The sequence below is a fragment of the Pirellulales bacterium genome, from assembly GCA_036499395.1.
GTDB lineage: Bacteria > Planctomycetota > Planctomycetia > Pirellulales > JACPPG01 > JACPPG01.
The window spans coordinates 1-163005 of record DASYDW010000134.1; the positions used below are offsets into that span (position 1 = coordinate 1).

Sequence of the window (163005 nt, forward strand, 5' to 3'; positions counted from 1 at the left end):
GCAATCCGTGCAGACGACCGGCACGCGCAATAATGAACCGTCGCTGCAGATCGACCTCAAAGGCCCGCTGGTTACCGACGAACTGATTGGCCGGGTTACCGATCTGCGCAACGTCTATGTATGCAACATCAGCGGTCCGAATCTTACGGACGCGGGCGTCGTCCGACTTAAGGACCTCGAAGGAGTCGAGTCGATTCGCATCGGGGGCGAACAATTGACCGACGCTTGTCTGCCGTCGTTAGTGGCTTGCCCGAATCTGAAGCTGCTGGGGCTGAACGCCCCGCAAATTACGGATGCGGGACTGGCGGCGCTCGTCTCGCTACCGAAGGTCACGACGCTGCAACTATTTTTGCCCGCAATCAACGATGCCGGTTTGATTCATCTGGCCAACATGCCGAACCTCGAATACTTGTCGTTAAGCACCAAGCAGTTCACCGACGAAGGTGTTCGCAACCTGGCACGATCGAAATCGCTGGAACAGATCGACCTGTGGAGCCTGGAACTTACGGATCAGTCGCTCGCGGCGGTTGCGTGGATGGAGAAGTTGCAGTCTGTGCAGTTTTTCAGCAAGAAGCTGACGGACGACGGGTTGCTCGCCCTGCGATCGGCGCAGAATTTGGAATCAGTGTTCCTCTACAGCCCGTTGATCACCGATGCCGGCATGGCGGTGTTCGCTGACCTGCCCCACCTGCAGCGCGTTGTGTTGCACGACGCACCAATCACAGACGAGGGGCTGTTAGCTTTGCAAACGTGTAGCGAATTGACGAGCCTTCACTTGAACAACTGCCGCGTGGCCGGTCCGGGCCTGCGCTACCTGGCCGATTGCCAAAAACTCGAGCACCTCGATCTGACGGGGCACGTGCTCAACGACTCGTTGTTCGATTACCTCAGGTTGTTTCCGAAGTTGCGAAATCTGACCGTGGGCGGAGTCGCAGACATGACGCCCGACGAAGGATTGACCGACGAGGGGCTGAAGAAGATCGTCACAGCGAAGGGGCTCGGGTATCTGTACTTCGATTACACGCGCTTCACCGACGACGGCCTCGCGCCGCTTCTGCAGTTGCCGAAGCTGGCGGACGTCTTCGTGCGTTATTCGCCGGGCGTGACCGGCGCCGGTATCGCCAAGTTGAAGCAGGCGATTCCACGCCTACAGGCCGGGCAGTACTCGCATTGATCCGGAATCGCCTTGATTAGGGGCGTTGAACACACGGCCCTGGGGGCGGCGCCGCCCGCTTATTTCAACAGCGGCGTTACGGGGCCGGCGTTGGCCTTCATGCCGCCCGGCATCCGGCTTGCCGTGGGGCCGTTGTGCGAGGTGCGCGGGACGTTGGCGTCGACTTCCTGCTCGGCGCTTGCACGTTGGAACATCGCACGCTCGTCTTGTTTGCCGGACTGCGTGGTGCCGGCCAGGTAATTGTCGATCGTGGCGGCGTCCTGAATCTTGGCGAATTCGTCGGCCATGGCGACGCGCATCTTCTTATCGCGGACGTCGTCGGCGATCTGATTGCGAACCTCTTCGTATTTCACGCTGATCGGCTTGGTGCGGCCCTCGCAGAAGAGGATCACGAACTTTTCGCCGAACTGCACGATGCCGGACAGTTCGCCGGCCCGTAGTTGAAATGCTTCCTGCTCGAGCAGCGGACGGCCGCTGAATCGCTGGATCGGCGGGACTTCGCCTTCCAGGGCGTTGCTGCCGACCTCGATCGAATATTGCGCGGCGAGTTTGCCGAACTGCTTGGCGGCCTCGTCGATCACGGCGCGCACTTCGGGCGAAGGCTCGGACCAGACTCCGCCGGCCGTCCGTTCGGCCGGACGTTTGGCCAGCTTCTCGATCGACGGGATCTTGCGCGCCAGCTCCCACACTTCCTGGGCGCGGCGCTGATGGTTCAAGACGATGGCACGCACGCGGACGCGCGGGCCGTAGTTGGCGTCGAACCCTTTGTGCAAATCTTCTTCCGCGATTTGCACCTTGTCACCGGCCAGCTTCTTTAGCGCTACCTCGGGCCAAATGACCTCGTGCAGGTACACGTCCCAGGCCATCGATTGTTCTTCCATCACGTACTTCTTCCACGCCTCGACGTCAGGTGAACCATCAGGACGCGGCTTCACGCCGATCGACGCCGAGCGCAAGATCTCGGCATCCATTTCCGGCGGTGTAACCTGGATCTTCCTCTTCTGGCAGGCCTGCTCGACCAGCCGGTGATTGATCAGTCCCTTCAGACTGTCCTTGCCGTGCCGCTCGATGCATTCTTCGGCCAGCTCCTGCATCATGATCGGGTTTCCGTTGACGGTGGCGGCAACGCCCGGGTTCTTCGCACGCTTCTCAGGATTGTTGAAGATATTCTCGACGACGGTTTGCTTCTGCAATTCTTCGAACACGTCCTTGGCAGCCAGGCGCAGCTTCTTGTCGCGGATCGCTTCGGTCAGCAGCTTTTGCACCTGGTCCATCGGCACCGGGCGGGCCGCCACCAGGGCTTCGCACTTCATGAAGATAAACTGGTTTTGCACCTGGAAGATTTCCGAGATTTCACCTTCCTTCATGCCGAAGGCGACCTTCTCGATCGTCACGTCTCCCATGTGCTTGCGTACCGGCTGGATCATTCCCTTGGCGCTTGCGCTACCGGCGTCTTCGGATTCTTCCTTGGCGATGTTGCCGAATTCTTCGGGATTCTTCATCACTTCGGCGCGCAGGCCCTGGGCCTTCTTCGGATCGGCAGTCGTGATCACGCGGACCTGCACGGCTGGGCCGAACTGCGTCTCGTAAGCTTGTTGCAGATCTTCGGGCGTGACTTGCAGCCGTGAATCGGCCAGCTTGCGCAGGGCCAACGTCGGCCAGACGATGTCTTTGGCATATTGTGCCGTGGTGATGCCGCGCTCGTCCTTCAGCATCGAAAGCCATTGCTGGGTGGGCATGCCGAAGCGGTCGGCCATGCGATCAATCTCGGCATCGACCTCCTTAGTCGTGATGACGATGTTGCGCATCTTGCAGTGCTCGGCGATCAAATACTTGTTGACCAGACTTTCGAGCACGTCCTTGCCGTGATGCAACATGCACTCGCGCCCCAGATCGTCGCGCGTGATCTGTTGATTGTTGACCACCGCCATGATCCGCATCTTCTGCTCGACGGGCGGAGCGGCCTTGGCCGTGCTGGAGCTCTTCGACGGAGCCTTGGCGGTCAGAGGAAATTGAGCGCCGGCGGGCGCCGGTCCCCACAGAGCGCGAACCGCGATGGCGGTTCCCACGATCGAAAGCGTTCCGGCGACAAGCGCCAGTCGATTTTTCCAGGTCCTGCGCGCGTAAAGCTGCGGCGCTCCGGCTTCCATGCCTGACATGCCGTATCTCCGGTCAAATTGGGTCAGCGAATCGCGAAGGATGCGGGTAGGTCAACCCATCTCCTTCGCGCGCGGGGGGATCAATGGGCGGGGGAGTATAGGTAGACCGGTCGGAACGGGTCAAGGCCGATGATGCCCGGACGCTGGCAGCGGGATGCTAGCGAGACGAGTGCGGGCGATGGCCGGCTGGCTAGTGCGGGCGCGTCGCGGATACCACGCGTTTGATCACGTCGGGCAGGTTGCTTGTGATCATGTTGATGCCCTGGCCGATCAATTCTTCGGCCCGCCGCGGGTCGTCGACGGTCCAGACCGATGCGCGCAGCCCGCGCTCGTGAATGGCGTCGATGAACGATTTGGTGAGATGCTCGTTGTTCCAGCCGACGAACTTCGCGCCGAACGATGTAATTTCGTCGAGTTGGCTGGCGGTCAAATCGTGCTCGCCAAGGGCCCCGAGCGTCAGGTGCGGCGCCAGCCGATGGCACTCGCGCAGAAAATCCCAATCGAAGGCCATCACCGCCACACGGGCCGCGCAGTGCTTGCGCTCGATCAACTCGACGAACGTCGCGGCGTCCCCCGACTTGCGTTCGATCAAGGGAAGCGAGCCGGGCAGGATCGCGTTGATTGCTTCTTCGAGCGTGGGAATGCGCGTGCCGGCGAACTGCGGCGCAAACCAACTGCCAGCGTCGAGCATTTTTAGCTCCGCCAGGGTCTTCGTGGCTAGCGGGATCTTTTCACCGCCCCAGAAGGTGCGGGCGTTCGTCAGCCGATCCAGTTCTTCGTCGTGAAAAGCAACGGGCACGCCGTCAGCCGTGTGCAGATAATCGAGCTCGACCATGTCGACGCCCAATCGCACGGCGGCCTCGAAGGCGGGCAGCGTATTCTCCGGGGCAACGCGACTAGCCCCGCGATGCGCCACAACGGCCACCCGAGACATCCGCATCACGCCGGCGATGGGAGTGACAATAGTCATGAGGAGAATGATGAGCGATGAATGCAGAATAATGAACGAAAGAGGGAACGATCGCAGCGGACGAAAATCTGGTCGTGATTTCTCATTTGGGGCGAGTTTTAGCTCAAAGTTGCTGGCCTAGTCGGCTTTGGATTTATAGTCCGCCTGCCGCTTCATTATTAACGATCGACGCCAATGATAGTTACCGCGCATTCAGGAAAGAGCGACTGGATCCGACGGGCTTCGCGAGCTGAATAGTCATCGGAGGGAAGAAAAAGGTCCATATCCACGACAGGCTTGTCTCCCAGCAGTCGCCAAACAAACGGAATATTTGTTTGCGGAGGCGGCCCTGCGGCGACGTGGATGAAGCGGCGGAGTGAGAGGGCTGGATTCGGCTGTACTGCTACGTTTCTCGGTCGATACTCAAACAGGCGAAGAAACTCGGTAGTCCGGAGTAGCCGGTCTCGCTCGCGTATCTGATGCAGCTCGCATCCCAGCCAAATCGCAAATACTGTCACGACGATGAGCATCGTCCCAATGCCAAATTGAAACCATCGTCGGCGGGCGGGCGGAGGGGATGGCGTCATTTTGACGGCGCAGAGACCGGCAAACCGGCAACCGTCGCCTTACTCTTCCATGACTTCAGCTTCGCGCGAGCGGGCTAGTTCGTTGGCGCGGGATTCGTACTTCTTGGTGAGCTCTTGAATCTCTTCCTTGAGACCTTTGGAATCATCCTCGGACATTTTCTTGTCCTTTTCGGCCTGGTCGGCGTCCTTGTTGCCGTCGCGGCGGACGTTGCGGATCGCGACCTTGGCCTCTTCGGTCAGCTCCTTGATGCGGCCCACCATCTTGCGACGCACTTCGCCCGATAGCGGCGGTACGTTCAGGCGCAGCACGCGACCGTCGCTCATAGGATTGAAGCCCAGCCCACTGGCTTGGATCGCCTTTTCAATGTCCTTGAGCGTGCCTGGGTCGAAAGGGCGAATCACGATTTGCGAGGGCTGGTCCGGAGGCACGCCGACGCTGGCCAGTTGCTTCATCGGAACGGGCGAGCCGTAGGCTTCGACCCGCAGCGAATCGACCAGGCCAGGGTTAGCGCGGCCGGTGCGAATGCCGGTCAGCGAGTGTTTCAGCACGTCGATCGCTTTGTCCATCCGTTCTTCGACGTCCAGCAAAATATCGTCGGCGCTCATGAGGCATCCAAGTGATGAGTGATGAATGAGGAACGGATGCGCTGGCTATCGTGCTTCGGCGACTTTGCTGCGGATCAGGGTTCCAATCTTTTCGCCACTGACGGCACGCACGATGTTTCCTTCCTTGCGGAAGTTGAAGACCTTGATCGGCATGTCGTGTTCCATGCACTGCGTGATCGCGGTCGAATCCATCACGCGCAAATTCTGTTCGCGAACGGCGTGGTAGGTCAACTCGCTGTAGAGCACGGCGTGCGGGTTCTTTTCCGGGTCGTCGCTGTAGACACCGTCGACGCGGGTGGCCTTGAGCAGGATATCGGCGTCCAACTCCAAAGCCCGCTGCGCGGCCGCGGTATCGGTCGTAACGAACGGGCTGCCGGTGCCGCAGGCAAGGATCACGATCCGACCCTTTTCCAGGTGCCGGGTGGCACGACGGCGGATGTAGGGCTCGGCGACGCCGTCCATGCGGATGGCCGACGAGAGCCGCGTGGCGCAGCCGACCGATTCCAAGGCGTCCTGCAGGGCCAGGCCGTTGATGACCGTGGCCAGCATGCCCATGTAATGGCTCGTGGCTTCCTGGATGCGCGCACTGGCCGAGGCGAACTGCGCGCCGCGCAGAATATTGCCGCCGCCGATCACGATCGCAATCTGCACGCCACGTGCGGCGGCCTTCGCAGTTTGCTCCGCGATGTGGACGACTGCCTCCATGCTGATCCCGCGTTCTCCGGCGTGGCTGAAACTCTCGCCCGAGAGCTTCAACACGACGCGCTTGTAACTCGGCGGAACGTCGGACATCGTCGTTTACTTCCGTGTGCTAGGGTATGGTTCAGTTCTCATGGCACGACAGGTTGTTCGTCGAGCGCGACTCATGGTCGCACTTCGTGAAAAACGATCCCGCCATGACGTAAAACCAAGTATAGGACGCGAAATTCGCGGACTACGACTTGCCCAATTCCCACAGGATAAACCGCTTCAGCTTCATCGCGGCCTCTTTGGCCACGGTGCCGACGGTCTTCTTGTCGTCCTTCACGAACGGCTGCTCGCTGAGGACCCGGTCGGCGTAGAAATTCTTCATCCGCCCCTCGACCATCTTGGCCAGGATGTTCTCGGGCTTACCTTCCTTGCGGGCGGCCTCGGTCAGAATTTCGCGCTCTTTGTCGACGGCTGCCGAATCGAGGTCTTCCTTCGTCACGGCCGAGGGACGCATCGCGGCGACATGCATCGCGATCTCTTTCGCCGTGTCGGCGTTGCCCCCTTCGACCTCGATCAGCACGCCGGTGCTGCCGGTGTGATGGGCGTAGCCGCCGGTCGGCGCGTCGATTCGGACGATCCGCGACAGGTTGAACACCTCGCGGATGCGATTGAACATGTCGAGCTTCACTTCGGCGAGCGTCTGACCCGGCTTGCTGGGCGAGGGCTGGGCGAGCAGCTCGTCAGGCGTTTTGGCCCCGGGGCCTGTGGCCAATTGCTTGGCCAGGTCGTTGGCAAATTGAATGAACTCGGCGCTGCTGGCGACCGGAGCGCTTTCGCACTGCAGTTCGACCATGGCGCCCACGCCCTTGGCCATGTCGACGTAGACCGCCACGCGGCCGGCCGAGGTTTCGCGACCGACGCGCGTCTCGGCCGTCTTGATCCCCGCCTTGCGCAGCAATTCGACGGCGGTATTCTCATCGCCCCCGGCATCCTGCAGCGCCTTCTTACAATCCATCATGGGCAGTCCGGTGCGTTCACGCAGCGCCATGACCGCCTTTGCGGTGATCTCTGCCATAGTTGATTTATCTCCCTTTAACGGCCTGTGGTTAAAGCCTTGATGATTATTGTAGCGAGGTCGACATGGTGAGCGCCGAACTCGGCAAATAGTTAGACAATACCGACCGCGCGCCAGGTTCACGCCCAGGACACGCTCGCGGCACGAACGACTGCTCAAAGGCAACGCCCCGCCGTCGGTCTTTCGAGAAAGAACCCGTCGCCGGGATACCGTGCGAACAACAACAAAGACGAGGATTGGGAATCGGCCGCAGGGCACGACGCCGGGCGAGATTTCTCTGCCGACGGGCGCCCGCGATCCGGCGTTCCTCTACTCGGCGTCTTTGTCGCTGCCGTCGTCCGGGCTGGTGTAGGCGTCCATCTGGCCCTTGTCCTTGCCGCCTAGGCCGGCTGCACCGCTGGCTTTGCCTTCCAGAACGGCGTCCGCCAGTTGCTGCACGACCAGCTCGATCGAACGAATGCTGTCGTCGTTACCGGGGATGGGCAGATCGACCACGTCTGGATCGCAGTCAGTATCGATCAAGGCCACGGTCGTGACGCCCAGCGCGCGGGCCTCGCGAATCGCGTTCTTTTCCTTCTTCGGATCGATCACGATCATGCACTCGGGCAGACGGTTCATCGTGCGGATGCCGTCGAGGTTGCGCATCATCTTGCGATATTCGCGATTGAGCGCCGATTGCATCTTCTTCGAGTACGCGGCCATCTGATCGCCAGTCTTTAGAGCGTCGAGCTCTTCCAGACGGGTCAAACGGCTGCGAATCGTGCGGAAGTTCGTCAGCGCTCCGCCCAGCCAGCGATCGTCGACATAGGGCATGCCGCAGCGGCGCGATTCGCGCTCGATGGTCTCGGACGCCTGACGCTTGGTTCCGACGAACAGTACCAGGCTGCCGCCGGCCGCGACCTGGCTGATGTACTTCTTGGCGCGGATCAGCCCGCGGATCGTTTCGCGGACGTCAATGATATGAATCAGGTTGCGGCGGCCATAGATATAGGGCCGCATCTTGGGATTCCAACGACTGGCCCTGTGGCCGAAGTGAACTCCCGCTTCGATCAACTCCTTAACGAGAACTGTCGACACTTGTAGCTCCTCGCTCGTGGCACACCGGCAAAAGTCCCATGGGGCGAGAAGGTCGCCCGGGGCGTCCGGCGTTCAATTACGCACTCGGCCTGGGGTGTCGTGGGACGGGCAAATGCCTGTCCTACAGAGTGCGGGCCGTTCGCACTGGCAAGCCCGGTAGTTTACCGGGGTTTCCGAAGGGGGTCAATTCGGGGTGGGGTGCGGAGTACAGGTTCACGGCGGACCGCGCCCGAATAGATAGAAGTGTGAACCGCTGGAACTGGCTGCAGGACGTGCTTGTAGAGGGCGCGGCTCGCCAGGGGCTGCGATCTGCAATTGCAATTGGCGTTCGGATGCTGAGAACAACCCCAGTTGAAGGCCATCTGGCCCGTGCAGGTCGATCTCTTCGGCGCGGAAACGCTTCGGGAATTCGAAGCGAAATGTCTTCGCCTGCTCATGTTCGACCAGAGTCATCCGATCGTAGTGAATCAACAGGCTGGAGTCGGCGAACTGCGGACCGCCGTGTTTCACATCGCCGTGCCAGGTTCCTTCCAAAAATGTTCGTTTGGTTTCGCGAAACAATACGACCGCCAGCGCCACGACGGCCATCATCGCGAGCATGGTGGTCGTGCCGAAACGGAGCCGCTGGCGCAGGTTCGTTTTAACAAGTCGGCTGCGGGCAACCGGCGTTTTCATTTTCAGCCAAAGAAGGAAACTCACAGTTGCGGCGGCAAAACAAACCCCGGCAACGATTGTTCCGACTGCGACGATGAATTCCATGGAGCTTTTTTTCGAATGACCGTCACGGAAAGTCTTGGGATTACAGGCTAGCGGCACAAACGGCTGACGCGTGCCTTTCATCGGTCATGGGCGAACCCAGCGAATCGTCTTCGACGGATCATGGCCACGCGGAGGGACTTCGACAACCAACGAGGGGGAGGCCGCGTTTAGTTGAGAAACGGCCTCTGGTCCAAAGCTGCCATCGTTCGGTACGACGAGCACCTCCAGATCGGGGAGGCGCCGCAGCACGTCGAGCCCGTCGTCATCAGTGGCGGTGCCGAACAGGTCTAATACCCGCAGCTGTCGGGACGAAACGAGGCTGGCGATACCCTTGTTTGTAATCGGGTTTTTCCACACTTGCAGCAATTGAAGTTTCGATTGACTTGCGATCGCGGCGAAATTCGCATCATCGATCTCACACGCGCCTGCCACCAGTTCTTTGAGAGTATTGGGGGGCAGGGTAGCTAAAAACTCTCCGCGAACATTGCAACCTTGAATGCGAATGGTTTCCGGCGCATTTTTGCCGATGATCTTCGTCAACCCCGCGTCGGAGAGCGAGGGGCATGGGGAGTAGAACGAAATCTCCTCGATCGTGTTCACCGACCCGAACAGATCCGCGATCCGATCAGCATCCTGGTCATCGAGAACTTCTTCGAAACCGACTTCGGTCAGGCGGCGGAAGATCGGCAGTCCCATTTCCCGGATGAAAGGCCTGATCCAGCGAGGCGAACGTTCGGCCGTGTAGGCGAAAGAGCCACGATCATGCAGGAGCCTCACAATGCGATCTGCTTCGATCGCCTGGGATTCCTGGTATTTGATCCACGCAAGCGCGATGGCTGCGAGTGTAAAGACGCCGGCAAGATCGGCTAGTGTGAAACGCCAAAGAGAGCCACGACGCGCAAGCCGATATTCGAAGATTGCGACAGCGGCCGACACAGCTAGGACGCCGACAACAACGTCAATTGTTATGCCGCGGAAGTCGAAAGGGCCGGCCTGTTTCTGCCAAACCCACGACGTTTCATTCGCGCCATTCCCATCAGCGAACTTAGAGGGCCACCCGTATTCGTGCGAAAACTGGGGGGCTTGGGTCTGAATGTATGTCGGGACATGTCCGCAGAAAGCGATAGGGCCGGCGGAAACGAGGTCTCCGTGACAATTCAAAACGCCAACTGCCGCTGCAATCAGGACGGCAGAAATCAACGAAACTCGATGTGGCCGACGGAAGTAATTGAAGGGGAAATTGCCCATAACTGGCATTCTATCGCGAGTGACCGCGAATAGCCGCTGCGTCCATGAAAAGGGCCGGCCTGACTCATTGCCAGGCCGGCCTGATTCACAGGTTCTCGTTGGTTGACGATGCGCGCTTGCACCGAAAGAGATTACGACGTGCGGAAGCGCCGACGCGCGATCAACGCCGCGCCGCCGAGGGCTACCAGAATCCAGGTTGCGGGCTCGGGCACTACGGCTGTGGCGACGACCTGGCCTGAATAGGTTTCCAGGACGGTCGCCGGGCCGACGGTAAGTGACGAGCTGGCGAAGATCGGCAAAGTCAGCGTGTAGACGTTGCCGCTGACCGTGAGTGTGCCGCCGGAGAGTTGATTCACATCGAAGCCTGACAGGGGATCGGTGCCGATGAACGGCCCCGAGGGGAACGTCAGATTGGCATCGGCCTGGCCACCAGCGAGGACCAAGGAGACCTGATCCGCTCGAAATGAACTGCCGCTTAGAGCGATCGCGCCACTGCGGATATCGCCCACGAATCCCCGCACGGCAATCAATCCAGCACCGCCCGGTCCGGGTCCGCCGACGAGGCCAGGGATCGACGCCAGCAGCCCGTACTGACCGGAGGCACTGCCAGGGTACGTTCCGCCCACGGCCGGCGAAACGGGCGAGGATTGCAGGCCAAATTGAGCGTTAGCTGTGGATATGAACGTCAGGATATTGCCGGTAATGTCGACGTTCTGTGTGCCCGACAGGCTTGTCCGGTCGCTGCCGGGGAATTGCGCGGTGGTGATGGGAACGCCCGGCTTGCTATCGAGCGAAAGGGTCAAGCCGCTTCGCGTGCTGTCGATTGTGAATGTCATTTGTTTGCCGAAGGCAATCGGCGTTGAAACCGCGAATGCGGCCACTAATACCGCGCCGATTGTTGTCGTCAGAAGACGACCGGTCCATTTCTTCATGAGCGTGCTCCGAATGTACAAAGATGCCGACTTAACAATTGAGATAATTACGACAGCGCACGAGGTACTGGCGACGGTTTCAGGCGCAAGGGCGTGCGCGCAGCGCGGTCAGCGAATTCGCTGCGCAAGAGGAACTCGGCGATTTCCGCCCCATTACGGGACGGACCTGCCGAATCGCAGATCGGGAATAATCGATCTCTATACTGCCCCATTGCCCATGCCTGCCCCGGCAAATACCCGAAACGTTCCCCCAGATACTCTGAGAGACGTCGTCCAAGACGCCGCGGACCGTTTTCACGAATCCGCCGTAGCCGAACGATAAAGGTGAAACCGTGAGAAGGCAAGAAGGAAGTTTATGTAACTCTTGCCAAATTCGATGAGCGGGCCGAAAGGATTTCCGGGCACGTCGAACGCCCAACTTCGATAAGTCCGATTAAACTGCCGAGCGGTAACCCCGCGGGATTTGAAATCCAGGCTATTTTTATTGCGGGATGCGGGAGCGGCGGCACGGTAGGATCGGGGCATGGTCGACGTGCTCCGCAAAATGATCGAGATCACCGCGATCGTTGTCGTCATTGCCGTTGTGTGCCGGCTCATTGCCGATTTCGATCGAGGCAGGCGGCGTTTGTTTCTCGCGCCGCTCCTGTGCACTCTCGTCAGTGTGGTTCTACTCGGCGGTTGGGGTTCCAGCTGGCTCGCCAGGAAGCAGGGGTGGGCGGACAGTGTCGTTCTGCTCAGCCCGCTGGTAGGACTCGTAGCCTACGGTGTCTTAGTGCGCCTGGCTCATTGGTTGGGGCGAATCTCAACGAAGGACACGGATGCCTGAGGGGCGACGGCATCCGGACGCTGGTCGGCTCGGCCTGCGGCCATTCCCACCCCGTTAGGGCTTGCCAATGCTTCGGAAATCGGCCCATCCCGATCACGCCTGGGCGGTTTAGCCTGGATTTTGTGCCTGCCATTCTGATCCCCGCACGAGACGCGATTCGGGGAATAGCCCCTGAAGGCGCTGTTCGCTTCCCTCTTGGACAACGATCTCGGCAACTCCGAGTTCACCGAACCAGCGTAGGGACCATGGTGCGCCAACCGTGTTCCATGATCGCAGTGGTATAGCTGCCTGTTGTAATGCAATGTGCCGCTGCTTAGCCCAATTCAGGTTATATCCCAACCAGCAAGCCGCGACCCCGAGGAGCATGAACAGGATGTGACGCGTATAGAGAGAAATGTTGCGCGCGGAATTATCCATCCAGGTGCGCCTAAGCATTTGGCCGCGTTGACTCGCGGCGATCACCCAGCCGATTTTCCAAGCAACAATCGCGGCCAGGACCCAAACGGGTAGGATCAGCCGTTCGGCGGCGATCAGCACGATCATCCGGTATTCCGTGCCCCTTATATTGCCCCTGGCGGAGATGAAAATGCACTTTCGACAAACAGGAAACTGATCAAAATCAACAGCTATTCGCTCATTGACGACCGGACCGTCCGCATATTTCCAGCGCAACCAAAACTTTTTGCCGGGGGAACTTCTTTGCGCGGGCACCGACCAAATGCTGTAGGTGCCTGGGGGGGCGAAGGCGATCCAACCTAGAAAAAGGGCCATACCCGTCCATGCAACAAGCAATGTTCGCAGGTTGAAGCGAAACCATCGTCGGTGGTTGGGCGGGGGCGACCGGTTCATGACGCCATTCTAGAGCGGCGGCCCGATTTTCTGCAGGGCAACAGAGCTCGGTGCCAAGGAGCAATTGGCTATACCGCGGCCTCGACTTCCCCGCGTCGCGTTCCTGCTCGACGGCGAACCGCCAGCCGGCTCAGGGGGGTGGCATCAGGTCCGCCTTAACCCCCTTCCTACCCCCCGACTTAACTCTCTAACGAGGATTGCCAACCTGGGCTGGGATGGGCTAGAATCCTGGTTTTCGCCTCAATCGACCAGTGTCAACCCACGTAGCCCAATCCGCCTCGGCTGAGCCGGGGAGCGCGGCTGCGGTTGGGATGCGCTCGTTTCTGCCCATGATCCGCTGCGTGCGGGGCGTGGTTGTGGGGACTCGATTCGAGGTCCGTGGCTTGCCTTCGTGGCGGGCCTGCCAAGTGGTATCGCATCGCGAGCCTGCGCATGTTTGAGTCGTTGCAAGAAGGCCTGAGTTCCGCATTTCGGTCGTTGAGCGGCAAAGCCCGGCTCAGCGAGTCGAACATGCGCGACGGTCTGCGCCTGGTGCAACAATCGCTGCTCGAGGCCGACGTCAGCTTTCCGGTCGTGAAGCAGTTCATGGACCGGGTCAGCGAGCAGGCCGTCGGCGAGCAAGTGCTGAAGAGTCTGCGCCCCGAGCAGCAAGTTGTCGGCATCGTTTACAACGAGCTGGTCAACCTGATGGGCCCGGTGGACCACTCGCTGCATCTGAAGCCGGATCTGACGATCCTGATGATGTGTGGCCTGCAAGGTTCGGGCAAAACGACCACCTGCGGCAAGTTGGCCCGCATGATCAAGGAGCGCGGCCGAAAGCCGATGCTCGTGGCGGCCGACCTTCAGCGTCCGGCGGCCGTGCATCAGTTGCAGGTCATTGGCGAGCAAATCGGCGTGCCGGTTTACGTCGAAGAAGGATCGCAGGATCCGGTCGCCGTTTGCCAGAACGCCGTCAAGCATGCGAAAACGACGGACGCGCAGGTCATAATTCTCGATACGGCCGGTCGACTGCACATCGACGACGAGTTGATGCAGCAGTTGCAGCGGATCGACCGCCGTGTCACGCCCGACCAGGTCTACCTGGTGGTCGACGGTATGACCGGCCAGGATGCGGTGAACAGCGCAAAGGCGTTCAATGACGCCTTGGAGTTGGACGGCTGCATCATGACCAAGCTCGACGGTGACGCCCGCGGCGGCGCTGCGTTGAGCGTGAAGGCCGTCACCGGCGTACCGCTGAAATTCATGGGCACGGGCGAACACCTCGACGCCCTCGAAGAATTTCATCCGGACCGCATGGCCAGCCGCATCCTGGGCATGGGGGACGTGCTAACGCTGGTCGAGCAGGCGCAGCAGAAGTTTGACCAGGACGAGATGGCCAAGCAGGAGGAACGCCTCCGCCGCGGCGAATTCACGCTGGACGACTTCCGCAAGCAGCTCAGTCAGATCGGCCGCTTGGGCCCCTTGAACAAGGTCATGGGTATGATCCCCGGCATGGGCGGTCTAACCAAGATGATGGGGGACGTCGATGCCGAAGGGGATATGAAGCGGCTCGTGGGAATCATCGATTCGATGACGGCCCAAGAGCGGCGCAATCCCTCGAAAACGATCGACACCGGGCGCCGCCGCCGCATCGCAGCGGGCGCAGGCGTCGAGCCGTCCGAAGTGAATCAATTGGTCAAGCAGTTCGACGGCATGGCCGACATGATGAAGCGCATGTCCGGCCTGGGCATGCGCGAACGGATGCGCGAAGTGCAGCAATTGCAGAAGGGTTTTCAGGATCCGGGCGCGCTGCTCACGAAGCAGAAGAAGGGGACCGGCAAACGCTTGTCGGCTCAGGAGCGCACCGACCTGAAAAAGCAGCGTGAGAAGGAAATGCGGCGCCGCAAGCGAGATGGAAAGCGAGACCGCGACGGCGACAACAGTAATCCTGGGCAGAAGTAAGTAATCCTGGGCAAAACAGGCCCGGACGTAACTGATCCGCGGCAGACAAAAAACGGGGACTACGGCTGGCTTGTCCAGCAGTGCCCGCAAAGAACCAACAGCAACCTGGACAAAACATTTCAAACCGGACGCATCGCGCGTCGCAGCCAAATTTTTAGGAGGACCCGAGTGGCAGTCAGGATTCGTATGAAAAAGATGGGGCGGAAGCATCGGCCGTTCTTCCGCATTTGCGCGGTCGACTCGCGCAACCCGCGTGATGGAGCGGTGCTCGAAGAGTTGGGCACCTATGATCCTTTGGTTCCCCATGTCGACGCCCGCGTGTTGTTGAACGTCGATCGGATGGACTACTGGCTCTCGGTCGGCGCCAAGCCGAGCGTGAACGTCAACGTGTTCATCCAGAAGTACGGCTCGAAGGGGACGCACCTGGACGAGCAAAAGACGGCCCGCGCGCAGTTGTCGCTGCCGAAGCAGGTGCCCCCCGCGCCGGAGCCGGTCTTCATTTACACGAAGCCCGAGCCTGCCAAGGCGGAAGCCGCGAGCGAAGAGCCCGTAGCCGTCGTGGCCGAGGGAGCGAGCGAAGAACCAGCGGCCGAAGCCGCTCAAGAGTCGTAAGAAGTTTGCCGTGGGACTGTAATGCGGGCGGTTCGAGTACCACTTGGCAATCGCAGTTCCAAGGGCGGAAGCGCAACGCCGTGAACCCAAGATGCGTAGTTTGATGTGCCATGCGATTCGACGTGCTGACCTTGTTTCCGGAAATGTTTCCGGACTATCTGGGGCAAAGCCTGTTGAATCTTGCGCGCCAGAGCGGTCTGGTCGACGTGCGGCTGCACAACATTCGCGATTGGGCGCACGACCGGCATAAGACGGTCGACGATCGTCCCTTCGGCGGCGGACCCGGCATGGTGCTGAAGGTCGAGCCGGTGGTGGAATGTGTCGAGGCGGTGCGGGCCGAAGCCGACGAGCCAGGACATTTGATCATGCTGACGCCGCAAGGGCGGCGGCTGAATCAGAGCGTGGTCGAAGAGCTGGCCGGCAAACGGCGTTTGCTTCTGTTGTGCGGACGATACGAGGGATTTGACGAGCGGGTACGAACGATCCTTGCGCCGGACGAGATTTCGATCGGCGACTTCGTGCTCAACGGCGGTGAAGTGGCGGCGATGGTCGTGATCGATACCGTGATCCGGCTGGTGCCGGGAGTATTGGGCGACGAACAGAGCCATCAGCAGGACTCATTTACCGGAAAAGATCGACTGCTCGAGTTTTCGCAGTACACGCGTCCTCGCGAGTTTCGCGGCCACGAAGTGCCAGAGATTTTGCTCAGCGGCAATCACCCCGAGATCGCCCGCTGGCGGCAGCAGGAACGGATCGAGCGAACGCAACAGCGATCGGCCGACCGGCAAGCATCGGCAGGAACGAGAAGCGACAACCAGTAAACGGCGACAATCAATAAACTGCCCCGCGGGCGACGACAGTTCACGGCGTAAAAGCAAACACAGCGTGCGAATACACGCAGCGTACGAATAAACATTGCAACGAAAGGATAACCGGCGATGAGCCAGCAGCTACTTAACAAGGTGGAAAAAGGGAGCCTGCGCGAGCAAGTGCCCACGTTCAATATCGGCGACACCGTCGATGTGCATACGCGCATTCTGGAAGGGGACAAGGAACGTATCCAGATCTTCAATGGCGTCGTGATTGCCCGCAGCGGATCGGGCACCCGAGAGATGTTCGTGGTGCGCCGCATCGTGCAGGGTGAAGGCGTCGAGCGCAAGTTCCCGCTGCATTCGCCACGCATCGCGAAAATCGAGGTCAAGCGTTCCGGCATCGTCCGCCGGGCCAAGCTGTATTTCCTCCGCGATCGCATTGGCAAGGCCGTCCGTCTGCGTGAGAAGCGTACCAACAAGCCGCAGGAAGCTTAGTCATTGTCGACGGCGCTCTGGCGCAGCAGTAATGGCACAGGGGCGCCGTTTGCCCGCGAGCAAACGGCGTTTGACGATTGGCCGATTGAGCTTTGTGGCGCCTAGCAATCTTCGTGGCGGGCCAACGTCGATCCGATGTTAGGGGTTTTCGCCATGCGATTCCTCGGCTGGTTGGCGCGGTTTCGAAAGCCGGGCTCGCTTGGCCAACGGGGTGAAGTCGCGGCGGCCCGCTTTCTGAAACGGCGCGGGTACAAGATCGTGGCCCGCGGCGATCGGGCCGTGCTGGGCGAGCTGGACCTGGTGGCGGTCGATGGCCGCACGATCGTCTTCGTGGAAGTGAAAACGCGCGCCTCACAAGATGCCGGCAATCCGGCCGAGGCCGTGGACGCGGAAAAGCAGCGCCGTCTGACTCGTGTGGCGCTCGCCTACTTGCGACGACACGAGCTGCTCGAGCACCCGGCCCGCTTTGACGTCGTGGCCGTGACCTGGCCTGCGAATTCTACGCAGCCACGGATTGAGCACATTGTCCATGCCTTCGAGGCGGCGGGACCGCAGGGCATGTACAACTAAAGCCGCGCGACACCGACTCGAGGCCAGTGCCGCACGGCTTGAATCCCGACTGCACCGCGATCGGGCGTTCGCGGTGCCGGATAGTGTTCGCTTCGAATTTACAGGCCGTAATGACGACGGCGACGACGATGCACACCGGCCGCATTAGATTTTGCCGGCTGATGGCTGGTGCCGCGGGTTGATACCGGGGCACGACGCTTATCAAAACTCTTACGCAGACGCTTGGGCGCGGGGCGTTCGACGGAATTATCTCCAAAAGAATCCATCGATTCGTGCGACATTAGCTTTCTCCTTGTTTGAGTTACACACGCTTCCCAACCAACCGGCGGGCTCGCCAAAGCCCTGCCGGCCGCCGCGTGCCGGAATATCCGGCTCAATAACCGCGGCCTCGAATACGATCGCTTGCTTGCCGTCCGGTCGAGATTCGCTTGCGGCCCTCGACCGGGCGGACGCTTGTAACGCAAGCACCATGCCAACGGGGAAACATGCCCGGGCGATCTGGGGAATCGCTGCAAACACCCTGAAAACGGGACTTTGCAGCGAGTGAGGCGATCGAGTCGCCAGGCGTCTTCGCGAAGGCTCTCACCACGCTGGTGAGAGGCTGTCCAAAGGCCTTAAGGCATTTCCGAGTCAGGCTTTGCGTTCATTTCTGATTGCGCCAAGTGGCGTGAATTACGCGCTGGGCATCGCCCTAAGTTATTGGCACATAATTCGTTGCGACCGCAATCACCAAAATAGGGAGCAGTTTCACCAAAATGGTGAAACTCACCGGCGGCTGCTGGGTGCGCAACTCCACCGTCGCGCCCGCCTGGGAGGGCGCGCGATCGAACTCGTTATGCAGCACTAGCGCGGCGCGATAACTCGCGCTCGCTTCGAACTGCGCAGGCGCAAACGCGAACTGCGACCCGCACTGACGCTGATTCGTGAACGCGCGCGTTTTCGAGAACGCGCATGCGAACACGATCCGGCGCAATCGCGGGATCGCATCTTGTTTGCGAGCTATAAGTTGTGGCTTCTCTGTTCGGACGACAAATCCTGCATCACTGGCTGCGGTAACATCCCTGTCACGGTCTGGAATCAGACCGCCCTCGAGCCTGTATTGCCTCGTGAAAGCCCGCGCGCAACGATAGCGCTGGTGCTTTTCCTTTGAAGACTGTTCCGGTGATCGCCCCCGCGCAGGTGCGATCGCTCCCTGCGAACTCGAATGAGCGCGCAGAGGGCGTTTCTTGCTATGCAACTGCGGTGCCAAATCCTTTGCCGACCTTTTCTGATCGGTAAAGTCGGGGGTGATTCGGCGCCGGAACCCGGTTGGTAAGTGGCGGTCAGACGCGGAAAGGCCCGGTCACACGGCCCCCGGCTTTTGACTTTCCGCGGAAGCGTTACACCGACGGCGCGGCGTAGACGGGGTAGTCGGTATAGCCCCGAGCGTCGAAGGTATAGAACGTGTCGCGATCGTACTCGGCCAGCGGCAAGCCCCGTTCGATTCGCGCCGGCAGGTCGGGGTTCGAGATGAAGTAACGGCCGAACGCCACCATGTCCGCGTCGCCGCTCTCGACCACGGCCTTGGCCGTCTCGGGCTCGAACCCGCCGGCAGCGAGGATGTTCCCCTGGAATATCTGCCGTAGCTCGTGTGCCGCGACCGGCCCCTGTCCCTCGGTGATCACGACGTTCCCTTTGACGCGGGGCTCGATGACATGCAGATAAGCGAGCCCGAAGCGATTCAATTCCCGCGCGACATAGCCGAATAGCGCACGCGGATCCGTATCCGACATGTGGTTCCAGCTACCGCTCGGGGCGATGCGCACCGCGGTGCGGTTGCCTCCCCACACGGACGCCATCGCGGCGACGACTTCGAGAAGAAGCCGCGCCCGGCTCTCGATCGATCCACCGTACGCATCGGTCCGATGGTTACTGCCGTCTTGCAGGAACTGGTCGATCAGATAGCCGTTGCCGGCGTGAAGTTCGACGCCGTCGAAGCCCGCGTCCTTGGCGCGTGCGGCGGCTTGTCGGTAGTCCTCGACCACGCCGGCAACTTCGCTGATCTCGAAGGCCCGATGCGGCGACGGTTGCGCCCAGCCCGACGGCGTGGAAACGACGAGCGATTTGTCCTGCCAGTAAGCGGGATTGACCGATGCCGTGGCTGGAGGCGAGTCGCCGGTCATATCCATGTGTGACGCTCGACCGGTGTGCCAGAGCTGTGAGAACATCCTGCCACCTTTGGCATGAACGGCGTCGGTGATCCGCGTCCAGCCGGCTACCTGCTCGTCCGAGTAAAGCCCGGGCGCGCCGTACCAGCCGCGCGCGGTTCGGGAAATGGCCGTGGCTTCGGAGATGATCAGCCCGCCGTTCGAGGCGCGTTGCCGGTAGTATTCGAGCATCAGCTCGCTGGGAATGTCGCCGGGCTGCTGCGATCGCGAGCGTGTCAGCGGGGCCATAACCACGCGGTGCAGAAGCGTATAGGGACCGACCTGGATGGGAGTGAAGAGTTTGGCCACGGCGAGTTCTCCGATTCAGGAAGACAAATTCTAGAGCTTCTTTGTCGACTCCGCCCGACAGTTTAGCGTCTCGCGAGCTTTTCGATTCGCTCGTCCTGGCTGGCGTTACGATCGCGTGTCTGCTGCCGGCGGCGCGCACTGCGATTTGAGAAAATCCTGCCCGTGGGCGTAACGGCAGTTCACCGGCACGCGCTGTTGGCAGAGCGGGCAGTTCGCGGCGGGCCACTCGGCGATGTCATATTCGAGTAGAAAATCCAAGTATTCGACGCCGATTCCTGCCGCGTCGACGTTGCCGCGGTGAACCAGCGCCGCGGCGCCGATGACGTTTCCTCCGGCTGAGCGGACGGCCTGCGCGGTTTGCCGCAGCGAGTGGCCACTGTTGATGACATCGTCGACGATCAGCACTCGGCGGTTGGCGACCAGGGCGTCATACCCGCGGCGCAGCACGAAATTGCCACGCAGTTCTGCCGCGGGGCCAGCGGCCGCGGGACGCGCGGCGTGCTCGGTAAAAACGGCCGGCAGGCCCAATGCATGGGCTGTCCATTGGGCCACGATCAAACCGCCGGTGGCCGGCCCGCAAAGAATCTCCGCGCCACGTGCGCGCACCGCGTCGGCCAGCAACGAGGTCAGCCGGCGGATACGTTGCGGCTCGACGAAGATCGCGTCCTTGTCGATCCAGCCGCTGCCGTGCTGGCCCGAGATATAAACGAAGTGATCGTTCGTCAGAATGGCGTTGCACGCCACGAACGTGGCCCGTGTCTCTTCGGCACGCTGTTGGGCAATCGTATCGCTCATCGCTGCCCCGCGAATCAATCACTTGCCGTGGGGATCAGCCGCGTTTCGAAAGCGCGTTGAATATCGGCCTGCACGACCGCCACGTCGCGTGCGGCGTCGATCACCACGATCTGTTCGGGGCGACGGCCTGCCTCGGCCAGAAAGCCCTGACGCAGGCGCCTCTGGAATTCGGCTCCTTCGAGTTCCATGCGATCGAGCGGGCGCGTCAGCCGGGCGCGAGCCGAATCAGGGGACATATCGAGCACGATTGCGAGATTCGGTTCGATGCCCGCGGTCGCCGTGCGGCCGATGCGCCAGAGTTCGTCGACGTCGAGCCCGCCGGCGTGCCCCTGATAGACGACATTGGCCAGCAGGAACCGGTCGGCGAGTACCGTCTTGCCCGCGGCGAGTGCGGGACGAATGACCTCGGCCACCAGTTGGGCCCGGGCGGCCATATACAGCAGCATCTCGGCGGTGCGCGAGATCGGCGTGTCGCGCGAATCGAGTAAGATGCCGCGAATCGACTCGCCCAACGGGGTACTGCCGGGATCTCGACAGGTGACGACGTCATGCCCTAGTCCGCGCAACCACGCCTCGCACAGGGCGAGCTGTGTGCTCTTGCCGGTCCCATCGATTCCATCCAGCGAGAAAAACAAGGGCGAAGCGTCCTTTGTCACGCCGCGTTTAGTGGAGGCTCGTAATTCGCCGGGTCATTGTAACAACCAACGGTCGCGGCGGCAGGCGAGGAGTCGTGCCGAACTGCGGCAGGCAAACACCCGTGGGCGACTGAGGCGTTATCGCGGCCGCCGAACCTTTTGTGACGACGGTTTTTTCGTGGAGCGCTTTTTCGACAGGACCTGCTTCGTACGCTTGCCGGCCGTCAGTGGTTTCTTTCGCGACTTGCCGTCGATCTTGGCATCATGCGGCGGGGCGTAACGAGCCAGGAGTGCCCGACTGCGCTCTTCGATCAGTTGCCGCAGCGCGACGGGTTGCAGGACCTCGGCCTGGTCGCCGTAGCCCAGAATCCACCACGAGATTTCATGGATGCCGGAAACCGTGACGTGAAAGTCGAGGCGCCCGTCATCGCGCCACTCGAGTCGTTGCGTCTTATGCCAGGCGACTTCGGCCACGTTCTCCGCGACCAGCTTTTCGAAGCGCACCACGACGTGCTGATCGGGGCCTGCTTCGGGGATCAAATGCCAAGCGTTGCCCAGTTGGCGGTCGATCGTAAAGCCGCGCGGAATTTGAAATCGTTCGTCCAGCGGTTCCAGATGGCTGATCCGTCCGACGTTGAAGGTTCGCGTCTGGCGATGAAACGAGGACCGCGCGAAGACATACCAACTGCGGCGGCTGAATAGCAATCGATAGGGACTGAGCTTCGTGCGGATCACGTCCTGATCGCTGAAGCTGTCGTATTCGATCCGCACGCAGCGCCGGCGGCGAATCGCGTCGATCAGTTGCTGATAATACGGCGCGGCGCCGTGCGATTGATTGGTCGCTTCCAGACGCATGTGAATGGCGCCGGTCGCTTCTCGCAAATACTCTCGCAACTGCTCGGGCAGCGCACACTCGAGTTTCAGCGCCGCGGCTCGCGCAGGGGCGTGGAAGGGAACGCCCGAGCGATCGCCCAGGTGGTAGCACAACACCAACAGCGACAGCGCTTCCTCCGGCGTGAAGTTCGTCGGCGGAAGAAAGTTCATGCCGGGGATGCGGTACTGCTGCTCGTGATCCTCGAACAGCATTGGGACGCCCGCCAGGCGGAGCATGTCCAAGTCGCGAAAGATCGTCCGCCGGCTGACCTCGCATTCGACCGCCAACGAATGCGCGTTGTGACCTCTACCGAACTGGAGCAAGCCGATTAACTTGAGCAGACGCGTTATTCGACTGTGTGTCATCGGTGTAGAGCGACGGGTCGACGGGCTGGGTGTTGTAGGCCGTTTGCATGACGGCTGCACCCGAGCGTCGCGTGTCACCCGTGGATACGACGGAGGAAGGTGCCTGAATCGGACGGCTGTTAGCAGCACTCCAATCGTACGATGCGGGGCCGGCGTTTGCCCCCGGTGCTGAGGTGATGGAGTTAAAATCCTGACCACCCGACATCGGCTGTTGCTGTCCGAACATTCCGCCCCCGCGCCGCTGCGGAATCTGGCTCGTGGTGGCTCCGCCCGGCATGGCTCGGTCAGCCGGCGGGGCCGGGACCGATTCCGGTACCGGTTGCGGCGGCGGCTGATCGGCACCGTTGCCGTTGTAGATCATGTCGCCGGTTCCCATTTTCTGGCTGATCGGTCCGCGGCTGAAGACGTTCGGCTGAATGAAGCCGTAGTTGATCTGCAGGCCGGCGTCACGCTCGCGAGCACGCTTGCGGGCGTCGAAGTAAGCCTTGCCGGGCCACGGGCCTTCTGCCAGGTAGACGTTGTTGTATTCCAACAGCGAACCTTTGCGGTAATGCACGGTACGAACCGCCAGGTTGTAGTCGACCAGCGATCGGAAGTAGTCGCTCGTGGCCACGGCCAACCGGCGTTGGGCATCCAGCAACAAGTCCAACGTCACGGTGTCCGTTTCATAAGCGGCCCGCACGGCTTCGACGTTGACCCGGGCGGCAATCAAGCGGTTGAAATTCGTTTCGGTCAATTCGTACGACCGTACCAGGGTACGGATGGCCGAGGTGAGACCGTGAATCATTTCCAGTTCTTCTTCCTGCAACACAGCCCGTTCGCGAGCCAACTGCAACTGTGCGTTGCGAACGCCAGCCAAGGCCGCACGGAAACCGATCGGAACGTTGGCCTGGAAGCCCATCTGCCATTCCTGGTACTGACCGCCGGTCAAGGATTGCATGGCGTTGTTGAACTCTTGCGGGCTGCGCTGGATGTCCCACAGGTTCTGGCCGAAGCCGAGCCAGCGGTACGTGCCGTCGAAGTCCAAGCGGGGCAAGAGGAAGTTCTTCGACGCGATGATCTGCAGCTCTTTCTGCTTCACGATCCATTTCTGGCGGCGTAGTTCGGGCATGCGCGCCAGGCTTTCGATCTTGATTTCATCCCAATCGAACTCGACCTTGGCCGTGGTCGGATCATCGGCGGGCCGGATCAAACGGCCATCCGTGGGCGCGATACCCATCTGATAGCGCAAGCGGTTTTCCGTCTCGTAGACGTTGCTGACTGCGGCCTCGACCTGTCCGCGGAACAGGAAGTACTGCTCGCGGGCTTGAGCCTCTTTCTCCGCCTCACCGCCGCGGGCACCGGCGTCGTAGAGGGCCTTCACTTTTCGCCAGGTAGACAGAGCACTGTCGCGCCCCACGACCAAAGCGTCCAGGTTGCGGTACGAGAAATACAGCTCCCAATAGGCCAACTCGGTATCGTTCACCACGTCGCGGATGCGGCCTTCGAAGTCCGCGATCGCGATATCGACGTTCGTGCGGGCGATGGCCACACCGTTGTAAACGCCAGGGATGTTCGTAAAGCCGCCGACACCAGGAATACCGCTCGGACCGGCGATGCGGTTGAACTGCGCACCGTAGCCTTGCAAGAACGGGTGGCGGAATTCGGCCTCGAAGTTGGTCGTCCAGTAGGCCGGGAAGAGGTTCGTCGGGTTGTTGTTCATGTCGTAGTTGGTGTTATTGCGGAAGTACACGCGATCGCCGGCCGCGGTGACCTTCGCCAACTGCGATTGAAACTGGGCGGCGTCTTCCGCCAGAACGTTAGCCAACAAGCCGGCGAAGTTCGCATTCACCGGGTGGTCGTTCTTTTGCCAGAAGACGCTGGTGCTCCATTGCGTATCGAAGTTCGCCAACGTGCCTTCCACGCCGAAACGAGGATCGCTTTCCGTGATGGCGGGCGCGTAGATCGTTTGCGCATTGAGCGGGGATAGCGAAACCTGGAACGTCGGGTTCTGCACCTGGCCGCCCAGGGTGCGGAAGACCTTGCTGTTTTGCAGCGTGACGCGGACCGCCTCTTCGAGGCGCAACGGCCAGAATTCCTTCGGTTCGGGGTTCTGCAACGTCAGCGGCGGCAACGAGCCGCTGACGTCCGGGATCGTATCCGCGTTTACGTCGGGATACTCGACCTCGGTGGCGACTCCCTTGTAGTGAGAGAGATCGCCGTCCTCGAAGAAATAAAAGGGCCGACTCGGCTGGCAGCCGGTAATGAGCACCACAAAGGCGGTGATCGTGGCCCAAAATCTGGCGTCTCGCACGCTCATGGAATCACGTCCTACACGACAGAGTTGCCGCTGACTCTCGATGGGAATTTGTCCCCTTGAAGCGTCGCCGCCCGAACGGCAGGCAGTGTTTCAAGACGACAAACTGGGCGCAGCCCTTCGGGGCGCTCCCATCGTCAAACCTCATATCGGCAGCCCAAGCGTTAGACTTCGGAGAATCGCTACAATCAAAAACATTCGCGAAATCGCTAAACCCTACCCAACCACCCTGAAGTGGCGCACCTTTCGGCATAGAAGGGGTCCGAACAGGGGACTGCTAGCGAGGGAGGGCCGCACAAGAGAGTGCTGGCGACAAGTTGCTGGCACGGCTAGCGGCCAGTAGCGCTCGGACAAATGATGCGTCGCGCGGTAACGCTCTCAGCAATGCGGGCGTATGCAATGAATGCAGTGCCGGCCAGGAACGCCAGTGTGAGCTTGGGAGAATTCCCTAGAGATACATGCCCACGAAGCCGCCGTGTTCGTCGCTCTCGCTCTGCATGCGTTCGATTCGCTCGATCGTCTGCTGCAGATCGCCGGCACCGATATAACGGTCGAACTCGGCACAGACGGCGATGGGCACGGTCTCGGCGAACCAATGGACGACCGGTTCAGTCAGCCAATCACATGTCTCGCGTAGCAGCGCGACCTGCAGGGCACAGCTAGCGGACTTGCGGTCGGTCTCGTCAGTAAGCACGGTCCCTTCGAAGCTGAACTCGATTCCGCCCCGATCCACCTGATTGGTCAGATGGAACGTGCATGAGGCGTTATAGAGAAAGTAGCTGTTAAAAGTTCCATGCTTGGCGATCGCGTCCAGGATGTGCTGGCAACGGGCACGAAATTTCGGAGACGCGTCCAGCGGAATGTCGGTGCGGCTGACCGAGCGCAAGGGGAGGCAATCGAAGACGATATCGACGTAACGCCTCATCGTAGGGAATTCCTTCAGCGTGATGCGGAGGGGGACGTCGTTATTTCGGCCGCCGCACGTGCAACGCTTGAAGTTTTGGGGATCTGACTCATGCCGACGCTGATCCATGGCCCGGCAGTATTGATATCATTTAGCGCCAGCGGTCCGGCGTTCTTCCATTCCCCCTTGAGCTGAATCGGCTCGTCCTTGACGATTTCTGGCTCGAAGATTTTCTCCAAGCGGCGCTTCATGAGATTGCGGAGCGTGGTCTGCGGCAGCGACAGGCGTCGCCCGCCCCCCTGCACAAAGCCCGGCGGAAATATCTCGATATCGCCGATACGAGTCGACTTGATGCCGGCTCCTGCTTTTTCCAGCTTGTAGTTCACCGTGAAGTTCATCGCCGGGTAGCTGTGATTACCCGAGGTGTACTTCTTGCCGCGACCGGTGACCGACACGCCGGTTTCCGTGACTTTGAAAATTACGGGATCCTCGTCGGCGAACGTGATCGTCCATTCTTCCTTGCCGGGGTCGGCCTTCAGTCGCTCAGGCACTTCGCCCATGAAATCCTTGGCGAACTTTTCCAGCTCGGGCTGTCCGACCTTATGCCCGGCCAAAGTGCTGGCGGCAAAATTGTTGACCAGCGATTCATGCAAGCGAACCGAGATCTGCGGTTTGCCGACGATCTCGGGAGCCGGCGTCTGCGATGCCAACTGCGCTCCACTGGCCTGAATCGCGGTTACGAAAAGATGATCAGCGCTCGTGCTGAAGTAAACGCGCGGCAGCAAGCCGCGACGTACCAGCGGATTGCGGAATCGTTCCCTCATTTGCTGATTGGCTTTAGCCAGTTCGACACCAATGCGACCCTCGAACATCGTATTGAGACGCTGTTCGGCATGATCTTCGGCGATTCGCTCGGCTTGCGCCTTTTGCTCGCCGGCGCGTTTGGTCGCGACGCGGCGAACGATGCAGTCGACGAATCCCCCCTTTGAGCTGCCAATGCCCGTGATTTTTGTCGACGAATCTGCCGCGGCCGTGACCGGTAGCCCGTGGATTCCGTCGATGTTCACGGTCAGCCATTTGGTCGCCAGCAGGCGAGTGGTCGCCGTGGTGTTGATGATGGCCGGTCCGTTGTAGCCGGTGTTGCGCGATTCGTTGATCCCTTCCAACGTGGCTTCGAGCATCGCCACGTCAGCATTGGGTACCAGGCGGAACGAGACGTCACCCTTGGTCCGGCCTGATCCGACGAGCCTAGTGCCGAGAATCACGTCGCGCACGGGGGCGGTCTCGTCGATCGGTCGGCCCATGCCGTCGTTAAGAAAGGCGCCAGCGACGCTGACGTACAGATTCGGTTGCGATAGTTGGTGGCTGATCGACTCGACCAGTGGCGCCGCTTGCCGGTGTCGGACCAGCCAGTCGAGCAGCGGGCCGATCTGCTTGAGATGTTCGGCCGAGGGTTCCTTAGCATAGGCGTCGAGCGCCGTACTTAGCTTGTCGACGATCGTGTCGTATTCGGCGCGAGCATTGGGGTTCTGGTTCTCACCGAGCACGACCATGTAATCCGCAAGTGCCGTCGCCAGGTTCGTGAACTGCGGCATATCGAGCCCGACCTTGTCGGTGCGGAGCTGGGCCAAGACCGGATCGAGACTCTTGGGCGTAGGTTTCGCGTCGGCTTTCAGTTGCGCGTCCAAGTCTTTCCCGTGCAGGTACGCCTCCCACGCCTGGCCGTTCTTACCTTTTCCGAGGAAGCCTCGCAGCGCGGCTACGGCCTCGGCGACCTTAGTCCGATCCGCTTTCACGAGCGCCTCGTCGGCGGGCTGAAACTGTGCCTTGGCCGCGCGTGCGATCTCAGGCAGTTCGTTGACTTTGGGAGCGTTCAGCACGGCGCGCCATTGCCCCAGCGCCCGGCGAAGTTTGAGGAACTGGGGACGGTCGAGACCGGCCTTACCGGACTCCAGCCGAGTGATCGCCTCGGCCACCTGTTTGGCGTCGGCCTTCGCCCCCAGGGCGAGCTGGGCGCGAATGTCTTCGAGATGCAGATACTTCCGCCACCCCTCGCCTGCGGGCGTATGGCCGAGCCAGCCATCGGCCTCGTCCAAGGCGTGGCTCACAGCCAGTTCGCGCCCGGGTATTTGTGCGTAAGCGTTTACTGAAAAAGCACTTGCAGCGATAGCTATCGCAAGAATTCGACCGATTTGACGGGGCATCCGTCACCTCGCGACTCGGGCGGCATGGGGAAATTCAATTCTGATGCGTAAGCCCCTTCATACCAGGAAAGATACGGAAAAACCATCGAAAACGGTGGCGAGGGGGTCCGTTCAACCCCAATCAGACGGTTGAAACGAGGCATCCCCCCTGGTAAACCGGTGTCTCCCAAGCCGCGTAATCGGCAAAGTCCATCGCACGAAACCCACCCCGTTCCGGCGGGCTCGCCCGACGCCATCTCGCCCGTCGTTCCACTCGCGTTTTGTGCAAGCCGGCTTAATGAGCCCGGACGGAGAAACCCTTAATTCGCGTCGAACAGCTAGCAGGGTTTGCTGGCATCGGTCGGCCGTTTAAGCAGCATTTTGAGGAGGGACCCATGCTTCGATCGAGACTTTTTATCGCCCTGATGACCGTGACATCGCTCGTCGCGGTCGTTCGACCCTGCCCGGCAGATGAGAGCGCTAAACCGGAGACAATCAGCGAGAAAACCGCGGAGACGGAACTCGTCTGGGAGACCGATTATTCGACGGCCATGCAGCAGGCCGAACGGCAGAAGAAGATGTTGCTGATTCACTTCGTCGACGAGGTGCGACCGGCTCCGTCCGAGCCGTTCTTGAAGCAAGTGCGCGAAAACGAGCAGGTGCGGGCGAAGCTGGCCAAATTTGTCCTGCTGCGCCTGCCCGTGGACGTGCAGGTCAATTCGAAGGGGACGTCGACCAAGTTGCTGGACCATCCCTCGTTTGCGGAAATGGAAAAGCATCAGGGATTGGCGGTCGTCGACTATGCCAACCCGGGCACGGAGCATTACAGCTACGTCGTGAGCACGCTGCCGTTCAAGAGCGGCAAATACTATCACTACAACCCCAAGCACGTTGCCGTTTTGCTGGACCTGCCACCGGGGACGCAAACGCAACGCGCCCTGGTATTCGCCGTGCGAATCCATCCCGAGGCACCGGCTAGTACGAAGGGGGAAATGGACCCCCAACTGGTGCGCGAGGCGAAGAGTCACTCGCAATACCAGGCGAACATTCGCGTGCAGGGGCATCACCATTGGGATTCCCGCTTTCCACGGATCCACTCTTTGTTGGGTTTCGGCCTTACCCCCCAAGAAGTTGTGGCGGAAAGTTGGCCGCACGAGAACCTGCTCGACGCCGCGGTCGACTGCGTGCAAAGCTGGCGCCAGTCCTCCGGCCATTGGGGGGCGGTAAAGCGAAGCCAGCCGAAATTCGCCTACGACATGCGTCGCGGCAGTAACGGCATCTGGTATGCTACGGGCATCTTCGGGAATCGGTACTAAAGCCCGCGGATTCAACGAACCAGCGCCGAGCCCTCGGCGGGCGAAACAGTCACGACTGTTTTGATCCGACGAGGGCTCTTTCATGCGCGGCGCACGCTTCGCGAAGTGTACGAAGATTGAGACGCGATCGACGAGGCGTGTACGCGATTCCGATCGTGACGCTGATAACTGCGCGGTTAGTGCGTTTGCACCACCTGTAAGGACATGTTGATCGCAGGCAACGCCGTTGGTTGAAAAAAATCATCACGTTGCCAAATCGCATGCTACCCTTTCTCCAGGCGGCAATGTTTAACATGGGCCCGCACAATCGGACCGACGGCGAATGCCGAACGACGTCCGCAGTCGCACGGCGGCGCGCAGGCGCAAACCCTCAGGATTCTTTGTCGTGACCCGGCAGTCGATCGCAGGATGGCGATGTCTGATGCTGGCGACGCTCGTCGTCGCCACGACCGGGCGCAGTGCATTGGCCACGCTGCCGCGCATCGATCCGTCGGGTCAGCGCCTTTTCTTGTGGGACGCACCGCCGCTGACGCGCTACGTGCCCGAGCCCGCGAAGCCGACCCATTTCAACATGATGTTCCTGCGTGTCGCGCCGGCGAAAGTCATCGCCCCGGTGGGCGCCGAAGTCGTGCTGGTCGGCAGCATCTGCGGCCCCGACGGTTACATGCACGCCCGCGAACGCGTTGAATGGATGTTGGCCCCCGGCGGCGTGGGACAATTCGTCGATCTCAATCAAACGAGCTGGCTCGATCGGGTGAAGCATCCGCAAGACACGCCGCGCAAGCTCGATAATTCATTCGCCGTCGGCAGCACTTCAACCAAGTATGTGGCGCTGACGCGCGGCACGGCCACGCTGGACGATGACGTGCCCGTGCAGAAGGGGCAAGCTTGGGTCACGGTCACCTCGCCCGTCGAAGGCGCGAGCTTCGTGACGGCCTTCGCCCCGAACGTCTTCGGATGGGATCAGCGGCAGCGCACGTCGACGATCTACTGGGTCGACGCCCAATGGTCGTTCCCAGTGCCGGCTACGAATCCCGTTGGCACACGGCATGCCTTCACCACGACCGTGACGCGACAGTCCGATCGGACACCTCTGGTCGGCTGGATCGTGCGTTATGAGATCACGGGTGGTCCCGCGGCCGGCTTCGCGCCCGATGAACGGCAAGTGATCGAAGAACCGACCAATGCATTGGGCCAGGCCACGGCGGAAATCGCTCAACAATCGCCAGCGCCCGGCACGAACACGATCTCGGTGCAGATCGTGCGTCCGGCCGAGCTCAGCGGTAGCTATGGTCAGCGGCTTGTCGTGGGCAATTCGGTGACGACCAGCTCGTGGACAACCGCGGGCAATCTTTCACTACGCACACTGGGGCCCAGCCAGGCGACCACGGGTTCGACGATCGGTTATCGGATCGAGGTCGGCAACCCCAGCCCGCTCTCGACGCGCGGCGTGGTGGTGACGAATCAGATTCCGGCCGGGCTGACATTCCTCAGCAGCAATCCTCCGGCGCAGCCAGGGCGCGGCACGCTGCAATGGAATCTCGGCGATCTGGGCGCGGGGCAAAGCCAGGCCATCGAAGTTGATTTCCGCGCCGATCAGCCCGGCATCGTCAATAACTGCGCCGTGCTCAATACGGGCGAAGGGACGACTGCCCAGAGTTGCGCGACCACGACGATCACGGCCGTCGCCGTGCCGACGCAATCGTTGACGGTGACGATGTCCGCGCCGCAGAGTGCCGCGGTCGGACAGGACGTCGACTTTATAACGCTCGTGACCAATCACGGTGTTTCGGCGACCCCCGTCCTGACGGTGGTCGATCGCTTTGACGCCGGTTTGCAGCATGCCAACCTTGCCAGCCCGATCGAACGCAATCTCGAAGCGATTCAGCCGGGCCAGACGCAACGGGTGATCATTACGCTGCGGCCGATGCAGCCGGGCCAGTTGTGCAATACGCTCGAAGTTCACGATACGGCCGGTGGCATTTTGGGCAACGCCCAGGCGTGCGTTAATGCCGCCGTGGCTGCCGCTCCGTCGGTGGCGAAACCGACAATCACGGTGAAAAAGACGGGGCCTGCGAGCGTCGCAGCCGGCGGGATCGCCGATTTCGTCATCGAGATCACGAATACCAGCCAAGTGCCGGCAACGCAGCTGCAACTGGCCGACAGCTATGATCGCGCGATGAGTCCCATCAGCGCCACCGAAGGGCACGACTGGTCACGCGATGGGGCCGGCGATTTGGTGTGGCTGCTCGATTCGCTGCCGGCCGGGAAGACCGTGCGTTACCAGGTGCGCTGCCAATGCGTGACGCCGGCGGCCAATGCCTGTAACCGCGCCACGGTGACCACGGCCGAAGGTGCGACGGCGTCGGACGAGGCCTGCCTGGCGATCACACAGGCGGCGGCTCCCCCCGCGCCTCCGGCAGGCGCCGCGCGATTGACCATCGCCGTGGCTGATCTTGTCGAGCCCGTGGCCTTGAAGGCCAATACCACCTATGAAGTGAAGATCACCAACAACGGGCAGGGGCCCGATAGCCAGGTCGTGCTGACCGTGACCGTGCCGGACAAGATGACCCCGATGGGCGTCGGACCGGGGGGCATCGCCACCGCGGCGATCTTGGGCAAGACGGTCCGCTTTGATCCCGTGCCGACGATCGCGCCGGGCGAAACGCTGACCTATCGCATTCAAGCCCGCGGTGACGAGGCGGGGCAGGCGCAGTTTCGCGCGCAGGCGACGAGCGCCGGAAATCCCGCCGGGGTAGTCGGCGAGGAACTGACGACGATCTTCGCGCCGTAATCACGCGCGCAATGAGGCGTGGCTTATCTCGACTATAATTCCTGGCGTGCAAACGCAGGATTCTCAGAGAGCGCGCTTCGTGGTGTTGTGGCATCAAATGCCGGCCGGGGCGCCGCGCGCTACGCACTGGGACTTCATGATCGAAGTCGGAAGCGCACTACGAACGTGGGCGCTCGCTGAGGAACCGTCCGACGGCGAGACGATCGACGCCGCGGCGCTGCCAGATCATCGGCTGGCGTATCTCGAATACGAGGGGCCGGTTTCAGGCGATCGGGGCGAAGTCTCGCAATGGGACCGCGGAGTGTGCCGGGCGGTCGAAGTTACGCCAGACCGGTGCCTGTACGAATTAACGGGGGACCGGTTGGTCGGCCAGGTGCTGCTGGTTCGAGCGCAGCCGACGGATCACTGGACGTTTCGATTCTCGTCCGGCCGGCTGGCCACGCCCGAGTGAGGCTTTATGCCCGGCGTGCTTGGTGAGATCGATTCGGTGCGACCGGCCAGATAAATGGCCGCGTCGCGCAATTGCAGTGCGTCGAGCTTTAGGACCGTGGTCGCGGTGTGAGCCTCGGGCAGAGTGATAAACGCCACGGGGTCGCCGTGTGCTTGCCGCCACTCGACGCGCAGATTGAGTCGTTCGGCCGCATTGGCGATGCCGTCCATGATCGGCGTAATCGGTACAGGAATCGCGCCCGCCCGGGCCCCGTGAACACGCAATGCGATCACGTGCGGCTCGGCCAGATAAACGTCGAACTTCACAGAGACGATCGTCGAGAGTCCCGGATACTGATATCCGCAGGCGATGATCGCCCGATCAGGCTCGAAGCGTGCCCGCAGGTCTACGACGTTCGGCGGTAGCAGCTCGGGGTGATTCTGTGCGAGGTCGATTGCTAGCCAGCCGTTGACCTGCTCTTCACTCAGCAGGGCGTACCATTCTCCTTCGTGCCGAGCGGTGTTCATCAGCGCTGTCGCGCTTTCGAGCATCTCGTCGTTGCCTTGGCGCAGGATTTCTGGCTCGATTAGAAGCGCAGCGCGATAGAACGCCGGGACGTGCCAAATCGAATAAATCAGAATGACGAGCGCAACAACGAGCGCGCCGATGGCGCTACCGGCAATGAAAACGGTTCGCGAGCATTTGCGCCTGAGCGATGGCACGGTTCAAGTAGTTCCGGAACAGGTTGAGAGTTCGAAACTCGCACGCGAAGGACAGGCCGGCGCAACGGCGCGCGGCAAAAAGCGGCTGGATAGTAGAAACCGACAGGAAATCGGTCAATGCGTGTGTTCGCCCGCCGTGGCAGAGGTCCACGCGGATGGCCGCCGTTGGCGAAATTAGCCGCGGAATCGCAGTAGGGCGTAGCTCTTTTTGCCTGATCGCAGCACTAGCACTGTCTCGCTAGCAAGGTCTGCTGGCGTGAGCGTTGCATCGGCCGAAGCGATGCGCCGATTGTTCGCGTAACCGCCCCCCTGGGTGATCGTGCGGCGAGCTTCGCCCTTACTTTTCGCCAGGCCTGCGGCGACGAAGGCATCGATGACGTTCAAGCCCGCCGCGAGTGCGCCGCGATCAAGTTCCTGGCTGGGGACGTCGGCAAAGATCTCGGCCAGCTCGCTATCGGAAAGCGATGCGATTTCGGCGCCGAACAGGATATCGCTGGCGCGCTGCGCCTTGGCCAGGCCTGCTTCGCCATGCACGAGGCGCGTGATTTCTTCGGCCAGGCGGCGCTGGCTTTCGCGACGCCCTGGATCCGTGGACCGGGCGGCGTCCAGCAATTCGATCTCTTCACGCGACAGATCGGTGAAGAAGCGCAGGCATTTGCCGGCGTCGGCATCGTCGACGTTGATCCAATATTGATAGAACTTGTAGGGGCTCGTCCGTTCGGGCGAGAGCCACAGGGCGCCCGACTCGGTCTTGCCCATCTTCGTGCCGTCGCTCTTGGTCAATAGCGGGCAAGTGATGCCGTACAGTTGCACGGCGTGCATCCGGCGAGCCAGGTCGATGCCGGCCGTGATGTTGCCCCACTGATCGCTGCCGCCGATTTGTAGTTCGCAGCCGTGGTTCCGGTGTAGATACACAAAGTCGTAGGCCTGCAACAGCATGTAGCTGAACTCGGTAAAGCTCAGTCCGCTGTCGGTGCGCTCGAGCCGGCTACGGACTGAGTCCTTGGCCAGCATTACGTTTACGGGGAAATTTTTGCCCACGTCGCGCAGGAAATCGAGATAGCTGAAGCCTCGCATCCAGTCGTAATTGTTGACGAGCGTCGCGGCCGTAGGGCCGGTACCGAAATCGAGGAACGCGCGCATCTGCTCTTGCATGCTGGCGACGTTGTGGGCGAGCGCTTCGAGCGACAGCAGGTTGCGTTCCTCGCTCTTCCCACTGGGATCGCCGATCATGCCGGTGGCACCGCCGACGAGCGCAATGGGGCGATGGCCCGCGCGTTGAAAGCGGCGCAACATCATCAGCGCCACGAGATGTCCGACGTGCAGGCTGTCGGCCGTGGGGTCGAAGCCGGCATAAACGGCTACGGAATGCTCGGCCAATCGGCTGCGCAGCGCCGCGTCGTCGGTCGTTTGATGGATCAGTCCGCGCCAGTTGAGTTCGGCGATGATGTCTTGCACGGGAGTCCTAGAAGTCTGGTCATTAATGACGACGGAATCGGTCCCACAAATCGTGGCTGGCATCCTAACCGGTAGTCCGCCGAGCAGGGTAGGGGACAATCGCGAAAACCCGCTGCCCGACCGGGGTTGCATTCTCTTTTTGTGCTGCTCGGCGCGACTGCGCCGTGGCGCCGGTGGGGTAGCTGAATCGCTGCCTGGCGATCGTGACCTATGTTTGGGCAAAGGCAATTTCGCAATTCCTACGTCTTCTCTATGAGGGGGCTTCTCATGCGTACGTTCGCCTATTCGATCGTGGTTTCGTGTTGCATTGTCAGTGCCGCCTTTGCCAACGACGATGCCGCGGCTGTCACGGAGCAGGCAAGCGACCGGACGGTCACGATCGACGGCCGCGAGTTTAAGCCCGCCTTCGTCGAGGCCGTAGCCGGCGCTTCGCTCATGGAGTTCGTTCCCACCGGCGAAACGCTGGAGAATTGGACACGGCTGGCCGCGATTCGCGAATATGCCGAGCTGGACAATCCGCTCGAGGTCGTTCAGGAAATCGTCAAGAAGTTGGACAAATGCGATCCGCCGGCCAATGCCGAGGTGATGCAGAATCCCAAAAATGGGGCCGTGGTTTTGAGTTTCACGGTCTGGTCGGAAGACAAGTCCTTTGCCGAGTACAACGTCTTCGAGTATTGCCGTCGGCCGGAGGGGGGCCTGGTTTCTTACCAATACGCGATTCGCGCCTACGGCGACGAGGCGGAACCGTTCGCCAAGAGCCTTGATGCCGACGCTCGCGCAGGGTTTTTCGTCGACGCTATCGAATTCGCGTCGTCGCAAGGCAACGGGGGCGCTGACGCTTTAAGCGACGCGGGCAATGGCTTTCAGGTTCAAAAATTCGAGCCGATCAACGCGCGAAGCAGCGAATCGACCAGTGACGATCCGGCGAGTGACGACTCAGCGAACAGTGACTCGACGAGCAGCAGTGACGCGTCGAGCAATGATGACCAACGCCGCGACGACCAAAGTAACTAAGGCGTGATGCGCCAACTTTGTTATTCAATCGCATTCTTCTGCGCGAGGTTTTTTCATGCGTCTCTTCGTCTGTTCGCTCGTGATACTTCTCTGTTTGGGCACCGTTGGCTTTGCCGCTGACGATGTGGACGAGGAAATGGCGGAAGCCACCGTCGCCGAGAAAACGGTCACGGTCGATGGCCACGATCTGCAGTTGGCCTACGAGGCCGAGGCCGACGGCGACACGATCGAAGAGTTCATCCCGGCCGACGAAACGCTGGAAAACTGGACTCGGATGGCCGCGATCCGGACCTACGAAGACGTTAACGATCCGATGGCCGTGGCCGAGGCGGTCGCGAAGCAATTGAAGGAGCAGAAGCCCCCGATCGACTATGACTTGCTGCAGAATTCGGAGACCGGGGACGTCGCGATTAGCTTCATCGTGTGGGGCGAAAATGCCGCGTTCGCCGAATTCAATGTGTTTCAATACAAGAAGCTCGGCGACTCAGGGCTGGCGATGTATCAATATGCCCTGCGCGCGTACGACGTTGACGTCGATTCCTTCATCGAAAGCCTGGACCCCGAAACGCGCATGAAGCAAGTCGCGGTCACCGTGAAGTTCGGCGCCGATCAAGCGGGCACAACGCAGGACGAGAAGGACGACGAGAAAGACGAGTAGTCGTGCCGCCGGCGTTCCTGCGGCAGCCTTAGCGGACCGGCTTCAATTCGTGCGTGCCGCGCGGATCAAATCGCCGGCTCCCTGCCCTGCCAGATCGGTGGCGACTTGCTGCCCCAATTCTTCGGCGGCATCGAGCGCGCTGACTCGCTCGGCATGCAGACGCTTCTGACCGTCGGTGCTGAGGACCGCGGCCGTAAGCTTCAACTGTCCGTCCGGCTCGACGCGTCCCCAGGCGGCGACCGGCGCCAGGCATCCGCCGCTGAGCGCGCGGAGCATCGAACGCTCGGCCACGACCGCGGCCTGCGTCGCCTGATCGTCGAGCGGTGCAATCGCGGTCAACGTGCGGGCGTCGGCAGCGCGACATTCCAGCCCTAACGCTCCCTGGCCAATGGCCGGCAGAATCAGAGTCATCGGCAAGTGCTGCGTGATCTCGTGTTCGAGGCCCAGTCGGGTCAGACCGGCCGCGGCAAGGACCAGGGCGTCGTAATCCCCCTCCTTCAGTTTGCGCAGGCGAGTTTCGACGTTTCCGCGAATGTCTTTCATCGTCAGATCCGCGCGAACGTGCAGCAACTGGGCGCGGCGCCGCTGGCTGCCTGTGCCCACGATCGCTCCGCGGGGTAGCGCATCGAAGTTCGCCGCGTCGCGCGAGACCAGCACGTCGCCGATTGGCCCGCGGGCGGGGACGGCGCCAATCGTCAGGCCGGCGACCGGTTCGGTCGGCAAATCTTTCAGGCTGTGGACGGCCAGGTCGACTTCTTCGGCCAGCAGGCTGCGCTGCAATTCCTTGGTGAACAGGCCGTCGCCCCCCATCGCACCGATCGCATGCGTTTGATCACGATCGCCGCGCGTCGAGACGAGCACGATCTCGACCTCGTGTCCCAGTTCGCGCAGCCGCGCGGCAACCCAATCCGCTTGCCAGCGGGCCAGGATACTGGCGCGTGTGCCGAGTCTTATCGGGCGGGAGGACACAATGAGTTCCTGAACAATGGTGAGCGAAACGCCCATTATAGGCGGAATCGCATTTGTTCAACGGGCGTTATCCGCGCGGGCCAGTACGGCGACGATAACCTGGGCTGCCCCGTCGCGCTTGAGAACCTTGGCGACTTCGTTAGCGGTGGCACCGGTCGTCAGCACATCGTCGACGACGATAACACATTTGTCCCGCAGATCGAGTTCCGGATGCACACGAAATGCTCCGCGGACATTCAGCAGCCGCTGTGTGCGCAGCATGGGGCCTTGCTTGCGCGTATTGCGAACGCGGCGCAGGCCACGGTGGTAATACGGAACATCAAGGCGCGCCGCCAGAGCCGCCGCCACGAGTTCGGCGTTGTTGGCGCGGCGCATTAATCGCCGAGTCCAATGCATCGGTACAGCCAGAACGACATTAGCTTTGAGGTCGTTGAAGGCTGCCGCGTGCCTATCGGCCAGCAATTGTCCCAGGGCCGCGGCCAGGGCCTCGTGCCCTGGCCCCTTTAACTGCAAGACGCAATCGCGCAGCTGATCCGTATACGAACCCAGCGGAATGACGCGATCGAATCGCGGACGGCGATCGTGGCATCCGGCGCAGAAGTGCGCATCGCCGGATGGCAAGGCAACGCCGCAGTGCGGGCAGCGAAAGGCAGGCTTGCCAATCAATACTGACTGGCACTCATCACACAGCATCGGTCCGGAAGTGAATTCGAAATCGTCGCGCAAACACCACACGCAGCGCGGCGGCAGGACCAGGCCCAACAGGGCGCGGGCCGCGCGCGGCGTCCAACTGCGCACGTTGGTTGCATTCACGCGGCGAAGTAAATCCCGGCTGGCAAACGCGATTCTCATGGCACCGATCGGTCGTCGATGGTTCCCAGCGAACATTCGGACCAGCCGACGTGTCGTTACAAATTACGCCTAACGACTGTCAGATTGACCCTAAAAGCGTACCTGCTTATGCTACCCCGTCCGAATTCTGCTGTCTTCTGGCCAGAGAACGTGAACATGTCATCGGTCGATTCCTTGAGCCGTCGGGCTGTTTCCGCCGCCAGCCAGCCCATCAGCGAGCTGATGCAGAAGGCGCTTGCGCATCCGGAATTGATCTCGTTGGCGGCCGGCTTCGTCGACCAGGTCTCGCTGCCCGTCGATGAAACGGCTCAGGCAATCGCCTCGGTGTTGAAGGATGTCCGCCGGGCGCAGGCGGCCTTGCAGTACGGCACGCCGGCCGGGCACCTGCCGCTGCGCGAGGCGGTGCTGGCCCAACTTTACGAAAACGACGGCGCCGCCCTGGCCGGGCAACATATCGCGGTCGATCAGGTTCTGATGACGGCCGGCAGCAACGAGCTGCTGCATCTGCTGGTCGATACGCTGTGTAATCCCGGCGACATCGTGCTCTGCCCCGAGCCGACGTACTTCGTGTTCCTGGGCATTTTGCACAACATCGGTGTCCGACCCGTCGGGGTTGCCGCAGACGAGCGTGGTCTGATTCCCGAGGCGCTCGACGAGGAACTCGCGCGGCTGGACGCGGCGGGTGAACTGGGACGCGTCAAAGCGCTGTATGTGGTCTCGTATTTCGACAATCCCAGCACCGTGACGCTGGCCGAAGAACGGCGCGGACTGGTCGTCGAAACGATCAAGCGTTGGTCGCGGCGCGGTACGATTCGCATTATCGAGGATGCCGCTTATCGGGAGCTTCGCTGCGAGGGGGCCGACGTCCCCAGTCTGCGATCGTACGATGCCGACGGCGAGACGGTGATCCTGACCGAGACTTTTTCAAAGTCGTTTTCCCCGGGGCTGCGCGTGGGGTGGGGTATCCTGCCGCGCGACCTGATCGAGCCGGTTGCGAATCAAAAAGGGAATATCGATTTCGGTGCGCCCAACTTCAGTCAGCACGTCATGACGGCGGCCATCGAAGAGGGGCTGCTACGGCCGCAAGTTCAGAAGCTGCGCAAACACTATTATGCGAAGCTGAACGCGACGCTTGCCGCCTGCGATGAATTTCTCGGGCCGCTGCCGGGCGTTTCTTGGAATCGTCCGACAGGCGGGATCTATGTTTGGTTGAAGTTGCCCGACGACGTCGAGGCCGGACCGAGCGGCGCGTTGTTCGACCACGCGGTGGAAGAAGGGGTGCTGTACGTGCCGGGCGAGTACTTTTATCCCGACCCGCAACGACACGGCGCGACAAACATGATCCGGCTGTGTTATGCCGTGCAATCGGTCGAACGCATCCGCCGCGGGATCGAGGCGCTGGCCCGAGCGCTGCGGAAGACGATGGGCTGACGGTCTGGCGTGTGGGGCATAAACGTCTTTGCGCGGCACAGGCACTCGGCGCGTTTCTCCGGGCTTTTTCGCCCATTTCAAATCCGGCTTGGCGGTTAGTCAGCGGCGTTCTATCTTGTGCGCCGCTGGCCGGGTAGTTTTGCTGCCGGTGCTAGCATGGCGGCGACATGTTCCCCGCCGAGGTCGACGGTTCCCACCTTCCTGCGCGAGTTGCGATGAAAATCCTCGACCGTTACTTGCTGAAGCAGTTCTTGCACGTGTTCATGATCTGCTTCATCAGCCTGACGGGGCTGTACGTCGTGCTGGACGCGTTCAGCCATCTCGATGATTTTCTGCGCTTCTCGGAAGACCAGGGATCGCTGCTCGTCGTGCTGGGCGAATATTACTTTTACAAGTCGATCGGCTTTTTCGAACGGCTGAGCGGTGTCATCTCGCTGATCGCGGCGATGTTTACCGTGACCTGGATTCAAAGGCACAACGAGCTGACCGCGCTGATGGCGGCTGGCATTTCGCGGGTGCGCGTCGTCAAGCCGGTGATCATGGCGTGTGTCACGTTGGCCGTGCTGACGGCCGTTGGGCGCGAGGTGATCATTCCTCGCCTGCGACAACAGTTGAGCCGCGATGCGCGGGATCTGGCCGGAGATCAGGCGCAACAGTTCCGACCGCGGCACGATAACCAGACCAGCATTCTATTGCGCGGCAACCAGGTGTATGCCAATGAGCAACGGGTCGAGACCCCCAGCTTCTTGCTGCCGCCGGAATTCAGCGAGTGGGGAACGCAACTCACGGCCGTTAATGCCTTCTATCAGGATCCGCACGAAGGCCGGCCGGGCGGATACCTGCTGGATGATGTGAAAGACCCATTGGGCATCGCGACCAAGCCGTCGCTGCGCGTCGGCGAACATGACGTGATCATTACGCCGGTCGATGCCCCGGACTGGCTCAAGCCGAACCAATGTTTCGTGGTGAGCGATGTCACGTTCGAACAATTGCGGGGTGGGCAGCAGTGGCGGCAATATTCGTCCATTGCCGAAATGGTGACTGGTCTGAAGAACCCCAGCCTTGATTTCGGCCCGGACGTGCGCGTCGCGGTCCATGTGCGCGTTGTGCAGCCGATGCTGGATGTCACGCTGCTGTTCCTGGGCCTGCCGCTGGTCTTGTCTCGCGAAAGCCGGAACATGTTTCTGTCGATCGGCATGTGCGTGGGCGTGGTCAGCGTCTACTCGCTGACGGTGCTTTCCTGCCAATACCTGGGCACGGTGTACATGCTTAGCCCGGCGCTGGCGGCGTGGTTGCCGCTGATGGTCTATGTGCCGATCGCGGTCGCGATGTTCGAACGCGCGCGACGGTAAAATGAAAGAGGCCCGGCGACCGGCAGGGTCCTTGTGCGCACTCCGCGTCATTCGTACGTTGGCATCGGCAAAACTCCCTGCAGGCGAGGAGGGATTGGCATGTCGGGTGAAACACCCATTCCCTGGATCGAAGGTCTGACGATCGGCCAGGTACTTCTGCGCACGGCGCGCGCGTATCCGGATCGTGATGCACTCGTGTTTCCTGGACTCGGCGTGCGATTCACTTTCGCCGATTTTCTGGCCGAGGTCGATCGCGCGGCGCGTGGTCTGGTGGCGCTGGGTATCCGACGGGGCGAACATGTCGCGATCTGGGCCACTAACGTACCGGAATGGGTGATCCTGCAATTCGCCACGGCACGAATCGGCGCGGTGCTGGTGACGATCAATCCGGCCTATCGCCCCTTTGAACTGGAGTACGTACTGCGGCAGAGCGATGCGGTGGCGCTGTTCCTGGTCGACCGGTTCAAGTCGTCTGATTATTTCGCCATGCTGGCCGAGGTTTGTCCGGAACTGGCGACGTTCGAGGGTGGATCGCCAGGCGGAAGTTTGCCGAGCGACCGTTTTCCTAAGTTGCGATCGGTCGTGGCGCTGAAAGGGGAGACGCCCCGCGGTGCAATTTCCTGGGAATCAATGCTCAATGGCGCCGATGCGGCGACTGACCTGGTGGCCCTCGGCGAGCAACTGTTCCCGACGGATCCGATTAACATTCAATACACCTCAGGTACGACCGGCTTTCCGAAGGCGGCCACGCTGAGCCATCGGAATTTGCTCTACAACGCCTTTTACGTGGGGGCGTGTCAGCGGCTGAGCGAGCGCGACCGGATTTGCATTCCGGTGCCGTTCTATCATTGCTTCGGCTGCGTGCTGGCGAACATGTGTTCGATCGTTTATGGCTCGGCGATGATCGCGCCGGCCGAGTCGTTTGATCCCGGCGCGACGCTGGCGGCGATCGAAAAAGAGCGCGCTACGGTGCTGTATGGCGTGCCGACCATGTTCATTGCGCAATTGCAGCACGAAAGTTTCGCCGGCCGGGATTTGTCCAGCCTGCGCACGGGCATCATGTCGGGCAGCCCCTGCCCGATCGAGGTCATGCGACAAGTCGTGGACCGGATGGGCGCGCGGGAGATTACGATCGCCTACGGTCAGACCGAAGCGTCGCCCGTGATCACGCAGACGCGATTTGACGATCCTATGGAGCTGCGAGTCGAAACCGTCGGCCGGCCGCTGCCGGGGGTCGAGGTCAAGCTGATCGACGCGGCCGACGGTCGCGCGCTCGGCGATAACGAGCAAGGAGAACTCTGTGCGCGCGGGCATGTCGTCATGCTCGGCTACTACAACAATCCCGAGGCCACGGCCAAGGCGATTGACGCCGAGGGATGGCTGCACACCGGGGATCTGGCGGTTCGGCAATCGAACGGCTACTACCGCATCACGGGCCGTATCAAGGACATGGTCATTCGCGGCGGCGAAAACATTTATCCACGCGAGATCGAGGAATTCCTTTTCACGCACCCTGCGGTGGAACAGGCAAGCGTGGTCGGCGTGCCGGATCCTAAATACGTGGAAGAGCTGTGTGCGTGGATCAAGCTCAAAGCGGGGGCGGGCTTAAGCGAGAGCGAAGTGCGGGACTTCTGCCGCGGCAAACTGGCGCATTACAAGGTGCCGCGCTACGTGCGGTTCGTCGAAGTCTTTCCGCAGACGGTCACCGGCAAGATCCAGAAATTCAAAATCCGCGAAACTATGATCGCCGAGCTAGGGCTGACGCAGGCCGAGACTGCGTGAGGCGTGCCGCACGAGCGCGCGTAGAAACTCAACAGCGCGCAAAAAAAGAGGGAGGATGCCAAGGCATGCCTCCCTCTTGCGAAATTCTCGCTAATGCTCGCCCCCCTCGTGGAAAACCACGCCGTGGCGAACCACGGTTATCGGACGAGTTCTGCTCTTAGCGGACTACTTGGGGGCTTCAGCCGGAGGAGCTGCGGGAGCAGGCGTTGTGGCGGGCTTCTTCTGCTCGCCACAGCCAATGATGGCAACGCCCAGACCCAGGATCGCTACGAAGGCGAACAACTGTCTCATCGATATCTCTCCTTTTGAAAAACGTACTCGATCTACCCCGCGCGTCGGTATAGGTCCGAAACGCACGCCGGCGATCGCTCTACCCATTCCTCGCACGCACACGCGACGCCGCTTTGAGGCAGAACACACTTGCCGACGCAAGAGTGTTCCGACGCCGCATCCAGATTCGCTCTTCTTTCACGCCACTTGGTCGTTTACTGACCTTCGCGGTGGCCGCATTGTATGAGCTTTTCGCGGCGGCTGGCAAGTACTAGAGAACGTGCCGCGTGGGTTTTTGCCCGGTCACGTGCGAAGCGAGACGATATATCCGGTGTACAGAGCAAAGTGCCCCAGCACGCAGACGTGTCGTGTGCGGCTTAGTTAAAGATTGCCGGAAAATCAGCGGCGCAGCCCACGCCAGGCGTACGGTGCGTATGCCGCAAGAATACCCGTGACGAGCCCCACGGCATGCACCCCATTGGCGATGTTGCTCATGGCAGGTGTAAAGCAAAGAAAAAACCAAAATAACATCATCATTACCGTGCCGGAGCTCAGCAGAAATCCGGACGTTGGATCGAGGCGCCCGCGAATCCAGATGTAACCGAACAGCCCGTAAGCAACGCCCGACATGCCACCGAAGTAAGGAGGCATGCCGCGATGCGCGTCCCAAAAGTATTCGCCTAGGTTTGAGAGCACCGCGATGAGTACGACCAGGCCGGCCGTGCGCAGGGAGCCGATGCGAAATTCTACCAGCGAACCCAGATCGAACGTCGCGAACATATTGAAGAGCAGATGCACCGCGCTCATGTGGATGAAGATCGGCGTAATTAATCGCCACCACTCGCCGCGTAGCGTGACCGACAGCGTTAAGAAGCTCAGCTGGTTGCCAAACACCACGGGGGGCGTGATCCACAGCTCGGAAAGCTTGACGATGTTGGACGCCGGAGCGCCGAAGCCCATGAAGAGCGCGACGCCGCAACTGATTGACACGAGCGCCACGGTGATCGGACGCCGTCCGCCGCCGCGATTGTCCCACCGGCTGCGCATGTCGATCGCGTTCTTGCGATATTGTCGCTCTTGAGCGGCATTAGCACGCTCGAGAGCGCGGGCCTGGCGGGCCGCCTCGTCATAGCGCGGGTCGGCAGGATTTTTCACGAACTCTTCGAGTGCCGTCTGGGCCTGGGTCCGCTGGTCTTCCTCGTAGACCCAGATCGCGGATCCCGAGTCCTGGACATCGACGCGGCTGCGAATGCCGAGGGTCAGCAGATAGTCGGCCAGGCGCTGTGCATCGCGGCCCTGAGGAACGGTCCCGATTTGCCGCATGCCTGCTTCCCATATGGACCACGCCGTGAATAGAAATCGCGGCGGTTAGTTCCCTGAGCCCCCGAACGACCTCAAGGCTACCCGGCCGATGCGGTCAGTCCAAGGGGTGGGGCTTTGCAGACTGGGAGCGGCAAGGTTGAAAACCTGTGGCTATTCTTCTGTAGCTGGCCTCTTCGAGGCCGGGCCGCAAAATTGGCGCTCCGCGGTCACAGACCCCAGCTACAGACTTTGCGGTTCGCCAAGCGGGCTAGTTATGTCGCTGGCGAGAAGAAGAAAAACCCGTGCTGGGCGAGCGACTTGCGCCACTCACCCAAGCACGGGCATTCTTCTGGCTAGGCGGAAGCCAGTCGAACCTTGAATATCGCGTCGAGCGCTTGCGATGCGTCGCGCGAATTTACTTGTCGTGGTAGATCAGCGGTCCAGATTCGCCCCTGTTGCGGTAACTGCGGTCCTGCAGTGTTCGAACGTCGCCGCGGTCGATTCGCGACGGCGATGGATTGCCCCCAGGCGATTCGCGCCACAGTTCCTTGTGGCGGGAGAAAAGGTGCCCCAGCCAAGCGCATTGCTAGCGATGTCCCACTGAGCAACCGGGATGCCAGTTACCGAGAGGCATTGGGGCCGATGCCAGCCGGGCGACCGCAACTAGCTATTGGGAAAGAGATTACGGACCTGTCATAAAATGATAAATCCGCGCGGATGCCGAAATGATGCCCGGGAGATTGCCCGCAATTTCGACCGCTTACGCTTTAGAAATGGGCACGCGCGGCCTTCGCGAGGGGGACGTAGAGCGGTGTGCGGCACGCTTCGATTGCCGCCGCTTAGACCAGCAGTTCGCCCATCACGTCGCCGTGCGGGACGAGCCGATGCGGCCGCTGGAACTGGTCATGAATGAACATGCCCGAGTCGATTCCCAGCACGTGATAGATCGTGGCGATGCAGTCGCCGGGGGTCATGGCATTGCGGGCCGGGAAGGCGCCGATTTTGTCGCTGGCCCCGTAGACGAAGCCGGGCTTGAAGCCACCGCCCGCCAGAAAAACGCTGTAGCAGAAATTCCAGTGATCGCGGCCGGCGTTGTTGGCGTTGATCTTCGGCGTGCGGCCAAAGTCGCCCAGCACCGCGACGAGCGTGCGGTCGAGCAGTCCGCGATCGGCCAGGTCCGTGATCAGGCTCGTGCAAGCTCCATCGAATTGCGGTAGCAGAATATCTTTCAACTTTTGGAAGTTGCCGCCGTGGGTATCCCACGTGGCATTGGCGTCGGGCGCCCAGGAGATCGTTACCAGGCGCGTACCGGCCTCGATCATGCGTCGCGCGAGCAGCACGCTTTGGCCATAGATGTTGCGGCCGTAACTGTCGCGAACGCTATCGGGTTCAGCCGAGAGGCGAAAAGCCTGTTGCGTCGTTTCCGAGGTCAATAGATCGAGCGCCCGCTGCTGAAACCGATCGAGCGAATCTTGCGCCGAGCGACCCGGGCCGGAAAAGCGCTGATCGACTTCGGAGAGCAACGACCGTCGGGCGGCCAATCGTTCGAGCGACACGTCGGCCAGAAGCGTCAGCTCGGGCACTGCAAAATCGGCCGCGTTCGGATCGCGCAGCACAAACAGCGGATCGAACGACCGCCCCAACAGTCCGCCGAAAAAGCCCGGCTGCGGCGGACCGCCGGCCCCTTCCTTCGTAATGTAGGGCAACGTGATGTGCGGGACGATTTGCCGCTGGGGCGGGCGCAGCATCGCCAATACCGAACCGGGCGAAGGATTATCGGTCGGCAAAGTGCCGCCGCCGATTTCGCCTCGATCGTGTCCGGTGAGCGACGTGTACACGGCCGCGGCATGTGCGTTGTTGACGCTGTGATGCATCGAGCGGATCAACGTCGCGCGATGCATTTGCGTGGCCAGGCGCGGGAGATGTTCCGAGAACTGAACGCCTGGCAGGGTGGTCGCGATTGGTTGGAATTCGCCGCGAATGCCGTCGGGTGCCTCGGGCTTCATGTCCCACATGTCGAGATGGCTGGGACCGCCGTTCAAGAAGATGATGATGCACGAGTCCGCGCGGGGCGTCAGGCCGGCTGCCGAAGCGTTGGCCTCGGCGCGCAGCAAGCGCGGCAACGAGACACCGGCCAGCCCAAGGCCACCGATCTGAAGCATCTGCCGGCGCGAGAACATCCGTGACATGGCGTGCGTGCGTCCGCGGTGACAGGGTGGGAAACGTCGGGCAGGGTCCCGTCAGTGTAAGCCAATCGCGCCCGAGGGGCAACGAAATCGTGGCCGTTCGGTACCCCGCGCATGGCTAGGTCGAGGTATCGCTGAACAACAGTTTTGCGACAGCCCAGATCGGAATCAGCAGGAAGAACAGCACGATCAACACACCCATCAGCGACGAGAACATGGCTAAACCCTCCTCAGTTCGATGAACAAGGATTGTCGCACACCGTTTTTCCCGTTGGCGCGTCCCATTGGCTGCGGAACCGCGGCCATCTCACCTAAAGAACCGTAGCTTGCGGGTCAGTGTAACCAGCGACGCAATTGATACCAAAGCGGAAACGCAGGCTTGTTACCACGGCAGCACACGACCAGAATGGCGAGCCGACGGCTGCCGAGGCCATTTTGTGCTTTCGCTGCCGTGGCACGGTCGATGCCCGCCCACCAGTACCCACCGATTGTTCCATGCCACCCGCCGAATCCGCTTCCGCGCCTGCCAGAATGTTGTCGGTCGATGCCCTGCGCGGTTTCGACATGTTCTGGATTATGGGGGCCGATGGGCTGGTCGCAGCGCTCCATGAATTGTCGGACTGGCCGCTGGTGGCTTTTGCCGCCGAGCAGTTGGAGCACCGCCAGTGGCACGGCTTCACTTTCTATGATTTGATCTTTCCGCTGTTCATCTATGTCGTCGGCGTTTCGATCGTGCTTTCGCTGGGCAAGAAACGTGACGAGTTGGCGGATCGCGGCGAGCTATACGCGCGCATCGTGCGGCGGGCCCTGGTGCTGTATGTGCTGGGCGTGCTGTTCTACGGCGGGCTGTCGAACAGTTTGAACGAGATTCGCTGGGTCGGCGTGCTGCAACGCATTGCTGTTTGCTACCTGTGCGGCGCGATAGTGTTTCTCAACCTGCGTCCGCGCGGGCAGGCCATCCTGTTGACTGGAATACTGCTGGGCTATTGGGCGCTGATGACGCTGGTGCCGGTGCCGGGCTTTGGCTCGGGGGACTTTACACCCGAAGGAAACCTGGCGGGGCATGTCGACCGGCTGCTGCTGCCCGGGCGCGCCTGGTTCAGAGATCTTGGCTGGGATCCTGAAGGTTTATTGAGCACGATCCCCGCGATCGGCAGTTGCTTGATAGGGCTCTTGAGCGGCGAGTTGCTGGCCAACGTTCGCGTGCTGCCGCAGAAGAAGGTATGGCTGCTGGTCGCCGCGGCGACCGTGGCGCTGGCCGTCGGGTTTGCCTGGGGAAACTGGTTTCCGATCAACAAGAAGATGTGGACGTCGTCGTACACCCTGGTGGCCGGTGGGTATAGCTGTTTGCTGTTGGCGCTGTTTTATCAAACGATCGACATTTGGCAGTGGCGCCGCTGGTGCTTTCCGTTTGTGGTGATCGGGTCGAACGCGATATTCATCTATATCGCAGCCGAGATTGTTCCCTTTGACCAGATCGCGCAGCGTTTCGTCGGCGGGGAAATCGCCGCCCGGCTAGGGAATTGGGCGGGCGTCGTGGCGATCGTCGTCCAACTGGCGCTGGAGTTCGCCATTCTGTGGTGGATGTACACGAAGCGAATTTTCATCCGCATCTGATGCGTTGTGCGTGTCGCAAACGTAGAGCTACTTGTCTCGCTCGTCGGTTTCGAAGCCGGCCAGCGACGCCGGCATTTTCGGTAACTGCAGCGAGCGACCGTCTGGCGTGGGGAATGAAACGAAGCTGCGTCGCGACACCCATTGCGGATGGCGGCAAACTTCGCTGAATGTGAGCACCGCTTCGCAACAGGCATCGACCTCGGCGAACATTGCCTCGCATTGGGCTCGGGTTCTGGTGGCAAAGGCATCGGCCAGTCGGACCACGGTGCCGTCGGCCTCGGGGCCGCCGTGAAAGGGGGCGTTCGCCAATTCCGGCATGCCCAGCCGAGTGACCAAGGCCAGCCAGAACTTCGGCTCGAGCGCGCCGATCGTGACGTATTGATCGTCGCTGGTGCGGAAGATCCGATAACAGGGCGCCCCGCCGCTGAGCAACTCTCCGTCGCGGCGTGGATCCTTCTCCTCCGCGCCGGCCGCGGCGTACAGAGTCGACATCAGCGGCAACAACTGCTCGGACATGCTGACGTCGATGTGTCGGCCACGGCCCGTTTTCTCCCGCTCCAGTAGCGCCGCCAGCACGAGCATCGCCGCCGCGTAGGATCCGGCGGCGGTATCGGCAACTTGTAGCGGTGGGTTGGCGGGACTGGTTGCATCGCCCCCGGCGATCGACAGCACGCCTGCCAGGGCCTGGTAATTCAGATCGTGTCCGGCCCGCTGCGCGTAGGGACCATTCTGACCGTAGCCCGAAATGCTGCACAGTACGAGCCGGGCGTTGATCGCGCGCAACCGCTCGTAACCGATTTCGAGTTTATCGATGACTCCCGGCCGAAAACCTTCCAGTACCACGTCGGCGTCGCGCGCGAGTTCCATGAACCGCTGCCGGTCGGCGTCTTCCTTGAGATTTAACGACATGGTTTCCTTACCGCGATTTATTGCCGCGTAGGTCGCAGAGACCGGACCGACCATTGGCGGCCATAACGCCATGTAATCGCCGGGGCTAGGGGGCTCGACCTTTGTGACGCGGGCGCCCATGTCGCGCAGGATTTGCGTGGCCAGCGGACCCGGCAATAACAGCGAAAGATCAAGAATGTGGATGCCCGATAGTGGCGGCATCGGTTAGTCCCTCTGGGCGTGTGATTGGGAACGTTTTGGCCAGTTGACGTGCGCGATTCCGGTCGAGCCTTCGCCAACCGGAAAAATGGGCAGCTCTCGTGGCTAACAGTACCATCCGCGCCGGCTTCGAGCCATGCGCGGCGCACCACTGCGTTACGCGGTTGATCGCCGGCAGCAGGTCCGCGCGGTAAAATGCCTGTCTGGCACATGGGACAACTTTGAACGGACCTTATGCAACAAATCAAAATTTTCAAGGGCATCGAAAACGCGCTCTCGACGTTGGAAGCCGACGTCAATGCCTGGCTAGCCGAGTCAGGTGCCGAAGTACTGCACATCTTTGGCAACATCGCGCCCCAGAGCGGGCCCTCGGTCGTGAAGTCCGATAGCCGGGCGCACCCGGATTATCCTCCGTCGGACGTGTTGCTGGTCGTACATTATCGCAAGCCGTAGCGGGCACGAGATGCTGCGCGACGTGCGATTGCTTGACGAAGCGCGCGAACTTTCGCTGGCGGATCGCTGTCTGTGCGGGGCAGGCCGGCATAAGGTTTCATGCGGCTGCAATGCACGAGCGAGGGTGACGCGTGGCAATTCCTGTCTTTCAAGTCGATGCCTTTACCGAGCAGGTATTCGGTGGCAATCCCGCGGCGGTTTGCCCGCTCGAAACGTGGCTGCCGGACGATACGCTGCAAGCGATCGCCGCCGAGCACAATCTGTCGGAGACCGCCTACCTGCGCCGCGCCCAACCGGGCGTGTACGACCTGCGCTGGTTCACGCCCGCGGTCGAAGTCGACTTGTGTGGTCATGCGACACTGGCGTCGGCCCGCGTGGTCTTTGATCACCTGGAGCCGTGGCTCGACGAAGTGGCGTTCGAGACGCGCAGCGGTCGTCTGTTGGTGAAACGGGCTGGCGAGAAGCTGGCGATGGATTTCCCCGCGCGGCGGCCTGTTGCTTGCGCGCCGCCCGCGGGGCTCATCGAGGGATTGGGTCGGCAGCCGCAGATGGTGCTGAAATCGCGCGATTTCTTGGCCGTCTTCGCCGACGAAGACGAGGTGCGCGCGCTCGTGCCGAATATGGCATTGCTTAAGACAGTGCCCAGCTTGGGCGTGATCGTTACGGCGCCGGGCAAGAATATCGATTTCGTGTCGCGGTTTTTCGCGCCGCAGGCCGGCATCGACGAAGACCCGGTGACCGGGTCGGCCCATTCGACGCTCGTTCCCTATTGGGCCGAACGGTTGGGCAAAACGGAATTGCACGCCTTGCAAGTCTCGCGGCGCGGCGGCGAACTATGGTGCAAAGACCTCGGCGAGCGCGTGGAAATCGCCGGGCAGGCCGTGCTCTACTCGCGCGGAACGATCCTGCTCTAACGCGCGCACGACTTGGTTTGCGGCCGACTAGGCGGTGTCGTGCGACGTTCGTAAAATGCTCGCTGTGAACATTTCTCGAAAACGAATGCCCTGGCGTGCCGGACTCTAATGGCGAATCCCAAAGCTGTGTTCGGTGGTGAAGAGCACTTTCAGGCCACGCCCGAGCGGCTGTATGCCCAGCTCACTGATCTGGACGGCATGACGAAGATTCTGCCCGACATCGTGTCGGCCGAGCGGGTGGACGATCATTCATTGCGGGCCGTAGTGCGGCCGGGCTTTTCGTTTTTGCGCGGCACGATGCGACTGCTCATTTCGCTGGCCGACCGGCAGCCGCCGACGTCGGCCACGATGAACGTCGCGGCCGAAGGGATCGGGGTTTCGATGCGTGTCGCTTCGACCTTGAACATCGCGCCGGACGGCGCCGGGTCGAAGCTCACTTGGGAAGCTCGCATCGAAGAATTGAAAGGTTTGGCCGCGGCCCTTAGTCCCGGGCTGATCAAGGCTGCCGCGGATCAGGTGATCCGTCACGCCTGGACTCAAGTCCGAACAGAACTCGGCGAATAGCGGCGCGCTGGCTGGCGATTGCGTACGCTTGCGGCCTAAAGGGTATTAGCCGAAGGCGGCGAAATCTTTTCCTAATAGTGCCGACGCGATCTTCAACTTCATGATCTCGTCGGTCCCTTCGTAGATGCGGCAAACGCGGACGTCCTGCAAATGACGTCCGACGCGATACAGTTCGGACCAGCCGCGACCGCCAAAGATTTGCACGGCCCGATCGGCCGCCTCCCAGGCAGCGTTGGTGGCGAAGAATTTCGCCTCGGCCACCAGGAAGTCAGCCTTCAATGCCAAGGCCGCGTCACTGTAATCCGCATCGCTCGCGGCTTTTGCCAGGGCGGCACGCTCGACCAATGCGTCACTGGCGGCGCGGGCCATTTCGATCTGGGCGATGTGTTCCTGTATCAGTTGATGCTTACCGATTGGCTTGCCATGTTGCACGCGCGTCCGCGCGTACTCCAGCGCCTCGGTAAGGCAGTCTTCGATGACCCCCAGGCAACCGGCCGCCACGCTTAACCGGCCCGAGACCAGTGTCCCCATTGCGATGCGGAAGCCGTTTCCCTCTTCGCCCAATAGATTCTCGGCCGGCACCGGATGATCGGTCATCTGAAACATGCCGGTGTTGGCCGTGAACATGCCAGGCTTGGCATGCAGGTCCTCGGCCTCGAACGTGGCGCCTGCTGTGTCGACGACAAACGCGCTCATGCGGCGCTCTTTGCCGGTTTTCCCTTCCGGATAACCAAAGGCCACGACGGCGTTGGCGATACCACCGTTCGAGATCAGGTACTTCACGCCGTTGAGCAGGTATCGATTTCCGTCGCGGCGATAGGTCGTGGTCATTTCCAGCGGATTGCTGCCGGCGTCAGGCTCAGTTAGGCCGAAAGCCAGGATCATGTCGCCACGCGACGACGGAGCCAGATAACGGCGGTGCTGATCAACGTTGCCGTATCGCAGGATCGGATACTGGCCGATCGAGGTCTGTCCGGAGAAGAACGTGCGAACGCCGGTCCCCTCGCGCCCGATTCTCGCCAAGGCCCGGGCGTAGGTCAGCGAATCGGCGCCGCGCCCTCCGTATTCGACCGGGATCGGCATGCCTAGCAGCTTGTATTTTTTCGCCAACTCGATCGTTTGATCATTGAAACGATGTTCGACGTAGCACAGCTCCTCGCTGGGACGCAGCTCCTGGCAATAGGCATCGACATCGGCCAGTAACTGCTTGCTTGCGTCGGCGTTCATGACAGGATTTTTCCAGAGGCGAGAGGGGGGCGTTACGAAAAATTCGTGCCACGTTTGTCATTGACGAGCGCAGTAAAGCGACTGTCGAGAGCCAGTGCGAGACATCGAGACGAGACACGGAACGCTATTCGACATGCGCTGATCCCAGCAGCCGTCGCAGGTGGACTTCCACGCAGCCGGCCAGGATACCGGGGTTATATCCCCCCTCCAAGACACTGACCAGCCGACCGTCGGCGTAACTGTCAGCGACGTTCAGCACGGCATCGGTGAGTGGTTCGAAGTCTTCGATTTCGAGGCCCAGCGAACCGACGGGGTCTTCGGCATGACTGTCAAAGCCGGCGCTGACCAGCACCAGTTGCGGCTGTATACGCGTGGCGAAGCGGTCGAGCGAATCGGCGAAGCAGCGTATGTACTCTTTGCGCGACAGGCCGAATTCAATGGGCAGATTCAGGGTACTTCCCAGCGCGTCCCCCGTGCCGGTTTCATCCTTCCAGCCGGTGCCGGGGTAAAACGGCCAGCGGTGAATCGAGAAGAATCCCACCCGCGGATCTTCCCAGAACATATCCTGGGTTCCGTTGCCGTGGTGAACGTCCCAATCGACGATCAGGACCCGGTCCAAGCCCAACTCGCGCGTGGCGACCGCCGCCGCTACGGCGATGTTGTTGAACAGGCAAAAACCCATCGGCGCGTTGACCAGCGCGTGGTGGCCGGGGGGGCGAACGAGGCAGAGGGCGTTCCGATCTTCGCCGGCAACGACGCGTCGCACCGCATCCGTTGCTGCCCCTGCTGCCAGTCGGGCGACATCATAGCTTTGCGCGCATACGACCGTGTCGCTCTCGATATGCCCGCCGCCGGCCTGGGCGAACGCGGCCAGCTCGCGCGCGTAATCGAGCGAATGAACCAGACCCAGCGACGCGTCGGTGACCGGCTCCCAAGCCGGGCGCGTCGTGAGGCTGTCCAAACCCGTCCGGGCCAGATGGGCGACAATCTGTTCAAGCCTTTGGGGGCGTTCAGGATGCGCACCGGTGCGATGGTCGAGAAACCGTGGATCGTAGTAGAGAAGCGTCATGCGATCCTCGACCGAATCTTGGGGCCGTGTTGGCTGTTCGGGGCGCCGAATTGCTTGCTGCCAAGGTAACTTTAGGGGAGCCGCGAGTCGGCTGTCAAACATGCTTTGATCGCCGGCGGGCCCCTGCTTCACCCCAATCTTGGGAGGGCTGGCAAAAAGCACGTAAACTGCTGGCGTATCAAGGAGAAACGACTTGACGTCGCGCGCATTTCGGTGGTAGCCTGAAGTTGTTGTTGAGGGGGACGAAAGTCGGCGCCATGCGTGGCCGGGGGGGCCCGGTTTGTCGACGGTCGAAGAGGACCCTATGCAACAGTTCAAGAACCATCGCGCACGAGCTCATTCGAGCGACTCATTTCAGCAATTCTGCTCGTGCCGTTGAAACACTGCAGCAAAAAGTAGCGAGCGGTTTTGCGCGTCGCCGTGGACGTTGTCGCGCCCGCTACGGCGGATTACGATCTTTCAAGATGCTAGCAATTTCTCGTCACTACCGGCTGGTGTGCGTTCCCCTGGCTGTGCTCAGCCTGCTGGGAGCCGGTCGCGCTGCGCCCGTTGCGGCGAAAGCGCCCGCACCGAAGAAGGCCGTGACGGGCGGGAAGAATCCCAACTACGAAGAGATCAAGGCCGAACCCGACCCCAAGGAATGGAAGCTCAAAAAGACGGCGCTGATGGCCGAAGGGAGATTCCCCGAAGGAGCCGCGGGAGAAGAAGACAAGAAGATGTTCGACAACCACTACAAGCTGGTTGTCGCCGAGATGACGCAGTGGCAATATCGGGCCATGTTGCACACGAAATGGCGTGATCTGAAGAACGACATGAAGGGGTTCTGGCGCGCCCCGGATAAGACGCTGCACACTAAGCTCGTCGGCGACATGGCGAAGCTGTTGCCCATAGTGTTCGAGGCCAGCAAGGGGCAGAAGTATTCGCCATTTGCCCGGTACACAGCTCTGCTGACCTATGGCGAATTGAACTCGGATGAAGGGGCCGACGCTGGCGGTGCCGGGGTCGTTCCTTATGCCGAAGCTCTTCCCCGTTTGATCGCGGTGCTGAAGAACAAAGACAACAAGTACCCGGCCTATTTGCAGTGGGCGGCGTTTGCCGGCATGACCCGGCACATCGTTTGTACGAAGAACTCGATCACGCCCGAAAATCGCAAGGAGTTGGTGCAGATTCTCGCGGCCTGGCTGAAAAATCCCCCAGCCGACGGGATCACGCCCGAGGTGCAAAGTTTCACGCGCCGTCGCGCGTCGGACCTGTTGCGCCTGCTGGCTGGTCGCTGGCCCGAGGCGAACAACGTGGACGTCGTCACGGCGCTGAACCAATTCGCCGCCGACGAAGACGCCCCGCTGGACGATCGCTGCGAGGCGATTCGTACACTGGGTTCGCTCGACAAGAAGAGCTTTCCGGAAAAGAACATTCCCGCCGTGGCACGCACGATCGCGCTGTTGACGGCGGAAGTCGGGCGTTTGACGCCGGCCCCGCAGCCGATCGCGGCTCCCGCGGTTGAAGAAGGGGCCGAAGAACCTGCAGCCGATGGGGCCGCGCCCCCGGCCGATGCCCCGGCTGTCGCCGAAAAAGCCCCGCCAGCCGCCGTGGCTGCCGCGGACCCGGCAGTTCCTGCCGAAGAAGCCTCGGTCGGCAAATCGCAAAACGTTCTGCCCCCCGACCTGCAGGCGTACTTTTTAACCTGCCTGCGCAGCGGTGTACTCGGTCCCCCCGACGTGCAGTCGCGCGGCCTGGGGAGTGCCGCGACCGCCGATAACAAGCAACTGCTCATGGATGTCGTCGGCAAGATCGACGAGATGATCGCCGTCGTGAAACGAAAGAAACGCGAAGACAAGCTCAGCGAAGACGAGATTCGCAAACTGCAAGACTTGGCCACGGGCGTGGAAACCATCATCGGTCATAAACCGGCCGACGCCGATGGAGCGACCGAACAAGCCAGGGCCACAAAGCGATAGCGTAAATGTTGGGATGTGCGTGCATGAGGCACGAGCGAGCATCCCTTTTGAGGAAATGGATTTCCTGACTTCGGGCAAAAGGATTTGCCAGTAATGGGCGTTTGTCGACAGCCAAGCACGGCGATTCTCTGTGGCCTTCTGGCCGCGGCGCATTCGTGCATCATGAGTGGCTGCCGCACGCTGGAAACACCGACGGACTTGGCGGCGCAAGTCGCCGCACATGACGGATTCCGCCTGCCGCACGACGAGCCGAGCGCGGCACGCCCCGCGGCCGTCGAATTGCCTCCCCCGGCCGAGCTAGCGGACGACGGTTGGGCACCCGCCGCCACGACCGACGATGCTCCGGCTCCTACTTATCATTGGCAACACGCGGCCTTGCGTAATCTGATGGCTCAGCCGCCGGAAGATCGCCCGGACCTTGCTCAACTACTGACCAACGATGATCCCGTCACGGTCACCAACGCGGCCATATTGCTGGCCCGGGCTGGCGACGATACGGTCGACCGTTGCTTGACCGAGTCGGTGCGCAACGAACACCTGCGGCTGCCGCAACGCCGCGCGGCCATCGAGGCAATCGCCGGACAGGACGGGGCGGTTGCCGGACCGGCGCTGGCCGAATTGCTCGACGATTATTCCCAGCCAAACGCCGATGGCTACGCTCCCGAATTGCATGCCGACCTGTTGCGGGGCCTGGCGCGGCACGTCGATGCTTCGGCGAATCGCTACTTTGCCGAGGCGCTGATCTCGAGGAACGCCGAGGTTCGCCAGGCCGGCCTGTACGCCTACACGATCAGCCGCACCGGTGTCCTGCCGGAGCATGCCCTCGAGCTACGTAAAGATACGAACCCGCGCGTGCGGGGCGCGGCCTTGGCTTGCCTTGCCGCGCGGCGTCATCCGCAGGCGCTCGAATTCGCCGAAGCGGCGCTCGCCGACTTTCACCTTGATGTCCGCCTGGCTGCCGTTCGGGCGCTCGGCGAGTTGGGAGAACCGCAGGCCAAAACGGATTTGCAACGATTGCTGATCCACGAGCCTGAGATGATTCGCGCTGGCGCGATCCTCGCACTCTCGGCGGCCGGGGATGACGTGACGGTGTTCGCGTCGGCCAACGATCCGTCGTGGCAAGTCCGCCGCAGCGTCGCACAGTCGCTTATGCACTTCCCGACGCAGCGTGGCACGACGATCGCCCGGCAACTGCTGGCTGATCGTAGCGCCGAAGTGCGCCGCGCAGTGATCGATTCCGTCGCAGGCTGGCCGTTGGGGCAGTCGGGTCCCGTACTGCTCACGGCCATGCACGAAGCCCCCTTCGCAACGCGCAAACAGGCGGCTGAGCAGTTGGCGCGACGCTGGCCTCCGGCATTGGAATTCAATAGCGATGGACCGCCCGAGAGCCGCGCCGAGCAATTGAACGCCCTCTCCGAGAATTGGCAACGGACGCAATTGGCCGGCGAGCCGTGGGCCGTGCCGATGCCGGCGGTCAGAGGCACGTCGCTCGAGGTTGCGACAGCCGCGCAACCGTCGCCGACGGCGCTCGCGGCAAACCATGCCGTGCTAAATAGTGCCGACCCGCGCATCGAGTTGTTCAATCAACTGGTCGCCGAAGATGTGCAGGCCCGGCGCACAGCAGCGCATCAGCTGGCTGATAACGCCGGGAAAACGCCGTTCGACGCCTCGACGGTCGCACAACTGACCGAGATCGCGATGGCCGAGACCGATTCGTTGGTGTGGCGCGATCTGCTGCGTGCGACCAAAGATGACACTAGTGCGACGGCCGTGCGGATGGCCTACGTCGGGGCCAGTCACGCCGCGGCCGATGTACGGCGACTGGCGTGTGGGCATTTGGCCATGCACCCCGATCCGGCACACGCCACGGTTCTGCTGCGACTGCTGGATGATCCCAATCGCACGGTGGCATTGTCGGCCGTCGAAGCACTCGGCGCCGCTGGCATGGTCACCGATCCGGCGCCACTCGAGCGGTTGCTGACCAACGACGACGCTGTGTTGCGCGTGGCAGCAGCACGAACGCTAGCGATCAACGGTTTCGCCTCGGGTCCGGCTGCGTTGACGCGTATGGCTGGCGACGCGGACGTGGAAACTCGCCGGCAGGCGGTCTGCGCGATGGGGCAGTTGCGGGACATCGCGTTCCTCGACGCGCTGGTCGGTCGATTGGACGACGACTTGAGTGTTCGAGTTGCCGCGGTCGCGAGCCTGGAACAAATTGTCGGCCGCGACGTCAACGTCGGTGACGGCCAAACGCCGCCCCCGCTGGCCAACCAGGTGCAAGGCTGGAAGCAATGGTGGGCCGAACAACCTGGCCGCGCCGAGCAGGCCGCCCGGCCTGATGCCGCGCAGCGCCGCTAGCGCGAAAAAGGTTTCAGGTATCTTTTTTTTGTCGTGCGTGGCTTTAAAGCCAGTTTCGCGCGAACTCGTAGCATGTCGCCAGCGCGGGAATGCGCACCAGGCCTGCGACCGAGAGCCAATAGGCGGATTTGAGCGCTGCTAATAGCAGGCATCCCGTGAACAGGAGGACCAGCGCACCTTGCTCGCCGCTGTTCATCCTTAATACGGGATAGATTGTTCGCGGCCGTGCGGCGTCGAACCCGCGCGTTGTCAGCGAGGTGGCCAGCGTTGCCGCGCGGCGCAAGGCGGCGGCGATGACCGGCACCAGGAGCGCCGCCTCGGTGCGCCACGAATGCCACACACCGGTACCCAGTTGCCACAGCCGCGGCCGATAGCCGCGCAACCGCGCCGAGCGTCGTACGGTGCCCCACTGGTCGGCAATCGTGGGAAGAAATCCCAATGCGGCGACCGTCATGAAGCTCACGGCCGACGGCACACGCAGCCAGGCGAGCGCGGCAAGCAATCGCTCGGGACTGGTCGACAGGCAAACCGACAGGCCTGCGAGCATCACGGCCACGATGCGCGATGATTGCAACAGGCCGTAGGCGGACCCTTCACGATACAGGCTCAAGCCCTCGAACGAGAACCGGCCGACCGAAAACTCAGGAACGAGCGTCACGATCCGGGTGCGCGGTTCGACGGTGTAAAACATGGCCTGGCTCAGGATCGTGCCCCACACGACCGTCAGCAGCAGTCCGCCGACGAACAGCCAGGCCCGCGCGGACCAGCCCAATGCCAGCGCTACGATCAGTGTCGCGGCACACAGCAACAACAGCGCCGTGGTCGAATCGACCAGCACCGACGCGAGCGAGATCGCCGTGAGCCAGGCCAGCTTCAGCCGCGGATCGCGTCGCGCGAGCCATGTATCGCTGGTGGATGTCAGGACTTCGCTGTAACTCATGGGGCACCTGCGCGCGAAGCAATATTTTCTGACTCTGGCGCGTGTGCTTGTAAACCGTTCGAGGCCATCCGCGTACCGCGACGTAGCCGAGCACGCTCAAGCAATGCCTCATCCGCCAGGTACACGGACGTCGGACCGTCGGCCAGCACTTTTCCGTCCGCGAGTACCAGCACGCGACTCGCAAATTGCGCAGCGATGCGCAAGTCGTGCGTCGAAAACAGTATCGCCCCGGTTTCTCCCTTGGCGACCGATTCTGTGAGCACGGCGAGTAACCGTTGCACTTCGCCCGGATCCTGTCCCGTGGTCGGTTCGTCTAATAGAAGCAACCGAGGACGAATCGTAAGGACCGACGCCAGGGCGACGCGCAGTCGCTGCCCCTGGCTGAGAGCCAACGGGGGCTCGTCAAGCAATTCAGCAATGCCAAGTCGTTCTGCGACATCGTGGCTGCGGCTCGTTGCTTCTTCGACCGACAGTCCAAACCGGCGCGGGCCGAAGCTGAGTTCGTCGGCAACGGTCGGCGCGATCAACGTTAAGTCGGGATTTTGCGGCACCAGGGCGACCGGCGCGATGCCGCGTTCGCCGGCCGACATTTCAATGCGCCCCTCGGACCGCCTTTGTAGTCCGGCCAGGACGTGCAACAGGGTGCTTTTGCCTGACCCATTCGGCCCGACGACCGTGACGCGCTCGCCCGGCTGAATCGCGAGATTGAGCCCCTGCCAGATCGGCGGCAGTTTTCGCGAGAACCGTACTGCCAGGTTGCTCGCAGAAATGATCGGATGTGGGTTCTTCGTCGCGATGTCCGCATGGCTCGCGTTTGAATGCTTGTTGATCCGCGCGTCGACGACGAGCCTGGTGGACTTTAGTGCTTCCTGGATATCGGCATTTTGTGCGATGCCATCGGCCAGTACTTGACCACGATCGACGATCAGGATGCGATCAGCCCGGGACATTAAATCTTCGAGTCGGTGTTCGGCGACGATAATTGTTAGCCCGTCGCGGCGCAGTTCATCGAGCAGATCGAGCAAGTCCGCGGCGCCGAGCGGATCGAGTTGCGCGAGTGGTTCGTCGAGCAGCAACAACCGGGTTCCCATGGCCATGACGCTAGCCAGCAGCAACCGTTGTTTTTGCCCGCCCGAGAGTGTGGTCGTTGATTGGTGGCATTTCGCTGCCAACTGCATTCGATCAAGCCAGTGACCGGTGCGATGGGTGATTTCTTCCACCGGAAGGCCGAGGTTCGCCAGGCCGAAAGCCATCTCGCTTTCGACAGAGGTGGTGCAAAGCTGCTCGTCGGGGGATTGCAGCACCAGTCCGACAGTCGCGGCCAGTTCGTGCGTGCCGGCCGACCGCGTGTCGCGACCGAACAATTGCACGCTGCCCAGCATTTCTCCGGCGGCGTGATGAGGAATCAGGCCAGCCAAGGCCCGCAGCAAGGTCGACTTGCCCGACCCCGTGCGACCGGCGACGACGTTTAGCGTACCCGGGGCGAGCGTAAAAGTAATGTCGCTCAATGAGGGGGCTTCCCGCTCGGCGAAGCGGTAGCGGAGTCCCTCGACAACAACGGCCGGCTCTTGCACGACGGGCGAGGTCATGGCGCGGTCCTTCGCAACCGCAAACCGATGAGAACGCCGCAGCCCGCGCCGATGCCGCCATAAATCAGGCCGGTGATGATCGATACCGAGAGCTTGTACCACAGGGCGTAATCGAGGCGCAACAACACCTCGTAAAGCGCGTACTGTGCATAAAGCGACAGCGCGTTGGCCAGCCCGATTGCCAGGCCGGCACGAAGAGCAAGCGACCAGCGCGCGCCAGACGAGTGCCTGCTGTCCTGGTCGCCAACCGTAACACCCAACAGCGCCGCCAAACCTTCGTGCAACACGATACTGACGGCGAGAAACACGAGCGCCATCAGCCCCACCTGTCCGCTGGTCAAAACATTCAAGGTAAATAACGTCAGCAGTGCTAACGAAAGCGCCCCGGGCTGCGGCAAGATCGTAACGAGCACGCCGAGGAACAGGCAGCTCAGTCCCTTGCTCCCCAGGCCATCGACGAAAATGTACATCGGCCCGAGCAGTGCTCCCGCCAGTGACCCGACGATTCGCGAGGCGTAAGAGACCAGGAACTGCAGTCCCGCGATCGAGGCAATCGTAGCCAGGCCGGCGTTACCGAGACGGGTGACGATTCGGCGCCAATAAATGGCCAGCGTGGTCATGCCGGCGCCGGCGACCACGAGCGCCATCAATACCAGGGCCGGGGACCGGTCATTCGAGCCCGTGGCTTCCAGGGCGAGCGATTCGCAAACCACGGGGACAACGAACAGCGTGGCGAGCGCTCCCCAAGCCAGCAGGCCTGAGCCGCTCGGGCGGGGTGCGTCGATTCCGGTCGTTGCAGCCATCGTCTCGACTCGTGGAAAACGGGGATCGCAGGGGATCATTGTCAGATGAATTCGCCGGCGGTCATGGTCGGCCGACGAGGCGTCCCGGTGGTCTCATGAAACTGGCCGAAACCGCTCGCCGGACGCCCCACACCAAGCCAAACGCCCGCCGCGAAATGCGCAAGAAATAAATAGTTAGTATTGAAAGTTTTTAATGCGCCGGCCCCTGCCGCGGCTATTGGGCCGTGTTATAAAGAGAAATCTATCATGCGGAAGGTTTTTCTCTGTGCCGGCCCCAGTGCTTTCGATGGGGGCTAGCCAGCTTACTCCTCTCTCGATCTTCGCTCCAGTAGACCGTAGGAATCATTCGCCATGCCCGAGGCGTCCAATATCAAGTTGTCGATGGCCGAGCCGGACATCGCTGTTCTCACCTTTGATGCGGCGGACAAGGGGGCGAACGTCCTCTCTCGCCCTGTGCTGGAGGAGCTGGAAAAGCACCTCAATGAATTGGAAAAGAAGAAAGACCTCAAGGGTCTGATCCTTGATTCGGCGAAGCCGGGAATCTTTATCTTCGGCGCCGACGTGCGCGAGTTTCTGGCGGCGAAAAATATCACGCGTGATCAAAAAGTCGAACTGTCGACGCGCGGCCGTAAGCTGTTTCAGCGCCTGTCGCAGTTTCCGTGCGTCACGGTCGCCGCGATCGACGGTGGCTGCTTCGGTGGCGGCGCCGAATTGTCGATGTGGTGCGATCGTCGCATTTTGTCGACCAGCCCGAAGGCCCAGATGGGTTTTCCCGAAGTGAAGCTGGGGATCTATCCCGGCTGGGGCGGTACAGCCCGTGCGCCACGCTTGCTCGGTTTGTCGAACGCGGTCGAAATGGTTTCGAGCGGCGAGAATGTCGACGCGAAGACGGCCGTTCAATTGGGCCTGGTCTCGGACGTGGTGCCCAGCGAGAAGCTGCGCGAAGCCGCGATCAACTTGATCCGCGCTGAAAACAAATCGCAGAAGTACCTCGCGGATCGGAAAGTGTGGGACGGCCCGCTGCCGATAGACGAGACCGAGTTAATGTTCCTGGGCGTAACGGCGAATGCCTTTATCCAGCAGCAGACCAAGGGGCAGTATCCGGCCCCGATCGCGGCGCTCGAAGTCATGATCGGTTCGGCCGGCGGTGATATCGAGGCGGCCAGCGAGGCCGAGGCACAAGGTTTTGCCGATCTGTTCGGTTCGCCGATCAATCGCTCGCTGCTGAACATCTTCTTCTTGACCGATCGCAACAAGAAAGAGACCGGCGTTACGAACCCGAATGTGAAGCCGAAGCCGATTCAATCGGTGGGCATTATCGGGGCTGGCATCATGGGCGCCGGCATTGCTGCCGCGAGCTTGAAGCGCGACATGGGCGTAACGATCACTGACGCCATGCCGAAGGCCTTGGCCGGCGGCGTGCAAAAGGTCTTGGAGGAAGTTTCTTTCAACAAGGCCGTGCGTGGACCGGACGCGCAGAAAATGGTGAAGTACGCTCCGCTCGTCAACGCGACGTCGACCGACAGCGAGTTTGCCGCGTGCGACCTGGTGATCGAAGCGATCATCGAAAAGCCCGAGGCCAAGCAAGAACTGTACGCCCGGCTCGAGCCGAAGTTGAAAGACGGGGCCATCCTGGCGTCGAACACTTCGGCCATCTCGATCACGCGCCTAGCCGAAAAGCTGAAGCACCCCGAGCGTTTCTGCGGGATCCACTTCTTCAACCCGGTACGGCAGATGCCGCTGGTCGAGGTGATCCGCGGCGCGAAAACCAACGACGAGACGATCGCCACGGCCGTGGCCTATGCCAAGGCGATTGGCAAGTCGCCGATCGTTGTGAACGACGGTCCTGGCTTCCTGGTGAATCGCCTCTTGCTGCCGTACATGACCGAGGCGCTCGAGCTGTTGCGCGAGGGAGTTGAGATCAAGGCCATCGAAAAAGCGGCCAAGTCCTTCGGCATGCCGATGGGGCCGATCACGCTATACGACGTCGTCGGTCTCGATACGTGCTACCACGCCGGCAAGGTGATGCACGAGGCGTTCCCGACTCGCGTTGTGGAATCGCCGATTCTGGAAGCGATGGTCAAAGCTGGCCGCATCGGACAAAAGGCGGGCGTCGGCTTCTTCGCTTACAAGGGTAAGGGGGGACATGGTTCGCCCGATCCCAGTTTGGCTGACATCATCGGCCCGCACGTCGGCAAGCCGCAGAAGCTGTCGGACGAGCAGATCATTCACCGCTTGTTCTTGCCGATGATCCTGGAAGCAACTCGCATCCTGGCTGAGAAGAAAGTCGCAGCGCCGCAGGACGTCGACCTCGGACTGATCTTCGGGACCGGCTTTCCGCCGTTCAAGGGGGGCTTGCTGTTCTGGGCCGACACGATCGGTCTGCCGAAGATCGTCGAACTGCTGAAGCCGTTTGCCGGATTGGGCGAGCGTTATCAGCCGACCCCGATGCTGACCGAGTTGGCTGCCGCGAACAAGGGTTTTTACGATCTGCCCGCCTAAGCTGCCGCGGATCGAAAATCGTGCCGTAACAGGTGTCGTCAGAAACTCGTTCCCGAGTCAGACGGTAGTAAGAAAGTAAATTTCGCCGGAAGAGCGTCGCAGGTGACATCCGGCTTGTCGAAATAAGAAAGCTTGCTCACAACCCGCCGCTGAACAGCTTCGCCTTCAGCCGGCGCTACCAGGAATTAAGAACCATGAAACAAGCTGTCGTAGTTGATTGCGTCCGCACGCCGATTGGTCGCGCGCACAAGGAAAAGGGGGTCTTTCGCGAGATCCGCTCGGATGATTTGGCGGCCACGGTCGTCAAAGCCCTGGTCGAGCGCACCGGCATCGATCCCAACGAGATCGAAGACGTCGTGATGGGCAATACGCAGCAGCAAGGCGAGCAAGGCATGGATGTCGCCCGCGTCGTCGGCCTGCTGGCAGGGTTGCCGCTGGCCACCGGCGGTACGACCGTGAACCGGTTGTGCGGATCGGCGCTACAAGCCATCAACCAAGCCTCGCACGCCATCGTGGCCGGCAGCGAGGACGTGCAGGTCGTCGGTGGTTTGGAGCATATGCACCACATCCCGATGGACAAGGATATCGACCTGAATCCCAAGCTGTTCACGCGCACCAGCAAGGGCGCGATGATGATGGGCTTTACGGCCGAGTTCCTGGCCCAGAGTCAAGGCATTTCACGCGAGGAGCAGGACGCGTTCGCTCTGCGCAGCCATCAGTTGGCCGCCAAGGCGCATGCCAACGGCGAGTTCCGCCGCGAGATCATTCCCATCTGGGGGCGCGACGAGGCGGGCAACCGCACGCTGATCGAAGTCGATCAATGCGTTCGCCCGGACGCGACGGCCGAATCGATGGCCTCGCTGAAGCCAGCCTTTATGCCTGGCATGGGAACGGTCACCGCTGGCAACAGCTCGCCGCTAAACGACGGCGCCGCGGCGCTGTTGATCATGTCGGACGAAAAGGCCAAGGCGCTCGGCTTCAAGCCGCTGGTAAAGATCGTCGCCACGGCCATCGTGGGGGTCGATCCCTGCGTGATGGGAACCGGTCCGATTCCGGCAACGAAGAAGGCGCTGAAGCGCGCTGGTCTCAAGCTGTCCGATATCGACCTGGTCGAACTGAACGAAGCGTTCGCTTCGCAAGCCTTGGCCTGCATTCGGGGACTTAAGCTCGATCAGGATAAGGTCAACGTCCGCGGCGGCGCGATTGCGATCGGCCACCCACTGGGCGCCAGCGGAGCGCGGATCACGACGACCCTGATTCGCAACATGATTGATCGCAACGTCAATCTTGGCCTCGCCACGATGTGTATCGGCGCCGGTCAAGGCATCGCCACTATCTTCGAACGAGTCTGAACAGGTTTTTCATGAGCATCGACGCCCCGACCATCGTTGCCTTGTGGGCCGCGCGGACCAAAGACAGCGCCGATAAGACCGGCATGCTCGTCAAGCGCGACGGACAATATCAACCCGTCACTTGGGGCGAGATTCGCCGGGACGTCAATCGCACCGCGGCCGCGCTTGTGGGCTTGGGAGTCCAGCACGGTGATCGCGTCGCCCTAATTTCTCGCAATCGCTACGAGTGGATCGTTAGCGATCTGGCGATTCAAGTTGCCGGCGGCACGCATGTGCCCGTTCACGCGTCATTGGCCGGGCCACAGATCGCTTATCAGATCGTCGATAGCGGCACGAAGGTTGTCATTCTCTCGGGCCCTGATCAGGCCGAGAAGCTGGTCGATCAGGCCTCGAAGTTTCCCAAGTCGCTGAAGATCGTTTCGCTCGATCCCTGTCCAAAGTCGGTCGGTCCGTTCGCGGTTTCGCTGCTGTCGGATCTGACGGCCAAGATCGACGACGCAGCGGCCGAGAAGGTCGCAGCGCAAGCACTCGAAACTGTTAAGCCGGATGACCTGGCGACGATCCTCTACACCTCGGGCACGACCGGCGAGCCCAAGGGGGTGATGCTGTCGCAAGGGAACCTGGCGTCGAACGTGTCGGCCATCTTGAAGATGTGGGTACCCAACGAAGATGACGTCCGCCTGACGTGGCTGCCGCTGAGTCATATCTTCGCGCGAACGTGCGATCTGTACACCTGGGTCGCAGCCGGTTCCGTGCTCGCACTTGCCGACAGCCCCGAGGCGGTGCCTGCCAATTGCCAGGAAGTTCACCCGACGTTGATCAACGGCGTGCCCTACTTCTTCGACAAGCTGCAACGTTTCCTCGCCGCACAGGGCATGGCCGACAAGCCGGGCATGTTGCAAATGGTGCTGGGCGGGCGCGTACGATACTGCGGTTCGGGCGGAGCGGCATTGCCGGACCACACGCACCTGTTCTTCAAAGAGCAGGGCGTCTTCATCTCGCAGGGCTATGGCCTGACCGAGACCTCGCCCACGATTTCCACCGGCCAGGAATCCGACACCAAGGTTGGCACCGTCGGCCGATTGCTGCCCGGCGTCGAGGTGAAGATCACCGACGAAGGTGAGATCTGCACCCGCGGCCCTCACGTCATGAAGGGGTATTGGAATCTGCCCGAGGCGACGGCCGAGGTGCTCCGCGATGGCTGGTTCCACACCGGCGACCTGGGCGAGATCGATAGCGATGGCTATCTGAAGATCACGGGCCGCAAGAAAGAATTGATCGTCACCTCGGCAGGAAAGAACATCGCCCCGGTCAACCTCGAGGCGCTGCTCACGGCCGATCCGTTGATCGCGCAGGCCCTGGTGATCGGCGATGCGAAGAACTACCTGACGGCCCTGATCGTGGTGAATCCCGAGCCGCTTTTGGCCGAGATTAAGGAACTCGAGATTCCGGCCACTACGGTCGAAGAGGCACTCTCGAATCCGCAGGTCCGTGAGATTTACGCGGGCCGGATCGCCCAGCGCCTGGCCGGGGTGTCGCATTACGAGCAGGTACAAAAATTTACGTTACTGACGCGGCCGTTCTCGGTCGAAAGTAACGAGCTGACGCTGACGTTGAAGCTGCGTCGCAAGGTCATTGAGGGAAATTACGCACGCGAAATCGAGGGCATGTATGCCCCGGCCAGCGCGCATGCGGCCGCCCACTAGTCCGCAGATGCTTTTTAGTGCAAAAAGGCGCTAACTGGCGCGGGGCGAAACACGCCTCGACAGCGGGCGAAACGGCGAGTAGCGGTTGTAGCAACGTGTGGGGGGTATGATTACAATACACCGGCTGTGGCGGTCGGTTATCCTGGTACTTTTTACTCAATCCGATGCCCGTTAGGCTTTTGCGCGCCGTAGGCCGGCCGCCATGCCAAAGGCGTTCCTAACGCAAGGGGAATGACGATGAATAGTCGCGCGGTCGATACAGAACCCGATTCGAAAAAAGGGTCAGCAGCCAACGGCAGCCACGCGCCCGAGGTTGAAAGAGAATCCTTTGCCGAAGTCGCGCTGAAGCTGGGCGGCAAGAGCGCGGAAGAAGCCCGCCGCATGGGTGCGGTCGACAAGGCCGACGATCAGGTCGAAGCCCTGTTCGCGCCACAGTATCAAACCGTCAACAGCCCGGCCCACCGCGCGGTGTGGGACGCGCAGACGCCGATCAGCGAATTCATCAGCACCCCGGCGCAGACTCCGCCGCACGTGCAGAAGGTAATGGACGACTCGCTGGCCGTTGTGCGTAAGCACGTGGAAGCCGGCACGGTCCTGAACGAGACGAAGAAGGGGATCGCCAAGGAGGTCCTCGACGAACTCGGCACCGCCGGCTACTGGGGCTTGCTGGTCGGCCGCGAATACGGCGGCTCAGGCGCACCGTTCTCGTCGTTCGCTCCGTTCCTCACCAAGATGGCTACGCTTGACGGCACCATCGCTGGCATGGCCAGCGTACACGGCTGTATCGGCGCGGTCGATCCGGTCCGCTCGTTCGGCAATGCCGAGCAGAAGAAGAAATACCTGCCGCAGTTGGCCAGTGGTCAACGCTTATCGGCTTTCGCACTGACCGAGCCGAACGCCGGCTCGGACCTGACGGCCCTGCGCACGGTCGCCACGCGCGACGGCGACGATTACGTGATCAACGGCGAGAAGCTGTTTATCACCAACGTCATGTGCGGTCGCACGATCGGCCTGGTCTGTTTGTTGGACAAGAAGCCGGCCGTGTTCATCGCCGACATACCGGACCAGGAGAGCGAGAACTTTTACTTCAAGCCTTACGGCCTGTACGCTCTGCGTTATGCGTCGAACCAGGGCTTCGTGATGAAGGACTTCCGCGTCCCCGCCGCCAACCTGTTGAAGCCGGTTAAGGGTGACGGTCTGACGATTGCCTATCACGGCCTGAACCTGGGACGCGTCTCGTTGTGCGCCAACGCCGCCGGCACGATGCGGCTGATGATGGCCAACATGCTCCCCTGGGCTCGCTATCGCAAGACCTACGGTCAAGAGATCGTTCAGCGCGAGCTTGTCGAGCGCCGCTTGGGCCGCATGGCCGGGTTGATCGTCGCTTGCGACTCGTTGGTCGAGTGGTGCGCCGGCCTGATCGACAAGGGCTATCGCAGCGAAATGGAATGCGTGATCGCCAAGATCTTCGGCAGCGAATCGCAAAAGGAAGCCGCGATCGAGCTGTTGATGAAGACCCACGGCGGCCGCTCGTTCCTCCACGGGCACATTTTCGGCGACAACGTACACGAGTACCTCGCTCCGTGCATCTACGAAGGGGAAGGCGAAATGCTCGGCATGGCCTTCTTCAAGTCGCTGGTCAAGCACCACGGCGTGCAGTTCTTCGAACCGATCGGCAAGGCTTTGCACGCGGCTGGCATCAAGAAGCCGAACATGGCCAACCCGGCCCACGCCTGGGCGCTGAAGGGTCCGCTGGCTGCTTACAGCAAGTGGTACCTGGGCCAGATGGTCAGCCGTCCCAGTTGGTCGGCTCTGCCCCCGATGCCCGAGACGTTGCGGAAGCATGCCGAGTTCGCCGCACAATGGCTCGGTCGCAGCCGCATGGAAGTCAGCGGCACGATGCGTCGCCATCAGCTCGGTCTGGCCGATCGTCAGTGCCGCATGTCCGAGCTGTCGCAGCGCGTGCAAGACGCGATCACGATTCTCTGCACGGCCCTGTACGCGGCCCGCAGCCAGGACGAGATCGTTCGCTCGGCGGCCGACATCGTCTGCCAGGACCTGACCCGCAAGCTGACCCGCGAGCCGGTCTCGGATCGTTACTTCCGTACGGTCACGAAGCTGGGCAAGGCGATTGCCAACGGCGAGTTCAAGAGCATCGCCGGCCTGCCCGAGGCCGAAATCCTGATGCCGTACAAGAAGGACTAGCTTTCTTCCCCCTCTATACTCGCGGTGTAGAGGGCGAAGTTAAAAGGATCTGCAACACTCGACCCACGGCTCGCGAAAGCGGGCCGTGGGTTTTTTATTGCGCCGCCGGCGAACTTGACGCTCGACAGGGCGCACGGACAATTAATGACTCGTCCCTCATCAAGGACGATTTGCAATCGCCTCTTACGCCTTTACGAAAGTGTGTCGCCGTGGCCAAATTCTCTGTCATCATGCCGGCCGCTGGGGCTAGCAGCCGTTTTAACGACAAGAACTACAAGAAGCCGTTTGCGCCGCTGGCGGATCGGGCTGTGTGGCTGCACTCGGCCGAGAAGTTTTTGAACCGCGCCGACGTCGTGCAGGTGATCCTGGTGATCTCGCCTGAGGATCGCGAATATTTCAACTTCAAATTCTCGGCCAACGTAGTGATCCTGGGGATCGACGTCGTGGACGGCGGGAAGGAGCGGGCAGATTCGGTCGAGAACGCTATCGCAAAGCTCAAGCCCGAGGCCGATTATGTTGCGATCCACGACGCGGCTCGCCCCTGTATAGCCGACGATTGGATTACGAAGGTTTTCGACGCGGCCGAAAAGAGCGGCGCTGCGATCCTGGGCTTGCCGGTCGCCTCGACTTTGAAACGGGTCAAGGACGGTCACTCGATCGAAGAAACCGTCTCGCGTGACGGACTGTGGGAAGCGCAGACTCCGCAAGTGTTTCGCCGCACGATCCTGATCGAAGCGTACGGCCGCCGGGCTGGCTTTCAGGCTACTGACGATGCGCAACTGGTCGAACGGCTGGGCAAGCCGGTCACGATCGTCCGCGGCTCGCCGATGAATATGAAGATCAGCACCAAGGAAGATCTACGCCTGGCCGAACAGGCGCTCCGCGCTTTGCCGAAACCCCGGTTGTCAGGCCCCGCGCATCCCTTTGCCGGCGATGATATGTGGCGCTAGCAGTGGTTAGTAGCCGGTAGAGAGTAGCCAGACGAAGAGACGCGGAGCGACGCGTGTTGATTGTGCGGCTGTCGTAGCAAGAAGTGGGTGACTTAACACCCATCAACACATAAATACACACAAAGATCTGCACGCGTGGCTGTTGCCCCCGATGCTATGATCTCCCCCTCGGAGGGATTACAGCATCTTGGGTGGGAAGGATTGACATCACCGCACGGCTGATAGAATCGCGCTCGACTTCTCTTTGTCGCCGCGCGGAATGGCAAGCTTCCGTGCCAGACATGGCGGGCTGCCGCGTGCATTTCGCACTCCACGTGGCGGCCCGTTTTTATTGGCGGCGAATCACCAAAAAGTGCCGGGGCGGAGAATCTGCGCCTGGTTTTCTGTAGCTGGCCTCTTCGAGGCCGGCTCTCACAGTGACGCTCCGGGGGTCGCAGACCCCGGCCACAGACTTTGCAGTTTTGCTGCGGCGAAATCCGCAGAAATTGGCGGCCGCGCACGGGTTCAGGTACAGTGCATGAGTTCAAAGCGGCCACAAGCGGCGATGCCTCTCTACCCTGGCGGTTCGACACGTGCGGGAACACTCGGCAATGCGATTCCTCTTTATCGCCGTGGTGGTGACGCTTGCCTGCACCGATCTTGCAACGGCTGCCGAGCCTGCGGAATCGGACGCGGCCGTCCATCGCACCATCGAGCGCGGGCTCGACTTTCTTGCCAAGGATGCAGTTTTATGGCGCGACGAGCACAAATGCGTGTCGTGTCATCATGCCGCGCTGACGGTGTGGTCGCTGCGAGAAGCCAAGCTCAAAGGTTACGCGATCGATGATCCGCTGCTGACCGAATTGACGAAATGGGTCGCCGAATCCGGCGATGGCAAGACTGGTGTGCCACGCCCGGAAAATATTCCGCGCGCGTTCAACGAGAAAGCGGTTTCCTTGGCGGTTGCGCTCGCGGCCGATCCGCAGCCGGATGCCATTGCCGAGGCGGGTGTGAAGACCCTGCTAACAACGGTCAAAGGGGATCAAACCGAAAACGGATCGTGGGCCTCGTGGCCCGAGACGCGTCCGCCGATGTTCGGCCATTCCGACGAGCGGGCGACGCTGTTCGCCACGTTGGCGCTATTGCCTGCCGCGGCAGCGAATGACGAGTCTGCCATAGCGGGGCGCGATAAGGCCATCCGCTGGCTCGTCGACACGCCCACCGATAACGACCCGCAATCGATCACCATGCGCGTCGTGCTCTGGCGAAAACTCGAACGCCCCGCGGCTGAATGGCAGCCGTGGGTCGACGCGATCGCGAAGCGGCAGAATGCCGACGGCGGTTGGAGTCAAACGGCGGAGTTAGCCAGCGACGCCTGGGCCACCGGGCAATCGCTGTATGCCCTGGCTGCAGCCGGATTCGATTCGCACGATCCGGTCATTATGCGTGGGCAGGGATTTCTGGTCGCAACGCAACGCGACGACGGTTCCTGGCCGATGATTTCGCGCCCGACCAAACCGGGAGGCGAAGGTTCGACGAGCCTGATGCCAATCACCGGCGCTGGTAGCGCGTGGGGCGTATTAGGACTGGTGAGCAGTGCGGCGAGTGTGTCGAAATAGCTGGTGTTAGGTACAGGCACACACTCATTTGACGCAGCCCTTACCCTGCTCTCTCCCCCGCGGGCGTGGAGGAGAGAGCAGGGTGAGGGGGTCGAAGTAAATTAGACACTCGCTTACAGCGCAGCTCATCAACCTATCTTCCGTTCATGAACGACGTCAGAACATCCTTCACGGCCCGGTTCGTCTTTCCTGTTTGTGGGCCTCCCTTGCCAGGCGGATGCATGACGATGCGTGGCGAGCGGATCGTATCGGTTTCGCCCCGTCCGACCGCCGATTGCATTGACCTGGGGAACGTGGCGATCGTGCCCGGCCTTATAAATGCGCACACCCATCTCGAGTTCAGCGATTGCCGGCAACCGTTAGGCCAGTCTGGCATGCCGCTGCCCGACTGGCTGCGAATGGTTATCGCCGCGCGACGCGATGCCGGCGGAAACACGAGCGCGGCTATCGCCGCGGGCCTGGCCGAATCGCTGCGCGCTGGCACCACCACGCTCGGCGAAATTGCCACCGATGGTTGGACGGCAGAATCGCTTGCCACGGCGCCTCTCGACCTCGTCGCGTTTTATGAGCTGCGCGGGTTGCTAGCCGAACGAGTGCCGGAACGTTTGGCCGCCGCCGAGTACCTCGTCGAGCTTGCCGCAGCTGCGCGACATGACCACACCGATTGGCACGCAGGCCTTAGCCCTCACGCCCCGTACTCGGTACATCCAGAACTACTCGTCGGACTGGTGCGATTGGCAAACGAGCGCCGCCTGCCGGTGGCCATGCACCTGGCTGAATCGCGCGAGGAGCTCGAACTGCTCGCCGCGGGCAGCGGACCGTTTCGCAGCTTCTTGGAAGAACTGGGCGTCTGGGAGCCGACGGCGTTTTCTCATGGGACGTTGCCGCTTGCCTATTTGCAGGTGCTGGCCGCGGCGCCGCGAGCGCTTGTCATTCACGGCAATTATTTGAGTGACATCGAGCTGGAATACCTGGCCGTCCATTCCGAGCGAATGTCGTTGGTCTACTGCCCACGAACCCACGCCTACTTCGGGCACGACCGTCATCCACTGCCGCGACTGATGGCGCTCGGCGCAGCCGTGGCGCTCGGGACAGACAGCCGGGCATCGAATCCCGACCTGAGCATGCTGGCCGAAATGCGGCATGTCGCGCGAACATTCCCAGAAATCGCGCCGGCCGACGTACTGTGGCTGGGGACCGCCGCCGGAGCGCATGCGCTCGGCCGTGACGCGGACGTGGGCACGCTCGAAACGGGCAAACTCGCGAATCTGGCGGTCATTGAACTGCCCCACCACGACGCCGCAGACCCCCACGAACTGCTGTTCGACGCGACGCTGCCGGTAGTTGCGACGTTCTACCGCGGCGCACGGATCACAGGCGGCAGTTCGTAATCCGCGTCTCGAGAATGGCGCTCGCGCCGAGTGCTTCCAACTGCTCCATAATCGAAATCACCTCGCCGCGGCGCACCATGACACGCACGGCGCACCAGTTAGCGTCTTCCAGCGCGCTGACGGTCGGCGAATTGAAGCCGGGGGTAATCTTTTCCGCATCGCTCAGCTTGCCGCGCGGGACGTTGTACTCGAGCAGCGAATAGCTGCGCGCGATCACTACGCCTTCCAAACGTCGCACGACGCGATCAGCCAGTTCCGGGTGGCGGCGCTCGCGATTCTGAATCAGCACCGTTTGATACTGACCGATCTCGTCGAGAATCTTTAGCCCATTAGCCGCCAGTGTGCTGCCGGTTTCGACCAGGTCAACGATCGCGTCCGCCACCCCCAGCGCGATCATCACCTCGACCGAGCCAGAGAGCGGCACCATGTGTGCCGTCGTATGGTGCTTTTCGAGATACTCTTGCGTGGTGTTCGGAAAGCTGGTGGCGATCCGCCGGCCCGCCAGGTGGCGCGGCTCGCGCACGTCGCCCGCTTCGGGTACGCAAATCGCCAGGCGGCAATGCCCTACGTCCAGTGGCAGCCGCTGGATGGTGTCGGCGCGATGCTCGGCCACTAGGTCGCTACCGGTCAGCCCCATGTCGATCGCGCCCTCGGCGCACAGCACGGGAATGTCTTCGGTGCGCAGAAACGTCACATCGATCGGCACGTCGCGGCAGCGCGCGAACAGGCTGCGATCGGGGCGGCGATAGTTGAGCCCCGCCTCTTTCAACAGCTCGCCAGCCAACTCCGACAAGCGCCCCTTGCTGGGTATCCCGATACGCAAATTCGTCATGGTTTCAGCCAGATTGTTCCTTGGGCGGTCGTGCCGCTTTTTCGTCGAGCCCCGAGATGCCAAAGCGTCGTGCCAGTTCGGCTTCGACTTCCGCCAGCGGAATCTCCTTGAAGCCTAGCATGACGAACAGGTGATAAATCAGGTCGCCCGCTTCATGCACCAGGTGAGCGCGCCCCTCGGGCGTGGCCACTTCATGAGCCGCCTCGACGACCTCGGCCGCCTCTTCGGTAATTTTGGCCCCGATCTTTTCGACGCCGCCGGCGAACAGCTTAGACGTGTACGATCGCTCGCTGGGATGCGCGCGCCGATCCTCGATCACGGCCATCAGTCGTGTTAGGATCGTGTTGGCATCACTCACGGGGGGCACCTTTTGGCGAACAGCGGAACGGTCCACTTTAAGCCGCCCCCCACGATCAGGCAATCGGGGGTGCGAAGGGCTCTCCGCCCCCGAATTACTCCCCTACCCACTCCGCAGACCTTCCACGAATTTGACTTTTCCCCACATTGCCGATTGCTGGTTTCTTACCGGGCCCACCGCGGCCGGAAAAAGCGCCGTCGGCATCGAATTCGCCCGGCAGCTTGCGGGCGAGATCATTTCGCTCGATTCGATGGCCGTGTATCGGCACATGGATATCGGCACGGCGAAGCCATCTCTCGACCAGCGCGCGGCAGTCCCACACCATCTGATCGACATCGTCGAACCAAGCGAAACGTTCAGCCTGGCGCAGTACGTCGACGCTGCTGAGCACGCGACGGCCGACATTCTGTCGCGCGGCCGGACTCCGATCTTCGTCGGCGGAACGCCACTTTATCTGAAGGCCCTGTTACGTGGCATCTTCCAAGGCCCCGCGGCCGATTGGGAATTTCGCGAGCGGCTGTCGGCCGAAGCCGCGCAGCAGAACGCGACTTGGCTGCACGATAAGGTCCGCGCCGTCGACGCGGCAGCGGCCGCGCGCCTTCATCCGCAAGACACCAAGCGGCTGATCAGGGTTCTGGAAGTATTCGAAAAAACCGGGCAACCGATCACGGACCTGCAAAAGCAGTTCAATCAGCCGCGGCCGTCCGATGAATGCCGGGTCTTCGTTCTCGACTGGCCGCGCGCCGAACTGTACGAGCGGATCAACGCCCGGGTCGAGGCGATGTTCGCCGCCGGACTGGTGGACGAAGTGCGTGAACTACTTTCGCACTCTCAAGAAGCCCCCGAAGACGGTGCGTCAGCTGCGGCGGGTTCCGCGGCTACCACCGACCAGGATTCTACCACGTTTGCAAACGCCTTCAGCCATACTGCGGCGCAGGCGTTGGGTTATCGCGAAGTGATCGAACACTTGAAAGGCCAACACACGCTCGCCGAGACGATCACGCTCGTGCAAAACCGCACCCGGGCCTTCGCGCGACGTCAATTGACCTGGTTTCGCAGCCTCAGCGAATGCCGGTTTGTACCCTGCGACCACAATCAATCGTCGGCCGACTTGGCAGCGCAGGTCGCCGCGGTCGCGCAGGCATAAAGCCCCCGCCACTCGGCGTGCTGTTTGATTCAGCGAGATTCATCAGCCATTTGCCGAACGCGCCAGCGCATTCCTGCGCCGTGCTGCCAGCAGGACCAGTGCTCCGAGTGCACCGAGGCACACGGTCGATGGCTCCGGCACCGCAAGTGCGCTGGAAACGAAGGTGCCCATCGAGCCATCGGTGAACGTGGCGGTAAATGTCACGAGGCCCATGTCGTTGAGCGCCGTCGCGCCGCCGCTGGTCTCGCCCCCCGCTACGGTAACGATCGATTGGATGGTGCGGAAATCGCCTGGGGCGACCTGGATCGAATCGCCGGGGCGCGCGATGACCATTAATTGGCCCGCAGTGCTTTCACCGATGATGCTGTTATCGCTAAGCTGGGCGATGACGTCACCGATGGAATTCATGGTGAAGTGCGACAGGCCATTCACCATCAGCGGCGCGTTCGATCCGTCGGCGATCGAGTCGCCGTTGCGAACAAACAGATGCAGATTCCCTGGCACACCCTCCCAAATACCGGTGTTGTTCGCCGCGGCGATCCCCGGTCCAGAGATTTGCGCCAGAATTGCGGCCGAGCCGTTCCCCAGCCCGCTATCGGTGAATGCGGAAAACATTGTGCCGGCCGGCAATCCGGGAACCTGGTCACCCTGGCGGGCTACAAGCGTACTCGCCGGAAAACCGATAGAGCCGAAGGATAGCCAAACGCCATGATCATTAACGCCTTGCTGGACACCTGGACCCGTGATCGTTCCAAAAAAGATCGTGTTACCCGCGACATTCACGTGAACGCTGCTGCCCGTCGACGTCGATCGGAAGCCGACCGTTTGAAACGTCGCATTAAGCACGCCCTGAGCAATCCCGCCCGTAACAGCGACTGGGCTCTGAATCCCTGGCGCCCCCGCGAAGATGCCCGAACCGTTAACGATCCCGGCCGCCGGGTCATTGAATGTTCCCGAATAAGCAACTAGCGAATTTAAGGCAATGCCGGGTGATCCCAGTGACGTGAAACTCGCGGTCGGATCATATCCATTCACAGGCCCTCCGGTTCGCGCGATGGCGGACGGTGGAGCTCCGCCCCCTTCCACCCAGTTGACGGCCGCGCCACTAATGGCCTGGCCCGAGCTATTTTGCAAACCCGTTTGAAATAAGACGTCGCCTGTCCAATCGAGGACCGGCGAATAGTCGCTGAAAGCACTAGGCGCCGTTCCGAATAAAAATCCGCCGGGCAGCGGCGCCGGATTTCCACTCAGCGCGACCAAAGTGTCGGCCGACGGATGACCAACCCAGATTCCCTGACGATTATTCGTAAGCAGGCCGGAAGCCGCGATTTCATTGGCCGGGTTAATGGGAACGCTCGTATTGCCCGTCAAGAACTGGCCGCTGGTTCCCGGCGCGTTGGCGCCCTGCAGCACTACCAGCGACAGGTTTCCCGGAGAAAGGCTGGTGAAAATACCACCGTTTGTCGTGCTCCCCTGCAGAATCGCGGTAAATGCTACCACGCCCGTCGGGCTGATCGTGGGACCGCTTATCGTCAAATCCGCAAACGTCGCTCCACTGACGCCGGGGGCGGCCATGCCGGAAAGTGCCACAGTGTTCAGGTCCGCGCGGACTTCGGCGGAAGCACTCGATGCGGAAAGAATCAAACCTGCGATCGACAGGATCGGTTGGAAAGCGAGCAGCGTCGTAAATCCGCGAATTCTTGCTTGCAACGTTTTCATTCAATTCCCTTAACAGTTTTCTGAGGATGCGCGTTCAAGTGTTCAGGCGTTCGTTGTGATGGCGCCATGAATGCGTCCACATACGGCCGCGAAATGCGGCCCATGCAGAGGGCCTTGCGATACGTGGGATTCGTCCGGAAAAGAGAAGTGACGGTCGCAAATTCTTGCGACGATCAGTCCGGCACTAAGAAAGATTCACAAGCTACCCCTGGACGACGGCGAACTAACGATAAGTTCACATGCCGAATCTCACTCGCGTAGCGACTGTGAAAGTCGCGTGCATCTCACTTCGACATAGACTAACGATGCCAACTCGACGATTCAATAAAGATCGTTCGAAAAAATGCCGTGCCGATTTAACTTGGGACTGGCATTCCCATTGCCTGGCAAGGGGCCGTTTTCCGCGCATCCGGCCGGGACGAGCGGCCGGTTCGCCCACCGCGGATTGACCCGGCGACCTCGGCGAGCGAATTTCGGCCCCGAGTCCCGTGAAAAAAAGCTCTCGATTGCCGCGATTCGGTCACCTTTCGCCGCACGGCCTGTCTGTCTAAAATACTCGGCTCGTTCTCTCTTAGCCTAAGCCAGTGAGGAGTTTACGGTGCTGCGAACGCATACCTGCGGCGAATTGCGGGTCACACATGTCGGTCAAGATGCGACATTGTGCGGCTGGGTCGATAGTTACCGGGACCATAAGGGGGTCCTGTTCGTCGACCTGCGCGATCGCTTTGGCCGGTCCCAGATCGTCTTTGCTCCCGAAGCCGGCACCGACTTGCAAGAGCTGGCCCGCAGCCTGCGGACCGAGTTCGTGATCCAGGTCACGGGCCGCGTCGCCCATCGGCCCGACGGGACGACCAATCCCAAGCTCGACACCGGCGAGATCGAGCTACGTGCAACAAAGCTCGAGGTTTTGAATCGCAGCCACACGCCGCCGTTTCAGCCCGGGGCCGTGGAACTGCCGGGCGAAGACCTGCGGCTGAAGTACCGCTATCTCGACCTGCGCCGCCCTGACATGCAGCGCACCCTGACGCTGCGGCATCGGCTGATCAAGATGATGCGCGACTATTGCGACGAACACGGCTTCGTCGAAATCGAAACGCCTATGTTGGGACGCAGCACGCCCGAGGGGGCGCGAGACTACCTGGTTCCCAGCCGCGTGCATCCGGGCGAGTTCTACGCGCTGCCGCAGTCGCCGCAACTTTATAAGCAAATCCTGATGGTGGCCGGCTATGACCGCTACGTGCAGGTCGCCCGCTGCTTTCGCGACGAGGATTTGCGAGCCGACCGCCAGCCGGAGTTCACTCAGCTCGACCTCGAAATGTCGTTCGTCGATAGCGAGGACGTCATCGGCATCATCGACGGCCTGGTCGCGCGGCTGGCTAAAACGTTGTCAGGAATCGACGTCAAGCTGCCGCTGCCGCGCATGACCTATGACGAGGCGATGGAGCAATACGGCCACGATGCACCGGATCTGCGTTTCGATCTGCGCATCGTCGACCTGACCGACCTGGCCGCGCAGGCAGAGTTTCGCGTGTTCCGCGCCGCGGCTGACGATGGCAAGCGAGTGCGCGGCCTGAACGCCAAGGGGGGCGCGGCCAGCTACTCGCGCAAGGGAATCGACGAGCTTACCGAATACGTCATACACGACTTCGGCGCCAAAGGTCTGGTCTGGTTCAAGATCGAACCGGACGGCACGCTGGCGTCACCGGTGGCCAAGAATTTCGATCCGGCACTATTGGCAAAGATCGGCGAGCGATTGAACGCCGCGCCGGGCGATATGCTGCTGATCGTGGCGGACGATTTTGAAGTGACTTGCAAAGCGCTCTATGGCCTGCGGAAACGACTTGGCGAGCAGTTGAAGCTGTACGCGCCCGGTTCGATGCATTTTTCCTGGGTGGTCGAATTCCCCATGTTCGCCTACGACCAAGAATCGCAAGGCTGGGCCGCCATGCATCACCCCTTCACCGCGCCACGTGCGCAGGATCGCGAGCTGTTGGCCACCGATCCGGGCAAGTGCCGGGCGCAAGCCTACGACCTGGTGATCAATGGCCTGGAGGCCGGCGGCGGTACGATTCGTATTCACGACCAGGAACAGCAGCAACAAGTTTTTGGTCTGTTGGGCATCGACGCCGAGACCGCCAAGGAGCGCTTCGGCTTCTTGCTCGACGCGTTGCAATTCGGCGCACCGCCGCACGGCGGTATCGCCTTGGGTGTCGACCGATTGGTGATGCTGTTCGGCGGTGTCGATAGCATTCGCGACGTCATCGCGTTTCCGAAAACGCAAAAGGCCAGCGATCTGATGACCGGCGCGCCCAGCGTCGTCGATGCCAAGCAACTGCGCGAGCTGTCCATCAAGCTCAATCGTTGACGGCCCACGCTTGACCGGGGACACTGACAGGAACCGCTCGTGCGAGGGCGGCCGCTGGCAATGAACCTTCTGGCAAAGCGAGAGGCCGTTTATGCACTGCTTCCGAATGCTGACCCGCGCAAGTTCGTTGGCAATGTTCCTGGCCGTCGCCTGCGCTGGCTGCGGCCACAGTCCCGCGAAAGAGAATCTCGCGAAGGAGGCGACGACCGTCGGCGAGCGCTCGGCACCGGTAAAAAATACCGCGAATAAGCTCATCAGCGAGCCCGAGCCAGTCTCGCCAAAGATTGAAAAGCAAGCCGAAGCGCCGGTCGCCACGCCTGCAGACGCTGCTAAGCCGCAGGTCGAAATCGTGGTCGATAACGTCCCGGCCGAGAGCGCCGGCATTTTAACCGCCGACCCGCTCGACTCGTCCGATGAGGTTGTGCCCGTCGTCGCGCTGAGCGATCAACATGCGGGCACCTGCCTTATCAAGGTCGGGGACACGATGCCCGGCGCGATCCTGCCCGACATCAATGGCGACAATCAGGACCTATCCAAGCTGTTGGGCGAGCGATTGACAATCGTGCTGTTCTGGGCGCCCGAGAATCGCTCGTCGGTGGACGAGCTAGGTGAACTGGCCGCGAAGGTTGCCAGCCCCTTGCATGCTCGCGGCGTGCGCGTCGTCGGTGTTTGCGAACAAGGGACGGCGGAAACGGCCAAGGGAATCGCCGAAGCGGCCGGCGCATCGTTTCCGATACTGCTGGACAACGACGGAGCGCTGATGAGCCACGTCGCGACATCGAAACTGCCGCGAACTTACCTGCTCGATCCGAGCGGCAAGATCCTGTGGTTCGACATCGAATACAGCCTCGCGATGTGGCAAGACCTGCGCAGCAGCCTGAGGGCACTACTGCCGAACGAATAAGGCGGCAAAACGTCCCAGACCTTTTTCAGGCCATGCGGGCGATGGCCTGTTCGACCAGCGTTGCTGCGTTTCCTTGCTCGCGCAGTTCGCTGGTCACGCGCGGATGCGCAAAGATGCGCACTCGCTTCACATAATCGTCGAACTGCTCGCGCGCTAGTGCCCGGATCATGGGCGAAACCTCGCCCAGGGTGCGGTACTGCCGCTCTTTGGAGAAGTAGATTTCGATATTGAACTCGACTTCGCGGCCGATCGGCGGTGCGTCGAAAATCACTTCGTGCGGAGCCACAACACGCCCCAGAGATGTGCTTGCCAGAGCTGCGAACTGCTCGGCGCACGCCACGAGCCAAGGATACGGCCGACGCGAAAGTTGATCGTAAAGATCGCGGCGTTCGAAAAAACTGTATTGATCCACGCGCTTGTACAGGCGGCGCGTGCTTCCAAACAAGCCATTCAACAAATCGCGGGCCGGCCCCTGTCCCGCGGCCTCGGTCAGCGCCGTCACCATCGCAGACTCGGACAGTCGCAACATGGCGTCCAAGTCCAGCTCGCCATGCAGCAGGAAGAAGGCCCGCTGCAACATCGCCGTAGCCGAGCGCACGGCATGATGCCAATACACCTCGCTGAACATCACATAGCGGGCAAAGACCATCATTTCGGCCGCGGTGCGCCCCTTGTCCGAAATGGCCAGGCCATCGCCGGCCTTATTCAGACACAGACTGCCCATGAGCCGCCCCTGGTCGAAGTGCCGACCATACGGAACTCCGGCGTGCAGGCTGTCCCGCGCCAGGTAATCCATCTTGTCGATATCGATCGGGCCCGAGAGCATGCTTTGCAGAATGCGCGTTTTCGGATCGCGCGGCTTATCGCTCAACAGCGTCACGACGTCGCGTGGATTGATGTGCCAGTCGGACCGCAGCGCGTCGGCGATCTCGCCTTCCAGCAAGAAACTGTTTGCGAACAGTTCGTGACTCGGCACCCCGGGCAGGCGAATATCCTCGATCGGATGGCAAAATGGCCAATGCCCCAGGTCATGAAGTAGTGCCGCCACGATGAAGATCTCGGCATCCGCCGGGCGAATCGCCTCGACGAAGCGTTCGTCATGCGACAACTGCTTCAGATACAAAAGAGCCAAACGGTAAACGCCCAGCGAGTGCTCAAACCGTGTGTGGATCGCGGCCGGGTAGACCAGCGAAACCAGCCCCAACTGGCTGATGCGCGCCAGCCGGCGAAATTCCTTGGTGTCCAGAATCTGCCGCACGCGATCCGTCAGCGGCACATCCAGCTCGGGCGGAATGCGGATCATGCTGCGCGGCGCATCCAGCCCTGCCACCTCGGGGATCTCGCGGATCGTCGACATGAATTCTTTACCGGCGCAGTTTCTGCGGCGGTCGCCGCCACGGTTTTGTTCAAGCGCGTAAGCTATCGTCGACGTCGACCGGCTGCAAGCCGCGCGACGGCCGATTAGAATCGGGATACTCACGAAACTCCCGCAGGTCACCTCGCCCATGCGCACTCGAAGCCGGCTGCTCTGCTGTCAATTGCTCCTCGCCTACTACTTGGGGATTTTCGCCACTGCTGCGCGAGCTGCCGAAGGCGTAACGTTTGCCGTCACGCTCGATCGGGCGACCGCCGAGCGGCAACTGCCCGAGCAGGATGGCCGACGAACCGTCAGTGGCCGGCTGTACGTCTTCCTCTCGCAGCGTGAAGTGCGCGAGCCGATGCGCGGCCCGAGTTGGTTCCAGGCCGAGCCGTTCTTCGGTGTTGACGTGCAGAACGTGGCCCCCGGCGATGTGTTGCACGTGGACGCTCGGGCGGACGGCTACCCCGAGGCGCTTGATAAACTGCCCGCCGGAAAGTATCGGGCCCAAGCCATTCTGGATTACGACTTCTATCATCAGAGCCAGGCCAAAGGGGTCGGCAACTTCTACAGCGCCGCGCGCGAGATCACGGTCGATTCGGCCGAAACGAAAGACGGGGCCGATGCGAAATCTGCTGCGGCGACGCAAACATTCGATCTGACACTCGACCAGGTCATTGCCGAAGAGCCGGTCGCGGAATCGGCGTGGGTCAAGGAAATCTCGCTGCGCAGCGAGCTGTTGTCGAAATTCTTTGGCCGTGAGGTGTTCGAGCGAGCCACGCTCGTTCTGCCGGCGGGCTACGACGAGCAGCTCGAGCGGCGTTACCCAGTCGTGTACGAGATTCCGGGGTTCGGTGGCTCACATCGGCCGCCGGCAAAGTATCGCGAGACGGCGCCAAAGACAGAGCAGGACGAAACCGATTTCATCCGCGTCTATCTCAGCGGCGATTGCAAATGGGGGCATCATGTCTATGCCGACAGCGCGACCAATGGCCCGCGCGGCGCGGCGCTCGTTCACGAAATGATCCCGTTCATCGATTCCCACTTCCGCACCATCCCCGATTCGAATGCCCGCTTCGTCACTGGGCATAGCTCCGGGGGTTGGTCGAGCTTGTGGTTGCAGGTCAATTACCCCGAGACCTTCGGGGGCTGCTGGAGCACATCGCCTGATCCGGTCGATTTTCGCGACTATCAACAAGTCAACCTCTACGCGCGGCCGCCGCTGAGTTTGTATTACGATCCGCAGGGAGCTATGCGGCCGATCGGGAGGCGGGGCAACGAGCCATTTCTGTGGTACGTGAACTTCGGCCGCATGGACGACGTGATCGGACGGGGCGGTCAATTGCGCTCGTTCGAGGCGGTGTTCAGCCCGTTGGGTCCGGATGGGCAGCCGCAAAAGCTTTGGGATCGCCGGACCGGCCAGATTGATCCGGCCGTGGCCAAGGCGTGGGAAAAATACGATATCCGGCTCATCCTCGAGCGAAACTGGCCCGCGCTCGCGCCGCAGCTTGCGGGCAAGCTGCACATCATCACCGGCGAGCTGGATACGTTCTACCTGAACGGGGCGGTGCACAAACTGGCCGAATCGCTCCAGGCGCTCGGCAGCGACGCCGCGGTTGAGATCGTCCAGGGGAAGGGGCATAGCGACCTGCGAACGCCCGAAGTCGTGCGGCGCATCTTTCGCGAAATGACGGCCAGCTTTCGCCAGGCCCATCCTGGGCAGTAGGCGGGAAGTCAATCGCCAAGTAGTCCGTTCAAGCCGGGGCAAACCGCGACCTAGCGACCACGCGCGAACGCTTAATGCACTTTCCAGCGATTATTCCTGGCTTGGCCAGTCGACGGGCATTCCAAGCACCCTAGAAAGTGAAAGCTGAAGCACGGAGGGATCCTGTGGCGATGCGACGACCGAGCGTAGGAACGGACGGGCCGCCTCGGGATCGACGGTATTCCATAGATTCGCAGCTTCGCCGCCGATGCATCGCGTAACAGACATTGGCAGAATCAGCACCTTATACATTGGCGACGGTCGTTCAGGGATCGTACGTCCAAGCGATCGTAAATTTAAAAGGTACGTTGTCGGAAAATATTCCTCGGTAAGACCATAACGCGATCGATCATCCTTTGCTTCATCCTCACCTACAAGAACGCTGCCCAAAGACAGGAACTCTCGGTTATCGAGCACCATTCCCGGTGCGACTTCTTTCGGAAGCATGAGAAGACCCCGCGCAGCGATAATCGCGTTGGAGCGAACTAGTTGATCGGAATCTACGCAGCAAATACGTAATGCGTCTTCGACGATGCTGGAATCAACAGGTTTGTCAGACGCGATCTTTCCTAACCGACGGATTGCTAAAGCTCGAACGAACGGGGCAGTATCACGACAAAACTGAGCGACTTTTTCAGCGGAATCGCAGGAAAGGACAATTGATGCTCGGATATAGAGATCCCTCGAGCGCGACGCCTCGGCCTTGGCGTCCGGCGGTATTTGATCCTCGCGTGCAGTGAACCAAGCGGTCCGCCGGACCCTCGGCGATGCATCGGATAGCAATCTTGCGACGAACTCGGGTGGCAATTCTCCGCGACTGGCGGTTGGTAATAAGAGTGCCGACATCAACCGTAGTTGCTGATCGTCGGATGTCGCATTCGCTTGAACGAACTCTCGAACTTCGTTTTCTGAACGCGTGTGAACCCATCGTAAGAATTGGATCATCTTATCGCTGTCCGTGGCATTTTTCGCTCGTTCGACAAGGCCGCCGCGGCCGTCATCGTGCGCTACAATAAACGACGCAGGAATCGAATTCGCAAAGAATGCTACGGCAAAGATAATCTTGATGTTCATCAGCGGTACCGACGTGATACCCAGACGGGTCCCCCTGATCATCGAAGTCATCCATTAAGCAGGGCGGTTTGCAACTTCGTCCCGATTACGGCCTATAAAATGGACATTCTCGCCCATTCGCGTCGGAGACGCCATGCATCGATCGCCACTCTGGAAAGGCAGCCCAAATAGAACGCCGATTTTCGAAACTCGCGCCGGTGTAGCCTATCGCGATCGGATCACGGCCCAGGGCATTTCCAGGCCAGCAAGCCATCCCAGCGCGATTGTCAGCGCCGCGTAAAAGCAGGTCAGCAAGAAGCCGTTGCCGAAATCGAGGTCATAGCAGGCCCAGGCGATTCCTCCGCCAATCGAAAGCAGGATCGGCGCGATGAAAAACCAGCTCCAGGCCGTGGTCCGCAGATCGACGGGAATGAACCAGTAGGCGATCCACAGGCAGGTGAATCCCAATCCGCAAATCGTGGCGCGAACCCATAGCCACTTCCCCCGGTGCGGCTCCAGCTCGTCATTGCGCAGGAAGGCATAGCCCGCCACGGTAATCGGCACCGAGACGGCAAACAGGCCAATGCCGCGCAGCGCGATGATTTCTTGAAAGACCTTGCCCGCCACGGCCGCGACGGCCAGGACGCCCAGGGTGGCACAGCCTGCGATCACGCTGGGGATCAGCGGAAGCTTGGTTTCCTTGCGGATGATGGGGCTAAGCGTGGGGGCGCCTGTCGAGGTCTTTCCCGCCGGCCCGGCGACCTCGTCGGGCGCATGGATTTGCACCTCGACTTCGACCTTGGGGATCGTGATCGGAGCCTTGCACTTCGGGCAAGGGCCCTGCTTTCCGGCAAACTTTTCGCTGACCTGGAAGCGGGCTTTACAGGTCGGGCAAACGACAGAAATCGGCATGCGCAAAGACTCGGCGGCGGTGCAAATCAGGCGGCGAACGATACTCTAGCGAAGTCTAGTCTGAACCCGCGAGGCGCGGGAAGTCAAGGAGGGCGGCCCAGGCCGCATTGAACTGTACCGGGGGCGGCAAGGGCAGGGGCGCCGCCGAGCCGATCATGCGAGCCCGATCCGGTCCGGCGGACGAGGTGATTGCGCTGGCCGGCGCGAGGCTATTCCTCGTCTTCGTCGGCCAGATCCCCCTCGGTGATCATCGAGAAACCCTTGTTCGCCAGGGTCTCCATTCCCATGTCGATGTTATCGACCATCAGGGCGACCGCCGGACGGCCGCGAGGGCGGACCAGCAGCGGGTAGGCCTGCACAATGTTCACCTCGGCCTGTAACAAGGCCGTGCAGACTTCCAGAAGCGGCTGCGGACCGCTCGAAAGCTCGACGCCGATCAGGTCGGTTTCGATCAAGGCCAGCCCGGCCCGTTCGAGGATTTCCCGCCCTTTTTCCGGGTTACTGAGCAGGAATCGCACAAAGGCACATTCTGCGGCGTCGGCGATCGACAGCGCGACGATGCGTACCTTGCTCCCTTCGAAGCGGCGCACCACTTCGAGCAATTGCCCGACGCGGTTTTCGAGAAAAACCGTGAACTGCCGGATCGTGGGGTAATTGCGTCCCCGCATCGTGGAAAAGCCGATCCCCGTCCCTTCACCCGTACTCATGCGACTCGTTGCTCGCGACGTGGCTTGCGGTGTCAGACACCATGCTAGGGGCGGTGCGTGGCGGGCCGATAAGGCCCGCTATCGCCCGAAAGCGACTCGCTAACTGTAGAGAATGGGCGATTTTGCGTCAACCGCCGCTGGCCTCTGGGGGACGTAGTTCGCCTTTGTCGTGGGCACGATACTTCTTAAGATGGGCCTCGACCATTGATAGTCGAAACGCCTTGTATGGTGCCCGACGCGTGCCGCCCCCCGGAAATGGATCTTCAAGCAGCTCCTATGACCATGATCCTCGAGCAAGACACCTCGATTCGCGTCCGTTATCAAGAGACGGACGCCATGGGGGTCCTGCATCACGCGAATTACTTCACCTACTTCGAGATTGGTCGTACCGAACTGTTGCGTGCCAACGGTCGTGACTACCGTCAGGTCGAAGAGGACGGGCTGTTCATGGTCGTGGTGCGGATCGGCTGCACCTACAAGAAGCCGGCCAAATACGACGACGTACTGACTCTGCGGACGCGCGCCACGCGGATTTCCGCCGCCAAGATCGAGCACAGCTACGAGATCTTTCGCGGCGAGGACCTACTGGCCGAGGGTCACAGCACGCTGGCCTGCGTCGACCGCGAAGGGCGCGTGCAACGCGTCCCAAGCTGGCTGCGAAGCGAGACTTAACAGCAGCCTTCTCGCGCGCCCCTGCTACCCACGCAGCCCGAGCGGCGCCAGCAGCCGGTCGGTCGCCTGGTAGGCCTCTTCGACCCACTGGACGATGCGGTTCGGATCGGGGGCGAATTCCAGCTCGATCGAGATCGCGCCGTCGATCTCCAGGGCCTTGATTTCGCGCAGGTAGGGCTCGAATTCCACCACCCCGCGCCCCGGCGGCAGGTCGCCATGCACCCGGCCATCGCAGTCTGAAATGTGTACGTGCCCAGCACGCCCCTTCAGCCGGCGCAACTCCTCGGGCCGAACCCGCGATAGGGCCAGATGCGACACGTCGATATTTGCTTGCACGTTCGCCAGACCGACGTCGTCAAGCAGCCGCACCATCGTTTCGACATCGTTGACCAGCGACATCGGAAAAGGTTCTAGCTCGATCACGATTTTCAGATCCAGCGTCTTCGCGTACTCTCCGAGCGCGCGGATCCCATCCGCCGCCCACTGCCATTGCTCGGCGGGCGGAATGACCTCTTTGTTCCAGATGTACTCACCGACGACCAAGAGTACGTTGGTGGCGCGAAAGTCGTAGGCCAGGTCGAGGTAAGCCCGCACGCGCTGCGCGTGAAAGTCGCGCACGCTGGCGCTGGGATCCGCGAGCCCCACCGCCACGCAAGGAAGCGAGATGATCGGCAGCGCCAACTCGGCGCAGGTGTCGACGATCAAGCGGCGCTCGCGCGCGTCAAGCTCGAGCGGATCGACGAAGATGTCGACAACGTCGAAGCCGATCTCTTTAGTTTTTCGCAGTCCGAACTCGGTCGGCCGATTGGCTTGCACCCAAGTCGAATTGATCAGGCCGAGTTTCATGCGTCCGTGCTCGTGCTGGCGTAGTTACGAAAGTGGAGCGCCGCGCCGACCGGTTACGACCGACACGATGAACAACACCAGGAAGACCAGGAAGACGATCTTAGCGGCATACATCGCCGCCCCTTCCAATTGCCCAAAGCCCAACACGGCCGCGACCAACGCGATGATCAAGAACATCAGAGCCCAGCGCAACATGACACGGTCCTCCCCGTAATGTGTTCGAGCGTTTCACGCCAACGGCGGGCGCCCGTTTCGACGGCACTCCCTCAGGATATATACGCCACTGGGGGCCGTCACGTCACAGGGGGTAAATTCGGGCGGTTCTAGTCGGTTTGGCCACGCCTACTCGGAATCCGAACCGTCCAGCCTGAACGTTCCTCAGCCAGGTTTGACGTCACGCAGGCCCATCAAACAGACGGGCGATCCTATTTTGACGATATTACCATCGCGTCGACTTGCGTCTCGCCGCTGACCGTGATCGTGCGCCGGTAATCGATATGATCCGGCCAGCCTGTCGTGAGGTCGACTTTGAATTCGGCCACGTCGCTGAACGCAACGTCGCCGGAATCTCGGGCGTCGGATTTCTTGCCGAGCTGCGCGGCCTGATTTTTCAGCGTCTCGGTAAGAATACGGCGGGCCGCGACGGGATCCGCTGCTTGTTTCCAGATGATCGTGGCCGTGTTCGCACCGCGATCGACACTCTTGAGAACGAACTCTGCCGATGCCGGAATTGGTTCACCTCCCAACGGATTGGGGAGCCGGTCTTCGTACTTTCGACCGTCAGTCGAATACCCGCCGCCGGTGGGCAGAAAGAACATTTGCGCTTCGCGGGTGCAGCGTTCGCGGATCTGATCTTTCGTCGAGAATGCCGCCGAGACTTGCGCCGTGATTGCCCTGACGCTCCGTTCGTCGATGCCTGTCCCTTTTAGCTCATCAGTCATCAGGTTCAGGAACTTCGCCACAAGATCGCGGATTTCCTTCCAGTTGACGACTTCCTGGACATTGCCCTCACCATTGACGCGCATCGTGACTTTCATGCCCGTCATCATGTTGACCACTTTCTGGGCCAGCAGATTACCTTGCGCCGCGCCGGTGAATTTCGTTTCGCCCAAGGTCCAGGCGATCAGAAAGCCCTCTTCATCCGCCGCGAGAACTTCCACCACCAGCGGCGTCTGCGTGGTGCTGTCGATCGCTCGCTGCGCAGCGCCGGTTTTCTTTCGTGATTTGACCAGTTCGTAGTGGCGCACGTCCCCCTTGTTCCATGACATCGGGAGCATCAGCGATTCTTCGGCACGGGCGCAATCGCGCGTCGCTGCCGCGACCGCCAGCCAGGCGAACAGGCAAAGCCAATGCTCTCGCATCATGGCTCTCTCTGTGTGAGTTTCGTTAACGGGGCAGGCTGCTGGCGATTAGCGAGCGCCCGAGCCCTCGGCCGGTGTCTCGCCCGGGTGATAAGTCCGTTTGGCCGCGGCTACGACATCGTCCCAGTAGAAGGGATTGTCCTTCAACTGCTTCTTCGACATCAGTTCGGCTTGATCGAAGAAATTGGGGCTCTTCGGATCGCCGCTCGAACCGTACGGCAACAGCGACTTGCTCACAACTTTGTCGCCGAACTCAACGGCTGCCATGTAGCTCGAACCGACTACGGCGTAATGCTTCTTCATGACCTTCAGCGGCGGCACGTAGATCGTGGGCGTGAAGTACATCGTGAAGATCACCCCCGGCGGGCCCGGAATGCCTGAGCTGGGCAAGCTGGCCACGTTATCGCTGAACGGGATCTTGATGAAGTCCGAGACGTTGGCGTGCCGCTGGAAGCGATTGATGTCACCGTAGGGAATCTTCCAGTTGCCGAAATTGTCTTCCAGCTTCTTGGCCGCGGTGACTAGCGCCTTGAATTGCTCGGGCACGTTCGAAACGAACTGCTGCTTCAACTTTTCGGCCGGATAACCAAAGCCGTACAGCTCTTCGTACCAAGCGATGCACAACGTGGTTTGCGTCGACTCGATCGACCCCTTGCAGTTCCAGTCCAACAGATGTTCCAGATACGGCGCCACGCGATTGGCCAGATCGGGATCGGTCTCGCGCAGTTTCGCCAGGTCACGCTTGTAACGAGGGAACTCGGTCAGGGCCCAATAGATCGTCGTGTCGAATGCCAGCTCCTGCCATCGCTCGAAGGTGACGTCGTGCGCGTCTTCGAGCAGCAGGCGGGCCACCTTCGCCCGGCGCTTGTCGTCGAAGCGATCTTCGACCATGTAGTCCGGATAGTCGCCGATCGCGGGACCGGAATTGTCAGTCGTTGTGTACGGCGTCGAATTGCAGTTCTGTACATAGCCCGCCTTGGGGTTCAGCACTTGCGGCAAATCGGCCAGCGGATGGATGCCCTGCCACTCGGTACGCTTGTCGCTGCCGTCGACCGGCTTTTCCCAATCGAAGCTGGGATCGCGCTTTGGCACGATGCCGTTGTACAGGTAATAGATGTTGCCATGTACGTCGGCATAGACCGTGTTGAACAGGTGAATCTCGAGCATGCCCATCGCGGCGCGGAAATCGTCAAGATTCTTCGAGCGGACCATTTGCATGGTCTGCCGCGAGAACAGCGAGTCGTACAGCTTGCCGATATTGCCGGCCACGAATTCCTTCTCGCCCGTCTTGCGCAGGATCGGCCCGTGGTGAGTCTTTCGAAGCGTGAGATTGATCGTCTCGAAATCGCCGCCACGTTTAACCTTGATCGTGTCGGTCCACTGCTCAGCCTTGCGATAGCCGCCGTCGTAGCGGTAATTCAGCGGTTCATCAGGATGATCGAAAGTCTCGCGCCAGGCGCTGCCGACGTTGGGCTCGTTGGTCGTAAAGCCCCAGCCGCAATACTCATTGTGCCCTAGCGCCAACGAGGGCGTGCCGAAGAATGAGGCGCCGGTAAAGTTCCAGCCTTCGCCGCTGCGGAGATGCGCTTCGTAGAACTGGCCGTATCCGTAGTAAGGCTGGTGCGGGTTGATAAGCAGCAAGGGCTTGCCCGATCGCGTGCGGCTGCCCGCGATGGCGAGCGCGTTGCTTCCCGTCGCGGCGCGAACTTCTTCTTGCAGCTTCTGCTCGCCGTAACTGGTCGGCACGTCGCCCCCCGGCACGTGCATATGACCACCGACTAACTCGAGCGTGGCCGCTCGGGCAAACGCCAACAGGTGCCACGGCTCGAACCGAGTCAGCAACCTCGGCTTCACGCGCGGGTGCGTATCCAGGAAGTAGTTAATACCGGCGATGAATGCTTCGCCGGTGCGCTGCAGCTTGGGATCGAGCTTCTTGAAGTCCTCTTTCGATCGCTGCGGAATTTCGAAAGCACGGTTCCGCGTATCCTTGTCGATGAACTGTTTGCCGTACAACTCGGAGTAGCGCCCCAACCCCATGACGTACGAATCTTCGATCTGCCAGAAGAAGTCTTCGGCCTGCACATAGCCGAAGCCGAACAGCACGGCGTCATCCGTTTTGCCATCGATATGCGGCATGCCGTATTTGTCACGGTAGATCGTGACGTCGTTGGCCAGCGCCTTGGCATCCAGCGAACCGCTTTCCTCGGCGGCCACACGCGAAAGATCACTACAGAGAACCGCCACGCCGACAAGCACTGCCGGCAGGAACAACACGCGCTGGGCGCACGACATGGGCACTATCTCCCGAGAAATACGAATGAGGGCGTTACCGACCGCTTACCGCGCCGCCACGGCCGCGGGCCGGGTATGGACAAGTCTAATCAACCAGGCGTACCGGTCGCCAGTCCTGTGCCAGCAGCCGACAATACCCTGTAAGAGGCACTACAGTTTCGCGGGACGCGAGGCCCCGGCGAGCGTCGATTTCCCGGTCCCTCAGTACGGGCTGATTGCATCGAGAGGTTTATGCCTTTTCCGGCCTGGAAACAGGTGGCAATCCTCCCGGCCGACTAGCCAGATTCCTGTGATTCGCCGAGTGACATCTGGGACAACGTCGCTGAAAAAACGGCCAATGCCTCGGGCCCGAACAACACGAAGCGCACCAATTCGGGCTGCTGCTGGTCGCGCAGGAACTCGGCCACCGCACGGATCGAAACTTGCGCCGCCTCGGCCATCGGATAGCCGTAGATGCCGGTGCTTAACGCGGGCATCGCTATCGAACGACAGTCGTGCTCGACGGCCAATTCCAGCGCGCGGCGCAACGCGCTGGCCAGTAGCCTGGGCTCGCCCAACACTCCGCCGTGCCACACAGGTCCCACCGCATGGGCGACAAACCGCGCCGACAGATTTCCTGCCGCGCTGATCACGGCCGAACCCGTCGGACAGCCCGACGGGTAGCGCTCGTTGGTTTCGCGCATGATCGTTGGACCGCCGCGCCGATGAATCGCACCGTCGACGCCACCGCCGCCGGCCAGTTGGCTATTGGCGGCGTTGACGATCAGGTCGACCTGCTCGCTGGCGATGTCTCCCTGGCGCAATTCAAGCGAGCATTTGCCAATGGCAACACGCATAGCCACACCCCGCGAATTCAGAACTCGTTGAATCGCCTTTCTTGAATCAATTTTACCAAAATGCGCCGCGATCGAGCGCCTGAGAAGCGTGCTAAACTTGTGATGGTCCCCGCAAGATTTCTTGGGTATTCCGTTCGATGCGCCATCGTCTGCTAATTGCCGTTTGCTGCTTATGCCTTGCGACGGCTCCGGCCCGGGCCAATGATTTGTTCGTTGATAACGTGCGCGGTGACGACACCGGCAGCGGCAAATCGCAAATTCCTAGCGCTGATCTGGGCGGCCCCTTACGGTCGCTGACCCGAGCGCTCGAACTCGCTCGGTCGGGCGACCGGATCGTGATGGCCGACACCGGCGTTCCGTATCGCGAGAGCGTGACGCTGATGGGCGGACGCCACAATGGTCTTGGCCGGCAAGCGTTCGTGATCGAAGGAAACGGCGCGATCCTGGACGGCTCGGACCTAGTACCGACAAAGTCCTGGGAGCATTTCCGCGGCGACATCTATCGATTCCGACCGCCCCATTTCGCGTTTGCCCAACTGTTTCTCGATGGACCGCCGGTCGAACGCCGTCATCTCGACAATGCGCTAGGCCGACTGCCGATGCTCGCGCCGCAGCAGTGGTGCCTGGCCGATGGTTGGATTTACTTCCGCACCGAGGAAAGGCAATTTCCGGCTGACTATCCGCTGACTTATGCCGCGTTGACGGTGGGCGTAACGCTCTACGAAGTCCACGACGTAATCATTCGCAACCTGACCGTGCAAGGCTTTCAGCTCGACGGCATCAACGCCCACGATTGCGCGAAAGACTGTCAGCTCGTCGGAGTGATCGCCCGCGGCAACGGTCGGGCAGGCATCGCCGTGGGAGGCGCTTCGAGCGTGCGAATTCGGTCCTGCCTGCTGAACGACAATGGTGACGCACAGATTCTGACCGACGGTCCCTCGACGACGTCGATCGAGGAAACGGAAGTCGAATCCGCCAGCGCCCCGGCACTATTGCATCGCGGGGGCAATGTCTTCTACGACGGACGTCGCCTCAATGGTCCTTCGTACGAGGCCCTGCCCCCTGGCGAGTCTCAGTGACGGGCAGTTTCGCATCGTGACCGTTCGTAACCGTGCGCTCGGCGGAAGTTTTGCGCGGCGCAGCAGCGGCGGAAGCGCCACCGGTCGCCGCGGATGCTGCCGGCTTGTCCCCCATCTGTTCGGCTTCTTTCCAAGCCGCATCCACGTCGCGCCGGCCGCGGAAATAAAACACGGCGCCGACAATGGCGATCGAGATCGTGATCGCCCGATAGCCAAAGGCCACGATCAGCCCTTCGTCCTTCGGCACAACAACTCCGCCCGGCACGGCCTGGTACAACAGCTCCATCGCCCCTTCGAAGGCTCCCAAGCCGGCGGGCAGCAGCGGAATCGCCCCGGCCAGCATGCCCAACGACACGATGATGAAGTGTGCGCCCAGCGAGGGAACCGGGTCCGGCAGCCCACGCGCGATCAAGTAAATGCCAAACGTGTTCAGCACGTGTACAAACACGCTCAACACGCAGGTCAGAATCAGCACGCCAGGACGCGTGCGATACATGCGGATCGCCTCGAGCAAGCGCCCGAACAGCGGGCCCACGCGCGGCAGCTCGCTCAGCCAGGTCGAGACGCGCCCGTTGGTAAAACCAGGCATCACGAGCGCCACAATAAACAGGGCGCCCACCACGGTCAGTACCAGCGTCAGTTGCACCAGAAAGCGAACTGACTCTTCCTGGGTCGAAATGATCCCCGTGACCAGGGCCGCAACGCTCGCCACCAGAAACAGAACGTACAGCCCGATGATCCGATCGATAACAACCGTCGCCACGGCCTCGGCCCGTTTACCCGGTTGCTCGCGAGCGATAAAGACGGCCTTGAACAGATCGCCACCGACGCTTCCCAGCGAGACAAAGTTAAACATGTAGCCCAGGAAGCCGAGCCGAAAGGCGTCCGCCATGCGAAACGGCAGATCGAGCGCGCGGACCAGGTAGTACCAGCGCACGAAAGTCAGGCAGGTGGCCGTCATGCACAGGGCCCAGGCCGCGGCGAAGCAGCCCCAGTTCTTGGGGCGGTCCATCATCTGCGCGAACGCATCGTCGCTGACGGCGTCATAGATCAGGTAACCTAGGATGCCGAACGAGATGCCGAACTTAAGCAGATTGACGACAAGCTTCTTCAAACGCACCTCCGCCTCGGTCCGTAAATACGCGTGACTGGCCCGCCAGCATCGAATCCGCGGCGTTGTGCCGCCCGGCGAAGGCCGTCCAACCGGTCGGATTGACGGTTCACCCAGGATTGACACCCCTGAGCCAGGGTGATAAATTTTCTGGTCGGTGAATGCAACCCCGATTCTAGCCATGAGTTGTGGCCGCGGTCGAGGTCTTTTCGCCGGTTTGATTGCCGAGTTTTGATCGGCCGCCGAAACGCAGGAACGAACGCGTGAAAACGCATGCGGGTGGTGCCTGATAGTCACCAGCCTTAAGCATTAAAGCGCAAAAACCTGACGCGTGATACGCATCTGGCTTAAGTGTGCGAATACAACCGGGGGATTAGCTCAGTTGGGAGAGCGTCTGGCTGGCAGCCAGAAGGTCAGGGGTTCAAGTCCCCTATCCTCCACTCAAGGGAACAGAGAGCCCTTCGGCGAGAACGTCGAAGGGCTTTCTCATTGTGGGGACAAGAGTTGTGCTATTGAGGCGGCAGTTCAAACAGATGATTTCGAGAATTCGACGCTTCACAGCGTAGCCGGCCGTAAGCCATTGCTCGCGCAGCGTTTGCGAAAGTTCAAACACCCGCACCGCTAATTCGGCCTTTTCGTCGTGCGAACGATCGAGCGCATCGATCTGTAGTTTGATGCCGGCAAGTCGGTCGCGAAGCTCGGTCTGCTTGCGAGCGAAGGTTGCTTCGTCGATCTGGTCGTTGATGCGCAGATTCAACAGCCGGTCTTGATTACCGACAAGCAGACTCTCTTGTCGTTGCAACTCGGCTCGCTGTGCCAAGGAATCGGCCTGCGCGTCACGCGTCTGTGAAATGAGCACCGCTCGAAACCACTCGCGTACCGCATCGTCCTCGATGCGCATCTTGTCAAAGATGGCCAAAATCTGGCGGTCGAGCTCTACTTCGGTGACACGAACGCGAGGATGTCCAGGCTGTGTGTACCTGGTGCAGCGGTAGTAGGGATACTGACGTTCCCCTGCCTTAGTTTGCTTGGTTTTGACCTCGCCGGTGATGTGATGTCCGCAGTGTGCGCATTGCATGAACTCGCCGGCGTAGGTCATCGTGTGCCGTGCTTGCTGGCCATTGCCCAGCAATGCTCGTACCCGGTCCCATGTCCCACGGTCCACAATCGGCTCGTGCTTGCCAGGGTACCAGTTGTCCCGGTAACGGACCTCGCCGATGTAGGACCGGTCGGTCAGCATGTTGTGGATCGACGTTCGGCTCCAGGCAGGGTTGCCCGGCCGATACTCGATGCCTTCGTTCGCGAACCGCTTCACGACGCCTTCCAGGGTTTGGTTTTCGTAGGCGTAGAGGTGAAACAACCGGCGGACATTGCACGCTTCGCGTTCGTCGAGAGCGATCACGCGACGCCCGTTGGCCCGCACATTTTTATAGCCGTAAGGCGCTTTGCCGGGGAAAAATCCTTCCTGGACTCGTCGATTGATTCCCTGGCTGATGTCGACCGCCATTTGCTCGGTGAAGAAACTGGCCATGTTCGCGAGCGTGCGGCGCATCATGCGGCCAGCCGGGTTGTTTTCGGTCGGCTGCGAAATCGAAATGAACGGCACGTCGTACTCGGACTCTAGCCGTTCCAGCTCGACATAGTCGAAGAGGTTGCGGGCGGCCCGATCGACCTTGTAGAACAACAGGGCATTGATCTCGACGCAATGCTTCTTGGCGAACGCGATCATTTCGCGAAACGTTTTGCGCTCGTCCCGCTTGCTCGCTGTTTCGGCGATTCTGAATAACCGCAGGATCGTGCCACCGACGTGTTCGGCATACCGCCGCAGTGCATCCTCTTGAACCGCCAGCGAAAAACCTTCCCGCTCTTGCTCTCGACTGCTGACCCGTGCCAAGGCGACGTACTGTTTCATGGCTTTATCTCTGGAGGGAATGCCAACAATTGATCGATGCCCTGGATAATTGTAACGGCGTCTTCCGAAGTTGGGCGACTCCCATAGCAGGTTCCCTGTCCCAACCTGTGCGTTGATGATTCAGGTTGCGAAACGGGGCAGGCTGGGCATCGTCGAGCACAGACCAGAGGCCGGTGCTGGACGCCAGACCAATTTGCAGCCGCCCGCGTTGCCCTGCAAAAGCTATCCTTTTGCAGGGCAATTCTTCCGGCGAGACGAGTTTGACCATGAATCATGGGATTCACAAAGAATTCGGGCGTGGAGTGCGGCTAGTCGTGGACGTGCTCGACGTCGCAAGAAGCAGTAATTGTTGGTGGCGCGGTCAGGCTCAGGCTTGGCCATTAGTGCCGAAAGCTAATCGTGAGCCATTCTGTAAGCGTGACCCGGCGATGATCTACTTTTCGTGGGCACGCAGCGCGTGCCGTCACGTCGCACTACCAGTGTCACTGCTGGATGCTCTAGCGCTTGCGCAGCATCACGGCCTAGCCACGCCGTTGCTCGATTGGACCGCGAATCCTCTGGTCGCGTTATATTTCGCTGCGGTAGGCGGCGAGGGTAACGACGGCGCGGTCTACACGACGTATGCACCGCCAATGGATGTGCTCGCCGCTGAGCCGACAATCGAAAAGATCGGAGGGGCTCGCGCTTTGACTGGAGACCTGCGTGACAAGTACCCGTACTTTGGCTACATACCGCGTGTCTTGAACGCGCGCATTGACCGTCAGTCGGGATTGTTTACCTATCACCCGTGGGGAAGTGAGCCATTGAAACCCCTACAGGCGATCAAAGTCCCAGCCGACCTGAAAACGGACCTGCTCTACACATTGGACATCATGGGCGTGAACCAAAGCACCATCTTTCCCGACCTCGATGGCCTTTCGGCCTACGTCAACGGGGCGGCCGTTTCCTTTCCGCTACGTGAACCACCAGCAATGGCCGATCGTTGATGTAACTTTGCAACCTGCCTATGGTAGCACCTCAATCCGACATGCCAGATCAATGACTGCACGATCATCGGATGCCCTACTTCGACACCTCATTCCGCGACAGCACGTCCAACAACCGCCCCACGTCTTTGACGATTGCAATAGCATCTTCCGCTGTAAGGCGAGCTTGATAGTAGGGTTGCCAGACGCGGATCGTTTCTGCAATCAGCTCGGGTGTGATCCAGGTGGGTAATGCAGGACCAGCCGCAAGCGACTGCCGAGCAATCGGCGAATCGTTGTAATCGGTTGCACCAAGATTGGGATACCGATCCTTCATCACTGCTTCCCTGCATTGACTTCACGCTGACCTACCTTAAGGGCCGCCAGCCAGGGCGGTACGAGTTGTTCGGTCGAACGCGACTCGCTACCGCAGCGTGGGCATGGCATCTCAGCCCGCGTGGCGAACCACTTGGCACCGCAACAGGCGCAGACGAAGTACCAACGGCGCGGATCCATGTCCGATCCTGACTCTGCCAACTTCGCGGGTTACTTATTTAGCGATTTCCAAGTCCAGACGACCGTCTTCCACAACAACTCGCGCATGCGGCCCGGATGGCGCTCGTTGAAAACGCCGAGGCGGTACATCGCCGTGCAGGATGCCAGAAAGAACAGGTTTGAAAACGACATCACGATTTCTCCACGACCGAATCAACCGGGATGGACTGGCCGCATAGGCGGCCAACAGACGCGCCTATCCATCTCCCGCCCGCAATCAAGCTCCACAGCGTCAACACCAGCACAGCAAACGGCAACGACACGATGATCAGCCAGGCCCAGGCCAACCAGCGGAGCGGCCATTGGTCGATGAATGTCCAGACAAGCACAACGGCAAGTAGTAAATTCATCGATCCATTCCTTGGCCACGGTCATCCCGGCCGTCCGATCGGCTGTCGTACCGATCGAGCAACTTTTGAAAATCGCTCTCGTTACGAGATTGCTCGGTGACCTGTTGCGGCGTCGGATTGCCCATCATGCCTGGCTCTTCGATGGGGCGAATGCTATCTGGGAAAGCCGGCAGAGCCTGAGCCAGTTCCTTCGATCCTTGCCGCAAGGCGGCCCACAAGGGGGCACTGAAAGCCGGACGCGTGCTTTCATTCTTGGACATACAAACCTCCGGTTAAAAGTCGCCGCGGCGATAACGATCCAGCAGCACACGCTGCTCGATTTCGGCATCGCGCATCGATTGCAGGCGACGGCGGACAATGTCTTCGTCGATGGCGTTTTTCACGACCAGGCACACGCTGCTGACGATGATCAGCTTGCCGAGCGGCGCGTCGACGGTCGAAAGCCACATGCCGCCCCCCAATAGCGCCAAGAATTCGATGATCGAGGCGCCCTTTGGATCCTTCACAAAAGGGAGCAGATATCCCAGGTACGGATAGCCGTCGTAGCGACTGTGCGGCGACAGCCCGCGACTGACCAAATACATCGTCTTCAGCCGCTGCAGGATGAACATCACGAACCACCAGAAGGTGAACTGTTGGACCACGAAATGTCGGGGATACGCGGCCATGTAGAAAAACAGAATCACGAAGGCCACGGCGCCGTTTCGCCCGAGCGCCTCGCGGCCGAAGTTACGGCGCACGAACGGCGTGACGCAGGTGGCGTGGCCGCTAACCAGCACGTACAGCAGGTTGACGGCACCGCGCATGTCGAACGGATGGTGATGAGGAGGGTTGTGCATATTTCACCTTTGGCTGAAGGCCATTCGCAGCCAGTTTTCGCCGTTGGAAAACGGCTCGCCGGAGCGCACCACGATCCCGTCACAGAAGTAACCGGCCTTGCGGCCGCCGGTACGCAAGCCGTTCATGAATTCGTTGGTTTGCAGAATCGGTTGGCACTGCGTATTGAACGTGGAGGTGAATTGGCCGTAGCTCATGATCTCGTCCCAGATATCGCCGGCCGGCTGCATCGAGCCGCCGATGAGCGTTTCCAAGCGCTGGCCGACCAGTCCACTGGCCCACATGGCGGTTTCCATGTCGCCCAGGGCGTGAAAGATGCGGTGCCCGAAATTTGCCAAGAGCGCCTGGGCCTGGGCGCGGCCTTCACTGGCGCCAAGGGCCGCGTGAAACGAGTGCAACGACTGACACAGAAAGACTAGGCAAGCCAGGTGCGAGCGGCACTGGGCGACGAAATACGGGTCCATGCTGTTGGTGAACTGCGCCGCCTCATCGCACCAGATCACGTTGATCGGGTCTTTGGGTTTGGCGTGGCGGCGGAGAATCGACTTTTGGACCAGGTATTTCCAACCAGCGTTCACGAAATTGCCCATGTCGCCATAGGCGGCCGGCGGCATGTTGATGAGAATCCATTTGCGGCGTAGCAAGTCCTGCGGACCGACATTGGTAGTGGTCGAGACCAGCTCGCGCACCAGGCCCGTATTGAACGTATGCAGGATGCCCAGCACGCCCGTGGTAATCGACGAGCGCGTTCGATCGGACATCGCGGGAACTTCACCGAACCAGTAATCACTAGCGAGCTGAAAATCATGCGTGTCGAATTTGGATTTGCGGGCTTGGCACGCCGCTTCCATGCACTGGCAATGAAACTTGTTCTTCCAACTTGGGTCTTGCAGTTGCGACGGATTTTCGGCGGCGGTAACGATGAATTCCTGCAGCTGGGGAGCGTTGACCGTGCCGGTGGCCAGCTTCACCGGCCCCACGGCGTTGTAGATCATCCGTTCCTGCTCGCGCTCCCAGAAATCGGAGTTCTCACCGCGGCGGTGATCGGCCGAGCGCAAGGTCTCGCCGATCGTGGTAATGCACTTGGTAATCTCACGGGTGTGACCGCCGTGGCGCAATGCCTCGGCCAGGAAGTTAAAGCGCAGCTTTCCTTCGGGCTCGAACACCAAGAGATCTTTGGTGCGGCCGGCCTGGGCGAAGATTTTTCGCCACAGAGCCACATCCTCGCCCGGTTTGGCGGCGCAAATCAGCCCGCCCGAATTGCGATAGTTCACAATGGCTTGCGCCACAAGGCGCCCCGACGAACTGGTCTTACCGGAGCCCACCCGCCCGACGATGCAGACCCCACCGTTGATCAGATCGCGAACGGTGAAGGGATCTTTTTTTGTCCAGCGAAACAAGGGAGCGTCCAGGTTCCCTTTGCGGGGCTGCCGCCGGCGCACGGCGAGCCACAATACGCCAAGCGTGGCCAGGCAGCTGAGAAGCATCTGGTTCTCGTCCATCACGACACCTCCTCGGCCACCAGCGGCACGGCTTTGGTTTCGGCCTTGGCCTCTTCACGCAACAGGCGGCAGGCCATAGCCACATCCGCAATCCCGCGCGACCGCAACTTACGAATTCGCGCCAGAACGGCGGAGAGCGCCTCGACCATGCGATCGAGCGTCAGTTCAGTACCGACGACGGTCACCGAATCACCACCGGCCAAGAGGGCCGTAGCGCGGTTCAGGCCCGGGTTAGGCTTGGCAGACTTTGTCGGACGCTCGGTTTTGACCTCGGTCGCGAGCGCATCGCGCGTGAGCTGGCCGCTGGCCATTTGTGCGACGAGCGCGGCGCGCTTTTCTGGATCCTCGACCTGCTTAAGCAGGTAACCGGCACTTTCCGGAATTTCGCCGGCATCGATCCGTGCTTGCACAGGTTCGGGCAACTCCAGAATCGCCAGCAGGCGAGTTACCGTGGCACTGGAGATACCGCACTTGCCGGCGGCCTCAGTAGCCGGCCATCCGGTTTCATTCATCAACCGCTTGATCGCCCGCGCCCGTTCGCCCGGAGTCAGGCCAGCTCGCTGGAGGTTGGCCACCAATTGACGATGGATGACTTCACCGATGCAGAGCGGCTTTTCTTCCACGATGACCGGCACTTCGGCCAGCTTGATCATCCGGGCCGCCTGCAAACGGCGCTCGCCGTCGACAACCACGAACCGGTCGTCGACCGCGCGGACACGGAGGGGTTGTTGCAAGCCGACTTCCTGGATGCTGCGCGCTAGCCCGACGAGCAACTGCTCGGCGAAGGTCGTGCGAACCTGCGGCTGGCAGTCGATCGAGTCGATCGGCACATATTGAATGGCTTCGTAAACCATGAGAGGTGTTCCTGAAAAATGGTGGTGACAAAACGACGGGCGAACGGGTGGCCTCATGCCGCCCGCCGCTCCGCCGCGGCCGCCTCTTCCTCCTCGAAGGCGGCCTTTTCCTTGCCGGCTTTCCAGGCGGCCTTGGCGGCTTTAAACCCGACGATCACCGCCACGATGTCGTCGATGAAGCCGATGGGGAAAAACACATCCGGGATCGGGTCCACTGGTGAAACAATCAGAGCACCGCACAAGAGCGCGGTTGCCCAACCGCAGAATTGCACGAGCGCGGCGCGTAGCGGACTTTTGGGTAGGTGCGCCAGTACCACGAGCGCCAGAACCAACAACGTGCCGCAACCGAAGAAGAACCGAATGGTCGAGAAGAAGCCGTCCATAAAACTCTCCGCTACGAAAAAAGGGGTGTTGTTAAGAAGCCAAAGGTCATTAACGGTGCTGTCGCGAGCGAGGAGCGCGCCGAGCCTGACCGGGCGTGTCATCGCGAACGAGTTGGCCGCCGCAATTCAGGCAGCGCAGGTTGATTTCCACGGCCGCGCGAATATTGACGCAGCCGCAGGTCCACTTCTTGAGCTTGGCCGTGCTGCGAGAAGCAACAGTCACCGGCTGCACCTCGTCGATCGGCACGTCAACGCCGTGCCGCAGAAGTAGCTCTTTAAAACGGCTGTGAGCCTGGTGCGCGGTTACACCGCGCCGATCGATATCCAGGCCCAGCTCAGCCGCCTTGGCGCGAAACTCGCTGTTATGAAAATTCCGCTTGCCGGGCGTTCCGTGCGCCTGTTGCCAACCGTGCAACAGTTCGTGCAACAGCGTGCCCAGCACTTCCCAGCGCGAGCGGCTGCCGTCGAGGTAGAGCGTATTGAAGGCAATCTCGCCCCGCAGACCAAACTTGTTGTGCCCATTGCGAAACTGCGCGTAGCGAGTTCGCGGCAGTTGTTCGATACAGAGGACGATCTCGGGGATGTCGAGTTTAAACTCGACAATGTACCGCTCGGCCCAAGCCTGCAGCTCGGCGACCAGGTCCCGCCCAAACCACGGTTCGTCCCGCTGATGGCGGGCCAATTCGGGATAGACACTGCCAGCCGCTGCTTGGTTGTTGAATGGCTGAACCACGACAAGGCTCCTCTCGGGCTCGGTGACCGAATCAGGTCACGCTCTACCCTTGGGGGCCTTGGGACAACGCTGCGCGCGGTTGGGACACCTCGTGTCCCAACGCCAATGAACAATAAGGGCGCTATGTCACGGACACCGCAATCAAGGAACGGTCGACGAACGTCGAATCGCTGTCAGAAATAGCAACGCTACGATTGGGACGCACAAAAAAAGTTTGGTGTCCCAAAGGCGTCGCGTAATGGCAGCAGCTTACGGCCGTGGGTGTTTTGGTTCCCGCCGATAGAGACCGATCCGGCGAAGCAAGGCGGCTAGCTCGGTCCGGTCCTTGAATTGCCGTTCGATTCGGCTGAGGATTTTTCGCCAGCTTTCCCACTGAGGAAATTCTCCCGGCAGGCAGTTCTCGACGATTCTGGACCAGCTCTCGCCGCGCTCGCCGTTCCAGCACGCTTTGGCCGTGTCGTAGATTTTCTTGTGGGTGTCGCCCCGATGGCACAGGCCACCCTCATGGACAATCGACCAATAGCAGCGCAATATCTGCCGTGACCTTTCCGGAAGTTCATTGATCACGTCCGCGATCTCAGGAGCGGGGGGCGGCGCCGGCTGTGCAGCATTAACGCCCGGCAGCCGCGCAACTTCTTGTCCCTCGGCGTCGACAATACGGTCAGCAAAGACCAGCCAACCCGAGCGTACCGCCTTTGTACGCAACGCCCCTTCCACCACTTCACATTCCCGAGGAAACGGCAATAGCTCTGCGGGCGCGATTTCCACCAGCGTATTGGCCAGTGCCTGGGCAATACGTTCTCTCGCACGCGGATCAGCGTCGGCCAGCCAAGCCTCGTCGTCGAGAGCCGTATTCAGAGCGCGCGTCGCCGCATGTCGCGCTGCTGTATCATTCGCGAACCTTACTAGCGCCACCGCAAGCTGCACTTGCTCGGCCGGCAAAGACTGTGGCGCGTCGGCAAACGTTGCCAACTGGTCCCGGGCCAGCATGAGCGTCGCCGGTGCCAAGAATTGTTCCTTCGCTCCTTCGACCATGCTGAGCGCGCGTGTCAACACCTGCGCCATCTCGCAAGCACTTGGTGACCGATCATCGAGGGCTCGCTTGACCAGCTTGTGCAAAAACTCGCTGGCGTCACGTAGCTCCCGCGCCGAGGCCTGTGGCAGCAAGCGCAAGTAGATTCCCAGCAGATCGGTTCTTCGCGTTCGATCGCGACTGGCGAGCGTCTTCTGATTGAGCCAGGCCAGCGGCACCCGTAGCGAACGTTGGACGGCCAGTTGCAAGAGCATGTCCGCAACCTCGTTCGATTGCTCTGTCGCGATTTCGGCCACAATCCGTTCGAGCAATTGTCGGTTCGCCACACTTGTCAGCACACGAACCGCCAAGGCTCTGGTGCTCGCCGGGGCCGCAGCGTCTTGTGCAATGCGACCGATCAACCGTCCGCCATCTCGAATCGGAAAACCTTCGAGCGCCGTGAGGAGGAATTCCACCCGCGCGTGATCGGCCGGCAGAACGGCCAGACGTCGCAACAGCCGATCGCGGCCTCTCGGATCGAGGGCCCGCTGCGAGGCCTCGCAGTGGCGCAGGACATGCGCCGCCATCCGGGCGCATCGATCGGGCACTTGTCGCAGACCGATGACATAATCCACGAGCGCGTTGACGGATGGCCGATCGCCAACGGCACCCAGGCTATCGATGGCTTGCTCGCGCAGCTCGATCGCCACCGACGGGTTTTCGACAATCGTTTTGAGGAGGTCGACCGCATCGCTGTCTCGCGCCGCTCCGGCCCGCATAATCGCGTGCCGACGTTCCTCCTCTGCGACCTCTGGATCGGCGACGATACGACGGATTTCCTGACATTCTTCTGCGCTAGCGCCGCCGCGCACGGCGAAACCGGCTACGTCCGCCCAGGCGCCCGTCAACAGGGCATCGAGCCCCTGCTCCCGGGCAATCGGCGCCGGCACCGACTCAAGCAGACAATTCACGGCCCAATTATCGAGCTGTCGCGCCCGCAGTGCCCGTCGCGATAGGTCGATGGGGTCCAGTTCGGCGTAGGCACGCACCGCGCCTTCCACGAGCGCCATGTCGCGATTCTCTTCAATGACGCGCCATAAAGAATCTCGTAAGAAGTGTCCCAACGGCTCGCTTCCCTTCCAGCGGCCTGCCGTAGCTAGCCGGGCCACCTTTAACAGCACCCGTTGGAACCGATCTTGGGCTTCGATCCACTTCACAGCCAGAGTCTGGCATTGCTCTTCGGCCTCTCCACCTATCCCGGCCAGAAACTCCAGCACGATCAGCCGGCTGGCTGACGCAAATGCACGATCCAAGAAGTTCACGAATTCATCACCAGATAACTTGCTGGCATGGCACGCCGCAAAATACTCCGTGAACGTGGCATGCAGGAAGGCGTGCTCGTCGTAAACCGGATCGATGCGATTCACGAACCGGCTGCGCAGGACCGCTGCGGTCGAGCGCGGCGCCAGACTCTCCGCCAGTTCATCGCTGCCAAACAAGTAACGCGGCCGGCCGGCGAAGAGCAGTTGATAGGCCAGGCGTCGCAGGCCCGTGATATGTTCACTCACTAGTGGATCTTCTCGGCCGCGATCTCGCTCGTATTGTTCTCGAATCCAAGCGGTGATTTGCCGATAGAGTCCGGCCAGTGAGTGCGCGGCGCGAATGTCCCCTTCGCGCGCGAGCACACGCACCAACAACCCCAACAGAAACGGATTTGCTGCCATTGTCTGCAAATCCGCATCGGTGGCGATCCGCTTCGATACAATTTCGGTCAAGTCCGCACGGCCGAGATTGTGGAGTGTTTTGCGGACCAGATCTTCGCGCGCACGGTCCGCTAGACCGGCAATGGTATAGAAATCGATCCGGCCGCGGTCCTGAACTTCGCGCGGGAGCCCGGCTGGCCGCGAGGTAATGATCGTGACAAAGTTCGCCGCCTCGGCTTTGATGCGATCGCGAACCGTCGCCCGCTGTGCCAGCGGCACCTCGTCCCATCCATCCAAAAGCAAAAGTATCCGCCCCTGCTGCATCGCCAGGCGGCGCAGCCAAAACACCGCTGGTCGCCAATCCTTGATCTCAACGCCGAGATTGTGAAAGAAGAATTCCAGCAGCGAAAGCTTGGCGCGTTCTGTGAGCACTGCGGCATAGGCGCTCAGCTTGATCGTCACCGCCCAGTCGAAGTCGGCACACTCTCCCCGTCGGACGGCGCGGGTCAGCCATTGGATCAATGTTGACTTGCCACTGCCCGGCGCTCCAATCACCAGGCACGTTTCCAGGGTGCGCGAAACCATAGCGGAAATGCTCACCGTCGGATACCTCCCGCTCCGTGCATCGCGGGCGAGCTGTCGCTCGCTCGTATCGTCCTCGGCGCCGACCGCCGCCGGATGGTTCTCCGGAAGCGCCTGCAATTCGACGAACACATCGTCGATCTCCGCGGCCGCTTCACCTGGGATCGCATTGGGAAGCTGCCGCCAGCGGGGGCTATTTTCCAATTGCTCGAACCACAGCGACAGCCCATAGGCATACAGCCGTTCAGCATCGCCTTCATTAAAGCTCGTGTTCTCGCCTGGAACTGCAAAGGGAGCACCAACCATTTCCGCCGGGGATCGAGTTGCCGTGCGGCCCTGCTTCAAGACACTTCGCGCGCTCGCGCGTAGCTCTGCGACTGTTACCACGCCCGCGGAAAACTCCTCGGCCCAGCGTTGCATGACAGCCGGGAGCGATTCCCACGCTGCACGTGGCAGAATATCGAGCAGCACGATCGACAGTGCGTTGCGATCTTGCAATTCCTGCGGGCTCATCCGCTCGTCGTGCCCGGGCCATACCCCCAATTCGGCTGCCGCCAAGAGCGCCCAAGCATGCCGCAGCACGTCAACCGACATTGGATCGGATCCATCCCTGACAGTCATCGAGATTCCCGGCGGAGCGAAGTGTAACGGTCGAGGAAAATACTGTACTTCTCGGGTGGTTCTGCTAAGCCGGCAGGGAAAGGAGCGCGACCGTTCACCGTGAAGAAGACACCGATCGATCCCTGCCTGGCCAGCATGGCGGCCACATTTTACGAACCAGTGTATCAGCGTTTGCGCCAATGGCATCAGGGACGCACGGTCGATTTGCTCTGCTTCGTTCAGGCCACGAACGAGGCGACGCGCCAAGTTCTCAATGAATGCGGAGCCGTGCCCAGTCGCACCTTTCGGGCAGGATGCTTTCAAGAGATTTGGGAAGCTACCGCGCCCTACGGCGGCCGCTTTCGCGATCTGCCGGCTTCACTCGATCAAGCGATCAGCCAGACTGTGGGCTGTCAGACAGGAAAATACCCGGCCACGGCCGGCTTCCTGCAGTGGGGCGATCACGAACAAGCGGAGCAGCTCCGCCGCCACGTGCCAAGCCAGCTACTCCTTGCCGCGCAAGCCAAGCGAGGGCGAACGCGTTAACGAAGTGGCTACACCGAAATCCTCTCCACGATGTTGCGAGTTACCTGCTTTTGCCTGCGATCATATAGTTTCGTCACGCGGCTATCGGAGTGCCCCAATAAGTATTGGACATCTTCTAGCGCCACGCCTTGGAGGAGCAAATCCGTCGCCGCGCAGGCACGGAACGAGTGCGGCGAAATGATTGTCGGCAATCCGGCGGCCTGGAGCCGTCGCTTGACCATCCGACAAATATCGACGCCGTTCATCGCTCGTGTTGAGAGTTCCGGCTTGCGTCCATCGACGGTACGGAACAGCGGCAAGTCGCTCGGCCCGGTTTCCGCTTGCGCAACATGAATATACTCCTGTAAAAATGCCTGCAAGTCGGCACGGACCGGAATCGTCCGGGCCTTGCCCCCTTTCTCCGAAAATTTCAAGACGAACTGCGTCCCTTCATTCACGAAATCCTTCGCGCGCAGCTTGGCCACGGCGCCGGCACGGGCGGCCGTGTAGATGAGGGTGGCGATCAGCGCCCTGTCTCGCAGGTCGACGACCGACTTGATCTTGATCGATGCCATTAGGTTGCGAGCCTGGGCGACGGTGATCTCCGGGGTGCGCCCTTCGATCGCCGAAAAGCGTTCGGTGCGCACCGAACGGGCAGGATTGAGAACTACGACGTGGCGTTCCACCAGCACATCAAAGAAGGCTCGGATGCCCGATAGGTAGACTTTCTTACTGGGAGTCGTGATCGTCAGTTCGTCGAAATACTGGCCCATCAGCCCGGGCGTGATGCGATTCAAGTCGACCTGATATTGTTCCGCCCAGTGGAGGAAATGCCGCACGGCATGCAAATAGGCGCGCCGTGTGTAGCCGTTGCGAAGCCGGCCGAGAAAGAATTCTTCCCAGGCGAAGCCGGCGGCGGCTCCCGCCTCGCCGACAAGCGTGGGCAGAATCAACGCTGGGTTCTGCTTTCTTTCGGTTGTTGTAATCGCCTGCTGACCATTATACCGCATAGACAGCCCGATTATCACTATATAGATGCCTGTCGGCGCTGGTTGCGCCGTGTGACCTGTGCGGGAAACCGTCTTGAGCCAGAGTCATCGAATCAACTCCACGCTTACGTCAAGCCGCACCTCTTTCCAACGCCGATCAGCCGTCAGGATGGTTGCCCCCCGCGCCGCTCCGAAGGCCAAGCAGACGCAGTCAGCATACGAGAGGCCCAGCGTCCTGGTCGTCGCATGGAGTACAGCGGCCGTTTCCGCCAATCGCCGGTCGACCGCTTCCACCCGTGGAAACGCTTCGCGCAAAAAACCCTGTACCTGGTCGGCCGGCATCTCGTACCGCACGAGCTTGGAAAACGCTTCCAGCAGGTTCAGCGACACGACCAGGCAATCGCCACGCACCTTGGCCACGCGTTTTTCGCCGGGCTCGCCACGCGCAAAGGCCAGAACGGCTGACGCGTCGGCGACAAACTCACTCACGCGTTGCCTCAGCCCGCCGTTCAGCGAGCAGCTCTTCGACCAGGCTTGTCCCCTTGGGTACTTTCGTTGCCAACAGCGCGCGGAACTCAGCGAGCGTCGTATCGAACGAATGCAGTTCGACTTTCTTGTCGGCCACGTCGACGATCAGCGTGTCGCCGATGTCGATCTTCAATTCCCGGCACGCCTCGGCCGGCAATACCACGCGCCTGCCATCCGAGACGCGCACGTGGAAGATTCGATGCTCCATGCCCCAACTCTCCTCAACTGGTTTCCTCTAGCAACCGTGCCACAGTTGCCCAGGTCAGTCAAGGAGAATCGATCGCGCCATGCAGCGGGTCTGTTTCCACTGGCCGCTGATAAGTCCCTTTATGTGCTGCGAACGCTTCGAGTACAATTGCGTCGCACTATAACCGTTCGTCCTAAATGGCACTTTTTCTTTCAGAACAGTTCAATACCATCCCTCTGACTCGCAATCGCAAGAAGTGGTGTCACTCGTTAACCCTCGATACGACACCGATCTAGCTGCCCTCGATGGTTCATGGAAAACCAAGTCGCTAGTAACGCGTGAGACAATCGTGATTGTGACCGCAGACACCTGTGTTGCCGAACTGTTGGACCGCCCAACTGCAGCTCGGATACGTGACGCAATCGACCGCCGCGGCACGCCCCACCCCCGACGGCGGGCAATTATCATCGGCGACGCAACCTGGGCGAGTGAGCCATTCAGAAATAGCTCACCAATAATTGCTATCGGTGGCCAAGAAATTCAACGAGGACTCACAAACCGCGGCGTCTCGTGCGATTGCGCCGCCGGGCTTAAATGTGGCCTGAGAGTTTGCCTAATATTAATACGCAAACCACGTAAATCACCGGCGACAATAGTAGTAATATCACACCCCAAAGTACGTAGTAGAATATTGGGCGCACCTGACTATAATCTTTTTGAGCCTGTACCGGATTGGCAGAAAGATAGATTCTTGCTCCTGGAAGACTAGTGATAATAAACACCAGAACGCCTATTGCTACATACCACCAAGCATGAATGTTGGAAATAAATGCAGCTACAGCTAACCTTGGTCCCCAAGAGCCGCCCCGGAATATCATAAGTGCGCTGACTATTATGATGCCAGAAAGGAAGTAAGCTTGAGGTTTATGCTGGGGGTGAACAATTAGGGCAAGCCCGCATAATGCACCGAATATCAGAAGCCCTAATGATAAAAGGGTAAGATACCATGGCCTTGCGGGGTTTAAGTTGTCAGCTTCCATGGAATTTATTGTAGCGAAAGACTCTTAAGAAATGGTAAATCGCCGGGTTACCTCATATATTTGTTAATGATCACCACACCTGACCCACGTAGGTCAATTCCTGATGATCGCTAGTCCTTAATCAAGCGTACTCTGAGCGCGTTGCTCTGGGCGGGCACAAAAAAAAACTCGAAATCCTTCGGTGATTTGTGAGGTTTGATGACTGATCAAACCCATCAACCCACGCACCAAGGAGGGATTTCGAGTGAAGGCCAAGATACAACGTCAACTGCGGGCTGCCCAGCGAAGGATCGAGCGACGGTTGGACAAGTCGAAGGTGGGTGATTGCTCGCGGCCGGTGCTGACCAGTGGCAACATTTGCTTCGACTTGGCCGAGCGGATGCGCGGCATGAGCTATGGCGGCCTGGGCACGATCGTGCTGTTGGTCCGCCAACTCGGTTTGGCCGAAGCGATCGACCGCCGCTTGCACCTGTTAAAGATCCACCTGCCGTATCACGAGAGCGACCACGTGTTGAACCTGGCCTACAAGGCGCTGTGCGATGGCACGTGCTGGTGGTGTCGCTGGCCAACACGGGCGAGGTGTTATCGATCGTGAACCGTTCAGGGAATCGTCCCAGCCACGAGGGGGTGGCCGAGGAGATCGATCGTGCGCTGGCGGTCTGTTGCGACGGCGGCTTTCGCCGCGTCTTGTTACGGGGCGACACCGACTTCACGCAGAGCAAGCACCTCGATCGCTGGGACGACGACCAGCAAGTGCGCTTCATCTTTGGCATCGATTGCCTGGGGAACTTGCTAACGCTGGCCGACGATCTGCCGGAAAACGCCTGGAAACTACTGGATCGACCGGTGCGGTACCAAGTGAAAACGCAGCCCCGCGCCCGGCCGGAGAACATCAAGGAGCGAATCGTCCACGAGCGCGGATTCAAGAACATTCGGCTGGAGAGCGAAGAGGTGGCCGAGTTTGATTACCGCCCGACGACCTGTAAAAAAGCGTACCGCCTGGTCGCGCTGCGCAAGAACTTGCGGGTGCGCGACGAGCAAGGACAACTGTTCGACGACTACCGTTACTTCTTCTACATCACCAACGATCGAGAGAGCACTCCGGCAGAAATCGTCTTCTCGGCCAACGACCGCTGCCATCAGGAGAACCTGCATGCGCAGTTCAAGGGTGGGGTGCGAGCCCTCCACGCACCGGTCGACGACCTGGTGAGCAACGGGGCCTGGATGGCGATGACCAGCCTGGCCTGGAACCTAAAAGCCTGGCTGGCACTGTCGCTGAGCGAGCGATCGGGCGCTGCCGGTGAGCAAGATCGGGATGCGAAGCGCACCGTGTTGCGGATGGAGTTCAAGACGTTTGTGAACGCCTTCGTCCGGTTGCCGTGCCAGATCGTCCGCACCTCGCGGCGGATCGTGTACCGATTGTTGGGCTGGAACCGTTGGCTCGACGTGTTCTTCTGCCTGGTTGACCAACTATGGCGGCCGTTGCGGTGTTAAAGCCGTGATCGTACCGGCGGCGTGCAGCCGTCGTCGGCACACCCGAACTGAAATCGGAATTCGGATGCTCCGATCCGCCGTCGTCGCCCCTAACCGCAGAAAGTGACATGCTCAGACCAACAACCCGAGCGAACATGACTGGCCGCGAAAGCGCCCAAGCCTTCACCCTGCGCCTCGAACGGCTGGCTCCGCGAAACCCAAGAAACCATCTGCGCTCGCTTGATTAAGGGCTAGTGGCTCAATTCAAAACGATCGTTCACAATATTCGGCAGCCAACGCTCGTTGGTGTTTTTGCCTCCTCGGCAGAATCAGTGCCGAACTCTGGATTCTTGCAGTTGTTGTGATCGCTTGCTCGTCGTTATCCCGCACAAACTAGCTGGACGAAATTCTTCAATCTCTTTCCACTGCTACCGAACGCAATTGTGATTACAACAACTGCGCCTAAGAACTTTCGTTCTACTATATTCGGCCGTCAAAAATGGCTTGATGCGATCCTGGTCCAACGCCACTAAGGCCAGCGAGCAATAGCTGACGGTTGGATCAATCCACCGAAGGAAAGTTGGCTGAAATCTTAAGAATGCTCACCGACGTAGTCTGTTGCGCCGCAAAATAAGAAGCACGGCGATACCGCCCGAAATCAGCCCAATGCCACCCGGCTCCGGAACCGAGAGCACATTGAGCGTGCCGCTGGCGAACGTAGCGGATACCGGATCGCCGACGCCATTAAGAAGCTGGCTATCGCTGCCGGCGTCCTTAGTTCCGACTAAGAAAAGCAGATACGGCCCTGGGGTGGCGCCGGTCGTATCGACGACGGCGGTCGCAAGCAGTCCATTGGGATCCACGAATTCGCCCGCGTTGTCGGTGAGGAGCGAGATCGATTCGAACTGGCTCGTGGCGCCAGCCGAAACGCTGATGTTCCCAGGCGAAACATCTCCCGACCAAATTGTGCCCGTCGTGAGATCAATCGAGTGTATCGACGGTGTTATGCCAGTTCCGGACGCGATCTGCAACGTGAACGTCATTCCCTCAATATCTTCGAGCGACGCGGCGACACTGTCGCTGACGTTAATCGAGATCGTTTGTAGAGTATTCTGGGGCGCCGAGTAGGTGCCCACGTTCACGATCGGAGTTGCATGAACATCGAACGCAAAGAACAGCAAAACGGCAAAGATGCCCCAGATCAGTGATTTCATCGTGTTGCCCAGCTAAAGTTTGAGGAAGATTGATCGAAAAGGTCACGAGTTGCCACGCAGACGAACGCCATGCCCAGAGAGGCAACCGGTCGGCAATACGGGTAAGGCACCGCTTAGAGCGGGTCGGGGGCGTTCGCGAACAAGCCATCCCATCGCGCTCAGGCAACTAATGTCACCAAGAGGGCTTAGTAGCCAAGAAGGACGGGAAGAGGGACTGCGCGGCTCAAGATACCTATCGGTGCCCAGCAGCTTGTCTTGGCGACATGTCGCCCATCTACATTGGCAGTCCCAAAAATACGACCACCCAGATATGGGCGGTGTCCGATGACCCCTCTTTTACTTGCCGTCCGGGGGTGCGTCAATCAATTTTAGAGAAAAATCCCAATTCTCTTGATAGGCCCATCGAAGTTCTGTGACGGCGCCAAAATCTCGTCGTTTAGCTCGTTGAGCGCAGCATCGGTATACTCCGGCCGAACCGTTGGTCTGGTGGCAGCCTGTTTCACCGTTGCGGCCACAGGCTGGCTTGCCGATCCGGTCACAAGTGGTGATCCTGAAACAACTTGATTGCCCGAGGGACCAATGGGCGGCGCGACCGGATTGGCAGCGGCAGTTGCAGCAATGAGTTCTGGCGACAGCGAAATTGCCTTCGGAGCCGCCGGCAACAAGACGCGCACTGGACTGGCGCTTTCCGTCAACGCTAATGTTGACGCTGATGCCTCGACTAGTGTTTCTGGAGGCACAGGCTCTTCCGGAGCTAAGACCGCTTCTGCCAACGCCGCATCGTGCAACGCGACGATCGCCGAGGAGGCTCCAGCCGTCGTCGAAATCAATTGCAATGCCGCCGTGCCGCTCGTGCCGTTCTGTTGCGCAATTGTCACGTCTGCGCCGTTCACGGCACCGTCTCGATTGTAATCCCATTGATCCGTGATCGGCACTGGACCGGCCGCCGCGTGGCTGCGCGCGCCCAGGCTGTCGCCAGCATTCACCGCCGCGTCGGTGGCGCTGTTCCCACTATCGCCGACAGCATTCCCGAAATAGAAAACGTCCGGCCTAGCCAGGCCCGTGTTGGCATTGGCCAACATGGTCACCTGCAGCCACTCGTCTTTGATCGCCCCGTCGGCCCAGACCAGTTCGATCCGGTCCGAACCATTCGCACCGGCCCCTTGGCGCAAGATCACGGCTGTTGGCGCGGGTGCGGTCGTCCAGGTCGACGGATCGTTGCTGTTGCCCAATTTGAACGTGAAGTCGGCGGCCGACAGCGCGTCGGCGTTCTCCAGGTTCGAGACATCGATCATGATGCCATTGATGCCCTTCGAGTAGCTTGTGTAGTTTGCGAAGGTGGCCGTTTGGCCGGGCAGCAGGGCTTGTTTGTCTATGGCAATCGCGCCGTCGTCGCTGGCGTTGGCCGTGGGGTCGTTACCGTCGTAGTAGCTGTCGTTATAGAAAACGTACCGGCCCAGGATCGTGGCGGCGGGAATCGTCGTCGTTGCCTCGGCCACAGCCGGCGTAGCTTCGACGTTGCCGGCATTGTCGAGCGCGACGCTGTAGAAGCTATAGGTTTGGCCGGCTTGGCCGGTGAAGGTGGCGCTGGTCTGCGTCGTCGCCTGCTGCCAGATCGCATAGGGCTGGCCGTTGATCGATACATAGACGTCGTAATCGGCCAGGCCCGATCCGCCCGCGTCATCCTGGCCCGACCAACTGACCAAGAAGCTCGGCGAACTGGTCGCCGGCAGCGGGACCACGCTGCTCGTGGGAGGAGTCGCGTCGAGCGTGTTGGCGACGGTGTTGGTGTCAATCGGCGGCTGCGTGTCGAACGTGATCGTCGCCTGATTGCTGATCACCGTGCCCGACGAGTCAACGGCTAAAGGTTTAACCGAGTAGGTCAGGCGTCCTTCGCCGTCACCGGCCGGATCGTCAGGGGGCAAAAAACCTTCGAGCGGACTGACCGGATGCTGGTTGGTCGCGGGATCGATCGTGGCAAACGTCCAATGCACGATTCCCGTTGTCGGATCGATGCCGGCATCGATATCCACGACCAAATTATCCTGGGCCGGGCCGAGTTGTAGTACCGTGCTATAAAACGACCGCCCGGCGGGAACCTGCACGGTGTAAGCGCCGAATGAAATCGTGCCAAGCTGGAAAGTGCGCCAATCGAGGCTACTGCTAAGTTGATCGGTGACAGTCACCACCTGCGCAGGCGCAGTGGCCGACGGTTGATTCTCGAAATCGATCTCATAGGGCAAGGCCTGGTTGACAACGACGAATGCCGACAAGCCGGTGCCGATTGGGCCGATCTTTTCATTGGGGTCGCGCGGAACGACGCAGTTTCCGTCGCCTGTGTCGCCACCGAATAGGCTACCAAGAAAATCGGACAGACTATTTATATAGTCACCGGCCTCTAACAAAGCATTCTGAACGCCGTCATATCCGAAGTAATCCAAAACGTCGAGGGCTGTGATGCCCCAAGACGTAATTTGATCCGGATGATCATAAATCCACTTATCTGCTTCGAAAATGGTGCCCGCGAGTCCAAAATAGCCTTCCGCTGTAAAGAGGCCGATCGTAATACTAAAAAAGGCTCCGTCGTCAAGCCCAGCCCGCAGGTAATTGCCGCTGTTAATGTCATTCCCCAATTCGTCGACTTTGAGCGGGATCTCTGCAATCGTCTGCGCCTTGTCGAGCGTGTCCGATAAATCATCCAGGAATGGACTATCTACAAATTTATTCACATCGTCGACGCCATTCTTTAACGTCCCCAGCACAGAGCTCATTTGCTCCCAGATTGATGGGGCCGGGCCTTGGCTGCCAGCCGTGGTCGTCGGCACCGGCATACTCGACGTAAATCCCCCAAGACTCGCGTTGTAGCCTCCCACTGCGGTCTCTAATTGGCCAGAGTCGTCAGTCGTAATTCCCGATTCTCCTTGGAAGGTAAACGGATTGGACGCGCTGACCCCACCTCCGCTTCCAATTTGGGTTCCGAAGGGTGAATACGCATACGTTGTAATCGGTACTCCGGGACCACCTGTGAGCCCGACAGTTGATCCGGAGTTGTCGTACTCCAAGTAGAGAGTGCCCGTGGGGGTCAGTTCGCTAGTTAGTCCGGCGCCGAAAATATAGCGCGAAGTCGCGGAGCCTTGTTGGTCGTATGCGGCGACGACATCCGGAGTTCCTGATGGGTCGACGAGATATGTCGTCGTAACTCCATTGAATGTAGATGCCACTCGCTGGCCAAGTGCATTGAACGTGTAACTCGTCACACCTTGCGCGTTGACAATCCCGGTCAACTGATTGAGCGCGTTGTAACTGTACGAATTCGAACCGTCGGACAGCAGGTTCCCATCCTTGTCATATGTGTATGCCACGCCGCCGACGCTGGTGTACTCGTTCATGTTGTTGGTCGTGTAGACCATCGTCACGCCGTTGGTCACTGTTGTCGTGCGGTTGCCTACCGCGTCGTAGTTGTAGGTCAGGTCCTGGTTGGCGATCGATGGGTTCGTTGACGCAAAGACAGCATGCATGAGCTGGCCGGTCGAGTCGTAGCTATAGGTCCAGGTGCCGTCGATCGTGGCTTCCGTCGTTTCCAGGCCGAGATTGTTGTAGGTGTAGTCGAAGCGGCTGTTCACTGAGCCATCGGGCGCGTAATTGACCAGGTGCAGCACGTTGCCGTCGGCATCGTAGTCGTATGTGGTGTACGTGCCGTTGCCGTTGAGCTTGTATGTGAGCTGGTCGGCGGCGTTGTACGTGTAGGTGACGATCGGATTGCCGTCGCCATCGGTCAGGCCCGCCAGGCGGCCAGCCGCGTCGTAGCTGTAATTGGTCGTGAAGCCGGTCTGATCGACCATCTGGATGCGGCGGCCACCAGCGTCAAGCGTGAACTTGAGGAACAACCCGCCCGGGTAGTCCACTTCGGTCAACTGGTGGGCCGAATTGTAGGTGAACGAAGTCGTGCCGGTGGCGTCGGTGGCGGTCAGCAGGTCGCCGAAGGCGTCGTAGGTGTAGGTATATTGCGAGCCATCGGGGAACGATTCGGTGGCAAGCTGGCCGCGGCTGTTGTAGGTGTAGGCGATCGCCTGGCCATCTTGATTGATAAACGAGAGCGGGTCCCCTTCCGGATCGAACGTGCTCGTCGAAGTCGAGGCATCGGCGTAGGTCGTGCTAAGCAGGTTGCCGTCGGCATCGTACGAATAGCTCGTCCGGTTGCCGTTGGCATCGGTCATCGATGTGAGCCGGCTATTATTGCCGTAACTGAATAGGGTTGTGTTGCCGAGCTGGTTGGTGCTCGACAACAGGTTGCCAAGCTTGTCGTACAAGAAGGATTGCGTCTGATTCGCCGGGTCGGTGACTTGGCTGACCAGCAGCGTGCTTGGGTCGTAGGCGTAGCTGGTAATGTTGCCCAGCGAGTCCTGCGTCCGGGCCACCAGGCCGCGGTCGTCGTAGAACGTGCGGCTGGCGTCGCCCACGGCATCGGTCGTGGTAACTTCCCCCGGCTGTTCATAGGTGTAAGTGACCTCGTTGGCATTGCCATCTTGGGACGTGGCAAACAGCCGGTCTTCACCGTCATAGGTGAAGTACTCGTGCGTGCCGTCCGGAAATGCAATCGATGCCAGGGAGCTGCCGGGGGTGCTGCCGCCCGGGCCCGATCCGAGGACAACGAGCTGGATTGGCGTGCTGTAGGTATACGACGTTGTGCCTTGCGGCGTCGTGACCGACATCAGGTACTCGCCGGTCGAATCGTACGTGTAAGTCGCGGTGTCGCCGGCCGAATCGACGGCCTTTGTAACGTGTCCCTGGGCGTTATACGTGAAGGAAAGCGTGTCGCCATCGGAATGTACTAACTCGGTGAGCAGGTTTCCGGTGTACAGGGCCGTGATCGTGTTGCCATTGGTGTCGTCGACGTTGACGAGCTGGCCACTGGACGAGTAAGTGCTCGTCGTGCCATCCGGAGCGGTGAGAACGTACAGGCCTTGGTCGAAAGTGAGAGTGTTCGGGTCCCCAGCCTGGGCGACAAAAGTGGTGCTCGATTGCCTGGTGAACGATTGCACGTTCCCGTCGGCCAGAATGGTGACGTTGCCCGAGCTATCGACGCCCAACGATGTGTCCCACTGAGTCGACCATCCATAGCCGAACATGCCGAGCGTAAAGCGGTCTTCGATCGAGGTAAGATATTGCCGCGTCACACCAAGCTGCAATCCCGGTCCTGGCAGTGACAGGTCCTGGCTGGTGGCAAGCACTGGCGGTGTGAAGCCACCCATCGCTTGCTCAAGGATGAACGCGGTGAGCTGATTGACGTCGTCCGTGGCTTCGCCAAGCTGACTAAGGTATGTGGCGTTCAAATCGAGCGCAAGTTGGTAGCTGGCCCAAGAAGTGCCGACGTTGGCCAGGAAATTGTTGACGATCGCCGTCCAGGCGGCCTCGGTGATTGTCGAAGGCCGAGCGCTTGTCAGGAATGACCAGTCGATCGGTGGTTGCGGATTGCTATCGACTAAAATCTCGTAAGCAAGAAGTTGTGGCAGAGGGGGACTGATCGGCGTGGCTGTGATCTGAAAACTCCCCTGGCTGCTGGGCGCCTGGTACTCAAGCGTAATTTGGCCAGTCACGCCTGGCGGCAGAATGCCGGCCGGCCCGGTATTATTAATGCCCAGTACCTCGACCGGATTGCTACTGAACCCAGACTGGCCGACAGCTTGCAGCAACGCGTTGGTGGCAGTCACCTCCAAGAGCGGGGCCTGGATGTCGGTATTCCCGACGTTTGTGTACTGGATAGTTACCGTTCCCGTGGTGCCGGGACGGACGGTGCCTGGCGGCACAACATGCACTTGAAGTGCGCCTGCGGAGCCGCGGTTGACCGTGAAGGCGCCTGAGAGCGTTGAGACGCTACCGTCCTGAGTTGAAACCACGTCGTACTGGCCGGGAGTCAACCCGGCGAGATTGAAAGTGGCCCAAATCGTCGACGAATTGATCCACCATTGCTGGCTGGCAGCGCGAGTTCCTCCCGGGCCTTGCAAAGTAACCTCATCTTGGCCGCTAAGCTGAGCGCCGGTGATGACGACCGTTGCGCTGCCGGCCGTGCTGCCATAGGAGGGACTAACGCCGGTGATGCCATACCCTACAGCGTGGGCCTCGATGGTGTATTGTTGGCCGCTTCCCGCGACGCCGGTTCCTTGCACCAGCACGTAATACACTCCGGCCTGGGTCGCCGGAACGGAGAGTTGCTGCTGTTGCGGGTTGTTCGATTCAACGCCTAATACAGAGTCGAAGAAGAGCGGAGTTGGCAGGGCGCCAAATCGCACCAACACCTGGGCAGAATTCGCCGTGTTGCTGTTGAGCGAGATCGTCAGGCTTTCACCAGCCGGAACAGCGATCGCGTAATAGGCGTTTTGACCACTGGCGATCGTGCCGATTGTAGGCGTGTCCAGGGGCAGGGCAGGTACATTCGCGATACCGATTGTAGCGGTTGACGTGAGCTGATTATTGTCTTCGTCTGATTCGCGGACGTTGTTCAGCACGTCCGTGCGAACGATCAAGTGGTAGTTGCCCGGAGCTATGGCAGGGAGCGGCGCGTTCGTTGAAGCTACATAGGACGCCCCGGGCGCCAAGTCGCCCGTATGCACCACGGTGGCGATCAACAGGCTGGAGGCGTCGAACTCCCCATCGGTCGAGAGGTACACAGAGTCAGACCATTGGCCCACCGCGGCATTGGCGCCGTTGTTGGTGACTGTCCAAGTAATCTGCGCCGACGCAGGCTGCCCTGGCTGGCCCGTCGCGGGAACCGTAATAGCGGTTGGCACAAGATCCGATTGGGGCGCGAAACTGACGGTTACCGCCGTCGAGGAGAACGCGGTATCGTTGGCTGTGGCGCCGTTCTCGAAAACCTGCCTGCCGCTGTCAGCGACGACGAATACGTAATAGGGTCCACTCAGATTCGCGGACAATGTCGTCGTCAGAGAAGCAGTGTAGCTGGCCCCGGCCGGGAGCGCCCCAGTGTGTGAAACCGTTCCCAAGTAGACGGCTGTAGTTGGGTCGAGAAACTGATCGGGGGACAGATAAACCGAGTCATTCCAACCAGCGTTCGGCGTCGCTCCGGCGCCGATGTTGGTCACCTGCCAACCGATCGTCATTGGTTGTCCGGCCAAGGCCGTCCCGGGAGCCGTGATTTCACCGGCAGCCAAATCGGGCGGCGGCGTGAGGGAAACGACAAACGACTTCATGCTTGTGTGATTGTTGGTTGCGCTATCACCCAGCACGGCATTGCCAGTATCCGTGACAACCATGACCGTATACGTGCCCGCAACGAATGGCGCCAGCGAGATTTGCGCGGATTGGCTATAGGAATCGCCGGGCTGCAAGGCGCCTTGATGAATGAACGAACCAACCAGCGTTCCCGGGGCTGCCGCGCCGGGCGCTGCCAGGTAGACTGTGTCAGTCCAGTTCGTCTCGTCGGCTGGCGTCGCGCCGGCGCCCGTGTTCGTAACCGTCCAGGAGACCGTTGGGCTTTGGCCGGATTCTGCGCCGGAGGGGACCTGAATCGTCGCGACTTGCAAATCGGCCGGCTGCAGCGGCGTCACGCTGAATGCGGCAGACGCCGTATTGACGGCGCCTGGATCTTCCGAAACTCCATTATCGTCGTTCGTCGTTACGAAGACGTAGTACGTGCCGGAGAATGTGTCGGGCAGAGCGAAGGAAGCACTATTCGAGTAGCTCGCACCAACTGCCAAAGCACCCGAGTGCGTAAACGAGCCGACGACGATGTTGTCGCCTGCTGTCGCCAGGCTATCGTCCTGCGAGACCACAACTTGGTCCGCCCACTGAGTCGCGGTCGTCGCATTCGGGCCGTTGTTGAGTACGGTCCAAGAAAAACTTACAGACTGTCCAGCGGTCGCCGACGATGGAGTCCCAACCGAAGTAACATCTAGGTCCGAAACCGGCGGTGGTGGAGGCGGGGGCGGTGGGGGTGTAGCGGCCGCGATCAACGTCGCTGTCGATGCTACCGAGATGTTGTTCGCTTCCGCGTCGTAACCCGGAGCTGATTCCTGCACCGCATTGTTGCTGTCAGTGAACACGACGACATAATACGAGCCACTAACGCTTGTTGGGATCGTTACTGACTGCGTATTGGTATAGTTGGCGTTCGCACCCAACGCTCCGGAGTGAGCAAACGTGCCGACCAAAATGTCCGAGCTCGACAATTGCGTCGACGGCGTCGGGGAAAGGTAAACAGTGTCGGCCCAGCTACTGCCCTGCGTGGCGCCGGACCCTTGATTGCTTACCGCCCAACTAACGCTCATCGACCGTCCGGCCTGTGCCGTAGTCGGAGCCGTGAGAGTGGTGATTTGCAGATCGGGTGATGTCGGCGGAGCAGCGAGCACCTGCAGCGTTCCGGATGTGCCTATTGAGGCGGGGCCGACATTATTGGCCTCGGCATCGTATGTCGGCGAGTATTCTTTGACGACGTTGGAACTATCGGTGAACACTAGAATGTTGTAATTGCCCGGAGCCACGCCAGCCGGTACTTTGAACGCTGTCGTGGTTGTATAGCTCTCCGTTGGATCGAGATCGCCAGTGTGCGTAACGGTGCCCAGCAAGAGAGCGCCGCTTGATATCGTCGTCGAGCCATTTGACACCAAATAGACGGCGTCCTGCCAACTGCCGGCGGATGTTCCCGCGAATCCGTCATTGACGACCGTCCACGTCACATTCACCGGCTGGCCCGCCGTGACTGTCTTGATGTCCGCGGTAACCAGCTGCGTAGAGACCTGTAGATCGGGAGACGGCGGAATCTGAATACTCAGCGCGGCCGAACCCTGGTCGCGTGGTGTCGTGCTTCCCCCAATGCCAGTGCCACCGGTCCAGTAGTGAGTGTCGGGGACCGCGACTATGTACCAAGTGCCGGGAGTAACTCCTTGAGGAATGCTAATCGTTTTTTGCGACGTATAGCTATTTCCAGGCTGCAGGGGTTGTGTCTCTGAGTTTTGGTGCCCTCCGAGCCAATATCCATCCACGCCATCCCAGTTAGGAGTCGGACTTAGGGCCAAACCATCATCCCAATAACCGTCATCGCCGGGCGTTATCGGGGCATTGCCGGTGTTCGTTACTGTCCATGAAACATTCACCGTCGAACCGGCGTAAACTGTGCTTGGGGGTGCGGGAGAGACGGAGACGCTTTGGACGTGTAAGAAGCCTTGGGCAGGCGTCACGGGCGCCTGGATGCTGACCGGTACAACGCTGGCTCCGGTATCGTTATTTCCAAACACGTATTCATATTGCGTTTGGTTGGCATTCGTGACAACGATGGCGTAGTAGGAACCGGTCAAGTTACTCGGCACCGTAACCGTCAGCGACTGATTGTACGTGTCGCCCGATGCCAAATAGTCCGGATTCGATGCGCTGCCAATCAATATTGCGCCGGTCAACGACGTGGGACTTGTGGAAAGATAGAGATTGTCAGTCCATTGTGGTACGTCAGTAGCCCCTGTACCTGCGTTGACGACGGTCCAGGAGAACGTGGCGGTTTGGCCGGCAGTAGCAGTTGGCGGCGCTGTTACCGAAGAAACCTGCAGATCAGCGTATGGAGACAGGTAGAGAGGAAACGCCGAACTGGCCAGAATGTCGTTGGCGGCATTAACCTCGGCAGTGCCGTTATTGGAGTTGGTTACCACTTTGATGGCGTATTGCCCACTGATCCCGTTCGGCAGCGTATAGGTGTTCGTCCGCGTATAGTTGGCTCCGGGCGAGAGGTTCTCAGGCCGCCTCAATTGCCCCAAGAACGTGTCAGTCGTGCTGCCCGCCACCTCAAGATAGACTGAGTCGGTCCAGCTTCCCGTTGTCGGACTAGTACCAATGTTGGCGACCGTCCAACTGACCGAAATGGATCGGCCCGAATAACCCTCGACCGGCGGCGTCACATCCGTGACCGCTAGGTCCGCATTCGGAGGAACCGTTGTCGCGGCGACATTGATCAGTTGCAATGCTGTCGCGCCGCTCGTGGCGTTTTGTTGTGCAACCGTTACATCCGCGGCGTTGACCACACCATCGCGGTTAAAATCCCATTGGTTGGTGATCGACACAGGGCCGGCGGCCGCGTGCCCACGCGCAGCCAGGCTATCGGTGGCGTTCACCGTGGCGTCGGTGGCGCTGTTGCCGCTCTCACCGATCGCATTGCCGAAATAGAACGTGTCGGGGCTGGTCAAACCGGTGTTGCCGTCGGCCAGTACCGTCACCTGGAGCCACTCCTTCGCAATGGCGTCATCGCCCCAGGTCAGCTCGATCCGATCCGATCCATTAACACCGGCGCCGGGTCGTACGACGACATCGGTGGGAGCGGGGCCCTGTGTCCACGTTGAGGGGTCGCTATTGTTGCCGACAAAAAACGTAAAATCGGACGCGGAGATGGACGATGAATTGGCCAGGTTGGCCACATCCACCATGATTCCGTTGATGCCCTTGCTGTAGCTTGTGTAGTTGGCAAACGTCGCCGTTTGACCTGGAAGTAGCGCCTGCTTGTCCGTCGCTATCGCCGCATCATCGGCCGCATCATTGCCGTCGTAGTAGCTGTTGTTGTAGAAAATGTCTCGCCCGACGACGGTAGTCGGTGTCATAGTTAACAACAAGCGAGACTCCAAGGGCTCAACAGACAATTGCGCCGAAACACGCGCTCGCTCACGCGCCCGACGTGCAGACTTGGCCCTGCCTTGCCGCCCCATTTTCGACCAAGCGTGCCCCATCATCCGCCTCCTGAGGTCGCTAAAGTGTCACGGTAGTTCATCGCGATGGAATCACAACAGACAGGGCATCGGACTAATCAGTCCGTAAGGCGCCCGTTCGACCGCGGCATTAGACTTTGTGTGAATTGCCAAGTCAATGCACCGCGATCTTACAAACACTGCCCTAACAGAAACCTTACAACGCCCCCCATTATTTTCTCTTACCCGGTGGAATGCCTCAAGGAACCACCGGCAGCGACGGCGCGACACAGGGACCCGAGCAGAGGTTTCAGCCGCTGGAAAGAGGGCCAGCAGCCTCAACTCGGCTTCGGCATTTACGGCTGTTCGCGTAAATCACTGGCTGTCCAGGATGTTGGAGCCGGTCTCTTGATGCTAACCACCGGTAGCCAAGACCGGGTCTGGCGCTGCCCTCTATGTTACATATGCGCAAGACCATAAAAGCGGACAGAGAATCCGCAACAATTTTGCACATTACGGCAATTCGACACCTGACCTATTCCGCGAACAGCCGCCGGTCGGGGGAAAGTTTCCGCCAACACAGCAAGACGGCGGCGATCCCAGGAAATGGCTGTAGCTCCTACGTCAATGAGCGGAAGGAGACTACGTACGCGCTGAATTTCTTACGGTACTACACGCATTGAACTTCGCCGTCGCCCATTTACAAAATATCGCCGTTCAACGTTCGCGATTACGTGTGGTCGTCGAGCGTGCCAGCTTGCCAAAGGGCAACGCGTGCTCGCGCTCTGCTTCGCTACGGTCCTATGGGACTCCCCCTTCCGCCCGGCGGGCGCGTCGGCTGCTTTAAGTAGCCTCTGGTGGACAGCTTCGCTGCCGGGAGGCATCTCTTAAGCGCTCGCGCTGTGACGGGGAATTTCCCCCGCACGTTCAAGGATCAGGCCGAGCGGTGGCACGGCCTCCTCCCCGATCTTCCGCGCGGCGCTGGTCGCTTGCTTGTGCAGACCGGGTGCCCCTCCTCGCCGCCGTCCTTGAGCGTGCTCCCCCTGGTTTTTGGGCCTTCGCCCCCGTTGCCCAAAAGCATGTGCTTTTGATGCACCGGTTTTTTTTCCATTTCAAAGGGAGGAGTTTTCCACATGGTTACCACCACCGATAAGGCGGCACGTCCTGACATTTACACCACGATCACCAACTGCATCATTGAGCAGCTTTCGCAGGGGACCCTGCCCTGGCGAAAGCCGTGGTCCGCCGAGCACATGGCCGGGAGAATTTCGCGGCCACTGCGCTTCAACGGGCAACCCTATTCGGGAATCAACGTGATCGTTTTGTGGATGACGGCCGAGGCGAGCGGGTTTGTGTCGCCATTTTGGCTCACGTATCGCCAATGTCAGGAGCTTGGAGGTTTCGTGAAGAAGGGAGAGCATGGCTCGCAGGTGGTTTACGCCTCGACGTTCAAAAAGAAGGAAGAGAACGACGCTGGCGAGCAGATCGAAGAGGAGATTCTGTTTCTCAAGACCTACACCGTGTTTTGTGCGGATCAGTGCGAGAGCTTGCCCAAACACTATTACCAACTCGTCGAGCCGCCCAAGGAAAAGCTGGAACGTATCGCGGCGGTTGACCAATTTGTCGCCAACATCAAGGCGGATGTTCGCTACGGCGGAAACCAGGCGTACTACTCGCTCACGGGCGACTACGTCCAGATGCCGCCGTTTGAAACCTTCCGCGATGCCGAATCGCAGGCGGCCACGCTCTTGCATGAGCTTGTTCATTTCACGCGGCATCCGTCACGACTCAATCGCGATTTCGGCCACAAACGTTTTGGCGACGAAGCTTACGCCGTCGAAGAATTGACCGCTGAGATCGGCAGTGCGTTTCTCTGTGCCGATTTACAGATCACGCCCGAAGTGCGGGACGATCACGCGGCTTACATCGGGCACTGGCTGAAAGTGTTTAAGGATGATCGACGCGCAATCTTTTCGGCCGCGTCGCACGCCAGCCGAGCGGTTGATTATCTGCACGGTCTGCAGCCCAATTCGTAACCATTGCGTCGAGCCCGGTCGCTCATCGAGCGGGCTCTTTATCGCTCAAAGATCGTAGGAGACTTAACCTCATGTTTTATATCCTTTGCCCCTTTTGCCACGCGAAGCTTGAGATCCCGGCTGACGCCATCGGACTTACTCGAACCGATCTTTACAACGTCATTCATTGCGATGAATGCAACATGAGCTTTGACTACGACGACGAGGAGATCGCGGCCGACACAGTTTTTGATAAAAGCATCCTGCCTGGTGAATTGCCAACCACCTCTGACGATTTATGGTCAGACCAACGCCGCCTGTGAAGCATGCCACGATTCACAAACGGTAGTGGCCGCATTACCGGAACTTATCAACGTAACATAGGCCCTCATTTCGAGGGGCGTCGTATGCGTTTCAGGATATCTAAGCTATTCTTTACGCACTGTGTTTTTATTAACCGTTGACCAGGGGGAAAACGAACCATGGCACGTACGAAGGTGAATAAAGCAGCCAAGATCAGGGAGACGTTTGAACGTCTCGGTCCAGGCGCCCGTCCGAAAGATGTGATCGCCGACTTGGCTGCCGCCAAAATCGAGGTCTCATCGGCGCAGGTGAGCAACATCAAGGCAACGATGGGCGGGAATGGCCGCGGCAAGGGGAAGTCGGGCTCGATTTCCATCGAGGATCTATTGAACGCGAAGAAGTTCATTGCTTCCCTCGGTTCTGTAGAACGAGCGCAAAACGCACTGGCGGCTTTGGCGAAGCTGCAATAGCACCGGCCAGGAAACGCTTCACAAAGCCGCACGGATTGCGGCTTTTCTTTTGCGCTGCGTCGCGTCGAGCATCGCGCTCATTCTGCAGAATGGGCGGAACTCAGGCCGAAATCGGCTGTTTTCTTGCTCGTTCAGTAAAATTCCGTGCTCGCCCTGCGCTCGCTTCTCAACCTTTGAAGGAACGCCTTTATCACCTAGAATGGCTCGTAATCCGTCGCCGCAATGCGATGGTGACAATTTGAATTGACGCGCGAGCGTCAAGACGCTGCCCCACGGAAAACCGGCAAAGTTTATTGGGAAAGCAGTGCCTTGTGCCGCGCCCCGAAAGGGGCGTCGGCCAGGGTGCGCTTCCCATGCCCCTTGCCGGGGGTTCCGTGGGCGTCCTTGGTTCGACGCCCTCTTTACTTTTCGGGAACCCGGCCATGACCAAGCATCCGGCCAGCGCGCTCGGCGATCACGCCGATTTCTTGCCAGAGCTTCCTCTCGCTGGCGAAAGCTGGCGGATGATCTTCGGCCATCTGCGCCTTTCGCCAAGGCAGATCGAAATCACGCGACTGATGCTGCGAAGCGCCAGCAACCTGCAGATCGCGCAGGTCCTTGGCGTCAGCGAAGGAACGGTTAAAACGCAAGTGCAGCGGATATTCAATCGCGCCTCTGTGCATGACCGCATGGAGTTTGCCATGCGCGTACTGGCCTTGTCACACGAACTCGCCGACGGCCGCCCTTGTCATCCGGTCGGTTGACACCTTGTCGGCTGTCGCCTTTCAGACGACTTTTATCTTTTTTTACGCTTGCTTACTCTACAGTCCGCCTTCCGACCGGTAACGTCCAAACTTGGTGCTAATGAACTAAGCCCGCCTTCTTGATCGTGCCGCACGGGGTTTCGTGCCGGTTGCGATATCTACCTTGCGGGCAATTGCGGCGAACGAAGCGGACACCAGTTCCCTTCGCGCGCATCCAGCGACAATGTGCGGCCCGCGCACGTAAGCGTCGTCACCTTCATACACAGGCATCCATGACAAGGGGTTATCATGCGCGCTACGGATTCGCATCCGCGTCGATATTACCATTCAAAGATCGCGTGTTCAGCCGTCGCAATCGTTCTGACGTTTGCATTTAACGGTGGGTCGGCCGCAGCTGCGCCGATCAGCACGCTTTTCAATACCGGCGTGGACGATAACGGAAAACCACTCCCCGATGGAACGATCGGCGACGCGCACTACTCGCTTCTATCGGCACCGCAAGGAAGCACCTCTCAGATTGTCGTGCTCGACGACTACAGCAAGGAACCTCTCTCTTTTTACAGCGGCGAGCCGCAGGACAATCTGTCCACTTGGATTTTGCCAAACCAGCAGACATTGAACGACGGCGTAAACGGCGAGTACGAGTACCGAACGACATTCACCCTGAGCGGGTTCGATCCGGCCACGGCCCAGATTGTGGGCATGACGAGTTCGGATAACTACGTTGCCGAAATCGACCTAAACGGGGTGCCGATCGGTAGCGGCTATTCATCGCCGCCCTTAAACACAAATCAGTTCGCCGCCGGCTACCTACCCTTTAGCATTTCCGAGGGTTTCCTACCGGGAATCAATACGATTGATTTCTGGGTCACCAATACGCCGAATCCGCCGTTCGACGGCTCGGCAACCGGTTTGCGAGTGGAAATGACCGGCACTGCAAGCGTTCCCGAACCGGCGACGTTCGTACTGGCGGCCATGTCCGTGCTGATCTTGCTTTTTGGAATCGGAAGACGTAAGAGGCTGGCGATCATGCCGATCATCGCCGTCATCGCAGTGGCCGTTCAGCCATCACAAAGTGTTGCCACTACAATCATCGTTCCCGGTCAAGCGAATCCATGGCTGGCCGGGACGCCCGACGGTACGATGGGCGGCAACGGATTTGACACCGTACCCGCGGAGTCTCCCATAGCGGTTAGCGGATTGATGATTTTTGGCGGCGATGTTCTGACCTTCTCGGTCAGCGGCATTGTATCGCATGGGGACGACGATCCGACGGGGCATGGACCAGACGGGGACCTTAACGATATTTTGCGCCGGGATTCCGGCGCCGAAAATGGCATTGCCGATTTACGAGCGCCAATCGATGCGCTGATCGGTGTCTTCCTGGACAACAGTGCCCCCAACTCACTTTCGGCGCCACCATCGCTTGATTTTGCCAGCCAGGCCGCACGCGATTTCTTAACTCTTTCGCCCGGACTCCGGCAACCATTTTATATTGGCGACGGGCTGACGTCGTTGGGGCTTGTGCAGCAAATCATTGCGCCGGCGGGGGCCACGCGGCTTTTCCTGGGCGACATGGACGGGCATCAATGGTCGAATAACACGGGCGAATTCATCGTGAATTTGCCCGAGCCGTCTATGAGAGCGCTGGTCAGTGTTGGAGTCATATCGTCCCTGCTTGCTCTGCGGCTGCGAACACACGTTGACTCAATCGCCGCGCGCTCATGATTGTTTGCCGGACGCTCCGCACATCACGGAAAGCAGGTTATTGTGAAGCATGAGCTCCCGTGTATCCAATTGGCAACGCTTGCGATCCGCAATGGACCCACCGGCAACGTACCATGTGGTGAGTGGTAATTGATGTAGGGTCATCCCGACATGTCTAGCTCCTCGGTTACCAAGGCCGCTCGACCGGCGCTCAGCGAAACGGGAATGCTGGCCTCCTGAATCTACGGCAGTCTGTGGCGGAGTACGGCATCCGGCCGTGCGACTGCGTATTTTGGGATTCGCGGGTTGTCGATGGCGGAGGAACGCTAGTCCATGGGTTGCATATCGCAGCCGCGGAATTCCAAAAGCGATCGCACCTCGCGGAGATCCCGAATCACTGAGACAGGATGACAATGCTATAGGGCCCAATACCTACATTAGCATTGAAAGCGAGTCCATCCTTCCCGCCGGGGCTCGCAAGCGTATCGAAGCTGTCGCCGTTCTCGAAGCTCGGATCATAAACCTTCGCGCCGCTATTGAATCGGACATGCCACAAACCACCGCGGGGAAATCCGATATTCAATGCGGCCTGCCGATTGTTCGATAAATTCGCCGCCACGACCACGTCATCGCCTGCATCGCCGTTCTCCCAGCGGTGATAAGCGAGCGTCTTATTGCCGTCGTCAACGTGGAACACGTTGAGGTTCTGGCCGGTAAGCCCGCGGGACTTCCCGGCGACGTTGCGCCGTAGTGCGATGAGATCACGATAAAGCTGCACTATGCCGCGGTACTTCGGATTTTCCGCACGGCCGAAATCTACGGGCGTCTGCGACTTAAACCCAAAAGCGCGCGTGTCGAGCATTTCCTGGCCCTGAAATAACATGGGTATGCCGGGGGCCGTGAGCAAGATGCCGGCAGCGAGCGTCGAACGTCGCTTGGCAAAGACGCTTTCGGGGTCATTGACGTCGATCAACGCCGGCAGCCGGGTCTGCTTGTCCGAATCGTCAGGATGGCCGACCTTGTCGTGATTCTCAGTATAAATCACTCTGCTAAAGACATCGTTATTGAGTTTCAGCTCCAGCGAACGCGTGACGTCTTGCAGATTCCGATCTTGGTCATTGACCGCAACCATGGCCCGACGAACATTGTAAAACAACGTGTCGTCCCACTGGCTATTGAATTCCAACGCGGTGGGATCGGCGTCCGTACGGTTGACGATTTCGCCGTAGCTCTGCAAATCTTCAGCGATCGAAAGCTTCTCAGGCGCGGTGGTGCGATAAGCCGCATTTATCTCGCGCAGCAGCTGGATGCCCTCGGCGTTATTCTCCCGGCCATTTCCCTTGGCGTAGGTACGGATATCGCGAGTGTCGTCAAAGCGAAGGCCATCAACGTTATAGTCTTGCAACAATGTCAATGCATTGTCGGCAATGTACTGGCGCACTTGTGGGCGGCCGAAATCCGGACGCGGCCCGAAGCCAGTGTCAACGCGGTCGCCGCCATAGAGATAAATGCCGTTCGGTATCGAGGCCAGCGAAAAGCCACCGAAGCGCTTGAGCAGATTGTTGCCTACCAGGTGGTTGTAGACCACGTCGACGATGACAGCGATATGTCGCAGGTGGCATTGCTTTACGAATTCCTTGAAATCGTGGGGTGTTCCATATTTCGATTTGATCGCAAAAAGTTGTACCGGGTCGTAACCCCAATCATGGTCGGTGGGTGTGTGGTCCGAAAAGAGCGGGTTCTGCGTAACTGGCATCACCTCCACGGCGTTGATGCCGAGCTGCTGCAAATAGTCGAGCTTGGCAATGGCGCCGGCAAAGTCGTTGTTGAAGGTGCCTATGTGCAACTCGTAAATAACGATGGTGTTGAAGGAAGGGACGTTGAATGCTGGAAAGTCAAAAGCCTGATCGACGATCACCGATTGTGGCTTGTCGTCGTTGCCGGGGATACCAAAGCCGTCGGGCGGAGCGAAACCCGTCAACTGCTGGGCGTAGGGGTCGTTGAATTCCTTGATTGTGCCGTCGCATTGAACGGCATATCGATAGCTGTCGCCGGCATGAGTGCCGGGGACCGTCACCCTCCATACCGTGTCGTCTGCGCTTGTATGCCCGTCCTCCTTCGTCATGGCGAGGGGCGTGCCGCCCTTGATCTTGACGGCTACCGCATCGACAAATGGCGCCCAAACGCGAAACGTGGTCGTGCCATCGCTCCGTAGTGTCGCCCCCAGCTTGTCGGCCGACTCGGCCGCCCCAGCCGGAAAGGCGAGCAGGATTGTGACAAAGAGACTTAAAAGGTAGCGGTTTACTCGCATGATGTTTCCTCCTCGAGCTTCGTCGGATGCCCATTGAATGCCACGGCCAGGAAGTCACGGCCTCAGCGCGAATTGATTTCAGTCTGAAGGATTAATCTCGTGAGGCGAGTTCCTAGTGTCGCGAATGACGCGGCATGTGGTCCCGCCGCACGGCCATAAAACTTAGTGCGGACGAGTTCGCGGACGTTCGGGGAGTACGATGTGACAGGAAGGATACAATCATCAAGGATCCAGCCCCTTTGGCGAATTAAGGAGCCTAGCGATGAGGTCGCGAACGCGTATGAGGGTGGACGTAGGTACCGTTTTTACGGAAGTAACCGCGAACCTGCACACGATCGCTTTCCCCACTTGAAAACGACGGCACATCGAAGCCGCCATCGTGATGAGATGATGAGACGGTGGGCCGTACAGGAGGCGCTTGATACGAAGGAGGTGGGGACGCTGGTTTGGCGACCTTTACCGCTTCCTCTCTTTTTCGAAAATCCCACGGCGGAATCGGATCGCTGGCAATCCAAAGTCCTACGCGTTTCTCGCGCGCTCCGGCCTCCGAGTCGGCGAGCACGGAAGAGAAATCTCCTGGCAGGTGCCACGCGTGGCCGCCATCAACCAGTCGTTTATTGATCCAATCGTGGGCAACAAATACGTCGCCCAGCACGAATTCCGACGTATCGGTGTCGTTCCATTCTACAAGGACGTCACGACCATAGGTTCGGGAGTTCAGTTCTTGCCGAGACATGTCGCCATGTGATTGATGATTTTCGGGAGCATCGATACCCAAGAGCCGGATGCGATGTTGCCTCTTGTCTCCGTAAATGAGTGTGAGGGTATCGCCGTCGCTAACGCCAATCACTTTACCTATAAGCGTGTGGCGGGACGTGGCATGGCTTTCGACGTAACGCTGATCGGCTGCGGATAGCCGCGACATATGAACGCCGACAATAGCGCCGTCCCGTTTTTTGACGAAGACGAGATCCCCGCGCAGCTCGATAAAGACCGCCTCGGAATGGAACTTGCCGGTATCGTCGGACCAACTGCGAAACTCTTCCGCGATCGAAGGCTGAACATCGGCCGTTTGAGATTGCGGCAGCGTGTTAGCCGCAGCAGCAGTTGAGTCCAGTGGTTGAGTAAGCTGTCGCGAAGCCGGCGCCTCGGTGAAATCGCAGCCGGCAAGAATAAGCAGCAGATATGCGAGTGGTCGCCAACGTTTTTTATTCACGCTCACTTTTTTGGGCCCTAACACGTATCGCCGAATCGCTTTCCTGGCCCACATAAAGGCTTCTGGCTTTAGCCGCTCTCAATTGAGATGTGTCGCGCGGCGACGACATTGACACGATCCCGTCCAAGGCGATTGCGGTGCCTTTGGCGATTGTCGACCGCGTAATGCAGGGAGCAACGTTCAGCCGGTCCACAGGGGTCGCGGCACACGACATCCATAGCGACTACTTCGATGCCAATTTACTTACGCCGGGCCGTATTACAATGTTACGCAGGTTATTTCGGAACGCTCTTCCATCGACCGAAGGTCGACTGGTTGCCATCCCCCACATGGAGGCGAGCGTCCACTTACACGAGTCGAATCAGATCCGCAAAAAAACTCGCCCACTCGACCCGTTTTCATGGAACTGTATGCGCTGGGCGTTCGCAAAGTTCAGCTTACGACATCGGTACGGCGAGCTGACCCTTTGAAGACTGGCCGCCTGACACTTCAAGCTTCTCGATGATTAGCGCGGCGCGACCTGCCCGCAAGGCCGCCGGCGCGCTGGCCTCCTGTATCCAGGGCACGCGGTGGCGAAGGACTGCATCGAAGAGTCGAATGTTGGGCCTGATTTCTGCATTAAGATTCTGACCGATAATCGTCACTTTGCGCCCGCCAAAGGACAGGCTCATTCCCCGGGAGGCATCGAATTCCGCTTGATGCAGCCAGGCATAGCCCAGGGCGAACCGCCGGCCATCCTTGAAGCGCAGTTCGAGCATCAAAGCGCGGTCATAAATGCCGCGCAGAAACCCAAAGGGCCCCAGGTCGACGATGTCCTGTTCCTCGGGTTCGTTGGTTTTTGCCGTCGCATATTTTTCGAGGAGGTCATCTTTCATAGACGTAGGGCTCCCGCTCGCGCTGTCGCACCGATTCTCGTTCGGGACGCTCATTCTCCCGCCAGCGCTCGATTTGCCGCTGTGGAATGTCATGGACGAATTCGGTAGCAGTTAGCCGTTCGTCGGATCGTCTGACCGCATCGAGCAATTCTTCCTTATCCTCGGTGTAAATACGAACTTGCTCGGTGCCGCGGGATGTCGAGACGTAAAACTGCTCGCTCGAAGACGCCGCGAAACTGACGCGTCCCTGCGCCACGAACACACGTTCGAACGTCTTGCCTTGACTGGCGTGACTCGTGCTGACGTAGCCGTGGGCCAGATGCCCATATTCGCTGCCGACGAGCCAGCCATTGTCCAGCACAACGTTGCCGGCTTCATCGAAATGATGAACGCGGTATACGGCACCATTTTCTAACCTGTGCCGTTCGTCGGCGGTACGGCCATTGTGCGTAATGCGCACGATATCTCCCTCGGCTAGATTCAATTGCGTTGTTCGGAAGACCTGGAATCTGGCCGCCTGGTCTAGCGGCAGCACGGCGTCCGCTTCGACCACCAGCCGCTCACCGCGCCGAAATCCCTTGGCGTTCTGATGGAAGACCAGAACGTCGCCCGGCGCGTAGTTGATTCGATCACCTCGTTCGGCCTCGGTCAGATGCGCGTTTTCTAACCGCACGAATGTTCGCTCTTCCGACGAGAGTTTTCCGGATTCGCGCGAGCCCTCGCGAATCCGGCGCGTCACACGGGCGCCTTCCAGGTGCGTCGGACAAACCACGAGAGCCGTTTTATCGTCCTGGACTGCTTCAAGGTAATCGGCGGCAATCTTTTGATAACGCTCGCTATAGGGAAGCTCCTCGATCCATCCAAGGCGATCGAGCCGTTCGTAGCCTTCGAGCATACGATGCTCGCTCAAAGCCTGGATCGCCTCGCGATATTCCAATCGCTCTTGCCGCTGGATGCGATTAACCTCGGCCGGGATGATCCCGGCTTCGGTTTCCAGCATCCGCAGCACGTCGCCGCGAGCGACGGAACCATGCTGATACCGATCGCCCGAAAGCAGGACTCTTGCATCCAGGCGATCGGCGAGCGCCAAGACCTCGGCGGTCGTGCGGGAATCCATCAGCCCGGCCTCGTCGATCCAGATGAGCTGTCCGGCGCATTGCTCCTGCAGCTTTTCATTGACAAGCAATGTGGCCACCGTCTCGGCGTTGGTGAAGCCATCGTTGCGCAGCACGATGCGGCTGGCATCGGTCGACGGCGCGAAGGCGAATACCTGCGTACCGTTTTCCTCGATGGCGCGGGCAGTCTCCGACATGAGGCGCGTCTTACCGACACCGGCAGCGCCGCGCAAAGCGACGAGCCGGTCGCGCGATGCAAGAATATGTTTGACGGCCGCTTGCTGCTCGGCGCTGAGTTCTGTGTTTTGGAAGTCCTGAAAATCGCGTACGAACGGCGCACAGGTCCCTCGTCCGTCCCGGGCAAAATCAATGATCCGCTGTTCTTCGGCCAATACGTGAGGGGTCGTCACCATCCGTCGGCCTTTGCGGTCACCCGTGATGAAGTCTCGGCCGGCTGCCTCCTCTTTAACTTCCGCCACGGTCGCTTGGCCCACCGAACGTTTCAAGGCGGTGGCCAAGAGATGTCGCTCCGGCACCACGCTCTTGCGGGTAAAGACATGCTCGGTGGCGTAATCGACCGCGCGCAGGGGCGCTGTCGGATCGGCCGGCTCCGCGTCGCCGCCGAGCTTGCCCGCCAGCTTGTCGAGCGCCGCCCGTTCCGAGCCCGTCATCCGCTCGTTCCAGACGCGCTGCAGCTCCTCGAATTTGAGATCCTTTTGTTTATGCTCACGCGTCCTGCCACCCAGTTCCGCTTTGAGTTCCGGATCGATGATTCCTTTTTCCCTGGCCAAATCCTCGATCTGCTGCGTCCGCCGCGAGAACTTGTCTACCAGGTCGCGGTCGATGCCGGCCAATTCCCAACCGGTCTTGGTTCGTTCGATCGGCAAGCCCAGTTCGTGCAGCCGATGTGCGAACCGCGAATGGAACAACGCCTCGAAATACGGCGCATCACGTTTGATTTCACGGAACTGTCCGGCCTTCCAACGATTCTCCTGCGAATCGAAGGTCGTGTTAAAGACGTAGCAATGTCCGTGCAGCAACGGGTCTGGAACGCCATCCACGGGGCGTGATGTCAGATGGATATATTCGCCCCACACCATATTATGTGTGGGACGATTGTCGTCCCTGCCGCCCTTACGCACGCGGGTGGCCATGTCCTGCTCGACGTCCTGCATGGTCTCGTCCATCGAATCGCGAAACGCTTCGACGATCCGTTCATCGTGCGTCCGGGCGAAAAGCAACGACACACTTTTAGGTACGTGGAAGTTGAAGTCATAGCCGATGGTGCGATCGTCCTTGCGCCGCACGGTCAAGGTCTCGCCGCTGGCCGGGTGGCGATTGTCGCAGAGAGCTTCCCAGTCCGGTTGTTCGATGGTGCCTTCCAGGCCCAGCAGACGCGCGCCGTCACCGCGCCAGCGGCCGATGGTTTCTCGTCCTTCCGAATAATAGTCGGCCGTCGAGAAGTAACTTCTCGCGTGGTTCAAGCTTCGGCTCTGCATGATCCGCAACATGAAGAACTATACGCATCAGTCCAGATATTTCTTCGCAAAAATCTTTCGCGAACGCTGACTGTCTATCATTGGCACAGCTCGTCTCGCCTTGGCACAGTTGTGTGTGTCGTCAAGCAGAAGCTCCTCGCTCTTTCGTTAACCCGTCCACATCACGGCCTTCTTGTCTGGCACTTACGAAGCGTCGCCGGTCCCGCAAGCAGAAAATACGGGCTGCCTCCCATCTTCCGCACTGCGTTTGTGCAGACGGGCCCCTCCCGAATTTTCCGCGTGCAGGATCGCACAGATGCTCCGGCTAACACGCTTCGTTGGTGGTGCCTGCAAGGCCGCGATGGGCGTGGCCGGTAACTAGAAATGCGAAGGAGATCTTTATGTCAGACAACAACACCAGCGAACAGGCGAAGACGGGCAAGGCCCCGAGCCACGCTGTCTATCACGTCCGCGAAATCGAGGGTCGCCAGAAATCATTCTGGACTCGCTACGGCAGTGCGTGGGCGCATGCCGACGGCAAGGGCTTCAATGTCCAACTCGAAGGGGTTCCGCTCGACGGCCGGCTCGTTCTCCGAGTGGCCTCGGAAAAGAAGGACTAACCATCGACCGGGCGGGCGCAGGGAAGCGCCCGCTCCGGTTCTGTAACTCAACTAGGAAAGGAATCAGACTATGACAATGACATCCAACCCTACCGAGCACCTGCCGATCCCCGAGCTTGTTGCCCTGCTTGCAAACATCTCCGAGGGTATCGACCCTGAATTCGACAACACGTACGAGGAACTCGAACGCGAATTCGCCGCGACTCGCCTCACCTTCGACCACATCTGACCGGAAAGGAATCCGCCATGACCAAGTTGACCTTGAATCTCAAAGACCTACTCATCGATGCCTTCGGCGCAACGGCGCAATTGCCGGCAAGCGTCGATATCGACGACCTCGTTGATTTCAACGACGTTCGCGAACATGACGTCGACCTCCACGAACTGCTCGCCGACGAGCGAAAGATTGCCCTGATTTGGTCGATTGATGACGTAAAGGCACGCCGGCCCGATCTATGCGACGAACAGGCCTGGCAGGTGCTGGAAAAGTTCCAGCAGCATCATGACTGCAATGCCCAAGCCATTTGGGACACGCTGGAGCAGATCGCACACGACCTCTTTGGCACTGGCAACGCCCGGCGCGTCGAACGCTGTGCCAAAGCGCTCGACGACTACGACGAAGACGCGGACGTGGATACGAACCTCACCGATCTGCTGGCCGATGCCATGCACTGGTGCCGCGACAAGGAGCGTGATTTTCGGCATTTGCTGGAAATCGCCGAAGAACATTTCCACGCCGAGACGAAGGCATAGGAGGCGGTCATGCGTACAACCAAACAATTACTAGCTCACATCGCTCGCAAACAGCTTGATGTGCCGACGCTCGATCCGCGCGACTCGAAAGCAATGAATTTTCACATCGTCACCGTCCGCAGTCTTGCTGCGGCGCTCAAAGCTGCCTTCAAGGCGGGAACAATGTCGGCCCGCCACGACCGAGCCTCCCTGGACTTCGACCAATTGCTAGAAGAGCGCCGCCAAATTGCGATCGTCTGGAGCATTGATGACGTGCAGGAAGTCCGCTCCGATCTCAATCCGGATCAGGCATGGCAAGTCTTGCGACAGTGCCAACGCGTTCATGATTGCGAGTTTGGCATCACTTGGCAACTGATCGAGACCGTGGCCGAAGACCTCTTCGGCTCTAATCCATCCGACGAATAGGAGAGACAAATGACACGATTCAACATCGAGCAGATTACCGAGCAAGACGATACGATCTACGTGGAAATCGATCACCGATTCAATGTTGCCCTTGTCCGAACGGACACCGGCCTCGACCTTCGCGTCTATCCCGTCACGAACGGAAAGATTTGGGACTACCCGTACATTACGTTCACCGCAGACGAGTCCGAATTCGCCGAATTGGAGGCCGAGCTGTTGGCTTCTCCGGAAGAAGGAGACGGCCAATGAACCGGACCATCATTAATCCCTTCTACGCGGCTCGCGTCAGTGGTTTCGTTTCCAATCGAATGAACAATCGGCCAACGCCGGTCTACACCAAGCTGCCGCTAGCTCCGATCAACGCGAGTCCCGTCCCGCACCTCACGAGCCTCTACCATAATCATCGGGCTGGCGAATACGGTGATCGCAGCTATCCGGGCAACTGCGGCGGCAATCTTATCAAAGACTTGTTGCTGTACTTCCGGCCGGGGCTGGTCTGCGACCCGATGGCCGGTTCCGGCACCTGCCGCGACGTGTGCGAGGAGTTGAAGATCCCGTGCATGTCTGCGGACATTCATGACGGACACGACGCTTGCAATCCTGGAGGCTTCGCGCCCGCTGAGACCTTCAACTTCATTTGGGCCCACCCGGCCTACTGGAGAATGAAGCTGTATGCCGACGATTCACGCGACTTATCGCGGGCTCCGACGCTTTCCGATTTCCTGCGCCGCTACGGCCAGTTCATACGCAACTGTGAAAAGGCCCTGAAACTAAACGGCAAGCTCGCCATCTTGATGGGCGATTACTGCGACCGCCAGGAAGGATTCGTCCCCCTCACCTTCCATACCAAGCGGCTGGCGTTTGCCGCCGGGCTTACACAAGCTTGCACCGACATCATCCGATTCACCCACGGGGCGTCGAGCAACCGCAAGGTCTACCGCTCGTCTTTCATCCCCGGACTGCATGATACGTGTATGCTATTCGAGAAAGTAGCTGAGGAATCGAGGGGCGGATGACATGTTGACCGGCATCCACTGCGGATTTCGATTTACATTCGGCATGACTTGCGGCAATCTTCAAGGAGAGTGTGAACGGAGGCACCCATGACGGTTTCGCATAAGGACATCGACTATACGCAGCTTTCGCCGGCCGAGCGCATCCTGCTCGCTCAGGAACTCTGGGACAGTGTGATTGCCGCTAAACGGGCACCCGCCACAACGCCTGAACAACGCGCCGAGGTGGAACGCCGCATGACGCTGGCCGACCTTGGCCAGATGCCAAGCCGCCCGTGGGCGGATATCAGAGCGGCAAAGCCGCCGAAGGAATGAGACTTCCGCTTACCTTACTCGACTGTGCCGAGGCCGACATCGCTCACGCGGTGAGCTGGTACGATCGCCAGGTGCCGGGCCTCGGTGACTCATTTTATTCGCACGTGGCACGCACGCTCGACGCCATCGAGCAGTTTCCGGCAAGCTACCAACAAGATTTCGGCATGGTCCGCCGTGCAATTACGCACCGCTTCCCTTTTGCCGTCTACTACCGGATACTCACCGACACCGTTCAGGTCGTCGCCATACTCGGTTGCCATCTTGACCCCTCGGCCATTCGTTCCCGGCTCACCGACGAGCCGCGGCATTGACGCCTGGCTCGCTTGCCGCGGCCAGTCAGCATGATATTTTCACGGTGAAAAATGCCCGCTATTAGGACGGCGCTGCCCCAATGCTGGACAGTCGTCCGACTGATTTTCACGGTGAAAAATCCCTGCCTGCCGAGGCACAACCCCTGAGTGAGTTGACTGCCTGAAAATGCAACCTGCGGTGCAACTTCGTTGCAGACGTCTTCCCTAAGCGGTGCTTAGAATTGTTTCACCGTGAAAGTGGATTCGGGCCGCTCCAACCTCGACATCAAGATATGACCACGAGCGCCGACCTGGCACGGAACATGTTCCCTCCTCGGACGCATCGAACGACATTTAGGTATTGCAAGCCGTGCAAATAGGCCTTGCCGGCACAGCCATGCCCTCTTGCGCGTCTCCGACTAAGGTGCATCTTGTCCCTGACCAACGATCGAGACCAGTCGACATTTCGCCAACAAAAACAGCTCAATGATGAATTAGTTCAAAGAATGAGATAGTCGAAAGCTGCAAGTAGTCTATCAATAGGAATCCGTATCCGTGGCCTACGTACCGTGCAGTCTCATCTCCTTGGGTTGCAGATACATCGACAGGATATGACTCTTTGGATTTAGACCCGGTAAAGTAACATTCAAGAATCTGTCCCAAGGCATTCCCCTTGACGTAGTACTTTGCTCCACCCCCATTCAAGATCACTTCATAAGTCTTGGCTGTCAGTGCTGCTTGCGCGGTCACTGCATTTCCAAAATCGATACCGGGAAATAGCGATTTCCGCTTATCGCTCCATTCGGCTTCCGTCAATGGCATCGCTTAAGCTCCTTTTGATACACCACATCATCCAAGCCCGGACATCTTCAACGTCATAGCTAATCGGGCTGTGTAATGCAAATCCGAAGCTGCGCCACTGGAGAGTTAATGGATGTCCCGTAGGCACTTAAGTGAAAAGCGACCGGGCGATTCCCACGACCACGCGCGCTTTTTGTTATGATCGCGAGATGGAAAAGTACCGCACTGGCTCGCACAGTCGATTTGACCTGAAGTACCATTTTGTGTGGATCACAAAGTATCGGAAGCCGGTTCTGGTCGACGCGGTGGGAATTCGGCTCCCCGAGTTGGTGCGCGAGGTTTGTCGAAGCAACGAGATTGAGATCATCGAAAGATCGGTGTCTCCCGACCATGTGCATGTGCTGCTGTCTTGTCCGCCGAATCTGTCACCAAGCAAGATTATGCAGTACATCAAGGGCAAAAGCTCCCGAAAGTTGCTGATGGAGTTCCGGCACCTGCAAAAGGCGTTCCGGGGGCGGCATTTGTGGGCCCGCGGCTACTCCGTGGCATCCAGCGGCAACGTCACGGACGGGGTGATCCAAGAATACATCCGCCAGCAGGACGGCACCGAGCCAGACGACGGTGGCGGCAATTTCCGCATTACCAAATCGTGAGCGAAGGACTTCTAGTCCGTAGTTCACGATTCTCCTTCAACCTACCGGCTTCCAGTCGGTAGTAGTTCAGTCTTGTCCAAACGCTGCTACCTCATAAATGGGGAATGTCGTGTCAAACAAGGCCGAACGCGACGATCAGGACAGTGTCGGCGCATAGTCGGCGGGGTCCGGCGAAATCATTGGGCCATGTCCCCCCATCTCCGGGCAGTGAAAATCAACCCCGAAGATGGGCGGCGGGGCTGGAGATGGGCATCCGCAGCCTGGAGGTCCGATGGCTATTCGGACTGGCTGCTTTGCACGGGAACGCTGCCAAAGTCGTGCAACGGGCATTGTGTCCGAGGCGGCAGGACCACTACATTTTCGATCCCCGGATAAAAGCCCAAGGCCGTAGTACGCTTCTGATTTTGGAATGCCCTGTCCGAAGAGTACGTGCGGTCCGGCTCAGCCGTAACCAGCCTATAACAGGCTAAAATCCAAAATAATGCTCCCATACAAACCGCCATTTCTCAGATAGATAAGGAGTATTACACTACCTCGCACGCCCATCAAAATACACTTCCTGGAACGAATTCCAAATGGCACTGACCGAAAATGGACGGTGGCTTGTTGGCGGCGGGTGCGCCGTCGCTGCGTTCGCCCTCACCTTTCTCGTTGGGCGATGTGATCGAGACGACGACAAGGACGACAGAAAAAACTCGGAGGAAGTGCGCCTATTAATAGTCGGCTTTCGCGTCGAGAACGGAAGGCCTGCCCTGACGGTCAAGAATCACTCTTCATCCGATCCCGCAATCATTTCCGAAGTGACCTTCGATATTTACGACCGCGCAACGCTGAAGCGCATTGAGGCAAAGCATCCAAAGCCGAAAGAATACATGGCAGGTGATGACAACACGCGCAACGAGGTCGTGTTTACCAAATCCACATGGTCCGGTGACGGTAACCAATACTCATTCTACATGAGACCCGGGGTCCACGTGCCGCCTAAGAAGGTGAACGATTTTCCATTGTCGATCCATATGCCCCTCTGGTCAGATGACAAGTTTACGGGGACAGTCGAAATCGGGTATTTGGTTGAAAAGGGCGGCGCGTACCTTACGGACTACGCGCGGAAAGAGGGCGTGACGATTCGAGGAGACCATTTCGAAAATCGCCGGCGTGCGCCACGCAAATAATTTCAAAGCGAGGCAGTGAATGAGTCGTTTAGTGATAGGGATCGTTTCGCTACTTCTCGCGGGATGCGCGGCCTTCTTCGCATTCTACCAGTGGCCAGCCACGAAAGAGATATCGTACGAATGGCCATCTTGGGTTGTTGAGAAGCAAGTCAAGAGCTTCATGTACCGAACAGAGGATGGAAAATCGCGAGTTGGTCAAATCACAATCGACACCCCGAAAGCAGTTTTTGAGCAGAAGACAATTCGGCTGGTACCGACTGTACGCGACATCGTTGGGGCCTGTCTGTTGGTAGGACTCGCGATTGCGTTCTTGGTGAATCTGGGGTTTCAGATGGTATTGCATTATCGTGACAAATGGTCTGGTGCACGCAATACAGCAGCCGCAAGGGAGAATGCGAATAATTTCAATCAGCAAATGTGGCTTGTCGCAGGTGCAGTTGGAATACTGATTACGGGCGCAACGTCAAACGACAGCAACGAATTGCAGATAATGCGGTTGGAATTGGAAGCGATACGTGGCGCTATTCTTCATGTCGCTGCCACGCCACCGCAGTCGAATGGGCGGGCCATCTACCCGCCCGAGCCACAGGCTCCGCCAATCGTGCCCGCAGACCCGCCAAATCTTCCAGATTTGCCAGAGCCGACAGATGCGCCCTCGTTAATGCAATCTTTGCCATTCCCCGCGCCACGGCAAGAGCGCGCTACACCGAACTAGAACAGTATCGGGTTGCGCCACATTGCCGGCACGCGTTGGGGCAAGCGCATCTACCTCGACATGGACCGACTCCGCGAAGGGAAGCAGCCCACGGATGAAGTAGCGATCGCGTAAACTGGCGAACTTTTTATTCCCCCTAAGGGGAATAAAGGCACACTAAAACCAACGAGAACCAACCCAGTTCCAGGCACTACCCAAAATCAATTGTGCGCAACTCCTATGAAGCCGGGTATGTCAAATGCTCCAGATGAGTGGTTCCAAGCTCCTATTCAAGCTCTCGCGATATATAGTCCGCTTCGCGGGCCTATTCAGCTATGCAGCGCCTCCCATTCTTGACGTCGGAACTCGGAGTTCCACATGCGCACCGGGATGACACTGACCAATCATGCTGGACTCGATGGATTTTCGACAGTTCTGGGATTCCTCGGACCAGCCACTCTCACGCCCGCCCGGGACGTCGCCAATCGGTCTGATCGCGGAGCATTGCCCAACAACAGATTAGGATTCGACGCGCCACAGCCACTACTGCGATTTTCTTCCGGGTCTTCGCCCCACGGCAAACCCGGTCGAAGATCTCTTCGAACCAAGTGTTGTAGCGGCGCATCATCCAGCCGACCTCTACAAGCACCGCTCTCAGAAGCGAATTTCCTCGACACGTGATCCGTCCTTGGCGTGACATCGTTCCTGATTCGTACTGCTTGGGAACTAGGCCTGCGTAGGCGCCCAATTGCTTTGCGGTTCGAAAGCGGTGGGGGTCGTCGACGATTGCCACGACCAGCTACCCTAACCGTGGACCCACACCCGGAATGGTTCGCAATTGACGAACCCGCTCATCAGCGGCGGCAACTTCGTCGAGCTTAGCTTCGACCAGGTCGACGAGCTGTTCGACCTCCTGGAGTGCCCTCTGCTCCAGGGACAACTGCATCCGCCACAATTCGATGGTACCTGCCTGATTGACCGTTGACGTGTACGTGTCCAGCTTTTCAAGCGTCTTCTTCGTCCAGCCGGCGCGACCCGACGGCCAGGTAATACCTTGCTGGTCGAGTATCGACCGAATGCTATTCTTGATAGCGGTCCGCCGCGTCACTAGCGCATGCCGGTACGTAATCATGTTCCGCCACTGGCGGGTCGCCTTCCCTGGCATATGCACAGTAGGAAGACTGCCCATCTCCGACATTTGCGCCAGTCGTAGCGCGTCGTCTCGATCAGTCTTGCGCCGTACGTTCTTCCAACGCCACGCTTCGTGGTGCGGATTGGCTACTTGCAACTCAATTTTCAGCGACTCACTGAGGTCGGCGATCCATCCCGCTTGGGCTCCGATCTCGATCACGAGGCGGTCTGGTGTCACCTCCAAAAGCAATTCTCGAATAGCAGCGGGAGTTGTCGCTACCGTCCGATAGAAGAACTCGCCGTCAGCCGAGTTAAGCAGGCATGCTACGCTCTTGAACTTGCCCAGGTCGATCGCCAGAATCTTCGCCACGTCAGCACTCCTTGGGTTTGGGGCTACAAGGAACTCCCGCGACCCCTTGTCGCGGATGCTCCCCTTTACCAAAACCCGGCTTACATAGCTTCTTGACGGACGCTACCGATCCAGATAGCGGTAGGTGGCATCAATTTGCTCTTACTTTTGGGCAATCGCCTTCGATGCTCGCGATTTGCACCCGGAAGCGTCAATCGACTCTTGGAGCAACTGACAAATCTCGTCCATTGCGTCCTGGCCTTTTGTTGCATCCCGAATTCTACCAAATGACAACGCCCCGCATTCCTTGCGGGGCGACACGGGGTACCGTATTGGCACAGCAAAATCGTTACGTCGATCAACCACTTGCGCTCAAGCTGAATGGACTTAAAAGTCGTCAAGCTAGGAATGTGGCCAGCTGCATATTTGATGGTCTTGCGGTGGGGATGATTACTACTAGCAGCGGATTACTGGCAGGAACGATCCGTTCGCGGTCCCGACGGCGCCCTCCCACGATTGCCCCCCTGAAAGTCGTCGAAATCTACCCACCATTATCTGTGAGCAAGACCTGGTCTCTCTAACCTCACTGTCCTCGTTGTTCCTGCATCCTGTATTCGTTCAGATTCAGGTGGTAGGCGCTGTTGTTCCGGAGAAGTGATTCCGGTGTCAAATTGATTGATCGCGGCACGTAAGTACTAATCGGGGCCATCACATCAAACTTCTTTTCATCCGTGATCGACTGAAGTTCCGGTATTGAAATGCGATTTTCATCGCTCAACAGGTTGAGCGATGGTTTGGGCAGTGATTATGGGCAATGGGATCGCCTCCGAGACCAGCGGCGCTCATTCCAGCGTTTACAAAACAACCGAGAATCGGGATCGCACCAGCAATTGCAGTAACGCCAGGGCACCGAGGTCTAAGACGCCCTCTATCAGGAGGCACTCGGAGCCCTGATCCTGCTGTTTTCCGCACCATAGACTGAACCAAATCTTAGGCGAGATTATTGCTAGGTGCCCTGGCCAGATCCGAATGAGCCTCCGCGGTCGGGAACTTCGTGTTCTCTCGTCGTCGAGATCCTATTCGCGATTGCTTCCCGTCCTTGCGAGCCAAAGAAATCAAGCAAGCCGCGCAAAAGCCTTAACCGACTGGAATCGTTTGACTTTTCAAGGACAGGCAGCTGCGACTCAAGTGTCCCCAAAAGTCTGCGGATCGAATCTTCATTCAACTGCGTTTTTACCAGATCCGTCGCTATCATCGCGTGGTACTGTTCAAACGGGCTTCGAGGATCTCCGATCGCAGTCAGCAGCAGCGGCAGGCCTTCGGGCGACGGCGCCGCTTGAAGACACGCAAGAGCGACAATTCGCTGACCATCACTGCCTTGAAACCAGCCGACTATTTCGTCGAACTCAATAGCAGCCTTTAGCGCAGCGCTCCGAATGCGGAGCACAATAGCATCCATTTCGGCGGTTCGCCTGTCGCCCGGCGCCTGAGTCTTCCGCACTTTCTCATACTCGACCGCGAAGCTATCCATCTGTGCCCGTGCTTCACGCTTGATTTGAGCAGTCTCAAGATCATTTCCCTCACGTTCCCGCCGCCCGCCCACGTTCGACTGCGTGTTCGACGGCTCGGGGCGGGCTGGCGACACCTGAAGAAGCTCCTCACATTGCACTTCGCTTAGGCCAAAAACGGACCTGTCCGGCTCACCGGCGAATTGCCCATCCTTCACACATCCGTAGCGGATCAGATTCATCAACTCGGCCTGTTCGCTCCAATACTGTTCCTGGGGCCGAATGTTGGGAGTTACTTCGTCGGAATTCGCAATAGCATCAAGGCGGGCAAGAAGGCTAGGGTTTACAAGCCAGGCATTCGCGAAGCCGGGCCATCGCAGAAACACCGCCGTGAGCTTGCCCAATTGTTGCGGCGTCAACTTTCTCCTTCCGTCAATGGAATCGAGCAGTCCGGTCTGCACAGCAATGTAAAACTTCAGACGGAATAGATTAACGAACTGCTTGAGGCGGCGTGGATTTGCATCCAGCGCGGGAGCTGCCATTAGGGCAACGTCGGCAATCAGCGAATCGTCGCCTTCAAGCAAAAGGATGAACGCGTCGCGATGGATCTGCTGTTCATTGGTTGCTGTTGAGTTGGATTCACGCGAGCCAATGGCCACGTCTCGGCGCGTATTCTGCCCGCCCTCAAACTCTGCTGGCGTTTTCTTCCTTTGGCCTGACGTCGAAACATAGGATGCCAACCGGCGCCAGATATTCTCGAAGCGCCCGCCTGGAGCGTCGGCAACCACGCTTCCGCGCGATATGCTCTTAAGGAATGACTTTAACTGGGTTTGACCGGCGGCCGGCACCGCAAAAGGAAGCTGGATGAATTTTTCAAGAAAGGCGTACCCGAAATCCAGATCGCGTCGCACGATAGTGCTCGCCGACGCCGAATCCGACAGATTCGGAGACAGGTAGGGAAGTAGGCTTTCGTACTTGACTGCTATACCAGCTGCAACCGTCTTGCGATCCATTCCAATAATGAAGATGAGCCGTTCGTCGTCACTTATCAGCAAATTGATCGCGCCCATCAATTCGGCTGCCTTCGGCACTGCACACCGATCGAGGTCGTCGATGAACACGTATATTCGATTTTGACGGTACACATATGCGTTTACGACCTTCCTGAAATCCGCTTGAAGGTTGTCAATGAAGGACAGTCGTCCCTCGTAGTTGGGCTTGTTCACATGTTCGCGCAGTTTAATTTCAAGAGGATTGCCAACGAGTTTCCTGGCCTGAAACCAGATCAATAGAGAAATGGCAACCGAAGCAGCGCTGCCCGTTCCAAAGACGAGGGTTGTGAGCGCCGATGCCCCTCTCGGCCGTTGGCGCCCGCTCGCAACAATCCCGCCGCCATTCGGTTCACCTTGACCGTCGACCGTCTTGCTGTCGCCTCCCTTTTCTGAACCCAACATCGCCAATTGGTTCGAAAGGTTTTCCGCCCATGGTGTGCCGTGGTAGAACACGAGCGTCGGAAGCGAAATTGCCAGAAGAACAAGCGCTGTCCAAAGGCAAAGCGCAAACAGGGCATCAAACCATCCTTCTGCCCAGTTGAACCGCTGAATGAATAATCGGATAGGTGCCGTGCAGCGAGTGACAAACGAGCTTTGACGGCGGACCGTACCAGTAAACGCCAGTGCAAACGAGGCCCACAGTTCCTCGTCCTTGTCGTGGAGCCATGCATTGAATCGAACGATCACTGGTCTGCTGTTCGAAGGTTTCTTGCCTCGTAGCGGAGTCCCGTCGGCCTCAAGCTGTTCAGCCAATTGCTCCATGAAGGACGACTTACCGCTGCCCCATGCGCCTTCAATAGATACAGTTAGCGGCGGCATAGTTCCAGGGCTCTTAAGGAATTTTGCTAGCGCCAGTACATACGGACCAAAACCTAAATGGTCAACTGACGCTACGCGGTCGCTAACGCTGTTTGCGTCGATCGAAGGCCCCGACCTGTGATTGCCCGTCAGCTCGCTGGAAGCATTCAAGGTCGAGTTTGCAGTTTCTTCAGCGGCCATCTAGTTATCCCCCTTTTCGCCACGGCCAAGTCATAAGTTTTTTCGTTGCCGATAATCGTAGTAATTGTAGCAGTCGGCCTTAGTCTTACGCGAATCGCGGTTTGCGGTTATCTGTTCTGGATACTGCGGTTCCTAACGGGTCCGGACGCATCGATGACGATACACGTCCTGATAGGGCGTAGCCCAGTCGAACGCCTGGATTGCACCGGCGAAGGTAGCAGCCCCTGCTGACGCAACTCACAGAGCGAGAAACGCTGAATGCATCCCTGCCTCAGCGAATCAACTGATGGAAGTCAGGCGGCCATCCGAATCCGCCTGTCAGTCATCTGACAATGGGTCATTCGCAGCGAATAGAAGCTCCAGGCCCCTCCCCGCGGCTGCTCAGCGGCATAATTCGCCGCCGTGATGACGATAATGAGTCCAGCCCTAGGATTCCGTTAGCTGTTCAACGTTGGTGCGTGTGCTAAGATCGACGGACGATTTCTAGAGCACTCATTAACTGGCCGGCACAAGTTGCACTTAATCCGCTGCTGCCTCAATGGCGATCCAACTCCAACTGTAGGTGCATCGACATGGACACTGGAGCCCGTCTTTTTCCTGGAGAAGTTTTGGTTGTTGGCGGCCACCGATTGGCTCTGCTCGAAATCACGAACACAACGGTGCTGATAAAACCCAGCTGGGGCGACGGCACACCATTTGAGATTCGTTCAGGACGAGGCGTCCCAGTTCCGAACGCAATTATTTCGATTTTCCAACTGCACGACAACTCTGTCACGCTGAACATAAATGACCATGGTCGCCAGGAGATTCTCGTCGACCGGCGCTCAGGTGAAGTTGAGTTGCATATCTACATCGCTGATGCGCAGCCGGACTTCGAATTCCAGCAGATCGAGCGTATCCAATACGCGGCAGGCGCGTTTCTAGAGGAGTTTGGCTTCGAGGCGGTTCCTGAACATGATCCGATGACGGTATTCGGTTCCTGGGATTGGCGAATGTGGTTCCAGCAAAAGAAACCACAAATTGAGCAGGAACTAGGTGACGCCTATGCAGAGATGAAAGAGTCTCTGCGACTTCAGCACGTGGACACCCATGCGGCAAATGTTTTCAGCACTCGTGCTACAGCCGCACATGACCTCATCGGATCATTGGAACCGTACGAGGAGGTTGTCGTGCGGTTTGGTGACGTCCTGCTGGTCAAAGCAACGGTCAATGGCAAGAGCCGACTTATCGTAGAGAATGTTACACCAGCCCTGAGTCGCCAGCTCGCCGCTAATCCACTTTTAACACGTGACCCACACGCCTTCTTCACATTGTTGTCTAACCAGTCCGCTGAGCACCAAGCTGATCCGCAAATAATTGCGCAGAATCCAAAAGTAGAACTCGAACACGCTCCGCCAGAGACGTACAACGAATAAGGACTAAATAGATCGCCCTTGTGGCTGCTTCATCTCATTGGCCGACGAGGCCCCGGCAAAGTGAGAAGCGTCAGCGCAATTCACACAGGCCAGTTTGAACCGACAAGGCCGATGTCAGATGAGATCAAGGGGCTACTACCTGCACATGGCCGGGAGTTTGACCGTGTGGACGTGAGACGGTGATCCGTACGTCGCAGCCTAGCATGTTAAGGAAGCGGAACAGCCTGTCCGTAGAAAAACCGTCCAGCCGCCCGCCTCGTTGCGTCGGAATAGAGCCAGCAACTTCTGCAACGATCGCAGATCGCTGGCCCCCACCGAGGGACACTCCAAAAGCTGCATTCGGCAACAATCGGAACGATCGAGCATCCGCTGGGGAAGTTCGAGAGATCGCTTCGACTCGTCCCGATCAAGGCGACAACGGACAATGTCGAGACCGTTACGCGTTATGTCCTCGATCAACTGGACTTGAAGGCCGTGCCAGGGATGCCACGGGTAGAAGACTTCCCGAGGGACGCTGATCTGGGTCTTGTGTTGTTCAGTTGTACAACACCATCAGACCGCACAGCTCGTTGGGCTACCGGCCCCCTGCACCGAAGGCGACTCGGCCGTGGTCTTGTCGAGTAGGCGCGGCGGGTTACCCCGCCGCACCTCTCACAGAACCGGACTTGTGGGCCACACATCCGGCTCTTTGGGCTAATATCTCAGCAGTCAAACAGCAGTTGCTGTTTCGAGACCGGCAAGTCAGCGTGGAGACGCTTCCACTCGAACCACAGCGACACCAGACGCTCGTGAAACCAAGCGTTACGGTACGCTTGCGTGAGACCGGGTAGATTGCTGCGTCGCCACGACCCACACCGCCGATAAGCGGTGCGGGCCGCCGTCTGCTTGCGAAAGCCGCGTTGAATCAAGTGACGACAGAGATAGCGGGGTCTTTTCTTCTGATGAACGATGATCGCCCGCAGCCGTCGCCGGATGTGGGCATCGAAACGCCAGAAGAGTGTGGCTCCTTCTTCGGTACAAATCCGAAAATAGCCAAACCATCCGTTCAGATAACGGTTTAGCCCCGCCACGCACTCACTGAACGATTGACCCCAAGTACGGGGCGTAAGCTCCCGAGTTTTGGCATCCATGCGTTCCTTGGTACGGGCCGAGATGTGGATCTCGACTTGCCCTACTCGACTCTCGCACAGCCGAAAGCCAAGAAAGTGCACCTCTGCTGGCCGGGCAACTTTACTCTTCTCCTCATTCACAAGCAGTCGTAAACGCTGCTCGATGAAGTTACGGACAGAGCTCATTGCCCGTTGACCGGCACGCTCGCTGCGCACAAAGATGTTGCAGTCGTCCGCATAGCGGACAAATCGCAATCCTCTGCGTTGCAGCTCCCAATCGAACTCATCCAAGACGATGTTCGACAAGAGCGGCGAGAGAGGACCGTCTTGCGGCGTTCCCTCTTCGGTTGCGACTCGCATGCCGTCCGGTAACACAACTCTCGCCTTGAGCATGCGACGTATGAGGTCGATGATACGGCGGTCGGCGATCCTGTGACTCAATCGGTCCAGTAATCGCTGATGGTGAACTCTGTCAAAGAACTTTGACAGATCGATGTCCACTACGACTCCGTATCCGGCTTCCACATATGTCTTCGCTTCGGCGATAGCCGTGTGCCCGCCCCGAGCCGATCGAAAGCCGTGGCTGCTCCCGTGAAAGGTCGGTTCGTAGATCGAGTCCAGAACCTGGAGTACGGCCTGCTGTACCCATCGATCGATCACGTTCGGAATGCCCAGTCCCCTTTGACCCCCGCCCGGTTTGGGAATCCAAACTCGTCGAATGTCGCCAGGTTGGTACGATCCGTCAAGCAGATGACGTCGCAGTTGTGGGAGCAGTTTGGGAGCTGCTTGGACCACTTCGATGACGCTACAGCCATCGACACCCGAAGCGCCTTGATTACGCGCCACGTTCAAGAGCGCCGTCGCCAAGTTCGGCTCCGACGCAACTTGCTCCAACAGCCAACTGGTGTCGGCTGTTGTGGTGACGAGATCGGTCGCGGTCGTGAGTTTCGCTTTGTGCAGCAGGTGAGCCCGCCCGCCGGATGCGTCCGGAGGATTGGCCGTTCTGCCCCCTTGCGGGCTGTCGGCGAACACGAAGCTCAGTTGGCGTCGTCTCGTACTTCTCAACCCATCATCCCCTTCGCTCCATCGGCTTTCACCAAATTCATCGCTACTATGGGATGATCCGACTTCTCCTCAGACATAAGGCACGCGTCATCGCTTTCTTGTGCCCTACCGCTATTGCGGATCTGAGGAGATCTGCTGGGGTAAGAGTGAAGAGCTTCCTGCCGCCACCGTCCCCAATACCGTTCCGACCGCGGTTGGAAGTTGGGCGTCGCGTTAACGGGCACGCTCACCCAGGTCGGACCGGCCTTACAGGGCTTCACTTGCGTTCGGTGCTGCGTTTTGCCTCGGGCTTCCATCCCACACGCCCTCACAGGAAAGACCACGACCGTCAAATCCGGTCGTCATCTCGTGCAGTTACCTCCGGCTTACGGTTGCCTCCAACAGACTCCGTAGGGGACTTCCACCCCCAGCAATTCACTCATGCCCAGCGCACCCGCTTCCGCTGCGCTCCAGCTCCAGACCACGGCCGAAGAACAACAGCACCAAACTCTAACTTAAACACCGGTATCTTTGGTGGGGGCAGGTCAGGCCGGATCCGTGATCAGCAGCGTGGGCCGATGGCCCGGGGGGACTGGCTCGATGATTTCTTCCGCAATCAAAACACACTAGTTAAGTGACGGACGGCCTACTCGTACGTAAGAACTACCTACCCAATCAACTCCGGGATTTGGGGCACAAAGGCGTTTTGCAAGGCTTTCATTTAGTCCATGTGCAGCGTTCGACGTGCAATTGGCAAGCGGCTCCTTTAGACTTGTGCTCGTTGCCGATCTTCCATTTCGACGTTCAGCGGAAAGTCCGACACGCTATGCACATTTCCAGATACACACGTGATCAAAGAGTTGGATTCACGATGGTAGAATTACTTGTGGTAATCGCCATCGTGGGCACTCTGACCGCTCTGCTCCTTCCCGCCGTACAATCCGCTCGAGAAGCCGCCCGTCGCAACCAATGCTCCAACAATCTCAAGCAACTGGGATTGGCATTGCACAATTATCAGGCGAGTCAGACGGTTTTTCCCCCAGCGGCGATGTATTTCAATGCCTCGGCAAGCGCGAGGACGTCATCCGTTCACATGGCGTTATTGCCGTACCTTGAACAAGAAAGCGTTGCTCTCGCGTCTTCAAATTTATCCAGCCAATCCCTTCAGCAACAAATTCCAACGTTCGATTGCCCAAGTGACCCATGCGTAGACGCGATCGTGGATGGTGGTGGGCCGAATCCCGATGCTTTGACGTATCGCTATCCCATTACTTATGGTTTCAATTTTGGAACGTGGTTTCTTTACGATTGGGCGCGAAGGGTCGCAGGCGATGGCGCATTTCTCATCAATCAGTATCTAGGCCCCAATGCGGTCAACGATGGCCTCAGCAACACACTTGCTGTAGCCGAAGTCAAGGCTCAAATCGCATCCGGTGGATTAAGAATGGGTATTGGCTACATTCGCGGACTAAAAATTCCGAACTATTCCGATCCCACAAACCGATCTATTCTCACCACGCCGCAGGCGCTCTTTGCCCGTATTGGAGTAAATCAGAAGCAAGCAACTTTCAGCCAAGACGGCAGCACGCTCAACTCTAATCTGCACCTCGACTACAGTAGTCCGAGCGTCGTTCAGTCAGGATTCACAACGGCCTTCGCGCCGAATACGGCAATGCTGGTTACTGTTACCAATCAAACTGTGGGTACAGGGGCCGAGGTTGAGCAAGGCGGGGACCAATTGCAAGCCGTTACGGGAACCTTTGACGTCGATTATGTATCCCTGCCTGAAGGAGCCATGACCGCGGATATCACGTTTGCAGCCGTGAACTCGCGCAGTTACCATGCGCGCCTCGTCAATGCTTTGTTTATGGATGGTTCCGTCCGACCTGTTAGTTCAAGCGTTGGATTGCTAGTCTGGAGAGCGCTCGGGACGAGGGGCGGTGCCGAGATCCTTGGAAGTTACTGATGCTCGTGACGCTTCAGCGCGAGTCAAGGTGACCAAGGCCTTAAAACGTAATCTGGGTTTGCGGCTGCTTTCAAACTCGCGATCCTGGGCCCAAATCAGTCACGCACCAATCCATTTTGAACGGCGTAGCGCGTCATATCGACGTTCTTATGCAGATTGAGTTTTCGCATAACACGTGCCTTGTGATTTTGGACGGTATTCTCGCTGATCCCCAAGACTTCCGCGCACCGACGCGCGCTGAATCCAGCAGCGACGTACGTAAGCACCTCGACTTCCCGGTCTGTCAGCAATCCAGGATTCATCGGACAGCGTTTATCTCGATCAGCGGTTGGCGACCTTGCATAAACTTTCTCGCCGGCGAGAACGCGCCGAATTGATGCCTCAAACTCCTCCAAAGAATCGCGTTTAGTAAGATACCCCATGGCACCGCAGTCAAAGGCTCGCTTGACCTGGAAGCTACGATACGCACTGTCGATGAAAATCAGCCGTGCGCCAGCATGAGACAGCGTCAGGTTCAGCACTGCTTCACTGCTGCCAGGCATTCCCGCATCTACAAGCACGAGGTCGGGTGCTCGGGAATTTGCTGCCAGTGTCAGTGCCTCGGTGTGGGTAAAAACGCCGATAATCTCGAAGCCCTCAAATGACTTGAGCAGCTTGGACAGCAGATCAGCCACTAGCTGTTGGCCATCGGCGATCATAACCGTCCAGGACGTCTTCTCCATGAGCAAAACTCGCTTTTCGAGTGGTCTATAAGAGATGCAGCGTCGGGTCGCGCGACAACCGACCAGCTGCTTCTGCTGAATCGGGGCGTCAATGAGAAGAAGCTAGCGCTCGGTTGAATCTCGGTTAGGCTGCAATGCCTCGAAAAAAAGTTGCTCGCCGCCGCGCCGAGTCCGTCTACCTTTAAAACCACCAAATCCTGCCAAAACAGCTCACAAAAATGTTGATTTGCGAGCGTTGATCGGAGCGAGTAGACTCCGAAACTGGCGATAACCCCAATGGGCATCATGGTTTGGCATTCTCATGACCGGATCAATTTCAGATTGGCTGGACGCGTACCGCCACGGAGACCGGGACGCAGCGCAGCAATTGTGGAACCGCTACTATGCTCAACTGGTGCGTCAAGCCTTGAGGGGGTTGCGGGGCGCACCGCGGCGTTTGCGCGACGAAGAGGACATCGCCCTTAGCGCCTTCAACAGTTTTTGCCTCGCCGTTGAAGCCGGCCGATTTCCGAATCTCTTTGATCGATCGGACCTTTGGCGCATTCTGGTCGCCATTACCGCCAAAAAGGCACTCAACGAACGGCGTTATCAGCGGGCCAAAAAGCGGTTCTGGTTCGATGCGTGGTCCGCGCCGGATCGCGATTCGCTCAGGCCAGATTCGCTCGTCGGGAAGGAGCCCAGCCCGGAGCAGAGCGCGGAAGCCGCCGATCATCTCTCCAGATTGCTTTCCATTCTAAATGAGCACCTATTACAACAAATTGCGATATGTAAGTTGGAAGGATATACAAACGCGGAGATCGCTCAACGTCTGGATTGTTCTGTTAGTACAGTTGGACGTAAGATAACGATCATTCGAGATACATGGATCGAGTACTTCGAACGTCAATAGCTCTGAACGGATATTGCTTTCATGGCCAAGCGCGAACTATCCATTGCGCTGAAATTAGAGATTGACGCTGCGTGCGATGCCTTCGAAGCCCGCCTGCAACGGGGCGAACATCCCAATATCCAGGATGTTCTTGCCACTGCTTCGCCCGACGCTGTTCCGCAGTTGGCGGTTGAATTGTTGAAGGTAGCAGTCGAATATGCCGGTACTCGGCCTTGTCGAGCAGAGTGTGATTACGAGACTAGCACCACTTCAAAGAGTCGCACACTTCACGACAATCCAAGACTTGACGGCGAGTCACTAGGACTTCCGGTCCGTCCACAATCCCTAAAGTCAGACATCCCTGTTCTTCCGCCGGGTATACACTCAATCGGTGATTTCGAGTTACTCGAGCTGATCGGAACCGGAGGTATGGGTGCCGTTTATAAGGCACGTCAGGCTAGCATCAATCGACTTTGCGCTGTCAAGATTCTCAACTTGGATCGATGGAAGGGGGTCGCGACGCAAGAACGTGCCCGCGCCATTGATCGATTCTTACGCGAAGCCTGCGCGACCGCCGCTCATGAACATCCGAACGTTATCAGCGTCTATCACGGTGGATGTGCCGACGGAACCTATTTCCTCGCCATGCAATTCGTCGAAGGCAGTAGTCTCGCTGAGCTCGTTCGGGAAGCTCCCTTTGAGAACCAGCGCGCCGCAGAGTGCCTGGAGCCGATTTGTCGGGGGCTGCACGCCGTTCACACCGCTGGGATTTTGCATAGGGACCTCAAACCAAGCAACATCCTGATCGAGCGGGCAACCGGACACGCATTTCTGTCTGATTTTGGGCTCGCAAAAATTGATGGGAACCAGGACTTGACGTTGTCGGGAGACACCTTCGGCTCGCCACCGTACATGTCGCCAGAACAAGTGATCGACGCTGGTCGGACGACGGTCGCTTCCGACGTGTACGGCCTAGGGGCGACAATGTACCACCTGCTCACCGGCCGTCCTCCTTTCCAGGCAGCAACTGTCCCCGGGACACTACACCAGGTGCTCTCCGACGACCCTGCGCCCCCTCGTCTGCTAAATCCTAGCGTCGACCGAGATATTGAAACCATTTGTCTTAAATGCCTCGACAAAGATTCCACGCGCCGATATCCGACCGCCCTAGCGGTGGCAGTCGAACTGCAGAGGTATCTCGCCGGACATCCGATCGAAGCCAGACCATTGCGCTGGACCGGAAAGGCGATGCGGTGGACTCGGCGACATCCGGCCACGGGAGCTTTATTAACTGCATTACTGGCTACGATTATCTCTGCGCTTTGCGTAACGTCGGTGCTTTTAGTACGCGAACGAGCATCGACGAATCGCGCTAATTCCGCACTTGCTGAAAAAGGAAAACTGCTGAAGAGTGCCTATCTCCGTTCGGCATCACTCGATCAATGGCCGGTTGCAACGAGCGCCATTCCTTGGGTTGCAGCAAGCCTGGCCGTCGATGGCGAGTCTGATAAGGACTACGTTGACCGGGTGCGCGCAAGGCGACTTTTTAATACGTGTCCACGTCTTATTCGACAAGTTGACCATTCGGCAGACATCGTCGTATCGAGACTTCGAGAGGACGGGAAGCTCGCATTCACCGCGGACTTGCACGGCAATGCTTGCCTATGGGAAACGAGCAATCCACGGGCTCTTCCCAAGTCGCTGCCGCATCCCTCCAGCAGTCGATTACGAGCGGCAATCTTTACTGCCGATGGAAGCAAGCTGGTCACAAGCAGCGCCGATGGATGGGTTTATGTGTGGGATGTGAACGCCTGCGAGCTTTTGGCCAGCGCGAAGTGCCATGCGAAGCCGATTAGCTCGCTATCGCTTAGCCGTGACGATCGATGGCTCGCTACGGGAATTGGCGATCGGACGGCGCGAGTGTGGGACTTGGCGTCACTTGAATCCGTGACACCGCCTCTCCTGCATGGCGGTGCGGTTACGGCAATTGCTATTTCGTCACAGATGCAATGCCTCGTGACTGTAGCTTCGGACGGCACGCTATCGACTTGGACGATACCCGAAGGTCAACAGACTGTCTATCAAGCGCCGAAGGGTAATATTCTTAAGACGTTGGCCATCGATTCAAGTGGGAAGCAGTTCTTGACCGCAACGTTGCCGCGAGGAGTCCAGCAGTGGGGACCGTCATGGCCCGAGAAACCCGATCGACTGATCGATACGGTCAGTGCAGTCGCGAGTAGTCATCTCGCAGCGAACGACGGAGAGGCCATCATTTCGACAAGTGCGGGGCAGATCCTGCAATGGTCGACAGCGACCCTTGACTCGCCCATATCGACACAAGCGGTCGGAGCGGGCGTTCGCAAGAGTGTGTTGAGCCACGATGGGCTCATGCTCGCCGTCTGCACAAATCACAATGCGATCGAATTGTGGTCTCGGGCGGACTCCAAGCCATTTCGCAAAACCGCAGAAATCTCCCGCAACGGCCTAAGGCCGACTGGCGTTTCCGTCTCTTATAACGCGAAGACCCTTCTTTCTACGGAGTCGCGACAGGCGCGGGTGTGGGACACGGAATCCAGAGGAAATTCGCTCGTTACATTGGCCAAATCGAATATTGCTAAGGCATACTGCACGCCCGATCAGAATTTCCTCGTCGTCGGAGACGGCACGACTCGCACGGCAATCCATCACCTCGATGCGTCACTGAAGGCTTTCCATGAGATTCAGCACGTTTCACAGCCTGTGTATCCCCTTGCGCAACACAAGTCGCCCTTTTTGGTCATCGGCGAAGCGGCAGGACATATACATGTCATCAATCTCCAAGATCGAAAGGAGATGATCTGCGATTTTTCGGACTTGGCTCCTATTACGGCTGTTGCCGTATCGCCGGACGGGCAGATGGCGGCCGTCGGAAATCCATTCGGCCGGATCCGGCTCTTCACAACAAGCGACAGCATTGCCCGAGCAGACTTTAATGCAGACGAATCGGTGCATTCATTGGCCTTTGACGAGGCGGGCTCAAGTTTATTGGGCATTTGCCCAACCAGTTTCTTCCGTTGGACCATCGGCTCAATCGAGAGACCACAAGTTAGTCCTATCGGGCACCGAGGAGTATTCTTGACCTCGGCGTCTCATTCCGCGCTCGGAACCTTGCTTCTAGACTCGCAGCATCAGGTATGGGCGTTTCCTTCTAAAGACTTTGGGGGTGCGGCACAATTTACGTTGGAGCAGCAGCCGTATGCCGTTTGGTCGAACGAGGATAATTCGTGGTGTGCTGCGGCCATGCCGGGAAACGAGCTGCGCGTTATCGACTTTAGTGACGGTCAAGCGACGTCTACCTTCATGTCGCATCCTGGAAAAATCCAATGTGCGTCTTTTGGGGCTAATAATCGCTTGGTGGTAACGGGCTGCGAAGATCATTTTATTCGCGTTTGGGACGTAAAATCCGCGGCCTTGGTATGTCAAATTGCCACTCCCGACCCCTCGGAAGTGGTCGCCTGCATTTTTGCTGAGCACTTAAACGGAGTTTTGGCGGTATTTACTAGTGGACAAGCGATGTTCGCCGATTTACGGCCGGACGATCGGTCCGTGGAGGAAATCGAATGCGAGGCCCGGCTAGTATCGGGTCAACACATCGATCACACGGGAGCCCTATCACCAGTAAGCGCAGAGGGTTTGGAGCGCGACTGGCGGATACTTATGGGCTCGCAGGACCCGTCACACTAGATAACGCACAGGAGCCTTCATGCCTGCTCTGCAATGGAAGCAGATTAGTGCAAGCGACCAGGAGTATTGTCAGCAGTTTGTCAAAATTATGCAGTTCATGGATGGCCGCTACGGCATCTTGACCTCCTCGCAGTTTCAAGAGTGGCTGCAGGGAGACAGCGGTCCCTATGTGGGCCAGCAGCTTGCTGCATTCTGTGGGTTCTTGCGTTTGGAGGACGTGCCCTACGCTTCGAGAATGCAGTTTGCGTTACTTGGTCGGTACAAGGCCGGCGAGTCCCTTGCGCATTTGATGATGCTCGGCTGGACGCCGACCACAAGCCAATGCGAGCCAGATTTTCTTGACGGCATCGTCGATGCCATATTGGCCAAGGGAGTTGAGTGGCTGGGGACGTTAAGCGCGCCGGTTGCGGTCAAAGTCATTTCCACCGTCCGTCCGAATTCCATGCGGTACAAGCAAGCGCAGCGCCTACACGATCGATTCTATGCCAGAGCTATTGCCAATTCCTCGGCATCCGCATATATCCGCCTGGCTCGTGAACGAGTGCTGCCAAAGGCAGCCATCTGGCATCTACAGCTAGTCGCCTGACGACGACAGATCGCTCAACCTTTGCTCATGAAGAGCAGGTTTTCACCGCATAAGGGATCTCTAATGGGCTATTTTACAATCGCGTTGAGCGTGGACTCGACTGCCACGCTGAAGGACGATTCTTCAATTACCGTCAATGTACAGGTCATCAGCATCGAGCATTTCGACGGGAACGTGTACCTCAATTATTGGTCCACACCCGATGCAGACTACATCGACCCTGCCAGTGACATGGTTTATGTACCGAAGAGCGGTACCACCAATACCACAGTAAACGTGGAGGTCCCCACCGGAGAAACGGTAGTCTTCGAGGCCTTCGGTACAGGTGACGATGAGTCCACTGGTTCCGCGACTATTGATCTTACAGGCTAGAATCGCTTGCCAAGGACGTGAACACATGAGCACGCCCCGAAGGATCGATCAACCTGAGGACCGTCGATTGCAGAAATGAGCGACGACCCATTCTGAATGCGTGGCTCGAAGTCGCCACCTGCGGGTGGCCGACCAGTGGCCGCCGGGCGTCGAAGGATAGACGGCCTCTGCATACGATGACGCGAGCGCCGAACCGCGAACGATGCGAAGGATCGCATCCCAAGACTTGGGCGAGCGAGGGCAATCGGACTGGAAAGAGAGCCCGAGTGATTCCCTGAAGAGCGCTACTGTGCCCGAAACATTCGGAAAGCGCGCTTACAGCCGTCGAATCGTGCGTGGCGGAATTGCATGCACGATCAATGCCTACCTCGAAGAGTGTTCATTCCGCGCCCGCTGGTTTTGCGGCGCGTGCAGCAACGGCAGTTCGACGCCTCTCGTCCATGCGACTGCCGATGACGCTATTGCTATGGCCTCAATTGAGCTACGTAACCATTTGCTCACGAGCCATGAGGTGGACTTCATGACACTCGCTGAATGCACATCTGTTCAGTCAAAGTAGCCTTTCGAGCGTTTCCAGTGCCTGCCTCGCCCTGCGTAACGAGCCTCCAGTGGCGTGCATGAGCTTTCTCGCTGCCTGCAAGTCCGATAGTGAAACCAATCCTTTACGCATTGCCCCCCTTTCATTGCCAGCCAACTTACGTCGAACATTGCTGATCTGAGACGCAGTCACCTTGATCCTTTTACTGGCGAGCGCTGCAATTATCTCCTTCTGAGACGCGTTGGGGCTCTTTTTCAATGCTTCGCGTATCTCGGCAGACTTATTCACGCGTGTCTTAGACATAATGCGTCTCTCGCAATGCGTTGGCTGTCAGATCCCAAAGAAACTGAACTACTCGCACTAATTCGCAGAGTCGAACGCCCACTGCATCCACCAAAAGGGGTTTGCGACACTTCGTGATCTACACGAAATGGTACTTCAGGTCAAAGCGGCTATGCGAACTAGTCCGGTACTTTTCCATCTCCCGATCATAGCAAATCGAAAAACCTCAAGGGTTCGCCTGACGGCGAGTGATTTAGACCCATCGCAAGGACATTAACATCTGACCGCAAATCGAAGCGGAAGGATATTTAAGCGGACCGAAAGGATAAGCGACTCAACATCAGACTAGCTCTATCGTCTTCCGACCTTCGCGAAAGTCGTCGCGGTGGTATGCGCGGCATTCACGTGGCTTGAATTGTTGGGCAAAGGGACGGCGAGGAGCGATTGCAAACTACGTTTCTACGTTTAGCAAGTCCAGTCTGAGCATTAATTGACCTGCTGAGCATCTCCCGTAGACGAAGCGCCTCGGAACCGAAGCAAAAGGATCTCCGAGATGTTTCAGAACCGTTTCGACTGAGTGATCCATACTAGCCGGCAGGCACTGGCTAGGGCAAAGGGCTAGCCAGCGCCCACCAAGCGCATGTCGGATTACTACGTACCCGAGATAAGTGTCGGAGTGCCGACGTTGGAATAGGCGATCGACACTGTAGTCCCCATCCCCAAACGTGTGATTGGGTTGGTGTTGTTCAGCGTACCACTCGTGCCGTTGGAATCGTTAACCGTCAGCGAGTTGGTTCCAGTGCCACCGTCAACCACCACGGTGTAGACATTGTCCAGGTTATGATCGACCGCGCCGATGAGGTACGTGTCATTGCCGGCGCCGCCGGTCAATGTCGTGGTTCCCGTAGTCGTGGCTTGCACGTTGATGGAGTTCGCTGTGCTGGATGTACCGCCGGTTTGCACGGACACGTCGCCGGAGCCAATCATGTTGACGTTGATCGTGTCACCACCGGCTCCGCTATTCAACGAAACGTTGGTTGAGCCGAAATCCTCGCCCAGCCCCAGGTCGATCGTGTTACTGCCGGAGCCGGCATCAACGATAAGCTGCGGGGTGGAATAGGTAATGGTCGGACTTGGGGAGCCCAAGAAGGTGCGAGTCACTGTATCAGATTCGATTTGGTAGTTGACGGCCGCAGTGGTCGAATGATCATCGATTGTGACCGACGTAAATCCGTTTACGGTAAGTCCCGGCTGGATATTGTCGAGGCGCCCGGAGTTACCTACGGTTATCGTTCCGGCATCCACTTCCGAAGTGATGCCAAAGGCTGTGGACTTAACCGTCGCACTTCCATCGGCAGGCGCTTGAATGATCACGCCGAACTCGAGGTTTGAGTATGTCGCCACGGTCGTCTCAGTCCCGACGCGCGTGATCGAATCGTTGGTCAGGGAATAGCTCGGTGAGCCCGTCGCATCCCCTTCAGCGAAGCCAAACAGGGCGACATCGTTCACATCGACGTTGCCGAGAATCTGACCGTCGAGCGAATCCCCGCCGTCCCCAATGGCAACGATCGTATTGGCGCCGCTGGTGCCGTTGCCGCTGACATTGAGCGAAATGCCAGAACCCAAGGTCAGCACACTGAAACCATTCAAGCTGCCGGCGGTGGGCTCAAAATCGACCGTCGAGACCCCCGAAAAGGAAATCGCGGTTGAGCCGATGGAGAACGTGCTTCCCTCCAAGGAATAGACTTCGGAGACGGTATTTGAACTATCGTCAACATCCAGCGTATCTGAGGCACTATTGCCTGTGAATGTAACGGGAAGCCCGCTGGTGAGCACGGGCGTTTCTACAGTCAGGGAGTCGTTGCCAATGCTGCCCGTGATGTTGATCGCATTTGTATCCGCGACAGCGCGCGAGGCCACGACAGAAGCCCCATTAAGGACCTCGTAACTGCCAGCGACGACAGTCAGCGTCAAAGCCGAGGCACTAGGAGCGGTATAGTTCAGCGGTCCTACCGTAAGCAATCTTCGATATTCGAGCGATTCGACGCCAAGCCTTCTGCCGTTATGCCCTTTCGACGCAGAACACGGTGCAAGCCTGGTGGACCGATTCGATTTCCAAAACCACATGATTTACCCCTTTTTTTGATAGGTAATGAGACGAACGCGATCACTAGTGCTGACGGGCCCACGTGGCGCCGTCGGCCAGCCTTTGAAATGGAGCATGCCGCTACGCTGATGGACGTCTTCAGCGGAGCAGGAAAACGCCCACTTTTAGAGAATGAAGAGCGCCGCCGCGCCCCAACCCGCGGCGGCGAGGAAAGTCGCCCGCTAACGCGACTTCCGCATGCGACGCACGGCGACGGGAAGACAACCTACGAGCGCCATGGCCGCCAGAACGAATGTTCCCGGTTCGGGCACAGGCGCGCCGGGAGCCGCATTTGTCGCACCGATGCTCCCTGAGAGCACTACGTCCACGTCCAAGCCACCGGTGGTGACATTGACATCGACATAGACGGGAATGTTGATGGCGGTCACACCGCCAAAGGTGCCGATGCCGCCGTCGGTGAGCGTATTCGCTCCGGGAGTGCCGTCGATCGCGGTCGTCCCATTCAAGAAGACCGAACCGTCGGATCCGTTGTTGATGTTGTAATCCAGCGTTGTGCCGCTGTTAAACACCATGTTGATCTGGCTGGCGTCGAAGGAGCTACCACCGCTGATCGTGATGGCGCTATCACTGCTGATGCCGGCAAGGGCATTACGAACGGCCAGTTCACCGGCCAGAACAAGTGACGCCGGATTTTCGGGATCGTAGACGGAAAGGACCAATCCATAACTCGCCGGGTCCGAGCCGGGGGACGGTGGGTACGGGTTCATTGAGTCGCCCGCAGAATCGCCACCACCGCCGATGGCCGGCTGCATATCAGTTCCCTGATCGTCGAACGAGATATTGCCGCTATTGAAGGTTATCGCGCCGGACGCAATGGTCGCACAAAAAGTTCCACCGAGCGTGGTCGTATCGCTTCCTGAAGATTGAGCCGACGTGAGCAGCGTCGACGTCGAATGGTCGTAGATGGCGATACTCAGCGAACTGAAATCAGGATCCACATAGAACGTATCCGCGCGGGCGCTGCGGAAACCGGACAGCGCGCACGATGCGGAGACCAAAACTACGAGCGGCACGATGCGGGATCTCATGGGCCATTCCTTTCTCGACTAGAACGTCGTACAGGAAAAGAGCGAGGCAGCCACACAGCTCCTCGAAACCGGCGCCGATTGTCTCGCGCGCTAAGCGAAGATCAAGTTAAATCCCTATAAAAGAATCGAAGCCATTCGGCATAGTAATATGTATCCAGCGTAATTTACACGCGCTATATAAGTCATTGATGTTACAGAGAAGGCGTTGAGTAGCGGCATTTAGGGCTGCCGCTGAACGAAGCCGATAAAACACCAAGTTGCGATAACGTGCGAGACACTCGCGGAATTCCACGTTCCTCGGTTGAACTGGGGCAAGTTGCTCTATGTATCGCTATGGTCGCCGTGTTAGTAATTACGCGAGACATCAAACAGCACTAGAGCCGGTTTCAAAACTGTGTTGAAGTAAACTTGCGCCCTGTAGGGACTTCGGTTAAGACGGTGATCGAAAGGAGACTTTCGATGGCCAAGCGACACGATGTCGAAGTCAGCGATGAGCAGTGGGAGAAAATCA

General features: G+C 59.5%; 131 protein-coding genes, 1 tRNA gene and 1 pseudogene. 61 read left to right on the forward strand and 72 right to left on the reverse strand.

Annotated elements, in window-relative coordinates; all coding sequences use genetic code 11:
* A partial coding sequence (locus tag VGN12_27505; GenBank protein HEY4313228.1) for a hypothetical protein occupies positions 1-1174 on the forward strand: 1174 nt, incomplete at its 5' end.
* 59 nt (positions 1175-1233) lie between these two features.
* On the opposite strand, the gene VGN12_27510 is transcribed toward VGN12_27505, so the two are convergent.
* The 6 genes from VGN12_27510 to rpsB form a co-directional block, all read right to left on the reverse strand.
* Entirely contained in the window at positions 1234-3333 is a 2100-nt protein-coding gene (locus tag VGN12_27510) for a peptidylprolyl isomerase (GenBank protein ID HEY4313229.1), read from the reverse strand.
* A gap of 190 nt (positions 3334-3523) precedes the next feature.
* Positions 3524-4303 carry a glycerophosphodiester phosphodiesterase family protein gene (locus VGN12_27515; protein HEY4313230.1) on the reverse strand — a complete coding sequence of 260 codons (780 nt, stop codon included), beginning with the start codon at positions 4301-4303 and terminating at the stop codon, positions 3524-3526.
* 605 nt (positions 4304-4908) lie between these two features.
* Entirely contained in the window at positions 4909-5475 is a 567-nt protein-coding gene (frr, locus tag VGN12_27520) for a ribosome recycling factor (protein ID HEY4313231.1), read from the reverse strand.
* Between the two features lie 45 nt (positions 5476-5520).
* Positions 5521-6267 (reverse strand): UMP kinase, encoded by a 747-nt coding sequence (pyrH, locus tag VGN12_27525; protein HEY4313232.1) that lies wholly within the window; start codon positions 6265-6267, stop codon positions 5521-5523.
* Between the two features lie 142 nt (positions 6268-6409).
* The gene (gene tsf / locus VGN12_27530; protein ID HEY4313233.1) at positions 6410-7240 is read right to left on the reverse strand and encodes a translation elongation factor Ts; all 831 of its coding nucleotides are present in this window, start codon (positions 7238-7240) and stop codon (positions 6410-6412) included.
* Between the two features lie 309 nt (positions 7241-7549).
* Entirely contained in the window at positions 7550-8317 is a 768-nt protein-coding gene (gene rpsB / locus VGN12_27535; protein HEY4313234.1) for a 30S ribosomal protein S2, read from the reverse strand.
* A gap of 351 nt (positions 8318-8668) precedes the next feature.
* On the opposite strand from rpsB, the gene VGN12_27540 reads away from it, so the two are divergent.
* Complete coding sequence (locus VGN12_27540) at positions 8669-9127, forward strand: hypothetical protein (GenBank protein HEY4313235.1); 459 nt, start codon at positions 8669-8671, stop codon at positions 9125-9127.
* Between the two features lie 33 nt (positions 9128-9160).
* Here the strand turns inward: VGN12_27540 and VGN12_27545 are convergent, their stop codons facing one another.
* Entirely contained in the window at positions 9161-9676 is a 516-nt protein-coding gene (locus VGN12_27545; GenBank protein ID HEY4313236.1) for a hypothetical protein, read from the reverse strand.
* Positions 9677-10455: 779 nt separating this feature from the next.
* Positions 10456-11256, reverse strand: a complete 801-nt coding sequence (locus VGN12_27550) for a PEP-CTERM sorting domain-containing protein (protein ID HEY4313237.1) — start codon at positions 11254-11256, stop codon at positions 10456-10458.
* 523 nt (positions 11257-11779) lie between these two features.
* Here VGN12_27550 and VGN12_27555 point away from each other — a divergent pair.
* Complete coding sequence (locus tag VGN12_27555) at positions 11780-12082, forward strand: hypothetical protein (GenBank protein HEY4313238.1); 303 nt, start codon at positions 11780-11782, stop codon at positions 12080-12082.
* Between the two features lie 108 nt (positions 12083-12190).
* Here VGN12_27555 and VGN12_27560 read toward each other — a convergent pair whose 3' ends face one another.
* Positions 12191-12931, reverse strand: a complete 741-nt coding sequence (locus tag VGN12_27560) for a hypothetical protein (GenBank protein ID HEY4313239.1) — start codon at positions 12929-12931, stop codon at positions 12191-12193.
* A 432-nt stretch (positions 12932-13363) separates the two neighbouring features.
* On the opposite strand from VGN12_27560, the gene ffh reads away from it, so the two are divergent.
* The 5 genes from ffh to VGN12_27585 all read left to right on the forward strand — a co-directional run bounded on the left by ffh (position 13364) and on the right by VGN12_27585 (position 17361).
* On the forward strand, positions 13364-14872 hold the full coding sequence (ffh, locus tag VGN12_27565) for a signal recognition particle protein (protein ID HEY4313240.1): 1509 nt from the start codon (positions 13364-13366) through the stop codon (positions 14870-14872).
* A gap of 168 nt (positions 14873-15040) precedes the next feature.
* Complete coding sequence (gene rpsP / locus VGN12_27570; protein HEY4313241.1) at positions 15041-15484, forward strand: 30S ribosomal protein S16; 444 nt, start codon at positions 15041-15043, stop codon at positions 15482-15484.
* A gap of 110 nt (positions 15485-15594) precedes the next feature.
* On the forward strand, positions 15595-16305 hold the full coding sequence (gene trmD / locus VGN12_27575) for a tRNA (guanosine(37)-N1)-methyltransferase TrmD (GenBank protein HEY4313242.1): 711 nt from the start codon (positions 15595-15597) through the stop codon (positions 16303-16305).
* A 117-nt stretch (positions 16306-16422) separates the two neighbouring features.
* Entirely contained in the window at positions 16423-16791 is a 369-nt protein-coding gene (gene rplS, locus VGN12_27580; protein ID HEY4313243.1) for a 50S ribosomal protein L19, read from the forward strand.
* A gap of 153 nt (positions 16792-16944) precedes the next feature.
* A complete protein-coding gene (locus VGN12_27585) occupies positions 16945-17361 on the forward strand; it encodes a YraN family protein (protein ID HEY4313244.1) in 417 nt (138 codons plus the stop codon).
* 98 nt (positions 17362-17459) lie between these two features.
* Here VGN12_27585 and VGN12_27590 read toward each other — a convergent pair whose 3' ends face one another.
* The 9 genes from VGN12_27590 to VGN12_27630 all read right to left on the reverse strand — a co-directional run bounded on the left by VGN12_27590 (position 17460) and on the right by VGN12_27630 (position 27833).
* Positions 17460-17642, reverse strand: a complete 183-nt coding sequence (locus VGN12_27590) for a hypothetical protein (protein ID HEY4313245.1) — start codon at positions 17640-17642, stop codon at positions 17460-17462.
* Between the two features lie 410 nt (positions 17643-18052).
* Complete coding sequence (locus VGN12_27595) at positions 18053-18334, reverse strand: hypothetical protein (GenBank protein HEY4313246.1); 282 nt, start codon at positions 18332-18334, stop codon at positions 18053-18055.
* Positions 18335-18740: 406 nt separating this feature from the next.
* On the reverse strand, positions 18741-19856 hold the full coding sequence (locus tag VGN12_27600; GenBank protein HEY4313247.1) for an alkene reductase: 1116 nt from the start codon (positions 19854-19856) through the stop codon (positions 18741-18743).
* Between the two features lie 105 nt (positions 19857-19961).
* Positions 19962-20651 carry a phosphoribosyltransferase family protein gene (locus VGN12_27605; protein HEY4313248.1) on the reverse strand — a complete coding sequence of 230 codons (690 nt, stop codon included), beginning with the start codon at positions 20649-20651 and terminating at the stop codon, positions 19962-19964.
* A gap of 14 nt (positions 20652-20665) precedes the next feature.
* Positions 20666-21286 carry a dTMP kinase gene (gene tmk, locus VGN12_27610; protein ID HEY4313249.1) on the reverse strand — a complete coding sequence of 207 codons (621 nt, stop codon included), beginning with the start codon at positions 21284-21286 and terminating at the stop codon, positions 20666-20668.
* Positions 21287-21424: 138 nt separating this feature from the next.
* Positions 21425-22447: a WYL domain-containing protein gene (locus tag VGN12_27615; GenBank protein HEY4313250.1), complete on the reverse strand. Its 1023-nt coding sequence runs from the start codon at positions 22445-22447 to the stop codon at positions 21425-21427.
* A 19-nt stretch (positions 22448-22466) separates the two neighbouring features.
* Complete coding sequence (locus VGN12_27620) at positions 22467-24824, reverse strand: TolC family protein (GenBank protein ID HEY4313251.1); 2358 nt, start codon at positions 24822-24824, stop codon at positions 22467-22469.
* Positions 24825-25269: 445 nt separating this feature from the next.
* Positions 25270-25746: a hypothetical protein gene (locus VGN12_27625; protein HEY4313252.1), complete on the reverse strand. Its 477-nt coding sequence runs from the start codon at positions 25744-25746 to the stop codon at positions 25270-25272.
* A 14-nt stretch (positions 25747-25760) separates the two neighbouring features.
* Positions 25761-27833 carry a hypothetical protein gene (locus VGN12_27630; GenBank protein HEY4313253.1) on the reverse strand — a complete coding sequence of 691 codons (2073 nt, stop codon included), beginning with the start codon at positions 27831-27833 and terminating at the stop codon, positions 25761-25763.
* Positions 27834-28303: 470 nt separating this feature from the next.
* Between VGN12_27630 and VGN12_27635 the strand changes: the two genes are divergently transcribed.
* The 3 genes from VGN12_27635 (at position 28304) to VGN12_27645 (ending at position 32469) form a co-directional block, all read left to right on the forward strand.
* Positions 28304-29224, forward strand: a complete 921-nt coding sequence (locus VGN12_27635) for a hypothetical protein (protein HEY4313254.1) — start codon at positions 28304-28306, stop codon at positions 29222-29224.
* A 421-nt stretch (positions 29225-29645) separates the two neighbouring features.
* Positions 29646-32018, forward strand: coding sequence for a hypothetical protein (locus VGN12_27640; protein ID HEY4313255.1), 2373 nt, complete (start codon positions 29646-29648; stop codon positions 32016-32018).
* Positions 32019-32097: 79 nt separating this feature from the next.
* Positions 32098-32469: a DNA polymerase ligase N-terminal domain-containing protein gene (locus VGN12_27645; protein HEY4313256.1), complete on the forward strand. Its 372-nt coding sequence runs from the start codon at positions 32098-32100 to the stop codon at positions 32467-32469.
* On the opposite strand, the gene VGN12_27650 is transcribed toward VGN12_27645, so the two are convergent.
* Positions 32421-33170 (reverse strand): hypothetical protein, encoded by a 750-nt coding sequence (locus VGN12_27650; protein HEY4313257.1) that lies wholly within the window; start codon positions 33168-33170, stop codon positions 32421-32423. The genes VGN12_27645 and VGN12_27650 overlap by 49 nt on opposite strands.
* 174 nt (positions 33171-33344) lie before the next feature.
* Positions 33345-34628, reverse strand: coding sequence for a tyrosine--tRNA ligase (gene tyrS, locus VGN12_27655; GenBank protein HEY4313258.1), 1284 nt, complete (start codon positions 34626-34628; stop codon positions 33345-33347).
* A 267-nt stretch (positions 34629-34895) separates the two neighbouring features.
* Between tyrS and VGN12_27660 the strand changes: the two genes are divergently transcribed.
* A complete protein-coding gene (locus VGN12_27660; GenBank protein ID HEY4313259.1) occupies positions 34896-35642 on the forward strand; it encodes a hypothetical protein in 747 nt (248 codons plus the stop codon).
* Between the two features lie 55 nt (positions 35643-35697).
* Positions 35698-36300, forward strand: coding sequence for a hypothetical protein (locus VGN12_27665; protein ID HEY4313260.1), 603 nt, complete (start codon positions 35698-35700; stop codon positions 36298-36300).
* Between the two features lie 42 nt (positions 36301-36342).
* On the opposite strand, the gene hemC is transcribed toward VGN12_27665, so the two are convergent.
* Positions 36343-37269 (reverse strand): hydroxymethylbilane synthase, encoded by a 927-nt coding sequence (gene hemC, locus VGN12_27670; GenBank protein HEY4313261.1) that lies wholly within the window; start codon positions 37267-37269, stop codon positions 36343-36345.
* A gap of 57 nt (positions 37270-37326) precedes the next feature.
* Positions 37327-38121 (reverse strand): phosphoribosyltransferase family protein, encoded by a 795-nt coding sequence (locus VGN12_27675; GenBank protein ID HEY4313262.1) that lies wholly within the window; start codon positions 38119-38121, stop codon positions 37327-37329.
* Positions 38122-38277: 156 nt separating this feature from the next.
* Between VGN12_27675 and VGN12_27680 the strand changes: the two genes are divergently transcribed.
* From VGN12_27680 to VGN12_27690, 3 genes are all read left to right on the forward strand, one after another.
* The gene (locus VGN12_27680; protein ID HEY4313263.1) at positions 38278-39552 is read left to right on the forward strand and encodes a PLP-dependent aminotransferase family protein; all 1275 of its coding nucleotides are present in this window, start codon (positions 38278-38280) and stop codon (positions 39550-39552) included.
* Between the two features lie 215 nt (positions 39553-39767).
* A complete protein-coding gene (locus VGN12_27685; GenBank protein HEY4313264.1) occupies positions 39768-40904 on the forward strand; it encodes an LptF/LptG family permease in 1137 nt (378 codons plus the stop codon).
* Between the two features lie 99 nt (positions 40905-41003).
* Positions 41004-42686, forward strand: a complete 1683-nt coding sequence (locus VGN12_27690) for an AMP-binding protein (protein HEY4313265.1) — start codon at positions 41004-41006, stop codon at positions 42684-42686.
* 165 nt (positions 42687-42851) lie between these two features.
* Here the strand turns inward: VGN12_27690 and VGN12_27695 are convergent, their stop codons facing one another.
* The 3 genes from VGN12_27695 to VGN12_27705 form a co-directional block, all read right to left on the reverse strand.
* Positions 42852-42977, reverse strand: coding sequence for a hypothetical protein (locus VGN12_27695; GenBank protein HEY4313266.1), 126 nt, complete (start codon positions 42975-42977; stop codon positions 42852-42854).
* A gap of 378 nt (positions 42978-43355) precedes the next feature.
* Positions 43356-44279 (reverse strand): rhomboid family intramembrane serine protease, encoded by a 924-nt coding sequence (locus VGN12_27700; GenBank protein ID HEY4313267.1) that lies wholly within the window; start codon positions 44277-44279, stop codon positions 43356-43358.
* A gap of 818 nt (positions 44280-45097) precedes the next feature.
* Positions 45098-46447: a DUF1501 domain-containing protein gene (locus VGN12_27705; protein ID HEY4313268.1), complete on the reverse strand. Its 1350-nt coding sequence runs from the start codon at positions 46445-46447 to the stop codon at positions 45098-45100.
* Positions 46448-46939: 492 nt separating this feature from the next.
* On the opposite strand from VGN12_27705, the gene VGN12_27710 reads away from it, so the two are divergent.
* Positions 46940-48061 carry a heparan-alpha-glucosaminide N-acetyltransferase domain-containing protein gene (locus VGN12_27710; GenBank protein ID HEY4313269.1) on the forward strand — a complete coding sequence of 374 codons (1122 nt, stop codon included), beginning with the start codon at positions 46940-46942 and terminating at the stop codon, positions 48059-48061.
* Positions 48062-48088: 27 nt separating this feature from the next.
* On the opposite strand, the gene VGN12_27715 is transcribed toward VGN12_27710, so the two are convergent.
* Positions 48089-49171: a CaiB/BaiF CoA-transferase family protein gene (locus VGN12_27715; GenBank protein ID HEY4313270.1), complete on the reverse strand. Its 1083-nt coding sequence runs from the start codon at positions 49169-49171 to the stop codon at positions 48089-48091.
* A gap of 231 nt (positions 49172-49402) precedes the next feature.
* Here VGN12_27715 and VGN12_27720 point away from each other — a divergent pair, with 231 nt between their 5' ends.
* The 3 genes from VGN12_27720 to VGN12_27730 all read left to right on the forward strand — a co-directional run bounded on the left by VGN12_27720 (position 49403) and on the right by VGN12_27730 (position 51099).
* Positions 49403-49621: a hypothetical protein gene (locus VGN12_27720; GenBank protein HEY4313271.1), complete on the forward strand. Its 219-nt coding sequence runs from the start codon at positions 49403-49405 to the stop codon at positions 49619-49621.
* Positions 49622-49752: 131 nt separating this feature from the next.
* Positions 49753-50535, forward strand: coding sequence for a PhzF family phenazine biosynthesis protein (locus VGN12_27725; GenBank protein ID HEY4313272.1), 783 nt, complete (start codon positions 49753-49755; stop codon positions 50533-50535).
* 108 nt (positions 50536-50643) lie between these two features.
* Positions 50644-51099, forward strand: a complete 456-nt coding sequence (locus VGN12_27730; protein HEY4313273.1) for an SRPBCC domain-containing protein — start codon at positions 50644-50646, stop codon at positions 51097-51099.
* A 45-nt stretch (positions 51100-51144) separates the two neighbouring features.
* On the opposite strand, the gene VGN12_27735 is transcribed toward VGN12_27730, so the two are convergent.
* Together VGN12_27735 and VGN12_27740 are read right to left on the reverse strand one after the other, a co-directional pair.
* On the reverse strand, positions 51145-52326 hold the full coding sequence (locus VGN12_27735) for an acyl-CoA dehydrogenase family protein (GenBank protein HEY4313274.1): 1182 nt from the start codon (positions 52324-52326) through the stop codon (positions 51145-51147).
* A gap of 124 nt (positions 52327-52450) precedes the next feature.
* A complete protein-coding gene (locus VGN12_27740; protein ID HEY4313275.1) occupies positions 52451-53395 on the reverse strand; it encodes a histone deacetylase in 945 nt (314 codons plus the stop codon).
* 464 nt (positions 53396-53859) lie between these two features.
* Here VGN12_27740 and VGN12_27745 point away from each other — a divergent pair, with 464 nt between their 5' ends.
* Together VGN12_27745 and VGN12_27750 are read left to right on the forward strand one after the other, a co-directional pair.
* The gene (locus tag VGN12_27745; GenBank protein HEY4313276.1) at positions 53860-55353 is read left to right on the forward strand and encodes a hypothetical protein; all 1494 of its coding nucleotides are present in this window, start codon (positions 53860-53862) and stop codon (positions 55351-55353) included.
* A 93-nt stretch (positions 55354-55446) separates the two neighbouring features.
* Entirely contained in the window at positions 55447-57711 is a 2265-nt protein-coding gene (locus tag VGN12_27750) for a HEAT repeat domain-containing protein (protein ID HEY4313277.1), read from the forward strand.
* A 43-nt stretch (positions 57712-57754) separates the two neighbouring features.
* On the opposite strand, the gene VGN12_27755 is transcribed toward VGN12_27750, so the two are convergent.
* The 3 genes from VGN12_27755 to VGN12_27765 are packed head-to-tail and all read right to left on the reverse strand — an operon-like array spanning position 57755 to position 61043.
* The gene (locus VGN12_27755) at positions 57755-58651 is read right to left on the reverse strand and encodes an energy-coupling factor transporter transmembrane component T (GenBank protein ID HEY4313278.1); all 897 of its coding nucleotides are present in this window, start codon (positions 58649-58651) and stop codon (positions 57755-57757) included.
* A complete protein-coding gene (locus tag VGN12_27760) occupies positions 58648-60240 on the reverse strand; it encodes an ABC transporter ATP-binding protein (protein HEY4313279.1) in 1593 nt (530 codons plus the stop codon). Before VGN12_27760 ends, VGN12_27755 begins: the two co-directional genes overlap by 4 nt.
* Positions 60237-61043 carry a hypothetical protein gene (locus VGN12_27765; GenBank protein HEY4313280.1) on the reverse strand — a complete coding sequence of 269 codons (807 nt, stop codon included), beginning with the start codon at positions 61041-61043 and terminating at the stop codon, positions 60237-60239. Before VGN12_27765 ends, VGN12_27760 begins: the two co-directional genes overlap by 4 nt.
* Before the next feature lie 351 nt (positions 61044-61394).
* Between VGN12_27765 and VGN12_27770 the strand changes: the two genes are divergently transcribed.
* The 7 genes from VGN12_27770 to VGN12_27800 all read left to right on the forward strand — a co-directional run bounded on the left by VGN12_27770 (position 61395) and on the right by VGN12_27800 (position 72747).
* Complete coding sequence (locus VGN12_27770; GenBank protein HEY4313281.1) at positions 61395-63545, forward strand: 3-hydroxyacyl-CoA dehydrogenase NAD-binding domain-containing protein; 2151 nt, start codon at positions 61395-61397, stop codon at positions 63543-63545.
* A 194-nt stretch (positions 63546-63739) separates the two neighbouring features.
* Positions 63740-64897 carry an acetyl-CoA C-acyltransferase FadA gene (gene fadA, locus VGN12_27775; GenBank protein ID HEY4313282.1) on the forward strand — a complete coding sequence of 386 codons (1158 nt, stop codon included), beginning with the start codon at positions 63740-63742 and terminating at the stop codon, positions 64895-64897.
* A gap of 11 nt (positions 64898-64908) precedes the next feature.
* A complete protein-coding gene (locus tag VGN12_27780; GenBank protein HEY4313283.1) occupies positions 64909-66603 on the forward strand; it encodes an AMP-dependent synthetase/ligase in 1695 nt (564 codons plus the stop codon).
* 237 nt (positions 66604-66840) lie between these two features.
* Positions 66841-68808 (forward strand): acyl-CoA dehydrogenase family protein, encoded by a 1968-nt coding sequence (locus tag VGN12_27785; GenBank protein HEY4313284.1) that lies wholly within the window; start codon positions 66841-66843, stop codon positions 68806-68808.
* Between the two features lie 209 nt (positions 68809-69017).
* Positions 69018-69758, forward strand: coding sequence for a 2-C-methyl-D-erythritol 4-phosphate cytidylyltransferase (gene ispD, locus VGN12_27790; protein HEY4313285.1), 741 nt, complete (start codon positions 69018-69020; stop codon positions 69756-69758).
* Between the two features lie 590 nt (positions 69759-70348).
* Positions 70349-71356, forward strand: a complete 1008-nt coding sequence (locus VGN12_27795; GenBank protein HEY4313286.1) for a prenyltransferase/squalene oxidase repeat-containing protein — start codon at positions 70349-70351, stop codon at positions 71354-71356.
* Positions 71357-71577: 221 nt separating this feature from the next.
* The gene (locus tag VGN12_27800; protein HEY4313287.1) at positions 71578-72747 is read left to right on the forward strand and encodes an amidohydrolase family protein; all 1170 of its coding nucleotides are present in this window, start codon (positions 71578-71580) and stop codon (positions 72745-72747) included.
* On the opposite strand, the gene hisG is transcribed toward VGN12_27800, so the two are convergent.
* A complete protein-coding gene (gene hisG, locus VGN12_27805) occupies positions 72728-73579 on the reverse strand; it encodes an ATP phosphoribosyltransferase (GenBank protein ID HEY4313288.1) in 852 nt (283 codons plus the stop codon). The two genes, VGN12_27800 and hisG, sit on opposite strands and share 20 nt — an antisense overlap.
* 4 nt (positions 73580-73583) lie before the next feature.
* A complete protein-coding gene (locus VGN12_27810) occupies positions 73584-73937 on the reverse strand; it encodes a phosphoribosyl-ATP diphosphatase (GenBank protein HEY4313289.1) in 354 nt (117 codons plus the stop codon).
* A 130-nt stretch (positions 73938-74067) separates the two neighbouring features.
* On the opposite strand from VGN12_27810, the gene miaA reads away from it, so the two are divergent.
* Positions 74068-75084, forward strand: a complete 1017-nt coding sequence (gene miaA, locus VGN12_27815; GenBank protein ID HEY4313290.1) for a tRNA (adenosine(37)-N6)-dimethylallyltransferase MiaA — start codon at positions 74068-74070, stop codon at positions 75082-75084.
* Positions 75085-75126: 42 nt separating this feature from the next.
* Here the strand turns inward: miaA and VGN12_27820 are convergent, their stop codons facing one another.
* Positions 75127-76803, reverse strand: a complete 1677-nt coding sequence (locus VGN12_27820; protein HEY4313291.1) for a choice-of-anchor tandem repeat NxxGxxAF-containing protein — start codon at positions 76801-76803, stop codon at positions 75127-75129.
* Positions 76804-77401: 598 nt separating this feature from the next.
* Here VGN12_27820 and aspS point away from each other — a divergent pair.
* Positions 77402-79168: an aspartate--tRNA ligase gene (aspS, locus tag VGN12_27825; GenBank protein ID HEY4313292.1), complete on the forward strand. Its 1767-nt coding sequence runs from the start codon at positions 77402-77404 to the stop codon at positions 79166-79168.
* A gap of 91 nt (positions 79169-79259) precedes the next feature.
* Positions 79260-80072, forward strand: coding sequence for a TlpA disulfide reductase family protein (locus tag VGN12_27830; protein ID HEY4313293.1), 813 nt, complete (start codon positions 79260-79262; stop codon positions 80070-80072).
* Positions 80073-80097: 25 nt separating this feature from the next.
* Here the strand turns inward: VGN12_27830 and VGN12_27835 are convergent, their stop codons facing one another.
* Positions 80098-81429: an HD domain-containing protein gene (locus VGN12_27835; GenBank protein HEY4313294.1), complete on the reverse strand. Its 1332-nt coding sequence runs from the start codon at positions 81427-81429 to the stop codon at positions 80098-80100.
* A gap of 148 nt (positions 81430-81577) precedes the next feature.
* Between VGN12_27835 and VGN12_27840 the strand changes: the two genes are divergently transcribed.
* Positions 81578-83155, forward strand: coding sequence for an alpha/beta hydrolase-fold protein (locus tag VGN12_27840; protein ID HEY4313295.1), 1578 nt, complete (start codon positions 81578-81580; stop codon positions 83153-83155).
* A 90-nt stretch (positions 83156-83245) separates the two neighbouring features.
* On the opposite strand, the gene VGN12_27845 is transcribed toward VGN12_27840, so the two are convergent.
* The 3 genes from VGN12_27845 to VGN12_27855 all read right to left on the reverse strand — a co-directional run bounded on the left by VGN12_27845 (position 83246) and on the right by VGN12_27855 (position 85866).
* Positions 83246-84268 carry a hypothetical protein gene (locus VGN12_27845; protein HEY4313296.1) on the reverse strand — a complete coding sequence of 341 codons (1023 nt, stop codon included), beginning with the start codon at positions 84266-84268 and terminating at the stop codon, positions 83246-83248.
* 204 nt (positions 84269-84472) lie between these two features.
* A complete protein-coding gene (locus tag VGN12_27850; GenBank protein ID HEY4313297.1) occupies positions 84473-85159 on the reverse strand; it encodes a hypothetical protein in 687 nt (228 codons plus the stop codon).
* A 209-nt stretch (positions 85160-85368) separates the two neighbouring features.
* Positions 85369-85866, reverse strand: coding sequence for an acetolactate synthase (locus tag VGN12_27855; GenBank protein HEY4313298.1), 498 nt, complete (start codon positions 85864-85866; stop codon positions 85369-85371).
* Positions 85867-86142: 276 nt separating this feature from the next.
* Here VGN12_27855 and VGN12_27860 point away from each other — a divergent pair, with 276 nt between their 5' ends.
* Complete coding sequence (locus tag VGN12_27860) at positions 86143-86538, forward strand: thioesterase family protein (protein HEY4313299.1); 396 nt, start codon at positions 86143-86145, stop codon at positions 86536-86538.
* A 24-nt stretch (positions 86539-86562) separates the two neighbouring features.
* On the opposite strand, the gene VGN12_27865 is transcribed toward VGN12_27860, so the two are convergent.
* From VGN12_27865 to VGN12_27885, 5 genes are all read right to left on the reverse strand, one after another.
* On the reverse strand, positions 86563-87384 hold the full coding sequence (locus VGN12_27865) for a sugar phosphate isomerase/epimerase (GenBank protein HEY4313300.1): 822 nt from the start codon (positions 87382-87384) through the stop codon (positions 86563-86565).
* 24 nt (positions 87385-87408) lie between these two features.
* On the reverse strand, positions 87409-87579 hold the full coding sequence (locus VGN12_27870) for a DUF1328 domain-containing protein (protein ID HEY4313301.1): 171 nt from the start codon (positions 87577-87579) through the stop codon (positions 87409-87411).
* A 230-nt stretch (positions 87580-87809) separates the two neighbouring features.
* Positions 87810-88748, reverse strand: a complete 939-nt coding sequence (locus VGN12_27875) for a hypothetical protein (GenBank protein HEY4313302.1) — start codon at positions 88746-88748, stop codon at positions 87810-87812.
* A 45-nt stretch (positions 88749-88793) separates the two neighbouring features.
* Positions 88794-91037 carry a penicillin acylase family protein gene (locus VGN12_27880; protein HEY4313303.1) on the reverse strand — a complete coding sequence of 748 codons (2244 nt, stop codon included), beginning with the start codon at positions 91035-91037 and terminating at the stop codon, positions 88794-88796.
* A 275-nt stretch (positions 91038-91312) separates the two neighbouring features.
* Positions 91313-91873: a macro domain-containing protein gene (locus tag VGN12_27885; GenBank protein HEY4313304.1), complete on the reverse strand. Its 561-nt coding sequence runs from the start codon at positions 91871-91873 to the stop codon at positions 91313-91315.
* 137 nt (positions 91874-92010) lie between these two features.
* On the opposite strand from VGN12_27885, the gene VGN12_27890 reads away from it, so the two are divergent.
* Positions 92011-92952, forward strand: coding sequence for a right-handed parallel beta-helix repeat-containing protein (locus VGN12_27890; GenBank protein HEY4313305.1), 942 nt, complete (start codon positions 92011-92013; stop codon positions 92950-92952).
* Here the strand turns inward: VGN12_27890 and VGN12_27895 are convergent.
* Positions 92906-94066: a lysylphosphatidylglycerol synthase transmembrane domain-containing protein gene (locus VGN12_27895; GenBank protein ID HEY4313306.1), complete on the reverse strand. Its 1161-nt coding sequence runs from the start codon at positions 94064-94066 to the stop codon at positions 92906-92908. The two genes, VGN12_27890 and VGN12_27895, sit on opposite strands and share 47 nt — an antisense overlap.
* Before the next feature lie 364 nt (positions 94067-94430).
* Between VGN12_27895 and VGN12_27900 the strand changes: the two genes are divergently transcribed.
* Positions 94431-94503: transfer RNA gene (locus VGN12_27900), tRNA-Ala, on the forward strand.
* On the opposite strand, the gene VGN12_27905 is transcribed toward VGN12_27900, so the two are convergent.
* Complete coding sequence (locus VGN12_27905) at positions 94494-95975, reverse strand: recombinase family protein (GenBank protein HEY4313307.1); 1482 nt, start codon at positions 95973-95975, stop codon at positions 94494-94496. The genes VGN12_27900 and VGN12_27905 overlap by 10 nt on opposite strands.
* Before the next feature lie 266 nt (positions 95976-96241).
* On the opposite strand from VGN12_27905, the gene VGN12_27910 reads away from it, so the two are divergent.
* A complete protein-coding gene (locus tag VGN12_27910) occupies positions 96242-96961 on the forward strand; it encodes an FRG domain-containing protein (GenBank protein ID HEY4313308.1) in 720 nt (239 codons plus the stop codon).
* 76 nt (positions 96962-97037) lie between these two features.
* Here the strand turns inward: VGN12_27910 and VGN12_27915 are convergent, their stop codons facing one another.
* The 10 genes from VGN12_27915 to VGN12_27960 all read right to left on the reverse strand — a co-directional run bounded on the left by VGN12_27915 (position 97038) and on the right by VGN12_27960 (position 106045).
* Positions 97038-97277: a hypothetical protein gene (locus tag VGN12_27915; protein ID HEY4313309.1), complete on the reverse strand. Its 240-nt coding sequence runs from the start codon at positions 97275-97277 to the stop codon at positions 97038-97040.
* A 209-nt stretch (positions 97278-97486) separates the two neighbouring features.
* Positions 97487-97627, reverse strand: coding sequence for a hypothetical protein (locus tag VGN12_27920; GenBank protein HEY4313310.1), 141 nt, complete (start codon positions 97625-97627; stop codon positions 97487-97489).
* Positions 97627-97845, reverse strand: coding sequence for a hypothetical protein (locus tag VGN12_27925; GenBank protein HEY4313311.1), 219 nt, complete (start codon positions 97843-97845; stop codon positions 97627-97629). The genes VGN12_27920 and VGN12_27925 overlap by 1 nt, the downstream gene beginning before the upstream one ends.
* Complete coding sequence (locus VGN12_27930; protein HEY4313312.1) at positions 97842-98105, reverse strand: hypothetical protein; 264 nt, start codon at positions 98103-98105, stop codon at positions 97842-97844. Before VGN12_27930 ends, VGN12_27925 begins: the two co-directional genes overlap by 4 nt.
* 12 nt (positions 98106-98117) lie before the next feature.
* Positions 98118-98684 carry a hypothetical protein gene (locus tag VGN12_27935; protein HEY4313313.1) on the reverse strand — a complete coding sequence of 189 codons (567 nt, stop codon included), beginning with the start codon at positions 98682-98684 and terminating at the stop codon, positions 98118-98120.
* Between the two features lie 3 nt (positions 98685-98687).
* Positions 98688-100184 (reverse strand): TraM recognition domain-containing protein, encoded by a 1497-nt coding sequence (locus VGN12_27940; protein ID HEY4313314.1) that lies wholly within the window; start codon positions 100182-100184, stop codon positions 98688-98690.
* A complete protein-coding gene (locus tag VGN12_27945) occupies positions 100184-101038 on the reverse strand; it encodes a ParB/RepB/Spo0J family partition protein (protein ID HEY4313315.1) in 855 nt (284 codons plus the stop codon). Before VGN12_27945 ends, VGN12_27940 begins: the two co-directional genes overlap by 1 nt.
* Positions 101039-101091: 53 nt before the next feature.
* Entirely contained in the window at positions 101092-101421 is a 330-nt protein-coding gene (locus tag VGN12_27950) for a DUF1232 domain-containing protein (protein HEY4313316.1), read from the reverse strand.
* 49 nt (positions 101422-101470) lie between these two features.
* Positions 101471-102154: a hypothetical protein gene (locus VGN12_27955; protein ID HEY4313317.1), complete on the reverse strand. Its 684-nt coding sequence runs from the start codon at positions 102152-102154 to the stop codon at positions 101471-101473.
* 249 nt (positions 102155-102403) lie between these two features.
* Positions 102404-106045 carry an NACHT domain-containing protein gene (locus tag VGN12_27960; GenBank protein HEY4313318.1) on the reverse strand — a complete coding sequence of 1214 codons (3642 nt, stop codon included), beginning with the start codon at positions 106043-106045 and terminating at the stop codon, positions 102404-102406.
* A gap of 126 nt (positions 106046-106171) precedes the next feature.
* Between VGN12_27960 and VGN12_27965 the strand changes: the two genes are divergently transcribed.
* Positions 106172-106597, forward strand: a complete 426-nt coding sequence (locus tag VGN12_27965) for a hypothetical protein (GenBank protein ID HEY4313319.1) — start codon at positions 106172-106174, stop codon at positions 106595-106597.
* 8 nt (positions 106598-106605) lie between these two features.
* Here VGN12_27965 and VGN12_27970 read toward each other — a convergent pair whose 3' ends face one another.
* From VGN12_27970 to VGN12_27985, 4 genes are all read right to left on the reverse strand, one after another.
* Positions 106606-107586 carry a tyrosine-type recombinase/integrase gene (locus VGN12_27970; protein ID HEY4313320.1) on the reverse strand — a complete coding sequence of 327 codons (981 nt, stop codon included), beginning with the start codon at positions 107584-107586 and terminating at the stop codon, positions 106606-106608.
* An 84-nt stretch (positions 107587-107670) separates the two neighbouring features.
* Positions 107671-108054: a PIN domain-containing protein gene (locus tag VGN12_27975; GenBank protein HEY4313321.1), complete on the reverse strand. Its 384-nt coding sequence runs from the start codon at positions 108052-108054 to the stop codon at positions 107671-107673.
* The gene (locus tag VGN12_27980) at positions 108047-108301 is read right to left on the reverse strand and encodes an AbrB/MazE/SpoVT family DNA-binding domain-containing protein (protein ID HEY4313322.1); all 255 of its coding nucleotides are present in this window, start codon (positions 108299-108301) and stop codon (positions 108047-108049) included. The genes VGN12_27975 and VGN12_27980 overlap by 8 nt, the downstream gene beginning before the upstream one ends.
* 569 nt (positions 108302-108870) lie before the next feature.
* Complete coding sequence (locus VGN12_27985; protein HEY4313323.1) at positions 108871-109320, reverse strand: hypothetical protein; 450 nt, start codon at positions 109318-109320, stop codon at positions 108871-108873.
* Positions 109321-109534: 214 nt separating this feature from the next.
* On the opposite strand from VGN12_27985, the pseudogene VGN12_27990 reads away from it, so the two are divergent.
* A pseudogene (locus VGN12_27990) lies at positions 109535-110814 on the forward strand (transposase).
* A gap of 581 nt (positions 110815-111395) precedes the next feature.
* On the opposite strand, the gene VGN12_27995 reads toward VGN12_27990, so the two are convergent.
* Both VGN12_27995 and VGN12_28000 read right to left on the reverse strand, forming a co-directional pair.
* Positions 111396-112007 carry a PEP-CTERM sorting domain-containing protein gene (locus VGN12_27995; GenBank protein ID HEY4313324.1) on the reverse strand — a complete coding sequence of 204 codons (612 nt, stop codon included), beginning with the start codon at positions 112005-112007 and terminating at the stop codon, positions 111396-111398.
* Positions 112008-112375: 368 nt separating this feature from the next.
* Positions 112376-122602: a CARDB domain-containing protein gene (locus VGN12_28000; GenBank protein ID HEY4313325.1), complete on the reverse strand. Its 10227-nt coding sequence runs from the start codon at positions 122600-122602 to the stop codon at positions 112376-112378.
* Between the two features lie 1217 nt (positions 122603-123819).
* On the opposite strand from VGN12_28000, the gene VGN12_28005 reads away from it, so the two are divergent.
* The 5 genes from VGN12_28005 to VGN12_28025 all read left to right on the forward strand — a co-directional run bounded on the left by VGN12_28005 (position 123820) and on the right by VGN12_28025 (position 127945).
* Positions 123820-124722: a zincin-like metallopeptidase domain-containing protein gene (locus VGN12_28005; GenBank protein HEY4313326.1), complete on the forward strand. Its 903-nt coding sequence runs from the start codon at positions 123820-123822 to the stop codon at positions 124720-124722.
* A 71-nt stretch (positions 124723-124793) separates the two neighbouring features.
* Positions 124794-125024 (forward strand): hypothetical protein, encoded by a 231-nt coding sequence (locus tag VGN12_28010; GenBank protein HEY4313327.1) that lies wholly within the window; start codon positions 124794-124796, stop codon positions 125022-125024.
* Positions 125025-125183: 159 nt separating this feature from the next.
* On the forward strand, positions 125184-125474 hold the full coding sequence (locus tag VGN12_28015; GenBank protein HEY4313328.1) for a hypothetical protein: 291 nt from the start codon (positions 125184-125186) through the stop codon (positions 125472-125474).
* Positions 125475-125896: 422 nt separating this feature from the next.
* Positions 125897-126217, forward strand: a complete 321-nt coding sequence (locus tag VGN12_28020; GenBank protein HEY4313329.1) for a LuxR C-terminal-related transcriptional regulator — start codon at positions 125897-125899, stop codon at positions 126215-126217.
* 288 nt (positions 126218-126505) lie between these two features.
* Positions 126506-127945: a PEP-CTERM sorting domain-containing protein gene (locus VGN12_28025; GenBank protein ID HEY4313330.1), complete on the forward strand. Its 1440-nt coding sequence runs from the start codon at positions 126506-126508 to the stop codon at positions 127943-127945.
* Between the two features lie 373 nt (positions 127946-128318).
* Here the strand turns inward: VGN12_28025 and VGN12_28030 are convergent, their stop codons facing one another.
* The 4 genes from VGN12_28030 to mobF all read right to left on the reverse strand — a co-directional run bounded on the left by VGN12_28030 (position 128319) and on the right by mobF (position 134952).
* Entirely contained in the window at positions 128319-129842 is a 1524-nt protein-coding gene (locus VGN12_28030) for an alpha-amylase family glycosyl hydrolase (protein ID HEY4313331.1), read from the reverse strand.
* Positions 129843-130491: 649 nt separating this feature from the next.
* Positions 130492-131451, reverse strand: coding sequence for a thermonuclease family protein (locus tag VGN12_28035; protein ID HEY4313332.1), 960 nt, complete (start codon positions 131449-131451; stop codon positions 130492-130494).
* Between the two features lie 437 nt (positions 131452-131888).
* Entirely contained in the window at positions 131889-132326 is a 438-nt protein-coding gene (locus tag VGN12_28040; GenBank protein ID HEY4313333.1) for a hypothetical protein, read from the reverse strand.
* Positions 132316-134952: a MobF family relaxase gene (mobF, locus tag VGN12_28045; protein ID HEY4313334.1), complete on the reverse strand. Its 2637-nt coding sequence runs from the start codon at positions 134950-134952 to the stop codon at positions 132316-132318. Before mobF ends, VGN12_28040 begins: the two co-directional genes overlap by 11 nt.
* A 368-nt stretch (positions 134953-135320) precedes the next feature.
* Between mobF and VGN12_28050 the strand changes: the two genes are divergently transcribed.
* The 8 genes from VGN12_28050 to VGN12_28085 all read left to right on the forward strand — a co-directional run bounded on the left by VGN12_28050 (position 135321) and on the right by VGN12_28085 (position 138336).
* Entirely contained in the window at positions 135321-135539 is a 219-nt protein-coding gene (locus tag VGN12_28050) for a hypothetical protein (protein ID HEY4313335.1), read from the forward strand.
* A 70-nt stretch (positions 135540-135609) separates the two neighbouring features.
* Complete coding sequence (locus tag VGN12_28055; protein ID HEY4313336.1) at positions 135610-135768, forward strand: hypothetical protein; 159 nt, start codon at positions 135610-135612, stop codon at positions 135766-135768.
* A gap of 17 nt (positions 135769-135785) precedes the next feature.
* Complete coding sequence (locus VGN12_28060; protein ID HEY4313337.1) at positions 135786-136292, forward strand: hypothetical protein; 507 nt, start codon at positions 135786-135788, stop codon at positions 136290-136292.
* A gap of 60 nt (positions 136293-136352) precedes the next feature.
* A complete protein-coding gene (locus VGN12_28065) occupies positions 136353-136697 on the forward strand; it encodes a hypothetical protein (GenBank protein HEY4313338.1) in 345 nt (114 codons plus the stop codon).
* A gap of 9 nt (positions 136698-136706) precedes the next feature.
* Positions 136707-136946 (forward strand): hypothetical protein, encoded by a 240-nt coding sequence (locus VGN12_28070; protein ID HEY4313339.1) that lies wholly within the window; start codon positions 136707-136709, stop codon positions 136944-136946.
* Positions 136943-137713 carry a hypothetical protein gene (locus tag VGN12_28075; protein HEY4313340.1) on the forward strand — a complete coding sequence of 257 codons (771 nt, stop codon included), beginning with the start codon at positions 136943-136945 and terminating at the stop codon, positions 137711-137713. The genes VGN12_28070 and VGN12_28075 overlap by 4 nt, the downstream gene beginning before the upstream one ends.
* A gap of 87 nt (positions 137714-137800) precedes the next feature.
* Positions 137801-138025: an addiction module protein gene (locus VGN12_28080; protein HEY4313341.1), complete on the forward strand. Its 225-nt coding sequence runs from the start codon at positions 137801-137803 to the stop codon at positions 138023-138025.
* On the forward strand, positions 138022-138336 hold the full coding sequence (locus VGN12_28085) for a type II toxin-antitoxin system RelE/ParE family toxin (protein HEY4313342.1): 315 nt from the start codon (positions 138022-138024) through the stop codon (positions 138334-138336). Before VGN12_28080 ends, VGN12_28085 begins: the two co-directional genes overlap by 4 nt.
* Before the next feature lie 462 nt (positions 138337-138798).
* Here the strand turns inward: VGN12_28085 and VGN12_28090 are convergent, their stop codons facing one another.
* The gene (locus VGN12_28090) at positions 138799-139137 is read right to left on the reverse strand and encodes a hypothetical protein (GenBank protein HEY4313343.1); all 339 of its coding nucleotides are present in this window, start codon (positions 139135-139137) and stop codon (positions 138799-138801) included.
* A gap of 188 nt (positions 139138-139325) precedes the next feature.
* On the opposite strand from VGN12_28090, the gene tnpA reads away from it, so the two are divergent.
* The 3 genes from tnpA to VGN12_28105 all read left to right on the forward strand — a co-directional run bounded on the left by tnpA (position 139326) and on the right by VGN12_28105 (position 141656).
* The gene (gene tnpA, locus VGN12_28095; protein ID HEY4313344.1) at positions 139326-139769 is read left to right on the forward strand and encodes an IS200/IS605 family transposase; all 444 of its coding nucleotides are present in this window, start codon (positions 139326-139328) and stop codon (positions 139767-139769) included.
* 575 nt (positions 139770-140344) lie between these two features.
* On the forward strand, positions 140345-140941 hold the full coding sequence (locus VGN12_28100) for a hypothetical protein (GenBank protein HEY4313345.1): 597 nt from the start codon (positions 140345-140347) through the stop codon (positions 140939-140941).
* Between the two features lie 19 nt (positions 140942-140960).
* Complete coding sequence (locus VGN12_28105; GenBank protein HEY4313346.1) at positions 140961-141656, forward strand: hypothetical protein; 696 nt, start codon at positions 140961-140963, stop codon at positions 141654-141656.
* Positions 141657-142434: 778 nt separating this feature from the next.
* Here VGN12_28105 and VGN12_28110 read toward each other — a convergent pair.
* The gene (locus VGN12_28110) at positions 142435-143136 is read right to left on the reverse strand and encodes a transposase (GenBank protein HEY4313347.1); all 702 of its coding nucleotides are present in this window, start codon (positions 143134-143136) and stop codon (positions 142435-142437) included.
* Between the two features lie 985 nt (positions 143137-144121).
* Positions 144122-146674 carry a P-loop NTPase fold protein gene (locus tag VGN12_28115; GenBank protein ID HEY4313348.1) on the reverse strand — a complete coding sequence of 851 codons (2553 nt, stop codon included), beginning with the start codon at positions 146672-146674 and terminating at the stop codon, positions 144122-144124.
* Positions 146675-147246: 572 nt separating this feature from the next.
* Here VGN12_28115 and VGN12_28120 point away from each other — a divergent pair.
* Positions 147247-148089: a hypothetical protein gene (locus tag VGN12_28120; GenBank protein HEY4313349.1), complete on the forward strand. Its 843-nt coding sequence runs from the start codon at positions 147247-147249 to the stop codon at positions 148087-148089.
* Positions 148090-148790: 701 nt separating this feature from the next.
* On the opposite strand, the gene ltrA is transcribed toward VGN12_28120, so the two are convergent.
* Entirely contained in the window at positions 148791-150230 is a 1440-nt protein-coding gene (gene ltrA / locus VGN12_28125) for a group II intron reverse transcriptase/maturase (GenBank protein HEY4313350.1), read from the reverse strand.
* Positions 150231-151113: 883 nt separating this feature from the next.
* Here ltrA and VGN12_28130 point away from each other — a divergent pair.
* The gene (locus VGN12_28130; GenBank protein HEY4313351.1) at positions 151114-152208 is read left to right on the forward strand and encodes a DUF1559 domain-containing protein; all 1095 of its coding nucleotides are present in this window, start codon (positions 151114-151116) and stop codon (positions 152206-152208) included.
* Positions 152209-152303: 95 nt separating this feature from the next.
* On the opposite strand, the gene VGN12_28135 is transcribed toward VGN12_28130, so the two are convergent.
* Complete coding sequence (locus tag VGN12_28135; protein HEY4313352.1) at positions 152304-152930, reverse strand: response regulator transcription factor; 627 nt, start codon at positions 152928-152930, stop codon at positions 152304-152306.
* A 301-nt stretch (positions 152931-153231) separates the two neighbouring features.
* Here VGN12_28135 and VGN12_28140 point away from each other — a divergent pair, with 301 nt between their 5' ends.
* From VGN12_28140 to VGN12_28155, 4 genes are all read left to right on the forward strand, one after another.
* The gene (locus tag VGN12_28140) at positions 153232-153819 is read left to right on the forward strand and encodes an ECF-type sigma factor (protein HEY4313353.1); all 588 of its coding nucleotides are present in this window, start codon (positions 153232-153234) and stop codon (positions 153817-153819) included.
* Positions 153820-153840: 21 nt separating this feature from the next.
* Entirely contained in the window at positions 153841-157521 is a 3681-nt protein-coding gene (locus VGN12_28145; GenBank protein HEY4313354.1) for a protein kinase, read from the forward strand.
* A gap of 19 nt (positions 157522-157540) precedes the next feature.
* Positions 157541-158107 carry a hypothetical protein gene (locus VGN12_28150; GenBank protein ID HEY4313355.1) on the forward strand — a complete coding sequence of 189 codons (567 nt, stop codon included), beginning with the start codon at positions 157541-157543 and terminating at the stop codon, positions 158105-158107.
* Between the two features lie 63 nt (positions 158108-158170).
* Positions 158171-158479 carry a hypothetical protein gene (locus VGN12_28155; protein HEY4313356.1) on the forward strand — a complete coding sequence of 103 codons (309 nt, stop codon included), beginning with the start codon at positions 158171-158173 and terminating at the stop codon, positions 158477-158479.
* Positions 158480-159950: 1471 nt separating this feature from the next.
* On the opposite strand, the gene VGN12_28160 is transcribed toward VGN12_28155, so the two are convergent.
* Together VGN12_28160 and VGN12_28165 are read right to left on the reverse strand one after the other, a co-directional pair.
* Complete coding sequence (locus tag VGN12_28160) at positions 159951-161321, reverse strand: hypothetical protein (protein HEY4313357.1); 1371 nt, start codon at positions 161319-161321, stop codon at positions 159951-159953.
* Positions 161322-161627: 306 nt separating this feature from the next.
* Positions 161628-162494, reverse strand: coding sequence for a PEP-CTERM sorting domain-containing protein (locus tag VGN12_28165; protein HEY4313358.1), 867 nt, complete (start codon positions 162492-162494; stop codon positions 161628-161630).
* Between the last annotated feature and the right edge of the window lie 511 nt (positions 162495-163005).

What these genes read in the sequence shown, in the direction of transcription:
- VGN12_27625 (HEY4313252.1), bottom strand. Translation starts at nt 25,746, where the DNA reads ATGAGGCGTTACGTCGATATCGTCTTCGATTGCCTCCCCTTGCGCTCG.
- VGN12_27510 (HEY4313229.1), bottom strand. Translation starts at nt 3,333, where the DNA reads ATGTCAGGCATGGAAGCCGGAGCGCCGCAGCTTTACGCGCGCAGGACC.
- VGN12_27865 (HEY4313300.1), bottom strand. Translation starts at nt 87,384, where the DNA reads ATGAAACTCGGCCTGATCAATTCGACTTGGGTGCAAGCCAATCGGCCG.
- VGN12_27875 (HEY4313302.1), bottom strand. Translation starts at nt 88,748, where the DNA reads ATGATGCGAGAGCATTGGCTTTGCCTGTTCGCCTGGCTGGCGGTCGCG.
- VGN12_27760 (HEY4313279.1), bottom strand. Translation starts at nt 60,240, where the DNA reads ATGACCTCGCCCGTCGTGCAAGAGCCGGCCGTTGTTGTCGAGGGACTC.
- VGN12_27950 (HEY4313316.1), bottom strand. Translation starts at nt 101,421, where the DNA reads ATGGACGGCTTCTTCTCGACCATTCGGTTCTTCTTCGGTTGCGGCACG.
- VGN12_27550 (HEY4313237.1), bottom strand. Translation starts at nt 11,256, where the DNA reads ATGAAGAAATGGACCGGTCGTCTTCTGACGACAACAATCGGCGCGGTA.
- VGN12_27800 (HEY4313287.1), top strand. Translation starts at nt 71,578, where the DNA reads ATGACGATGCGTGGCGAGCGGATCGTATCGGTTTCGCCCCGTCCGACC.
- VGN12_27730 (HEY4313273.1), top strand. Translation starts at nt 50,644, where the DNA reads ATGGCGAATCCCAAAGCTGTGTTCGGTGGTGAAGAGCACTTTCAGGCC.
- VGN12_27905 (HEY4313307.1), bottom strand. Translation starts at nt 95,975, where the DNA reads ATGAAACAGTACGTCGCCTTGGCACGGGTCAGCAGTCGAGAGCAAGAG.
- VGN12_27870 (HEY4313301.1), bottom strand. Translation starts at nt 87,579, where the DNA reads ATGTTGCGCTGGGCTCTGATGTTCTTGATCATCGCGTTGGTCGCGGCC.
- VGN12_28055 (HEY4313336.1), top strand. Translation starts at nt 135,610, where the DNA reads ATGACAATGACATCCAACCCTACCGAGCACCTGCCGATCCCCGAGCTT.
- VGN12_28155 (HEY4313356.1), top strand. Translation starts at nt 158,171, where the DNA reads ATGGGCTATTTTACAATCGCGTTGAGCGTGGACTCGACTGCCACGCTG.
- VGN12_27820 (HEY4313291.1), bottom strand. Translation starts at nt 76,803, where the DNA reads ATGAAAACGTTGCAAGCAAGAATTCGCGGATTTACGACGCTGCTCGCT.
- VGN12_27710 (HEY4313269.1), top strand. Translation starts at nt 46,940, where the DNA reads ATGCCACCCGCCGAATCCGCTTCCGCGCCTGCCAGAATGTTGTCGGTC.
- VGN12_28000 (HEY4313325.1), bottom strand. Translation starts at nt 122,602, where the DNA reads ATGACACCGACTACCGTCGTCGGGCGAGACATTTTCTACAACAACAGC.
- fadA (HEY4313282.1), top strand. Translation starts at nt 63,740, where the DNA reads ATGAAACAAGCTGTCGTAGTTGATTGCGTCCGCACGCCGATTGGTCGC.
- VGN12_27745 (HEY4313276.1), top strand. Translation starts at nt 53,860, where the DNA reads ATGCTAGCAATTTCTCGTCACTACCGGCTGGTGTGCGTTCCCCTGGCT.
- VGN12_28090 (HEY4313343.1), bottom strand. Translation starts at nt 139,137, where the DNA reads ATGCCATTGACGGAAGCCGAATGGAGCGATAAGCGGAAATCGCTATTT.
- VGN12_27675 (HEY4313262.1), bottom strand. Translation starts at nt 38,121, where the DNA reads ATGAGAATCGCGTTTGCCAGCCGGGATTTACTTCGCCGCGTGAATGCA.
- VGN12_28050 (HEY4313335.1), top strand. Translation starts at nt 135,321, where the DNA reads ATGTCAGACAACAACACCAGCGAACAGGCGAAGACGGGCAAGGCCCCG.
- VGN12_28105 (HEY4313346.1), top strand. Translation starts at nt 140,961, where the DNA reads ATGAGTCGTTTAGTGATAGGGATCGTTTCGCTACTTCTCGCGGGATGC.
- VGN12_28145 (HEY4313354.1), top strand. Translation starts at nt 153,841, where the DNA reads ATGGCCAAGCGCGAACTATCCATTGCGCTGAAATTAGAGATTGACGCT.
- VGN12_27910 (HEY4313308.1), top strand. Translation starts at nt 96,242, where the DNA reads ATGAATCATGGGATTCACAAAGAATTCGGGCGTGGAGTGCGGCTAGTC.
- VGN12_27590 (HEY4313245.1), bottom strand. Translation starts at nt 17,642, where the DNA reads ATGTCGCACGAATCGATGGATTCTTTTGGAGATAATTCCGTCGAACGC.
- hisG (HEY4313288.1), bottom strand. Translation starts at nt 73,579, where the DNA reads ATGACGAATTTGCGTATCGGGATACCCAGCAAGGGGCGCTTGTCGGAG.
- VGN12_27660 (HEY4313259.1), top strand. Translation starts at nt 34,896, where the DNA reads ATGCGTACGTTCGCCTATTCGATCGTGGTTTCGTGTTGCATTGTCAGT.
- VGN12_27780 (HEY4313283.1), top strand. Translation starts at nt 64,909, where the DNA reads ATGAGCATCGACGCCCCGACCATCGTTGCCTTGTGGGCCGCGCGGACC.
- VGN12_28115 (HEY4313348.1), bottom strand. Translation starts at nt 146,674, where the DNA reads ATGGCCGCTGAAGAAACTGCAAACTCGACCTTGAATGCTTCCAGCGAG.
- VGN12_27665 (HEY4313260.1), top strand. Translation starts at nt 35,698, where the DNA reads ATGCGTCTCTTCGTCTGTTCGCTCGTGATACTTCTCTGTTTGGGCACC.
- pyrH (HEY4313232.1), bottom strand. Translation starts at nt 6,267, where the DNA reads ATGTCCGACGTTCCGCCGAGTTACAAGCGCGTCGTGTTGAAGCTCTCG.
- VGN12_27915 (HEY4313309.1), bottom strand. Translation starts at nt 97,277, where the DNA reads ATGAAGGATCGGTATCCCAATCTTGGTGCAACCGATTACAACGATTCG.
- VGN12_27685 (HEY4313264.1), top strand. Translation starts at nt 39,768, where the DNA reads ATGAAAATCCTCGACCGTTACTTGCTGAAGCAGTTCTTGCACGTGTTC.
- VGN12_27890 (HEY4313305.1), top strand. Translation starts at nt 92,011, where the DNA reads ATGCGCCATCGTCTGCTAATTGCCGTTTGCTGCTTATGCCTTGCGACG.
- VGN12_27635 (HEY4313254.1), top strand. Translation starts at nt 28,304, where the DNA reads ATGCTTCGATCGAGACTTTTTATCGCCCTGATGACCGTGACATCGCTC.
- VGN12_27735 (HEY4313274.1), bottom strand. Translation starts at nt 52,326, where the DNA reads ATGAACGCCGACGCAAGCAAGCAGTTACTGGCCGATGTCGATGCCTAT.
- VGN12_27785 (HEY4313284.1), top strand. Translation starts at nt 66,841, where the DNA reads ATGAATAGTCGCGCGGTCGATACAGAACCCGATTCGAAAAAAGGGTCA.
- VGN12_27705 (HEY4313268.1), bottom strand. Translation starts at nt 46,447, where the DNA reads ATGTCACGGATGTTCTCGCGCCGGCAGATGCTTCAGATCGGTGGCCTT.
- VGN12_27985 (HEY4313323.1), bottom strand. Translation starts at nt 109,320, where the DNA reads ATGGAAGCTGACAACTTAAACCCCGCAAGGCCATGGTATCTTACCCTT.
- mobF (HEY4313334.1), bottom strand. Translation starts at nt 134,952, where the DNA reads ATGTTGCGGATCATGCAGAGCCGAAGCTTGAACCACGCGAGAAGTTAC.
- VGN12_27995 (HEY4313324.1), bottom strand. Translation starts at nt 112,007, where the DNA reads ATGAAATCACTGATCTGGGGCATCTTTGCCGTTTTGCTGTTCTTTGCG.
- VGN12_28080 (HEY4313341.1), top strand. Translation starts at nt 137,801, where the DNA reads ATGACGGTTTCGCATAAGGACATCGACTATACGCAGCTTTCGCCGGCC.
- VGN12_27920 (HEY4313310.1), bottom strand. Translation starts at nt 97,627, where the DNA reads ATGTCGTTTTCAAACCTGTTCTTTCTGGCATCCTGCACGGCGATGTAC.
- VGN12_27980 (HEY4313322.1), bottom strand. Translation starts at nt 108,301, where the DNA reads ATGGAGCATCGAATCTTCCACGTGCGCGTCTCGGATGGCAGGCGCGTG.
- VGN12_27560 (HEY4313239.1), bottom strand. Translation starts at nt 12,931, where the DNA reads ATGAACCGGTCGCCCCCGCCCAACCACCGACGATGGTTTCGCTTCAAC.
- VGN12_28025 (HEY4313330.1), top strand. Translation starts at nt 126,506, where the DNA reads ATGCGCGCTACGGATTCGCATCCGCGTCGATATTACCATTCAAAGATC.
- VGN12_27765 (HEY4313280.1), bottom strand. Translation starts at nt 61,043, where the DNA reads ATGGCTGCAACGACCGGAATCGACGCACCCCGCCCGAGCGGCTCAGGC.
- VGN12_28015 (HEY4313328.1), top strand. Translation starts at nt 125,184, where the DNA reads ATGGCACGTACGAAGGTGAATAAAGCAGCCAAGATCAGGGAGACGTTT.
- VGN12_27850 (HEY4313297.1), bottom strand. Translation starts at nt 85,159, where the DNA reads ATGCCGATTTCTGTCGTTTGCCCGACCTGTAAAGCCCGCTTCCAGGTC.
- VGN12_27940 (HEY4313314.1), bottom strand. Translation starts at nt 100,184, where the DNA reads ATGGACGAGAACCAGATGCTTCTCAGCTGCCTGGCCACGCTTGGCGTA.
- trmD (HEY4313242.1), top strand. Translation starts at nt 15,595, where the DNA reads ATGCGATTCGACGTGCTGACCTTGTTTCCGGAAATGTTTCCGGACTAT.
- VGN12_27715 (HEY4313270.1), bottom strand. Translation starts at nt 49,171, where the DNA reads ATGCCGCCACTATCGGGCATCCACATTCTTGATCTTTCGCTGTTATTG.
- VGN12_28040 (HEY4313333.1), bottom strand. Translation starts at nt 132,326, where the DNA reads ATGAAAGATGACCTCCTCGAAAAATATGCGACGGCAAAAACCAACGAA.
- VGN12_27620 (HEY4313251.1), bottom strand. Translation starts at nt 24,824, where the DNA reads ATGAGCGTGCGAGACGCCAGATTTTGGGCCACGATCACCGCCTTTGTG.
- VGN12_27700 (HEY4313267.1), bottom strand. Translation starts at nt 44,279, where the DNA reads ATGCGGCAAATCGGGACCGTTCCTCAGGGCCGCGATGCACAGCGCCTG.
- VGN12_27770 (HEY4313281.1), top strand. Translation starts at nt 61,395, where the DNA reads ATGCCCGAGGCGTCCAATATCAAGTTGTCGATGGCCGAGCCGGACATC.
- VGN12_27860 (HEY4313299.1), top strand. Translation starts at nt 86,143, where the DNA reads ATGACCATGATCCTCGAGCAAGACACCTCGATTCGCGTCCGTTATCAA.
- VGN12_27585 (HEY4313244.1), top strand. Translation starts at nt 16,945, where the DNA reads ATGCGATTCCTCGGCTGGTTGGCGCGGTTTCGAAAGCCGGGCTCGCTT.
- VGN12_27845 (HEY4313296.1), bottom strand. Translation starts at nt 84,268, where the DNA reads ATGAACATCAAGATTATCTTTGCCGTAGCATTCTTTGCGAATTCGATT.
- VGN12_27690 (HEY4313265.1), top strand. Translation starts at nt 41,004, where the DNA reads ATGTCGGGTGAAACACCCATTCCCTGGATCGAAGGTCTGACGATCGGC.
- VGN12_27925 (HEY4313311.1), bottom strand. Translation starts at nt 97,845, where the DNA reads ATGAATTTACTACTTGCCGTTGTGCTTGTCTGGACATTCATCGACCAA.
- rplS (HEY4313243.1), top strand. Translation starts at nt 16,423, where the DNA reads ATGAGCCAGCAGCTACTTAACAAGGTGGAAAAAGGGAGCCTGCGCGAG.
- VGN12_27835 (HEY4313294.1), bottom strand. Translation starts at nt 81,429, where the DNA reads ATGTCGACGATCCGCGAGATCCCCGAGGTGGCAGGGCTGGATGCGCCG.
- VGN12_28085 (HEY4313342.1), top strand. Translation starts at nt 138,022, where the DNA reads ATGAGACTTCCGCTTACCTTACTCGACTGTGCCGAGGCCGACATCGCT.
- VGN12_27945 (HEY4313315.1), bottom strand. Translation starts at nt 101,038, where the DNA reads ATGGTTTACGAAGCCATTCAATATGTGCCGATCGACTCGATCGACTGC.
- VGN12_27720 (HEY4313271.1), top strand. Translation starts at nt 49,403, where the DNA reads ATGCAACAAATCAAAATTTTCAAGGGCATCGAAAACGCGCTCTCGACG.
- VGN12_27740 (HEY4313275.1), bottom strand. Translation starts at nt 53,395, where the DNA reads ATGACGCTTCTCTACTACGATCCACGGTTTCTCGACCATCGCACCGGT.
- VGN12_27935 (HEY4313313.1), bottom strand. Translation starts at nt 98,684, where the DNA reads ATGCACAACCCTCCTCATCACCATCCGTTCGACATGCGCGGTGCCGTC.
- VGN12_27695 (HEY4313266.1), bottom strand. Translation starts at nt 42,977, where the DNA reads ATGAGACAGTTGTTCGCCTTCGTAGCGATCCTGGGTCTGGGCGTTGCC.
- VGN12_28120 (HEY4313349.1), top strand. Translation starts at nt 147,247, where the DNA reads ATGGACACTGGAGCCCGTCTTTTTCCTGGAGAAGTTTTGGTTGTTGGC.
- VGN12_27885 (HEY4313304.1), bottom strand. Translation starts at nt 91,873, where the DNA reads ATGCGTGTTGCCATTGGCAAATGCTCGCTTGAATTGCGCCAGGGAGAC.
- VGN12_27555 (HEY4313238.1), top strand. Translation starts at nt 11,780, where the DNA reads ATGGTCGACGTGCTCCGCAAAATGATCGAGATCACCGCGATCGTTGTC.
- VGN12_28165 (HEY4313358.1), bottom strand. Translation starts at nt 162,494, where the DNA reads ATGAGATCCCGCATCGTGCCGCTCGTAGTTTTGGTCTCCGCATCGTGC.
- VGN12_28075 (HEY4313340.1), top strand. Translation starts at nt 136,943, where the DNA reads ATGAACCGGACCATCATTAATCCCTTCTACGCGGCTCGCGTCAGTGGT.
- VGN12_27855 (HEY4313298.1), bottom strand. Translation starts at nt 85,866, where the DNA reads ATGAGTACGGGTGAAGGGACGGGGATCGGCTTTTCCACGATGCGGGGA.
- VGN12_27880 (HEY4313303.1), bottom strand. Translation starts at nt 91,037, where the DNA reads ATGTCGTGCGCCCAGCGCGTGTTGTTCCTGCCGGCAGTGCTTGTCGGC.
- VGN12_28060 (HEY4313337.1), top strand. Translation starts at nt 135,786, where the DNA reads ATGACCAAGTTGACCTTGAATCTCAAAGACCTACTCATCGATGCCTTC.
- VGN12_28150 (HEY4313355.1), top strand. Translation starts at nt 157,541, where the DNA reads ATGCCTGCTCTGCAATGGAAGCAGATTAGTGCAAGCGACCAGGAGTAT.
- VGN12_28070 (HEY4313339.1), top strand. Translation starts at nt 136,707, where the DNA reads ATGACACGATTCAACATCGAGCAGATTACCGAGCAAGACGATACGATC.
- VGN12_28100 (HEY4313345.1), top strand. Translation starts at nt 140,345, where the DNA reads ATGGCACTGACCGAAAATGGACGGTGGCTTGTTGGCGGCGGGTGCGCC.
- ffh (HEY4313240.1), top strand. Translation starts at nt 13,364, where the DNA reads ATGTTTGAGTCGTTGCAAGAAGGCCTGAGTTCCGCATTTCGGTCGTTG.
- tsf (HEY4313233.1), bottom strand. Translation starts at nt 7,240, where the DNA reads ATGGCAGAGATCACCGCAAAGGCGGTCATGGCGCTGCGTGAACGCACC.
- VGN12_28010 (HEY4313327.1), top strand. Translation starts at nt 124,794, where the DNA reads ATGTTTTATATCCTTTGCCCCTTTTGCCACGCGAAGCTTGAGATCCCG.
- VGN12_27795 (HEY4313286.1), top strand. Translation starts at nt 70,349, where the DNA reads ATGCGATTCCTCTTTATCGCCGTGGTGGTGACGCTTGCCTGCACCGAT.
- tnpA (HEY4313344.1), top strand. Translation starts at nt 139,326, where the DNA reads ATGGAAAAGTACCGCACTGGCTCGCACAGTCGATTTGACCTGAAGTAC.
- VGN12_27970 (HEY4313320.1), bottom strand. Translation starts at nt 107,586, where the DNA reads ATGCGGTATAATGGTCAGCAGGCGATTACAACAACCGAAAGAAAGCAG.
- frr (HEY4313231.1), bottom strand. Translation starts at nt 5,475, where the DNA reads ATGAGCGCCGACGATATTTTGCTGGACGTCGAAGAACGGATGGACAAA.
- VGN12_27930 (HEY4313312.1), bottom strand. Translation starts at nt 98,105, where the DNA reads ATGTCCAAGAATGAAAGCACGCGTCCGGCTTTCAGTGCCCCCTTGTGG.
- VGN12_27830 (HEY4313293.1), top strand. Translation starts at nt 79,260, where the DNA reads ATGCACTGCTTCCGAATGCTGACCCGCGCAAGTTCGTTGGCAATGTTC.
- VGN12_27605 (HEY4313248.1), bottom strand. Translation starts at nt 20,651, where the DNA reads ATGAGCGATACGATTGCCCAACAGCGTGCCGAAGAGACACGGGCCACG.
- VGN12_27840 (HEY4313295.1), top strand. Translation starts at nt 81,578, where the DNA reads ATGCGCACTCGAAGCCGGCTGCTCTGCTGTCAATTGCTCCTCGCCTAC.
- VGN12_27640 (HEY4313255.1), top strand. Translation starts at nt 29,646, where the DNA reads ATGCTGGCGACGCTCGTCGTCGCCACGACCGGGCGCAGTGCATTGGCC.
- VGN12_28020 (HEY4313329.1), top strand. Translation starts at nt 125,897, where the DNA reads ATGACCAAGCATCCGGCCAGCGCGCTCGGCGATCACGCCGATTTCTTG.
- VGN12_28005 (HEY4313326.1), top strand. Translation starts at nt 123,820, where the DNA reads ATGGTTACCACCACCGATAAGGCGGCACGTCCTGACATTTACACCACG.
- VGN12_28140 (HEY4313353.1), top strand. Translation starts at nt 153,232, where the DNA reads ATGACCGGATCAATTTCAGATTGGCTGGACGCGTACCGCCACGGAGAC.
- VGN12_28130 (HEY4313351.1), top strand. Translation starts at nt 151,114, where the DNA reads ATGGTAGAATTACTTGTGGTAATCGCCATCGTGGGCACTCTGACCGCT.
- VGN12_27755 (HEY4313278.1), bottom strand. Translation starts at nt 58,651, where the DNA reads ATGAGTTACAGCGAAGTCCTGACATCCACCAGCGATACATGGCTCGCG.
- VGN12_27515 (HEY4313230.1), bottom strand. Translation starts at nt 4,303, where the DNA reads ATGACTATTGTCACTCCCATCGCCGGCGTGATGCGGATGTCTCGGGTG.
- VGN12_27750 (HEY4313277.1), top strand. Translation starts at nt 55,447, where the DNA reads ATGGGCGTTTGTCGACAGCCAAGCACGGCGATTCTCTGTGGCCTTCTG.
- VGN12_27680 (HEY4313263.1), top strand. Translation starts at nt 38,278, where the DNA reads ATGTCATCGGTCGATTCCTTGAGCCGTCGGGCTGTTTCCGCCGCCAGC.
- VGN12_27960 (HEY4313318.1), bottom strand. Translation starts at nt 106,045, where the DNA reads ATGTCGGTTGACGTGCTGCGGCATGCTTGGGCGCTCTTGGCGGCAGCC.
- VGN12_28135 (HEY4313352.1), bottom strand. Translation starts at nt 152,930, where the DNA reads ATGGAGAAGACGTCCTGGACGGTTATGATCGCCGATGGCCAACAGCTA.